This window comes from Dyella japonica, assembly GCF_040545895.1.
GTDB lineage: Bacteria > Pseudomonadota > Gammaproteobacteria > Xanthomonadales > Rhodanobacteraceae > Dyella > Dyella japonica_D.
In genome coordinates this window covers 219658-447784 of record NZ_JBEPMU010000006.1, presented here as the reverse complement: position 1 = coordinate 447784, position 228127 = coordinate 219658, and the positions used below count along the sequence as shown (strand labels likewise).

Here is a 228127-nt window from a genome sequence, read left to right as displayed (position 1 = left end):
GCAACTGCCCGCCACCTACCCTGCCAACGGACAGGATGCCAACCAGCAGCAGGCCGACAAGAACGCCTGCATGTCGTGGGCGCAGACGAATGCACCCACCCAGGCAGTGCCGCCACCGCAAACAGGCCCTGCGGTCGGCGGCGGCCAGCGCGTGGCCGGCGCGGCACGCGGCGCGGCTGCCGGCGCCGTCATCGGCGGTGTGGCCAATGACGATGCGGGGCATGGTGCGGGCGTGGGCGCCGCTGCAGGCGTGGTGGCCGGCGGCATGCGGGCGCGCGAACAACGCCGTCAACAGAATGCCGCGTCGGCCGCGACGCAGAATCAGAACGCCGCCAACCTCGGCCAGGCGTACAGCGCCTGCATGAAGGGCAAGGGCTACACCGTCGGTTGAACATCGTGGCGCGATGGGCAACGCTGCACGCCGCGCGCTTTCGCGGCGCTCATCGCCACGCGCTGCCGACCTGGATGTAGTACGCGTGGTCGCCTTCGCTCCATGCCCAGTCGAGGCCGGCATAGAGACCCAGCGTGCGCGACATCAGATAGCGAAAGCCCACGCCTTCGGCCGTGTGCGTACTCGCGTCGCCGAAATCCAGGCGTCGCCCCCATGCCCTGCCCGCGCCGCCAAAACCCAGCAGCGCCCAGCGCGGGAGGAAATTCCAGCGCAACTCCGCTTCCAGCATGCCCACGTTCTGGTCCTGGTATCGACCGTACGCGATGCCGCGCAAGTCGATGGACGGCTGCTGATAAAACGGCACGTCCCCGCGCACGGCGCGGTAGTCCACGCGCGTGCCCAGCACCCAATCGCGGCCGAACGGAAAATAGCCGAACGCGTGCGCCCGATAACTCTGGAACGTGTTGTCGCTGCCAAAGGCCGGCGCGTACTGGGTGGCTTCCAACTGCCACAACCATCCCTTCGATGGCGTAAGCGTGTTGTCACGCGAGTCGTAGCCCAATCCAAGTCCCACACCGGAAGCGCGCTGCGCGAATTCCCTGGGCTGGAAATATTGCTCGTCGCTGGCCACGTTGAGCCGGCTGTCGAAATCCATGTAGATCCACCGCGCCGAGACGAAGAGATCGGTTTGCCCCAGCCGGCGCGCCACCTGTTGATACGAAAAGATGCCATTGATGTTGTAGCCGATCTTCTTCGGCGCGAGCAGCAAGCCTTGCGTGTAGTAATCGAGATTGACGTAGATCTTTCCCATTGCACCTTCGTAACGCCAGGTGTCGTCCTTGAAGTGGAACGAACCGCCCAGGCCGGTACCCCACGTGCCGTTCTCCGTCTTGAAGGCGGCGACGCCATAGATGTCGGGTGGAATGCGCAGCCCGCTTTCCTTGGATGCTTCCGATTGCTTGGGCGCATGAAAGAACACCGCCGCCAACCCGCCGCCGTTGCCCACGGCAGGCTCGGTGATGATGATGGGAACGAACAACGCGCCCTTGTGCTGGAGCAGCCAGCGCGACATATCCAGGCTGCCATCCTTGGGATCGCGGAACTTGCTCAGCCATGAGGTCTTCTTTTCATCCCGCGATGCCGGCGAAGGCCCGTCTGGCGATAACGACGCATCAGGCGCGTTCTGGTCTGGCGCCGATGTCTGCGCGTGCAGTTCGGCTCCGCCGAGCCACAGTCCCGCGACCATGAGCCAGCATGCCATCGTGAGGCACGACCTCATCACGTCTCCATCGCCCAGGCATCGTGGCGAAGCATCGATGACGCGACCTTGCCGAATCATCGTCGCGGCGCACAGCACAGACACTCCGCGATGCGCCAGGTAAAAGCACGTGGCGAAGCGACTCCCGGACCGGCGCGAACATCGAGGCCATGAAGCATGGCGGCGTCGATCAGTTGGCGGGAGGAACGTCCACTTCCTTCCAGCTGCTGTCCGGATCGAACGCCTTCATCGACTGCGCCACGGTCGCGCCATTCTTGCCGAGGTCTTTTTCGAAAACCTGGCCATCGTGGCTGACCATGAAGCTCATCACGCCCGTTTCGCCATACTGTGCAGGCCATGCAATCAGCGCGAAACCGTTGGTCATGCGCTTGCCGACGAGGTAGTTGTAGGCGCCTCCCGGAGCGGAGGGGCCTTGCGCCGTGAGTATCCGGTAGTGATACCCGTAGTACCCCTGTCCCGGCACCACGTTGGCGAATTTCGGCCCCAGCGGACTGGGCGCTTCATCGCCCGTCACCGGCCAGTACAGGCCGTCGTGTTTGCCGGGCGAACTGAGCAGGCGCTGCGCGTACTGCAGCACCTTGTCGCCATCGCGATCCTGCGATGCGTAGTCGCGCTGCGCATCGTAGTAGGCAAGCAATGCCTGTTCCACGGCCAGCTCGTTCTGGCCGATCTGGCGCGTGCGTATCTCCTGTTGCGCGCCCGTCATGTCGAAATGCCAGCCGCCTTTTCCCTGCACCATCGGCAGCGGCAACACCCAGTTCTCCTTGCCCACATCCAGGTGCGCCTTGCCGTCGGCCGTATCGATGCGATGGCTTTCGTCGTAGCGTTTCAGGAACAGGTCCACGTCGTCCTGATCGATGCCTTCGGTGGGAACGTAGTTTTTCCAATCGTTGCCAAGCACCTTGGCCAGGGCCGGCTGGTCATGGTTGCGGATGGCCTGCACCAGCGCGTTGGCCGCCTCGTCCGCCGACGGATAGGTCGCCTGCTGCGCCAACACGATGCCGGAGAAGACACAGCTCACGCACAGCATCGTGCTCAACACCACGCGACGGATCTTGGGAGTGCGATTCATGATCAGGCTCCTCAACGACGATGGAATCCGCCACCTGCCCGGCTGGGCGCAGGTCGGGACATCTGACGGCCGGCGCCGGCGCCGGCGCCACGGGATTGGGACATCGAGCGTTGGCTGGCTTGTCCACGATCCATCTGCGTGCGCGCCGAGCCCGGCGATTGCCCGCCACTGAACGCATTGTTGCGCTGTCCACCGGAACCACGATTTTCGAATGAGGGATTCGCGCGTGTCTCGCCGCCCAGGTTGCCGTGCGTCTGGCCGCCGAGATTGCCGCGTTCCACACCGCCGCCTTGCCCGCCCGGCCGGTTGCCACCAGCGGGACGATTCAATGCGGCTCCCGATTCGCCCGCCGAACGTCGCGCCGCCATCGATGAACCGTTGCCAGTGGAACGATCGAAGCTTTGCAGCGCGCGCTCACGGTTGGCATCGTTGCCGCGGAACGCCTGTCGCTCGTTGGCGCCGCCCACGCCTTGTCCATAGCGTTGCCGGCTGCCCTGGTCACGATACGGCGTGCCGCGCCGATTGCTTGGATTGTGGTTCCACGCCACATTGCCGTTGCCGCTGATGCGGTTGTTGACGTTGATGTTGTTGTAGCGGTTGACGTTGATGTTGACGTCGTTGTGCCCCCAATCGAAACCACCCCACAGCGAATTGGCAATCGCGATGCCGGTGCCAAACGCGAGGCCTGCGGCCAGGCCGCTGGCGATGGGATACGCATATCCCGGCGGCGGCGGCCAATAGGGCGGCGGATAACTGGGATACGCCCACGTGCCGTACACCACGGTGGGGTTGTACGTGGGCACATACACCACTTCCGGATTGGCCGGTTCGATCTGGATGACTGTCGTGCTGGGCGCGCTCGCTCCCGCGGGCGCCGGCTCCACCACTACCTTCTGCTGCTCGGTGGACTTGAGGTTGCCGGCTTTCTGCGCCTGCGCACGAAGACGTTGCACCGACGCCATCACGTCGTCCGGCTGGGCAAGAAACGCATCGCCCACGTTCTGCACCCATTCGGGCTGCTGCTTCATCTGCGCAAGCACCTGGGGAAACGCCACCAGTGATTGCACGCTGGGATCCCAGCTTTGGCTGGACACCTGCTTCACCGCATCGTCGCCCTGCGACTTCGGGTGCGACGCAGACCACGCCGCAGCTTCGGCCACGCTGCTGGGATAGGTGCAGGCCATGAGCACCTGCGACAGCAAGGCATCGGGATACAACGCCACAGGCGCGAGCATCTGATCGAGCTGCTGGTTGTTGTAGATCTTCTGCCCGCTGCCCTGCGCAGCCGGTGCACTCTGTGCGCCTTGCGCGCTTTGCGCAGCCACAGGGCCGGCGATCAGCAAGGGCAGGCACAAGAGGCACCGCAGGCAGAACCTTGGAAATCCGTCGAGCCTTGTCGTCTTCATCGTGCCGCTCCCATGCAGCTCCCGCGCTCGCACCAGCTTGATACTTCGCGTGACGGCTTGGACACTGCATTTATTCGGAAGCGCACTCAGTAAAACTACCTAGCGGGACAGCCATGCGACAGCGTAGCGCTCGCATTCCGTAGATTTACCACCGAGACCTTAGGTAGTAGTTCGCTGTGCCCCAAGCCCGCGGCGCACGACCATATGTCCTATTGCCCACTCCCAAGGACAGCCGCCATGCGCCGCACCACGTTCCCGGGCTTTCTCTTGTCTCGTACCGTTGCTGCCATCGCATGTCTGGCAGCGCTGGCTGCGCCCATGGCAAAGGCCGATACACCGGATTATTGGGACGGCGACTGGCACGGAAGCATCCAGCCGTATGGATGGCTACCTGGCATCAGCGCGGAAACACGCTTTGAACTGCCTAACAACGGCGGCACCGTCGTGCAGAAGTCGGACAACAACATCTTCGACTACCTGAGCGGCGCGCTCATGGTCGACGGCACGATACGCAAGGGCAACTGGGGCTTTTACGGCGACTTCGACTGGGTGAAGTTCACCAATGAAGAAGGCCGCTTCACCAACGTCGGTGGCGACCGCATCAATGCCAATGCCAACCTCGACACACGCTGGGGCATCAAGGGCGGCATGGTGAATTTCGCCGGCCTCTACACCATGGCGCACGGGCAACAGGGTTACATCGACCTGGTGTTCGGCATTCGCTATCTCTGGATCAAGGGCAATCTCGACTGGAACTTCAACCTGGCGGGCACCGGCGGCCGCGTCAACATCAGCGACAGCGGCCATCTGAACAACCAGACGCACGTCACCGACGGCATCATCGGCATCCGTGGCCGCTGGTCGCCGTTTGCGGACAGCAACTGGTTCTTTCCCTATTACGTCGACGTCGGCGCCGGCAGTTCGGACAGCACCTATCAGTTGATGGTCGGCGTGGCCTACGGCTTTCACTGGGGCGACGTCGCGCTCAACTATCGCGATGTGGAATACGAGCAGAACAGCAGCGACAAGTTCCTCAAGCGCATGCAGTTGAGCGGACCGGCGATCAGCTTCACCTGGCACTTCTGAGTCCCGGCTCGCGCGATGACGGAACCGGCCACCAGCATCTTCGAGGAACCCAAGCACGTCGCCGTGCTGCGACGGTTACGCCTGATCAAGCCCGAACACCGCACCCAGGCGTTTCGACGCGTACTCATTTCGGTGGCCTTTGCCTGGGTTCCGCTCGCCGCACTCTGCGCATTGCAAGCGCTCCTTTCAGGCCACGGCGAATTGCTGCATGCGTTCTTCACCGATGTGGCCGTGCACGCGCGCTTCCTGCTGGCCGTACCCATCCTGATCCTTTCCGAATACATCATCCTCCCGCGCCTGGACCTGACCGCGCGGCACTTCGTCACCTCCAACATCATCGACGAAGCCGACCGGGAGCGCTTCGACGAAGCCATCGCCTCCACGCGTCGTCTTAGCCTGGGCGTGTGGCCATCGGCCGCCATGACGATCATCGTGTATGCGTTCGTCATCACCATCGCGCTCACCGTTTCACAGAGTTCGCTGCCGATCTGGCACTACGCACCGGAGTCGTCCCGCCGCTCGCTCGCCGCCTGGTGGCACATGCTGATAAGCCTGCCGCTGCTGCTTGGTCTTCTGCTCAGCTGGGTGTGGCGCGTCGGCGTGTGGACGCGTTTTCTCCACCAGGTATCGCACATGGGGCTGCATCTGGTTTCGTCCCACCCCGACAGAGCGGGCGGATTGCTGTTCGTGGCGTTTTCGCCACGCATGTTCACGCCACTCGCGTTGGCCATCGGCATCATCATTGCGGGAACGTTCGGCAATGAAGTGCTCCACATGGGCTTGAACCCCATCGACCATCCCGCCACGCCCATCGCCACGGCGATCATCGTGATGGTCCTGTTTCTCATCCCGCCGATGGTTTTCGGTCGCATGTTGTTGATGGCATGGCGACGCGGGATATTCGAGTACGGCGCACTGGCCAGCCGTCTCGGCACGCAGTTCGAAAACAAATGGATCGGCCCCGGCAGCGTCGTCGACAAGGAGTCATTGGAGAAGCCGGACTTCTCCGCCACCACCGACCTGTACAGCGTGACGGCCAACGTCTACTCCATGCGGCCCGTCCTGTTCGATCCGCGGGCCGCGCTGTCACTGGCCGTGGCGGCGTTGCTGCCGTTCGCGCCGATCTGGCTGAGCGTGATTCCGGCCAAGGTGATCCTGACGCAGCTGTTGAAACTGGTCGTCTGATCACTCTGTTTTGCTCATTGCGTCGAAACCCATCGTGCGTTTCGACAAGGAACGTGCCGCCAGGAAAACCTGCCTGCACGCGCTCCGCGAACATTCTGGCCAACGGTCACCGGCGCCTCGCCGCGTGACGTGAATGTTCGGGAGATGCCGTCCATGAGTCGCATATACGTCGACGATGTGCTGTGCACCCGCTGCGGGCGGGTTTATGAAGCCACCCGGGGTTGCCCTGCATCGGGCATTCCCGCCGGAACCGCCTGGGCGCTTGTGCCGATGGATTGGCGCTGCCCGGATTGCGGCGCACCCAAGTCATCGTTCGAATCCGTGGATGTGATCTATCAGCGGGCCTATTGCGTGATCACGGGATTCTGAGCCGCACCCTCGCGCGGCTACGCAAGACACTCGCGCTGAATCACAATGACGCTCGGCGGAAGAGCGGAGCGATGCCTCCATGAAGGCAATCTCGGTGCGCGAGCACCTGCGTGGCGTCGTCGGAGGCATGCTGGACGAGCTTCGGCTCGTTCGCCTTCACGGCGACCGCGCTGCGCTGTGCCTGCAGACGGTGCTGTCCGTCGTGCTGGCCGTGGGCGTGGCCGATCTGCTCGACCTGAGGGATCGCTGGTGGGTGGCACTGAGCGCCTATGTGGTGTTCCGCGCGGACCTGCCGGTGATGTTGCGCCGCTGCCTGGAGCGCATGGTCGGCACGCTGGCCGGTGCCGCCGCCGCTGTTGCGCTGGCCGTGTTCCTGTTGCCACATGCGGGCCTGATCGTGCCCACACTGGCGGTGATCGCAGGCATCGGCATCTACAACATGATCGGATCGCCCCGCGCATACAGTTGGGTGCTCGGTACGGTAACGGCGTTGATGGTGCTTGGCGAAGCGGCGCACGCGCCTTCCCTGCCAGCGCTGGCGCTCGATCGCATCATCGACGTGGCCACGGGCGTGGGCTCCACGCTGGCAGTCGCCACCATCTATCAGGGTCTTGCACGGCTGCGGCGACGCACGCTGGAAAAACCAGGGCAGCCTGCGCACGCAGGAGCACCGACGCTTGCGCCCGCAAGCGGCCTGCGTCGACTGAAAGCCTGGCAGGCATTGGATGGCGCGGCAGCGGTAGCGCTACTCGCCGGCATCGACCGGCTTCATACGTTGCCGAGCCTGTCGCAAGCCATGGTTTCCATCGTCGCCGTGCTGTTGGTGCCGCTGCCGGCACTGTCGCAGGGCACCGCCACGATGGAAGTACAGCAGCGCATGCTCAATCGCGTGCTGGGTTGCTTTTGCGCCGCGCTCATTGCCGCACCGCTGCTTCCCGTCATCGGTCATGTGCCCGCGCTGTGCATGCTGGTGCTGGCGGCCGGGGTGTGGCTTGCAGCGCATATCCAATCGGGTTCAGCGCGTGTCAGCTACATCGGCACGCAGTTCGGCGTGGGGTTCATCATGGTCTTCGTGCAGGACCACGGCTGGTCGCCCGATGCGTCCGCCGCGCTGCGCCGACTGCTGGGCATCGTGCTGGCCCTGGTCGGCCTTTCCGCGGTGATCGCCGTAACGTCCTGGTTGAAGGGCCAACGGCAGATTGGCCACGCGCCGAATGGATAGTTGCCGCGAACGGCGTTTCGAACAGACGCCAGGCGGCACGCTGCAGCCATGCCGCCTGCTTCCGCTCACTGCGCAGGCGCCCATCCATCCTGCAGGTCGTAGGCCTTGATGGACGTGGCGGCCTGACTCGTTGCCGCGCCAAGATCCTTTTCGTACAGCACGCCGTCGCGGTCGATCAGGAAACTCATGATGCCGGTATCGCCATATGTCACCGGCGTGGCCAGCACGGCGAAGCCACCGGTCATCTTTCCGTCGACGACATAGCTCCTGCTGCTCTTGCCGCTCTGCCGCGCATCGAGAATGCGGAACACATAGCCATCGAAGATCTGGCTGCCGTCCGCGCACGATGCGCAGGCCGGCATATCGCGCAGATTGCCGAGCGGGCTTTCGGGTTCGTCCTTTGCCGCTGACCAGTACAGGCCGTCGTGCGTACCGGGCTTGCTGATGATGCGCGAGGTGTACTGATGCTCGCGCTCCTTGTAGCCCTCTTCCGCCAACGCCATGGCATTGGCGGCGTCCATGGCGAGCAGCTCGTGACTGCCGATGCGGCGCGCCTGGATCTCGTCCGTGCCTGCCAGCCCGTCGAAACGCCAACCGCTGGCGCCGTCCTTCTTCAATGGAAACGGATAGGCGTAGTTGTCGGCGCCGACGTAGAGAATGTCACTGCCATCGGCGAGCGTCGCCCAGCGATGCATTACGTCGTATTTGCGCACGAAGGCCTTCTGCGCATCGGCATCCTCGGTCGTGTCGCCGCTGGACAGCGCCGAGGCGCCGTCCGAACCAAGGATGGATGCCAGCGCCGGATCGTCGCCTGCGCGCACAGCGTCAACCAGGGCTTGTCCGGCTTGTTCCGGCGTGGCGAAGTATTGCGGCATGGACTGCGCCAGCGCAGTACCCGACTGCATCAGGCCAAGCGCAGCGGCGGTGGCCATGGCGAGGCCGCAGAGCATGCGCGAGCCCAGCGTGCCCGTGCGTGACAGGGAAAGTACGGTGATCATGGTTTACCTGCGAATGAAAGAGTGGAGGTGATGCGATGGCTGCGCCTCAACGGCGGCGGCCGCCACCCCCGTGGAAGGACGGCATGCGCGCATGCGCCATGCTGGCGTGACCGCGGAAGCTCTCCGCGCGACTGGACGCGCCGTTGCCGCTCCAGCCCGAATGCGCGCGATTGCCGGCGAAGGAATTGAAACGTCCGTCGTCGCCACGATCGAAGTCGCGCGGTGCGGCTTCTGCGTCATGGCGATAGCCGTCGCCGTTGGGGCCGAAACCCTCGCGCGCAGCGCCCATCGGTCCGTAGCCGCCACGCCTCCAGGTGTCGCCGCCGTCCGCGGGATAGCGGTTGGCCATCTCGTTGTCGTAATGACGCATGGCCGGGCTGCCGGGCGCCCACGGACCGGAGCCGCGCGGGCCGTAACCATCGTTGCGCCAGGTGTCGCCGCCATCGGCGGTGTAGCGATGCGCCAGATAGTTGTCGTAGTGCTGCATGCGGGCGCTGCCCGGTGCCGGTGGGCCATACGGGTGCGGGCCATAGGGCCAGGGGCCATGCGGGCCCGGGCCCCACGGACGGTAGCCGTTATACGTGTAGTGGTTGCCGTGCCAGATGTTGTTGTTGATGTAGGTGGTGTGGTTGTAGATCACCGTGCCGCCGCCACCGCCGCCCCAGTTGACGTTCCATGCATTGAAGCCCCAGTGGAAACCGCCACCGCCGCCCACGATGCCGACCCCGGCGCTGAAACCCGCACCGATGAAGACACCGCCGCCGAACGTGATCACCGGTGACGGGGCCACGAATACGGGCCGGTAGTACGGCACCACATAAGGCACGCCATACACCACGGCCGGGTTGTATTGCGGCACGTACACCACCTGCGGATTGGCCGGCTGGATCACGATGGTCTGCGGCGACTGCTGCACCACATTGATCTGCGGCGTCGACTTGAGCGTGCCGGCCGCCTGCGCCTTGGCGCGCATCGCCTGCACGGCCACCATCACGTCCGTGGGCTGGTTGTGATACGCCTCACCCAGGCTCGACGTCCACGAGAGGTTCTGCGCCAGGTTCGACAGCACGCTGGGAAACTGCGTGAGCGCCTTGACGCTGGGGTCCCACGGTTGCGCATTCACGGCCGACGACAACGCCGTGCCGGTGAGATTGCCGTGCCCGCTCAACCAATCCTGCGCGATGGACACCTGATCGGGAAACGTCGCCGCGTTGAGGCACTGCGCTACGAGCGCATCGGGATACAACGCGATGGGCGCGACCAGCGAATCAAGCTGACTGGACGTCATGGGCGCCGTGACCGGCACACTCGGAGGCGGCGCCGGTGTTGCAGAAGCGGCGTCGTCGGCTGTCGCATGCAGCGAGGTTACGGCGAGCGCGACCGCGCACGCCATCGCGGTCAGCGCATGGGTTGTGCTCTTGTTGATCATGTCGAAGTCCAGAGGAAGTGAGCGATTCCGCAGGCTCTGGCCGTCGATGCGACAACAAGCGGCGACGGCGCCAGTGCGGATGGCGTGCAGTCTTCCATCGGCAAGGGTCACGGGTTTTCCGGAACGCACCCGCTTTTTTGGCTACGCAGGATTCCTTTCGAAATCGAACGGTCGCGTGGCCGTTTGTGGCTCGGCCGGGGCGGCCTGAGCCAGCCAGCCGCTCGTTTCGGCGAGGGGGCATCGCCCCTTTGAGAGCGAAGGCGCCCGGCCGCATGCATACAATTTTCAAGGCTTTGCCCGCACATACTCACGGGTATGCAACGCTGAAACGGTCGGGTTTTCCGGCTATTTCAAAGCCAAAACAGACGTTTGAACGGCACCGGCATAGGCCAAATTTCGAGTTGACTTCCCAAAATTGTATGCATACGATCCGCAACTTCTCGCAACATTGATCCAGTCAATGACGCGGGACAGGCAGGGGTTCCGATGGCTTGTCCACCTTGGGAGGAAGGACAGATGCATCAGCTCTACGCAGGAAGGGCGCCGCTCAGCTCGGGCAGGCACCGACACTCACGCCATGCGGCGACATCCGCGAGCCGTCACGCCCTGGCCGTTCATGGCGAACGGGCCTGGCGCCAGCCGGATCTCGATCTCGAACAGGCCGGCCGGCCCGTGGTTGCATCGCATTGGTCCGATCACCGCGCCACGCCGCGCGAACATACCGCGCAGAGTCCGCGCGGCTACTACGTGGCGAGCATCTTCATGCGTTCCACGCAGCTGGCGCTCACGGCCGATGCGCACGATGTGCATTGCGGCGAATGGCGTGCGGGCAGTTTCCACCTGAGCGCACCGGGCCAGCAGTTGCGCGCGCGTTTCGAGTCGCCTTGCGACATCCTGCATCTGCATCTGTCCGAAGCCTTCGTGCGTCGCATGGCCGTTGCCGCGGATTCGTTGCACCTGATGACGGCGCCCTCGCCTGCTCACGTGGCGCAGGACACCGTGATCGAGCAACTGGCGCGCGCACTGCTCGCAGCCGACGACAAGATGTGCGGTTGGCAGTACGCCGAGCGCGTAGCCGCGCCCATCGTCACCCGTTATTTCCACCTGCTGGCGCAGGCGCATTTGAACAGCGATCAGCCGCGGCGCATTGCCTTGCCGCGCTGGCGACTGCAGCGCGTGCACGACTACGTGAACGCGAACCTGGGCGGCGCGGTTACGCTCTCGGACATGGCCTCGGCCGCAGGTTTGTCACCGATGCATTTCGCTGCGCAGTTCCGCGTGGCCACGGGCCAGCGTCCGCACGACTATCTGCTCCAGTGCCGCATCGACCGCGCGAAAACGTTGCTGGCCACCAGCAGCCACACACTGATCGATGTGACGCTCGAAGTGGGCTTCTGCACGCAGGCGCACTTCACCACGGTGTTCAAGCGCTTTACCGGCACCACGCCGAACCTGTGGCGTCGTCACAACTTTCATCCGCTCGACGCGGAAGAAGGCGACGCCGAGACGCTGCGCACCCGCGCCACCGTCCACAGCTTGCACGCGTCGTCGTTCTAAGGATTCGCGTCGACGGTCATACGACGGTCGACGACATCATCGGCAGCTGCGTCAGCAGATCGGCCGCCATGCCCAGCCCGTTGCGCAATTGATCGCGCGTGGCCGACGCACCCAGGGCGATGCGCACCGCCTCGGGCGAGCTGCCCACGCTGAAGGCCTCGCGACCCACGATGCCCATGCCGGCATGGCGCAAGCCACCCACGAATTCGCCGCTGGTCCACGGCTCGGGCAAACGCAGCCATACGTGAAAACCTTCGGTGGGCATCACCAGCTGCGAGCTCGGCAACATGCGCGCGGCAATCGCCAGGCGCTCCTTCGCTTCGGCGCGGATGGCCTGCACCACGCGCTCGGCCGTACCGTCCTCGATCCAGCGTGAGGTGACCGCTGCGCTCAACGACGACACCGTGCCCGAAGTGGCGCGCATCACCGAGGTGAGCCGCGCCGCCGACCATGCATCTGGCGCCAGCACATAGGCCACCACCAGCGACGGCGACAGGCACTTCGAAAGGCCGGCGATGTGGTACGTGAGATTGGGTGCCAGCGCGGCCAAGGGCGTGGGCACCAGAGTCGGCAGCGAGCCGTAATCGTCGTCTTCGATGATGGGCAGGTTGTGGCGTTGCATCACCGCCACCACGGCCTCGCGCCGCGCCAACGGCATGGTGGTGGTGGTCGGGTTGTGCAGCGTGGGCATGCAGTAGAAGGCCTTCGGACCTTCGGACTGGCAGACTGCATCGAGGGCGTCCGGATCCACGCCGTGTTCATCCATCGGCACCGGCACCAGACGAATGCGCAGAAGTGCAGCGAGCGCGCGCACGCCGGGATACGTCAACGCTTCCACCGCCAGCGTGTCGCCCGGCGAAAGCAACATGCTCAACACCGAATGCAGGCCACCTTGCAGACCGGCGCACACCAGCACGCGATCAGCGGTGACATTCGCCATGCGCGAGGACAGCCAGCGCGCGCCCATCTCGCGATCGATTGATGTGCCGCCCGGTGGCTGGTAGCGCATCAGCAGATCCTGGCCGCGCTCTTCCACGCTACGCAAACCCCGCCACATGCAAGCCAGCAAGGCCGGATCGTTGAACTCCGGCGGATGATTCATGCTCATCTCGACCGCGCCCACCGTGACGGTGCGCGGCGGTGGCAGCGGGCGTTTGCGCACGAAGGTGCCGCGTCCCACTTCCGCATCCACCAGTTCGCGCCGGGCCGCTTCGGCATAGGCGCGCGTGACCGTGGTGAAGTCGATGCCCAGCCATTCCGCCAGCGCACGCATGGGCGGCAGGCGGTCGCCCGGCGCCAGCGTGCCCGCCTCGATGTCCTCGCCAATCGCATCGGCGATGGCCAGGTACATGGGACCGCGATTGGCCGGCAATCGGGGCTTCCAGCTCAGTTGGCGAGGCTTGGCCATCGACCGTTTCCAATGTATGGATTCATTGTTGCATTGTATGCATGCCCGGAATCAAGTCCACTCCCGGCAAAAAGCCGGCGCCCGCCGTTCGATTTGGAAAGGACCGCTGCAAACCGGAAACGCCCCTGCCCGCTCCGTCGCCACAATGCGCCGCCATTACCGCTTGCGGCCACGCCCATGAACACGTTCCGACGCACGCTCCCTTCCGCAGTGGCTGCTTGCGAGCAGCGCAGCGCGCGCCGTCGTGCGCTCGACGACGACATCTGCGTGCACATTTTCACGTCCTCGTCCGTCATGGTCGGCGTGTGCCTGACGGTGGTCGGCATACTTCGCGTCGTAGTGACGCTGCGCAGCGAAGACGTGCTGGGCGATGATCTGCTCACCATCAACACGATGGTCTACCTGATCTCTGCGTTCCTTTCCTATTGGGCGCTTCGCACGCGCAGCATCAAGCGCAATCACCGATTGGAATACGCGGCCGATGGGTTCTTCCTGCTCGGCATGGTGTTCACCGTGATCAACACGGCGTTCATCACCTGGGCGATGACGGTTGGATGAGCAGCATGTCGAACCGTCGAGGAAAAATCGCCACGGCCGTCGCGCTAGTCGTGCTTGGCGTAGCCGGCATGTCCATGTGGAGCGGCGTCGGCATGCGGGATGCGCGAGCGGATGCCGCGTTCTACAGCATCGACGAGGCGCAGGCGATGGGCGCGCCCGGCTCCATCATCCGTCTCGAACCCATGAACGGCGCGCCGCTGGGTGCCAGCGCATATCGCGTGCTCTATGGTTCCGTGGGCGTGCATGGCGAGCCCATCGCCGTATCGGGCGTGATCGTCATTCCGCCGGGAACTGCCCCCGCGGGCGGTCGCCCCGTGGTGGCCTGGGCGCACCCCACCACCGGCGTCGTACCGCGTTGCGCACCTTCCGAAGCGCGCTTCGTATTCCAGAGCATGATGGGTCTGCGCGACATGGTGCGCCACGGTTACATCGTGGCGGCGACGGATTATCCGGGACTGGGAACCGCGGGCCCACATCCTTACCTGGTCGGCGCCAGCGAAGCGCACGCAGTCATCGACATCGTGCGCGCTGCGCACCAGTTGCCAGGCGCCGACGCAAGCGCAAGCTACGCCGTCTGGGGTCATTCGCAAGGTGGCCAGGCGGCATTGTTCACCGGCATGCTGAGCAAGAGCTATGCGCCGGAACTGAACCTGGTCGGCGTCGCCGCCGCCGCGCCCGCTTCGGACCTGCAAACGCTGCTCCGCGATGATGCCGACACCGATGGTGGCCGCAATGTCACCGCGATGACCTTGTGGTCGTGGCAACGCGTATTTAGCGCTCCCATCGACCAGGTCGTCGCACCTACCGCCATGCCCGCGGTGGACGCGCTTTCCAACGAGTGCATCGAGTCGCCGCTGGACATGGTGGAACGACACTACTCACAGCGTCCGCTCGAAGAGCAATTCCTTTCCGTGAAAGACATCACCGATGTCGAACCATGGAAGTCGCTGCTCGCGCAGAACGAGGCGGGCACCCTGCCGCCCGACCTTCCCGTCTTCATTGCCCAGGGCGCCGCAGACCGCCTGGTGCTACCCACGGTCACGCAAGCCTACGTGCAGCGACTGTGCGATGCCGGCAGCCGCGTCGAATACGTGGAGCTGCCCGGCGTACACCACGGCTTCATCGGCAGCGACAGCGCACTGCGGGCCGTCGGATGGATGCGCGATCGCTTCGAGGGCAGGCCCGCGCCAAGCAGTTGCGTGGCGACACCCCGTTGAGTGAGCTACAACAGCAAGCCGATGTCCGCATGGATAGTCCGAGCAACGGAATCGTGCGCTCCGCCAGCGCCATAGCCATCTTCAGAGACAACGCGTGATCGAAAGAACTGAGAAGTGCACTGCGTGAGACTCACGTTGGAGCAGATCTGCCAGTAGCCGTGTACGCTACTGTCATATTAATGTCTCACTCTACCCACTGTAGTTTTTTGGCAATGTCAGTCATGAACAAGCTTTCCGACCCCGCCGATTCCGAACACGGCGCGGCCATCTATAGCGATCGCGTATTGAAGATCTACGACCGTTGGGTGCTCGGCTTTTCCAACGACTACGCGTGGAAGTGTCCGACGAACGCCGTGCTGCTGCCTTTTTTCCGGCAGCATTTGAGCGCCAACCATCTGGATGTTGGCGTGGGATCGGGCTACTACCTTGCGCATAGCTCGGACAAGCCCGGGCAGAAAGTCACCCTGCTGGACCTCAATGACAACAGCCTGAGGGCCGCCGGTTCGCGCATTGCACATCTGCAGCCCACGCTGGTCCGCGACGACGTGCTGCAACCCAGCGGCGCACTCGGCGACAAGAGGTTCGATTCCATTTCCCTGTTCTATCTCCTGCATTGCCTGCCGGGAAACATGGCCGAAAAGGCACGCACAGTATTTTCCACGCTTGGTCCTCACCTGGTTCCAGGCGGCGTGCTCTATGGCGCGACGATCCTCGGCGACGAGGCCAGGCACAACTGGATCGGTCGTCGCCTCATGAAGCTTTACAACCGCAAGGGCATTTTTGGAAACCGTCACGACACGCAGGCAAGCCTGCAGTCGGCTCTTGCCGAGCACTTTGCCAAGGTTGCCGTGTGGCGCGTCGGAAAGGTTGCGTTGTTCAGGGCCGAGATGCCCTAGTGCAGTCCGGTTAGCGCGCAGCAGACAAGCACCGAACGCGCGGACCATCGGCTCGGCAACGCAAATAACCGGCCATCGTCCGATGGGCCTGCACGCTAGTCTCCGTCGTCAGCAAGTGCTCTGACGAGATAAAAGGTGTCCGACATGAGACGGGCGCCACAAAAACACGTTTTGCCTTCTTTACGGCTATCGCAAGAAAGTGCGCGCATGCCTCAAGATGCCCTGGGCTCCCTCCCCCACCCCAGCCCATCACCGCATCAGTAGAGCGACTCACCGGATGACATCACCGGAGGGCTTCTATTCCCCTGAATATTTGCAATGCCGGCATGAGGTCATCCTTGAAGACCTGTTCCCACCGAAAGCAGGATACCGATGCCACGGACAGGCGCCTTCTCGAACGCATCGCCCATGGCGACCGTGCCGCGCTGGCGACGCTCTATCACAGCTATCACGAGAGGCTTTGCGTGTTCCTGTATCGCGTGACTCGGCACAGAGAGATCATCGATGAGGTCATCAACGAATCTTTCTGGGTCATCTGGCAAAAGGCAGCCGACGTTCGACAGGCACCACGGGTGTCCATCTGGATCATGGGCATTGCCTATCGCGCTGCAATGAAGGCGCTGCGACGGCGTGGGGCCGAAGCTTTCGATGAAGACAACCTCACTCTATATCGAACATCTTCGACCAACGGCGAGGAAGTTCCCGAGTTGCGGGATCGGATCACCCATGGCCTGTCCCGCCTCACCTGCGACCAGCGCCTCGTGTTCGAGCTGGTTTACGGCATCGGCCATAGCCTGGACGACGTGGCTACGATCACTGGCATACCTTTGTGCACGGTGAAAGCATGCTTGTTACAAGCCAAAGCCAAATTGCGCAATGTGCTGCCCTTCCTTGCCGTTGAGGCACCGAAGACCGGGGCGCCGTAATCGCGGTAATGGAAGGCTGGATACCAGGACACATCCGCAGGCAGCGCCTGAAACGCGCTGACACAACCAAGCCGAGCCACTGCTGAAGCTCGGGGCCACCGATCTTGCCCCGGGCTCCTCGTGCAACTGTCGCTTAGTGGATGGCGGTATAGCTGGCCGGAATCCAGGTATAGCCGTTGTTGCCCGCAGCGCGGATGTGGCCCACGCCGGGGAACGACAAGTGCGCGCCGGCGATCCAATACCCTTGCTTCGCAGCATCGGCAAGCAGCTTCAGACGGGCTGCCTCGGCGGACTTGCTGTCGGCATCGAAATGGATGGTGACCGTGGGCTGGGCAAACTGCACGGCGCCCACGTGAATCACGTCACCCCAGGCCAGCAGCTTCTGGCCTTCACTCTCGATCATGTAACCCGCGTGACCGGGCGTGTGGCCGGGCAGAAGCACGGGCTTGATGCCGGGCAACAACTCCGCCGTGCCATCGAACGGCTTGTACTTGCCGGAATCCACATAGGGCTTGAGCGCAGCCTGCGCACCCTGGAAGAAACCCTTGTCGTCCTTGCCAGCCTTGTCCAGGTTGGCCTGGCTCAACCAGAAATCGCCCTCGCGCTTGTCGGCGCGCACGATCGCGTTGGGGAACACGGCCTTGCCGTTCGCCACCAAGCCGCCAATGTGATCGGGATGCATGTGGGTGATGTAGATCTCGTCCACCTGCTCAGGGGTATAGCCGGAAGCCTTCAGCGCATCGACCATCTTGCCCAGGTTGGCCCCGAACATGGCACCTGCGCCCGTATCGATCAGCACGAGCTTGTCGCCGGTATTGATCAGGAATGCATTGAAGTTCATCTCGTAAGGCATGCTGATGTAGTTCGCCGCCAGCGCCTTCTTCACCTGCTCGGGCGTGGTCTGCGTCAGCAACTGGTCGACCGGCAGCGGCGTGGTGCCATCGGAGAGCGCGGTGATTTCGAACTTGCCCAGCATGAAACGGTAGTACGCACTACCGGACTTCTTGATCTGCGCTGCCGCCGCCTGGGCCTGCTGCACCGGTGCTGCTACCGCACCCAAGCCAAGGATCACGGCCATTGCAAGGCCGGCACGCATCAACATACCCGAAGATTTCATTCTCGTGACCTTATTTTCTAAAGGAAGACAACGTGAGTGCCTCGCGGCATTGCACCGGCGAGGCGGGGAACGAAGCGGGATTTCACATTCTGGACTGAATGGTCCACAATATTTCCGCACGCTGTCAAGGTGAGGACGTCATGTCAAAAATCGTGTCCCGCGCCGGTCGGCCTCGATCGTTCGATCAACAGGTGGCTCTGGGCGACGCCCTGGATGTGTTCTGGCGCAAAGGCTACGAAGCCACGTCACTGGACGACCTCACCGAGGCGACCCAGCTCAGTCGATCAAGTTTCTACGCGGCGTTTGGCTCAAAGCGTGAGCTTCTTCTGCACGCCTATCGGCGCTATGCCGATGCGTTCTATGCCGATATGAAGGCACTGGCGGATGAACATGAGGATACGGATGTCGCCCTGCGCGCCGTGGTAAGAGCCCTGGTGGACACCCGCCCCGATGACCGCGGCTGCTTTTGCGTGAATGCCATCGTGGAGCTGGCCCCCAGCGAGCCGGAGCTGGCTGAACTTGGGCGTGCGCACATCCAGCGCATGTGTGCGCTGCTCGAAGAACTCATCACGCAGCGCGGCACCCGGCGGCCGGTGGCGCGCGCCCAGGCTGCCACGCTGATGACATTGACCATGGGCAGCGCGGTGTTTCGCAAAGCCAGCGTGGACGAAGACACGCTCAAATTTGTGCAGAAACAGGCGCTGGGTCTGCTCGACCTTGCTTAGGCCGCGCATGTTCGTTCCATCACGCGCGCCATAGGCCAGGAGCAGACGCTCCCGCCTGCCTCGGTCGCCGAGCATCTTCGCCGGAAGCCACTTTGGCAGCGTGCGCGTCACCCCGCTTCTAGCGCGATAACTCACAGATCCAATTGACCTCCCAGTGCTTGCCGCCATCGGGAGAGAACGATTGCTCCATGCGTGCGGATTTGGGCGAGATGTTCAACCACATCCAGCGCACCAGAACGACGCGCCCTTTCCACGTCTGGTGGTTGTAGAACTCGCCGGTATTGCCATGGAATTCGCCCACCACGGGCGCGTCGAGTTCACCCTTGTCCAGGTCAAGGCCGTAGATGCTCCATTGATGCGTTTCCGGGTTGTACATGCGCAGGGTCTGCGCCTTGATGTGCAATTTCCTGTCCGGACTGGTGACGTCGAACTGCTCGAAATTGGCATTCGTATCGAGCAACTTGTGGTGATTGGAAATGCCGTCGTATACGTCCCAGGCCTTGGAGTTGTTCAGGCGATCGGGCAAGCGGCGAACATGGGCCTTCCAGTCGCCGATGAGGAAGTCGAAATCGTGGGATCCATCGCGCGGCGAGGTGGCGAACACCGCCGTCGGATTTGCCGGAGCCTGCGTCACAGCGTCGGACGCCGTCGAGCCGGTTGAGAATGCCATGCCGACAAGCAGCGGGATGGCCAATCCAAGTGCAATCCGTTTCATGCGAGACACGCTGACCTCCAGTTGAGTTCATGCAGTGACGCGGTGAAGTTATCGAACGTCTTTGACCTTGCTGAGGATCACAATCGCCCTATCGGGCACGAGTGACCTCGGGATGATACGCGACCGCCATGCAGCAGACCTTTCTTGACCAGACCGATCACCACCAGCCCTGGGCATGACGACCAGACTTGTGAATGGACTCGGTATAAATACGCATTTTGAAATTCCTTGTATCAGTCATGAAACGTCTCAACAGTGATCCCATTGGAGCCCTGCGAAAGGCGGCGTATAAGAACCGATGGGGTTCACGATGTTTCTCCTCAAGCCGCCTCGCCCACGGAGGCGATACGACCCTGCGCAACGCAACCAGGTCACGCGCTGTTCGACGCAGAAACGAAACCGTCCTAAATCACTGTCATTAAGGGAGTGCTGATATGGCAACGCGCCTTAATTCCGTGGAAAAGGCCGCACCCGGCTTGCTAGGTTTCGATGCATCCGTTCCCGTGAGCGCCAAGGCGGCCAAGGAATTCAGCCGAAGCGGCTATCGATACTGCATTCGATATCTGTCCCGCTCCACGCCGCAACCAAGCGATGACCTCACGGCCGGCGAGCTCAAGGGACTGTTGGCTGGTGGACTGGCGGTGATGGCCGTGCAGCATGTGATGCGCGAGGGCTGGATTCCTTCGGGCGACCGAGGGACGCAGTACGGAGAGGCCGCGGTTGCCAACGCAAAAGAAGTGGGACTGCCCAAGGGCGTTACCGTGTGGCTCGACCTGGAAGGCGCGCATCACGGCGTGAATCGCACCGATGTCATCGCCTATTGCAACCACTGGTTCGATGTCGTCGCCGGCGCCGGCTATGAATCGGGCGTCTACGTAGGTGCCAGTTGCGGCCTGGACGGTGGCGATCTTTATTGGCAGCTCAAGACGCGCCACTACTGGCGCTCTGGCAGCAAGGTGCCTGATCTTCCGCATCGGGGCTACCAACTGGTGCAGCGAATCACCAGCGAACCGGACATCGTTAGCGGCATCGAGATCGACCGGGACGTGACCTACGTCGATGAATTCGGAGACGCCGTCACCTGGCTCGCCCCGTGAGCCTGTTCCAAGCCTTGACCTCATCACCGCCTGAGAACGGAGACCACCATGGGAATCGGCAAGAACAACTTCGACCAGCTCAGCCAGTACCAGAAGGCCGTCGACGACAATCCCGATGTGCCACGCGCCCTGTGCTTCGGCGATTCCTGGTTCCAGTACGTTCCGCATCCGACCGATCTGAACAAGCAGCTCGCGCGCATCTTCAAGAACACCTTGTTCCTCAACGAAGGCGTGGCCGGCCGGGATAGTGCGATGTGGAAGATCGGGCTGCCGCGCATCAAGCGCGAGATCGCGAGTTATTCGTTCAAGGCGATCCTGCTGTCGAACGGCGGCAATGACATCGTGGGCAACGAGATGCGGGAGTTCGTCAAGGAGGCGGATCGACCGCAGTCGCCCGGCTCGTTCGACTGGGGCGTTATTCCACCGCAGGTAATGGATCACATTCGCCTGTCCACCTTCCAGTGCGCCATCCAGTACGCCATCGAGGATCTGGCCGAAGTGGTGCAACTGCGCGACCTCTACTCTCGCGATTCCATCATCTTCGTGCACACGTATGCGTACATCTGGCCCAGCGGCGACGCCTTCAAGCTTGGCCCCTTCAAGCTCGGGCCATGGGTGAAACCCTATCTCGATGCCGTGGGCGTCACCGACATCAAGGATCAGCGCGTCATCACCTGCTGGCTGATCGATCAGTTCTATCGCCGATTGCAGATCCTGGCGTCGCAGCATCCCAACGTCCGCGTGATCGATTCCCGCGACGCGCTGCCCGACCGGCGTCAGTGGGAGAACGAGATCCACCCCACGAACACCGGATTCCAGCGTATCGCCAAGGATTACTGGGTGCCTCAACTGACGGGCATTCTGAAGTAGCTCAGGCGGGCCGTCGGTGGCGACGCCCCGGCGTTGACGGAAAATCATGCAGGGAGACGGGCCGCCCTTGCCCGCTGCTTTGTGTCATGATTTTCCCAGGCGGCATGCGGGGAGCTTCTCCATGAGGCCAGCCGCGTGCCAACCGTCGTGAATACCGTCGAGGCCGGTTTCGGGGGATCCGTGCTCCAAAGGGGCCGAGCGTGCTGCTGCGGATCAACCTGATACTGCTAATCGCATTCGCGCTCGGCATGATCGCGATCTCCCTGGTCGTCACATCGACCCTGCAGGAAAACGCAACGCGCGAAGTACTCGCCCAGGCGGGCTTGATGCTCGACAGCGCGGCCGCGATCCGCTCCTACACCGATACCGAAATCGTGCCGTTGCTCGACGACAAGATGGCCAGCGCGTTCCGTCCGCAGAGCGTGCCGTTCTATGCGGCCACGCAGAACTTCCTCACGCTGCACAAAGAGCATCCCGACTACGCCTATAAGGAAGCCACGCTCAACCCCACCAATCCACGCGACCGCGCAACGGACTGGGAGGCCGACATCGTGCAACGCTTCCGCAACGACAGCACCGCCCGCGAAGTGAGCGGAACGCGCGACACACCGATGGGAAGAACCCTCTACCTGGCCCGCCCGATCCGCGTCGATGCCGGCTGCCTGGGTTGTCACAGCCTGCCTTCGGCGGCGCCCGCGACGATGCTGGCACGTTATGGAAGCGACAACGGATTTGGCTGGCAGCCCAACGAGGTGGTCGGCGCGCAAATCGTTTCGGTGCCGTTCGCCAGTGCCGAATCCAGCGCCACGCGCGTGCGGCGCGACGTGCTCGGCGCCATCGCCGCGATGCTTGTGTGCGTGCTGCTGATCGTGAATGTCTCGCTCTATGTGCTGGTGATTCGTCCCGTGCGCCGCATTGCGCGCATCGCCGACCAAGTGAGCCTTGGCGACCATTCGGCACCGGAATTTCCCAGTGGTGGCGGATCGGAAGTGGCCGCCTTGTCGGCGGCCTTCAACCGCATGCGCAAGAGCCTGGACAAGGCGCTGCGATTGCTGGGCGGCTAGGCCATGGCACACGACCTGTTCGTCAGCTACTCGCAACCGGACCGGGACACCGCCTTCGCTCTGGTGCAACGCCTGGAAGCCCGCGGCATCCGCGTGTGGATTGCGCCGCGCGACGTATCCCCGGCTGCCGACTGGGCCGCCGAAATCATCGATGCGATTTCCAGCGCACGGCTGATGCTTCTGGTCTTCTCGGGGAGCAGCAACGAATCGAACCAGGTGCGACGCGAGGTGGAGCGCGCCGTGCACAAGCAGCTCTCGATTCTTCCGTTTCGTATCGAGAATGTGCTGCCTTCCAAGAGCCTCGAATACTTCCTCAGCACGCAGCACTGGATGGATGCGTTTCCGCCACCGCTGGAACCGCACATCGACCGCCTATGCGATTACCTCGACACCTCGCTGGGCAGATTAGCCATCCACGATCTTGTCGACGAACACCGCCCATCGCGTGATCGCCCAACCACCGACGCCACCCGTCCAACCACCCACGTCGATGCTGCACATTTGCGACTGCTGGAGATGGAACTGGCCAAGCGCATCGGTCCCGTGGCTGCACATCTTGTACGTCGCGCCACCCTGGCGGGCGGCGACCTGGATGTTCTTGCCCGGCGCCTCGCCACGGAAATCGAAGGTGAGCGGGAGCGGCGGATTTTTCTCGAGGCCTGCTGGCGGATCGGCAAGAACACGTAGCGAGCCTGAAGGTGCGGCGAGCAGCGCTGGGCATCAGACGAATGGGAGGCCACGCTTATCGCCGAGGCACTATTTCCTGTCACCAATTGCCGCTAGTGTGATGGCCGCATACCGCAAGCCGTTGCATGGGCTCCAGGCAGGCTTGAGGCGTACCCGTTCGCACCGGCCCACCCTCTTCATGCGAGAGCCCATGACGCAAATGACGACCGCTTCTGGATTGCTGGGCGACACGCCGTCGCGCGACTACACCGGCAAGCTCAGGCTGTTCAACGCGTTTGCGGAACCGGAGATTCGCCAGGCTATTGCGAGCCTCGCCTTGCAGCCCGGCATGCGCGTGCTCGACGCCGGTTGTGGCACGGGCGAGGCCTTGCGTTGGCTGGTGGAAGAAGTGGGACCGAGCGGCGAAGTCATCGGCATGGACCTGGCAATGCCACATATCCGGGCGGCGCATACCATCGGCGATCGCTCGCTGCTGATTCAAGGCAACATCGTCGATCCGCCGATCGCTCCGGCAAGCGTCGACCTGGTCTGGTCGGTGAATGTGATCAACCATCTCCGTTCGCCCATCGCGGGTCTCCAGTCCCTGATGAGGCTGATTCGACCGGGCGGTCGTGTTGCGCTCGGCCAGAGCTCGCTGTTGCCGGATATGTATTTCGCCTGGGATTCGCGGCTGGAACGCCTGGTCAATGAGGCCGTGCGCCAGTACTACCGCGATCGCTACCAGCTCGACGAACGCGAGCTGACGTCCATCCGCGCCATCGCCGGCCTGCTGCGCGAGGCCGGGCTGCGGCACGTGCGCGTGCGCACCTTCATGATCGAACGCCTCGCGCCGCTGCGCGGCGAGGACGCGAACTATCTGCTGGAAGCGATCTTTCGCGGCACCTGGGGACCTCGCCTGCAGCCGTATCTAGCGAGCAGCGATCACGAGGAAGTGATGCGCCTGTGCGATCCGGACCATCGCGACTTTGCGTTGCGTCGTCCCGATTTCCACTTCCTGCAGAGCTTCACGCTGGCGGTGGGCGATATCTGAGCTGGACGCGAACGTGCGCTTGGCGACGCACTACTGCGGAGCGACGTTGGCGGCGGCGACACCGGGCAAGTTCAACGACGCATCCGCGTCCATGCGCGTGCGTTCTTCACCCATTTCGCGCGCCATCGCGGCGAAGCGTTCCTGCATGGCGGTGGGACGCCAGTCGCTGCGGCGGACCATGGCCATACGCCGCCGCAACACGCCGCCTTCGATGGGTATTTCTGCCAGTGCGCCGGCCTGGCGTTCGAACAGGAACTGGTCCAGCGACATCAGCGTCAGCCAGTCGCCCTTGAGCATGAGTCCGCGCGTCACCAGCACCGAACCGCATTCGATGCGCGGCGTCGGCGGCTCGACGCCGTGCGTGCGAAACAGGGTTTCCCAATTGCGCCGCATCGGTACGCCCAGCGCCGGCACGGCCCAGGGATAGGCGAGCAGATCATCGATGGTGACGCGATTCCTGTGGCGCAGCGGATGCTCGCTGTTGCCGACGATGAAGAGTTCGTCGTTGAACAGGCCTTCCTGGTCCACGTCATTGGCAGGCGCCGGGTAGCGCATCGCGCCGCCGATCACCAGGTCGATATCGCCATGACGCAACGCCATCAGCAACTCGCCATAGGGTGCCTCGCGCACCTCCATCGATGCGCCGGGATGTTCCTGCGCAAATCGAGCCAGCAGGTCGGGAAGAAATACCGCACGCGCCATCGGCAGCGTACCGATGCTGATGCGGCCGCCGCCGTGCTTGCCGGCGGCGATTTCGTCCAGCCCGGTGCGCAACTCGGCGAGCATCAAGCGCACGAAGCGCACGAAACGGCTGGCCAGATCCGTAGGCCGCACCGCGCGGCCGGCGCGCACGAGCAGTTCGGCGCCCAGCGCGTCCTGCAGTTCGCGCACGGCGCGGTGGACGGCCGGTTGCGATAGCCCGATCTGCTCGGCGGCCGCGGCATAACTGCTGCAGTTCTCCACCGCCACCAGCGCGCGCAGTTGAACCATGCTCACGCGCCGCTCGATGTGGTCCAGCGGCGCGAGTCGCGCCGAGCGACGTACCAGGCGAACACCGTGGATGAGATAGCGCAGCGCGTGTTCCACACGAACGATCCACGCGAGCCCCGTCTCGGTGGGACGCATGCCCATGGCCTGGCGCTCGAACAGGCGCGTGTCGAGATGGCGTTCCAGCTTGCCGACGGCTTGGGCCAAGGCCGGCTGGGAGAGACTTACCTGCTCTGCAGCGGCACTCATGCTGCCGGCGCGCGAAATCACGCTGAGCGCTTCCAGGTGCCGGAGATTGAGGGCGTAAATTTTATCCATGGACAATCAATAGCATTTACTTATGGGCGGATAGTAAAACGAATTTGGCAACACCAGCGTTTTAGCGCAACTTCCGTTCCCGACACGCGAAGGGGCGAAACGCCCTGTGACAGTCGATATCAAAGTCGAAAGTCCTAAGGTAACTTTTCTTTGCGCAACGCAGCATAAAAAGTCATCCATTTGGCACCCACCTCGATTTATCGATTGCTGCGACGCAAGAAAGACGCGCTGGCGCCTGATACCGCAAACCCTTGGATCCGCTCGACTCATGCACATTATCGACTCCCACCTGCACGCCATCGCTCCCGACGCGGTCACCTACCCGAAGAACCCCATCGGTGGTCATCAATCCGAATGGTCGCAAGAGCGTCCGGTGGATGTGCAAGGCGTCATCAAGGCGCTGGATGATGCCGGCGTAGCCAAGGCGGTGGTGGTGCAGGCGTCCACCGTGTACGGACACGACAACCGTTATGTGGTCGACGCGGTGCGTGCCTATCCGGATCGCCTGGTGGGTGTGTACTCGATCGATGCGCTGGCGCCCGATGCGGTAGAGCGGATCGATCATTGGGAAGCGCAGGGCTTGCACGGCTTTCGCTTGTTCACCACCGGCACCACCATGCCCGGGCAGTCGGATTGGCTGGGTCACAAGGATTCGTATCCGGCTTGGGCGCATGCGGAAAAGAAAGGCATTCCCGTGTGCCTGCAAATGACCATGCAAGGTCTGCCGACGCTTCGTACGTTGATGGAACGCTTTCCGAAATCGCGCGTGCTGCTCGATCACTGCGCCCGCCCGAACCTGGACGATGGCGCGCCGTACCAAGCTGCGCAGGCGCTGTTCGAGATGGCGCAGTACGAAGGCGTGCATCTCAAACTGACCAACCGCACGCTCGCTTCCGCCGCGCAAGGACATTCCACGCCGGCCGCGTTCCTTGAAAAACTGGTGCACACCTTCGGCGCGCAACGCATTGCCTGGGGCTCCAATTTCCCGGCCACCGAAGGGTCGCTTCGTCAGTTGCTGACATCCGCACGCGAGGCACTCTCCAGCCTTCCCGAGCAGCAGCAGGCGATGATTCTCGGCGGCACCGTGGCACGCATTTATCCGGCGCTGGCGGGAGTGGCAGCATGAACCAGCCCGTGCATCTCCATGCGGTGTTGAAGACCACGCCGCTTGCTACGCCGCTCAAGGATGGCTCGCTCAAGAGCGACGACGTGGTACTCGACTTCACCGAGATCAACCCGATCCACCAGGCCTTTGCGCCGATGGTGCGTGAGGCAGCGTTCGACATCTCGGAGCTGGCCATCGTCACGGCGTTGCAGGCCGTTGCGTACAAGCGCCCCGTGGTGCTGTTGCCGGTGGTGGTGGCATCGCGCTTCCAGCGCGGCTGCCTGATTTCGTACCGCCCGCGCGGTGACGTGAAACCCGAGCAGCTGCGCGGCAAGCGCGTGGGCGTGCGTTCGTACACGCAGACAACGGGCATGTGGGTGCGTGCGCACCTGGTCGAAGACTACGGACTGGCCACGCCCGACATCCGCTGGGTCACGCATGACCCTGCGCACGTCGAGCAATACCAGGATCCGTCGTTCGTCGAGCATCCCGCGCACGGCAAAGGTCTCATCGAGATGCTGCACGACGGCGACATCGATGCAGCGATCTTCGGCAATGACCTGCCCGAGGGCGATGACTACGTTCCCGTGATCGCCGAAGCGAAGGCCAGGGATCTGGCCTGGGCGCAGCAGCACGGTTTCGTGCCGATCAACCATGTGGTCGCTGCCAGCGCCGACATCTGCAAGCGCCAACCCGCCGCCGTACGCGCCGCCTACGCATTGTTGGTGCAGGCCGAACGCCAACAGGCTGCGCCCGAAACCGGGCCTCGCAAGACCTTGTCGGGCTTCGATGCCTTGCGCGCACCGCTGGCCTGGATCATCGACGCCTGCGTGGAACAGGCGCTGCTGCCGCGAAAACTCAGCCTCGACGAGGTGCTGGGTCCAGCCCATGCCTTGCTGACGGGCGAAACGGCCTGACATCACCAACGGCCAAGTACACCAAGCGCTGACGCAGCCTCTGCCGAGAGTTTAAGTTCCGTCATGACCCGACCGGTTAATCTCCAAGCCCACATGATTTCGCAACGGCGACCGCTCTATCGAGACCTGACCTTCCAGGTGGTGGCCGGCATCGTGCTGGGCGTGCTGGTCGGCGTGCTGTGGCCGGATGTGGGCGCGACGCTCAAGCCGCTGGGCGACATCTTCATCCGCCTGATCCAGATGGTGGTGGGGTTGATCATCTTCTGCACGGTCACCCACGGCATCGCCAGCGTGCGCGACCTGGGCAAGGTCGGCCGCATCGCGCTCAAGGCCATGGTGTATTTCGAAGTGGTCACCAGCGTGGCGCTGGTGATCGGGCTGGTCGCCATCAACCTGCTCAAGCCCGGTGTGGGCATGCATGTGGACGTGGCTACGCTCAAGCACGGTCTGGATTCGATGGATCACGGTACTGCCGCACCGCATGGCTTTGGCGAGTTCCTCACCAACCTGGTGCCCACCTCGGCCGTCGGTGCGTTCAGTCAGGGCGACATCCTGCAGATCCTGCTGTTCTCGGTGCTGTTTGCCTGCGGACTGGCCAGCCTCGGCGAGAAAGCGCAGCCGGTGCTGCACGTGGTCGACGTGGTACGCGACACCCTGTTCTGGATCATCCGTGTGGTCATGAAGCTGGCGCCCATCGCCGCCTTTGGTGCGATTGCCTTCACCACGGCCAAATTCGGCGTCGGCAGTCTGGTGCCACTGGGCAAGCTGGTCGCCGAATTCGTGCTGACTTGCGTGGTGTTTCTGCTGCTCGTGCTTGCGCCGATTTCGTACGCATGCGGTTTCAGCCTGTTCCGCCTGATGCGTTACTTCCGCGAGGAGCTGGTGCTGGTACTGGGCACCAGTTCATCGGAAAGCGTGTTCCCGCAGCTCACCGAAAAACTCGGCCGGCTCGGCGTGGACGAATCGGTGGTCGGCATGGTGCTGCCCACCGCTTACAGCTTCAATCACGATGGCACCTGCCTGTATTTCGCCGCGGTAACGGTATTCCTGGCGCAGGCCACCGATACGGCGCTGGGCTGGCAGGCGCAGTTGGGCCTGCTGCTTATTCTCTTGCTGACTTCCAAGGGTGGTGCCGGCGTCTCCGGCTCGGCCATTGCGGTACTCACCCTCACGTTGGCGGCAACCAAGACCATTCCTGTGAGCAGCATCGCCTTGATTCTCGGCGTGCATCGCATCCTGTCGGCGGCATTCGTGTTCGTGAACATCGTCGGCAATTGCGTGGCCACCGTGGTGGTGGGCCATTGGGAGAAAGCGGTCGACCGCGACAAGCTTCAACGAGAACTACGAGCGGGCTGACGAGACGTTCGATCACGCCCTCAAAAAACCACGTTTGCCCGCGGAGCCCATCGGCACCGCGTTGGGGAGGTTTGTGTCAATGAAAAGGCTGTTCGCTCGACAAAAAACGCTGTATCTGGGTCTCCTCGCCGCACTGATGGTGACCTCCTTGCACGCGCAAACCACGCAGGACGCACCGGACAGTGGCCCGAGTGCGAACTGGGCTGATACGTACACGACCTCGCAGCAGGACAACAGCGCCGCGGACGCGTCGGGCGCTTCGACGACGCCCAGAGCAACGTACAAGGAACCGGCGCTCCCCCGCCCTGACTGGGCGCAGAGCCTGATCGACGATGGCATCAACATTCGCGCCAGCCTGGTCGATCAGTACGCCAAGAACACCACGGGCGGCGTCGCACAGGGCAGCCACAACGTGGGCCAGTTCTACGTCGGCGCGGATCTCGATCTGGCCAAGATGCTGGGATGGACGGGATCGACCTTCCATTTCACCGTGTATCGCGATTACGGGCTGAGCCTCAATGCGCTCGTCACCGGCACGTATACCAAGCAGCAATACATCTACAAGAACCCGTATACGCGCTGGCACTTGGGCTTGTTCTCGTACGAGTACAAAGGCCTCGATGATCGCCTGGATATCCAGGTCGGCCGCCTGGGCAGCACCACTTACTTCGGCCACCTGGTGGTGAACTGCCAGTTCACGTCCGCCAACAGCTGCGGCGAGCCGCGCATGCTGGTTTCCGAAACCGGCCTCAGCCTGCTGCCTTCGGCCACCTGGGGCGGCAACGTGAAATACAAGACGACCGAGAACACCTATGTCGACGTGGGCGCGTTCGAGGTCAATCCCACCGTGCAACCGAGCAATGGCCTGAACTGGGGCATTGAACATGCCACCGGCTATACCGTGCCCGTGGAATTCGGTTGGGTGAAGAGCGACCCGCGAGTCGAGCAGTTTCCGTTCGAGCTGAAGGGCGGCGCGTATGTGAGTACCGCACCCTTGACCGACATCAACCTCAACACGCGCGGCCAGCCGCTGGGCATCAATGGCGGCACCGCTGCCACCGATCATCACGTGCGCGACGGCATCTACCTGATGGGCGACAAGGTCATTTGGCGCCCCGATCCGAATTCGCCGCGCAGCTTCAACGTGTTTGGCGGTTGGGTGCAGCAGCTGGAGCAGCAGGAAATCATGCGCCAGCAGATCTATGCCGGCTTCGTCATGACCGGTCCGTTCGCGTCGCGTCCGTACGACACGCTGGGCCTCAATGTTTCCGAGTTCGAGTTGACCACGGCCGAACGCGCGTTTCTTGCCGAAGAGCGCGCCAAGCTGGGCGGCAGTGGCTGGAATGCGCGCCATCAGACGGCGGCCGATCTCACCTACAGCCTGCATCTGGTCAAGGGATTCGAGCTGATGCCGAGCCTGCAGTACATCGTGCATCCGGACAACTCGGCCATTCCCAAAACGTCGGTGCTGCCGAAGAACCTGCTCGTGTACGCCATTGGCCTGCGTGTGGACATCGGTGTGCTGATGGGCTTCAAGCCGGCCGCGGCCAACGATTGATGATGTGAAGAGGATTGACTATGTCCGTCGTGGTAACCCGTATCGAACGCGCTGACGCCAGCGTCATTGATGGCCTGGCCCACGCCGGCGTGGCCACCGTGCATGAAGCGCAGGGCCGCAGCGGCCTCATGCATTCCAGCCTGCGACCGATCTATAGCGGCGCGCGCATCGCGGGCTCGGCGGTCACCGTGCTCATGCCGCCGGGCGACAACTGGATGCTGCACGTGGCGATCGAGCAGTTGCGCGAAGGCGACCTGCTCATCTCGGCCACTACCAGCCCGTGCGAAGACGGCTACTTCGGTGACCTGCTGGCCACCTCAGCCAAGGCACGCGGCTGTCGCGGACTGGTCATCGATGCGGGCGTGCGCGACGTGCGCGATCTCACCACCATGGGCTTTCCCGTGTGGAGCCGCGCAATCCATGCGCAGGGCACGGTGAAGGAGACGCTGGGCTCGGTCAACGTGCCGGTGGTGTGCGGCGGCGCGCTGGTCAATCCGGGCGACGTGGTGATTGCCGATGACGATGGCATCTGCGTGGTGCCGCGCGCTACGGCGGCACTCACGCTCGGAAAGGCGAAGGAGCGCGAAGCGAAGGAAGAAGAAAAACGCCTGCGCCTCGCCGCCGGCGAACTGGGTCTGGACATCTACGACATGCGCGAGCGCCTGGCGTCGAAAGGGCTCACCTATGTCTGAGCGGGCCCCGTTGATCATCGATTGCCATGGTCACTACACGACCGCGCCGAAAAGCCACGATGACTTCCGCGCGGCGCAGCTGAAGCACTACGACGATCCGTCGCAACCGCTGCCGCTGTATCCCGACATCTCCGACGACGAGATCCGCGAGAGCGTCGAAGCCAACCAGCTGCGCCTGTTGCGCGAACGCGGCGCGGACATGACGATCTTCTCGCCGCGCGCCAGCACCATGGCGCATCATCTGGGTGACGAATCCGTCAGCCAGGTATGGACGCGCCATTGCAACGACCTGATTGCCCGCGTGGTCGCGCTGTATCCGGAAACCTTCATCGGCGTGTGCCAACTGCCACAGTCGCCCGGTATCACCTTCACGCATTCCATCGCCGAACTGGAGCGCTGCGTCAACGAACTTGGCTTCGTGGGCTGCAACCTCAATCCCGATCCATCGGGCGGTCAGTGGAACGGCCCGCCGCTGACCGATCGCGCCTGGTATCCGTTCTTCGAAAAGATGGTGGAACTGGACGTGCCGGCGATGATCCACGTCTCCGGCAGTTGCAACGCGAATTTCCACGCCACCGGCGCGCACTACATCAATGCCGATACCACGGCCTTCATGCAGTTCCTGGAAGGCGACCTGTTCAAGGATTTTCCCGACCTGCGTTTCATCATCCCGCACGGCGGCGGCGCAGTACCGTATCACTGGGGACGTTACCGCGGCCTGGCCGACATGCTGAAGAAGCCGCCCCTGGGCGAGCACGTGATGAAGAACGTCTACTTCGATACCTGCGTGTATCACCAACCGGGCATCGATCTGCTGTTCCGCGTGATCGACATCGACAACATCCTGTTCGGCTCGGAAATGGTCGGCGCGGTGCGCGGCATCGACCCCACCACCGGCCACTACTTTGACGACACGCGCCGCTACATCGACGCCTTGCCCCTTGCCGCCGAAGACCGGCACAAGGTCTATGAAGGCAATGTTCGCCGCGTCTATCCCCGCCTGGATGCGCAGCTAAAAGCGCGCGGCAGGTAAGTCATACGTGCTGAAATTCGGCGTTCCCGATGGCTGTCTCGGTGGGCGCGCGGCATTGCGCGCGCCATCGAAGCGTTCTACGTGATCAGTGCCTGGCAAGCGTCCGGCGACAGAAAGGCCTCGATGTGGCCCACGAACTCATCGGGGGATTCGATATTCATGAGATGTCCCCCTGTGACGATCCTGAGTAGCGATCCCTCGATTCCTTCGGCCAGTTCCTTTGCGCCGGCAAGCGGCGCTAGACAGTCCTCGTCGCCGCAGATGATCAACGTGGGCGCGTCTATTCCGGAGAGGCGCTCGCGCCCGTCAAATGCAAGAAGCGCGTCAAGCAGACGAAGCCAGTCTTCGCGGGACTGCTCTCCTTCCTGGTCTTCCGGATAAGCCACGTAGGGCAAGGAACGCGGATCGGACAGGAAGGTCATGGAGAACAACCACGGCAACACGAGGCCATAAAGTTGTTTCGCGGACGCACCGTCCCGATAGACCCATCCGATCGCCTCGAGGAAGAGACGCGCCTGGGGATTGGTCGCTGCAAACGTGGCAGCCAGGACAAGACGCTCGACGCGGTCCGGCGCGGCGAGTGCCAGCGCCTGGGCCACGACGCCTCCCATGGAGAATCCGACCACATGCGCCGACGCTACGTTGGCATCGTCGAGTACCGAGATGATGTCATCCGCGAGATCTTCGATGGAGAACGCAGCCGACGCACCGGGAGACCGTCCGGAACCTCGAAGGTCGACCGCCAGGACCCTGAAACTCGCGGCTAGAGCCTTCTGCTCCACCGCCCAGAACTGCGCCTCGCCACCGAGGCCATGGATAAGCACGACGACAGGTGCGCCGACGGCGGGACCCTCTTCGATCCAGTGAATGCCTTTTCGAGAAGTGAATGAACGGGGCACGTCATGTCCTGAGTGAAATCGTTGAACCAACCGTGTCGCCGCGAGCCGCGAACATGACACGGGAAAACGTGATCGCCGCCAGCAGCAGCGGGCGCGTGAGACCACGCTTGCGGTACCTCGCCGAGGTAGTCATCGGGCGGCTATCTCGGTGGTGGCTGGAACCGGCTGGCCCGGCCGCGCCACGGCGTACATCTCCCAAGCCATCTGCTTCAGCAGCGCGTTCGGGTCATTGCCCTGTGCGTACAGGTCCATGTGCGCCTTGTTGGGAAGAAAGCGGATATCGGCGTGTGCATGCAGGCTGTCTAGCACGAGCTTGAACTTGTGCACGGCGCCATCCAGATACCAGGTGTCGTCCGTGCCCACCGCAATGTGGATCTTGCCGTCGAGATTGGCCTTGAGCGCTGGCCAGTTGGCTTGCACGTAATGCGCCATATCGTAGTGCGCCACCCAGTAGTCGCGCACCTGAGGATCGACCTCGCCCGTATCCCGATCGAACAACTTCATGGGCGTGCCATCGACATTGCGCGGCGAGAACACCCATTCGTAGGACGACAGTTGCCCGCCATACGGACCAAGCACCTGCTCCAGCCGCGCGGCATCCGCGAAGGAGCCTTCCGCATGGAAGTGGACACGATCGATGGGCCATGGCGTGCCATCGGGCCGATGATTGAGGTTCACCTTCGGCGCGTAGAGGTTGACGCCGGAAAAGTCATGGAAGTCCACCGGATCGGGCGACGTGGACCAGGTGCCGCCGAATACCGTCGGGTAATGCGTCTGCAACCACAGCGTGGCCCATCCGCCCGACGAGTGACCGGTGAGAAAGCGGCCCTGCACCCGACCGTCCATGCGATAGCTCGCTTCGAGATAGGGAATGAGTTCATCGACGAGTGCGTGGCTCCAGGGCCCGTTGTTCACCGAGTCGGCAAACTCATGCGTACCCGTGGGACTGGATTGGTCCAGGAATACCCAGATCATCGGCGGCATGCTGCCCTGCTTCATCGCAAGGTGCACGTTGACCACGTCGTCGACCAACGTGTTTTCGTCGCCGCCGTAACCGTGCGTGACATACACCGTGGGATAGCGACGTGCGGGCGATGCGTCGTAACCCGGCGGAAGCAGCACCCATCCGCGCATGGTGATGTCGCGACCCCAGAATGCCGACAGCAGCGCACTCGTGCGCTCCAGTTTCACCGTGTGCCTTCGTGCGTCGGCCGCATCGGCGCGCACGGCCGGGCTCTCCCATGGCAGGGACCAGGGCTCGTCGCGCGCATGCACGGCCACCAGCTTCAGCACGGCCGGCGTGATGGCGGGAAGCGTCACGCTCACCACGGCGCTGATGAGATCGCCCGTATCGCGCCCGCTGTAGTTGTAGTTGTGATCCTGATCGAGCACCGCCTGCAACAGGTATTCGCCCGGCGGCAGATGCGAAAAGCCGGTGGGAAAAGCGAGGGCGTCGGTATCGATTTCAACTGTTTGCCCGGGCGCCAGCCGCGCGATTTCGCGAGCCGCCACGGCGGCCTTCGTCGGATGCCAGGCATCCGCATCGACCGACGTCACCACGCCGCCGGGCGCCGCTGCTCGCGCCGCCTGCGCAGGCGTGGCGAACAGCAGCAAGCGACCCGATACCGGCTGGGTGGCGGCGCCATCCAGCTTCACCAGGAAGATGGGCGGCTCGCTGCGGGCCTGCCATTCCAGTGCCTCACGCACTGACACCATGGCCACCACGATGAGTGCGATCAGGCTGGCCGCCAGGATTCTCCAGCGCTCTCGCCACCATGCCAGTGCGCCGCTTTGCTGTGCAGGGATGCTCATGGTCAGGACATCAGCGAGGCGACGCCATGCAGGGAGTCGAGCAGGCCCGACACACCACTCCAGAAGATCTGCACGCCGATGCAAAAGATGACGAAGGCGAACAGCCTCATCACGACCTGGGTGCCCACGTCGCCAAGAAAGCGTTGCAGTCGACAGGCGTAACGCACACAGAAGTAGATGCAAAGACTCAGCAGGATCAGCGCCACGCCTACGCCTGCCACGTGTACGGGCAACGGCCCTTCCTTGGGTGAGCCGGTGCCCAGCGCAATGGCCACGGCGATGGCTCCCGGCCCCACGGTGAGCGGCAAGGTCAGCGGGTAGAAGGCCTGCATCCGCAAGGTCATGCTCCCGCCTTCCATGCCCTCGCGGTCACGCGCGTCGTCATTGCGCGACTGCAACAGCTTCCAGCCGGCTACGGCAACGATGATGCCACCCGCCACGCGCAGCACCGGAATCGAAATGCCGAAGAATGCCAGCACGTAGGCACCCAACAGCAGCGAGAGGGTGAGGAGAATCACGCTGTTGAGCGTGATGTTGCGCGCCAGTTCTGCACGCTCCATCTCGGTGGCATGCGGCGCCATGCTGAGCACGATGAAACCCACCACCGGCGGATTGATGATCGGCAGCAGGCTGGCAAGGATGAACAAGGTGGTCTTGACGAATTCCTGCAACATGGCAGCGGCAACGGTAAGGATGTGTCGCCATACATGCTGAGGTGTCCGGCCCGCGCGGGCTTTCCGGTTGCCACGCGGCCTTTCGAAAACGAACGGTGGGTGCGCTCGCGTCGTGTGTCGAACGCATCAAGGGCGGGCTTCTCGTGCGAATTGGAAAAGCTGCGTGCAGACAGGAAAGGAGGCGAGAAGCGCGATGTCTAACCTGTGCTCGCAGGCCATCGATACGCAGGCGGCAGCCTCCATGCGCGGCCGCGCGAACATCCCAGGCGACAAGGCGAATCGTTCGCCGACATTCCTCCGTTCAGCCATCCACACGAGTTCATCATCATGAAGAAAGCACTGTTCATCGGCATCATCCTGGGTGCCGCCTCCACCTTCGGCTGCGCCACCATGGCCCAGCAAGGCGCTCCTTATGTCGACATCGGTTACCGCCACGGCAACCTGCGCAATGCGCAGGAGCACATCGTGCAGGCGTGGCAACTGGTCAGCGATGCGCAGGTCGACAACGACTCCCGCCTGGGCGGCCACGCCGCACGTGCCAAGGAACTGCTGAGCGACGCGAACGAAGAGCTTCGCCTGGCCGCGGACGTCGCCAACGAGCACGGTCGCTAAGGCAAAGGCATCCACGCGAACGCCCGGCACATGTCGCCATGTGCCGGGCGTTCGCGTGTGTGGGCTCTGTCGATGCAACAAAAACGCCGCGCCGGCCGGGGCGGACGTGGCTTTGCTTCGTATCAGGCGGCAGCGTTCAACAGGTCGTCGAGCACGATGCCGTTCTTCGCACGCGTGAGCTGGTCGTCGGGCACATGCCCACGCCGTTCCAGATCCACCAGCGCCAGGTTGATGTCCACGAAAGGCCGCATGCGCTGCTCGTACGCAGCGAAAGCCCGGGCGACATCATCCGGCGTCCGACCCAGCTCACCCGCCAGCACCAGCGCACCGACCAGCGCGAGACTGGTGCCCTGCCCCGAGAATGGCGATGCACAATGCGCAGCATCACCCGCCAGCACGACGCGGCCCTGCGACCACGACGGCATGTGTATCTGCGCCAGCTCGCCGTAGTAGAACTGCGAGGTGTCACGCATGGCGTCGATCAGCGGCAGAAAGATGCCGCCAAGATGTGCCGACTTGGCCGCGACCACGGCTTTCTGCCCAGCCACGTCGTCTCGCCCTACCTGCACGCCCTCGCTGCCGAAGCCCACGCTCACACGCAACTGCTGGTGATCGAAGCTGGGATAGATCACGCAGCCCAGGCTCTCTTCGCGATGGATGAGCTGCCAATGGTCGAGGCTGATGAGGTTGGGCGTGGTGAACAAGGCGAGCACCACGCCCAGTGGCTTCACGCATGCATCCTCATGACGAAAGGCGAGCCTGCGTACGTTGGAGTACACGCCATCGGCACCGATCACCAGATCGAAGCGACACTCGGCTGCGTGCTGGAACGACACGGTAACGCCATCGGCATCCTGCGTCAGCGCGCGAACGCTGTCGCCCCATATGTATTCGACGCGGCTGCCGGCCTTGTCCATCAGCAGCTGGCACAGGTCGTCGCGAAAGATCTCGATGTCGGCGCTGTCCAGCCGCCCGGCGCTGAAAGTGCGCTCCTCGGTGCGTTCGATCTCGTTGCCCTGGCTGTCGACGGTCGACATGCCACGCAAGCGCGTGCGTCGGTCGGCAATGGCATCGCGCAGGCCCATGGCCTTAACGACGTCCAGCGCCACGCCACGAATGTCGACCGCCTGGCCACCCGCCCGCCATTCGGGCGACCGCTCCACCACGGTGACGCGAAAGCCCGCGTTGGTCAGCCAATACGCCAGCGCCAGACCGGACACGCCGCCACCTGAAATAAGTGCATGCTTGTTCATGGTTCACTTGCCTCGCATCGAAGGGAAGTTCTTTTGCGGGAATCGATCAGCCGGGATATTCTAGGCGCCTGCGGCGCCATTGCATCGGCGTCACCTGCTCCCAATGCTTGAACACCGTGGTGAAGTGCGCCTGCGTGCGGAAGCCGGCACTGAGGGCCACATCGATGAGCGTGCGTGACGCGTCCATCAGCAAGGTCTTCGCATGCTGGATACGACACTGCAGCAGGTAGTGATGCGGACGCAGGCCGGTGGCGGCGCGAAACTGCGCGGCAAAATGCATCGGCGACATACCGGCCGCCGACGCCATGTCGGCCAGGCTGATGGCATCGGACACGTGCTCCCGCACATAGGCGATCACACGGTGCAGGCGCCAGCGCGGCAAGGTGTTGCGTGCGCTGGCCAAGGGCGTGTCGCGCGAACGCAGCACGCCGATGCGCGCCTCGATCACGTCTACCATGTGACGAAAGAAAGCGGTGTCCGACTCGCCTTGCGCGGAATTGAGCAGCATCTTGGTCAATTGAAGCAAGGTTGTGTCCACCGACGCATCGAGCAGCGGCATCGCCGTGGGCGATGTTTGTTCGCTCGTACGATGACGCCACCGCGATGCCGGAATGCATAGCACCAATCCTTCGTGCGCAACATGCCATTCCGTGCGCACGATCTGCTGCGCATGGCTCACATGCATGCCGCCCTCGACCATGTCGCCCAGGCTCACCCATTGCGTGCCCAACAGCACGGACAGCGAACAAGGCGCCAGGAAGATGCGCACCATCACGGTGTGCGCCGGTGTCTGTTCGACCTGCGCGTTCGGCGTGTCCATGCCCTGGCGAAGCACGAGCACAGTGACTTCGTCCGCGTTTCGCGGCGCGACGACATCAATCTCGGGCGAGTCCACTGCCGGGCCCGACCATGTTGAACGGGTCGGCGTAGCGGGTAGCTTGGTTATAGCGGGCGATTTCAGCGCGGTGTGCATGTCGGTCTCCCCACCGGCGGAAGGGCCGGTGACGCTTTCTCGGGTCGGATCGTCCCTTGGCGAGGGATGGTGGAAGCGGTGGTGCGACCTGCTCGGCGGTCGCCAATCTTTACGTTGTCTAGATAGGCTAGAAGCGCCGGAAGCCCTTGTCAAGAAAAATCTTTACAGTGGTAAGATGCGCCTCATGAAAGCGACCCCGTACCACCATGGCGCCCTTCGTGACGCCCTTCTCACCGCGGCCGAGACCATTCTTCGGCGCGACGGCCTGCTCGCCCTCACCTTGCGTGCCGCCGCGCGCGAGGCAGGCGTGTCGCACGCGGCCCCGGGCTACCACTTCGGCGACCTGCCCGGCCTGCTCACCGAACTGGCGGCCATGGGTCTGCGGCGCCTCTCCGCGCAACTGAGGGACATCAAGAGTTCGCCTGAGCGTCGGGTATGGGATGCCGCCCGCGCCTATCTTGCGTTTGCGCGCGCCAACCCCGCCCTGTTCCAGTTGATGTTCCAGTCCGACCGGCTGCAAATGGAGAGCCCGTCGCTCCTCGAAGCGCGCACCGAAGCGATGCAGCAACTTGCCCTCACGCGCGGCATCGAGGACGCCAGCCCGACGCTGGCGCAACTGGGTTACGTCACCGGCGGTTGGGCCATCGTGCATGGCTTCGCCATGCTGTTGCTCGACGGACGCCTTACGCCGTTGCTCGCCGGCATGCCGCCCGGCAGCACGCCGGAAGACCTGTTCGAAGCCATGCTCGCTTCCGCGGAAAAAGGCCTGATTGGCTACAGCTGATCATGCGCTGCATGCACCGAATGTCGCCATTCGATGCATGCGTGCACAAAGGAAGCACGCCACCCGCATTCCTGCGTCGCGTTCCGACGGTCAGGGGAGAAATCCGCGGTGGTGCGAACGTGCGCGTGGCGCGTTGCACGATGGTGCGGATGCATGCAGTAGCGATCCTTCGAGCGACCGGGATCGGGGTGAAATCCCATGGGGGCAGATCGTCTCGAGAAATCGCGCGGGCCAGCCAATCCGTGTGCCAGGCCCCTGCATGCACGTTCGCGCAGGAATGCGGTGGGTGCATGCATAGCGTGACGAAATGATCATCTGCTGGATTTTCGAATCGCACGACCCGCTTTCAAAATGAACGATCACGCGATCCTTTGATCAGGTCGAACGCGACGCATGCTCTACGCCCAGGCCATGGCGCTCCAGAATGGCGTACAGGTGCTGCCACCAACAGCGACGGTCGGCGGCACTATCCAACGGCGACGGCACCAGCGGCAGACATTCGAACGCCCGCCACACGTCGTCCGGCGTTGTGCCGTGCAATTCCAGCAGGCTGAGGCGATTGTCCAGCTCGCTGAAGGGCGAAAGCTGGCACGGCGATGTCTTCTTCATGCGACCCATGGCACGGCTCCCTATCGAAAGATGGGGCCACGTTAAGGCGCGCGCCGCGTGCCTTCTTTTCAACGCCCGCACCGTTTTGTCGATTGGCACGATCGCGTGCTGACTACGTCATGCACCACAGGCGTGGCATTCGAGAAATCGCGTTGCGAACGTGGAAAATTTCTCCAGCGCATCGCGCGACCATCGCATCGACGCACGACAACCACCGTGCGCGAGGATCACGTATGTCCTGGTATAGGGTGTTCAGTGGCGACCTGCTGATCGGCTGGTCGATGCTCGAAGCCGGTGATCGCCTGAGAGCCACGGCGTTCGGCAACTTCGTGGCCTCCCAGCACTACAACCGCCTGCAGCCGGATTTCATCGCCTGCCGTGAAGACGATCAGGTGCTGATGGGGCTTCACGTCGTCGGCAATGATGGCAAGTTGCAGGCCGTCTCCGTGCACATCGCCGACTACAGCGACTACGGCGAAGGCATCTCCATTGCGGTGTACGGCATCTCGGAGCCGCCCTTCGATCAGCTCTTCCCCTGCAGCTGATTCGGCCGTCCGAACGTCCGCTGTTTCGTAAAGGCACGATGGCGTACTGCCCAACGGTGGCGCCTGCCCGTGACAGCCCCGATAATTCCTGCATTCGCACAGGGCGCCTGCTGAGGTGCTTGGCCATCGACAGGAGCGCCATCGTGCAATTCCGGCATTTGCGCTATTTCGCCAGGATCGTGGAAGCGGGAAGTTTTTCCCGCGCGGCAGCGCTCATCCATATTGCCCAGCCCGCGCTCAGCAAACAGATTGCCGAACTGGAAGACGAATTCGGCGTCACCCTGCTCCACCGCAGCGCTCGTGGCGTCACGCCCACCGCGGCCGGCGAGGTGCTTTACCAGGAAGCGATCAAGCTGATCCGGCAGGTGGATGATCTTCCCGCCGTGGTGCGTTCGGCGCAGGGCGATATCCAGGGCGTGGTGTGCTTCGGCATGGCCTCCACCATGGCGCCGGCGCTCACCGGCAAGATGATGGAGATCTGCCGCGCGACCTTGCCCAAGGTGACGCTGCGCTTCATCACCGGCGACAGCGAGACACTGCGCGACAAAGTGGCTTCCAACGCCATCGACCTGGCCATCGTGTTCGAGAACGCGCCGGAAGCCGGCTTCACGCGCGACGTGCTGTTTCGCCAGCGCCTCTATCTGGCCAGCCGCAAACAGGGCAAGGCGGAGAAATCCACGTCGCTCGCCAGGATCACCCAACTGCCGCTGATGCTTCCCACGCCCACCAATGTGTTGCGCAAGGCGCTTGATCGCGAACTGGCTGCGGCAGGCCTGCACGTCGAGCCCGTAGCCGAATCGGATCTGTTCGACGTGGTGCTCTCGGCCGTCGAAACCGGGCTAGGCCACGCCATTCTTCCCAAGGGCGACTTCACCGACATGCCGGGGCATGCGGACATCGCCACCACGCCGATCGAGCCGCCGATCTATCTCACCGCATGCCTGATCACTTCGCGCGACAAACCGCTGACGCGTGCGGCCGCCGCCATCGAGGCCCAACTGCTGGGCTTTCTCCGCAGCCAGGCGGGCCAGTCCGCGTTCAAGGGCGCCGAATGGGTGGACGCCGAGCCATAACCGCCGGATATGCCCGCATAGCGAAACAGTATTTTCTTTCGACGCGGCACAAGCACACACTCTGCTGCAACGCACAAGCAAGGCCCTAGCCGCACCGCTTCCGCTCGTCCTCTCTCCTCCGGAATCCGCCTGCCAGGCGCTTCCCGACCCTTCGATTCCTCTCATTCGAACCAGCCCTTCCTCGGCTGGAACGGAGAAGTCATGTCTACCGTTGCCCCCACCCGCAGCTTGAACAAGGCGCTCGCCGCCAAGGCCCACTCCGCCACTCGCGCCCTGTTGGACCGCTGCGCCAGCAACGCCAGCTGGAAGCAGACGAGCCTGCTGGCCGATCCCTCGACGATGCAGGCCAGGGCGTCCGTCTCGACGCACGAGGAACCCACGCCGATCACGTGGGAAGCCACCACGCCGCAGAACTCTTATGCGGTGTTGCTGTTGCTCGACGACGCACGCCTTTCGCTGCGCAGCGATGCCCACGCCTTGCAGGAACGCGCCTGCGATGCCGGCTCCTACTACGTCAGCCGTCCCGGCGAATCAGTAAGCGTGCATTGCCCGGGTACGTGCCGTGCGCTGTACGTGGCTGTGCCGGTGCAGTTGTTCTGGTCGGCCGACGAAGCGAGCCGCGCGTGCTTCTCCATCGGTCCCGCCTGCGATGTCCTGCTGTTGCAGCTTGCCCGCACGCTGCTGGAGATGCATGGCGAAAGCCGCGAACAGGCATCGGCTGCGCAAGTGATGGAACTGTTCGTGGATCGCCTCCGTCACCTGCGCGCGGCAGCCGCACCGCTGGCCTGCGCCGTCAAGAAGACCGTGCTCCCGCATTGGAGACTGCAGCGCGTCGACGCCTACGTGAAGGCGCATCTGTCCGAACACATCACCTTGAACGACATGGCCGCCGCCGCGGGTTTGTCGCCGATGCACTTTGCCGCGCAGTTCCGTGCCGCCACTGGCTTTCGTCCGCATCACTACCTGCTGCTGTGCCGCATGGAACACGCCAAGCAACTGATGGCAGACATGCCACGCTCCATGCTGGATGTCGCTCTCGAAGTGGGTTTCCACACGCAGGCGCACTTCACTACGGTATTCAAGCGTCTCACCGGCAAGACACCCAGCCAGTGGCGCTGCGATGCTCTGCGGTCGCAACACGTTTAGACGTCCACGCGACACCGCCGTCGTGCGAATCGGAAAAAACCACGGTGCAACGGAAAAGGTCGCCCGAATCGCACGCCTAACATGCATGCATCGGCCGTCCCCACGGCGGCTCCCCAACCCCAAGGCATGTCGCCATGAACACGTCACTCGCGCCGCGTCGCAAGCCGCTCATCCGGCGCGTCACGCGTCCGGCACGCAACACGCTGAAGCGCATTCGCGAACGTATCCTGGACAAGGTCTGGCGCCGAAGCATGACGCGGCGCGGACATGCCTGGCTCGGCGATGCGCTAGCCGCCGCGGCACCGTTGTGTCCGCACGCATCGGTGCCGTACCGCTCAACCACCGCGGCGATGGGCAGCGACGATCCCGAAGGCGCCATGCTTATGGGCACCGGCAGCAACCTGGCGGCCCAGCTCGACGCCATCGACAGTCACTTCGTGAAGGACATTCTGGTGCGGCGCGCCGCCTGCGCCATGGCATCGCTCCATCATGACGGCGGCTATCTCGGTTATGCGCGGGCCGAACACATGGAAGTGATGGGCAACGAGGTGGGCTTCGCGGAACTGGACTGCGATGCCTGCGATGCGCTGGACATCGCCACCGCGCAAACGCGCGACTGGTGGCTGTTCACCGCCAGCGTGGCACCGCACTACGAAGAGCGCGCCAACGACCTGGCGGCCATTCTCTTCCGCGCCATGCGCGCGTTGCCGGAAGCGTCCACCGAAGCACTCCGCCAAACCGCAGACAGCCTGGTCGCACTCGAACATCCGTGGTGCAGGTACCTGGGGCGAAACGTCAGGGCCATGCATACCGCCGTACTCGCCATCCGCGTTCGCCATGCGTGGAAGGTTGCACCGCCCTCGTCCGTGCATGCGCTGTCGGCGCGTCCCAATCACGCCTTGCTGCGTTACCTGGACCTGCGCTGAGGAACGCGCCGCCGCGCCCTGCACTTCACCAACAAGTCGTGCAAACTTTCAAACCGGCTCGATGTAGCGCAGCAGCAAGCGAGCGCTCTCCCTGCCCTGCCAGTCGTTGATGACCAGTTCGTATGCGGCACGCAGCACGGCAGGCGGCGGCGTGCCTTCGTAGGCGTTGAACATCACGGCGTCGTGCACGGAACCATCGCGCGGATCGCGCAGGCTCAAGCGCAGGTGGCGTTCGCCCATCACGCGCCAGGTCGCGCATTCGAATACGTTGTCGAACACGGGCTCGGGAAACGCCTGCCCCCAGGGGCCGGCCGCACGCAGCTGACGCGCCAGTTCCAGCGTTGCCGCACCGGGCGGCAGTTCGCCGTCGGTATGCTGCACGGCCTGCAGGTGGTCGTCGTCCAACCATTCGCGTGCGATGGCGTCGAAGGCTTCGGCAAAGCGCGGATAGTCCTCCGTACGCATGCTCAAGCCTGCCGCCATCGCGTGACCACCGAAGCGTGCGATCAGGCCGGGATGACGCGCGTCGATCATCGCCAGCGCATCGCGGATATGAAAACCGGCAATGGAACGTGCGGAACCGCGCAGTTCGTCCGGCATGTCTTCACTGGCCGGCGCAAATGCGATCACCGGGCGGTGCAGTCGCTCCTTGAGCTTGGAGGCCACCAACCCAACCACGCCGGCGTGCCAGCTCGGTTCGAACAGGGCCACGCCCACGGCATCGATGTCCGCCGTGCGCGACACCATCACTTCCGCCTCGGCCACCATGGCGGCCTGCAGTTCGCGGCGTTCCTGGTTGATGGAGCTGAGCAGGTCGGCGTAACGACGGGCTTGCACCGCGTCGTCGGTCAGCAGGCATTCCACGCCGATGCGCATGTCTTCGAGTCGACCGGCCGCGTTGAGGCGCGGACCAATCGCATAGCCAAGATCACTCGCGCACAGTGCCGACACGCTGCGTTGGCTGGCTTCCACCAGGGCGACCACGCCGGCGTGTCCACGCCCGCTGCGCACGCGACGCAGACCTGCCTCCACCAGCACGCGGTTGTTGAAATCCAGCGGCACCAGATCGGCCACCGTGCCCACCGCCACCAGGTCGAGCAGCACGGAAAGATCGGGCTCGCTACCAGCGGTAAATACGCCCTGCTCCCGCAGCGACGCGCGCAACGCGAGCAGCAGGTAGAACATCACGCCCACGCCCGCCAGCGCCTTGCTGGGGAACGTGTCGCCGCCAAGATTGGGATTGACCATGGCATCAGCGGTGGGCAACTGTTCGCCTGGCAGATGATGGTCGGTGACGATCACGCGGATGCCGCGCGCCTGCGCAGCCGCCACGCCAGCGATGCTCGCCACGCCGTTGTCCACGGTAACGATGAGTTGCGGCGTGGGCTGCAGCGATTCGACCAGCGCCGGACTCAAGCCATAGCCATGCACGAAACGATTGGGCACGGCGTAGTCGACGCGGCGAGCACCCAGCATGCGCAATCCGCGCACGGCCACGGCGGTGCCGGTGGCGCCGTCGCAATCGTAGTCGCCGGCGACCAGGATGGACCAATCGTCGCGAATCGCTTCCGACAACAAGGCGACGGCCTGCTCGATGCCGCCCAGTTGCTGTGGCGCGAGCAGGCGCGCCAGTCGATACTCCGCACCCAGCGGCGACAACACGCCACGCGCCGCGAACACTTGCTGTAGCACCGGATGGACGTCCATTCCCCAACCATCGGGAACGCCCTGCGGCACGCGTCGACGCAGGTTCACGCGCTTCATGCGCCGCTCCCACGCCAGAAGCGCAGACGGTGCCATGGGCGATGCAGCCAGCGCTCGCCACTGGCGAAGCCGAGTTCGAGCGCGTGCTGTTTTGCCAGCGCGAGCAGGCTGGGCATCCAGCGCTGTGCGATATCGTCCACCGGAAGATCCTGCAGATCGATCAGCATGCCCGGCACGGCGGAGGATACGGACGATGCCGTGCGCTCGACCGCAGGAATGCCCGCGCGCTTAGCCAATGCCGTCAGCAAAAGATCGTCGCCGATGACGCCCATGAGCGACGTGTGCACCGAGGCCGGCAGCACGCCACCGCCCCACAGCCACAGGTGATTGACCGGCGGCAAGCCGCGCTGGCGTCGCTCGGCATTGAGTGGATGCTGGTGCAGGATCACCTGCACGTCGTTGAGCAGGATGCGCCACCGCCGCCCTTCCGCGCCTTGCGGCAGGTGGTAGTACAAGTCTTCGCCCAGCGCCTGCTCAGGCGCAGCGAATTCAGGCACAGGAACATCAGCCGGCAAACGCACATGCCAATGGTCAGGTGAGGACACCATCAGCGCCATGCCGGCTTCGTCGAACAAAGACATCAGGGGTTCGGCCAGTGCCCGGGCCTCTTCCATCGACAACTGCATCTGGCCGCAGGCGAGCAGGCGCGCACCGTTGAGGTCGGGCTGCACCCAGGCAGGATCGGCGCACAACCACGGATCGCTGCCGGCATCGCCCGCGATCAGTTCGCGCGTGAGGGCGCCGGCAGGCAGCGCGTGGCGAAGATCAAAACGTTCACCAAGGCCCGCCATGTAGCCGCGCGCGCCGTCGGCCAGGCGATCGGCCTTGCGCAGCAAACCGTGCAATGGATGATCGGGCGCGAATCGGGCGAGGTTCGGCAGCCAGACATCGATGGCGTGATGAGCCGGACCGTTCATCGCTGCGCTCATGCCTCAAGCTGTTCGTAGAGTTGCAGCCACTCGACTTCGAGCGTTTCCTTCTCGCCGCGAAGTTCGGCCTGGCGCTGACCCAGTCGCATCATCTCCGCCGTGGGGCCGTTGTAGGTGGCCGGATCGGCGAGCTTGGTTTCTAGCGTAGCCAGTTCGCCTTCCAGCGTGGCAATGCGCGTCTCGATCTTTTTCACGCGCTGACGGGTGGCCTTGTCGTTGTCACGCTCGGCAGCTACGCGGCGGCGGCGCTCATCGGGCGTTTCCACGCGCTCGACGGGCTTGGCTTCCTTCTCCTTGTTGCGAGCCTTCTTCGCTTCCGAGCCGCGGCTGCGCAGCCAGCGCGCGTAGTCGTCGAGGTCGCCATCGAAGGCCTCCACACTGCCGTCGGCCACGCGCCAGAAACTGTCGCTGACCATGCCGAGCAGATGGCGGTCATGCGACACCAGCACCAGCGCGCCGTCGAACTCGGCCAATGCATAGGCGAGCGCTTCGCGCATGTCGAGATCAAGATGGTTGGTCGGCTCGTCGAGCAGCAGGAGATTGGGCTTGTCCCAGGCGATCAGCGCCAACGCGAGTCGTGCGCGCTCGCCGCCGGAGAACCCGTCGACCGATTCGAACGCGCGGTCGCCGGCGAAATTCCACGAGCCCAGGAAGTCGCGCAGCGACTGCGCAGCGACGCCGGGCGCCTTGTCTTGCAGATGATCGAATGGCGAAGCGCCTTCGCGCAGGCTCTCCACCGTGTGCTGCGCGAAGTAGCCGATCTTCAGGTCCTTGTGCGACTTGCGCTCGCCCGCCAGCGGCTGCAATTCGCCCACCAGCGTTTTCACCAGCGTGGATTTGCCGGCGCCGTTGGGGCCGAGCAGGCCGATGCGCTCGCCCGCTTCCAGGCGGAAACGCACGTTGCGCAGGATGGTGGTCGGCGCGGCGCCGTTCTCGCCCGGATAGCCGGCGTCGACGTCTTCGATCTGCACCATCGAATCGGGCAGGCGATCGGGTACGGCAAATTGAAAACGGAACGGACGCTCGGCACGCACTGCTTCGGTGCCGGCAAGTTTCTCCAGTCGCTTCACGCGCGACTGCGCCTGCTTGGCCTTGCTGGCCTTCGCCTTGAAGCGATCAACGAACGATTGCAGATGCGCACGCTCGGCCTGTTCGCGCTCATGCGCAATCTGCTGCTGGCGCAACTGCTCGGCGCGCAGGCGCTCGAACGCGCTGTAGTTACCGGTGTAGAGCTTGGCGCCGCCATCGTTGAGATGCAGCGTGTGGGTGATCACGCCATCGAGGAATTCGCGGTCATGCGAAATCACCAGCAAGGTGCCCTGGTAGCGGCGCAGCCATTCTTCCAGCCACAGCACCGCGTCGAGATCGAGATGGTTGGTGGGCTCGTCGAGCAACAACAGCTCCGAGGGCGCCATCAGCGCGCGGGCCAGGTTCAGGCGCACGCGCCAGCCGCCTGAGAATTCCTTCACCGGCGTCTCGTGCGTCTCGGCCGCAAAGCCCAGGCCGTGCAGCAGACGGCCGGCGCGGGCTCGCGCGTCGTAGCCGTGCAGTTCTTCAATGCGATGGTGCGCGCGCGCCATGGCTTCGGTGTCGCCGCGTGCCTGCGCATCGAGTTCGTCGCGCAATGCCTTGGCCAGTTCCTCGTCGCCGCCCATCACATATTCGATGGCCGGGTCCGGCAGCGACGGGGTTTCCTGGGCCACCGAGGCCATGCGCAGCTTGGCCGGCAGGTCCAGGTCGCCGGCGTCGGCTTCCACCTGGCCCTGCAGGGCGGCGAACAGGCTGGACTTGCCGCAGCCATTGCGCCCGACCACGCCCAGCCGCCACCCGGTCTGGATGACCAGGTCGATGTCGGAAAGCAGCAGTCGGCTGCCACGGCGGAGAGCGAAGCGACGAAACGAAATCATGGAGGGAGCCTAAAGCCTGTTCAGTGCCGTTATACGGCCTGCGCGGGGCAGGCTCGTGGGACCGGGCATCATGCCCGCAGCCGCCCATGATAGCGGCCCGCGCGTTCTAATCCTCACGACGAATGCCCACGCCGTCGCAATCGCCGCAGATTCGCATGGATAAGGCCATGCAGTTCTGCTACAACGACGCGGCAACGCCTTGTGCGGAGAGGGGAACCGTGAACAAGTACGGAATCAGCAAGTTCAGCATCAGCCTGTCCATCGCCCTGCTGGCCGCCAGCTTTGGCGCACCGGTGGTCGCCCATGCGGACAGCCTGCTCGTCAACCGCGTGCAGCAGGAAAAGGATATGGACCTGCCCGGCCGCGGCATGAGCATGGCCGAGGTGGAGAAGAAGTACGGTGCTCCGCAGCGCAAGCTCTCGCCCCGTGGCGGCGACAGCGACAAGCATCCGGTGATCAACCGCTGGGATTACGCGAATTTCATCGTGTATTTCGAGAAGAGCCATGTGATCCACGCCGTGCTCAACACGCCGGCAGGCAACAACACCAATCCCGCTTCGGTCAACTGACCGGCGCGAAGGTTTTACCGGCGCGGCTCGTGGAAACACGGGCCGCGTTCTCTTTTCCGCCCTGTCACGTCGCATCGTTTACACTCTGCGCCCTTCATCGCCTGCCCCTGCGGCCTGGCGACTGTCCCCGCTGCTAGAGAACCGCCTACGATGATCGACCACAGCCTTCGCCTTCCGGCGGAATGGGAGCCGCAATCGGCCGTTCTGATCGCCTGGCCGCACGCCGGCACCGATTGGGCCGACCGCCTGGCCGACGTGGAAACCACCTATGTGGCGTTGGCGGCCGCCGTGACGCGCTTCCAGCCGCTGATCATCGTGGTGGCGGGCAACGAATTGCGACTGCGCGTGCAGGCGTTGCTCAACGGCGAAGGCGTGGATCTTTCCAAGATCCGCTTCGTCGAGCTGCCGTACGACGACACGTGGCTGCGCGACTCCGGCCCGATCACGCTACGTGGCGACGGCGGCCAGTACCAGCTCACCGATTTCCGCTTCACCGGCTGGGGCGGCAAGTTCGGCGCCGAGCAGGATGACGCGCTGATCGCCGGCCTCGTGCAGGAAGGCGTGTTCGGCAAGGCCAAGCACAAGCGCATCGACTGGGCACTGGAAGGCGGCGGCATCGAGAGCGATGGCGTGGGCACCGTACTCACCACCTGGCGCTGCCTGACCCAGCGCCACCCGGAACAGTCGCGCGAGCAGATGACTGAAATCCTGAGCGACAGCCTGCATGCGCAGCGCGTGCTGTGGCTCGACTACGGTTACCTCGAAGGCGACGACACCGATGCGCACATCGACACGCTGGCGCGCTTCGCGCCCGGCGAGCGCATCGTCTACCAGGCGTGCGACGACAGCAGCGATCCGCACTACGACGAGCTCAAGCGCATGGGCGAGGAACTCGCCGCGCTGCGCACGCCCGAGGGCAAGCCGTACACGCTCTATCCCCTGCCCTGGGCCAAGCCCATCGTCGACGAAGGCCGCCGCCTGGCCGCCTCCTATGCGAACTACCTGATCGTCAACGATGCCGTGCTGGTGCCTGCCTATGGCGACATCGCCGACAACGAGGCGGCGCGCATCATCGGCGAAGCCCACCCGGGCCGCGAGGTGGTGCAGGTGCCCTGCCGCCCACTGATCTGGCAGAACGGCAGCCTGCACTGCATCACCATGCAGTTGCCGGCCGGCATCGTCTGAACGCCGGGCTGGTGGAAACTGGCCCGAGGCACACCATATAGGTGAATCGTCGCCCGCCCCGGAAACCGGGTCGGTCGGCCGTATCCGTTAGACTCTGCGATCTGCTCCCCGGCAGCCTTTTTCCGAGACCCCACGATGACCCGCAAGACCCTCAAAGTCGCCCTGCTGCAGGAAACCGACCGCGGCAGCCGCGATGCCAATCTCGACGCCATTGAGGCAGGGCTGCGCGACGCCGCGGCCCAGGGCGTGGAACTGGTGCTGCTGCAGGAACTGCACAACGGACCGTACTTCTGCCAGCGCGAGTCGGTGGACGAGTTCGACCTGGCCGAGACGATTCCGGGCCACAGCACGGCGCGCATCGGCAAGCTGGCCGAGGAGCTGAAGCTGGTGGTGGTCGCCTCGCTGTTCGAAAAGCGCGCCACCGGCCTGTATCACAACACGGCCGTGGTGTTCGACCGGTCGGCCGCCATCGCGGGCAAGTACCGCAAGATGCACATCCCCGACGATCCGGCGTTCTATGAGAAGTTCTACTTCACGCCGGGCGACATCGGCTTCGAGCCCATCGACACGTCCGTGGGCCGCTTGGGCGTGCTGGTGTGCTGGGACCAATGGTATCCGGAAGCCGCGCGCCTGATGGCGCTGGCCGGCGCCGACCTGCTGCTCTATCCCACCGCCATCGGCTGGGATCCGCAGGACGACCAGGCCGAGAAGGATCGCCAGCGCGAAGCCTGGGTTACCGTGCAGCGCGGCCACGCCGTCGCCAACGGCTTGCCGCTGCTGTCGTGCAACCGCACCGGCTTCGAGGCGGACAAGGCCGGCGTGACCAACGGCATCCAGTTCTGGGGCACCAGCTTCGTCGCTGGTCCGCAGGGCGAATTCCTGGCGCAAGCCGGCGTCGATGGCCGCGAGTTGCTGATCACCGAGGTGGACATGGCTCGCAGCGAACACGTTCGCCGCATCTGGCCGTTCCTGCGCGATCGCCGCATCGACGCGTACAGCGATCTGCTCAAGCGCTTCCGCGACTGAAACCCACAACGGCGCGACGCCGTCGCGCCCATGCCTCTCCATGCAGTCTTTGCCTGCGCGACACCGACACCACGCATGAGCCAGACCGATATCGCCGACTCCCTGCCCGCCGTACTGCACGACCAGCCGATCGAGCGCGTGACGCGCGACGGCGTGGAATACGTGGTGCTTGGCACGGCGCACGTATCACGCACCAGCGTGGAAGCGGTGGAAGCGCTGCTGGCGCATGAAACCTTCGATGCGGTTGCCGTGGAGTTGTGCGACAGCCGCGCGCAGGGCATGCGCGATCCGGATGCGTTCAAGCAGATGGACCTGTTCCAGGTGATACGCCAGGGCAAGGCCGGCATGGTGGCGGCCAGCCTGGTGCTGTCGTCGTTCCAGAAACGCCTTGCCGAGCAGTACGGCATTCAACCTGGCGCGGAAATGAAGGCAGGCATGGATGGCGCCGATCAACGCGGCGTTCCCGTGTGGCTGGTGGATCGCGAAGTGGGCACGACGTTGCGCCGCGCCTGGCACAGCGTGGGTTTCTGGCAACGCTTCGGCCTGATGGGCGGCCTGATCGCCAGCGTGTTCGAACGCGAGAACATCCAGGAAGCCGAGATCGAAAAACTCAAGCAAGGCGACATGCTGGAAAGCGCCTTCAGCGAGTTCGCCACCAATTCCGCGCCGCTCTATCGCGCACTGATTGCCGAACGCGACGCATACATGGCAGCGCGTCTGCGCGAACAGGCCACGCAGGCCAGTTTCGGCGAAGGCCGCCGCGTGCTGGTGGTGATTGGCGCGGGCCACCTCAAGGGTTTGTGCGAACAATTGCGCACCCAGCAAGGCGATCCTGCAGCGGAAGCGGCAACGCTCTCCGCCGCACCGCCGAAAGCGGCATGGCCGAAGTGGCTTGCGATCGGCCTGGTGCTGGCCGTGTTCGTCGCCATCGGCTTCGCCTTCCATCGCAGCCCGTCGTTGGGCACGGCCGCGTTGCGTGACTGGGTGCTCTACACCGGCGGTTTCTCCGCCATAGGCGCCATCATCGCGGGCGCGCATCCGCTGAGCGTGCTCGCCGCATTCATTGCAGCCCCCATCAAGCCGTTCCGCCCGGGCATTCCGTCAGGCGGCATCAGCGCGATGGTGGAAGCCTGGGTGCGACGCCCACGCGTAGCCGATTTCGAAACACTGCGCGACGACATCGGCCACTGGCGCGGCTGGTGGCGCAACCGCGTCGCCCGCACCCTGCTCAACTTCTTCCTGGTGAGCTTCGGCACGATCATCGGCGAGTACACCGCCGGGATTCATATCGTGAAGAGCTTGCTTTAAGCGCTAACTGAGCGTTCCCGCGAGCACCCGCCCTCTCCCACAAGGGGAGAGGGAGAGGTGATGCGCACCGCGAACAGCGGCTTTAAGTCCTCAGCGATTCGGGCGCGTTGCGCAATGTCACTACGCGCCCCTGGGGTACCCTCCGATGGAGATCCCACGCGACGTTCCTCTACCGTTCGTGCTCGTATTCAACACGATGCTGCCAGCTCTTGGGGCCATTCTCTTTGGGTTACTTTTCTCTTGGGCCAGCAAGAGAAAAGTGACTCGGGCGGCGGCAGCCGTCCGAAGCGCCCGCCGCGTAGGCGGCATGCTGGCAGCAGCGCTGCAAAAATAGCGACCAGCGCACCGCGACAATCAAATGCAAAGTCACTGGATTCCTGCTCTCGCCCCCTTTGGGGGTTCGCAGGAATGACGAGCAAGTGATGGCACTGAGGTGGTGAGCGAAAGTCAGTGCTTGCCCAGCGCCTCATCAAGCACCCCCAGCAACTCCTCATTCCGATCCAAACTCTGCTCCCAATACATGACCCCACCCAACCCCTTAGCCTTCACGAAGGCAGCCTTCGCGCGCAGCGATTCCGGGTCCTCGTAAGTCACGAACGTGCGCGTCTTCGCATTCCACAGATACGGCGCCTGCGCCTTCGCATCCCAGTGCCGCACATAGCCGTTCTTGTCGATATAGCTGGCCACCAGCTCCTGCCACGACGGACTGCCCACGTACTTGGCGTACTTCTGCTGCAAGCCGTCGTGCGCGGGATCGACGCCGGCAAATGCACGCCCGTAGAACGCCGCTCCGAGATTGAGCTTCTTCGCCGGCACGCCGGCCGCAAGGAACTGCGCCACCGCCTTGTCGCCCGCACGATCATCCGACGGAGCGATGTCCGGCAGATGCAAACCCGCATGATGGCCGGTGGTCGGCGTCAGGCTGTTGTGGAAGTCGTAGGTCATCAGGTTGATCCAGTCGAGCGAGCGCGACACGCGTTCTAGCTCGATGCCCGACACGAATTCGCCGTCGGCGGCAGCGATGGTCAGCAGATAGTGGCGGCCCTGGTGCGCGGCGCCCAGCTTGTCGAGGCGAGCGCGCAGCGTTTCCAGCAAGAGGCTGAAATTGCGCTTGTCCTCGGGACGGTGGCTGATGCCGGGGCCAGGCAGCGTGGGATATTCCCAGTCCAGGTCCGCGCCGTCCACGTCATATTTCTCGATGAAGGCAGCCACGCTATCGGCCATGTGCTCGCGCGTAGCAGCCGTAAGCGCCACATCGGAAAAATAGTCCGCGCCCCAGCCACCGATGGAAACGATGATCTTGAGGTTGGGGTTGATCTTGCGCAGCCCAGTGAAGGTGGCGAGCGTCTGGTCGGCGGTGGGGCTCGAGAACGACACGTCGCCCTTGGCATCGACCCGCGCAAAGGCATAGTTGATGACGTCGAGCTTCTGCGCGCTCACATGAGGCAGCGGCTTGGCGTCGCCCACGTATCCGACGATGCGGTAATCTGCCGCAGGGGGTGCGGTCTGCGCCCCGGCGATGTTCCATGCCGCGCCAAACGTCATCGCGACGGCCAAGGCGATCTTCCATCCACGGCGATTTCCCGCTTTGCCAAGCCTTTCTTTCATGGTTTGCCCTTTGCGTGTGTCGTTGCGCATCGCCGGTCCGCACATGCGCCTGCCCCACCACTTTGAGGCCTTGCACTGATGGGAATCAGTGGCTTGCGACATGTTGTCCGTTCGTGAACGCTACGACTATACTTCTTCGGACTTTCACCATGTACCAGCCGGAATCGTGGGGACGATGCTGATGACTCGACTGCAACTGCTTGGCCTGACCGTGGCCGCAGCTCTTTTCGCCACTGCCAGCGTGCATGCCGAGGGTGATAAAGCTGCCGGACGCAAGTTGATCTATACGTGCAATGGTTGCCATGGTGTACCCGGCTACGCCAACGCGTATCCGAACTATCCGGTGCCGCGCATCGCCGGCCAGAACCAGCAATACATCATCAGTGCACTGCACGAATACAAGGCCGGCGAGCGCAAGCATCCGACCATGATGGCCCAGGCGCAGAGTCTGTCCGACCAGGACATCCAGGACATCGCCGCCTACCTGTCCAGCCTCGCCAAGTAAGCCAAGGACCCGAACGCATGCATCGTGCACTCACCCTGCTTTCCTTCGGCGCCGTCTTGGCGTTCGCTTCCACCCAGTTGCTGGCCGCGGGCAACATCGAGAACGGCAAGCAGAAGGCTGCCGCATGCTTTGCATGCCACGGCACCGACGGCAACTCGATCGATCCGCAGTACCCGCGCTTGGCCGGCCAGTACAACCTGTACCTCCAGCAGGCCCTGAACGAGTACAAGACGGGCCAGCGCGACAACGCCATCATGAAGGGCTTCGTGGCGCAGCTGTCGGACCAGGACATCCAGGATGTCGCCGCCTACTTCTCCAGCCTGCCGACCAAGCTCGATACGCTGCAAGGTCATATCCAGGGCGACAAGTAAGCGCCACCGCCGCAAACAGAAAAGGCCCGCATCATGCGGGCCTTTTCGTTTGGACGTCCAGACGGCTGTCGATCAACCCAGCGCGGACTGGCCTTCCTTCTTGCTGTAGTACGGGTTGCTGCCGCCGCTGTGGTCGGTGGCGTCGCGCACCTCGGTGATTTCCGGCACGCGTTCGCGCAGCGTTTTCTCTATGCCGTGCTTGAGCGTCACATCGACCATGCCGCAGCCATGGCAACCGCCGCCGAACTGCAGGATCACCACGCCGTTGGCATTCACTTCCAGCAGGCTCACGCGACCGCCGTGCGAGGCGATCATCGGATTCACTTCGGCTTCGAGCACATAGCGAACACGTTCGATCAGGCCAGCTTCCTCGCCGGGGATCTCGCCCTTGATACGCGGCGCGCGGATGTTGAGCTGGCCGCCCGTGGCGTTCGGCTCAAAATCGATGCTGGCGCCTTCCAGCCAGGGCGCGCTGTCACCTTCCACGTTGAAATCGAAACCATCGCACACGATGGTCCATTCCTGCCCGGTCAATTCATCGGGCTCGGCAAACTCCAGCTCGCAGTTGGCCGCCGGCGTACCCGGCGACGTCACGCGCAGGCGAATGCTCAAGCCTTCGATGCCCTGCTGGGAAAGCAGGCGCAGGAAGTGCCGCTGCGCGCGTTCTGAAATATCGATCATGTCTACTCCAGCTGAAACTCCGGCCTGGCCGGCAATACAGCACCATTTTAGTCCTAATTTGACTCGTCTGCCCGGCTTTGACTTTTCCGGGCGTAGCTTCGACGCTTCGCACCTTTCTCTCGCCACGGACGTTTCGCCATGAACCTCAGCCAACTCGCCAGCCAGCACTGCACGCCGCGCAAGGGCAAGGAACACGCGCTGGACGCCGCCCAGCTCAAGGAACTGCTCGCTGCACTGCCCGGCTGGAAAGTCACCGACGATGGCAAGGCCATCGTCAAGGATTTCAAGTTCCCTGACTTTCACCACACGCTCGGCTTCATCAATGCGGTTGGCTTCATGGCCAATCAAGAGGACCACCACCCCGATCTGGAAGCGGGTTACGGCCATTGCCAGGTGCTGTGGTCCACGCACGACGTGGGCGGACTGTCGATGAACGACATCATCTGCGCGGCGCGCGTCGACGTTTTGCTCGAACGTTGAGCGTGCCACGCGCCACGTTGCGCCTGCTTCCCGTTGCGGGTTTCCTCGCAGCGGTGGCGGTGTTGATGTGGTGCATGGGGGCGCTGTCGGGCTGGATCACGCGCGGCCAGCTGATTCATCAAGCCAGTCATGATGTATCGACCCTGCGCGGCGGCAGGTCGCCATGGCAGTGGCAGCTGCGGCGCCCGTCCGATCTGGTCGCCAGCCGCGTGTTCGGCGCGGCCGATCTGACGGCCACGCCCGCTGGTCTGGTCATCACCAGCCGCGACGGCACAGCGTTTGAAGTCGGCTTGCCGCTGGCAGCACCCGTCGACCTTGCGCACTGGCCGTTGCTTCGCATCGATATGCAAGGCAATCGCGACGGCGTGCTTGGGTTGATCTATCAGCCGATCGAATCGGGAGCGGCCTGTTCGGCCGATCGCGCCGCCAACGTTTCGCGCAACACGGCATCGCTATCCATCGATCTGGCCAACCTGTCGTGGCGGACCGTCGATGGCGCACCCTGCCGCGCCCCGGACGTCGTGGTCTATATGTTGCGCCTGCGGGTAACGATACCGGCCGGCTCCACGCTGGCCCTGCGCTCGGTCACGCTCTTGTCGCTTGAACGCACCTCGCTGCCACCGGCCATCGACCGGCAGATGGCCGACATCCGATTGCTCGGCGCCGAATCATCGGTCTCGTGGACACCCGACTCCCGGGAGCTTGCCCGCTATCGGGCGCCGATGGTCCGACTGCCGGAGGGTGCCTCCTCGGAAGCCATGCTCCTGTGGCGCGATCGGGTACATCAATACTGGCCCGCCGCCATCGTTCTTCCCTTCGGGCAAGCGCTACCCACCGACACGGCCAGCCACATGCCCACCTGGCTCGATGCCGGCGTGTGCGGGCTCTATCTGGCGTGGCTGGTCTGGCTGGCCGTCCGGCAACGCCCTGGCGTGGTGCGGCCATGGACCGAAGTCGCCGCCATTGCCTTTGGACCGCTTTGGCTCATCGCCGGGCTGCGCTGGGGACCTGATCCCTCCGTTGCGGGCATCACCGCCTTTCTGGCCGCGCTCATCTATGGTGGCCAAAGCGAATGGCGACGCCGGCCGGTGGAATGGAGCTGGTGGGGGCGAACCTGGCTGGACTGGGTTTACCCGCTGGTTCCCCTGCCCGTCGCCGCTGCGCTGACCTTGGCCGACGGGCACCACCTCCTTCATCTGGATGTCCGTCACATCCTCATGTACGTCGGCTGGGCCCTGCTGCAGCAGTGGGCCATGCTCGCGCTGGTGATGGGCCGCCTGGAACGCACCGGCCTGCCCCGCGCGGCCATCATCCTGGTCACGGCTGGCTTGTTCGGCCTGCTCCACACCCCTAACGGCGCGCTGATGCAGCTGTGCCTGGCGGCCGAATTGTGGTGGGCGTGGAGTTTCATGCGCGCGCCGCGACTGGTACCCATCGCCATCGCACACGCGGCCTGCGCACTGCTGGTGGAAAGCGGCCTTACCGGCCACCTGCTGCGATCACTCGAGGTGAGCGCGCGCTTTTTCCAGTAGACGACGGATCCTGTTGCCCTTTACGGCCAGAACGTCGAGGAAATCCTTCAGATCGTCCGGCATCGGCGCCGAAAAGCTGTACGAACGCCCATCGAGCTCAAAGCTCATGTGCGAGGCATGCAGGAACAGGCGATTGAGGCCCAGATCCTTCATGGCCTTGTTGATTTCCTTGTCGCCGTACTTCGGGTCGCCCGCGAGCGGGTGGCCGATATGAGCGGCATGGACGCGAATCTGGTGCGTGCGACCGGTTCCCAGCGTCGCCTGCATCAGGCGGCCGCCCGGGTACTGCTCCATTTCCTGGAAAAACGTGAGCGATGGCTTGCCGTTATCGGACACTCTTACCATCCGCTCTCCACCCTGCAGCACGGATTTGAGCAACGGCGCGTTCACGCTGAACTTGGCTTTGTTCGGGTGGCCCACCATCAGGCAGAGGTACTGCTTGACCACGGAGCCGTCGCGGATGGCCGCCTGCAGCCCGGTCAGGCCGGCACGGGTCTTGGCGAACACCAAAACGCCACTGGTGTCGCGATCGAGTCGATGGACCAGCTCGATATGCTCGTTCGGCCGTGCCGCACGCAACAACTCGATGGCGCCATGACTCACGCCGCTGCCGCCGTGACTGGCGATGCCGGTGGCCTTGTCGATGGCCAGGAAGTGCTTGTCTTCGAAAATGATCGAATCAGTGATGGCTGAGACCATCCCCGCCGACGGCCCCTTCGTCTCGGCCTTTTCGGCCACGCGAACAGGTGGAATGCGCAGCATATCGCCGGCCGCGAGACGCGTATCGGGCTTGGCGCGCTTGCCGTTCACGCGCACCTGTCCCGTACGAAGAATCCGATAGATCATGCTCTTCGGAACCCCCTTGAGCAGCGTCATGAGCGCATTGTCGATGCGCTGACCGTCCCGCTCGGGTCCGATCTCGACTTGACGCACACCTTGAGGTGCGTCGGGGGAAGTTACCGTCTGCATTGAAAAAAACCTGGCGAAATAGGATACTCGGCCGGCGTTTGGTCTTGCCCCTGCCGAAGTTCGGATGGGTCGGGACGCCCACCCCGTGACGTCGGCGAGGATAGCGCCGGTCGCCTCTTTGGCAGCCGGTTGCTGCTCCCTTACATCGTAACGGTTCGGGTTGCTGTTTGTCCGGTTTCCAAGGGAACCCGGGGCGGCGGGCGCAGCCTAAGAATCATCCCGGCACCGAGAACGATGCCGTCATTTGCCGCTTAACCGCAGCGGCGCGATCCCCGGCAGGCCGCCGAAGTGACTGGCGCCACCGAGGCACGCGACGCGCGGCAAGCCGAGGAAAAATTACAATGAAACGTATGTTGATCAACGCAACTCAGCGTGAAGAGTTGCGTGTGGCCATCGTCGATGGCCAAACCCTTTACGATCTCGACATCGAAATCCCTTCCCGCGAACAGAAAAAGGCCAATATCTACAAGGGCCGCATCACCCGCGTGGAACCGTCCCTTGAAGCCTGTTTCGTCGACTACGGCGCGGAACGTCATGGCTTCCTGCCGCTCAAGGAAGTGGCCCGGGAGTATTTCACTCCTGGCCTGGACCCCAACAAGGCCAACATTCGCGACCTCATCAAGGAAGGTCACGAAGTGGTCGTGCAAGTAGAGAAGGAAGAGCGAGGCAACAAGGGTGCCGCGCTGACCACCTTCATCAGTCTCGCCGGCCGTTACATGGTGCTGATGCCGAACAACCCGAAAGCGGGTGGCGTCTCGCGTCGCATCGAGGGCGAAGACCGCCAGGCGCTGAAGGAAGCGCTGGAGCATCTCAACGTTCCTGACGACGTGGGCCTGATCGTGCGCACCGCCGGCCTCGGCCGCGACGCCGAAGAACTGCAGTGGGATCTCGATTACCTGCTCCAGCTGTGGAAGGCCATCTCCGGCGCCGCCCAGGCACAGAAGGCCCCGTTCCTGATCTACCAGGAATCCAAGCTGTTCATCCGCGCCTTGCGCGACTACCTGCGCAGTGACATCGGCGAGATCCTCATCGACGAGGAGTCGCTGTACAACGACGCGCGCGAGTTCATGCAGCAGGTGATGCCCAACGCCCTGCGCAAACTCAAGATGTACCGCGACGACACCCCGCTGTTCTCGCGCTACCAGATCGAAACCCAGATCGAGAGCGTGTTCGACCGCCAGGTGCGCCTGCCCTCGGGCGGCTCGATCGTGGTCGACCAGACCGAAGCCCTCACCGCCATCGACATCAACTCGTCGAAGGCCACCAAGGGCAGCGACATCGAAGAAACCGCGTTCAACACCAACCTGGAAGCGGCGGTGGAAATCGCCCGCCAGCTGCGCATCCGCGATGCCGGCGGCCTGATCGTGATCGACTTCATCGACATGGACAGCCCCAAGCACCAGCGCGAAGTGGAAGAGCGGCTCAAAGACGCGCTGAAGCTGGACCGCGCCCGCGTGCAGATCGGCCGCATCTCGCGCTTCGGCCTGCTGGAGATGTCCCGCCAGCGCCTGCGCCCGAGTCTCGGCGAAGCCACCCAGATCGTGTGCCCGCGCTGCGAGGGCCATGGCCATATCCGCGGCGTCGAGTCGCTCGCCCTGTCCACGCTGCGTCTCATCGAAGAGCACGCGATGAAGGACAACACCGGCCAGGTGCTGGTGCAGGCGCCGCCGACCGTGGCCAACTTCATGCTCAACGAGAAGCGCGCCAGCGTGGTCGAAATCGAGCTGCGCAACAAGGTGCACGTGGTCATCGTGGCGGACGACAAGCTCGAGACGCCACACATCGAGATCCAGCGCATCCGCGAAGCCGACATGGGCGAGCACAGCAAGCCCAGCTATGAGCGCCTGACCGCCGTCGAAGCCTCCGCCGTGCCGAAGATGGGCCAAGCCTTGGGCAGCAGCGAGCAGCCTGCCGTCAGCGGCATCGTGCCGTCCACGCCCGCGCCGGTTCGCGAGGAAACCGCTGCCGCCCCGGCACCGCAGGCACCGGCCGCTCGCCAGCCTGCCGCCTCGCCGGCTCCGGCAGGTGGCGTCATTTCGCGCCTGCTTGGCTGGTTCCGCAGCAGCGCCGCGCCGACCGCGCCCGCTCAGGCGCCCAAGTCCGAGCCGGCCTCGTCGGGCCGCAACAACAATCGCCGCGATGAGCGTGGGCGCTCCGCTCAGCGTGACCAGCAGCAGGGCAACCGCCAGCAGCAGCGTCGTGACCAGCCGCAGCAGGGCCAGAAGGGCCAGCAACCGGCCAAGGGCAATCGCCAGCAGCCGCAGCAGCAGGGTCAGAAGGGTCAGCAGCAGGCTTCCAAGCAGGAGCGCCAGCCGCAGCCGCCGAAGGAAGCGCAGCAGGCCCAGGGCGAACGCAAGCAGCAGCCACCGCGCCAGGAACAGCAGCAACGTCCGCCCCGCCAGCAGCCGCCGCAGAACCAGCAGGCACAGCCCGCTGCAACTGCCGCCGCCGCAGCGCCCGCAGCCGCTCAGCCGCAAGCCGAACGCCCCGCTACGGCACCTGATGCGGAGCTGATCAAGAACATCGTGGCCTCGGTCGAGACCACCGGCGAAGTCATCACCGCCGATACGGCTCCGGCCGTCGCGGGCGCAGCAGAAGCCGAAGGCGGACAGTCGCGTCGTCGCCGCGGTCGTCGTGGCGGCCGTCGTCGTCGTCGCCACGAGGACGGCACGCAGACCGGCGCACAGAGCTCTGAATCGGCCGACGACCAGCATCTCGATGATCTCGACGATGAAGATCGGACGGAGGCGGCCAAGCCCGCCGCACCGATGACCTCGGCCGCACCGATCGCCACCGCTATCGCTGCCACGGCAGCGGTCACGGCCGGCGCACATGCGGCTCGCGAAGAACAGCCCTCGTCGCCAGCCGATGTCGCGGCGACCAAGGCGGAAGATGTCGCTCCCGCAGCGCCGCCGTCGGCGCCGATCCAGGCTCCCGAGCACGTGCTGAGCGCCGTAGCGCCGACCTCGTTCAACCTTCCGACGCTGCCGCCCATTCCGGAGACGGACGTCGGGGCGGAAAACGTGGTCGAGCACGTGCAGGTTGAAACGTCAGCCGTGGTTGAAACGTTCACCGCGACGGTGTCGCACGAAGAACGTGTGGCCGTCATGGCTCCCACGGCCACCGACGCCGTGGCAGTGACGCCCACTACCGACGTTTCCGCCAGCACGACGCATGCTCCGGAAGCGACCCCTGTCGTGTCCGAGCCCGCTCATCACGAAGGCAGCACGACCATTGATTTCCGCGCGCATCTGGACGTGTCGCCGAAGGTCGAGCCAGTCACCGATGAGTTCGCACCCGCGACCGCCGCGGAGCCTGCCGCATCGGCCGTTGCCGAGAATGACGTGGCGGTGAAGGCGGAACATCCGGCTGAGCAGGAAGCAACCCCGGTGGCATCGCCCACGCAGGGCGATCTGCTGGCCCATGCCGGGCTGTCGCAGGCGCAGGCGGTCCAGCCGACGACGCCACAGGCGGTCGACGAAGAAAATGCCGACGACGTGAAGAAGGACGCTTCCTCGCACGGTTGAGGACGCGTCGCTGTCGCACAAAAAAAGCCGGACGCATGTCCGGCTTTTTTTGTGGTCCACGATAGGGAACGTCAAACGCTGAGTTGATTGTTCCCCACCTGGTTGTTGTGCGTATCCAGCAGCCCGTGGATGGTCATCAAATGCGCGAGGCTGATCACGTGATCGACCTGCAACTTCTCCATCAGGCGCTGCTTGTACGTCGAGACGGTCTTGGGGCTCAGATTGAGCTGCTCGCCGATCATGGTGAGCGCCTTGCCGCGCACCAGCATCATGGCCACCTCAAGCTCCCGACTGGACAGAGCATCGAACGGTGAGCCTTCGCCATCCAACGTGGCCAGCGCGAGCTGCTGCGCCACCGCCGGGGCCAGATAACGTCGGCCCGAGGCAACCTGGCGCACGGCATCAAGCAATTCGTCTGACGTGCAACCCTTGGTGAGATAGCCCAACGCGCCCGCATCGAGCAGGCGCTTGGGAAAGCGTGCGTCATCGACCACGGTGACGATGATGATGTGCGTGGGAAGCTTGGACCGCGACACGCGCTCAGTAAGCTCGATGCCGCTCATGCCGGGCATATGGACATCCACTAGGGCAATGTCCGGCGCCTTAGCGCGGATCAAGCGCAGCCCCTCTTCGGCGGTTCCTGCCTCGCCGCAGATCTGAATATCCGGCTGCTGCTGCAGGATCATCCTGAACCCTGTACGCACCAGCTCGTGATCGTCAATCAGTACAACCTTGATCACCAGTCGCCCTCCTTGGGTGTGTCAAACGAACATAGGCCGCCCCATGGCCTAATGCAAGTACCTGATGAAAATTAAGAATATTCCCACAAATACCCCCTACGAGAGCTGGTGGAATTACCTTACGCAGCTCATCACGGGAGTGCTAACGAAGCTACTCGATGCCGGTTGACCAATTCCTCAGGCCCACGGCGTCGAGATCGAAATCCTCGACCATCACCGTCATCACATGTCCCGCATCATCGGACCACTGCTGCTCACCGATGCGCCGAAAAACACCGTGGATGAGCGCGCCCGGCTCGATTCCTCCATCGCCCTTGCAACTGCCCACGACGAAGCCTTCGGGCAGCTCTGCCGCGACGCGATTGTCGTAGGGTCCGAGAAATCTGATGCCACTCATGACATCCCTCGAAGCGGGGAAACATCGTACGTTGGTGCCCGGAGACGGAATCGAACCGTCATACCCTTGCGGGTGAGGGATTTTAAGTCCCTTGCGTCTACCAGTTTCGCCATCCGGGCCGAATACGGAAGGATGCGCATCCTAGCATGCGTGCGCTGCGCTCCCGCAGTGGCGCAGGCAAGAAAAAGCCCGCCTTGAGGCGGGCTTGGTCGGTTCGCAATGGAGGCCTGGGTCGGAATCGAACCGGCGTACACGGCTTTGCAGGCCGCTGCATGACCACTCTGCCACCAGGCCATTGCGCACGGATCGTAACCTGAAAGGGTCACCATCCGCTTGAAAAAACAAAACCCCGGAATGCCGAGGTTTTGCTGAAAACTGGAGCGGGAAACGAGACTCGAACTCGCGACCCCGACCTTGGCAAGGTCGTGCTCTACCAACTGAGCTATTCCCGCATCGGAGTCAGAAATAATAGCAGAAAGAGGCCATTTGTGAAGAGTCTGGGAGGACTTTTTTCACGGTGCCGCGTACAGGTCTGGCGACACCCGAGGAACCCTGCGCGGGGACATCATCGCGCGCGGCCCACGCGACGTCGGGCAACCTCGACAACCGATACGTGTATTTCAGGCAACAGTCCGTTCGGTTTGCAATGACTGGTAACTACGCCGCTGCGACTTATCTTGTCGCAAGGCGCTTGCAGAGCGCTACCCACATTCAGGAGTGCAGCATGATCGACCGTCGACCTTTCCAGAGCCTGGGCGGAGCCAACCACGGCTGGCTCGACGCCAAGCATCACTTCTCCTTCGCCAACTACCACGATCCATCGCGCATGGGCTGGGGCGCGTTGCGCGTGTGGAACGACGACACCATCGCGCCGCAGACGGGTTTTCCGCCGCATCCGCATGCGGATATGGAAATCATCACCTATGTTCGCGAAGGCGCCATCACGCATCAGGACAACCTTGGCAACAAAGGCCGCACTGTGGCGGGCGACGTGCAGGTGATGAGCGCGGGTTCGGGTATCACGCATGCGGAATACAACCTGGAAGCGGGGACCACGCAGATCTTCCAGATCTGGATCATCCCGGACCAGCACGGCAAGGCGCCATCGTGGGGCACCAAGCCGTTCCCGATGGGTGACCGCTCCGGCCGTTTCGTGACGCTCGCCAGCGGCTTCAAGGAAGACACCGATGCCCTACCCTTACGCACCGATGCGCGCGTACTGGGCGCCACATTGAAGGCCGGCGAAACCGCCGTGTATGAACTCGATGCGAGCCGCTTCGCGTATCTCGTGCCTGCGAAGGGCCAGATCGAGGTCAATGGCGTGCAGCTCGATGCGCGCGATGGTGCAGCGATCCGCAACGAAACGAAACTCACCGTCAAAGCGCTGGACGACGCCGAGCTGGTGCTGGTCGATTCGGCGGCGTAATGGCGCCGCCCGACCAAGGTGGGGAGTGAACCCTCACGGCGGCCTTGCTAACCTCGCCTGATTCCACAGCGCGAGGTTGGCGATGAATCACGGCATCCATACGATCGATACGGGCTTCGTTCGCCCGCGCTTCGACGCGGCGTACTTGCTGGTGGAGAACGGTCGCGCGGCATATATCGACTGCGGCACGAACCACGCTGTGCCGCGCATGCTCGATGCACTGAAGGATGCCGGTCTTGCACCCACTGATGTCGATTGGCTGATCCTCACGCACGTTCATCTCGATCACGCCGGTGGTGCCGGCGAACTCATGGCGCAATTGCCGAACGCGCGTCTCGTGGTGCATCCACGCGGCGCGCGTCACATGATCGATCCCAGTCAATTGTGGGCTGGCGCCTCGGCCGTGTATGGCGAAGAGGTGATGGAAGCGACGTATGGTCGCCTGCGTCCCATTGCCGTCGAGCGCGTCGTCGAAGCGCCCGATGGTCACGTCGTCATGCTCTCGGGCCGGCCGTTGCTTTGCCTGGACACGCCGGGTCACGCGCGCCATCACCTGAGCGTCTACGACGAACGCGCGAACGTGTGCTTCACCGGCGATACGTTCGGGCTGTCCTATCGCGAGTTCGATACGGCAAACGGTGCTTTCATCCTGCCGACAACATCGCCCGTGCAGTTCGATCCCGATGCATTGCATGCATCGATCCGGCGGCTGGTCGAACTGAAGCCCGCGGCGATGTATCTCACGCACTACGGCCGTGTCGAGGACGTCGAGAGGCTCGCGAATGATCTGCACGCGCAGATCGATGCCATGGTGTTCATCGCCCAGTCGGCGCAGTCCACCTCATCGCTTGCCCAAGAACGCCATGACGCGATGAAAGCCGCGCTGACGAATCTCTACCTGTCACGGGCGCACGCCCACGGCTGGCACGGCGACCATGCTCAGTTGCTGGAGATTCTCGGCATGGACGTGGAACTCAACGCGCAAGGCCTTGGCATCTGGCTGGACAACCAGCATCGCCGCACTGGCTGACGCTTACGAGAGGGACGCGTCGATCAACTGATTGGCGATGTTGACCAGCGATTCTGCCGGGCCGTGCGATCCGAACATCTGGCCCGAGGCATAGGTGCCCTCCAGCAACAGCAGCAGGCCGTCGGCGAGAAGCGCCGGATTCTTCGCACCCATCGCGGTGGACAGCTCAACCAGGCGCGTGCGCAACTTGCGCTTGTGCTCCTCGGCAACCTTGCGCGCCGGGTGATCGTCACCGGGATATTCCACGACCGCGTTGGTCAATCCGCAGCCGCGATAACCCGCTTGCGAGGCACGCTGCGACAGGCCTTCGAAGTACGCCATCAACTGCGCGCGTGCGTCGGAGGGATGGGTTTCGGCACCCGCCTCGAACACCTTCCAGAACGCGACTTCGTAGTCACGCAGGTATTCAGCGGCGAGCTCGTCCTTCGACGCGTAGCTGCGATAGAGGCTCGGCTTGGTGACACCGGCGCGTGTGACGATTTCCTCCACGCCGATGGCTCGGATGCCTTCACGATAGAACAACTCGCGCGCCGTGCGGCGAATGCGTTCGGCGGCCTTGGGCTTTTCTTCGGCGGCCGGCTCGGCGGGATGGGATGGCGGGCGTTTGGCGGGCATGGCAAGTCACGGGTTGACAATGTTACCGATCGGTACGTACGATTCGCGAACCCAACGTACCGGTCGGTAACATGACTATACCGCGCACCCGTCCCTTCGGCCAGAAGTACGCCTTTGTCGTTGCCGGCGTGATCTTTCTCGCCCTGCTGGCCGCCGCCGGCGTACGCGCCGCGCCCGGCGTGTTGATCCTTCCGCTGGGCAAGGCCTTCGGCTGGAGCCGGGACACCATTTCGCTCTCGGCCGCCCTGGGCATCTTCCTTTACGGCATGGTCGGCCCCTTCGCCGCGGCGCTCATGCAGGCCGTGGGTGTACGCCGCACCCTGGTGGGTGCGCTGGTCTTGATGACCGTGTCGATCTCCGCCAGCGCGTGGATGACGCAGCCCTGGCACCTGATGGTGACGTGGGGACTGTTCTCCGGCATCGGCTCGGGCTGCGTGGCCATCGTGCTGGGCGCCACGGTGGTGAACCGGTGGTTCGTCACCCATCGCGGCCTGATGATGGGTTTGCTGACGGCCAGCACCGCCACCGGCACGCTGGCCTTCCTGCCGGCGCTGGCAGCCATCGCCGAACATGGCGGCTGGCGCCCGGTGGTGTGGACGGTCGCCACCGGCTGCGCCCTATTGATTCCGCTCGCCTGGTGGTTGCTGCCGGAGCGGCCCGCCGATATCGGCCTGCGCCCCTATGGCGCGACCGAAGATGAGGTGGACAGCGCACCGCGTCGCAACTTGCTCGCCATCGCACTGGGTACCTTGGCCACCGCCACCAAGCAGCGCACGTTTTGGTTCCTGTTCGCCACGTTCTTCATTTGCGGCTTCACCACCAACGGCCTGATCGGCACGCACTTCATCGCGATGTGCGGCGATCACGGCATTCCCGAAGTGCGCGCGGCGGGCCTGCTGGCCATGATGGGTGCGTTCGACCTGATCGGCACCACGCTCTCGGGTTGGCTGACCGATCGCTACGATCCACGCAAGCTTCTATTCGTTTACTACGGCCTGCGCGGACTCTCGCTGATCTGGCTGCCCTATTCCGATTTTTCGTTTGCCAGCCTGTCGTTGTTCGGCATGTTCTACGGCCTCGACTGGATTGCCACGGTGCCGCCCACGCTGCGCCTTGCCACCGAAGCGTTCGGCGATCGCGATGCACCGGTGGTATTTGGCTGGGTGGCTGCGGGGCATCAGATCGGCGCGGCCAGCGCAGCCTTCTTCGCCGGCGCCTTGCGCACGCAGAGTGGTGATTACCTGCAGCCGTTCGTGGTGGCGGGCGTGACCGGCCTGATCGCGGCGGGACTGGCGCTGATGATCGGTCGCCGCCCGCAACTTCAACCGGCGTTGCAGGCCGGTTGATCAGGCCAGGCGCGTGCCATTGGGCACGGGGCGCTCGATGGCGGTGAGCACCACGCCTTGGTCGGTGTGGAAACCGGTAAGCAGGAATTGCGAGCGATACGGCCCGATCTGCTTCTCCGGAAAGTTGATGACGCCGACGATCTGCCGGCCGAGCAGATCCTCAGCGCGATAGAGATTCACGATCTGCGCGCTGGTTTTCTTTTCGCCATACGTGCCGAAATCCACCCACACTTTCCACGCCGGCTTGCGCGCTTCGGGAAACGGCTCGACGCGCGTGACGGTGCCGGCAACGATCAGCACCTTTTCGAAATCGGCCCAGCTGATTTCGTTGACTGCGTTTGTCTCTTTGCCGCTCATCCTTCCACCCTCGTCTTGAACCAGTCCTTGCTCTGCTCCCACCAGTAACTTGCTTGCGCGCCCAGATACCCAAACGGCCGATAAGTGCGTTCCAGGCCGTACGGTGCAAATTGTTTCCAGCGGTCATCGCCTTCCGCCAGTGCGGAGGCGAGCAGATCGCCCGCTGCGCACGTCGGCGCCAGACCGTGACCGCCAAACGCCTGCGCCCACCACAAACCATCGCCGCTGGTGCCGATCTGCGGCATCTGGTGACGTGCGTAACTCATCAGGCCCGACCACGCGTAGTCCACGCGCACATCTTTCAGCTGGGGGAATACGCGCAGCAAATCGCGCAGCAGCAGGCGTTGAACCGCACGTGGCGAGCGGTCACGCACCGAGATGCGTCCGCCCCACAGCAGACGGCTATCAGGCAAGGGGCGGTAGTAGTCGAAGGCGAAGCGCGAGTCGTAGACGGCCGAGCGCGTTTCCAGGCAATCGTGCAGGCGATCGCCCAACGGCTCGGTGACCATCACGTAGGTGGCGATGGGCAGGATCGCGCGGTCCACCTGGCGGCGCAGTCCGGCGAGATAACCGCCGCAGGCCAACACGACCTGATCGGCGTGCACCGAACCCTGTGCCGTTTCGATACGCCAACGCGTGCCCTCACGACGCAACTGCCACACGTCGGTGTCTTCATGCACGCGCACGCCCTGCGCGGCTGCGGTACCGGCAAGGCCAATGGCGAAGTTCAATGGATGCAGGTGCAGCGCATCGCGTTCGTACAAGCCGTCGTAGTAGCGCGTGGTGTGCACGCGGGCGCGCAGCTCGTGTTGCGGCAACCACTCCCATGACACGCCGTAGTGGCGCGCCAGCAATTCCTGTCGCTGGCGCAGTACGGCGGGATCGCGGAACCAGTTGGCCCAGATGACGCCTTCGTCCACCACGTCGCACGGAATGTCGTAATGCGAGACGCGTTGGCGAATGCGCGCGACAGCTTCCGTGGTGAGGCGAAACAAGGCGACGGCGGCATCCTGCCCTCGCTGGTCGAGCAGTGCTTGCTCGCCCAGCGAATAACCACCGAACACGAAACCGCCGTTGCGGCCCGAGGCACCAAAGCCAACTTTCTCCCGCTCCAGCAACACCACGTCGCGCACGCCGCGCTCCGCCAGGCCGAGCGCCGTGTGCAGGCCGGCAAAGCCGCCACCGATGATGGCGACGCGCGTATCCGTCTGTCCCTGCAAGGGAGCGAACGGCGCATACGAGGTGGCCGTGGCGAGGTAATAGGAAGCAGCCGGTGACGACGTCATGCGGTGGGCGTGTGCTTGTCGCGGATCAGGCCAGCAAGCATAGCGCAGCCCCGGCGCGCCATTCGGCCATGACGCTTGGCAGGGTCGATCAGTCGACCACGTTCACGCCCAGCGGCCTGATGTCGCTGCGCCCGCGGTCGTCGACCACGCGCACCTCGTAGTTGCCTGCACTGGCAGGTAACCAGAACATCGACTCGCCAGGTGCGCTGCGTCCCACATAGGCGTCGTTGACGAACCAGTACATCTCGCGCACCGATGCATCGGCGTTGGCGCTGAAGGCGATGCGGTCCTGACCGGTCGACTTCAGGCGCATGGCATAAATGCTGCCGCGCAATGGCGAGGTGATCGAAGGCGGCTCGCCGTCCACGCCGGTGAGCACGCAGGTGTCATTGCGCGGTGGCGTGCGACGCGGGATGCCTGCCTGCACGAACACACGCTGCAGTTCCGACGGCCAGAATTCGTAGACCTCCACGTGCGTACGCTTGCCGGCATACGGCGGACAGGCTGGTTTGCCGGTGTCGTCATCCATGACCACCGGACGATGCACCTGGCTCACGCGGATCGGCGACTTGCCGGGAATGAACCACGTCATCCCGCGCTGCGGGCACCATTGGTTCGGAAGGTCGCCGCTGGCGAGACAGATTTCCACACGACGCAGGTGCGCGGGCATGTGCCGCACGGGTTCGGTCATCTGCGGCTGGGCGGCGCGCAAGGCGTCCACCATCTGGAAGAACAACGGCGCCGCCGCATCCACGCCCACGAAGGCGGGATTGCTGCTGCCGTCGAAGTTGCCCACCCAGACAACGAGCACATAGGGCCCGAAGCTGCCCGCCGTCCACGCATCGCGAAAGCCCCACGAGGTGCCGGTTTTCCAATACACGGGCAAACGTTCGGGTTGTGCGCCCGTGGTTTCATCAGGCCGCGGGTTCTGGCGCAGCATATCCATCACCATGAAGGTGGCTTCCTCGCTCAGCAGGCGCGTGCCATTGCCATGCGTATCGCCGGCGAGCAAACGTAGCGGGCGCAATTCACCGCGATTGGCGAGCATGGCGTACAGGCCCGCCAGCTCTTGCATGGTCACTTCACCGCCGCCGAGTACCAGCGCGAGCCCATAATGCTTCTCGCTCGCCAGCCGACTGATGCCCGCATCGCGCAGGAACTGGTAGAACGATGGCTGCTGGAGCTGCGACGCCACCCACACCGCGGGAATATTGCGGCTGCGCACCAGCGCTTCGGTGGCCGTGACGGGCCCGAGGAAATGGCCGTCGAAATTCTCCGGCGCATAAGGGCCGAACGCTGTCGGCACGTCTCTCAATACCGTCTGTGGATGAAGCACGCCCTGGTCGAAACCCAGCGCGTAGATGAAGGGCTTTAGCGTGGAACCCGGCGAGCGCTTGGCAAGCGTGCCATTCACCTGCCCCTGGATATCCGCATTGGCGTAATCGGCGGAGCCAACCAGCGCCTTCACACCCATGTCGCGCGTGTCCACGAGCAGCGCAGCCACATTGCGGATGCCGCGCCCGCTGTTGCGTTCCACATAGCGATCCACCTGCCGCTCCAGCGCGTGTTGCAGGTCAAGGTCGAGCGTGGTCGTGACTCGGCTGTCGGTGTCGGCCGAAAGAACCTTGCGCTGCGCCAACACCTGATCCACCGCATGCGGCGCCTCGAATGGCAGCTTGGACAACGGCCTCAGACGCAACGGCAGCGCGAACAAAGGTTGCAGACCGGCGTCGGCCGTGTGCAACGTTTTCCATTTGGCGTAGAGGCGGTTGCGAGACGTGCTGAGCTGGCGACTGATGACATCCGGTGCATCGGCGCCCGCCTGCAGGCGACGGCTTGGATCCTGTGGAATCACCGCCAGCGTCAACGCTTCGGGCAGGCTCAGCGCGTCGGCGGGCTTGTCGAAATAGGCGAGGCTTGCTGCGCCCACGCCCTCGACGTTGCGGCCATAGGGTGCGAAGTTGAGATAGGCCTCGAGGATCTGATCCTTCGAATAGAACAGTTCCAACTGCACGGCGCGCGCGATCTGCTGCAACTTGCCCATGGGCGTGCGCGTATTGAGCCGCCACAACAACCGCGCGAGCTGCATGGTGACGGTGGAACCACCCTGGCGGTTGCCGTGACTCACGTAGGTCACCCAGGCGCCGCGCATCAAGCCGTAGGGATTGAAGCCGGGATGCCAGCGATACCAGCGGTCCTCGTGCAGCAGTACGCCATCGACCAGCGACGGCGACACATCCTTGAGCGGCACCCAGAGGCGATAACGTTGGTCGCTGGCCAGCGTGAGGCGCAGCAGTCGGCCACGCACGTCGTAGACCGCCGTCGATGACGGCAGCCAACTGCCGAGCGGTCGATGGGGCCACACACGCAGGCCCACCAGCACCACGCCCATCAATGCCGCACCGACCAGCCAATTCTGCCAACGCACGATCCAGCGTGCGAAAGCGCGGCTACAACGGATGATCAGTGCGGGCAGTTTCATGCGAAGGGTCGAAAGGCACGCCCGAGCCGCGGGCGCGCCTTTTCGTTCAAGGCTGACGGACGACGTCCAAGGTCACACCACCGGCCGTGCGTGCCTGCACACGACGGTCGTACAGCGATTCACCATAGGCCGGCGGCACGATGAACTTGCCGGCGTTGGTAGCCTTGATGCGATACACGAACTCGCCCACGTTCGATGTGGCCGCCCCGTAGAGCACCACCCGGTCCTCGCGGATGTCGGCGTAGTCGAGTTGCCAGGTCGACTTGCCCACACCAATCGGTGAACGCCAGGCGCTGGCTTTGACCTCGCTGTCGCCACCGGCATCGTTCTGCGCACTGCCGTCTTCTTGCTGATCCGTCACGGCCGGCGGCGGTTGGATGACCGGCTCGAAGCCACCGGGCAGCAGGTCGACGACGGCGATATCGTCGTAATCGCTGCCATCGGTGCTGCGGATCTTCACGTGCACGTCGATCTCCTGCCCCACCGTCACCTTGTCGATGGCCTTGCCGTTGGTGTCGGTGTAGTCGCGGGTGATTTCCAGTTTCTCCTTGATCGCCTTGGTCGGCTGGTCACGGTCATAACCACCCTGGCTGACGACTCGCCATGCAGCCAACGCACTGTCGTTGGTGAAGCGCAGGCGCTTGGCGTCGCTTCCCCAGGTGCCCGCGACCAGCAGATTGCCTTGAGGCGCGGAGATGGCCTTGACCGAGCCGTCCGCATGCACTTCGTCGACGCGCAGCTTGTCCAGGTCCAGGTTGTTCTGCGTGGCATACGCATCGAGTGCCAGCAAGGTCATGGACGAGGACAACGTGTTGTACCAGCCCTGCTCCATCGGCCAGGTGATGTTCTCCATCACACGCGGCGACAGTGACTTGGCACGGTCCGGGAAGTGCTTGCTCAACAGGTAGAGCGTGGTCGCGTCGCGCGTCAACGCGTCGTAGTAATAGCCATAGGTATAGTCGTTGTCCTTACCCGAACGCTCGAGCAACTTCTGCGGGCCGGCGATCAACTGCGCGGCCGGCTTGTCCTGCTTGAGCAACTGGTAGGAAGCCGCCAGCCAAGCGGCTGCCAGGTCGTTCTTCCACTCCTTCGGCGCGGTTTCTTCCAGGCGCTTCTGCACGGCCGCCAGATCATTGGTGGTCACATTGCCCTGGCGAGTCAGCAGATACACGGCGTAAGCGCGCTGGCGCAGCATGTCGATGCCATCGAGGCTGTCGTCGCTGGCCAAGGTGTGCAGGTACTTGTTGCCCGCGTCGAACATGTCGCGGGGAACGTCCATGTTGCGGTCACGCGCCTCGATCATGAAGTGCATGGCGTAAGTCGATACGAACGGATTGGCATCCGGCGTAGCCGTCCACAAGCCAATGCCGCCCTCGCCGTTCTGGCGCGAGTGCAGGATATCGAGCATCTGCGACAACGCCTGCTCGTTGGTGAGCTTCTTGTCGCCCAGCGCCGGCTGCAATGCGTCGGCAAACACCTTCACCTGCGGCCACTTGGACAGCACCAGTCGCGGCATCGCCGAGCTGAGGATCTGCTCGCTGCACATGTGCTCGAAATTCACCAGGTACGACGCCAGCCCGCTGCTCAACACCACGGGGATGTTGGAGAACGCCGTGGTGCGCGACGCGTATTCGGTGTACAGGCGGCGCAGTTCCGGCTGATCGGCCTTGCTGCCTGCATCCACGCGGCCCACGTCGACCTGGGTGCGATAGGCGGACGCCGGGCGCACGGAGACGTCCACGCTTTGATGCGCGGATTTGTCGCCATAGGCTGCGGTGAAGCTGAAATTGCCCGAGCCGAGCTTGTCGGTGGCCTTGACGCGGAAGGTGACGACGCCTTCGCGCATCTCGCCCAGGTTGAGGCTCTGGTTCGGCGCACCCATTACTTGCAGCTGCGGCCCGGTCTTCAATGTCACCGCTACCGGCACCTGCTTGCCGCCAAGACCGGTGAGGTTGTTGGCAACGCCAACGCTCACTTCGACCTCGTCACCGGGCGCCAGCGTCGTGGGGACGTTGGGCGAGAGCACAAAATCGCCGCGCACGGTGGTGGCGCCTTCGAACGTGCCCACACGATCGGCCGATACCGCCACCGCCATCACGCGAAGCTTGCCGTTGAAGTAATCCGGCACCTTATAGGTGACTTCCTTTTCGCCGTTCACGTCCACGATGCCGGACCAGAACGCCACCGGCTTGTCGCGCTTGCGCTTGAACGGGTTCAACTGGCGACCGATGGCACCATCGGCGTCGCCACCGGGCGCGGCCATCGCCATCAGCTTTTCGAAGTCGGGCAGGATCAGGTCGAGAATCTGCGACGTGCCCACTTCCAGCATGCGCTTGCGGAAGAAGAACTTCAGCGGATCGCCCAGCTTGTAGCGCGCCACTTGCAGGATGCCCTCGTCCACCGCGAATACCACGGCGCGCGTGGGCTGCGGTGCGCTCAGCTTGAACGTCACGGTGTCACCGGGTTTCACCAGCGCAGGCGAATCCACCTTGATGGCATTACGACGCGCATCCAGGTTCACCGAGAACGGCACCACGCCATAGCTGAGTGGGCTCATGAAGATTTCATCCGACGATGGATCGCGGATGTACTGCACGTTGATATAGCCGTTGCCTTCGAAATCCGCCGGCACGGTAATGTGCTGCACGGAGCTGCTGGTATCGGCGTGGAACCACGCGTGCGCATAGACCTTGTCACGCTCGATGGTGATCAGGCCGCTGCCCGCGTAAGGCGCGCGGATGGCGATATCCACCGACTCACCGGGCGCGTAGTCCTGCTTGCTCAGGTTGAGCTGCAACTCGGCGTTGCGATCCAGCGAGCGCGACACATTCGCTGCGCCAGCCACGGAGTACTCCACGCGATTCACTTCCACGCCGTCGCTGCTGCGCACGATCACCAGCGCATAGTTGCCGGGCTTGTCGGTCGGCAAGGCGTAGTCCATGCCGTTCGCCGGTATCGACAGCGGCTGCTCGTTGAGCGGCACTTCCTTGAGCTTGGACTGGTACTTGTAGACGCCCGAATCCTGCTTGGTCAGCACCGAGATGTAGCGACGCTCGATCAGGCGCGCCTTGAGATCCTTCAGCGCCATCGACTTGGCGGTGTGATCGATGGCCACCAGATGTACGCTGCGCGGTGCATCACGGTTGATGTAATCGAGATTGTCGACCGACTTGTAACCCACCAGCCAATCGTTGCTCGACACCAGCGTTTGCGCCGCCGCAGCCACGCTGCGACCGCCTTCGGGTTCATAGGCCTTGGCCAGGAAGTACAGCTGGTAGGTGGCGTCCGCGTATTTCTTCAGGTCGAGATCGAATTCGGCATGGCCTTTGTCGTCGGTCTTGCCATCCTGGAGCTTGTCTTCGTAGCCCTCCTTGGCGCGACGCACATCGTAGAAGTGATAGTCGGGCCAGCTGCGGAAGGCCGGCCATGCCGGACGCAAGGTGAGCGACGCTTCCACGCGGCGATCGGCCGCCGGCGTGCCGAACAGGTTCATCACGTCCACGATGCCCTTGATCTGGTCGGGCTTGACCCAGCCTTCGGGCACCTGCCCTGCGAGCTTCGCTTCGACCTTCATGCGATCGGGCAGGAACTCCTTCACCTGCACGGTGGCGCTGCCAATCTGCGCACCGGCCTTGCCGTCCTTGACGATGTAGAGGTTCACCGTCCACGTGCCGGTGGGCGCCGTTTCCGCCGGCGCGTATTCGAGCTCGCCGAAACCGGAGGCATCCATCGACATCGGCAATTGCTTCACCGTCATGCCACGCGGATCGACGATTTCCGCCTGCAGCGGCACGCCCACCACGCTGCGCGTCCAACTGGCCGCGCGCACGATGAGCCCCACGTGGAAGGTGTCGTCGGGGCGATAGATGCCGCGATCGGAGAAGAGGTAGGCCGACAGCTGCCCCTCGTTCGTCGCATTGCGTTCGCCGCCCACGTCGAATCTGGAGAAGTCGAGCTTGCGGTCGTAGCTGCTGTAGCCACCGATGGGCAGGAACGAGAGGTCGTCGCCCTTTTTCACCACATACAGCGTCGGCTGCTTTTCGCGCTCCAGGCCCTTGAACGTCGGGAAATGCACCACGCCATCGGCCGACGTCGTTTCGTTGAACAGCGTCTGCCCGTTCACCGCCAGCACGGACACTGAAGCACCGCCGACCGGCGCTCCCGAGTGAATCGACTGCACGAACACATCCTGGCTGCCATCGAGCGAACGCTTCACCAGCATGCCAAGGTCAGTGACCACGATCATGCGCGTATCGGACGGCGGCGGTGCGCTGCCGTCGTCACTGCTATCGGACATCTCGCCCTGCTCGCCTTCGCCCTCGTCCGATTCGCCATCCGACGCATCGTTGGTCGGCGCGGCTTGCGGTTCGTTCTCCGCCGCCTTGCGCGCTTCCTCGCGCTTCTTTTCCGCAGCAGCGTCGTAGCTGGACAAGTGCAGCAGGAACACGCCGCGCTTGCCTTCCTTCAGGTATTGGCCAAGATCGAGGCCTTCGTAATGGGCCTTGGCCGGATCGTCCTTCGGGAAGCTGCGCTTCTGTTCGAAGCGCTCGACGATGTGATCCTCGCTGAAGGCGTAGCTCAGCTCCGGGCGCGCGTACGAGCCCTGGTTGAGGCTGACGAGATGCTGGAGCTGGTCCGGCAGTACGCGGCCAATTTCCACGCGCATGCCGGGCAGATTGCGCGACACCACCGAGATGCGCTTGCTGCCCGACATCGAGAGCAGCGAGCCATCCGCCATGAAGCGCAGCAGCTTGGGATAGTTGGGTACGGTGACGACGGTGGTGTACGGCTTGCCGAGGATGTAGCCGCCGAACGTCTTCAGGCCCTTGTCCACGCGAACGTAGACGCGCTGGCCCGGCGATGCGTGGAACTTGAAGCTCTGCACGGCTTCGTAATCGTTCTCGGTCGACACCAAGTCCAGCTTCAACGGCTGGCTCTGGCGCAGTTCCGCTTCGCCGACTTGATCGGCGCTCCAGTCATATGGCGGCGCATCTTCCGCCTGGTCTTCGCCTGCTTTGCGCGCAGGCAACACCCACGCCTTGATCAGGCCGGCCAGTTCCGTGTCGCGCACGGTGCCACCGACGTTGACCAGCAAGACCTGTTCGGGTTCGTACTTTTCGTTGTCGACCAGCGTCGGCTCGATGCTGTCGATGGTGAGGCTGTAGAGACCCGGCACGCGCACCTGCGTCTTGAGCTCGGCAGGGGTACCGTCGCCACCGCGTGTGCTGCGAACGCCTTTGGCGATGGTGTAGGCCACGGCGCTTTGATCGCGCGGCAGGGAAAGCGGCTGCGAGTGGATCCAGGCGTGCAACTTGTATTGGTCGTAGGTGACCGTGTACTTCAACGGCACATCACGCCCGGCACGCTGCGCCAGGCCCACCTCGATGCGCTTCTCGAAATCAGCGGTATCGACCGGATAGTTGAAGGTAACCGGCAGGATGGTTTTCTTCGCGGTGGCGTCCTGCGGGTCCTGGTAGAACTCGCCGTTTTCAGCCTTCGCTTCGAAGGCGGGCGTGTCGAACTCGAAGTAGTCATCGGCCATCAACACTTGCTGCGCGAATGCCTTGGCGACGTCGAAGCGCACCTCGTAGTGCTTGCCTACCGGCCAGTCTTCGGCGGGAACGAAGCGCAGCGTACGGTCGTCGACCCAGCTCCACTGCCCTTTCACCGCGGGCTGCATGGCGATGCCAGCCGTCACCGGCTTGCCGACCTGTTCGATCGGCGCGGCGGAACCTGAAAAGCTCACCATCAACGGACTGATGACGATGGGCTGCTTTGTGTAGTCGGTGATGGCAGGCGCCGAGGCGGTCAGCGTGATGCGCGAAGGTTCCACCGGCTTGGGCCGGTTCTTGTACCACTGCCAACCGAACCAGCCAGCGCCGGCCAGCACGAGCGCGGCGACCAGGACGCCAGCGGCATGCATGGGACGTCGCCGAATCCAGCCGCCCGTGGTGGGCAGCCACGTGGGCGCCGACCAACTCATCTCTCCAACGAGCGGACGCAGTATCAGGCCCAGGCCCGCCAGAATCCCGCGCACCAAGCGCAGGGGCAGCAGCAGTAGAAATCGCAGCAGATCCATGGTGCCTTCCCGATGTTCATCCGATGAATACAACGACGGCCAAGCCGATCCTGGGAGCCGGGTGCGCCAGAAGGCCCGCCTCTTGCGAAGCGGACTCAAGCTAACAACGGCTTACCCCACGCACAGCTTGCTCGCCAAAGATGGCAAAGCGCGGCAAGGATTCTGGCATGGTTGCGTCAGCGACGCATGGGCATCCGTTGCCCTCGGGAATGTCCCTACAGCACGCTTCTGAAACCGCTCGAGGCACCCGCAGGAGCCGGTGCCTCGACAAGGGTCACAGCGTGGCGATGATCTCGCGCACGACCGGCGCAAGCTTGGGATCCTGCAGGGCCATGTGCATGGTGGCGCGCACCAGGCCGGCCTTGTTGCCGCAATCGAAACGCGTGCCTTCGAAACGGTAGGCCAACACGTTGCCCTGCTCCTTGAGCAGTGCATCGATGGCGTCGGTCAGCTGGATTTCGCCGCCCGCGCCGGGCGTGGTCTGCTCAAGCAACTGGAAGATGCGGCCCGGCAACACGTAGCGACCGACCACGGCCAGATTCGACGGCGCATCTGCCGGCTTGGGCTTTTCCACCATGTGGCGGATCTTGGCGCTGCGCTCGTCCACGCGCGTGGCGTCGACGATGCCGTACTTGTCGGTGTCGCTGTGCGGCACTTCTTCCACCGCGATGACGCCGGCATTGGCTGACTCAGCGAGTTCGGCCATCTGGCGCAGCGCGCCCTTGCCCTTGTTCCAGATCAAGTCGTCAGGAAGCACCACACCGAACGGCTCATCGCCCACCACCGGCTTGGCGCAGAGCACCGCATGGCCCAGTCCCAGCGCTTCGGGCTGCGTCACGAAGATGGCGCGCACATGCTTGGGCAAGGTGCCCTGCACCAGCGCAAGCAATTCGTCCTTGCCCTTTTCCTGGAGCTTCGCTTCCAGTTCGTAGGCCTTGTCGAAGTAGTCGGCGATGGCGTGCTTATAGCGGTTGGTGACGAAAATCAGCGTGTCTGCGCCAGCATCCACCGCTTCATCGACGGCGTACTGGATCAAGGGACGATCCAGCACCGGCAGCATTTCCTTGGCCACCACCTTGGTTGCCGGAAGAAAACGCGTGCCGAGACCGGCCACAGGAAACACGACCTTGCGCAACGGCTTACTCACTCACTTCTCTCCTGATTCATTGCGGCGCAGCGCCACCACGTTGTCCGTCTGCACCGTTTCGCTCCAGCGGAACGATGGCAGCAGGTTCGAAACGCACTGACGCAACATGTCCTCGTCGTAGGCCACCACAGCATCCGCTGCCTTGGCCATCTGCGTGTTGAGCAAATCCCATTTCACCGGACGGTATTGCGCAAGGAAAATCTTCGCGTGCGTCGTCTCGATGTAGTTCTCCAGCGGGTGGAACAATTCCTCGAACAGCTTCTCGCCCGAGCGAAGACCGGTATAGACGATGGGAATCTCCGTGCCCGGCTTGCGGCCGGCCAAGCGGATCATCTGCTCGGCCAGGTCGCGAATCTTGATCGGCTCGCCCATGTCCAGCGCGAAGATCTCACCGCCCTTGCCGATGCTGGCCGCCTGCAGGATGAGCTGGCAGGCCTCGGGAATGGTCATGAAGTAACGCGAGATTTCCGGGTGCGTGATGGTGAGCGGACCGCCGTTGCGGATCTGCTCGCGGAACAACGGCACCACGGAGCCGGCCGAATCGAGCACGTTGCCGAAACGCACGGTGATGAAATGCGTATTGGAATGCTCGTTGAGGTTCTGGCACCAGATTTCCGCCAGACGCTTGCAGGCACCCATCACGCTGGTCGGGTTGACAGCCTTGTCGGTGGAAATGAGCACGAAGGCTTCCACCTGATGGCGGTCCGCCAGATCAGCCACGTTGCGCGTGGCCAGCACATTGTTGCGGAACGCGGCGCGCAGCTGGCCCTGCAGCATCGGCACGTGCTTGTAGGCCGCGGCGTGGAACACCACCTGCGGCTTGTACTCGCTGAACAGCTTGCGCATCGCGGCGGCATCGCCGCAATCGGCCAACACGCCGTCGAAGATCAGCTCCGGGTACTCGGCGCGCAGTTCCTGCGAGATCCGGTAGAGATTGAATTCGCAGTTGTCGACCACGCACAGCGCCTGCGCACCGAGGCGCGCCACCTGGCGACAAAGCTCCGAACCGATGGAACCGCCGCCGCCCGTCACCAGCACGCGGCGACCGGTGAGCGTCACGCGAATGGCCGTCCAATCGAGTTCGACGGCGTCGCGGCCGAGCAGGTCCTCGATGGCGACTTCCTTGATTTCGTTGAAGTGCGCGCGGCCGGAAACGACGTCTTCCAGCTTGGGGACCGTGCGATACGGCAGGCCGCTCAGGTCGCACAGCTCCACCACCCGACGCATTTCCTGGGTGGAAGCGCCGGGCATGGCGATGAGCAGCATCTGCGCCGCCACTTCGCGCGCCAGTTCGGGAAGCTGGTCGATGCGACCGAGCACCGGACGACCGTTGATGCTGGCGCCGCGCAGGCTTTCCTTGTCGTCAACGAAGCCGACCACGGTGAAGCCGTTGTCGCGGTGCAGGTCGCGCGACAGCGCTTCGCCTGCGCGATCCGCACCGACGATGAGCACGCGCTGCGAGGGCTTGGCCTGGAACAGGTCGACCCGGCTGTCCTTCCAGAACCGGTACGCCAGGCGCGGCGTACCCAGCAGCACCGAGAGCACCACCGGATACAGCAGCAGCACCGAACGCGGCACGTCAGCCAGGCGGTTGTAGAGGATGAGCACGGCCGCGATGGCCAGCGCGCCGATGATCGCCGCGCGCAGAATGTTCCAGAGATCCGGCAGGCTGGCGAAGCGCCACACGCCCTTGTACAGGCCGGTCCAGCTCAGCACGGCGCCCTGCACCAGCAGGACGAGCGGGAATTCGAGTGCGTGGAAGCCGATCGCCGCGTTGTCGATCATCGCGTAGCGAAGGGCCTTGGCCACCCACCACGCCAGCGCAGCCATCAGCAGGTCGTGGAGCACCACGGCCGTTCGCGGATGAATGACACCGACCCATTTACGTAGCGACATGACGACCCTTGTCCCAAACGCGCCGCAAACATCGACGCTTCATGAAGATCCAAACGGCGGTCGCTATCAGGTAGGTGCCGATGAAAACCGGTACCGACCATCCTGGCCTGGCCCATGCGAGGAGCGCGAGCGGCGCTGCCACCAACATGTTCCACGCCAGATAGCACGCCCCTCCCGTGGCATGCGTGAACCCACTGCGCACCATCCACTGGTACAGGTGTTCACGATGTGCAGTGTACCAACGACGGCCACTCACCATACGTCCCAACAGGGTAAGGGTAGCGTCCGCTACAAAAGATGAACTGAGGATCAAAGCAGGCCACAGTAAGTGCCCATCCACCTGCCAGATCGTTGCAGTCAGGGCAAAAATCAGCAGACCCATGGTGCCGCTGCCCACATCTCCCATGAAAATGCGGGCCCGGGGCCGGTTGAAGTACCAGAAACCCAGGGCCGCGGCGGCCAGGCAGGTACAGGCCGTGGCCAGCGCCGGCTGAGCCGCGGCATGCGCAAGCAGGGCCAGCCCCAGCACCACGAAGATCACCTGCTGCGCCAGCAGGCCATCGATGCCGTCCATGAAGTTGTGCAGGTTGATGCTCCAGCCCCCGGCAAGCACCAGCACGGGGACCCACCACCACGACATGCCCGTCATCGCCAGCGCTGCGGCAAGCAATCCGGCGGACAGCAACTGGATGCCGAAGCGCGGCAGGATGGGCAACGAGCTGTGGTCGTCCCACCAGCCCACGGCGGCGACGAGTACCGAACTCGTTGCAAGCGCGGCCACGACGATGAGAGGCAAGGCACCAGGAAGAACGGCCAGCGCGACCGGCATGGTCAGCAGCGAGGCCACGACGATGCCGATGCCGCCGCCGCGAGGCGTGGGGATGCTGTGAGAGCGACGTTGCCCCGGCATGTCCATCATGCCGCGGCGATGCGCATAGGCGATGGCGCTCCGCACCACCACCATCGCTATCACCAACGCGGCCAGCACCATCCCTATGGCCAGCGTAGTGGGATTCATCCGCGCCTCATTCGTTGGCCACGCCATGAATGGGACGTATCGTGCTCCAGTTCTTGCAACTCGGGCATTGCCAGTGATGCGCCTTGGCTCCGAAGCCGCACCGGCTGCAGCGATACATGGCCTGCCCTTCCAGGAGCTTCTTAGTGAGATCGCGCAGGATCAGGAAATTCTCGCGCGCCTCGCCTTCCATCTTGTCCATGGTGGCGTCGATCAACGCCATCAGTCCGCGCACCGAAGGGCGCTGGCGAAGCTGGGAGGTAAGGAAATCGATGGCCGCGCGTTCGCCATCGCGCTGTTGATACAGGCGCGTCAGGGCGAGCACAGGCGAGATGCCGTGATAACGCTCGAGAATGTCGCGCAGGAAATGCTCGGCATGCTCCATCTGCTGGGAGCGCGCATAGCTGTTGAGCAACGGCGGCAGGATTTCAGGCACGAACGCGATGTCCGCTTCCACGGCATGCTCATACGCCTTGGCCGCTTCGGCGTGCTGGCCCTCTTCCGCGTATAGACGTCCAGTCAACATGAAGGCGCGGACGCAATCGGCCTGGCAGGCGAAGGCCTGGCGCAGGTACTCGCGCGCTTCCTGTCGTGCGCCATGCTGCCGCGACTGCTCGGCCAGCTCGCAATAGAACTGCGCGATCATGCCGGCTTCGTCTTCGCCGGTCATGGCTTCCAGGCGGCGCGCATGCTCGATGGCCTTGTGCCAGTCGCGCTCGTGCTGGTAGATCGCAATGAGATGACGCAATGCCGACGGCGCATGCGCGTCCATCGCCACCAGGTCGGAAAAAAGGGTTTCCGCGCGATCGAGCAGGCCGGCGCGCATGTAGTCTTCGCCAAGCTCGAGCAAGGCGACGGTCTTCATGGCATCGGACAGGCCGGGCCGCGAGACCAGATGCTGGTGCAGGCGGATCGCGCGATCCACCTCGCCGCGGCGACGAAACAGGTTGCCGAGCGCGAGGTGCGTTTCAACCGTATCGCGGTTGTATTCGGCCAGCTTGAGGAACACCTCGATGGCCTTGTCCTGCTCTTCGTTGAGCAGGTAGTTCAGGCCGCGGAAGTAATCCGAGGAAAGCTCGCTCACCTGTGCGCCGGAACGCCGCACGCCGGCCCGGCGGGCGGTCCACCAGCCACTGGCGAATGCTGCGGGTACCAGCAGGATGAGTACGTAGAGAAGCGCGCTCATGCACCAGCCGGAGAGGTCTTGGCCTTGCCGGCCTGGCCTGCCGCCTTGCGACGCAGGCGGCTCTGCCGGGCGCTGACGCCCAGCCACGCAGTGAGGCCACCGAGCAGCCAGCCGATCACCAGCGCCAGCAACAACGCCGCTCCCTTGGGCACGGAAAGACGCACGAAGCCCAGGTCGTAAGCGACCAGGTCGGCGTTGAGTGCGCCGAGCACGATGCCGGCCGCGATGAAGAGCAGGAGAATCAGCGTAACGATCAGTCGCATAGCGCGACTTTACCCGATTGCCGGGGGCCATCACAGGCGGCCATTCGGCCGTTCTTCATAAACTGGAAGACAGATCCCTTTCTTGCGCTTGCGCCACCCGGTCGCAAAAACCATGACGCAAAAAGAAGGCAGGATCGGCTTGCGCCGCCTGCCTTCCAAAACACTCCAAAGCGATGCCCGTGGCCGGGATCACTCCAGGTTCAAGTTGACGCGCTCGCGCAATTCCTTGCCCGGCTTGAAATGCGGGACATGCTTGCCCGGCAGGGCCACTGCGTCGCCGGTCTTGGGATTGCGTCCCATGCGCGGCGGACGATAGTGCAGCGCAAAGCTGCCGAAGCCTCGCACCTCGATGCGCTCACCATTGGACAAGGCATGGCTCATCTGTTCGATCACGCTCTTGACCGCCAACTCCACGTCGGCGAACGCGAGATGGGTCTGACGCCGTGCCAGCGCCTCAATCAATTCGGATTTGGTCATGGGTCCCCAATGTCCGTGACGTGTAACCGCGGGGCGGCTGTCGCCGCCCCGCATTCCTGCTTTGCTTGGTGCTTAGTCGGCCTTGTTGAGCTGCTCTTTGAGCAGCGCGCCAAGCTTGGTCGTGCCGCCGGAAGCGGACGAGTACTCAGCCATGGCATCGCTCAGCTCTTCTTCGTCCTTGGCGCGGATCGACAGCTGCAGCTGGCGGCCCTTACGGTCCATGCCGGTGAACTTGGCTTCGACCTTGTCGCCCACCTTCAGGTGCTGCGTGGCATCGTCGATGCGCTCCTTGGCGATGTCGTTGGCGCGGAGGTAACCCTCGACGCCTTCGCCCAGGTCGATCACGGCGCCCTTAGCGTCCACTTCCTTCACGGTACCGTTGACGATGGTGCCGCGCGGATTGGTGGCCATGAACTGACCGAACGGATCCTGCTCCATCTGCTTGATGCCGAGGGAGATGCGCTCGCGCTCCGGATCAACGGCCAGCACCACGGCTTCGATCTCGTCGCCCTTCTTGAAGTTGCGAACGAGGTCTTCGCCGGAAGCCTGCCAGGAGATGTCGGACAGGTGAACCAGACCGTCGATGCCGCCGTCCAGGCCGATGAAGATGCCGAAGTCGGTGATCGACTTGATCTGACCGGACACCTTGTCGCCCTTCTTGTGCATCGCTGCGAAGGCTTCCCACGGGTTCGAGCGGGTCTGCTTGATACCCAGCGAGATGCGGCGACGCTCTTCATCCACGTCCAGCACCATCACTTCGGTCTCGTCACCGACCTGCACCACCTTGGCCGGGTTGACGTTCTTGTTGGTCCAGTCCATTTCGGACACGTGGACCAGGCCTTCCACGCCCGGCTCGATCTCGACGAAGCAGCCGTAATCGGTGACGTTGGAGACCTTGCCGAACAGGCGGCTGCCGACCGGGTAGCGGCGAGCGATGGCGACCCACGGGTCGTCGCCCAGCTGCTTGAGGCCCAGCGACACGCGGTTACGCTCGCGGTCGTACTTCAGCACGCGGACGTCCAGCTCGTCGCCGACATTGACGACTTCGGACGGATGACGCACGCGCTTCCACGCCATGTCGGTGATGTGCAGCAGGCCGTCGATACCGCCCAGGTCCACGAACGCGCCGTAATCGGTGAGGTTCTTGACCGTGCCCTTGACCACTGCACCCTCGGTGAGGCGCTCAAGCAGCTTCTCGCGCTCTTCGGAGAACTCGGTCTCGACGACGGCGCGGCGGCTGACCACAACGTTGTTGCGCTTGCGGTCGAGCTTGATGATCTTGAACTCGAGGTCCTTGCCTTCCAGGTAGACCGGATCGCGGACCGGACGCACATCGACCAGCGAGCCCGGCAGGAATGCGCGGACGTCCTTGATGTCGACGGTGAAACCACCCTTGACCTTGCCGGAGATCTTGCCGGTGATGGTCTCTTCCTTGTCGAAGGCCTGCTCGAGATCGTCCCAAACCATGGAACGCTTGGCCTTCTCACGGGAGAGCTTGGTCTCGCCGAAACCGTCTTCCAGGGCGTCGAGGGCAACCTTCACCTCGTCGCCGACCTGCACTTCCAGCTCTCCGCTCTCGTCCTTGAACTGCTCGATCGGGACGATGCCTTCGCTCTTGAGGCCAGCGTTGATCACGACGACGTCGTTGCGGATTTCCACAACGATGCCCGTGACGATCGCGCCCGGCTTCAGCTTGGAGATAGCCTGTTGGCTCTGTTCAAACAGTTCGGCAAAACTTTCAGTCATGTTGATTCCAGAAATGAGAAAAGGCCTTGAGTCCTTACGCGCCGTCGGATGAAAAGCGCACGGACTATCGGCCCACCGGCTATGGGTGTCTTCGGGAAAAAGCTCCCTGGGCACCGTTGACCAAAACCCCTACCGCGGCAGAGGCACCAACGGCTATCTGCAGCCCATCAGGGCCGCACGACAGCCAATACTTTCGCGACGACAACGTCGATGCCCATGCCGGTGGTGTCGATAAAAACCGCATCTGCGGCCGGCTTGAGCGGCGCGACGGTTCGTGAGGCATCACGTTCGTCGCGCGCTTCGATCTCGCGCTGAAGAGTAGCAAGTGTAACGCTCAGCCCCTTTTCCTTCAACTGCTTATAGCGCCTTTTCGCCCGTTCGGCGGCGCTGGCGGTGAGGAACACCTTGAAGGGGGCCTCGGGGAAGATCACGGTGCCCATGTCGCGCCCGTCGGCCACCAGACCCGGGGCCTTGCGGAAAGCCAGCTGCATGTCCACAAGTGCCTGACGCACCGAAGGAATCGAGGCAATGGCCGAGGCCGCGCCGCCGGCCGTTTCGGTGCGCAGTTCGTCGGTGGCGTCGTGCCCGTTCACCATCACCCGGGTGTCGCTGCCGTCGGTGGCGGCCACGAAGCGGATCTTGGTGGTCTGGGCGCAGCGCGTGACCGCCTCGGCATCGGAGAGATCCAGCCCCTCCATGCCCGCCGCGTAACCCACGGCACGGTACAGCGCGCCGGAGTCCAGCAGGCGCCAACCGAGTTTCTCAGCGACCATGCGACTGATGGTGCCCTTGCCTGACCCCGAGGGTCCGTCGATGGTGAGAACGGGGACGGACGAGGACGAGGTCATGGGCGCTCCTGACGGCGACGGAAGAAAACGCATATGCTATCGCGTTGGTCCTCGCACGGAACGCGGGATATCCACTCGCCTTCCTTCAGTCCGTCAGACCATGCAACTTCACACCATGACCGATCTGCGTCGCGAATTCGATCAAGCCGCCGAAGATATCCAGCGGCTTGGCCAGCGACCGGATAACGACACGCTGCTCAAGCTCTACGCCCTCTACAAGCAAGGCTCCGAGGGCGACGTGCGCGGCGACCAGCCGGGCTTCTTCGACTTCGTCGGCACCGCGAAGTACGAGGCCTGGGCCAAGCTGCGCGGCGTTTCCGAAGACGAAGCGATGCAGCGCTATATCGAGCTCGTGCAGGAATTGCTGAGCTGAGATTCGCCCCGCTTTCGGGGCTGATGCCAATCCACGACGCCGTCCACGCAGCTCTCGGCAAAAGTAGAGGGCTGGCCTCTTCCTGCGCGTTCGATGGTCCCGCTGGGCCACCGACGTTGGCCGTTGCCCGCAGGACGAACTGAGCCCGGTGACAAGGATGCCGTTGCACCGACCCTTGCTTTCAAACGCATCAAGCAGGCACATTCATACGATCGTTTGAACCTCGTCGACGGTCCGCATGAACTTCCCTCGCCTGTTCTCCCCGCTCGACCTTGGGCATACCACCCTGCCCAATCGCATCCTGATGGGCTCGATGCACACCGGGCTGGAGGACAAGTCCAGCGACTACGACAAGCTCGCCGCTTATTTCGCCGAGCGTGCGCGCGGCGGTGTCGGCCTGATGGTCACCGGCGGCATCGCGCCCAGCATCCAGGGATGGTTGAAGCCGTTCGGCGGCCGGCTGACGATGCCCTGGCACGTGACGCGACATCGCAAACTCACGCACGCGGTGCATGCCGAGGGCGGCAAGCTCTGCATGCAGATCCTGCACGCCGGCCGCTACGGTTATCACCCGCTGTCGGTGGCACCGTCCAAGATCAAGTCGCCCATCACGCCGTTCACTCCGCGCGCGCTTTCTACGCGCGGTGTCGAGCGCACCATCGGCGACTTCGTGCGCTGCGCCAAGCTCGCCCAGGACGCCGGCTACGACGGCATCGAGGTGATGGGTTCGGAAGGCTATTTGATTAACCAGTTTCTCACCGCGCGAACCAACCAACGCAGCGATGAGTGGGGCGGCGATGCCACGAAACGCATGCGTTTTCCCGTAGAAATCGTGCGTCGCACACGCGAAGCCGTGGGCCGCGATTTCATCATCATCTATCGCCTGTCCATGCTCGATCTGGTGGAAAACGGGCAGGACTGGAACGAGATCGTCACGCTCGCCAAGGCCATCGAAGCGGCTGGCGCCAGCATCATCAATACCGGCATCGGCTGGCATGAAGCTCGCGTTCCCACCATCGTCACCAGCGTGCCGCGCGCGGGCTTTGCGTGGGTCACGAAGAAGCTCAAGGGCGAAGTGTCGATTCCCTTGATCACCACCAACCGCATCAACATGCCGGAAGTGGCCGAGCAGGTTCTCGCCGCCGGTGAAGCGGACATGGTGTCGATGGCGCGCCCCCTGCTGGCCGATCCCGATTGGGCGGTGAAGGCGAAGGCGGGACGCAGCGAACGCATCAATACCTGCATCGCCTGCAACCAGGCCTGCCTCGATCACGTGTTCAAGAACCAGCGCGCGAGTTGCCTGCTCAATCCACGCGCGTGCCACGAGACCGAGTTGCGCATCGAACCTGCCACGGCGCGTAAGAAGATTGCCGTGGTTGGCGCCGGGCCAGCCGGCCTCGCCTGCGCCAGCACGCTGGCCGAGCGCGGCCATGCGGTGACCTTGATCGATCAGTCGAGCGAGATCGGTGGCCAGTTCAACTACGCCAAGCGGATTCCGGGCAAGGAAGAATTCCACGAGACGCTGCGCTATTTCCGCCATCGCCTCGACGACACCGGCGTCGCCGTGAAACTGGGCCAGGCCGCCAGCGCATCGACGCTGGCCGCCGACGGGCACGACGAAGTCGTGGTCGCCACCGGCATCGTGCCGCGACGCGTGCACTTTCCCGGCAGCGACGATCCGCGGGTGCTGAGCTACCTGGACGTGCTCGCCCACAACAAGCCGGTGGGACAGCGCGTGGCCATCATCGGCGCCGGCGGCATCGGCTTCGACGTGGCGGAGTTTCTGGTCGAACATGCGCCATCGGCCACGCTCGACGTGGCTCGCTGGACACGCGAATGGGGCGTGGACATGCAATTGGATACGCGCGGCGGCCTCGCACCTGCCAAGCCGGAAGCGCCCGCTCGCCAGGTATGGCTGCTGCAGCGTTCGGAGGGGCGCCCCGGCGCACGCCTAAACAAGACCACCGGCTGGGTACATCGCGCCACGCTGAAGGCCAAGCGCGTCAGCATGCTCGGCGGCGTGAGCTACGAACGCCTCGACGATGAAGGACTGCACATCACCGTCGATGGACAGCCGCAGGTGCTACCGGTGGACAACGTGATCATCTGCGCCGGGCAGGAGCCGAATCGCGCCCTGGCCGACGCCCTGACCGCGGCCGGCATCAAGGCCCATGTCATCGGCGGCGCCGACGTAGCCGCCGAACTGGATGCCAAGCGCGCTATCGACCAGGGCACGCGCCTGGCCGCTACGCTCTGACCCCGCCCTTCCCTCCAAGGCCTTGATCACAAACGACAACGCCCGGCTTTAGGCCGGGCGTTGTGCTGAAAAGAAAGCGCCCCGCTAGGCGACGCGTCGATATGGGTCAGGGGGGAGGAGACCAGATATCGCGGGGATAGCGTCGTAGCGGGGCGAGGGTCGCCGCCACCTGGGGGGAGGGGACGGTGGCGGGACGGAAGGAATAATATGATCGACGGGTTATAGAAACAAATATATATTTAGGCGCTGACTTAGTCGCAAATCGTCTTAAAGCCCTCCCCATGTTTGACTTCCGTCAGCTTCGTTACTTTGTAACGGTCGCAGAGGAGCTGAGCTTTACACGCGCAGCCCAGCGGCTTTATATCTCCCAGCCCCCGCTTTCTCAGCAGATACAATCGCTTGAGAATGATCTAGGTGTGCGCCTCCTGGAGCGGAACAAGCGCAATGTGTCGCTGACCGAACCGGGCAAGCTGTTCCTGGAGCAGGCTCGCCAGATCCTGGACAAGGCCGAAGAGGCCCGCGCACAGATGGCCGATGCCGCCACCGGGTTCAGCGGCAAACTGCGCCTCGCCTACACGGTGTCGGTGACCTTCCATCCCGCCCTGCCCCAGACCCTGCTGCGCTACCGCAGCTTTGCGCCGCAGGTGCGGCTGATCCTCAGCGAGATGTACACCGAGCAACAGTACGCCGCGCTGCTGGCGGGCGAGGTAGACGTCGGCTTCGTGCGCGATGAACCTGAACACCCCGGCATGGCCCGCCTGCTGCGCCTGGACGTGATCGACCGCGAGCCCCTACTGCTCGCCCTGCCCGCCAACCACCCCCTGGCCGACCGCGAAAGCATCTGGCTGCGCGAGGTGGCTATGGAGGCCTTCGTGGTCCAACCACGCGAACTGGCCGCTACCCTCTACGACCGCCTGGCCCAGATCGCCGCCAAGGCCAACTTCCATCCGTTGATTCGCCAGCATGCGCAGCAGATCAATGGCCTGCTGGTACTAGTGGCCGCCGGCATGGGGCTCGCCCTGGTGCCTGCATCCATGCGCTCGGTCAGCCTGCCCGGCGTGAAGTACCTGCGCCTGGAGGACCCGGACGCCTATATGCTTCTGGCCCTCGCCAGCCGACTCGACGAACCCTCGCCGGTCGTGAGGCGCTTCCTCAGCGCGATGACCGAAACCGATTGAACCTTTGGTCGCACGGCAAGGTGGTGAACGGCCAATTGGCAGGCGATCCAAGGACTTGTGCGACGTCAAGAAACTGTTTATGATTGCCGTCTTGTATTTTTTCTTTCGATAGTTTCAGGAGCTGGCCGTGAAGGTGCTTTCCTCTTTGAAGTCCGCCAAGGCGCGGCACCGTGACTGCAAGGTTGTGCGTCGTCGCGGCAAGGTGTTCGTGATCTGCAAGAGCAACCCGCGTTTCAAGGCTCGTCAGCGCTAATTCCTAGCTGCGACGTGTCGTGAAAAAGGGCCGCGAAAGCGGCCCTTTTTTATTGCCCCGTGAAACATCGGGAGGGCTTCGCTCTCGGCGGGCATATCCGTCGCCATGGAACGACGAAGCGCCAAGGTCAAGGTGAGCTCCTACACAGGAGTTCGCTTCTGCAAGCCAAAAAAAGGGCCGCTCGTGCGGCCCTTTTTTTGCCGGAGAACAGAGACTGCGCTCCAGCATGTTTCATCAGGTCAGGCGTAACGCACGCCCACAATCGCATAGCTCTTCACACCATTGGGCGCGGTGAACTCGAAGCTGTCGCCTTCGCTCTTGCCGATTAGGGCGCGGGCAATCGGCGAGGACACGGCGATCAGACGCTGCTTGATGTCCGCTTCCAGATCACCAACGATCTGGTACGTCACGGCTTCGCCGCTTTCTTCGTCTTCCAGATCCACCGTTGCGCCGAACACCACGCGCGAACCCGCCGCCAGGCGACTGACGTCGATCACTTCCGCCGTGGACAGCAAGGCTTCCAGCGCGGCGATACGCCCTTCGATGAAGCTCTGCTGCTCGCGTGCAGCGTGGTACTCCGCGTTCTCTTTCAGGTCGCCATGCGCACGTGCTTCGGCGATGGCCGCGATGATCTGCGGCCGATCAGTGCCTTTCAGCTTTTCCAGCTCGTTGCGAAGACGCTCCGAGCCTGCCTTGGTAATGGGCGCACGACTCATGCTTTCAGTTCCTTGTGCAGTTCCTGCAGGCTGTGCACCGAGCCGTCGCCGTGATAATCCAGCGAATGCACCAATGCGCGGGCACCTGCCACCGTGGTCGAGTACGTGACGCGCTGCTGCAGGGCCTCGCGTCGGATCGAGAACGAGTCGGCGATGGCCGCCTTGCCCTCGGTCGTGTTGACGATATAGACGATCTCGCCGTTCTTGATCAGGTCGACGATGTGCGGACGGCCTTCGATCACCTTGTTGATGCGCTCGCAGGCCACGCCGTGCTCGGCCAGATACTTGGCCGTGCCTTCGGTGGCCACCAGGCTGAAGCCGCGCTCCAGCACTTCGCGGGCAACCGGCAGCAGGCGATCCTTGTCGGCATCGCGCACCGACACGAACACCTTGCCCTTCGGCGGCGTCTTGATGCCGGCTGCATCGTGACCGCGTGCGAAGGCGGCGCCGAAGCTGCGGCCCACGCCCATCACTTCGCCGGTGGAGCGCATTTCGGGGCCGAGGATCGGGTCCACGTTCTGGAACTTCAGGAACGGGAAGATCGCTTCCTTCACCGAGTAGTAGCTCGGAATGACTTCGCGCGTGGTGCCCTGCTCGATCAACGACCGGCCAGCCATCGCACGCGCGGCGATCTTGGCGAGCGGCACACCCGTGGCCTTGGACACGAACGGCACCGTGCGCGAAGCGCGCGGGTTCACTTCGAGGATGAACACCGTATCGCCCTGGATGGCGAACTGCGTGTTCATCAGGCCGATGACCTTCAGTTCCTTCGCCATCGCCGTCACCTGGCGACGCATTTCGTCCTGCACTTCCGGCGTCAACGAGTACGGCGGCAGCGAGCAGGACGAGTCGCCCGAGTGCACGCCCGCTTCCTCGATATGCTCCATGATGCCGCCGACGAGCACATTGCCTTCGGCGTCCGCGATGATGTCCACGTCCACTTCAACGGCGTGATCGAGGAAGCGATCCAGCAACACCGGCGAATCGTTGGAGACCTGCACCGCATCGCGGATGTAGCGCGAGAGATCCGCATCGCTATAGACGATTTCCATCGCGCGGCCGCCCAGCACGTAGCTCGGGCGGACCACCAGCGGGTAGCCGATCTCGCGAGCCGACGCCAAAGCTTCTTCCGGCGTGCGCGCGGTGCGGTTCGGCGGCTGCTTCAGGCCGATCTTCTCGATCATCTGCTGGAAGCGCTCGCGGTCTTCCGCCAGGTCGATGCTGTCCGGCGAGGTGCCGATCACCGGTGCGCCCGCCGCTTCGAGTGCGCGCGCGAGCTTGAGCGGCGTCTGGCCGCCGTACTGCACGATCACGCCCTTGGGCTTTTCCAGGTCCACGATTTCCAGCACGTCTTCAAGCGTGAGCGGCTCGAAGTACAGGCGGTCGGAGGTGTCGTAGTCGGTGGAAACGGTTTCGGGGTTGCAGTTGACCATGATGGTCTCGAAACCATCCTCGCGCAGTGCGAGTGCCGCGTGCACGCAGCAGTAGTCGAACTCGATGCCCTGGCCGATGCGGTTCGGACCGCCGCCCAGCACGATGATCTTGTCGCGGTTGGTCGGGTTGGCTTCGCACTCTTCCTCGTAGGTCGAGTACATGTAGGCCGTGGTGGTGGCGAACTCGGCGGCGCAGGAGTCCACGCGCTTGTACACCGGGCGCACGCCCAGCGTGCGGCGCAGGTGACGCATGGCCGCTTCGTTGGTGTCGAGCAGTTCGGCCAGGCGCGCATCGGAGAAGCCCATGCGCTTGAGTTCACGCATGCGCGCGGCGTCGAGCGCGGTGACGCCCTGCGCCTGCACGTCCTTCTCGGTGAGCACGATGTCTTCAAACGCGGCGAGGAACCAGGGATCGACGCGGCTGAGGCCATACACGTCTTCCAGCGACAGGCCTGCGCGGAATGCATCGGCGAGATGGAACACGCGATCCGGACGCGGCTCACGCAGCTCGCGCTTGAGCGCGTTGATGCCTTCCTCGGAAGTGAGATCCAGACCGGTCGGGTTGAGACCGTTCTTGCCGATTTCCAGGCCACGCAGCGCCTTTTGCAGCGATTCGTGGAAGGTGCGGCCCATCGCCATCACTTCGCCGACGGACTTCATCTGCGTGGTGAGGCGTGCATCGGCCGACGGGAACTTCTCGAAGGCGAAGCGCGGAATCTTGGTGACGACGTAGTCGATGGTCGGCTCGAACGACGCTGGCGTGAGGCCGCCGGTGATGTCGTTCTTCAGTTCGTCCAGCGTGTAGCCGACGGCCAGCTTCGCCGCGATCTTGGCGATCGGGAAACCGGTGGCCTTGGATGCCAGCGCCGAGGAACGCGACACGCGCGGATTCATCTCGATGACCACCACGCGGCCGTTCTCGGCATTGATGCCGAACTGCACGTTGGAGCCGCCGGTATCCACGCCGATCTTGCGCAGCACCGCGATGGAAGCATCGCGCAGGCGCTGGTATTCCTTGTCGGTGAGCGTCTGCGCCGGCGCGACGGTGATCGAGTCGCCGGTGTGCACGCCCATCGGATCGAGGTTTTCGATCGAGCACACGATGATGCAGTTGTCCGCCTTGTCGCGGACCACTTCCATCTCGAATTCCTTCCAGCCGAGCACGGATTCCTCGACCAGCACTTCGCCCACCGGCGACAGGTCGAGACCACGCTTGACGATTTCCTCGAACTCTTCGCGGTTGTACGCGATGCCGCCGCCGGAACCGCCCAGCGTGAAGCTGGGGCGGATGATGGTGGGGAAACCCACCTTCGCCTGCGTCACCAGCGCCTGCTCGAAGGTGCGAACCACTTCGGCCTTCGGGCATTCCAGGCCGATCTCGGCCATGGCGACGCGGAACAGCTCGCGGTCTTCGGCCATGCGGATGGCTTCGCGCGACGCGCCGATCAGTTCGACGTTGTACTTCTCGAGCACGCCGTTGTCGGCAAGGTCGAGGGCGCAGTTGAGGCCGGTCTGGCCGCCCATCGTCGGCAGCACCGCGTCGGGGCGCTCCTTGGCGATGATGCGCTCCACCGTCTGCCAGTTGATCGGCTCGATGTAGACGGCGTCGGCCGTCTCCGGGTCGGTCATGATCGTGGCGGGGTTGGAGTTCACCAGGATGACGCGGTAACCCTCTTCCTTCAGGGCCTTGCAGGCCTGCGCGCCGGAGTAGTCGAACTCGCAAGCCTGACCGATGACGATCGGGCCGGCGCCGATGATGAGGATGCTCTTGATATCGGTGCGCTTAGCCATGCGTGCGGGCCTCCTTCATCAGGGCGGCAAAACGATCAAACAGGTAGCTCATCTCGTGCGGACCGGGACTCGCTTCCGGGTGACCCTGGAAGCAGAACGCCGGGCGATCGGTGAGCGCGAAGCCCTGCAGCGAACCATCGAACAGCGAGGTGTGCGTGACGCGCACGTTCGCCGGCAGCGTGGCCGGGTCGACCGCGAAGCCGTGGTTCTGCGAGGTGATCAGCACGCGGCCGTCGTCCAGATCCTTCACTGGATGGTTCGCGCCGTGGTGGCCGAACTTCATCTTCAGCGTCTTGGCGCCCAGCGCCAGACCCATGATCTGGTGGCCCAGGCAGATGCCGAACAGCGGGATCTTCGCGTCGAGGAACTGCTTGGTCGCTTCCACCGCGTAGTCGCAGGCCGCCGGATCACCAGGGCCGTTGGAGAGGAACACGCCGTCGGGCTTCATGGCGAGCACGTCGGCAGCCGGCGTCTGCGCGGGAACGACCGTGATGTCGCAACCCTGCTCGGCCAGCAGGCGCAGGATGTTGTACTTCACGCCGTAGTCGTAGGCCACGACCTTGAAGCGTCGGGCCGGCTGGTTGAACGCGGTGCGGTCGAGGTCGTAGACGCCCTCGTTCCACGTGTACGACTCGCCGACGCTTACTTCCTTGGCCAGGTCCATGCCGTTGAGGCCCGGGAAGGCGCGCGCCTTCGCCAGTGCCGCTTCGACGTCGATCTGTTCGCCGGCAACGATGCAGCCGTTCAATGCGCCCTTGTCGCGCAGGATGCGCGTCAGGCGACGCGTATCGATGCCGGCCAGGGCCACGATGCCGTGACGCTTGAGGTAATCGGGAAGGCTCTCGGTGCTGCGCCAGTTGCTGGCTCGACGCGGCACATCACGCACGATCAGGCCCGCGGCGTGCACCGACGCGGACTCTTCGTCCTCGACGTTGACGCCGGTATTACCTATGTGGGGATACGTAAGGGTGACGATCTGTTTGGCGTACGAGGGATCGGTGAGGATCTCCTGGTAGCCGGTCATGGCGGTGTTGAAAACCACCTCGCCGACGGTTTCGCCAGTCGCGCCAACGGCGTAGCCGTGGAACACGCTGCCGTCTTCGAGGGCAAGCAGAGCAGGAATAGGCATGGGAGGACCGCCTTTTAGGTGCAGCAAGGTCCGCAAGCCGCACCAAAGCAGGCTTGAGGACCTTAGTCGAGGAATGTTGCAGGGCGGGTCGCAATGATAGGTGCAAGCCCCTTTGGTGTCCACCCAAAAGAGCTGAACGCAGCCCCGGGAAAGACCCTTTGCCGCCCTGCCCGAGCGTTACACTAGCGCGGTCTCATCCATGCTCGGACGTCCATGAACTCAGCCGCGTTGCTCGACCCCGCCCGTCTCGACCGACCGGACACCGACATCAGGGCGGAACCGTTTCCGTTCCTGATCGCGCACGGTCAGCTGCCAGACGAGGCACGAGGCGAGCTGGAGCGCGATTTTCCGCGCTACGCGAGTGCCGGGTTCTTCCCTTATGACGCCAGTGACTGCGGCCCGTCGATCAACGCCCTGGTCTCGCGCCTGAGTTCGGCCGAGTTCGCCCGCGCCATCGGCGAGCGCCTGGGCATCGACAACCTGGGCCAGTACCCCACCCTCATCACGCTGTGCCGGTCGCTCAACAAGCGCCACGGCACCATCCACACCGACAGCAAGTCCAAGGTGGCCACGGCCCTGCTCTACCTCAACAACCTGTGGCCGGACACCAGCGACGGCTGCCTGCGCTTCCTGGGCAGCGTGGACAACATCGACGACATCGTCGCGCCCGAACTCAAGCCGCTGTACGGCGAATTCGCCGTGTTCAAGCGCTGCGAAAACTCGTTCCACGGCCACCTTCCCTTCGAAGGCGAGCGCCGCGTGATCCAGGTCGCCTGGCTCACCAGCGAGGAAGAAAAGCTGCGCAAGACCAAGCGCGGCAAGTTCGCCCGGGTGTTCAAGAAGATTTTCGGCTCGCTGGATCGCAAGCTGGGCGCCGACCGCGACCGCAACGCTTCGCATCCCGACTGAGTCGGCGCCGCCAGGCCAGGCGGCAACCCCATCGCACGTCAACATCACGGAGGAGTGACATGCCGTTCGTTTTTTTGCTGTCCATCGCGTTGCAGGTCGGTTGCGCCGTACACGTCGTGCGCAGAGGCCGCCCGCTCTACTGGATCTGGCTGCTGCTGATCGGCTCCTACCTGGCCGTGGCCGTGTACGTGCTGGTCGCCGTGATTCCCGACATGCGCCACGATCCGCGCGGTCGGCAGGTAGCGCGCAAAGCCATGCAGACCATCGATCCGCAGCGTCGACGCCGCGAATTGCAGCGCAAACTGGAACTGGCCGACACGGTGCAGAACCGCAGCCACCTCGCCGCCGAATGCCTCGCCATGGGCGACTACGAGAATGCGCGTGAGCTCTACCAAGGCTTGCTGACCGGCCTATACAGCACGGAGCCGGATTTCATGCTCGGCCTGGCGCGCGCACAGGCGGGCAGCGAGGACTACGCCGCGGCGCGAGTAACGCTCGATGCCTTGATCAAGGCCAACCCCAACTACCGTTCCAGCGACGGGCACCTGCTATACGCGCGCTGCCTGGAGGAGCTCGGCGAATACGATGCCGCGCTCGACGAATACCGCGTGCTCGCCGACAGCTATCCCGGCGAAGAGGGCCGCTACCGCTACGCGGCGCTGCTGCGAAAACAGCAGAAGCATGCGGAAGCACGCGGTGTACTGGAGTCATTGCTCAGCCGGGCCAAACTGATGCCCGGCTATTACCGCCGCAAGGAACAGGCCTGGCTCAAGGCAGCCCGCTCTGAGCTGGCGAAGCTGGGCGAATCCTGAGAAACGCCACGCTTTCGTGTGCTGTCAGCTTGTCGCTATCTTTCCGCCATGCCCTCAACGTGTCCGGCGCATAGAGTGACTCATCGCTGATCTCACCGATGTGCCATGCCGTTCACCGTAAGCCACATAGCGGCCGTGCTGCCATTGCGACGCCATTGCAGCATGGACGTCTTCGTCGCCCTGGCCATAGGCAGCATGATGCCGGACATGCATTACTTCCTGCCGGTGCTGCGCGAGCACTGGCCGCTACCCAGCCACCACCTCATCAGCCTGCCGTTGTTTTGCTTGCCGGCAGGCTGGTTGCTTTGGCGATTGTGGCGGCCCTTGTGGGTGCCTGTTTCCATGGTCGACGGCCACGAACCGCCCGTGCCGGCGCCATGGCGCGTGATGCTTGCGCTGATCGTCGGTGCGCTCACCCACTTGGCGTGGGATGCGTGCACTCATGCCAACTACGGCCTTGGGCTCTACCTGCCCGCGCTGGGGCAACCTTTGTTCCGGGTTGACCACGCCGCGATTTCCGCCGCCAATCTCCTGCAATACGGAAGCAGCGTTGCGGGGTTGCTGGTGTTGGTCATGGCGGCATGGCCTGCACGACAGCGGTTCGTGCACGGCATGCGCGAGGGCGTGGCGGTGAGCTGGTTGGTGGCTGCTTTGTTTGTCGTCGCCATCCTGACTGCATTGCTGACGTTTGCCCTCACCTGGAACATGGGCGAAAACGTCAACCAACTGCGCCATACGCTTCGACTCACGGCGTGGAATGGCCTTTCCATGCCGCTGCTCATCGTCATGCTTTATCCGTTGATCTGGCGCCTTCGCCAACGCAAAGCCATCCACACCAGCGATCAGCTGCCGTAGAAGTGCCACGCCACGTAGGCAGCAAACACACTGTACAGCGCACCCACCGGCACCAGCCAGCGTGCGTCCACGCGCCCACGGCGAAACATCCACCACAGATAGATCACCGCGATACCCGTGAGCACGCCCGCCACCATCAGCGGCGCGTCGAACAGCCAGGGCGTGGCGAATAGCGCGAGTGAGCTGGGAATGGTCGCCTGGATCATCATCGCGCCCGAGATGTTGGCCAGCGCGAGGCGCTCCTTGCCCTGGCGCACCCAGATCAGCGCGTTCATCGTCTCCGGCAACTCCGTGGCGACCGGGCTGAGCACCAGGGCCACCAGATGCGGCGAGAGGTTCAACGCGATGCCGATGGCCTCGATCTGCTTGACGAAGGTGTGCGAGGCAAACGCAATCACGACCAGTGCCAGCGTGGTCTGCGCGACCACCCACCATACCGACGGATCGGCCGCCTTCGGTTGGAACTTCAGCGGCTCGATTTCCTCTTCCTCGGGCGCGGTGTCGGACGACTTCAACTCGCGCCATACATACAAGCCGTAGGCGGCGAGGAAGAGCACGCCCAGCCATGGCTTGAACGCGAACGCGATCAGGCCCAGCCCGCACTTCACCACGAAGATCGCCAGGAACCACGACTGGTCGCGCGCCAATCGCCTGTGTTCCACGCGCACCATGGCGTCCGCACGTTGCAGGCGTCGACGATTCATCCACAAGGCCACGCCCACGACCGCATACGCAATCGTTGCCAGCACGAGCGGACCTCCGAGAGCCGCGCCCACGCCGATGTCTTTTTGCTCCGGTGTCTTGCCGAGGATCACGGCGACGAACGTCACGGCGCTCTCCGGCAATGCCGTGCCGAACGCCGCCAGAATGGTGCCTGTGGCGGTGGCGCCCAGGTTGAGCTTCTGGCCGAACCACTCCACGCCGTTGACGAAATATTCGCAGGCGAGATAGATCGCACCAGCCGAGAGCAGGAACAACAGTGCAGTGAGCATGCTTTTTCCAAGGCCGGGCGAGCAGAAAACCATTGGCTCAGCGACGCAAGCTCGCCCGGCCGGGTAAGCGCGTCGTGGCCAAAGGTCTCGCCGGGCTGTCGATACCGATGGTATCGATGAACCATCCACGCCATGAAGCCGAGGCTTCAAGTCTGTTGACGCGGATTCCTCTGGAATCGCAACCGATGACCGGCTGCAAGGGGGTGAGGATGGCTACTCCCCAATGACAATCGCAATAAGTTTAGAGGCCCGAGGGGCCTCGGGCAAGCGAACGGGCCTGAATTACGGCGCGCGCTACACCATAACGGTTCAACGCGACGAACGATCCGCCAGCATCGCGTCGAGATCGTAGTCGCCGGCATCGCGGCCGCTGAGCCAGTGTGCGGCTTCGAGTGCACCGCGGGCGAAGATCGAGCGATCCGTCGCGCGATGCACGAGTTCCAGGCGCTCGCCCTGCCCCATCAGCAGCACTTCGTGCTCGCCCACGATATCGCCGCCGCGCACCACGGCGAAACCAATGGTGCCTTGCGCGCGAGGTCCAACGCGTCCTTCCCGGGCGTACACGGCGCTCTCGCGCAGCGAGGTGCCGCGTGCCGAAGCGGCCGCTTCGCCCAGCGCCAGCGCGGTCCCGGACGGCGCATCTTCCTTGCGGTTGTGGTGCGCCTCGACGATGTCCATGTCCCAATCCGGCAAGGCCGCGGCAGCCTGGCGAAGCAAACGCGTCAGCACCGCCACGCCAAGGCTGAAATTGGCCGCCCGCAACAGCGCTATGCGGGCCGCCGACGCGCTGAGGCGCTGCGCGAAGGTGGCATCGAGCCCGGTGGTGCCCGTGACCAAGGCCACGCCGTTGGACTCACAGTACGTAAGCGCTTCGGCGAGACCGGCCGGACCGCTGAAATCCACTACGACATCCAACGCATCGGCCGCCGGCCATTCGTGCGTGAAACTCAGCGAGCCCTCGCAGGCGCCGACGGCCTGACCCAGCTTCGAGGAACCGGGCGACGCAATAGCCGCCACCAGCATGAAACGCGCATCGTCTTTCACCAGTGCGAGCAGGGCCTGCCCCATGCGACCGGTGGCGCCGTTGATGGCAAGGCGGACGGGCTGGGTCATCGGTGGATTCCTTCCTGGGGCGGGGCTGGCACGGGAGAGGCGATGCTACCGCCTGCGGGCGTCGTCGTGCACAACCCGCGTGAATCGCGCAAAAAACAAAGCCCCGGCTTTGAGCCGGGGCTTTGCAGCGACACGTGTCGTGTGAACTTACGAGGTGACGCGCGACCAGAATTGCTTGACGCCATCGACCCAGGTCTTGGCGCGCGGCGTGTGCTTCTCTGCCTCGCCATCGTCGAAGGTGGCCTCGAGTTGCTCCAGCAGATCGCGCTGCTGCTTGGTGAGGCGCACCGGCGTTTCCACCACCACGCGACAGATGAGATCGCCCGTGCGGCTGCTGCGCACCGATTTCACGCCGCGGCCGCGCAGGCGGAATATCTGCCCGGTCTGCGTTTCCGGCGGAATATTGATCGGCACTTCGCCTTCCAGCGTGGGCACCTGCAATTCCGCACCCAGCGCTGCCTGCGCGAAACGAATCGGCAATTCGCAATGCAGGTCGTTGCCGTCGCGCTGGAAAATGCCGTGCTCGCGCACGCGCACTTCCACGTAGAGATCGCCCGCTTCGCCGCCGGCCGGGCCGGCTTCGCCCTGTCCCGTGAGGCGGATGCGATCGCCGTTGTCGACGCCCGCGGGAATGTTCACCGACAGCGCGCGCGTTTCCTCCAGACGGCCTTCGCCATCGCACTGCTTGCACGGCTTCTCGATCGCATGGCCGCTGCCGCCGCAATGCGGGCACGCCTGCTGGATGGAGAAGATGCCGTTCTGCATGCGCACGCGGCCATGGCCCGCGCAGGTCTTGCAGGTCACCGTCTTGCCGTCGGCCGAACCGCTGCCGTTGCAGTGATGGCAATTGACCTGGGTGGGGATCTCGATCTTCTTCTCGGTGCCGAACACGGCTTCCTCAAGATCGAGCTCCATGATGTAGCGCAGGTCGGAGCCGCGACGCGAACGAGCGCGCCCGCCACCACCGCCCATGCCGAAGATGTCGCCGAAAATATCGCCGAAGATGTCGCCCATGTCGCCAAAGCCACCGGCGCCACCGCGACCGCCCATGCCGTGCTCGAAGGCGGCATGGCCGTGCTGGTCGTACATCGCGCGCTTCTGCGCGTCCGACAGCACTTCGTAGGCCTCCTTGGCCTCCTTGAATTTCTCCTGCGCATGCGGATCGTCCGGACAGCGATCCGGGTGGTACTTCATCGCGAGTCGACGGAACGACTTCTTCAGTTCGACCTCGGTGACGGTGCGCTCCACCCCGAGGATTTCGTAGTAATCACGCTTGCTCATCGTTGCATCCGGCATGGACCGCTCTCTTGCGACACGGATCAGGCGACCCGTGTCCTATCAGCAAAACAGCCCGCGCCTAGGTGTCGAGTCCCGGGCGCGGGCTGCATCAGATCGGCAGCGCCGACCGGCCCATATTACTTCTTGTCGTCCTTGACTTCAGTGAACTCGGCATCGACCACGTCGTCCTGACCGGCCGAGGAGCCGCCCTGCGCACCGGCGTGGGCACCGGCGTCAGCCTGCGGGCCAGCACCGCCCTGGGCCGCTGCGTACAGCGCCTGCGCGACCTGCTCGAGCTTTTCGATCTTCGATTCGATGGCGCCCTTGTCGTCGCCGTCCTTGACCTTCTCCAGGTCGGACAGTGCGCCCTCGATCGTGCTCAGCTGATCGGCCGGCACCTTGCCGCCGTGATCCTTGAGCGCGCTACGGGTGGCGTGCACCAACTGGTCGGCCTTGTTGCGCGTGCCGACGAGTTCGTGGAATTTCTTGTCCTCTTCCTTGTTGGCCTCGGCGTCGGCCACCATGCGGTTGATCTCTTCCTCGGACAGGCCCGAGCCGGCCTTGATTTCGATCTTCTGTTCCTTGCCGCTCTTCTTGTCCTTGGCCGACACGTGCAGGATGCCGTTGGCGTCGATGTCGAAGGTCACTTCGATCTGCGGCATGCCGCGCGGCGCCGGGTCGATGCCCTGCAGGTCGAACTTGCCCAGCGACTTGTTGGCGCTGGCACGCTCACGCTCGCCCTGCAGCACATGCACGGTCACCGCGCTCTGGTTGTCGTCGGCAGTGGAGAACACCTGCGAGGCCTTGGTCGGCACGGTGGTGTTCTTCTCGATCAGCTTGGTCATCACGCCGCCCATCGTCTCGATGCCGAGCGACAGCGGGGTGACGTCGAGCAGCAGCACGTCCTTCACGGTACCGCCCAGCACGCCGCCCTGGATCGCGGCGCCCACGGCGACGGCTTCATCCGGGTTGACGTCCTTGCGCGGCTCCTTGCCGAAGAAGTCCTTCACCGACTCCTGCACCTTGGGCATGCGGGTCTGGCCGCCGACGAGGATGACCTCGCTGACGTCGGACACGCGCAGGCCGGCGTCGTTCAACGCGGTGCGGCACGGCTCGATGGTGCGCTTGATCAGGTCTTCCACCAGCGCTTCGAGCTTGGCGCGGGTGAGCTTGATGTTGAGGTGCTTGGGACCGGACGCATCGGCCGTGATGTACGGCAGGTTCACTTCGGTCTGGTGGCTGGACGACAGCTCGATCTTCGCGCGCTCGGCGGCGTCCTTCAGGCGCTGCAGTGCGAGCGGATCCTTGCGCAGGTCCATGCCCTGGTCTTTCTTGAATTCCTCGACGAGGTAGTCGATGACGCGCATGTCGAAGTCTTCGCCACCCAGGAAGGTGTCGCCGTTGGTGGCCAGCACTTCGAACTGCTTCTCGCCGTCCACTTCGGCGATCTCGATGATGGACACGTCGAACGTGCCGCCGCCGAGGTCATACACCGCCACCTTGCGATCGGCGCCCTTCTTGTCCAGGCCATAGGCCAGCGCGGCCGCGGTCGGCTCGTTGATGATGCGCTTGACGTCCAGGCCCGCGATGCGGCCGGCGTCCTTGGTGGCCTGGCGCTGGCTGTCGTTGAAGTACGCCGGCACCGTGATCACAGCTTCGGTGACGGGCTCGCCGAGATAGTCCTCAGCGGTCTTCTTCATCTTCATGAGGACCTTGGCCGAGATCTCCTGCGGCGCCATCTTGCGGCCGTCGGAGGTCTGCACCCAGGCGTCGCCGTTGTCGTGCGCGATGATGCCGTAGGGCACGATGTGCAGGTCTTTCTGCACTTCCGCGTCGGTGAACTTGCGGCCGATAAGGCGCTTCACCGCGTAGAAGGTGTTCTTGGGATTGGTCACGCTCTGGCGCTTGGCCGGCGCGCCCACCAGGACTTCGTTGTCCTTGGTGAAGGCCACGATGGACGGCGTGGTGCGATCGCCTTCCGAGTTCTCGATGACCTTGGCGGTGGTGCCGTCCATGACGGCGACGCACGAGTTGGTCGTGCCCAGGTCGATACCGATGATTTTACCCATGTTGTCTACTCCCGAATTCTTTAAGCGACCCCTCGGCCGCGACTGGTTTTCAGATGGGGTTTCGCGCCCGGCATCTCAATGCCGACAAGACCCCCCAATGCCTTGCACCGTTGCCGGAAGGGGACGCCATTCAGGCGTCCTCGACCACCGGCGCAGGTGTCATTCCTTGGCGACCGCCACCAATGCGGGGCGCAGAAGCCGATCGTTTAGCACGTAGCCCTTCTGGAGCACGTTGACGACCGTGTTGGGGGCCGCGCCCGGGGCCTCCACCATGCTCACGGCGTGATGCCGATCCGGATCCAGCGGCTGGCCCACCGGATCGATCTGCACCAGGCCATTGTTCTCGGCGATCTTCAGCAGCGACTTGAGCGTGAGTGCGATGCCCTCGCGCACGCTGGCCACGTCGCCGCTTTCCACCTGCAGGCCGCGCTCCAGGCCGTCGTAGACCGGCAGCAGCTCGTTCAACAGCTTCTCGTTGGCGAAGCGGCGAGCCTGCTCCACGTCGCGATGCAGGCGACGACGCTGGTTCTCGATTTCCGCCTTCTCGCGCAGCACCGTATCGCGCAGCTCCACGTTGGCAGCTTCCAGTTCGGCGATGCGGCCCTTCAGTGCTTCCAGTTCGGCGTTGGGCACGGTGCCCTCCACATGGCCCTGCGCCTCGTGGGGCGCCGTGGGATCGTTGCTTTGCATAAATAACTCCAAGCCTTATCCATGGCCGGTGCGTTACGCACCAACCGTCAAACACTTGCGGGTAAATCCCGCCTCCCGAGCGCGTTATAAGGTCGTAGCGGCGCGATTCAAGGCGTCGCTGAGCAAACCGGCCGTTGCCTGCACCACGGGAATCACCCGCTCGTAGGCCATGCGGGTGGGTCCGATGACCCCTACCGCGCCTAGCACGCGGCCCTGTGCACCATAGCTGGCTGTGACCACACTGCAACCATCCAGTGCCGCAAACCCCGATTCTTCCCCGATGAAGAGCCTTACGCCAGGGGCCTTGGCGCACACTTCCATCAGCTGCAATAGCTCGTTCTTCTGCTGGAAGGCCTCGAACAGCTCGCGCAGGCGCTCAAGGTTCGCTAGTTCCGAATAACCCATCAGGTTGGTCTGGCCGCTCACCAGCACGTCGTCGCTTTCGCTCTGCGGGGCGAACGAGGCCGCTGCAAGTTCTACTGCGCTGGACATCAGCCGGTTGAGTTCGCCGCTAGCCTCGCGGAGTTCGCGCAACAGATGGGCGCGGATGTCGTCCAGGCGCAGGCCGGCAAAATGGCCATTGAGGTAATTGGCAGCCTGCTCCAGCTCGCCGCCTTCCAGCGGCTTGGCCAGCTGCACGATGCGGTTCTGCACCTGGTTGTCCGAGAACACCAGGATCACCAGCACGCGTGCGTCGGGCAGCGCCACGAAGTCGATGTGGCGCAGTGGAAAGTCCGCCTGGCGCGGCACCGTGACCACGCCGGCGAAGCGCGTCATGGCCGAAAGCAGCGTGGAGACGTTGCCGAGCAGGTCGCGCGTGGTGGTGGGGCCCGGCGGCAATTCGCGACGCAGGCGGGCCATCTCGTCCTGCGGCAGCGGCTGCAACTCGATCAGGCTGTCCACGAACAGGCGCAGGCCACGCGGCGTGGGCACGCGGCCCGCCGAGGTGTGCGGCGAGGCGACCAAGCCCGCTTCTTCCAGGTCCGCCATGATGTTGCGGATGGTGGCCGGGCTCACGTCCAGGCCGGACGAACGCGACAGCGTGCGCGACCCCACAGGCTCGCCATCGGCGAGGTACTGGGCGATCAATGTGCGCAAGAGGCGTCGTGCGCGGGCATCGAGATGGGCGGCTGGCATGCTGTAGCAATCCGTGAGACACGAAAGAAATAAGGTCTGGCGGGAAAGTTTGCAAGAAATGGGGATGCGGGGCTGGTGGCGGGGGCGCCAAAAACGGGTGGTCGGTCATGCACCGGATGCCAGAGCGTGAGCCTCCACTATCCGTTTCCCATGCCCCGCCCCTTACAATCCCCCGACTCCAACACGCCCTCGCCCATGCTCACCTCGCTCTACGTTCGTCATTTCGCCGTCGTCGAAGAAGCCGAGATCGCCTTCGGCCCGGGTCTTACCGTGGTCAGCGGCGAGACGGGTGCGGGCAAGTCCCTGCTCGTGGATGCCCTGATGCTGCTGGCCGGCGCCCGTGCCGACAGCGGCATGGTCCGCGCCGGCAGCGACCGTGCCGAGCTCACCGCCGAGTTCGACCTGACCCACCTGCCTGAAGCCCGCGAATGGCTGCGCCGCGAGGAGCTGGACGAAGAGGACAGCTGCCAGCTGCGCCGCGTCATCCGCGCCGAAGGCAGCTCACGCGCCTGGATCAACGGACGCCCGGCCAACGCCAGCCAGCTCGGCGAACTGGCCACGCTGCTGGTGGAAATCCACGGCCAGCACGAACACCAGGCGCTGCTCTCCCGTGCACACCAGATGGAACTGCTCGATGCCTACGCCGGCAACGAAGCCCTGGTGGCACAGGTTCGCGAACTGGCCCAGCAATGGCGCGAGCTGGGCAACCGCATCCGCAAGCTGAGCGGCGGCGACGATCGCGAACAGCGCATCGAACTGCTGAGTCATGAACTGGGCGAGCTTGAAAAGTGGGCACTGCCCGCCAGCGAACTCACCGAACTGGAAGCCAACCACAAGCGCCTGGCCAATGCCGGCCGTCTCGCCGAAGGCGCGGGCGGCGTGGTGGAACTGCTCGATGGCGAAAGCGAATTCGCGTTGCGACGCGCGTTAGGCCGCGCACAGCTGGAAATGAGCAAGCTCGCCGCGCTGGACGATCGCCTCGCGCCGTTGCTGGAACTGCTGGACAACGCCTCGATCCAGCTCAGTGAAGCTGCCGATGGACTCGGTCGCTATGCGCTCGACGTCGATCTCGATCCCGATCGCTATGCCGAAGTGGATACGCACCTCACGCGCTTGCACGAACTCTCGCGTCGCCATCGCCTGCCGGTGGCCGAACTGCACGACAAGGCTGCCACGCTGCGCATCGAACTCAGCGAACTGGAAGGTGCCGGCGACGCGCTGGAAAAACTGGCCAGCCAGCGCGCGCGCCTGCAACAGCAGTACGACGAACATGCCGCCAAGCTCAGCCACGCTCGCCAGCAGGCCGCCGAACGCCTGGGTGGCGAAGTGAGCGTGCTGATGGGCGAACTGGGCATGAGCGGCGGTCGCCTCGTCATCGAACTGGAATCGACTAGCGAAAGCGATCCCGACGCACAAGGCCGCGAGCGCTGCGAACTGCTGGTGAGCGCCAATCCCGGCCAACCGCCGCGCGCACTGCGCAAGGTGGCATCGGGCGGCGAACTGGCACGCATCAGCCTCGCCATCGAAGTGGCCACGCTGGGCAAGGACACCATCGGCACCATGGTGTTCGACGAAGTGGATACCGGCATCGGCGGCGCGGTAGCCGAAGTGGTCGGCCAAAAGCTGCGCGCACTCGGCGGACTCCGTCAGGTGCTCTGCGTCACGCATCTGCCGCAGGTGGCCGCGCAGGGCCACGCGCATCTTCGCGTGAGCAAGGAAAGCGATGGCGAATCCACCCGCACGCGCATCGAGAAACTTGATGCCAACGGCCGCCGCGATGAACTCGCGCGCATGCTGGGCGGTGTGGAGATCACGCGCGAAACGCGGGCGCATGCCAAGCAGATGCTGGAGCGGGCGCAGGTTTAAGGATCTGCTTCGCTCACTACGTTGTCCGTGACGTCAGCTCACCGCCACCTCACCTACGTCATTCCGGCGCAAGCCGGAATCCAGTGGTGTGGTGCGAGGTCGTCGCGACTCCCGTAAAGGCCATCGCGAAAAACGGAAGCTCTCTCTACTGGATTCCGGCCTGCGCCGGAATGACGAACGGGAACGCAAGGCGTGACGCGTCCCGCAGGAACCTGTCAATTCTTCCGTGGCAACAACCCGCGCTCGGTGGCCATGCGGTAGAGATCGAGTTCCGACCCCGCACCCAACTTGCCCATCAAGCTCGCGCGATGGATGTAGACCGTCTTCTGGCCAATCCCAAGCTCGCCCGCCACCTGCTTGGGCGCGCGACCCGCCGCCAGCAAGAGGAACACTTCGCGCTCGCGCGCCGTGAGCCGATGGATGGGATCGCGCGATTCGCTCGGACGTTCAGCGCGGCGCTTGCGCAAATCCGAACTGAGAAAACATTCACCCTGCATCACCGCGCGCAAGCCGGCGACGAGTTCCTCCGGCGCCACGCCCTTGGTGACGTAGCCGCTCGCACCGCGACGCAAGGCTTCCGATACGTAGGGCTCGCCGTCGTGCATGCTCAGCACCACGATGCGCGTATCCGAGGCGACGCTGCGCAAATGCTCGATCAACGGCAGCCCGCTGCCATCGGGCAGCGAGAGATCGAGTGCCACGAGATCGGGACGACACGAGCCAACCGCTTCGACCGCATCGTCGGCGCTGCGGCATTCCGCAACGACCTCCAGATCCGGTTCCAATTCGATCAGCCGCTTGAACCCCTCTCGGACAATGGCATGGTCATCGACCAGGACAATGCTGTACATGCCGCATGTATAGCAGTCCCGGAGGCCGTTGACGATCTCTGCGCGCATGTGGCCGAAAGAGCGCGCACGGGCGATGGCGTCAAAGTGCCCGGACGGCCGTCTGGACCGCTGCCCGACGCCATGTAACATCGGCCGCATGCGACTCAAATCTTCCGCGCTCCCCGGTTCCAGCCTGCTTCTGGGTATTGGCTATTTGCTGCTCTGGCTGCTGCTCTGGCCCACCGAACAACCCTATTGGATGCTTCCCTACGGCCTGCGTTTTGGCGCTTTGCTGCTTGCGCCCACGCGCATGTGGCCCTGGCTGCTCGGCGCCGAATTCGCAGCGACCGGGCTGATCGCGTCCGTCCATCCGCTGCCGATGGGCTGGTGGGGCTTCCTTATGGGAGAACTGCCCGAGCCCCTGGTGGTTGCCGTCTGCCTCTGGCTGATGCGTCGCGCCAACCTGCACGCCAGCCTGCGCGACCCCGAAGATGTGGCTCGCCTGCTCCTGTCGGCCGCCTTTACGGTGGCGGCCACCACGGCGACGGATGCGGTGCTGCTCGCGCTGGTCCACGCCAGCCCCACCACCGAGCTGATGATGCAGGCCCTGGGCCAGGATCTGCTCGGCAACTACGTGGGCGTGCTGCTGGTGGTGCCGCTGCTGGTGATGATGCTGCGCGCACGGCTGGACAAGCGGGCGCTCGGACGCCTGTTGATGGATGGCATGCTGGTGCTGCTGCCGTCACTGGCGATCCTGCTGGTGCTTTCGTCGCACGCGGCGCCGCAGCCGCAGTTCGCTCGCGTGTTGTCGCTGGCGCCCGTGCTGTTCTTCGCATTTCGGCATGGCTGGCGCGGCGCCAGTCTCGCCATGCTGATTTCCAGCCTGGGCATGACGCTGGTCGATCATCTCTCAGGGCACGGCATTCCCAGTGCAGCCGGCGAACTGTTCCTGGCCGTGGCGGGCACCGGCGCGCTGATGCTTGGCTCAGCCACCGATGCGCTTCGCCGCAGCAGCGAGCGCGTGGCAGAACAGAACGTCTATCTCGCCGCGGTGAATCGCCGCCTCGATCATCTCGCCCGTCAGTTGCGAGACGCCGCACGCGGCAACCTGCGCACCGAGGAAAACCAGCGCCGCCACATGGCTGCGGAACTGCACGACGAACTGGGACAGAACCTCACTGCCATCCAGACGCATCTGAAGCTTGCGCAATCGCGCCTGACGCAGGCCGGCATGGACGATATCGGCGTCTCCATCAACGCCATCCTGGGCCACATGCGCCGCGCCCTGCATCGCCTGCTGGACGATCTTCGCCCCGCCGTGCTTGATGAATTCGGCCTGCTGCGCGCGCTGGACGAGGGCCCGATCCGCGACCTGCTCAACGCGGCGGGCGTGGCCTACCGCACCGAACTGCACGGCGACCCGCGCCTGCTCGACGACGACACCCGCACCGTGGTCTATCGCTTGGTGCAGGAAAGCGCCACCAACGCCGTGAAGCACGCCCACGCCGACACCTTCCAGCTGCGTCTGCGCATCGGCGAGCGCCAGGGCGTGGCATTGGCCCTGCTGGACATCCGGGACAACGGCATCGGCCTGCCGGCCCGCATGCCTCGCGGCGGCCGCGGCATGCAAGGCATGCGCGACCGGGTGACGTCACTGGGCGGCCTGTTCAGGGTCCGGCCCGAGGCCCAGGGCGTTCATCTTCGAATATTGTTGCGCAGCAACACACAAACTGGTGACGTAGCTCGCACTTAGGATCGTTACATAGGAAATTTTCCGATACCCGAGGTGTGAAGGGTTCGTTACGCTGGATTCATCGATGTGGGGGAGCCACCATCGCAAGATGGTGAGCCATGCCAACCGTGGGGACGGTGGGCATGAAGAACGGCAGGATGCCGTTCCGCCGGAATCGGTGGCCATACCGGGACGCGCGAGCAACTCGCCCTCCTAGGAGCCATCCGGTAACGGATCAAGCCGCAGGGCGGACAGGAGTCCTCCCGCGGCTTTTTTTATGGGCGAAGGTTTTGCATGCCGCCCTTCCGGCCACGAAAAAGGCCGGCAACGTTTCCGTCACCGGCCCGAGGATTTCGCGAGGATTTCGCTTACTTGCCGCCTTTCTTGGGGCGCACGTACAGCACCAGGCTGTGGTCTTCGATGACGTAGCCGTGGCGGGCGGCGATCTCGGCCTGGAGCCGCTCGATCTCCTCGCTCACGAACTCGATGACCTTTCCGCTGTCCACATCGATCATGTGGTCATGATGCTTGCCGCGGTCCAGTTCGTAGACGGCCTGGCCGCCCTCGAAGTTGTGCTTGACGACGATGCCCGCCGCCTCGAACTGGGTCAGCACCCGGTAGACGGTGGCCAGTCCGATGTCTTCCTGGTGGGCGAGCAGGCGTTTGTAGATGTCTTCGGCGGTGAGATGGTGGGCCTCCTCATCTTCGAAGATCTGGAGAATACGCATGCGGGGGTGGGTGACCTTGAGCCCGGCTTTGCGCAGTTCTTTCGTTTCCTGTTCCATAGCAAACTCCACGCACACGGCGCCACGAGGCCGTTAGTGTATCATCCGACACCTTTACGATCCGGACGCAACACGCATGCATAAGCTGATTCGCACGCTGGGTTTTGCCATGCTGGCACTGTCGCTGGCCAGCTGCCGTCTCATTTATACCCCCGACGTGCAACAGGGCAACCTGCTCGACAAGAAGACCGTGGATCAGCTGCAGCCCGGCATGACCAAGCGTCAGGTATTGGTGCTGATGGGTTCGCCGTCGGTGAATTCGCCCTTCAGCCAGAACGAGTGGGCTTACGTTTCCACCCAGCAGCACCGCGGTGGCGACATCAAGGTCCACACGCTCAAGCTCACCTTCAACAACGATGTGCTGGTTCGCACCGAAGGCGACTTCTTCGCCGAAGACGCGCAGAAGCTCATCAACGACACCAAGAAGTACCACGCCAGCTATCCGGTCGACGAAACCAAGGGTGACAAGAACACCGGCGGTGGCGGCGACAAGGGTGGTGACAACGGCGGCGGTGGTGGCGGCGGCAACGACGGTCACTAAGCCCGTGCGGCCGGCGTCAACCCTCGTGGGCGCGGCGCCGGCGTGCTTCTTTTGGATCGAGCGTGAGCGGCCGGTAGATTTCCACCCGGTCGCCCTCGCCCACCACGTGATCCGGCGTCACCTTGCGGGAGAAGATTCCCAGTCGCGCCGGATCCACGACGAGTCCTGAAATCTCCCGCGCGATGCCTGAAGCTTCGATGGCCTGCGCCACGGTACTTCCCGCAGGCAGCGTGACTTTTCGCAGCCAGCGTCGCGAGGGTTCGGCAAAGACCACCTCGACGGTGACCTGCTCAGCCATAGGTGCGCTCCGCCTCGCGGCAGAAATCGTCGACCATGCGGCTCGCCAGCCCCTGGAAACCCAGCTTGATGGCCGCGCCACCCAGCTTGCCCGCATAGTCGAAATCCAGCGCGAAGGATACCTTGCAGCCGGCGTCGCCCAGCGCGATGAATTCCCACAGCCCGTCCAGGCTGCGGAACGGACCATCGACCAGGCTCATGTGCAAACGGCTGGGACGCACGGTGCTATTGCGCGTGGTAAAGCTCTGGCGAAACCCCATGTACTTGAGATCCAGCCGCGCCACCAGCACATCCTCGCCACGCTCCAGCACCTGAGCGTCGACACACCAGGGGAAGCGCTTTGGGTATGCTTCAACGTCATTGACCAGATCGAACATCTGGGCCGGCGAATATCGCACCAGGGCGCTGCGGCGGATCTCGATCACTTCAGCCTCTTCTTGAGCATCATCTTCAGTCCCTCCACGGACGGGACCATCACCAGGGCAATGAGCCCGAAGTTTAACGGACATGGCCAAGCCTAAGGACAAAGACAAAAACGCGGGCGGCACCATTGCGCTGAACAAACGCGCGCGCCACGAGTACCACATCGACCAACGCTTCGAGGCAGGACTCGAGCTGCAAGGCTGGGAAGTGAAGTCGCTGCGTGCCGGCCGCATCAATTTCGGCGACAGCTACGCCGTCGTGCTGAGGAGCGAGATCTTCCTCGTCGGCACTTCCATTCCGCCGCTGATCAGCGCCTCCACGCACGTGGTGGCCAACGATCGCCGCACGCGCAAGCTGTTGCTTCATCGAGAAGAGATCGACACCCTCATCGGCGCCGTCGAGCGCAAGGGCTACACCCTCATTCCCATGGCCCTCTACTGGAAGGGCAACAAGGTGAAGGTGGAAATCGGACTGGCCAAGGGCAAGCAGGCGCACGACAAGCGCGATGCGGAAAAGGAACGCGACTGGCAGCGCGAAAAGCAGCGCACCATGCGTTCGCACAACAAGCTAGCCTGACATTCTCCGCCACGAGCCTGGCTCGCCTTCGGAAAGCCCCACCGCATCCTCGCGCAGCGACATGTTCATGGCATCCACCGAGGTGCCGAAACCGAACCGCTCATAGATGCAATGCGCGGCGCCGGTGGAGTGCAGGTTGAGCGAATCAACGTCCTGCGCCCTCGCCGCCGCCCCCAACGCCGCGAGCAAGGCAGAAGCCAGGCCCTGGCGCCGATGCGTGCGCTTCACGAACATGTTCAGCACATACCAGCCCACGCCGCGACGGAAATAAGCCGAAGGCAAGTGCGTATACGGATGCACCATCACGCAACCGGCCGCGCGCCCTTCCACCTCGGCCAGCCAGGCCAGCAAGCGGCCTTCGGGCATGGCTTCCTCGATCCAGCCGCGCAACTGGTCGGCAAAGCCGTCCGGCAATTGCTGCTTGAGCTCTTCTTCCAGAAACGCACAACGCAATTCCGTCAACACACCTGCATCGTGCAACACCGCCTGACGTATCCGGACCATGGCCGTTCCTTTCGGTGGTGATGGGGTAAACCATAGCGGCGTCATGCAGCTTGTAGAAATGCCTTCCGGCTACATATACTGACTGACCAGCTACTGTTTCAGTTTCCCCGGGGGTGTCATGGCTTCGACGGGGGTAGTGAGATAGCTTGGTGCATGCCGAGGGGGCAGCTTTCCTCGTTAATCCAGCCGCAAACTTATAGTTGCCAACGACGACAACTACGCTCTGGCCGCTTAAGGCCTAGCCCCGAACCCACTTGTGCTCGTGCTCGTGGATGTAGGGTCATTATCACGAGATCGCCCGAAGCTGCCGCCTGTCGGTAAGGGCTAAATCAAGCAGGCTGGTCCTTCGATGCGCTTCGCACGCTGTGCTGTCGCGGGATGAGATCTAACGGCGAGCTAAGCATGTAGTACCGGGCGTCAAACGCCTTCGGACGCGGGTTCGACTCCCGCCACCTCCACCAACTCAACGTCCACGGACGTTCCAAGAAGGCCGGAATCCCAAGCAACAGCAAGGGTTCCGGCCTTTTTCTTTGTCCACTGACGTCTAGAGAGATTCCTTGAAATCCGGGGGCAACTGGGGGCAAGATCGGGGGCAACACGGATGTCACTATTCAAAGTTGCCCCCACATGCCACTCACCAACGTCGCGATCAACAAAGCCAAGCCGATGGGAAAGACCTACCGCTTGTGGGATAGCGGGGGCATGTACCTCGAAGTCTCGCCTTCTGGAGGAAAGTGGTGGCGATGGAAGTACCGTCACTCTGGTAAAGAGAAGCGACTGTCCCTTGGCACCTTCCCCGATACCAGCCTCGCAGAAGCTCGCGATAAGCGCGATGCAGCACGCAAGTTACTAGCGTCCAGCATCGATCCGAGTGAGCAACGGAAGGCTACTAAAGCAGCTGGCGAAGAGCGCTCGGCCAATAGCTTTGAAGTTGTGGCCCGAGAATGGCACGCGAAACAGTCCTCGACTTGGGTGGAGCTCCACGCAAGCCGCATCATGCTGCGATTGGAGAATGACATCTTTCCTTGGCTGGGCAGCCGGCCGATCGCGGACATCACCGCCAAGGAGTTTCTGATACCCTTTGCCTGCGGCTAGCGGTGAGTGGGCAATGCCTTGGTATCCCACCAAGACGGCCGCAAAGCACACGGCCACAATTACGATTGTTCTGGTCGAAGGGAAGGACTTCTTCTCCGCTTGCCGCGGAAGACGTGGCGGAAGATTCGGAGGTAGATCAGGGGGAAGATCTGGTGGTAGATCCATCAGGGAATCCTTGAAGTCCGACAATCGGGAAGGGCGACGAGTCAGCCGTAGATCGTGATTTGCGAGGAGTGCCCGCATCGTTCGCAGCGGTACATTCCGTGATGGACCTGACTGCCGGGGCTAGGGCTGCTAGACACATGGACGGTGCTGTTGACGTTTCCACATGCCTCGCATTTGTCCCTCCATTTCAAGCTCTTGCCATCGTCAAAGACGATCACTGCACCAGTCGCGCCGGCCATAAACACCTCGTAAAGCCCATTATAGACTACCCTATTTTGGACTATTCCAAAACCGTGTTTAGCGTGTCAAGTCGGTCAACGACAGAGCACGCACCATGGCCTCGACACACCACGTGGACTACAGGCTATTGATCGAGATGCTGCGCGAGACCCGCGAAGGGGAGGATGTTGCCCAAACCGAACTAGCCCAAACTCTTGGAACCACACAGACCTTCGTTTCGAAGGTCGAGCGGGGTGAAAGGCGGCTGGATCCAGTTGAGCTAACGGAATTCCTCGAAGCACTAGGGGTGCAACCAGAGGCATGGCTCAAGAAATATCTGGCCAGCCGAAGAGAGCTCCATAGGAAGCAAGAGGTAAGGCGAAAGGTCTCCGCTCTCTAGAAGTCGACCTTCAGACGGAACCGCCGTCATGAAAACTGATTGTCAAAGAACCGCCCCATTAAATAGGCAGGGAGAGTACCTGCGTGCTATTTTTAAGGTGTAATAATTAATCGATTGAAGAGAGCCGGCACTCCCCACCCTGTCGCATTTACGGCGCTTGCATTTACAGTGTACGTAAATCAAATTGTTGGCATATTCCACCATCGCTTCAGTGGTACAGCGCCGGGCACAAGATCGAACTCTCCCTCTTGAGAGCGATGAATAAAGAAGAGTCGCTCCTCGCTCCACCAGCTCAAATATCTCGATTCCTTGCTAACATAATTGATTGCACCTTTGTCCGGAGCCAGCGAAACATACACTCCGTTCTTGCTGACTAGCTTCTCCGTTTCGCTGTAATTCAAACTCGTCCCGGCCTTGCGGGCTGCTTGCTGGAATCGTCTAAGGGCTTTCACTGGCCTCCGCTCTAACGCGGGGTGATCACGAAGAAGAAAGTGAAAGTGGCAATTTCCTCGATCACGGACCCAAAGAATCTTACCGACGTCCACAGGTGCTAGGAGCTCTACGCCAGTTTGTAGCCCGGGGTAGCGCCTCTTTTTTTTGATATCCTCCCGCTCCAGTAGCACCACTCCCGTCAGCGGCCTAACCGAACGCCATCCGTAGCGACCAAACAATTGTTTGTGAAGTCTGCCGACGAATACTTCGCCGTGCCTCAGTGCGGAAGCATCGTCGACCGGACGCTGGAAGGTCAGCGTTACAAAGAAACGGTAAGGACCATACTGCTTAATTACATCAGCAACTTGGTTGTGCTTAATATCTAAAAATTCTTCTGTTTCAAAATCTCGTATCATAAATTAGTTTCCTAAGGGTATAACTTTTCTCATCTGCAGCCGGTCTGGCCGAGAAGTGCTTGTGAAAATTGAATTTCGATGAAGTCGCGTCGTTTTGTATGATCAGAAAGTTCGCGACGATATTTACTATGTATCAGTTAGCGTAGGCCGTTGGGAAAAGGTGCCGGCGCTGATCCATCCAATGAAGGACTTCAAATTCGTGCCAAGCAACGGAGCGTTCCGACAGACGTACCGAGCGAGGAAAAGAACCTTCGCTCTGCATTTTATAAATCTGTGAACGTGACAGACCGATGAGATGAATTACTTCGGGAAGACGGATAAAGCGATTTGGTTGAGCATGTTTTGTTGTCATCAGAGCCTCATATTTGCGGCATTGGTGCCGCGGAAATATGGTGCCCCGGACCTGATAATTAATCTATGCTCAACCCAGTCTGAAACGGACTATTTTGCTATTGACATGGATAAGGGAACATCCGTTCTCGCACATCGATATCTTGTACGATCATCCCTTGGTAGCCAACACAAAGTGGGGGCAACTATGGGGGCAACTATGTCAAGGCTTTCCCGCATAGTGGCTTCACACCTTGGATGACATGGCGTATTTGATAGACGCCACCTCCACCAATGACGAAAAAGCCCGGCGATCACTCGCCGGGCTTTTTTTGTCCGCAAGAAATGACTGCGTCCAAGTGAATCTGCTTTTCTCCCTCCCCTTCTGACTGACCTGGAATCGAGGGAACCCTGATTGAAAAAACCTGTCTAAACAGGCTTGTCGCAACACGCGCCGACGGCACGCGCATGTTTCGTGTCAGTCATTGGCGTGATTTAGGGGTGTGATGAAGCGTTCCGGACAGGTCCGACATCGACAGCAGGGGGACAGTGCGCGCGGTTTGGCATGGCTCGACAGCGAAACGCGCGAGACCTTGGGGCGCAGACGTTGGCGACAACCGCCGCTGACGCGCCCAACGCTGGTGCTTACGCTGATGTTGGTAAGCGCGCTGCACGTGCTGTTCGCACTGGCACTGTGGTTCGAGATGCAGCCCTCGTCGAAGCACCCGGCGGTCGTGAATACCGATAGAGGTCAAGCGCTGATCGTGCGTCTGATCGATCATCCCAGCGTGGCGCGCGCCGCGCAGCCATCCGCACCAGTTTCTCCGACCGAAAAGGCGGTGCCGCCGCAACCATCGTTGCCTACCCGCAGCACCCCAATCGCGCACGAAAAGCCGCGTCGTGATGCCATGGTCGTGCAGGATCATGAAGCGACGCCTGCGCCGGCGACCTCCATAGCCGCACCGTCCGCCACAAGTCTGTTTGCGAAAGACGGTTCGGTGCGACTGCCGTCCACGACGGATGCCACCTCCGCAACAGCAAACGCCAAGGCCGAACCGCCAAAACCTGCGGACGATCGTCAGATCATGCAGCACGACAGCAACCGGATGCAGTACAAGGCCACCCGTTTCGAAAAATATTTCCCGCCACCGAACGAGACCGCCGGTGGCGCAGTTGGGCGCCACATAGGCGATGCCATCAAGGAAGTCGTCAAAAGCGTCTGCGATCCCAGCAAGAGCGGTACAGCTTCCAACCTGCTTTGCGGCTCACCGCCGCCGCCCGCCTCATCCATGGATCGCGACGAACGCCTCAACCTGCCGCCAGCATCCCTGGCCGACAATCCCAATCCGACCAAGGCGCCGGCGCTATCGAGTTGTATTGACGAGTACAAGGCGGGCAATCCGCTGTCGTCCGGCTGCCCGGTGAACACGCCTGATCTGGCCTTCAAGGCCGAGATGCGTGAATGCATTGATCTGTTCCGCGCGGGCAAGCGGCTCAAGACATGGTGTCCGCTCGATACTCCCCAGCGCGCGGCGGCGGAATCGTCGGCGCCAGCGAATGCGGGGAGCCCCGGTGAAAGTACTCCTGTCACCGGCGGGCACTAGGCGCAGCAACGCTCGGCCTTGGTCCTGTCGAGGCCACTTTGTATCTGCGATGCCGTTTGGGCACGAGGCAGGCGAAGCATCAAAGACTTCTGCGAAGATGGCTCACCGCTTGCTTGGCCATGCTTCACCTAGCCGTGAGCTGCGCTGAAGCATGTTGCCATCCATAGCAACGAGGGGAGTGCGCGGCATGAGCTTTGTGATCGATCATCCGTTGGTGTTGTTTGTCGTATCCCTGGTTTCGCTGTGGCTCGCCGGCCGCATCGGGGTGGGCCTGTCGCGATGGCACCGCCCTGCCGAATCCGATGTGCGCGAAGCCTTCAACGTGGTGCAAGGCGCCACGCTGACCTTGCTGGCGCTGATCATCGGCTTCAGCTTCTCCATGGCCATCAACCGCTATGACCAGCGGAAGAATTACGAAGAGGCCGAGGCAAACGCCATTGGGACGGAATACGTGCGTCTCGACCTGCTGCCGCCGGCGGATGCAGCGAAAGTGCGACCTCTGCTTCTGAACTATCTCCAGCTCCGCATCCGGTTTTACGAGACCACCGACCGCAGCCAGCTTCCCCAGATCACGGCGCGCAAGAACGAACTGCAGTCGAGTCTATGGAGCGCATTGAAGGCGCCGGCCGATCAGAAACCCAGTCCGATCACCGCCCTGGCAGTGGCCGGCATGAACGATGTGCTCAATTCGGAAGGCTATACGCAGGCAGCGTGGTGGAATCGCATACCCACCGCCGCCTGGATGCTGATGGGGATCATCGCGCTGGGCTGCAACCTGCTCGTGGGTTTCGGGGCGCGCAAGCTGACATCCGAACCGGTGCTGATGCTGGTGCTCCCGTTGGTCGTCGCGGTGTCCTTCATGTTGATCGCAGACATCGACAGCCCTCGCGGCGGACTCATCCGCGTCGTTCCGCAAAACCTGAAGTCGCTGATGGCGTCCCTGCCCGCTTCTTGAAGCTACTGCGGCCCCTCGACCGCCAGCACCATCGCGGAAGAATCCACCTCGCAGTGATAGAGCGCGGCGTTCGCGTTGTAGTTGGCGGCGAACGTGAACTGCTTTCCGTGGGTGCTGGGCTGCTCGCCGATGAGGCGCCATCCATCGATCTCGCCCTGAAGTCTGGGGCGAAGTTCCGCCTCGCAAGAGGCGATCTGCCGGTCGTGGCGCGCCGCTGCCGCGACTGCCGTCTCATCCACAGGCCGCTTCCAACGATGCCAGCAAGCGGCGGCAACCAATAGGCCGACGGCCGTCGCCGTGAGCAGTGTCCGAAGGATGCGTCGCTTGTTTCGCCGCTTCATACGCCCTGTCCGTTACGCATCGACCAGCACCGCGGATGATCAAGACTCGTCGTTGGCGCTGATGCCCATGTTCCGCTTATAGCCGTTGGCACGCGTGAGTATGGCCATCGCCTCGCGGAAGATCATCGGCACCGGGGCCGGCAAATCGCCTTGGGCACGGGAGGCTTCGAAGTCGCCTTCGGCACCGGCGAGCAGTTCGTCGATGAGGCCGGGCTCCTTCATGTCCATGCGTTGAAGCAGGCTGAGCAGGATGTAGGAGCACGCATGGGCCTTGGCTTCCGCCCGCGTAAATTCGTGAGCCATGATCTGCACCTTCGAGCACATGGAGGGGTGGCTTCGAATGTACCGCCGAAACGCAACATGTGCGATGACACAAACGCCACATCGTTGCGGCGCCATGCGATGCACCGTGCCTCGATCCAGGCGGAGACGCCGCCCCGCCCACAAGACCGTCACGAGCGGACGCTGAAACTGTGCGCATCGAACGGGGAAACGCGGGTGCCACCGTTCCGCCGCCGCGAGACGGACGGACTGGCGCCACGGCGCCTTCCCCACAGGCACAAACTTCTGGGGCAGCACGCATCCATGCCATTGGCGGCACCCACCGGCGATTCCCTCAACCGGCGCTTCCGGTACATCGTCACCGCGCTGTACGTGGTGGTGGTGGGGATGTTTCTGTGGCAGGTATCCCAACAGTGGCGTGGCTACCGGGACGCCACGGAGGCGCAGAAGGATTTTAGCGTCGTCAGGGCGGCGCTGCGGGCCATGGCGAACGTGTCGAGCGAGCGTCGCCCCACGGTGGCGGTTCTCATGCTGCGCGATCCCGATACTCAGCGGTGGCTCGACGTGTTGCACTCCGCACGGCAGGAAACCGACAGGCGCATGGACGAATTGGGCGCTGCCTTGCGCGATCCTGATTGCGACGAGTGTGGGACACTCGTTTCCTCGTGGGAGCGCGCGCGAACCCAGCTCATCGAGGCCCGGCAACACCTCGATGCCATGCAAGGTCCAACCCATACCGACGAAGACATCATCGACGGCTTCAACCAGATCGTCGGCGTGATTCCCCGCCTGTCGTCGATCGCGCAAACCAGTGCCACCGGCGTCATCCGTGAAAATGCAGACGTGCAGAGCTATCTGCTCGTCGCGCGCCTTTCCGGCGTGCTGAGGGAACAGGCCGGCCTGATTGCGCAGCAGTTCGCGCCCGCGCTCGTAAGGCGCCGGGCATTGACCGAGCAGGAAGCGCTCGACATCGCCGGGACCATCGGCAAGATCGAACAGCTAAGGCAATTGTTGTTGCCGAGCGTGCGCGTGCTTCCGCCGGACCTTCTCCAGGATTACACCGAAGTCGAGCAGCGCTACTACGGCGAAGGCCTGGATCTTCTCAACGACCTCCGCCACCAAGCCGCCCGGCCTATCGGCAGCGACGTCACCCTGATGCAGCTATCGGACCGCTACGGTCCACTGGTTCGCCCGATCGACCGGCTTCGTGACGACGCGCTGGCGCTGGCCGGGGAAACGATCGACAAGAGTCTGCGCAGGCACCTGGTCGCCCTGCTCGTCAGCGCTGTCATCGCAGTGGCGCTGACAGCATTATTGCTGGTCATGGTGTGGCGCTTCCGGGAAAAAGTGATACGCCCGTTCTACGATGCGCAGCGATTCATCCTGGCCGTGGCGTCGGGTGACAGCACCGCAAAACTCCCCGGTGGGCGCTATGGCAAGGAAGTGCTGGATCTCTTCGCCGCGCTGAACGTACTGAAGGAGAACGATCTCAAGCGCCATCAATTGGAGCTTGAGCGCAATCGCCTGATCGGTGAACTCCAGACTATCGCTGAAACCGATCCGCTCACCGGCCTGCTCAATCGTCGCGCCTTCGAGAGCCGCGCACATGTCCTTCTGTCGGACAAACGCAGCGCCGATCCAGTTGTTGCGCTGATGATGATCGACATCGATTTCTTCAAGCGCGTGAACGATACCTATGGCCACGAAACCGGCGACACCGCATTGGTGACACTCGCCACCTTGTGTCGAGAAACCGTGCGTTCGGAGGATATCGTGGCGCGTTTCGGTGGCGAGGAATTCGTCATCCTCCTGCGCGTGCAGGTGGGTGCACAGGCGCTGGAGCTGGCCGAGACATTGTGCCAGCGGCTGCGCGGAACGAAGGTCACGGCCACCGACGGACAGGTGTTCGGCTTCACCGTCAGTGTGGGCATTGCCTTCGGCGATCGCGCCAGCGCAAGCACGCTTCATGTTGACGAACTCTTGCGCGACGCGGACACCCTGCTCTATCGCGCCAAGGCGAACGGGCGCGACCGCATCGAGGTCGAGCCGAGCGGCTGAGCCGTCAGCGATCCTCGGCCGGAACCGTGTCGGGATAAAGCACGCCGGCAAGCAGTGGCCAGCGCTTCATCGCGGCCAACCACACCTCCCTGGCCTGGCTGTCGTAATAGCGCGCAGGGTCGATGCCCTGCACGTAGTTTGCATAGGTCTCGATATCGCTGGGCGACATGCGGACGCGCGGATCCTGCGGCGCAGCCATCACTTGCCCTCCATCCACACGCCATCGGGTGTGTGGGTCACGTAACCGTTGGCGACACCCATGGTGACGGTGTTTTCGTTCTCGCCCACCATGCGCGTCTGCGGCAGGTCGCGCGCATATTGGTCGAGCGCCGGCGCGTCGGACTTGAACGGGCTATTGGCCACCAGATTGGACATGAGTTGCGCGAGTGCGAGATAGCTCGTCGGCGTGTCGATGGACAGCGCGTGGCCCGGGAGTTCCTTCCCTGCCGGCAGTCCAACCAGTTTCACCCCAACGGGAACTTCGATGATCCGCGGCGTGGGGATTTCACGCAGGCCCGAAATCTGTCCCGCATCGCCTCGCAAGGCGGCACCGTGCTCAGGCACGAAGATCACCACGGCCTTGCGTCCGGAGTGCGCAATGACATCGACGAAACGATCGATATCGCCCAGCAGGCGCGTCAGGCGAATGGGATAGGACTGCAAGCTGGTGAGGTTGCTGTTGGGCAAGCGGTTGCCGTCGTGCAAGCTCACCGAGTTGTAGTACAGCGCGATGGGGCCGCCGCCCATCGCGGTGCGGTCCTGGTACCACTTGGCCAACGCATCGTAGTCGTCGACCAGTGACGAACCATCGAATTCGCGCATGAACGGCGGCAGGCCTTCGATCGATTGCGGCTGGATGCCCGGTCGGCCGATCTCGCGTTCCACGATGCCGCGGAAATCGTCGAAGCGCCCATTGTGGTTCATCAGGAACTGCACGTCGTAGCCGGCTGCAGCCAGGTCGGCAAACACATGGCATTCCTGCGGCGCTGAGCTGTAGAGCTCCTGGTGGGCATCCTGCCCGCACGATGCACGCAGCAGGCGAATGGCCGCCGGTCCGCTGTAACTGGCCGCGCTGCTGAAATGCTTGAAGACGTAGTCGAATTTGCCGAACAGTGGGTTATCCCGCATGTTGGCGACCTCAAGGTCATCCCACGATAGCGAGCAGATGTGGATGACGATGATGTCGAACTGCGCGGCAGCGTCCGTGCTCATGGGGAAGAACGCCACGCGCCGGCTCTTTTCCGTGTGATGGAAGGCAGCCAGTTGTTCGTCGTAACTGCCGGTCGAGCTATCCGCACCCGCATTCGCGGTAGCGGCGGCGGCCCTCGGGTTCACCGCGTACGTCGCAGCGGAATTGGACTTGGCAATCAACGTTCCCATGCCCTGCCACAGCGGGAAGATGATGAGCGCCAGCAGCACGAAGGTGGTCACGCGCACCCAGCGATTGACGATGGCGTAGATCGCCACGATCAGCAGCGGGATATAGACCATCGCCGGTTTGAACACGCGGCGGGCCAATTCCATCATGTACGTCGGCGAGAACGAGGCGAGCGCGGGAATCTGCTTGAGCACGTAACCGAACGGCGGCAGCTTCGATTCGTGATAAAGCAGTGCGGCGCCCACCAGCACCGCCAGCACTTGCCGCGTCACGCGCTGCCAGCGCCGTTGCAGCGGCACCAACAGCGCCAATGCGAACAGCAGATTGAGCCACCATGCCGGCTGGATGCTGCCCACCGAAGCGAGGTAGAGCTTCGCGATGAAATAGAGGTTCCACAGTCCCATGCGTTACTCCATCAACCCGACCGGCGCGGTCGGCGCATCACGGTAGCCTCGACGGCATCCAGGCCGGCGTCGAACAACCGCAGCACGCCCTGGTAGCCCATCTCGATCACTTCCACAAAGCTGTGCAGCGGCGCATCGGGCACCAGCTCCTCTTCCCAGCGCACCCAGGCGTCGGCGCGCCCGAACGTGCACTGGATCAGCTGCGTCTCCTTCTCGTGCGACCACTCCTCGAACTTCAGGCCAAGGTGCACGCCGCTGTTGCGCGCCACCACGGCGGGAAAGTAGTAATCGATATCGCCGCGCGACAAAGCCACGCCCAAGGCGCTGCCGCGTTCCATCGCCAGCGCCTCGGGCAGCACCACGCCCAGGCCGCCAGTGGAATAGTTTTCCGTATGGCAGGCCAGCGTCTTGCCGTCGGGCAGCACCAGCGTAGCCGGCACGCACAGAGGCACGTGATGCGACACGCGCACTTGCCGCGCCTCCTTCGCCACGCCCACGGCCGCACCGAGCATCGCCACATTGAACAAGGCCCACACCATGTTCATCAGCACGGTGGCCGGCTCGTCGCGCTGCGTGGTGAACATGCGAACGATGCCGGCCACCAGCGCTGCGATATTCACCGCCAGCAACCACACGTACGGCTTGGAGGTGGACCAGTCCAGATACTCCTGTTCGATCAGGCCGCCCTTCGCGGTGACGTTGAACTTGCCCTTCTTGGGGTTGATGAAGGCAATCGTGGTGGGCAGCACGGTGTACCAGGCCAGCACCGACTCGTAGACCTCGGCCCAGAACGAGTGCCGGTATTGCCCCTGGATGCGCGAGTTCGCCAGCCCCGACACGAACAGATAAGGCAACACATACGCCATCACCGAGATCGCATCCGCGCCGAACACGTGCAGGCCGAAGAACAGGTACGCGCACGGCATGAACAGGAAGATCAGGCGCGGTATGCCATAGAAGAAATGCAGCATCGCGTTGCTGTAGCAGATGCGCTGGAAGAACGTGAGCCCCTTGCGCAGCCATGGATTGTCGATGCGGAAGATCTGCGCCATGCCGCGCGCCCAGCGGATGCGCTGGCCGATGTGTCCCGACAGGCTTTCCGTGGCCAGGCCCGCAGCCTGCACGATGCGCAGGTAGGCCGTGCGATAGCCGCGTCGATGCATCTTGAGCGACGTGTGCGCGTCTTCCGTGACGGTTTCGATGGCGATGCCGCCCACTTCCATCAGCGGCGCGCGACGAATCACGGCGCAGGACCCGCAGAAGAACGTGGCATTCCAGAAATCGTTGCCATCCTGGATCAGGCCGTAGAACAGGCTGCCTTCGTTGGGAATGCGCAGGAAGGTGTCGTAGTTGCGCTCGAATGGGTCGGGCGAGAAGAAATGATGCGGCGTCTGCACCATCGCGCACTTGGGGTCCGCGATGAACTCACCCATGGTGGTCTGCAGGAAGGAGCGCGTGGGAATGTGGTCGCAATCGAAGATGGCGATGAACTCGCCACTCGTCAGCGCCAGGGCATGGTTGATGTTGCCGGCCTTCGCGTAACGGTGTTCCTCGCGCGTGAGATAACCCACGCCCACCTCGTTGGCGAAGCGATGGAATTCCTCGCGACTGCCATCGTCCAGCAGGTAGACGCGCAGCTTGTCGCGCGGCCAGTCCATGCTCTTGGCAGCCAGTACCGCGGGGCTCACGACCGTGAGCGGCTCGTTGTAGGTCGGAATATAGACATCCACCGTGGGCCAGCTGTCCGTGTCTTCTGGCAACGGCTTGGGCTGACGGTTCAACGGCCACGCTGTCTGGATATAGCCGAAGAACAGCACGATCCACGTATAGATCTCGGCCGCGAACAGCAGGTAGCCGAAGATCGCCTCGATGGGCGTGGCGAAGTTCAACGTCTGCGTCATGCGCCACCACATGTAGCGCCCGGTCATCAGGATCGACAACGACACCATCAACATCGTCGGCCAGCGGCCAGGAATGCGCCGCGCGATGATCATCACCACGCAAACCGCCAAGAACAGACGGAACTGGTCGGCAATGGGCAGCGGGGTGGTCCAGAACGCCACGGCCACCAGGAAAGCCAGCAGCAGGACGACGGGCTTCAGGTGCGGCACGCGATCCAGGCCGGACGACCAGACATTCACGCGTTCGCCCACGCGCGCCCACGGCACCGTGGGTATGCGAGACGATACCGCGTGCCCTGCCCGGCCGACCACGCCGTAAGCCGGTGCCAGCCAGTGACCGATACGGCCCAGCAGCATCGAACGGCGACGCGCGCCACGATGATGCCTCGCGCTGCGCAGATTCGTCGCCAGCCGCACGCGCCGACGCGGCGGCCGGAAGAACAATCGCTTGAACCAGGTAGCGACGCTGTCGCCTTCTGCCACGGCCAGCTCGAAACGCAGGTAGTGACCCAGGCGCTCCGTCCACCAAGCAGGCCAATCTCGTTGCCCTGGTCGCGGCGCGCGGAAGACCAGTCGCAGCAACCAGTCGCCGCGACCGGCGGCGGCGTCCACTCCCAGCCGTTGCGCCAGCGAACGCTTGATGCCCAACCACCTCGGCATGAACGCGACCGGCTTCATGCGGAATGTCCTGCCGCCGGCGCGGTGCGCTGGTAGGCGTGACGAATCCAGTGGGAAAGCCACGAGGCCAATCCATGCATGTCATGCGCTGCCTGCGAATGCGGCGCGACGTGCACGAAGTTCTCGTCGCGCGCCAGCGCTTCGGGAATGCCCGAGTCCGCATGCACGCGATAGGCAGACAACGCGGTGCCGAGCGTATCGCGCAACAACGCCAGGATGTCGGTGTGCAACTGCGACGCCGGCGACACAGCGTTGGCCACGTACAACGCCTCCTTGCCGAGCGCCTTCAGTTCGCCATGCAGGCGCGGCAGCGTGGCACATGCCAACGGTGCGGGCGGAAGAACCACCAACACCAGATCGGCGGCAGTCACCGCCTGCGCCGCATGTACCGATGGCCAGGTTGGCGTGTCGACCAGGGCCACGCTGTGTCCGGGCAGATCAATGCGTGCCAGCAGATCCCGCAACCACGTGTGCTTGTCGTGCAACGCCACCGCGACGGCAGCTTCGGCATCGGGTTCGCGACCTTCTTTCCGGACCCCGCCCCATGGCAGCCAGAGCACGCCATCATCGGTTTGCAGCGCAGCCTCGCTCCAGTCGTCCGTGGATGAGAGCACGTGCGACACCAGGCCTTGCCGTGCCGGCGTGCGCAGGCGGCAGTAGAAGGTGAGCACGTTGCGTGGGTCACATTCCACGGCCAACGCTGCGTGCCGACGCTCGCTCAGTAGGCCTGCAAGCGTGGCGGTGAGCATCGTGCGCCCAGCGCCGCCCACCGGGGAAATGATGGCAATCGTCTTCATGCCTTTCTCCCGCGGCCTCCCTGACGTTTGCCAAGAATCACCAGCCCTTCCAGCTGCGGCGGCAACTGCACGGAGCGGCGGCGCAGCAGCGACCACACACGCAATAGCAGCGAGCCCAGGCGGAATCGCCACCACAACCACCACAGCGGCGCCGCCAGAATCAGGCCCCAGATGAAGTAGCCGAAGAAGGTGTTCATCGCCTCACCCCTGTGCTTTCAGCGGCAGCGATGCCGGGCGCGCGGGACGTCGCGTGGTGGCTGGCGCTATGTCAGTCGTGTCGGATGCGGCAAGCATCGGCAGACTGCCCGGTGTTGCGTCGCCAGTGACGTCACTTTCCGCCCCCGGTTCGGCGACCGCCGCGGGCATCAGAGGCGCAACGGGTTCGGCCGGCGCAACCAGACCGGTGTAATCGGGCGGCGGCAGTTCGGCGATTTCCTCCGCCAGGCCGTCGAGCGTGGAATAGATGGTTTCGCGATCGCCGCAACGCAGCTCGCCGCGAAACAGTTCGGACAACGGCCGCTCGAACACCTTTTCCATGGCCTCGCCCGCGTTGTCCACATGGCAGGCAAAGAAGAACACGTACAGGCTGTCGCCACTGGCCGTGCAGATATCGCCAGTGCGCCGGATGCGACACGCCTGCAGTGCATCGATGCCGGCCACGTCGCGTTCGAGCGGCAATCGCAGCAGCACGTTGGGCAGGCGAATCGGCCGGCTGCGCTCCACCGCTTCGCGCACCAATTGGATGAAGCGATGCGCGGGCACGTAGCCGGTGGTGGAATCGCGCATCGCGGCCGACAGCGCGCTGTGGTAGTCGTCAGGCACCGGGCGCGAGAACAGCTGCCCCTGCACGCTATCCACCGCTATCTCCACCTGCGCCATGGGCATGCTGCGCGCGATGATGCCGTTTGCACCCAGTGTGAGCATGAGCAATTCGTAGCGGATGCTGACGTTGTCTTCGCGGATGAGGATCTTCAGCGCCTTGCCGCATTGGCGGCGCAGGAAGTTCACCTGCTTGGCCAGCGTCGCCAGGCTTTCGTTGATGCCGTAATGCAGGATCACCGTAGCAGCCACCGCGCGGCTGGCCGTGGACACCAGCGCGTCGTTGTCGGGCAGCACCTGCCAACCCTTGGGCACCACGCGTTCGCGGGCCACTGCGTCTTGGGACACCATCACCACCGACTCGTCGGGCGCGAGCATGCCAATGCTTTCGCTGCCTTCCTGGTCGGCATCGAGCACGGCCACCAGCCGGTGGTCGTGACCGGAGAATCGAAGCGGAATGGACTCGTTCGCCGAAAGCGCGCCGCGGTTGTCACGCCAGAACGCCACTTCCCAGCGGAACTCGCCCTGCTCGTGCACCAATTGCGCCGCGCCGGCAAACTGTATCTGGAAATCGGCGAGCGGGCGGAAATCACCGCTGTGCTCCACCAGCGGCGGCAGCATCACCAGCAGCACCGTGTGCCGCGTCTGCGCGCACCAGCCGGCCAGCGCCGCGCCCTGTCGAATCAGCGCGGCGCGATCCTGCCAGGCGAAGCACGCCGCCACGCCTTCCACCAGGAACTGGCTGGCCGGTGTGGTGCATTGCGCGGAGAGCGCCTGCAGCGATTCCATCAGCGCGTCGCAGCCATCCCGATCGGGCGAAAGATGCAATGCGCATACATTGGATCGGGGATGCACCGCGCCGGCGTGATCGATGTCCATGCCGTGCTGGCGCAAGGCCTGCGTCACGTCTTCGGCCGAACGCGTGGAAATCACCGTCACCGGCGTCAGCAGCGCGTTCGCCGCCGTCTTCCAGAACAACGCATCGCGTGCCGGCGAGCGACTGGCGTACACCGCATACACCTGCCCCGTGGCCAGCGCCGACAAGGAGGAAGGCAGGCCTTCGATGGCGAGCGACTGGTTGAGGCGCAGACGTGCGCGCGGTATCGCACGGTCGGTGGATTCGGAAGAGGAAGGAGGAAGATTCGTCACAACGTGCGTCCCTGGGTTTCGGATCACCGGTTCAGTACGAGGAGTACGGTCTGACCGGGTCGGGCGGGTACGGCACCGGCAGCCGCTGCCGATCGAAGAAGTAACGCAGGTAGATCGTGCCAAGGTTGGGTGCGTAATCGCGTGAACGATCGAGCTTGAAGCGCGTGCCGATCACCCAGTGCGGCGTGAGCCGGTATTCCAGCGCCGCCGCCACCGTGTAGCTGAAACCACCGCCCGAGCCGGTGCCGAAATACGGCGTGCCCAGATCCGCCGCGGCCATGCGTGCGACGGCCTGCTGTTGCAGGTCGGGGCGCGTGGGGAAGTACGGCGCATCGTCTTCATTCGTGGAGGAGTGGCCGAGCGATGCTTCCACTTCCCACGCCCAGCGCTCGTGGCGCCCGCTCCAGTCCAGTGGAATGGATGCAGAGAAGTAACGCCCGGGGCTGTAGTAGCCGCCGTTGCCGAACGTGTAGAAGTGCTGGTTGTTCGCGTAATGCCAGTAGTTGATTACCAGGCCGCTGGAGAAGCGCTGGTCGATGCCGACATACACCGGCCAGTCGATGCCGGTGCGCACCTTGAACTCATGGTTGGTCTCGGTGTTGTCGCCGGTGAGCACGCCAAAGCCCACCGATGCGAACAAGGTGGTGCGGCCCACGTCCTGCGCACCACGCACCGTGACACCACTGCGCACCACACCGCCCCAGACTTCACCGGTCACTGGATCGCGCGCACCGGCATACGACACCAGGCTGCTGGTGATCGGACGGCGCGACACATCCACCGTCACCGACGAACTGTAGAAATCGTGCCGGTAGAGAAAGCCGCCGAGAATGTTGTTGACGGTGAAGCCCAGTGGCGAGCTGCCGATGTCGGCGCGCCAGCTGTTGTCCGCGCCGTTGAAGTCGTAGCCTGCGGCCAGCGCCACGCCCTTGTCCGTCTGGTCCAACGGAGGCAGGCCTGCGTTGCCGAGTGCCGCGATCTTGCCGAACCTGTACGCCGGATCGAACTGATCCGCCGGCAAGGTGCCGGCGTTGAGCAGCACGGTGTCGGCGTGGAAGAAATAGTGATCGGTATAGCCATCCGGTATGCGCAGATAAACCGGTATCTCGGTGGCATGCAGCCGGGACATGCCGCTGCTGCCCGATTCGTTGGACTGAATGGCGCCGATGGCGACCTGCCCTTGCCGGCGATCGTCCAGCCCTTGCAAAGCACGTTGCGCGGAGGTGAGCCCATCGACCGGACTCGGCGTTTCTCCTTCGCCCTGTTCCTGCGTCAATGCGGTGCGATAGAACTGCGCAGCATCGTTGTACTCACCCTGCGCTTGCGCGACGCGGCCCGATTGCATAGTCACGTCGGAACGGTCGGGATATTGCTGCCGCAGCGGATCGACCACGGCGCGCGCCTGTTCGTTGCGCCCAATCGCGGTATAACGGCGCGCGATGGCCAGCCGCGTATCGATATCGTCCGGCGGCGTATCGGCCAGCACCTGATCCACGATGTCTTGCGCCGTCTGGCGATGCCCCATGCGTTCTTCCATCCGCGCGATGGTGAGGCGCGCGTCGGCATCGCCGGGATGATCCTCCAGCACCTTGCGCGCCAAGCCTTCGCCGCCGCGGTAGTCGCGATGCGCCTCGCGCAGGTCCGCCTGCGCGAGCAGCCAGCGCTTCTCCTGCTTACTGGCCGGTGGCACGTCGTCCAGTGTGCGGTCTGCGCCGGCGAGATCGCCTGCATCGATCTGTCGCGCCGCCTTGCGCATCGACAGGCGCAGCAACTGATCATCGAACTGCGCCTGCTGTTCGGCGGTGACGCCTGGGCGCGCACGCGCATCGGCAATCCACGCGCGCCACGCGTCGTCGCGGTTCGCCGCGCCCAGCAATTCGCCGTAGCGCAGGCGCACGCCGATGGCCGGATCGTCCGGATGCGCGTCCAGCCAGTCGCGCACCAACTTCAATCCCTTGTCGGGATCGCCCAGCGCGATCCATTCGCGTCCTACGCTGGCAAGCATCTGTGGATCGTCGTGCACGTCGATGGCAATGCGATCGAGCAGCGCACCGGCCTCCTGCCGTCGACCCTGCGCCTCCAACTGGCGCACCTCGCGCAGGTCACGCTGCGCCTTGAGATTGATGGCGAGTTCGCGCATGCCCTGCGAGCGCTCGCTGGCCGGTATCTGTGCAAGCACATCACTGGCCGCGTCGATGTCGTCCAGCGAGTTGAGATAGAGCGCGGTGGCGTAGCGCATGTCCGGCGTGGCCGCGTTGCGCAGTCCGTCTTCCATCACCGAGCGGCCTAACGCCGGCAGGCCGAGGTCGCGGTACTGACGCGCCAGCGTATAGCGCAGCCAGGCGTCCTTCGGCACAAGGCGCACGGCCTCTTCCAGTTTCAACACGGCGGCACCGCCCTTGCCCTCGGCGATCAACTGGTCTGCTTCGATGGAAAGCAGCTGCGCGCGCAGCGACACCATCGCAGCGCTGGAACCCTTGGTGCGTGGCTCCACCTGCGTGATCAGCGGCGTGATTTCTTCCGTGCGATGCGTTTCGATCAGCAGCTTGGCCAGCAGTTCCAGCGCATCGATGTCCGGGTTCGCGGCTTCCACCATTGGGCGCAACAAGGCTTCCGCTTCGGGCCATTTCTTTTGCGCGATCAGCGAGGTGGCAAGCACCTTCCTGGCGTCGCTTTGGTTCGGTTGTTGACGCAACGCATCGCGGGCCAGCACCTCGCCTTGCTGCGGCTGTCCCTGTTCGTTGGCGGCGCGGGCCTTGGATAAGGTGACCCAGAAATGAGCGGTGGCCATCAGGCTGCGCCACTTGCCGGCGTTGTCGGGATCCAGCTTGAGCGCGCGGGCAAACAAGGCGCGCGCTTCGTCGTGCTTGCCTTCGCGCAGCTTGATGAGGCCCTGTTCGCCCATTGCTTCGCCTTGGCGCGAGGTGGCTGACTGGGCCGACGATGCGGTTGAACTCTCAACCGGTGGCGTCGTGCCCTTGGGTGGTGGCACATAGGTGGCGCCGCCCTTCTTCGCCAGCGTGGCGAGTGCCTGCTTGGCGTTGTCGTCATCGGGCACTTCCTTGAGATAACGCTGGTACCAGACGTAATACGCGGGGTCGTCGCTGCCCGCGCTGTTGAGCGCGCGTCGCCACAGTTCCAGCGCCTGCGGACGATTGGCGTCCTGTCGCTGATACACGCGATAGATGATGTCCAGCCCTTCCAGGCGCGTGGACGCGCGATCCGTGAGCATGTCCGCCAGCGTCAATGCCAGGCCGAGATCATCCGGGTTCTGCCGCACGCGCTCGCGCAATTCGTTCAACGCCCTGTCGCGTTGCCCTGCCGCGGACATCGCACGGTAGTAGTCGCTGGCAAACACGCCGCTCGGGGCGCCGCGTGGAAACAACGCCTGCATCTTCTGCCACGCTTCGGCGGACTGACCTGCGCGCATGGCCAGGCGCGCCTGCGCCAGCGTGGTCTTGTCGGTGGTGGCAAGGCGGTAGGCGTCGGCCAGTTCCAGCGTGGCTGGATGCGTGGGATAGAGCTTCTGCAACTGCTGCAACAACTTCGCCGCTTCAACGGGACGGTTGGAGCTGAGCTCGACCTGCCCCATCAAGGCCAATGCCTCAGGCTGCACGGGATCGATCAGCAAGGCTTTTTCCACGATGCCGCGCGCCATGTCCGGCCGATTCTTGGCTTGCCACACGCGCGCCGAGTCGAGCAGTTGTTTCATCGGCGGACTCAAGGCGTGCGCGTTCGCCTGCGCCAACACCATGCCTGGCATCGCGCCGCCGGCTACCAGCAGCACGATGGCGGGTGCAAACACGTCGCTCAGCGCACCGCGGGGCATGTCGACGTCCATGCAGGAACCAGCGCGCCGTTCGCATCGAAGCGATACAGGCCGTCGAGAAAGCCAAAACCGAACAACGCCAGCACTTGGCTGTAGTAACCCAGCGCGGACTGCGCCGCGAGCGTACGGGTGCGCTGCGCCTGCGCTTGGGCCAGATCGTTGCGCCCCAGTGCAGCGAGATAAGGCGCCACGGCGGCGGAAAAACCGGCATTGCCTTCGTTGCTGCCGGCCGTGCCGGTTTGAGTGTCTACGCGCTCGGGTGGAAAGCCATGCGCAGCGACGAAATCGGCCAAGGGAACGAATGTGTTCAACACGGAGGAGCGTGCCGGCGCATCCGTCGCAAGCATGCCCGCCCACAGGTACACGCGAATCGCGTTGTACGCGCTTTCGGCCTTGGTCTGTTCGTCAGGGCCAAAGCCCTTGTCGCGTCGATAGATCACCCAGTCCGGCGAGAAGCCATGCGGTGCGGTATCGGTCACCAGCCTGGTCGAACTGTCGAGCAGGGCCTTCCATTCCGTTTGTTGCGGCAGCGCGTTGGCCAGATGACGCATCACCTGCAGCGGTACGTAGCTGGGATTGAGCCGCCACATATCGTCCTGCGGATGAAAGCCCATGGCACCGGGCAGAACGGTGCGACCCAAGCCCGGCAGCACGGCCGTCTCCTGCGCCACGATGGCGCGCGCGAGCACCGTGCCCAGCGCGGTATAGCTGCGTTCGTGCCACAGGCGACCGGCTTCAAGCAGTGTGTACGCGATCCAGAGGTCGGCATCGGAAGCCGGGTTGCTGTCCAGCACGCCCCACGCAGGCGACGCGTCTTTGTCGTCTCCCTTCGCTTCGTGGCGCCCCCACTGCCATGCGGGCAAATGCCTGGTGAGATCGCCTTGCGCGAGATTGTTCTGCGTCCAGTTGAGCACGCGGTCAAAGGTGGGCCGGTCATTCGCGACGAGGGCAAAGAACAGTGCATACGCCTGCCCTTCGGAGACAGTGATCTGCTGCGGCATGCTCCTATCGATGACGCGGCCATCGGCGCTCAGCGTGGTCTGCTTGAAATGTTCCCAGTCGGGCCAGGCACATGACGAAGCCATGGCGCTGCCGGATGCGAACATCACGGCAGCGACCAGCAGCACGCGCAACAGAGGGATCGATGCTCGACGCATGCATCACCGCTCAAGACGATGCGCGGCGAGCCGACCCAGCGCCCAGAACACCGTCAATGCCACGAACAGCCCCGCAAGAATCCCCGCGATCGCCATCAGCGCGGGATACCTGGAAATATGTACCCACAGCCACGCGTACCACGGCAGGTGACCCACGTAGTAGGTGTCGCCCACGGCGAGTCCCACCACCACTTTCTGCCTTACCACGGTGAGGTCGCCGCGCACTTCGCTCACCTTGGCATCATCGGCCAGCACATCGAGCAGATCGCCCAGCCGATCGGATGCATTGGCCGCCAGCGCCACCACGCTCCTGCCCTTGGTGTACGGCGACTGGAAGCTGACAAAGGCCGTGGTGGGACCATTGACGCTCATCGCCGCGCGGGCCACCGGCCCCTGGTCCTTGGGACGATCCGTCGGCTCACGCACCGACAGATCGTTCTCGCTGCGTTCGATCAGCATGGGCAAGCCCTTGCCCCACTTCGCCATCAACTCGCTGGCGCTGCCGGTGCCGATCACCAGCAAGTCGCGATCGCGCACCGATTCCACCGCGCTGGCTGGTACCAGCGACACGCGCAAGGCAGGTAAGCCGCTCCAGCGTCCCATCTGTCCCAGCATGGTGAGCAGCGCCTCCTCGTCGTGCGCGTCCGGCGCGTCCGGCATCACCACCGCGGTGTCGGCAAGATCAGCCATGCGGGTGAACGGGAATCCGCTGGTGGCGAAGAAGGCGAGGTTCGGCATCACCGTGTAGTGCACGAACTGGCTGAAGTCGATGGTGGAATCGGGATCGACCGCCGCGCGTGCGCTATCGGTGGCGGCCGATACGCACAGCCCCGTCTTCTGCGAATCCATGTGGAACTGGAACTGGAACTGGTTGGTGCTGCCGATGCGCAGCGCCGGCACGCGGATCTCTTCCGCACCGCGTGCTTCCGAGCCCGACAACAGCGGCACATTGAACTGCCGCTCCACGCCGGACGGATCGGCCGGGCGCAATCGCACCGAGCGCAGCAGTTGATCGTTCACGCCGATGTTGAGAACAGAATCGTTGTAGTTGGACGGCGCCGTGTATCGGTAATGCACGTTCAACGGCACGCTGTGACGCGCCCACGCAAACAGGTCCGGCGGCAGCCGCATGTCGACGCGAATCGGCGGCGGATTGAAACCCGCCGCCTCGAGCTGCGACGGATCGGTGACCAGCTCCTTGAAGCTCACCGGGCGGTTCACCGGCGCCCAGTTCGGCGCATCGTAAGGACGACGTTCGGGGCCAAGGTCCACCGATTTCACGATGGCTTCGTCACCGGACATGCCAACCTGGCCAAGCACCAGTGCGTTCGCCGCTTCCTGCAATTCCTTCGTGTCGCGCCCCGCCAGCACCAGCAATTTGCGACCCGATTCCGGCGGGCTTGCCGGGTTGGCCATCACGATCACCGTGGGGCCCTTGATCTCGTCCAGCTTCACGCCTTCAGGCATGGCGTTGGGCAGCGCGAAGGCGATGGCATGCGCATCGGCCGGCGGCATCTGCGCCACCGGGAAACGTGCACCACGCCAGCCCGCCAACGCGCCGAACCACGAGGACACCACGCCTGCCGCGCGCAGTGTCGCCGCATCGGCATGCGCCGGCAGAACGAACGGCAGAGTGAGTTGCCGATTGTCGCGGCGGTCAAAGAACGGCGCAGGCAACAGCGCGAGACTGTTGGGCAACGCGATGCTCGAGGTAGTCAACGTCAGCACGGTATCGGGGCTGATGTCGGTCCACAGCGCGGTGTGATACGGGTCTTCGCAATGATCCAGCGTGTAGTGCGCGATCATCTGCACACCGATGCGGTTGAAATCGGTGAACAGGCGCGGATCGAGCACCACCTCTTTGGAGACCATCTGCCCCGCCTGCTCCTTGTCCATCGGCAACGTGGCGACCACCTCGCCGTTGAGGAACACCTTGAGGTGCGAGAGCGCGTAGATGAGCGATGGCGAGTAGGTGTAGACGAGCCGGAGCCTGGCGCCCGTCACCACCTCGTCGTTGCGCACGGCCACGTTCAAGGTGCCGTTGGGGTCTTGTCCACGCAACTTGATGGGACCGTACACGCCCATTTGCTTCAGCGTGAGATCGCGGGCAATGCCGGCGGGTGCGCCGGTCGATATCGTAGCGTCCGTGCTCTGCGCTGGCGCCGACGAACTCGACGCCGCGGGTTGGGCAGCAGGTGATTGAGTTCCGCGAGCTGGCTCCTCGGCGGGCAACGCGTTGACACTCTGCGCCACCCAGCCGCCCAGCAGAAGTAAGCCCCAACAGACGTGACGAAGTAACCGCATGCAAAGTTGCCTTGGGTCAATGACGGAACGTCGGGAACGAGCCGGCCGGTAACGCAAGCCTCGTTCCCCGCGGTCCAGCCTCTACCAATGAACCCGCACGATCCGCGGAAACCCCATTCGCAACGTCCATGCACCCCGCACGCTGCACGTCTCCACGCCCATGCCCCTGCCGACAATGGCTCTGTCCCCGCTGATTGCACCCCAACCGCGCACCGACAAGCATTCCGTGGCCCAGGTGGGCAACGCATGAAGTCATGGCGATCCACCGGCTTCATGCCTTGCACAGCAAGACATCGTCATACGGCCGTGACGATTAAAGAAACCGGCATAAAAGAAACGTGAATAGTGATGGCATGCACATTTTCGGCAAACACGCCGACACAAGCGTCATGCAGGGAATCGAGGTGCTGGTGCCGCGCATGAACGTGCGAGCGACGGAGATGGGAGCGTCATTCGCAATCAGATACGTCCGAAAGACCGTAGTGCCGGCGACATTGGCAAGAGTCAGAGCCGAGCTGCGTCACGTCCAAACGAGGCATGAAACGCATCACCTTCAAAAACGGTATGGACGTCTTTACGTCTTCATCTCCGCGATGCCGAAACTTCCCCTATTGCGGCAAAGCCATCAAGGCACACCGGTCTTGCCACCATCCATGGGAATCACCGCACCCGTGACATAGCTGGCAAGCGGCGAAGCAAGGAATACCGCGACATTGGCGATCTCCCGCGGCTCGGCCATCCGCCCCATGGGGATTTCCTCCAACTGGTCGGCGAGCACCTCATCGACGGAACGGCCACTGGCGCGCGCCATCGCTTCCAGGCCTTCCTGCAAACGACCCGTGCGCGTGGGGCCAGGATTGATCACATTCACGCGCACACCCTTGGACGCATACGCATTGGCATAACCCACGGAAGCGAGCATGAGCGCTGCATTCGCCGCTCCGCCGCCGATATGCACCGTGCTGACCTGTCTGCCGCCCTGCCCGACCACGTTGACGATGCTGCCCTTGCCGCGCGCAGCCATGCGGCGGATCACCGGATCGATCACGTGCATATAGGTGAAGTATTTCGCCTGCATCGCCGCGTGCAAGGCATCGGCATGGAGATCGGAAACAGGCGTGCGGCGCGCGGCGCCGGCACAGTTGACTAGCACGTCGATGGGACCGAATTCGTTCTCGATGTAATCGATCACCATCTGCGCGGCAACGATCTCGCGCAGATCGGCCGCGGCAACATCCATATGCAGGCCTTCGCGTTGCAGGTCGTGTTGCGCGGCATGCAGGTGCGCGAGATCGCGCGAGATGCCGACCACCTTTGCGCCCTCGCGAGCGAACGCCATCGCGCAGGCCAGGCCGATGCCTTTGCTTGCTCCCGTGATCACCACTACCTGCCCAACCAGACCTGCATCCATGAACGCGCTTCCTTCTGCGCAGCGGTAGGCCATTGAAGCACGGTGCCCGCGGCGCGGGCGTGCAGGTGATGCCTGTCACCTGCGATGGCTGATGAGCGGCCCTGCCCGCCGGTGGTCGCTGCGCAGACCATAAGGGCCAGCTTCCGGGCCCCGGCCTGCCCCGGACCTCGTTCAGGCTTATAGGCCATCAGTCATGTTGCGAATTTCAGCGCCGCCTATTGACGGCTTCGAATATGGTGTTATAGTTCACTACAACACCGGTCCACGAGAGCACTAAAGGAGAACGCCATGAAAGCGAATAACCTGCTAGCACTGACCGCCGCCGCCCTGTTCACTACGGCTGGCCTGGCCGCCATCAACTCCAATGTTAAGAGTCTCCCCGTGAGTGAGATCAACGGCGTCAAGGTCATCGACCTGGCTCCGGTCACGGTCCGCCCCACCGCCGAAGACATGCGCGCCGCCGCCATGCTGGCCGACGCCAACGTCGCCACCTCGAGCGCCGCCCCGCTGCTGTCGGCTGAGGCCACCTCCAACGTGGTGCTCGGGAGTCAGCTGGCCATGCCCTACTATTCATTCGGTAGCACGAAGTTCGGCCGCATCAGCAAGGAATAACCGTATGACCATTACCTGGAACGACAGCGTCCCGATCTACCGCCAGCTCCGCGAACGCGTGGTGGCGATGATTCTGGACGGCGCCTTGAACGAGGGCGACCCGCTGCCGTCAGTACGCCAGGTTGCCGCGGATTTCCAAATCAATCCGCTGACCGTCTCGAAGGCGTACCAGGAACTGGTCGACGATCAACTGGTGGAAAAAAGGAGGGGATTGGGCATGTTCGTCATTGATGGAGCCAGGGAAGCGCTGCTCAGGTCCGAACGAGAGCGCTTCCTGCGGGAGGAATGGCCCGCGCTCTACGCCCGCCTGCAACGCCTGGGGCTGGATCTGAAGACACTGCTGCGCGAGGCACCTGAAAGCGCCACGGGCAACGAAGGGAGCCAGCCATGAACGCGGTCGTGACGGCCACCGGTCTGAACAAGACCTACAAGAATGCGCACGCGCTGAACGACGTGAGCTTCCGCATCGAGTCCGGCCGCATCGTGGGACTGATTGGTCCCAATGGCGCGGGCAAGACCACCGCATTGAAGGCCATTCTCGGCCTCACCGATTTCAAGGGACAGCTGAATGTGCTGGGCTTCGACCCGCGCACGCAGCGTGACCAGCTGATGGAACAGGTGTGCTTCATTGCCGACGTGGCGGTGCTGCCGCGCTGGATCCGGGTCAGCGAGGCCATCGATTTCGTGGCCAACGTGCACCCGCGCTTCAACCGGGCCAAGTGCGAGGCCTTCCTGGCGCGCACCAAGCTCACGCCCAACCAGCGTGTGAAGCAGATGTCCAAGGGCATGATCGTGCAGCTGCACCTGGCGCTGGTGATGGCGATCGACGCCCGCCTGCTGGTGCTGGACGAACCCACGCTCGGCCTGGACATCCTCTACCGCAAGCAGTTCTACCAGAGCCTGCTGGAAGATTATTTCGACGAGAACAAGACGATCATCGTCACCACGCACCAGGTGGAGGAGATCGAAAACATCCTCACCGACCTGATGTTCATCCGCGATGGTCGCATCGTGCTGGACACCGACATGGACACCGTGGGCGAACGATTCGCCGAAGTGATGGTGAGCTCGGACAAGGCTGCCGCCGCCCGCAACATGAAGCCGCTCGATGAGCGACAGGTGTTCGGCAAGAGCATCTTCCTGTTCGACGGCGCCGATCGCGCCACGCTGGAAAGCATGGGCGAAGTCCGCCGGCCCACCGTCAGTGACCTCTTCGTCGCCACCATGAAGGGAACCTACGCATGAAAACCTTCTACTGGTTGCTGAAACGCGAATTCTGGGAGCACCGCGGTGGCTTCCTGTGGGCCCCGATAGTCACGGGCGGCATCTTCCTGGTGCTCAACGTGATGGCCATCATCACGGCCGAGGTGCTGAGCGCACGTCACGGCGTGCACTTCGGCGGCGGTGCCGACATCCAGTCGATGATGCGCCATGCCGATGCGGGCGATCTGGCCCAAGTGGGCGCCGCCGCGGATGTGGCGATGATCTCCTCGATGGGCATGATCGGCATCGTGATGGGCATCGTGGTGCTGTTCTACTGCCTTGGTTCGCTCTATGACGACCGCCGCGACCGCAGCGTGCTGTTCTGGAAGTCGCTGCCGATCTCCAACACCAACACGGTGTTGTCCAAGGTTGCCAGCGCCGCCATCGTCGCGCCGGTCATCGCGGTGGTGGTCAGCATCATCTGCGGCCTGCTGCAGCTGCTCATGTTCGCCATCGTGCTCTCCTTCCACGGCATCAACGTGTGGCAGTTGCTGACGCTGAGCCATCCGCTGCGCGCCGTCGGTTCGCTGCTGAGCAATGTGCCGCTGTACGCCCTGTGGGCCTTGCCCGCCATCGGCTGGCTGATGCTCTGCTCGTCCGGTGCACGCAGCAAGCCGTTCCTGTGGGCGGTGGCGGTGCCGGTGGTGCTGGGTCTGCTGGTCAGCTGGTTCGGCATCATGGGCCTGTTCAACCTGCCCACGGCGTGGTTCTGGGGCAACGTGGTGCAGCGTGTACTGCTGAGCGTGTTCCCGGGTTCCAACCTGGTGTTCGACAAGCACAGCGCGCTGAACATGGGTGACATGAGCGACAACGATCCGCTGGCCGTGCTCTCCCCTGCCCACACCTATGGCCTGCTCGCCTCGCCCAACCTGTGGATCGGCGTGATCGCCGGCCTGGCCCTGATCGCTGGCGCCATCTGGTTCCGCCGGGTTCGCGACGACAGCTGACGGTCTTGCCCCGTCTGCGCCTTCCGCAAGGATGTGGGGTGCAGGCGGGACAAACTTTTTTCGCCGCCGATGTAGAGGCACACTTCAACTTTCCCGTCCTGGAGTGCCGACATGTACTTTCGCTACCTGCCTTGCATTCTCGCCCTCGCCGCGCTGACGTCCGCATGCAGCGGCTCGGGTGGCGACATCCAGATCTTCGGCGGCGATACCGACGTGGTGAACGGACAGATCACACTGCACGACGGCAGCGTGGTCATCAAGGCGCCCGGTGTGTCCGATGCCACGGTCGATCAGAACGGACAGTTGGCCATCGATGGCCACGACGTCACGGTGACCGACGCGCAGCGTGCCCTGTTGCAGCGCTACAACGCCGCCGCCAGGCAGATGCGGGAAGACGCCATCGCCACGGGCAAGGCCGGCATCGCCACGGCCACCAAGGAAATCGGCGCTGTCACCGGAAAGATGACCGGTGCCGACTCCGCGCAGGAAACCAGCCAGAAAGTGGAAGAAGCGGCCGCCAACGTCAAGCAGGCCGCCGCCAAGATCTGCGAGGACCTGGCCGAGATGAAGTCCGCGCAGGACACGCTGGCCACCCAGCTCGATGCATTCAAGCCTTATGGCCAGGCATTGACCGACAGCAACGTCGAGAAGTGCCGCAGGGGCACCAAGCACTGAAGGTCATACCGAATGGGAGTGTCTTCTGCACTCCCATTCGATCACCCTGAGCGAGCGGATCAACCGCCTCCGCCACCGCCGCCGTGAATGCCGCCGCGCGTGAGCGTCATCGGATCGAGCAGCTTCTGCAGCTCACTCTTGGAAAGCCCGGTGGTCTCCAGCGCCACGTCCAGGATTGGACGCTTTTCCTTGTACGCCTGCTTGGCCGTGGCCGCGCCCTTTTCGTAGCCAATCACCGGATTGAGCGCGGTGACGAGGATGGGATTCTTGTCCAGCGCTTCCTTCACCCGCGCCGTATTCACCTTGAAACCTGCGATGGCCTTGTCCGCCAGCAGCACGCTCACGTTGGAGAGAATCTCGATCGACTGCAGCAGGTTGTGCGCCACCAGCGGCAACATCACGTTGAGCTGGAAATTGCCGGACTGGCCGGCGATGGTGATGGCCGCGTCGTTGCCAATCACTTGTGCAGCCACCATCGCCGTGGCCTCCGGGATCACCGGATTCACCTTGCCCGGCATGATCGACGAACCCGGTTGCAGCGCCGGCAACTCGATCTCGCCCAGGCCGGCGAGCGGACCGGAATTCATCCAGCGCAGGTCGTTGGCGATCTTCATCAATGCCACCGCGAGCGCTTTCAACTGACCCGACAATTCCACCGCCGCATCCTGCGCGGCCATGCCTTCGAAAAAGTTTTCCGCCGAATCGAAACGCACGCCGCTGAGTTTCTTCAGCTCGCGCGCCACGGCCGCGCCAAACTTCGGATCGGCATTGATGCCCGTGCCCACGGCCGTACCGCCGAGCGGCAGGCGACGCATGCGCTTGAGGCTGTCCTCGATGCGCTCGATGGCGCTGCCGATCTGCGCGGCCCAACCGGAAAGCTCCTGGCCGAAGGTCACCGGCATGGCATCCATCAAATGCGTGCGGCCCGTCTTGGGCACGTTGCGCAGTTCGCGCGCGCGGCGATCGATGGTGCGCTTGAGGTGCTTGAGCGCCGGCAGCAACTGTTCGCTGGTGGTGAGCGTCGCGCTCACATGGATGGCAGTCGGGATGACGTCGTTGGAACTCTGCCCGTAGTTCACGTGGTCATTCGGGTGAATCCTGCCACCCGCCTTGCTGGCGAGATGCGCAATCACCTCGTTGGCATTCATGTTGGTGCTGGTGCCGGAGCCGGTCTGGAACACGTCGATGGGAAACTGGTCGTCGTACTCGCCCTGCGCCACCGCCAGCGCTGCCTTGCGAATGGCGTGCGCCTGATTCTTCTTCAGATGGCCCAGCAGGAAATTGGCATCGGCCGCGGCCGCCTTGACCAGGCCCAGCGAGCGAATGAAGGAGCGCGGCAGGCGCATGCCGGAAATCGGGAAGTTGTCGACGGCGCGTTGCGTCTGGGCACCGTAGAGCGCCTTGGCGGGCACCTTCAGCTCGCCCATGCTGTCGTGTTCGATGCGGAACTGGCTCATGTCCTTGCGATTCCTCGGGGGGATTTGGGGAATATAGGTCGGGGGGCGTTAGGGTGCCGCCAAGGGGCGCTGTGTTTGTTTATTTTGCTCTTCCTTTGTGGGACACACAGGGAGGAACGAGACCTGGAGGCGTTTTGCAGCGCGGAGTTGATCGTCCGGTTTTTGGTTTTTGGGTCGCTCGGTTGTTGCGATATGGCCTGCGTGCCGCCTACGCGGCGGGCGTTTCGATCGGCTGCCGCCGCTCGAGTCACTTTTCTTTTGCTGGCCCAAAAGAAAAGTAACCCAAAGAAAATGGCCTTCAGACCAAAGGCTCATAGCGTTCTGTTGGATACGAGCCTTGAAGGTTTGGGAGCCCGGATCGGCACGATCTCGCTAATCAACGGTGCGGCTACACCGCAACGCGCCGACGCGGAGAGGACTTAAAGCGAAGCCTCGCTTCGCTTTGGCTTTGGCTTTGGCTTTGGCTTTGGCTTTGCTCTTGGCTCTGTGGGGTCCCCGTATGACAGCGGCGGGCGGGTGGAGGAGAAGCCCGCAGGGTGGCCCGCATGGATGCGGGCCAGTTTTTCGCCAGGGCAGGAAGCCCTGTCGAAAAACCCCGGAGCCCGACCGCAAACCTGGAGGGCTGAAAGCCCGGAAGGCGCGTCATCCGGGGTGCCTTTTCTTTTGGCATTGCCACCATCTCGGTGGTTACTTTTCTTTGGGCAAGCAAAGAAAAGTGACCCGGCCTCCGGCAGGAGGACGGAAGCCCGCCGCAGGCGAGCCAGGTCGCCATAACGTGACAACCAAGCCACGCAAGAACCAACACCAAACCTCTCCCATCATGCGAGAGCAACCAAAACCACCCACCCAAACCCGCCCCTCCCCGCCCCTGTTGTAAAATTCCCTCTTTCCCGTCTCCGGAACACCCCCGATGTCCTCCCATGCCCTGACCGCCCTGTCGCCGCTGGACGGCCGCTACGCCAGCAAGGTTGAAACGTTGCGCCCGATCTTCAGCGAATTCGGCCTCATGCACCGCCGCGTGCACGTGGAAATCGAGTGGCTGCTGGCGCTGGCCGCGGATCCTGGCATCGAGGAACTGCCGCCGTTCACCGCCGACCAGGTCGCCAGGCTCAAGGGCATCTCCGCCGACTTCAGCGTGGACGACGGCGCGCGCATCAAGACCATCGAAGCCACCACCAACCACGACGTGAAAGCGGTGGAGTACTTCATCAAGGAACGCATCGGTAACGACGCTTCGCTCGCCCAGGCCAAGGAATTCGTGCACTTCGCCTGCACCAGTGAAGACATCAACAACCTCTCCTACGCGCTGATGCTGCGCGATGCGCGCGACCAGGTGCTGCTGCCCGCGTTCGACGGCATCATCGCCAGGTTGCGCGAACTGGCCCATGCCAACGCCGGTCTGCCGATGCTCTCGCGCACGCACGGCCAGACCGCCTCGCCGAGCACGCTGGGCAAGGAGCTGGCCAACGTCGTCGCGCGCCTGGAGCGCCAGCGCAAGCAGCTCGCCGCGGTGGAGATCCCCGGCAAGATCAACGGCGCCGTGGGCAACTACAACGCGCACGCCATCACCTATCCGGCACTGGATTGGCGCGGCTTCTCGCAGCGCTTCGTGGAAAGCCTGGGCCTGGACTACAACGCATACACCACGCAGATCGAGCCGCATGACGGCGTGGCCGAATACTGCGACGTCGTGCGTCGCGCCAACATCATCCTGATCGACCTGGCTCGCGACATCTGGGGCTACATCTCGCTGGGTTACTTCAAGCAGGCGCTGAAGGCCGGTGAAGTGGGCTCCTCGACCATGCCGCACAAGGTCAACCCGATCGACTTCGAAAACGCCGAAGGCAACTTCGGCCTCGCCAACGCCCTGCTCGGCCACTTCGCCGAGAAGCTGCCGATCAGCCGCTGGCAGCGCGACCTCACCGACTCCACCGTGCTGCGCGCGCTCGGCACCGCGTTCGGCCACACCATGGTGGCGCTGGAGTCGCTGAAGAAGGGCCTGGGCAAGCTCACCGTGAACGCGGACCGCCTCGCCGCCGACCTCGACGCGAGCTGGGAAGTGCTGGCCGAAGCCGTGCAGACAGTGATGCGTCGTTACGGCCTGCCGGAGCCGTACGAACAGCTCAAGGCGCTGACGCGCGGCCAGGGCATCACCAAGGATTCCATGCGCACCTTCATCACCGGTCTTGATCTACCCGCCGATGCGAAGCAGCGCCTGCTCGACCTCACGCCGGGCGGTTACATCGGCCTGGCCGAGCCGTTGGCCAAGGACATCTGACACATGTGAGCCGGCCCGCCGGGCCGGCATGATCCGGTGCATTCAGAGGAAGGAGCCTCTCCATGCATTTCGGACCGCAACGGATGGCCGGCGAACCCGTGAGCGCCTTTCGTTATCGACAGGCGCGCTATTGCTGGCCCTGGGCATGGGCCACCGCACCGGTACTGATGGTGTCGATCTACGCCCTGAAAACGGGGCTTGATGGCCCGCTCTGGGCAAGCATGGTGTTCGTGATGCTGCTGGCCGGCACCACCTTGGGCATGGCCGCGGTCGGTGGCCTGGGCCTCTCGCTGGGTGCGGGTTGGGCGCGCCTGTGCGAATCCTCGGCAAGCGTTGCGCTGGGCTGGGAGCGAACCCGCTATCTGCTTTCCAGCATCATTCTGGTCGCGCTGTGGCTCTGGGCGTTTTACTGGACGTTTGTTGCGATTACCCAGCAGCACATCGTCGCGGGAAAACCGGCAACCATCGTCCGGCTTGTCGACAACCCCGCGCGATTTTTCCTCTCGCTGACCGTACACGCCTCCCTGCTCGTCAGTATTCCCACGTACCTGATGAGCGAGGCGGGCAAGACCTTTGCGCGCCGCAGGCGAAGCATCGCCACCCGGCCCCGCGCGGATGCGATTGGCTTCGAACCGGAGCGGCGATCACTCCCCGAACCTGAGCCTCGCCGCATGTCCCACCAGCGCGATATCGAACCGTGATGCGGAACGCGCGCTCGCTGGTTGGCCGGGCGCGCGTTTCCCAAACATCAAGCCGCTTTGAGCAGCCCTTCCGCCCGCAACGCCGACTGCACGTTGGGTCGCGACGACACGCGCTGCTGGAACGCGCCGATCGCCGGGAAATCCGACAGATCCAGGCCCACGTGCTGCGCCCAGTTCGTCACGGTGAAGAGATACGCATCGGCGGCGGTGAACTGGTCGCCAATCAGCCAGTCATGCTTGGCCAGATGCTGTTCCAGCAAGGCATAGCGCTTGCGCAGATAGTCCTTGCGCTCGTCGCGCACGGCGTCCGGCATGTCGGGCTTGAACAGCGGCGTGTACGTCTTGTGCAGCTCCGAGTTGATGTAGCCCAGCGTTTCCTGCAGGCGGTAACGCGCGGTGGAACCGTTGGCAGGGGCAAGCCCGCTCTCGGGGTTGAGATCGGCCAGGTACTGCACGATGGCCGTGCCTTCCGTCAGCAGTTCGCCATTGTCGAGTTGCAGTGCCGGCACGTAACCCTTCGGGTTGATCTGCCAGAAATCCTCGCCGTTGGCCGTGCGCTTGGCCTTGGTGTCTACCTTGACCAGCTCCACGGGAATGCCCGCTTCCAAAGCAACGATGTGCGGCGAGAGCGAACAGGCGCCGGCGGCGTAATAGAGCTTCATAGTGTTTCTCCATTGGGGAACAGGATCGACGCGATCCGGGCTCGCGAAGGCCACCGATCCTAGCCACCATGGTTACTGTTGGATACCACCTAACCGCCCGTAACCTCTAAAATCCGGTAACCGCCGAGTTACCGGACTTCTCCCAGGAACACGCTGATGGGCCTGCCCGTACGCAAGAGCAAAGTCTGCCCGCCACCCACCTGCCCGCTCAGCGAAGTGCTGGGATTGCTGCGTGGTGCCTGGGCGCCCAATGTGATCTGGCAGCTCAGCGGCGAGCCCCGCCGCTTCGGCGAACTGCGCCACGACATGCCAAAGATTTCCGCGCGCGTGCTGAGTGCGCGGTTGCGCGAGCTGGAAACGCGGGGACTGGTGACGCGCCGCGTGCTCGATACGTCGCCGCCCTCGGCGGAGTACTCGCTCACCTCGCTGGGACGCGAGTTGCTGCCGGCGATCGATGCGCTGGCGGACGTGGGAAGGAAGTTGATTGAGGAGTGGGAGATGCACCAGCGCAAGGTGGCGTCGCGCTGACCGGTTGAAACGGCGCTCAAGGCAGGCCGCCATCGGTTGCCGGACACGGCATACCGCGATATGACGAGGCATCCCCGAACATATAGTTGACTAGGAAACCATATCGATATAGTTTACTAGTCAACTTCATTTGGTGCTTGCCCATGCCCCGGGTTTCCCAGCTCACGACGCACACTGGTTATTGGCTCCGAATGGTCTCCAATGCGGTATCGCAGGAGTTCGCTCGAAAAGTGGCTGACCAGGGAGTCACCGTGGCGGAGTGGGCATGCATGCGCGCAATGTATGACGAGGAGGCGGTTGCGCCTTCCGCACTCGCCGAAAAGATGGGAATGACCAAGGGCGCCATCAGCAAACTGGCTGACCGGTTGGTCGAAAAGGGCCTGGTCGAGCGTTCAAGCAATCCCGAAGACAGGCGCGGACTTTCCCTCTGCCTCACCCCGGAGGGGCATCGGAAGATTCCCCGGCTGGCCAAACTCGCCGACCAGAACGACGCCGAGAACTTCGCCGTGTTGACCACGGATGAGCGCGAGTCGCTCGACCGCATCTTGAAGGCCTTTGCCCAAAGGCGCGGCTTGAAGACGACGCCCGTGGATTGACGTCCCGGGAACACCAATCACATCGATGGTAAGGAGTCTGCCCATGCATGCAGATCAGGTTCTTGTTGCCAAAAAATGCCTGGATGGCGCGCACGACGGCACCATCAGCTTCCCCGAAATCCTCGGCCAGTTGCACGGCGCGGGCTTCGAAGGCTATATGGTCGATTATCGACGAAACCTCCAGACGTATTATTTGCCTGACGGCGACAGCGTGACACTGGACATGCCGGGCAAGCCCGGCGCTGTCGCCGCGACGTTCGAGCCATTGCAGATCGAAGCACTGGTGCGTTGGGCGCAGAGGAATGAACCGGACTATAGCTACCAAGGCTTCTGCGAAAGGGTGCGGGCGGCAGGATGCGCCGGGTATCTGGTATCGATACTAGGCCGTCGCGTGGTGTATTTCGGGCGCACCGCTGAAACGCATGTCGAGTTGTTCCCACAGTGACGCGTCCTCTGCCACTGTAGTTTTCCCGCCGGGAACGCGTATCGCCTGTATCGTTGCATTGGGCGTGCGCGGAGGCCCGGCGAATCGAAGTAATTGAGCATTCGCGATATTGGAAAGACAGAGCAACCTGCTATCTGGAGTAGAGATATGGGTATCCTGCTTGCGTTCGCGCCATTCATCGTCTTCGCCGTTCTTGATCGCTTCGTCGGCCCGGTGTGGAGTCTTGCGGCCGGCACGGCCGTTTCCGCCGCACTGCTGTTGCGCGACCTTCTCAGTCCCGTACGACAGCCGAAGCTCCTAGAGATAGGCACCTTCATTCTCTTCGGCGGTTTAACCGTCTATATGCTACTCAGAGGTTCCAGCCTGTCCGTCATCGGCGTCAGGGTGTGCGTGGACGGTGGACTGCTGCTGATTGTCCTGATGTCCATGGTGATTCGCCGCCCCTTCACCCTTCAATACGCAAAAGAACAAGTTTCCGCGGCGCACTGGAACACGCCGGAGTTCTTGCGCACCAACTATGTGATCAGTGGCGCATGGGCCATCGCATTCGCCCTGATGGTGCTGGCGGAGCTTGCGTTGCTCTACGCACCGCAAATCCCTCACCGGGCCGGCGTGATCGTCATCGTGGCGGCCCTCGTGGGGGCGGTGAAGTTCACGAGCTGGTATCCCACGAGGAACGACATGCGCTGATTCGTCATGGATACGCAAACGCAGCGCGAGGACGGATCAAGTCCTCAGTGATGATCCACCGTGGAAAGATCGCCGACGGTCACGTGGCCGGTCCAGCCATCGAACACGTTTGCGGCCGCCTTGTCGATCGCCATGGCCATCTTCTCCGAAGCCATGCAGTGGGCGTTGTCGTTGGGATCGGCACCCAGGTTCTGCTCACCTGCCATGCAGGAAATGCCGTCGCCACGGGCCGCCGCCTTGTTGAAGCGCGCCATGCCATCGGCATAGCGACGTTCGGCGCGTGTGGCTGCGACGGCGTCGCCGTAGGTGGAGCGCATGGTCTTGAGCAAGTGTTGCGCGTGCTCGCGTTCGTCTGGCGTGGCTGCTTGGAAGGCCGCCTCATAGGCCTGCCGGAAGCTGGAGTTGGGACGCTCGGACGCCAGCGCCAACCAGGCGATGCCCAGTGATCGATCGACCGGCTGGTGGTCGCCGTTGAGCGCCATTACACCCAGTACGTATTGGGCCGGCTTGCTCGCCCAACTGGCCGCTTCCTTGAAGAAGCGTTGCGATTCGGCAACGTCACCGTGACCGTAGGAGCGCTCGGCGATGCAGTAGAAGAAGTCGCCGGGCAGGATGCGTTCCTCGCTGGGAACACATACGGTCCTGGCCAGGTCGGCATCGGAAGGCGCCGCTGCGACCGACGCTGCCTGTGCCGGCATATCGCCCGCCATCGCGGGTGCAGCGAATACCAAGCACGTGATCAACCACCAACCCCTGCGACGAATTCCGTGATTTCCTTGCATATCCCTGCCTCCATGGAACGGTTCCGATCGGCGCGATCGTAATCTTCCTATCGCTGGTTGGCGGCAAATGGGGTCATGAAGATTTCTTCATCCATGGCGCAAAACAAAAGCCGCCCCGATGGGAGCGGCTTTGCGAGGTTGGCCTCTGGTGGCAATGCCACCGTGAAGGTGACAATGCCACCGTGAAGGTGGCAATGCCACAACCCTCTCCCCGTTGGAGAGAAGACCTCATTCCACCTCGTCAGAACCTTCGTTGACGCCCTCGAACAGGAACGTCGACAGATATCGCTCGCCTGTATCCGGCAACATCGCCAGCAGCACCGCGCCCTCCGGCGCATCCTTGGCCACCTGCAGCGCGGCCGCCAACGTCGCGCCCGCGGAGATGCCGACGAAGATGCCTTCCTTCTGCGCCAGAGCACGCGAGGTATCGCGCGCCACCACATCGTCGATCGGCAGGATCTGGTGCGCCACCTCGCGGTTCAGCACGGCAGGCACGAAATCCGGCGTCCAACCCTGGATCTTGTGCGGCTGCCATTCCTTGCCCGAGAGCAAGGCCGCGCCAGCGGGTTCGCTGGCGATGATCTTCACTTCCGGACGTGCCACCTTCAGCACCTCGCCCACGCCCGTGAGCGTGCCGCCGGTGCCCCAGCCGGTGACGAAGTAATCCAGTCGCTTGCCGGCGAAATCGCGCAGGATTTCCGGTGCCGTGGTGTTCCGGTGATAGGCGGGGTTGGCCGGGTTTTCGAATTGGCTGGCCAGGAACCAGCCATGCTTGTCGGCCAGCTCCTTGGCCCTGCGCACCATGCCGCTGCCGCGTTCCGCTGCCGGCGTCAGCACCACCTTGGCGCCGTAGGCGCGCATCAACTTGCGGCGCTCGATGGAGAAGGTTTCCGTCATCACCGCCACAAAGGGATAGCCGCGCGCCGCGCACACCGCGGCCAAGGCCACGCCCGTATTGCCCGAGGTAGCTTCCACCACCGTCTGGCCGGGCTTGAGCACGCCGCGCTGTTCGGAGTCGATGATGATGGCGTAGGCCAGGCGGTCCTTCACCGAACCCGCCGGGTTGAACGCCTCGACCTTGGCATACAGCGTCACATGCTTCGGCGCCAGGCGATGGATGCGCACGATGGGCGTGTTGCCAATGGTGTCGAGGATGCTGTCGTAGATCATGGAATGGCTCCGGGGCTCGGCAGGGATGAAAGGCACAGGGCGCGATGGTGCACCCGCAAGGGAAAAGGTTGTGTCAAGCCGCCGCGCTCGCCAAGGCCGGGCCTGTCGAGGCGATGATGCCCAACGGGGGGCTACCGAACCACGACAAGGTCGTGGCGAGGCTGGCCACCTCGCCGATGATGAGCAACGCCGGCGACCGCACGCCATGCCGCTCCGCCTGCTCCACCAGGTTGGCCAGCGTGCCGACCACCACCCGCTGTTCCGGCCGTGAACCGTTTTCCACCAGCGCGAACGGCGTGCTGGCCGCGCGCCCGTGATCGATCAGCTTCTGACGGATCAGCGGCAGCTCGCTCGTGCCCATATACACCGCCAGCGTCTGGCGTTCCTGCGCCAAGGCCGGCCAGTCGAGCGTATCGACGGAGTTCTGGCAATGCGCCGTGACCAGTCGCACCGACTGCGCATGGTCGCGATGCGTGAGCGGCACGCCGGCATACGCGGCGCACGCCAGGGCCGCCGTGATGCCGGGCACCACTTCATAGGGAATGCCATGGCTGCGCAGGAATTCGAGTTCCTCGCCACCGCGTCCGAACACGAACGGATCGCCACCCTTCAGGCGCACCACGCGACGTCCCGCTGCCGCATGCTCCCGCATCAAGTCGTGGATCTGCGCCTGCGTGGTGTGATGGTTGCCCGCCTGCTTGGCCACTTCGATGCGTTCGGCATCGCGCCGCGCCAACGCAAGCACTTCCACGCTCACCAGGCGGTCGTGAAGAATCACATCCGCTTCGTTGAGGGCACGCAAGCCGCGCAGCGTGAGCAGGCCCGGATCGCCCGGCCCCGCGCCCAGCAGCACGACGGAGCCGGTCGGCGCGGCTTCGGTAGCGTCGAGCAGGCGTTCGGTGGACGCTTCGGCCAGCGCCCATTGCCCACGGCGCAACAGGCTCTGCACGGGGCCGTGCAACACGCGCTCGTAAAAGCGACGCCGCAACGACACATCGGGCAGGCGAGCACGAATGCGTTGACGCATCTGCGCAAGCAGCGTCGCCACGGAACCGATGACCGGATCGATCGCTACTTCCAGCCGTTCACGCAACAGCCGCGCCAGCATCGGCGCGTGGCCGCCGCTGGAAATGGCGATGGTGACGGGCGAGCGATCGATCACCGCGGGCACGTGGAAACTCGATTGCTCCGCGTCGTCGACGACGTTCACGAAAACACGCCGCGCCTCGGCGAGTACGGCGATATGGCGATGCAGCTCGCTGTTCGACGTGGCCGCAATCACCAGCCACACATCATCGAGCCACGCATCCTCGAAGCTGCCGCGCAGCCACTGCACGCGGCCGGCGTCCACCCAGCCATGCAATGCAGGCGTGATATCGAGGGCGCCCACCGTCACCCGCGCGCCTGCTTCCAGCAACGCGGCGGCCTTGCGCTCACCCACCACGCCACCGCCCACCACCAGCACCGGGCGGCCGGACAGATCGGCGAACAAGGGGTAGAGCTTCATCGAACCTCAGGCTCCGTGAGATGCAGTGTTGACCTCCCACGCTAGGCACGCCGCCCGGGCCGCACAAATGATTTCTACGGCAACAGACATGCTCCGCCGTTATAAGGCGATTCGAGCTACCGGCACGACGAAGTATTGACGCAACGCAGCAACCGCTGTATAGACGTCTAATTGTGATCTCTCCGTTACGGTAATTCATGGACCATCATCGCCATCGGCTGGAAACCGCCCCGACCGCCTGCAAACGCAGCGCATCGGCGGAAAAGCATGCGCGATGTATCCGCAGCGCGACACCGAGTCCCTCTTCTCTCGATTGCCTGTGGAACCCAAGCCATGACGCTGACCCAACTTCGCTACCTCGTCGCCATCGCTGATGCCGGCCTGAACATCACCCTCGCGGCTGAACGCGTGCACGCCACGCAGCCCGGCCTGAGCAAGCTCTTGCGACAGCTCGAAGATGAGCTCGGCTTCCAGCTGTTCCATCGCAAGGGACGCAGCCTGCACGCCATCACGCATGCCGGCACGCACGTGCTCGAACGCGCACGCACCATTCTTGCGGAGGCGGCCAACATCCGCTCCATCGCGGCCAACCTGCGCAATGAATCGCGCGGCACGCTGCGCATCGCCACCACGCACACGCAGGCGCGCTTCGCGCTGCCTTCGGCGGTGGCGGTGTTGAGCCGCAGCTATCCGCAGGTGAGCGTGCATCTTCAGCCGGTCAGCGACTCGGATGTGATTTCACTGCTCGACGGCGGCCAGGTCGACCTGGCCATCGTCAGCACCGCCGCCGGCGCCCCGCCGCCGAACGGCATCGCCCTGCCCGCTTACCGCTGGAACCGCAGCATCGTGGTGCCCAAGAACCATCCGCTGGCGCGACAGAAACAGGCGCCCACGCTGGAGCAACTCGCCGCGCATCCGCTGATCAGCTACGACTCGTCGCTGAAGCCTGAGTCATCGTTGATCCGCGCCTTCCAAAGCGCGGGGCTCGATCCGCAGATCGTGATGACGGCAAGCGATGCCGATTTGATCAAGACTTACGTACGCGAAGGCCTTGGCATCGGCGTGCTGGCCGAGATGGCCTATCAGCCGGATCACGACACCGATCTGCGCGAACTGGGCGCGGACAATCTGTTTGCTTCCTGCACCACGTGGATCGTGTTGCGCCGCGAGAGCGTGTTGCGCGAATACGCGCTGGATTTCATTGGTGTGTTTGCGCCGCATCTGGAGCGTCGCGCGGTGAGTCGGGCGTTGGCTTCCGGGGGCACGGGTACTTCACAGTGGCCGGGTGTGCCGCATTGGCGGGAGCGGCGGGTGCCGGTGAAGTTGGTGGAGCCGATGGTGGAGGCGCAGTGAGGTTTTTGGTTTCGCTGGACGTGGTGGTTCCGACTCCGGCCTGTTGGTTGTCGCGCAGGTAGAACGTTCGGATACCCTTTTTGATTTTTAGCTCGTCATCCCGACGCACCCCCAAAGGGGGCGAGGGCCGGAGGCGCTTTCAACAGCCGAAGGTTGGTCATCCAGTGACTTTGCACTTGGTTATCGCGAATCCTTTGCTCGCTCTTATGCGGCGCTTCCGCGATCAGGCCGCTTACGCAGCGGGCGTTTCGATCGGCTGCCGCCGCTCGAGTCACTTTTCTCTTGCTGGCCCAAGAGAAAAGTAACCCAAAGAGAATGGCCTTCAGAGCAAGGGCTCGCAGCATTGTGCTGGGATAAGCCCGAACGCTTGAGGATGGTTGTGGCGGGACACCCATGGGAGGCCAGATAGCGCGTACTCCGAAGCGCTACGCAACGCGCCCGAATCGTAGAGGACTTAAAGCGGAGCCTCGCTTCGCATCGGTCTTGGTTGTCGTCGCAGTCCATGGTTGCCGCTACATCACACTTCTCCCTCTCCCCTTGCGGGAGAGGGCCGGGGAGAGGGGGCGGGTGCTCGCGAAAGCATCGCAACTTAGCGCTTTGACTCTTCGCTCTACGGGTTCCCCGTATGACAGCGGCGGGCGGCGGGCGGAAAGCCCGTAGGGTGGCCGCAGGGATGCGGCCAGTTTTTCGACAGGACATGGATGTCCTGTCGAAACCCCGTAACCCGCCCGCGTACCTTCCGTCCTACGGACGGAAGGCGCGTCATCCGGGGTGCCTTTTCTTTTGGCATTGCCACCATCTCGGTGGTTACTTTCTCTTGGGCAAGCAAGAGAAAGTAACCCGGACCGCGGCAGCGGTTCGGAAGCCCGCCGCAGGCGAGCCAGGTCATCGAATCGCGACAACCGAGCGCGAAGTCACTGGATGACCAACCTTCGGCTGTTGAAAAGCGCCTCCGACCTTCGCCGGGATGACGACCAAACACTCAACCGCGCAACAAGCCCCTCTGCTCCAGCAGAGACACAATATGCCCCGCCAACACCAACGGATCCCCGGCATTCCCGTCAATCCGCAACTCCGGCTGCAGCGGCTCCTCATACGGATCGCTGATTCCCGTGAAATGCGTAATCGCCCCCGCGCGCGCCTGCGCATACAACCCCTTGCGATCACGCGCTTCGCAAACATCCAGCGCCGTCGCCACATGGATCTCGATGAAATCGCCGTGCGCCTCCACCAGTGAACGCGCCTCGGCGCGTGCGTCCGCATAAGGTGCAATCGGAGCGCACACCGCCACGCCGCCGTGGCGCACGATCTCACTGGCCACGTAGCCAATGCGCGTCACGTTGGCATTGCGATCTTCGCGCGAGAAACCAAGGCCTCGTGAGAGATGCTTGCGCACTTCGTCGCCGTCCAGCACGGTCACCGCGCGACTGGTGCGCTCCAGCAACTGCGCCACGACCGCTTGCGCGATCGTCGACTTGCCCGCACCGGAAAGCCCGGTGAAGAACAGGGCGAAACCACGCGAGGCCTGCACCGGATGCCGCTCACGCAGGATTTTCACCACCTCGGGAAACGAGAACCACGCAGGAATATCGCTGCCTTCCTGCAGGTGGCGGCGCAGCTGTGTTCCCGAGATGTCGCGCACCTCGTCGTCGGGTTGCACTTCGTTCGATGGCAGGTAGGCGTCGCGGTTGGCCACGTACACCATGGCCGGGAACGGCACGATGCGGATGCCCAGTTCGTCCTGATGACGCTCCAGCAGATGCTGCGCATCGAACGGACCATAGAACGGCTTGCCGTTGGCGTCATTGCCGGGGCCGGCGTGATCGCGGCCCACGATGAAATGGCTCGCCCCATAGTTCTTGCGGATGATGGCGTGCCACAGGGCCTCGCGCGGACCACCCATGCGCATCGCCAATGGCAGCAGCGACAGACGCGCGCTATTCGCCGGGTACTGCGGCAGCAGTGCCTGATAGCAGCGCACGCGCGTGTAGTGGTCGACGTCGCCCGGCTTGGTGCGTCCCACCGACGGCTGCACCAGCAGCTTGGCGCCCACTTGCTGCGCGGCGCGCAGTGTCAATTCGCGATGCGCACGATGCATGGGGTTGCGCGTCTGGAACGCGACGATGCGATACCAACCCTGCGACGTGAACCAGTCGCGCAGGCCGCGCGGCGTGTCCCGCAGCGTGCTGAAGTCGTAGTGCGACGGCGCCTGGATGCCGCGCACGCGGCCGCCAAGGTTCACCGGACGATAGCGATCCAGCAACTCGGCCACGCCGGGGTGCGTGCGGTCCGTGGTGCCGAACACTTGTTGCGCCTCGTGTACGCGGTCGGGTCGATAAATGTCCTCCACTTCCAGCACCGCGATCGGTACGCCCTGCACGTCGCGCAGCGCGACTTCGCTGCCTGGCACCAGGCGTTCTGCGGATGCTTCGCTGACGTCCAGCGTGATCGGGATGGGCCACAGCGTGCCATCCGCCAGGCGAGATTCAGTCACCACGCGATCGTAATCGCGTTGGGTGAGAAACCCTTCCAGGGGCGAGAACGCGCCGTTGAGCAGCAGCTCCAGATCGCACAGCTGGCGCGTATCCAGGTCGATGCCCGGCAAGCCCGCGCTGCGTTGCTTGAGCACGGCGGCTTGGTCCGCCGGCAGATACAACTCCTTCAGCACGCCGCCGTGCGGTGCAATCAGCGAGGGAGCTTCATCATCGGGAAGCGCAGCAGCGTTCTGCGCGAGGGCACTGTGGCTCATGGTGTGGTTCTTCTTGTCGGGGCGGTGGCCGGCGTCGTGCGCCGGATTGGTTCTTGTGGTGTTCGGTCAAGCCAGACCGTGAAGCCCGCATTCGCGCTTCAGGCCAAAGAAACGGGTCGCGTCGATATCGGTGCCGGGTTCCCAGCGATGCGTGGTGTGCACATCGCCGATGGAGATGTATCCCTGCTCCCACAGCGGGTGGTAAGGCAGGCCGTGCTTGTGCAGGTACAAGCCGACGTCGCGGTCGGTCCAGTCGGCGATGGGATGGAATTTCCAGCGGCCATCGCGACGTTCAGCGAACGGAATGTCGGCGCGCGTGCGTGCCTGGCTGCGGCGCAACCCGGCGAACCAGGAGCCCGCGCGAAGCTCATTCAGCGCGCGCTGCATGGGTTCCACCTTGCGCAGTTGGTTGTAGCGGTCGATGCCTGCCACGCCCTGCTCCCACAAGCGCCCTTCCCTTGCTTCCAGCCACGCGGGACTTTCCAGCGCGCTGTACACGCGGACATTCAAGGCAAGGCGATCGCGCAATTCCTCGATGAAGCGATAGGTTTCAGGAAAGAGATAACCGGTGTCGACCAGCACTACCGGAAGATCGGGCCGTTGCCGCGTCAGCAGATGCAACGATACCGCCGCCTGCGCACCAAAGCTCGACGACAACACGTGCGTGCCCGGCGCATAGGCAAGCGCCCAGACCACGCGCTGCTCGGCCTCCAGATGGCCAAGCCAGGTATTGAGTTCCTTCAGCGCCCGGGCATCGTGTTGCGCATCCTCGAGCAGCGTTTGCTTCATGCCACGACCTCCGCGGGAATCCGGCGGGTGTTGGCGCTGATCACACCAGTGCGCACCAGGAAATCACCGAAGCCTTCGTCGGTCGCGCGTTCCGACGCGTACCGCGCGAACAGCGGCGACAGAGCCTCGAGAATGGCCGGCTCGTCCACGTTTTCACGATGAATCTGGTTGAGCCGCTGACCGCGAAAATCCGCGCCCAGCCGCAAGTCGTAGCGACCGGGCCCGCGACCGACCAGCGCAATCTCGCCCAGGTACGGGCGCGAGCAACCGTTGGGGCAACCGGAAAGTCGCAGCAGGATGGGCGCGTCGCGCAGGCCATGCGATGCCAGCAGCGTTTCGAGTCTTGGCAGCAATTCCGGCAGATAGCGTTCGCTTTCCGCCATGGCCAGGCCGCAAGTGGGCAACGCCACGCAGGCCACGGCGTGACGCCGGATGCCGCTGTCGGTGCGATAGCCGTCGAGCCCATGCGCCGCCACGATGGCGTCGATGCGCGCGCGATGTTCTGCCGCCACGTTGGCGACGATCACGTTCTGGTTGCAGGTGAGGCGGAAATCGCCCTCGTGGATGCTGGCCAGCTCGCGCAAACCGGTGAGCCAGCGACGCTCGCCCACGTCGGCAAGGCGGCCCGATTCGATCTGCAATGTGAGATGCCAGCGTCCATCGTCGCCTTCGATCCAGCCGTAGCGATCGCCGTTGTGGTCGAAGTGGTAATCGCGTTCCGGTTCCAGCGCAAAACCCAGGCGCCGTTCCAGTTCGGACTTGAAGGTGTCCAGGCCGCGATGGTCGATGGTGTATTTCAGGCGCGCGTGCTTGCGCTCGCTGCGATTGCCCCAGTCGCGCTGCACGGCCACGATGGTTTCGGCCGTGGACAGCAGGCGCTCCGGCGGTACAAAGCCGATGACGCTGGCCAACCGTGGATAGGTGCTCGCATCACCATGCGTGGCGCCCATGCCGCCGCCGATGGCGACGTTGAAGCCCTTCAGCTCGCCCTGTTCGATGATGGCGATGAGCCCGAGATCCTGCGCGAACACGTCCACGTCATTGAGCGGCGGAATGGCCAGGCCGATCTTGAACTTGCGCGGCAGATAGGTGCGACCGTAGAGCGGTTCCTCGTCCTTGGGTTCGTCCACCAGCGGTTCGCCGTCGAGCCAGATCTCGTGATAGGCGCGCGTGCGCGGCGACAGTTCTTCCGACAGCCTCGTGGCCCATGCATAGGCGAGCGCATGCGCGCTGGATTCCACCGGATTGGGTGTGCTCACCACGTTGCGCACCACATCGCCACAAGAGGCAATCGTGGTCGCCAGCGCGTCATGGATGGCGGCAATGGTGGGCTTGAGTTTCCGCTTGATGATGCCGTGCCACTGGAACGTCTGGCGCGTGGTGATGCGCAGCGTGCCGTTGGCGTAGTCGCGTGCGAGGCGATCGAATACCAGCCACTGCGTGGGCGTCACCACACCGGAAGGCAGACGCGCGCGCAACATGAAGGAGAAGGCGGGCTCCAGCTTCTGTTTGCGACGTTCCTCGCGCAGGTCGCGATCGTCCTGCTGGTAGCTGCCGTGGAATTTCAGCAGCTTGTTGTCGTCGTCGCTTATCGCGTTGGTGACGGGATCGCTCAAGCCTTCGACAATGGTGCCGCGAAGTTGCCGGCTGGCCGCCTTGATGCGTTCGAAATCGGAGAGAGGTGTGCTCATGTCAGTACACGTCGCGGGCGTAGCGGCCCTGCTGGAGAAGATCGGACAGCCATTCCTTTGCTTGCTCTTGCGACTGGCCGCCGTGCGCCACGGCCACGTCGATCAGCGCGGCATGCACATCCTTCGCCATGTGGTTGGCGTCGCCGCACACGTAAAGGTGCGCGCCTTCCTGCAGCCATGTGTAGAGATCGCGCCCCTGTTCGCGGATGCGTTGCTGCACGTAGACCTTGGCGTCGCCGTCGCGCGAGAACGCCAGGTCGAGCCGATCCAGCGAGCCATCGCGCAACGCTGCCTGCCATTCGATCTGATAGAGGAATTCGCTGCTGAAATAGCGGTTGCCAAAGAACAACCAGTGGCGTCCACGCGCCGCGGTTTCGCGGCGCTCCTGCACGAAGGCACGGAACGGCGCCACGCCTGTGCCTGGGCCGATCATGATCACGTCGCGACTGTCGTCCCTGGGTAGGCGAAAGCGTTCGTTCTCTTCGATGAAAACCGGCACGCCACGCTCGTCCGAAGATGCGCCAAGGAACGAAGAGGCCGCGCCCCAATGGGGTTCGCCATGCGCCTGGTAATCGATCACGGCCACGGTCAGGTGCACTTCGTCGCCCACCGCTTTCTGGCTGGACGCGATGGAATACAGGCGCGGCGTTTGCGGGCGCAGCGCGGCGACCAGTTCGTCCGCCGACCATGCGGTGGGATGACGGCGCCACAGGTCGATGGGTTGCAGATCGGCGAACAGCGCAGCGAGGCGCGACGATTGATCGGGACGAAGCAGGCTTGCCAACTCCTGGTCGCCGCTCACGTCGGCCACCGCGGCAATCAGCGGCCGGCTCAGTCGCGTGAGTTCGCGCTCGTGCGTCAGCCAGCGACGCAACGGCAGTTCCCTGCCCTCGTGATGCACGGCGTGTTCGCCATCGAGCTTGAGCAGGCTCAGCCATTGATCGACCAGCGCGGGCGGATTCTCGGGCCACACGCCCACGGCATCGCCGGGTTCGTAACGCAGGCCCGAGCCTTCCAGCGAAAGCTCGATGTGACGAATATCGCGGCCGGCATCGCGCGCCACGATGGTCTGGTTGTCGAGCACCGGCGCGGCGAACGGGCGTTCCCGATGATGCGTGGCGCGCGACGGCACCGGTTGCAGCGTGGCCACGCGTGCTGCCGGCTGCGTGGCGCCAAGGGCTTGCCTCGCCTGCTCCAACGCACGTTCCGTCCATGGCGTGGCCACCGCGTCGATATCCACGTCCGCTTCGCCCAGGGGCGCAAGGCGTGTGCCGCCGAGTTCGGCGAAGCGATCATCGAGCTGGCGACCGATCGCACAGAATTGCGGATAGCTCGAATCGCCCAGTCCCAACACGGCATAACGCAGGCCGGGCAACTTGGGCGCGCGCTTGCCGAGGATGAATTCCACCAGGCCGCGCGCATCGTCCGGCGGTTCGGCGTCGCCCTGGGTGCTGATCACCACGACCAGATGCGTTTCCTTCGCAAGATCGCGCTGGGCATAGCCGTCGGCGCGCATCAGGCGAACGGCCAGCCCGGCGGCTTCGGCGCGCGCGCTCAGTTGCGTGGCGATGCGCTTGGCCTGCCCGGTCTGGCTGCCGTAGAGAATGGTGAGCCGCTCGCCGACGGCCTTGACAGGCTGCGCGGGAAGAATGCCCCGCTGCAGCTGGTCGGCGCGTGCGGCGCTCCAGGCGGCGATCCAGTAGAGCTCGGCGGGGCCGAGTCCGTCAGCGAGTCGCTCCAGCGAGGACAGCTTGTCGCCGTCAAGGGAAGCCAGACCGGTTTGCGTTGCGACGACCGCGTTCACTGTCCACCTTTGGACGTCCATACATCTGGACAGCCAAAGTAGTCATCGCTTTATGTCATGTGAAAGGACGTGTTGGCATAACCATATGTCCGCAGGCTTATTTCCCTTGGCAGGGACCCACCCCGTAGACTGGCCGCGTTTCCACTGCGTTTTGGTTCATGCCCACGGATTTCCTCACTTCAGCCGTCATCGGCGTGCTGGCACAGCTGGTCGATGGCGCCCTGGGCATGGCTTATGGCGTGACGTCGGCTGCGATGCTGCTGGCCCTGGGCGTCCCGCCCGCCATGGCGAGCGCCAGCGTCCACTATGCGGAAACGCTGACCTGCGGCGCGTCCGGGGCCAGCCACCTGATGGCCGGCAACGTGATCAAGCGGCTGTTCTGGGCACTGGTGATCCCCGGCGCCATAGGCGCCACGGTGGGCGCCTATGTGGTCAGCCACGTCCCGGCCGCCTGGATGAAGCTGGCCCTGACGCCTTATCTGATCGGCATGGGCCTGTTCCTGCTGTTTCGCCCCTTGCGCCGCCAGCGCCTGCATGAGGAAACACCCGCCATCAGCCGTCCACTGGGGCTGGCGGCCGGTTTTGCCGATGCGGTGGCCGGCGGCGGCTGGAGCGCGCTTACCGTGACCACGCTGGTGGCGCGCGGGGTGCGGCCGCGCATGGTCATCGGCACGGTGCACCTGGCCAAGTGCGTGGTGAGCGCGGTGGCCAGCATCAGTTTCTTTGTCCATGTGGGCTTTCCGCATGGGGCGTCGGTGGCAGGCCTGATCGTGGGCGGCGTGGTGGCCGCGCCGCTCAGCGCCCTGCTCGCCCGCCGCATGCCGCCCCGCGTCGCCACCGTGCTGGCGGCACTGGCCGTGCTGGGCATCGGCATCAACAACATCGCGCACACGCTGCTGCACTGACGGCGATCAACGGTGCCGTCATCGCGTTCGCTTAGAATGGCGGGATGACCAAGTCCCCTGTCCTCCCCATCGAAGTCCGCGGCAGCGCCAAGCAGCCGCTGGGCATGAGTCCCGCGCAGTTCCTGCGCGACTACTGGCAGAAGCGCCCGCTGCTGATTCGCCAGGCGTTTCCCGATTTCGTCTCGCCGATCGAACCGAACGACCTCGCCGGCCTGGCGATGGAAGACACCGCGCTCTCGCGCCTGATCATCCACGACGAAACCCGCGACCGCTGGAAGGTGAAGACCGGCCCGCTGACCGAGAAGGATTTCGCCAGCACGCCCAACAAGAACTGGACCCTGCTGGTGCAGGACGTGGACAAGTGGGACGCGGACGTGGCCGCCCTGCTGGAAGACTTCAACTTCCTGCCCAGCTGGCGCCTGGACGACATCATGATTTCGTACGCCGAGCCCGGCGGCGGCGTGGGTCCACACGTGGACCAGTACGACGTGTTCCTGCTGCAGGGCCTGGGCCAGCGCCATTGGGCGATCGACACCAACCCCGATGCCCCCACCGGTTTCCGCCCCGACGTGGAACTCAAGCAGCTGCAGGTGTTCGAGCCCGACCACGAATGGATGCTCGAACCCGGCGACATGCTTTACCTGCCGCCCGGCGTGCCGCACGACGGCATCGCCTTTGCCGGCCCGTGCCTCACCATCTCGGTGGGCATGCGCGCGCCATCGCAGGCCGAGCTGACTGGCGACCTTGCCGACTATCTGGCCGAACGCCTGCCCGATGAACTGCGCTACGCCGATCCCGATCTCACCCCGGCCAAGTCCGCCGGCGAAATCGACCGCGCGGCGCTCGCCCGCCTCAAGCAGGCGTTGCCGTTTGCGGCGGCACTGGACGAAGCCACGCTGACTGATTGGTTCGGCCGCTTTATCACCCGCTACCGCAGCGCCCAGATGCCGGTGCCCCCGGAAAAGGAACTGTCCGAGGCCGCCCTGCGCAAGCCGCTCGACGCCGGCGCCGCTCTGCTGCGCCATCCGTGGGCGCGCATGGCCTGGGCGCGTGCCAAGCGTGGCGCCACCCTGTTCGTGAACGGTCATGCCTATCCGACGTCGGTGGATCTGGCCGAACGTCTCTGCGCGGCGCGCGAACTCGTTCCGGGCAAGTCGTTGCCCGACGCCGAACTCGCCTTGCTGCTGGCTCTGGTCAACGACGGTCACCTGATCGTCCACAAGCCGCGCCGCCGATGAGCGACCGCGACGTCCACCCGGATGCACCCAACGCTGGCGAGAATCCGGCCTTGCCGGCCGGCGATCGCACCGAAGTGGCCGCCGCCCGCCTCCGGCTGCTGAGCGAAGCACGACGGCGCATCGCCATCTATCAGCCTGCGCTTTCCGATGAGGTCTACGGCAGCACACTGGAACTGGCCGAGCTTCGACGCCTCGCCACGTCCGGGCGCGGTGCCGAGATCCGGCTGATCGTGCACACACCCGAAGATGCGCTGCGCGACAACCATCGGCTGGTCGCCCTCGCCCAGCGCTTGTCCAGCGTGGTGCTGGTGCGCACACCGCTCGAAGAAGTGGACCTGGCCTACGCCTCGTCCTACCTGCTCACCGACCAGGGCGGCTACCTGTTCCAGCCCGACGCTCGCCGCGCCGACGGCCGCGCTTCGCTGGCCGACCGCGCCGGGCAGGCGCCGCTGATGCAGCACTTCAACGAGGTGTGGGAGCGTTCGGCCCGCGCCAGCGTCTGGTTGCCGCTCGATCTCTAGCCGCCGGCTGAACGGCGGGCATCTCGGCGCAGGCCTTGCCCGCATCGGCGCAAACGCGTCGTTCGCCGGGCAAATCCGCGCTCTACGACGATGGTCGGTACCCGGAAACTCGAAATATCGTCGATCGACCCCATCTAAGGTCGGAGTTTTGGGTTGCCGCGTCGCAGCACCCCAAGGCTATAATTAACGGGATTTTTCCCAGCCATCCGGCCAACCCCGGCCGGAGCAGCTGCATGCCTCCTTTCCTCACCGGTGGTGACGTGAGCACAAATCTGATCCGCGAGTTTTTCGACTCCTCCCAACTCGCCGGCGGTAACGCCGATTACGTTGAACAGCTCTATGAATCGTGGTTGGCGGACCCTTCGTCGGTCGAGGCTACCTGGAGCAAGTATTTCGAGACTTTCAAAGGCCGCGAGTCGGGGGACGTGCCCCACTCTGCGGCCATTGCGCGTATAGAGGCCGCACAAAAGCAGCGTCGCAACGGTGTCGCCGTGGCCGCTGGCCCGGTCGACGACGCCCACGCCCGCAAGCAAGCCGGCGTGCTGCGCATCCTCACCGCCTACCGTTCGCGCGGCCACCTGGCCTCGAACCTCGACCCGCTCGGCCTGGCCGAGAAGCTGCCGGCGCCGGATCTGGAACCCTCGTTCCACGGTCTGTCCGATGCCGACCTGGATACCGAGTTCGACTGCGGCAACTTTGCCGGCGGCGGCCAGCGCATGAAGCTGCGCGACCTGATTGCCCGACTGAAGAAGGTGTACACCAACACCCTCGGCGTCGAGTTCATGCACATCAGCAACCATGAACAGCGCAACTGGATCTACACCCGCCTGGAGCAGGCCAACGGCACCGCCGGCCTCGACGCCGCGGGCAAGAAGCGCGTGCTCGCCGAGCTCACCGCGGCCGAAGGCCTGGAGCGCTACCTGCACACCAAGTACGTCGGCCAGAAGCGTTTCTCGCTGGAAGGCGGCGACAGCCTGATCCCGATGGTGGACGACGTGGTCCGCGCCGCGGGCGACAACGGCGTCAAGGAAGTGGTGATCGGCATGGCCCATCGCGGCCGCCTCAACATGCTGGTCAACATCCTGGGCAAGCCGCCGCGCACGCTGTTCAACGAATTCGAGGGCAAGTGGGACCATCCGGATGATCCGGCCCACTCGGGCGACGTGAAGTACCACATGGGCTTCTCCGCCGACGTCAAGACGCCCAACGGCGGTACGCACGTGGCGCTGGCGTTCAACCCGTCGCACCTTGAGATCGTCAACCCGGTGGTGGCCGGCTCGGTGCATTCGCGCCAGGTCCGTCGCCGCGACACCGAGCGCAAGCAGTCGCTCGCCGTGCTGGTGCACGGCGACGCGGCGCTGGCCGGCCAGGGCGTGAACATGGAATTGTTCAACATGTCCCAGGCGCGCGGTTTCAAGATCGGCGGCAGCCTGCACATCGTGGTGAACAACCAGGTGGGCTTCACCACCTCCAACCCGCAGGACGCCCGCTCCACGCTGTACTGCACCGACCTGGCCAAGATGGTCAACGCGCCGGTGTTCCACGTGAACGGCGACGACCCGGAAGCCGTCATCCAGGCCACTCGCCTGGCGTACGACTTCCGCAAGCAGTTCCGCAAGGACGTGGTGATCGACCTGGTGTGCTACCGCCGCCACGGCCACAACGAAGCGGACGAGCCGGCCGCCACGCAGCCGGTGATGTACCAGATCATCCGCAAGCGCCCGACCACGCGTGATCTCTACGCGCAGGAGCTTGTGAAGCAAGGCGTGATCGCCGACGGCGACGCCCAGAAGATGTTCGACGACTACCGCGCCCGCCTCGAAGCCGGTGCGCCGATGACCGAGCTGACCACCTCGCTGGTCAAGGACATCGAAGTCGACTGGGAGAAGTTCATCGGCGGCAAGCTCTCCACCGAGACGAGCACCGCGTATCCGAAGCAGCGCCTGGTGGAACTGGCCAACCAGATCCTCAAGTTGCCCAAGGACCTTACGCTGCAGTCGCGCGTGGCCAAGATCTACGAAGACCGCGCCAAGATGGCCGCCGGCGAACAGCTGGGCGACTGGGGCTTTGCGGAAAACCTCGCGTACGCCACGCTCATCGACGAGAACTACAACCTGCGCCTGGTCGGCCAGGACGTGGGTCGCGGCACGTTCTTCCATCGCCATGCCGTGCTGCATGACCAGCAGACCGGCTACACCTACATGCCGCTGGCCGACGTGCGTTCGGGCGCCGACGTGGAAGTCATCGACTCGCTGCTCAGCGAAGAAGCGGTCATGGCGTTCGAGTACGGCAGCGCCACCACCGACCCGTACACCTTGCACATCTGGGAAGGCCAGTTCGGCGACTTCGCCAACGGCGCGCAGGTGGTGATCGACCAGTTCATCAGCTCGGGCGAAGCGAAGTGGAACCGCCTGTGCGGCCTGGCGCTGTTCCTGCCCCATGGCTATGAAGGCCAGGGTCCGGAGCATTCCTCGGCCCGCCTGGAGCGCTTCCTGCAGCTGTGCGCGCTGGACAACATGCAGGTGTGCGTGCCCACCACGCCGGCCCAGGCGTTCCACATGATTCGCCGCCAGATGGTGCGCCCCACGCGCAAGCCGCTGATCGTGATGACGCCCAAGTCGCTGCTGCGCCACAAGCTGGCCGTGTCCTCGCTGGACGAACTGGCCACGGGCAGCTTCCAGCTGGTGATTCCGGAACATCGCGAACTGGCCGCCAAGAAGGTCAAGCGCGTGGTGCTGTGCTCGGGCAAGGTCTATTACGACCTGCTGGAAGACGCCGAGAAGCGCGGCCTCACCGACGTCGCCATCGTGCGCGTGGAGCAGCTGTATCCGTTCCCGCGTCCGCAGGTCACGGCCGAACTGGAAAAGTATGCTTCCGCCAAGGAAGTGATCTGGTGCCAGGAAGAGCCGATGAACCAGGGCGCGTGGTTCCAGATTCGCCACCACCTGCAGGCTTGCGTCAACAGCAAGCAGAGCCTGTCGTACGCCGGCCGCGCTCGTTCGCCGGCACCGGCGGCGGGTCACCTCAATACGCACGTCGCCGAGCAGGCGGCACTCGTGGAGCAGGCACTGGTGGCGCCGATCGGCACCGACCACGCGGCGGAATAGTTTTCTCATTGAAGAGTGCGGCCATGGATGGCCGCTTTTTGATCTTCGCGGTCATGGATGACCGCAAAAAATATAGGTCGGCCATGGATGGCCGCTTTTTGACTTTGGCGTTCACGGATGGACGCACTAAAATTTGAGAAGTGCGGCCAGGGATAGCCGCTTTTTGACCTTCGCGTTCAGGGATGAACGCACTAATCAAAGGATATTTATGTCTATCGAAGTCAAGGTTCCCGTCCTGCCCGAGTCCGTCTCCGACGCCACCATCGCTACCTGGCACAAGAAGGCCGGCGAAGCGGTGAAGCGCGACGAAAACCTGGTCGACCTCGAAACCGACAAGGTAGTGCTCGAAGTGCCGTCGCCGGTCGACGGCGTGCTGAAGGAAATCAAGTTCCAGTCCGGCGACACCGTGACCAGCCAGCAGGTCATCGCGGTGATCGAGGAAGGCGCTGCTGCCGCTGCACCGGCTCCGGCCGCTGCTGCTCCGGCCCCCGCCGCCGCGCCGGCTGCTGCCGCTCCGGCCAAGGCTGCCGCCGGCAATGCTGATCTCTCGCCGGCCGGCCTGCGCGTGGCCACCGAACAGAACATCGATGCCTCGAAGGTCGCCGGCACCGGCCGCGACGGTCGCGTGACCAAGGAAGACCTGCTCAACGTCGGCAAGGGTGGCGCCGCTCCGGCCGCTGCTGCGCCGGCCGCCAAGCCGACCCCGGGTTCGCGTCCGGAAGAGCGCGTACCGATGACCCGCATGCGCGCCCGCATCGCCGAACGCCTGATGCAGTCGAAGAACTCCATCGCCATGCTCACCTCGTTCAACGAAGTGAACCTGGCCGAGGTGGTGAAGATGCGCAAGGCGCTGGGCGAGTCGTTCGAAAAGGCCAATGGCGTGAAGCTCGGCTTCATGAGCTTCTTCGTGAAGGCGGCTGCCGAAGCGCTGAAGCGTCATCCGCTGGTCAACGCCTCGGTCGACGGCAACGACATCGTCTATCACGGCTACCAGGACATCTCCATCGCCGTGTCCACCGACAAGGGCCTGGTGACGCCGGTGCTGCGCGACGTGCAGGACATGAGCTTCGCCGACGTCGAGCGCGGCATCGTCGACTACGCCAAGAAGGCGCGTGACGGCAAGCTGGGTCTGGACGACCTGCAGGGCGGCACCTTCACCATCACCAACGGCGGCACCTTCGGTTCGCTGCTGTCCACGCCGATCGTGAACCCGCCGCAGAGCGCCATCCTGGGCATGCATGCCATCAAGGAGCGCGCCATCGTCGAGAACGGCCAGGTGATCGCCGCCCCGATGATGTACCTGGCGCTGTCCTACGACCATCGCATCATCGACGGCAAGGACGCGGTGCTGTTCCTGGTGGATATCAAGAACCAGCTTGAGAATCCGCAGCGGATGCTTCTTGGTCTCTGACCAAGAAGCCAGTCAGGCACGGAGCTCTGGCGGCGAGCGTTGACGTTGAATCCACGCTCGCCGCACACATATCCCGCTTCATAAGTGACGTGCTTCCCCAGCGCGCACACCGTAAGGAAAAACCATGAGCGAAAAATTCGACGTCATCGTCATCGGCGCCGGCCCGGCCGGCTATGTGGCCGCGATCCGCGCCGCGCAGCTGGGCCTGAAGACCGCCTGCGTGGACGCGTTTGTCGGCAAGGACGGCAAGCAGGCGCTCGGCGGCACCTGCCTCAACGTGGGCTGCATTCCGTCCAAGGCACTGCTGGATTCGTCCAAGCAGTTCTATAACATCGCGCACAACCTGCCGGTGCACGGCATCACCGTGGAAGGCGCCAAGGTCGACCTGGGCACCTTCATTGGGCGCAAGGACAAGATCGTCAAGCAGTTCACCGGCGGCATCGGCCAGCTGTTCAAGGCCAACAAGGTCACGCCGTTCTTCGGCAAGGGCAAGCTGCTCAAGGGCAACGACGTCGAGATCACCGGCAACGACGGTTCCAAGCAGACCATCAGCGCCACCAACGTGATCCTCGCTTCCGGTTCGGTGCCGATCGAGCTGCCGTTCGCCAAGTTCGACAACAAGTTCATTGTCGACAACGCCGGCGCGCTCGACTTCACCGAAGTGCCGAAGCGTCTTGGCGTGATCGGCGCCGGCGTGATCGGCCTGGAGCTGGGCAGCGTGTGGAAGCGCCTGGGTTCGGACGTGACCGTGCTCGAAGCGCTGCCGGACTTCCTCAGCGTGGCCGACGCGGACATCGCCAAGATCGCCTTCAAGGAATTTGGCAAGCTGGGCCTGAACATCAAGCTCGGCGCCAAGCTCACCAAGGCCGAGATCAAGGGCAACGAAGTGGCCCTGACTTATGAAGACAAGGACGGCGCGCACGAGCTCACCGTCGACAAGCTGCTGGTGGCCGTGGGCCGCCGCGCCTACACCGACGGCCTGCTGGCCGCCGATACCGGCGTGAAGCTGGACGAGCGCGGCCGCATCGTGGTCGACGAGCACAACCACACCGGCGTGAACGGCGTGTGGGCCATCGGCGACGCCGTGCGCGGCCCGATGCTGGCCCACAAGGGTTCCGAGGAAGGCGTGGCCGTGGCCGAGTGGATCGCCGGCAAGGCGGGCCACATCAACCTCGACACCGTGCCGTGGGTGATCTACACCGAGCCGGAAATCGCCTGGGCGGGCAAGACCGAGAAGCAGCTGAAGGACGAAGGCATCCCGTACAAGGTGGGCACCTTCCCGTTCGCCGCCATCGGCCGCGCCGTGGCCATGAACGAAGCCATCGGCCAGGTGAAGATGCTGGCTCATGCCGAAACCGACCGCATCCTGGGCGTGCACATGGTGGGCCCGGGCGTGTCCGAGCTGATCGCCGAGTGCGTGGTCGCGATGGAGTTCAAGGGCTCCTCCGAAGACCTGGCCCGCATCGTCCACGCGCACCCGACGCTGTCGGAAGCCGTGCACGAAGCCGCCCTGTCGGTCGACAAGCGCGCCATCCACAAGGGCAACTAAGAGCGGGAGTGAGTGGAGAGGAGTGAGAAGTGAGAGAGGGCCGTATGGCATTCTCGCTTTGACACGCTTCTCTACCGCCCGCCGGCTCTAAATGGGCCCGCTCATGGCAACATGGGCGGGCTTTTTGTTGTAGAAACGGTTAACGGTTATCCGAAAACATCGGCCAAACCGCTCTACTCTCACTTCTCACTTCTCACTTCTCACTTCTCACTTCTCCCCCTACTTTCCAGCTCTATGCCTACCGCCCTTTGCGTCTATTGCGGCTCCAGCAGCGGCAATCATCCCGAATACATCGAACAAGCCCGTGCCTTCGGCACGGAAATGGCCCGTCGCGGCATCGCGCTGGTCTATGGCGGCGGCAAGGTCGGCCTGATGGGCACCGTGGCCGATGCGGTGCTCGCCGCGGGCGGCAAGGTGATCGGCGTCATTCCGCGCCAACTGGTGGACCTGGAAGTGGCGCATGCCGGCCTCACCGAGCTGGTGGTGGTGGACACCATGCACCAGCGCAAGACGCGCATGTTCGAGCTCTCCGACGCTTTCGTCGCCCTGCCGGGCGGCTACGGCACCATGGACGAGATGTTCGAAATGCTCACCTGGGCCCAGCTCGGCCTGCACCGCTATCCCTGCGCTTTTCTGGACGTACGCGGTTACTACACACAGCTGCGCGCCATGATGGACCACATGGTGGCCGAACGTTTCGTGCGCCCCGAGCAGCGCGAGAGTGTATGGTTCGGACAGGACATGACGCAGCTGTTCGACTGGATGGACAGCTACCAGGGTGTGCACACGCCCAAGTGGATCGACCGCAGCAGCGTCAAGGCCTGACCCCGGCGCGACGCGTAGAGTTAAGGATTGGCCATGAGTACACCCGGCGCCTTTCGCGCTTTCCGCATCCACAACGACGCCACCGGCTATCGCGGTGGTGTCGAGACCCTCGCCGCCGATGCGCTGAGCCCTGGCGAGGTGCTGGTGCAGGTGGCCTATTCGTCGATCAACTTCAAGGACGCGCTGGCGGGCACGGGCAAGGGCAAGATCCTTCGCCAATACCCGCTCAATGGCGGCATCGACGTGTCGGGCACGGTGGTCGCCTCCACCGACCCCGCCTTCAAGGAAGGCGATGCGGTGCTGTGCACCGGCAGCGGCCTGTCGGAAACGCGTGATGGCGGTTACGGCGAATACGTCCGCCTGCCCTCGGCGTGGACCATTCGCCTGCCCAAGGGCCTGAGCCTGCGCGACAGCATGATCATCGGTACGGCCGGCTTTACGGCTGCACTCGCCCTGCTGCGGATGGAAGACAATCGCCAGACACCGTCGCTCGGCCCGCTCGCCGTCACCGGCGCCACCGGCGGCGTGGGCATGCTGGCCATCGATATCTTCTCGCGCGCCGGTTACGCGGTGCATGCGATCAGCGGCAAGGCCGCGCATTTCGATTTCCTGCGCGACCTGGGCGCCGCCGAGTGCATCGATCGCCACCAGCTTGTCTTCAGCGGCAAGCCGATGGATTCGGCCCGTTTCGGTGGTGCGCTGGACAACGTCGGCGGCACCATGCTGGCCGGCCTGCTGCCGTTGATTGCGCCTTACGGCAACGTCGCCATCTGCGGCAATGCCGGCGGCATCGGTTTCGAAAGCACCGTGATGCCCTTCATCATTCGTGGCGCCAGCCTGCTCGGCATTGCCTCGGCCGGCACGGCGCGCGACATCCGCGACCGCGTATGGGAACGACTCTCCAGCGACTGGAAGCCGCAGCACCTTGAGCGCATCGCCACGCGCGAAGTCACCTTGGAGCAGATGCCCGACGTGTTCGCCCGCATGCTGGCGGGAGATTCGTTTGGCCGTACCGTAGTACGCGTGGGTAGCGCAAGCTGAGCTTACGCTCAGCTTGGAAGCGTTGCGTCAGCGTCATAGAATCCAACGAAACAACAAGGGGAACTCCACCTTATGGCACGCATCCTGATCGTCGACGATTCGCCGTCGCAGCTGTTGGGCATCAAGCGCATCGTCGAAAAGCTCGGGCATGAAGCGCTGACTGCCGAGGATGGCGCTGCTGGTGTCGAGGCTGCCCGACGCGAACGCCCCGACCTGATCCTGATGGACGTGGTGATGCCGAACCTCAACGGCTTCCAGGCCACGCGCACCATCAGCAAGGATCCGGATACCCAGCACATTCCCGTGGTACTGGTGACCACGAAGGACCAGGAAACCGACAAGGTGTGGGGCCTGCGCCAGGGCGCGAAGGCCTACGTCACCAAGCCGATCAAGGAAGAAGAACTGGTGATCACGCTGAAGGAACTGCTGCCGGCGTAAGCGCCGAAGCAGGCTTCACGAGAAAACGGCGCCCGCAGGCGCCGTTTTTCGTTGGATTGCAGGCTCAGCGACGAGGATCGTAGTCGCCAAACTCCTCGCGCAAGGCTTCGTACGCTTTCTTCTGCGCATCGGTGTCGGCCAATGGTGCGCGAATCGACAGCTCCACCAGTTGATCACCCGGATGCGCACCCGGCAGCCCACGCCCTTTCAGGCGCAGCTTGCGACCCGATTGCGAGCCTGCGGGAATGCGCAGATCCACCGTGCCAGCCAGCGTCGGCACCGGCACCGTGGCGCCAAGCGCCGCTTCCCACGGCGCAATGGGCAAGGTGTGCAGCACGTTTCGGCCGTCCAGACGGAAACGCGCATCGTCACGAATCCCCACTTCCAGCAGCAGGTCACCGTTGGAAGCGCCGCCCGAACCACTGTGACCCTGCCCGGCCAGGCGGATCACCTGCCCCGGCTGGATGCCGGCCGGTATCTTCACTTCCAGCACGCGCTCGCCGCCGCTGCCATCCTGCAACGCCAGGCGCGTGCGGCCGCCGTCGAAGGCGGTCTGCAGGTCGATCTGCACGTGCGCATGCACATCACCGCCGCGACGTGCGCGCGGCGCACCGCGCGGGCCGGCGCCGGCCCCACCGCGTCCGCCGAACAGGCTTTCGAAAAAGTCGCTGAAATCACCGCCGCCATCGCCACCGAAATCGAAACCGTGGCTCTGGTTCCAACCCGGCGGCGGTCGGAACTGCTCGCCGCCGCGGTAGCCGCCGGCGCGCAGCTCGTCGTAGGCACGACGTTTTTCCGCGTCACGAAGCACTTCGTTGGCTTCGTTGATCGACTTGAATTTCTCTTCCGCTCCCGCGTCTTTGTTCTTGTCGGGGTGATATTTCCTGGCCAGCTTGCGGTAGGCGGCCTTGATGTCCGCCTCGCTGGCATCCGGCTTCACGCCCAAGATGTCGTAATAGTCTTTGAATTCCACTGCCACTCCCCGGCAATCCATCCGCCCGGACCGACGGAGCGGAAATCATGGTTTCCGCCCATCGGCCGGCAAGGTTCGCCCGACTCGTATGGGTGATGCATGGCGATGCTCGCCACCCTCTCTATGGTCGACCACATGGGTGCGAAAATGGCGTGATTCAAGGCGACAAGCGGCCGTCGTAGCGCTAGCATCGCCTCCTCCCCATACCTCAGGCACCCTCCCATGAGCATCCAGGTCGGCGACACCTTGCCCGACGTCGAGATCCGCGTCGTCAGCAACGGCATCGAAGAAGGCCGCACCGGCCCCCTGTTCGCCGGCCGCAAAGTCGTGCTGTTCGCCGTGCCGGGTGCATTCACGCCCACCTGCTCCAATCGCCACCTGCCGGGCTACGTGCAGCACCTCGCACAGTTCCAGGCGCGCGGCGTGGAAGTGATGTGCCTGGCCGTGAACGACGCCTATGTGATGCAAGCCTGGGCGGCCTCGCAAAACGTGCCGCCGGAGCTGCTGATGCTTGCCGATGGCAATGGCAACTTCACCAAGGCCATGGGCCTGGAGCTGGATGGCAACGCCTACGGCATGGGCCTGCGTGCTCGCCGCTTTGCGCTGTATGCCGAGAACGGCGTGGTGAAAGCGCTGCAGGTGGAAGCACCTGGCGAATTTCGCGTGTCCACCGCCGAGGCGATACTCGAAGCGCTCGCCTGATGGCGGCGACGCCGACCCGGCACCGCCATGCGTTGAACGCCAGCGTTTTCGTGGTCGTGCGTCGCGGCGACCACGTGCTGCTCCTGCGGCGAGCGAACACCGGCTGGAAGGACGGTCAATGGAGCCTTCCTGCCGGCAGCCACGATGGCGGCGAGACGCTGGAGCAATCCGCCGCACGCGAACTTCGCGAGGAAACCGGGCTCGATGCGCAGCCGCATGACATGCGCCTGATCCATCTGCTGCATGCCCGTGCTGGCGACAACGGCGGCGAATGGCTGGGCGCGTTCTTCCTCGCCACGCATTGGCAAGGCGATGCGGTCATCGGCGAGCCGGCCAAGCACGATGGCCTCGACTGGTTTCCGCTCCATGCGCTGCCCGAGGAACTCATTGCCTATACCCGGCAAGGGCTTGAGCTGGGTCTGCACGGTACGACGTACTCCTCGTTCGGCTGGTAAGCCACGCCGCAACATCGGCTGCACTCTTTCTTTTCACGAGGGCGAGTAGCGTGGTGCTCCCACTTCCCATGAAAGCGGAGCCATGCCATGTCCAGCCAAGCCCAGCGCATCCCCGGTCCCGATCATCCGATCGACGTGACGCCCAGCAAGGATCACGTGGTGGTGCGCGTCGCGGGCCGCGTGGTAGCCGATACCCGACGTTCGCTGAGCCTGCAGGAGGCGAACTATCCCGTCGTGCATTACATCCCGCGCGAAGACGTGGACATGTCCCTGCTGGAACGCACGAATCATCAAACCCGCTGCCCCTACAAGGGCGATGCGTCGTACTACAGCATTCCTTCGGCCGGCGAGCGCGGCACCAACGCCGTATGGACGTATGAACATCCATACGATGCCGTGGCCTCGATCAAGGATTACCTGGCGTTCTACGGCACGCGCGTGGATGCCGTCGAGGTGACACCGGGCTGACGGCAGGCAAAAAGAAACCCGGCCGAAGCCGGGTTTCTCTTGACCATCGAGCGAGGATCACTCGCCGTCGGCGGGTGCCTCCGGAGCGGCATCGACAGGGCCTTCTTCACCCTCGCCTTCGCCGTTCTCCGCTTCCGCATCGAGACGCACCACGCTCACCAGCTTCTCGTCGGAAGGCAGGCGAATGAGCGTAACGCCCTGGGTGTTGCGACCGAGCTGCGACACTTCCGCCACGCGCGTGCGCACCAGCGTGCCCTGATCGGAGATCAGCATCAGCTCGTGCGCTTCGGTGGCCTGGATGGCCGCGACCAGTGCGCCGTTGCGCTCGGAACACTGGATGCCGATGACGCCCTGCGTGCCGCGGCCCTTCTTCGGGAACTCGTCGAGCATGGTGCGCTTGCCGTAGCCGCGTTCGGTGGCGGTGAGGATGTCACCCTCGGCGGCCACGATCAGCGACACCACCTCGGCGCCATCGCCCAGCTTCATGCCGCGCACACCCGTGGCGGTACGGCCCATCGAACGCACTTCGGATTCATCGAAGCGCACCGTCTTGCCGTTCGACGCAAACAGCAGCACATCACTGTTGCCTCCGGTGAGCGCGACGTTGACCAGCGCATCGCCCTCGTCGAGGTTGATGGCGATCTTGCCCTTCTGCAGCTGGAACGCGAACTCGGTGAGCGGCGTCTTCTTCACCGTGCCCTGGCGGGTGGCGAAGAACACGAACTGGTCTTCGGTGTATTCGCGCACCGGCAGCACCGCCTGCACCTTCTCGCCTTCGCCCAGCGGCAACAGGTTCACCATCGGCTTGCCGCGCGAGTTCGGGCCCGATTCCGGCATCTGGTACACGTTGAGCCAGTACACGCGACCGGTGCTGGTGAAGGTGAGCAGCGTGTCGTGCGTGTTCACCACCCACAACTGCTCGACGAAATCCTCGTCCTTCAACGCGGAAGCCGAGCGGCCCTTGCCGCCACGACGCTGCGCGCGATACGTGCTGGCCGGCTGGCGCTTCACGTAACCGGTGTGCGACAGCGTGACCACCACGTCTTCCGGCGCGATCAGGTCGAGTACGTTGAGATCTTCCTGCGAATGCTGGATCTCGGTGCGACGTGCGTCGCCGAACTCTTCCTTCACCGCTTCCAGTTCGTCGCGGATCACGGAAAGCAGGCGGGCGGGATCTTCCAGGATTTCGATGAGACCACGAATGGTCTCGAGCACCAGGCGATATTCTTCGGAAAGCTTTTCCTGCTCCAGGCCGGTGAGGCGGTGCAGGCGCATGGCGAGGATTTCCTGCGCCTGCACTTCAGACAGTTGGTAGCCATCGGGCTTGAAGCCGTCGCGCGGGTCCATGTCTTCCGGACGCGACGATTCCGCGCCGGCTGCTTCAAGCAAGGTGGCGACCATGCCTGGCTGCCACTTGCGCGCCAGCATGCGCTCGCGCGCTTCGGCCGGCGACGCAGAGGTGCGGATCAGCTCGATCATCTCGTCGATGTTGGCCAGCGCAACCGTCAAACCTTCGAGAATATGCGCGCGGGCACGTGCCTTGCGCAGGTCGAAGATGGTACGGCGCGTCACCACTTCACGACGGTGACGGATGAAGGCCTCGAGGATGTCCTTGAGGTTCAGCAGGCGCGGCTGGCCGTCCAAAAGCGCGACCATGTTGATGCCGAACGTGACCTGCAGCTGCGTCTGCTGGAACAGGTTGTTGAGCACCACGTCGGCCATCGAGTCGCGACGGATCTCGATGACCATGCGCATGCCGTCCTTGTCGGACTCGTCGCGCAGCTCGCTGATGCCTTCGAGCTTCTTTTCCTTCACCAGCTCGGCGATCTTCTCGATCAGGCGAGCCTTGTTCACTTGGTACGGCAGCTCGTGGACAAGAATCGTCTCGCGGCCGTTCGGCTCGGTTTCGATCTCGGTGCGCGCACGCACCAGGATGCGGCCACGACCGGTGCGGTACGCCTCGATGATGCCCGACGAACCGTTGATGATGCCCGCGGTCGGGAAGTCCGGGCCGGGGATGTAGTGCATCAGGTCGTCGATCGACAGCGACGGATCGTCGATAAGAGCGATCGTGGCCGACACGACTTCCGTGAGGTTGTGCGGCGGCACATTGGTAGCCATGCCCACGGCAATACCGGCCGAACCATTGATCAGCAGGTTCGGCACGCGGGTGGGCAGCACCAGCGGTTCGTGCTCGCTTTCGTCGTAGTTGGGGCCGAAGTCGACGGTGTCCTTGTCGATGTCGGCAAGCAGTTCCTGCGTGAGGCGCGACATGCGCACCTCGGTGTATCGCATGGCTGCCGCGTTGTCGCCATCGACCGAACCGAAGTTACCCTGGCCATCGACCAGCATGTAGCGCAGCGAAAACGGCTGCGCCATGCGAACGATGGCGTCGTACACCGACGAATCGCCGTGCGGATGGTATTTACCGATGACGTCACCGACCACGCGGGCCGATTTCTTATAGGGCTTGTTCCATGCATTGCCCAGTTCGTTCATGGCGAACAGAACGCGACGATGTACCGGCTTCAAGCCATCGCGCACATCCGGAAGGGCGCGTCCCACGATCACGCTCATGGCGTAATCGAGGTAGCTCTGACGCATTTCGTCTTCGATGTTGACGCGAATGACTTCTTTGGCGAGTTCTGCCATCAATCGGCTTCCATGATGAGATAGAGGGCCCTGCGCGCTCCCCCAGGAACGTAAGCGCGGGCAACCTTGAGATAACCCGTGAAGTGTACCACGTTTACCGTGGGATTCACAGTATTTTCACTATATGAATCAATAACTTACACAGACGTTTTGGCGCCCTTGAAAAGCATCAGGCGTGCCGTCGAGAAATTGAACACGGCGGCGACGAAGGAGCCGCCGGCCGTGGCGATGGCGGGCCAGCGATGCAGCATCGGAAAGGCCATCAAAAGCGCGGCGTAGGTGCCGTAATTGACCAGGGCGCCCACACCCATCAGCGCCATCCAGTGCAGCCATTCGGAGAACAGGCCACGCCCGCTTTCGTGGTGCTTGAAGGTGTGCCGGCGATTCCACAGCCAAGTTGCGGTGGCCGCCACGGGAATGGAAAGCAGGCGCGCGTAGTACGCATTCCAACCACACCAGCTCACCAATGCCTGGGCGAGGCCGGCGTCAATGACAAAGCCGATGACGCCGCCAATGGTGAAAAGAAGGAATTGCCGCGAAAGCTTCATCGGCCAAACAGGGCCTGCATGGCCTTGGTGGTTGGGCGTTCGATCACGCCGCGCTCGGTGACGATGGCATCGATGAGGTCGGCAGGCGTGACGTCGAACACGGGATTCCACGCATCCGCGCCTTCCACCACGGTGCGCCGACCGGCCACGGCAAGCAGCTCGGCCGAATCACGCAGCTCGATCTCGATGTCTTCGCCCGACGCCGTGGCCATGTCGACAGTGGACGACGGCGCCACCACCATGAACTTCACGCCGTGGTGGCGTGCAGCAATGGCGAGCTGATAGGTGCCGATCTTGTTGGCCGTATCGCCATTGGCGGCGATGCGATCCGCACCCACGATCACCCACTGCACGGCGCCCGAACGCATCAGATGCGAGGCGGCGGAGTCGGCAATGAGCTTGGCGGGAATGCCATCGCGCACCAGCTCCCACATCGTGAGGCGTGCGCCCTGCTGCCACGGACGCGTTTCGCCGGCAAACACCTGCTCGATGCGGCCACCGGCCACGCCCGCGCGGATGACACCCAGCGCCGTACCAAAGCCGGAAGTGGCCAGCGAACCCGTATTGCAATGCGTGAGCACGCCCGAGTGAGGTGCGATCAAGGCCGCACCCAGTTCGCCCATGTGACGGTTGGCGGCAAGATCTTCGTCCTGGATCGCCTGCGCCTCGCGTGCGAGCGCCACGGCATCGGCGCCAGCGGCAATGCGTGCCTTCATGCGATCCAGCGCCCACATCAGGTTGACGGCGGTGGGGCGCGCGGCGCGAAGCATGGCCAGCGCCGGTTCCAGTGGCTCGCCCTGCCTGGCGGCCAATACCACGCCCCACGCGGCAGCAATACCAATGGCCGGTGCGCCGCGGACCGCGAGATCCTTGATGGCTTGCGTCACATCGGCAGCATTGGCGCAGTCGATCCAGCGTTCTTCCTGCGGCAGCAGGCGCTGATCGAGCAGACGGAGATGATCACCCTGCCACTGTACGGCACGGATGCGGTCGTAACGGTCGTAGTCCATAGAACACAATGCCAAGCGATGAAAACGAGATCGGCAGCGCGAAACGCGCCTGCCGCTGATATCAGGGGCCGTCGGGCATGACGAGCCAAAGGATGAGGTAAGCCACCACGCCCGAACCGCCCAGGAAAGTGAGGACGATCCAGAGCACGCGCACCAGCGTCGGATCCCAGCCGAGGTACTCGGCGATGCCGCCGCAGACGCCGGCGATTTTCCGGTCCGTCAGTGATCGATGCAGACGCTTTTCCATGGCCATGCCCTGTTTGAGTGCCTGGTGGATAGGCTCAGTTTCGCGTACTGAGCCATTGATGGATAGCCGGCGGCACTTCGCGCTGTGCGCGCCCGGACACGTAGATGCCGATGTGGCCGCCCTTGAAGGCAATCTGCGTGTAGTCGGTGCTGCCCACATGGCGCTCAAGCGCACGCGATGCATCCGGCGGAACGAGATGATCCTGCTCGGCGAAAATGTTCAGCATGGGATGCGTGATCATCCCTAAGTCCACCGGCTTGCCGCCGATGATCAGGTCGCCCTTGATCAGCTTGTTCTGCTGATAGAACTCCTTGATGAATTCGCGGAAGGCTTCGCCTGCCTGGTCGGGCGAGTCGAAGATCCAACGTTCCATGCGCAGGAAATTCTGCAGCTCTTTGGGATTGTCGAGGATGTCGATCAGGCCCACGTATTTCTGCTGGGTCAGGCGCACCGGCTTCAGCGTGAGATAAACCCAGTTGAGCAGCTCGGCGGGAATATTGCCCATGGTGTCGACGAACAAATCGACGTCCATATGCTGCGACCAGCTCGAGAGCATGTTGTCGGGCGTCTGGAAATCGACCGGCGTCACCATGGTGATGATGTTCTTTACCTTCTCGCCATGCGTCGCGGTGTAGCAGAGCGAGAAGGTGCCGCCCTGGCAGATGCCGAGCAGGTTGATGGCATCCACGCCCGCGTGCTTGCGCACGGCATCCACGCAGCGATCGAGATAACCGTTGATGTAGTCGTCGAGCCCCAGCCAGCGATCGGCCGCATCGGGATAACCCCAGTCGAGCAGGTAGATGTCTTCGCCCTGCTCGAGCAGGTTGCGCACCATCGAGCGGTCTTCCTGCAGATCGGTCATCCACACGGTGTTGACCAATGCATAGACGATCAGCGTGGGCGTTTTCGCGGTGGGCTTGCCCTGCCCCTTCATGCGCCACACCGAGAGCTTGTCCTCGCGGTACACCAGCTCGCGCGGCGTGTTGGCGTATTCGGGTTCCAGCTGGTGCTTGAGGTTGTCCATGCCCGCCGCCAGCTTGCGCTGGAAGGCAGTGATTTCGCCCATCAGGGCGGCTGGATCAAGGCGAAGCGGGGGATGCATGTGTACTCCTTACTTGCGTGTGCGCTTGACGTTGCGCGCGACGGCCTTGCGTGCAGCCACGGCAGCCGTTTTCTTCGAACCGCCCACGTCGATGCTTTCCGCAGCGCGCTTGGTGCCGCGCGACGCCGGCTTCTTCTCCACCGGCTTGACCGTCTCGGGCTTGCCCGCCAACTGGCGCTTGAGCGCCGTCACTTCGGCGCGCAAGGCCGCCACTTCATCGTTGCCCTGTGGCGCATGATTTTCACGCACTTCGCGACGCAGCTCGTGCATGCGCTTGCCGAGCGCGTTCACTTCGCTGCGCGTGGGCAGGCCCATGTCGCGGCAAAGCGCATCCAGCTGCTGTTGCTGCAACTGGCGCACGCGGCCCTGCGCATTCACCATCTCGCCATAGGCGTGGCGGAATTCTTCCGACAGGGCGATCTGCGCGTAGGCCTCTTCCGCCGCATCCACCCACAGGTCGTAGAGCGCCTTGAGCGACTCGATCTGCTTGGATGAATCGGTGAAGTCGACCAGCTTGGCCTGCAGGCGCTCGAAGCCTTCGGTATTGGCTCGCTGGATCAGCGACTGGTACTTGCCCGCCCACTCGACGTAATCCTGCATCGCGGTTGCCAGGGCCTGCTGTAGACGTTGGCGTTCGCGCGTGTAGCCAAAGGCGGCCATGTGTTCGACGTCGAATTTCGCGCCGCCGAAGCTCGGCGGATTGGACTGCATCCAGCCCTGCCACAGCTGGGCGAAGCTCTTGGCCGCTTCGCTGTCGATGCTGGCGAAGGCATGCGCGAACGGCTGGCCGCCCAGGGTTGAAAAAAGTTGCTGCAGCGATTGCTGCCAATCGGCCGGCCCCTGCCCGAGGCCGCTGCTGACGGCGCCCTGTAGCCAGTCGCCATAGCCCTTGAGGGCGGCCATGCTGCGCGCCATGAAGTCGTCGCCGGTGCCGGTCGAGCCAAAGGTCGAAGCGCTCGCTCCGAAGGGCGTCGAGGAGGCCGTTTGCTGCTGCAGGTAACGGGTCCAGGCATCCCAGGATTGCTGCGCCATCGCCTGGTAATCCTTCAGAAAGTCACTTGCCTGGTCGGCCATGCCCACGTCCTCTTCATGCTCAAGCCATCGTAGCAAAAGCATGTTGCGACAGACGCAAAAAGCGCATTAGTCCGTCACGAATACAGGCAAAATCGCAGCGCAGCATCAGCCGGCAGTCATGCAGCGCCCCAAAAACAAAAGCCCGGCTTTCGCCGGGCTTTTGCTTGTTCGTCGGATCGACGACTTAGACGCTGGCGCCTTCGTCCTCGGTCACGGCCTTCATGGACAGGCGGATACGGCCCTGCTTGTCCACTTCGAGCACCTTGACCTTGACGATGTCACCTTCCTTCAGCTTGTCGGAGACCTTTTCCACGCGCTCGCTGGAGATCTGCGAGACGTGCACCAGGCCGTCCTTGCCCGGCATGATGGTCACGAACGCGCCGAAGTCCATCAGCTTGGCAACCTTGCCTTCGTAGATGCGGCCCGGCTCGACGTCGGAGACGATCTGCTCAATGCGCGCCTTGGCGGCGTTGGCAGCCTCGCGGTTCACCGAGGCGATCACCACCGTGCCGTCATCGGTGATATCGATGGTGGTGCCGGTTTCTTCGGTGATCGAGCGGATGGTGGCGCCGCCCTTGCCGATCACTTCGCGGATCTTGTCCGGATGGATCTTGATGGTGAGCAGGCGCGGAGCAAACTCGCTCATCTCGGTACGGGCGGTGCTGATCACCTTGGCCATTTCGCCGAGGATGTGCAGACGACCACGCTTGGCCTGTTCCAGCGCCACCTTCATGATCTCTTCGGTGATGCCGTCGATCTTGATGTCCATCTGCAGCGCGGAGATGCCATCGGCGCTACCGGCCACCTTGAAGTCCATGTCGCCGAGGTGATCTTCGTCACCCAGGATGTCCGACAGCACGACGAAGTCGTTGCCTTCCTTCACCAAGCCCATGGCGATACCAGCCACCGGAGCCTTCAGCGGCACGCCCGCGTCCATCATGGCCAGCGACGAACCGCACACCGAAGCCATCGACGAGGAACCGTTGGATTCGGTGATTTCCGAAACCACGCGCACCACGTACGGGAACTCTTCGATGCTCGGCTTGACGGCCTGCACGCCGCGCTTGGCGAGACGGCCGTGGCCGATTTCGCGACGCTTCGGCGCACCGAAGCGACCGGCTTCACCGACCGAGAACGGCGGGAAGTTGTAGTGGAACAGGAACGGATCCTTCGACTCGCCTTCCGGCGCATCGATGATCTGCGCATCGCGGGTGGTGCCCAGCGTGGTCACGACCAGCGCCTGCGTTTCGCCGCGGGTGAACAGCGCCGAGCCATGGGTGCGCGGCAGGACGCCGACGCGGATGGTGATCGGGCGAACGTCGTCCAGGTTGCGACCGTCGATGCGGATCTTCGTCTTGAGGACGCCGTCGCGCATGGTGCGGTATTCGAGCTCGGCGAATTCCTTCGACAGCTCGGCCTTGTCCCAACCCTTGGCTTCGACGTCGGCGGCCAGCGAGGCGAGCACGTCGCTCTTGATGGCGGCGATGGCGTCGCGGCGCTGCAGCTTGTCGCGCACCTGGAAGGCAGCTTCGAGCTGGTTGCCCACGGCACCCGTGAGGGCGGCGACGAGCGATTCGTTGCGGGCCGGAGCCGACCATGCCATGGACGGGCGAGCCGCCTCGGTGGCCAGTTCGGCGATGGCGCGGACGGCGACCTGCAGCTGCTGGTGACCGAACACCACGGCGCCGAGCATCACTTCCTCGGACAGCAGCTTGGCTTCCGATTCCACCATCAGCACGGCGTTGGCCGTACCGGCGACGACCAGGTCGAGCTCGGAGGTCTTCAGCTCGGTGGCGGTCGGGTTGAGCAGGTACTTGCCGTTGGTGTAACCGACGCGGGCGGCGCCGATCGGACCCTTGAACGGGATGCCGGCGAGGCTCAGAGCGGCCGAGGCACCCAGCATGGCCGGGATGTCACCGTCGATTTCCGGGTTCAGCGACACGACCTGTGCGATGACCTGCACTTCGTTCTTGAACTCTTCCGGGAAGAGCGGACGCACCGGACGGTCGATAAGACGCGAGGTGAGCGTCTCCTTCTCAGTCGGGCGGCCTTCGCGCTTGAAGAAGCCACCGGGGATGCGACCGGCCGAGTAGAACTTCTCGACGTAGTCGACCGTGAGCGGGAAGAAGTCTTGACCTTCCTTCGCCTTGGCGTTGGCCACCACGGTGACCAGCACCACCGTGCCGCCCATGCTGACCATGACGGCACCGGAAGCCTGGCGGGCGATTTCGCCCGTCTCCAGTGTGACTTCGTGATTACCGAACTGGAATGACTTGGTTACTTTCGCCACTGTCTTTTCCTGAATTGGGAAGTGCGGCCCGCGAAGGCCGCTTTTTGATTTTCGCGTTCACCAACGAACGCGAACATCAACACTTAGCGACGGAGGCCGAGGCGCTCGATGAGGCCCTGGTAGCGAGCCAGGTCACGATCCTTCAGGTAGGCAAGCAGACGCTTGCGCTGGTTGACCAGCTTCAGCAGGCCGCGGCGGGAATGGTGATCCTGCTTGTGGGCCTTGAAATGGTCGGTGAGGTGGTCGATGCGGGCCGACAGCAGGGCGACCTGCACTTCCGGCGAACCCGTGTCGTTCGGCACGCGGCCAAAGTCAGCGATGATCTTGCCGGTCTGTTCTGCGGTAAGGGACATGTTAGATCTTCCTAAAAAAACGGGTGCGAAGCTTGCGCAACGTCACGCCATGACGTTGCGCAAGCTTCGCCTAGATGAATGAAAACTCTGGAACAAGCTCCGTATTGTAACGACCGGAGCCCTGTGACAACAAGACCGTCATAGTTGCCGTTTATCCCGGGCATCCGCCGACAGGTTAAAACCGCGCACGATGCACAGCTTTCCGTCCACCGCCTCGCCCAGGATGAGCAGGCGGCCGTCGTCGGCGAACACGGCATGCCGGCCGCCCAGGGCCGGGTCCACCGGAATCTGCTGCCCCTGTGAGACGGCCAGGCTCTGTGCGGCGTCCAGGTGCATGGCGGGCAGATCGGCCAGGGCCGCGGAAACCGGCAGCAACATTGGCAGAAGCGCGTCGTCGCCCAGCTCCAGCGCTGACTGCAGCTGCTCCACCGTCACCATGGCCGGCTCGCGGAATGGCTCGACCCAAAGCCGGCGCAGCGCCGTCAGATGGGCGCCACAACCAAGGTCTTCGCCGAGATCAACGGCAAGGCTGCGCACATAGGTGCCCGAGCCGCATTCGATGTAAAGCGTGAGGCTGTTTTCGGTGCGCGACACCACGTCCAGCCGGTAGACCTCGACCTCACGTGAAGGCACATCCACCGCCTCGCCGCGCCGGGCTTTCACATACAGCGGCTCGCCATCGATCTTGATGGCTGAATACACGGGCGGTACCTGGGTGATGCGTCCGCGCAACTTGGCCAGCGAGGCTTCGATGTCGGCGTCGGAGAGAGACGGCACTGGCCGCTCCAGCACGATCTCCCCTTCGAGATCCGCGGTGGTGGTGGTGGCGCCCAGGCGGCATTCCGCCAGGTAGGCCTTGCGCGAACCAAGCAACATGCCGGCCAGCTTGGTGGCTTCACCGAAGCACAACGGCAGCAGGCCCGTGGCCAGCGGGTCCAGAGCGCCGGTATGGCCGCCCTTCTCCGCCCGGAAAATACCTTTGCGTACGACCTGCAAAGCCGCGTTGGAGCTCAGGCCCAGGGGTTTGTCCAGCAGGACGATGCCGTGCAGGTCGCGGAAACGGATCTTGCGCTTCATGGGATTGGTGTGTTTGGAGCCTTTTAGGGAAGTCCCGACAAGGCCTGATTTTCCCTCACTGTCATTCCGGCGAAAGCCGGAATCCAGTGCCTTTTATGTGCCACCCAAGAGCCAAAGGCGCTGGATTCCGGCTTTCGCCGGAATGACGGTGAGGGGTGATGGACGTCGAGGCTAGGATCGAACTGATGCTCAGCCCTTCTCGCCTTCGTCGTCGCCTTCACCATCCTCATCAGCAGCCGGCATACGCGCAGCTTCCTGCCGCAGCAGGGTCTCGATACGCTCGCCCTTGTCGACCGAGTCGTCGTACTTGAAGCGCAGCTCCGGCACGCGGCGCAGGCGCATGGAACGGGACAGCTCGCGGCGAAATTCCACCGCCAACTCTTTCAGCGCTTTCATCGCCTCGGCGGAACGCTCCGGCTGCAAGGCCGTGATCCACACCGTGGCCCAGTCGAGATCGCGGGTGACTTCCACGTCCGACACGCTCATCAACGGCAGGCCGTGGTCGCGCACGGCGGCATGGACCAGCAGGCCCAGTTCGCGGCGCAGCTCGGCGCCGACGCGGTCGGTGCGCTTGAAATCGCGTGAAGGCATGACGCTCTCCTCTTTTTTTGCGCTCATCCGTGAACGCGAAGGTCAAAACGCAGCCATCCAGGGCCGCACTTTTCAATATGTACCCACTGCCATCGCGGGTCCCGAAAAACAAAGCGAGCGATGTGGGTATCCACACCGCCCGCCGATAAAACCACCACTGAGGTGACGGCCCGATTCACGGACCGGCCACCGTTACAGCGTGCGGGCAACCTCGATACGCTCGAAGCACTCGATCTGGTCGCCGACCTTGACGTCGTTGTACTGCTTCACGGCGATACCGCACTCCATGCCGTTGCGCACTTCGTCGACGAGGTCCTTGAAGCGACGCAGCGATTCCAGTTCGCCCTGGAAGACCACGGTGTTGTCGCGGAGCACGCGGATCGGCTTGCTGCGCTTGACCGTGCCTTCGATGACCATGCAACCGGCCACCGCGCCGAACTTGGAGCTGCGGAACACCTCGCGGACCTGCGCCACGCCGATGATCTCTTCGCGCACTTCCTTGCCCAGAAGGCCGGAAGCGGCCTGCTTCACCTGGTCGATCACGTCGTAGATGATCGAGAAGTAACGGACGTCCAGACCCGACGTATCAATGACCTTGCGTGCCGAGGCATCCGCACGGACGTTGAAGCCGATCACCAGCGCCTTGGAAGCGGCGGCGAGCGTGGCGTCGGATTCGGTGATGCCGCCGACGCCGGCCGCGATCACGTTGACCTTCACGTTCTCGTTGCCGATCGCGCTCAGCGACTCGCGCAGTGCCTGCACCGAACCCTGCACGTCGGCCTTGACCAGGATGTTGAGCGTCTGCTGCTCGGCACCCTGCGCCATCTGCGCCATGATGTCTTCAAGGCGGTTGGCCTTGCTGACCATGCGCGTTTCGCGACGCTTGAGCTGGCGCTCGGCGGCCACTTCACGGGCGAGGCGTTCGTCAGCCACCACCACGAAGTCGTCGCCGGCTTCCGGCACGCCGGACAAGCCCAGCACCTGCACGGGAATGGACGGGCCGGCTTCCTGCACGGTCTTGCCGTTCTCGTCGATCAGCGCACGCATGCGGCCGTACTCGATGCCGCAGACGACGAAGTCGCCGCGCTTGAGCGTGCCCTGCTGCACCAGCACCGTCGCCACCGGACCGCGACCGCGGTCGAGGCTCGATTCGATCACCACGCCCGAGGCGGGGCCGTCTTCCACGGCGGTCAGTTCCATCACTTCGGCCTGCACCGAAATGGCGTCGAGCAAATCGTCGATGCCCATGCCGGTCTTGGCCGAGATCGGCACGAACGGCGTGTCGCCACCCCACTCTTCCGGAATCACTTCCAGGTTGCCGAGACCCTGCTTGACGTGGTCCGGATTGGCGTCCGCCTTGTCCATCTTGTTGAGGGCGACAATGAGCGGCACGTTGGCGGCACGCGCATGCTTCACGGCTTCGGCCGTCTGCGGCATGACGCCGTCGTCGGCCGCGACCACCAGCACCACGATATCGGTGGACTGGGCGCCGCGGGCACGCATCGAGGTGAACGCCGCGTGGCCTGGGGTATCCAGGAACGTGATGACGCCCTTGGGCGTTTCCACGTGGTACGCACCGATGTGCTGGGTAATGCCACCGGCTTCGCCCGAGGCGACCTTGGTGCGGCGGATATAGTCGAGCGTCGAGGTCTTGCCGTGATCGACGTGGCCCATGATGGTGACCACCGGCGGACGCGGCTTCTTCTCGCCCTCGAGTTCGGCGTTCTGCGTGTGCGCAGCCAGCGCGGCTTCGGCGTTGTTGTCGCTTGCCGCCACCGGCGTGTGGCCGAGTTCTTCCACCACCAGCACCGCGGTGTCGTGGTCGATGGTCTGGTTGATGGTGGCCATCACGCCCATCTTGAAGAGGGCCTTGACCACTTCCGAACCCTTGACCGCCATCTTGTTGGCCAGATCGGCCACCACGTTGGCATCACCGATCACGACCTCACGCACCACCGCAGCGGTGGGACGGGTGAAGCCGTGTGGACCGCTGGACGCGGGCGAGCTCGAACGCGAGACGTCACGGCTCGGACCACGGCCTGGCTTGCCGCGCTTATTGTTGGAGCGGCGCGCGCGATCGGCGTCGCTCAAATGCAGCTCGCCAGCCACGAAACGCTTGCCGCCGGGGCCTTCCTCGCGCTCGCGGGCATAACGGGTCTTGTTGTTGCTGCCGGCCGGCGCAGCGGCACCCGCAGCACCCGGGGCGGCGCCTGCGGCACCGGCGGGGCGAGCCGCACCGGGAGCGGGACGAGCCGCACCCGCGGCAGGAGCCGCCGGAGCCGGCGCCGGGGCCGGAGCGGCCACGACCACCACTTTCTTCTCGCGGCGACGCGGTTCATGGATGGTCGGCACGATCATGCCCAGCGAGCTGTGATCGATGCGCTGCACCGGCTGTTCCACCGGCGCCTGCTTTTCGGCAGGAGCGGCGCTGACCGGCTCGGCGGACTCGACTTCGGCAGGCGCCGGAGCTTCGGCCGTGGCCTGGCTTTCCTGCTGCTCCTGCGCGCGCGCGGCGGCCTCAGCCTCGGCTTGCTGGCGACGCTGTTCTTCTTCGGCTTCGCGCTGGCGCTGGGCTTCTTCGGCGCGCTGCTGAGCTTCTTCCTGGCGGCGGCGATCCGCTTCCAGGCGCTCGGTTTCCTCGTGATCGCGCTGCGTCTGCGATTCCTGCAGCTTGCGCACGGCGTCTTCGCGCTCGACGTCATTGCCCGCTTCTTCGGCGATGACGCTGCGCTTGACGTAGGTGCGCTTGGCGCGCACTTCGACGTTGACCGTCTTGGCGCTGGCCGCGGCACCGCGGCCGCCCGGGGTGGCGACTTTCAGTTCGCTGACCTTGCGACGCTTGAGGGTGATCTGGCGCGGCGAGCTGTCGTCCGCTTCCGCGGGACTGATCTCGGTTTTGCCGTGGGTACGGCGCAGAAAGCCCAGCAGCTTCACCTTCTCGGTGCTGCTGATGATCTGCTCCGGATCGGAGAATTTCATGCCGGCCTCGGCCAGCTGCCCAAGCAGCCTGTCCACCGGCATGCCAAGTACCTTGGCAAGTTGTTTGATCGTTACGTCCGACATCGTGTTCTTTCTCCGCCGTTCCCGCGCTTAACGTCCGTGCGGCTTCGCCTGCACAGCCAACCCATCCCTGGTGGAAGGCATCTCAGCCTTCCTCGGCGCGCTCATCCCGAGCGCTGCCGCCCGCGGTTAGCCACCTTTCTCCAGACGAGCGATCATCGGCGCGCGTGCTGCCATGATCAGCGCCGCAGCGCGTTCCTCGTCCATGCCATCGATGTCGATCAGGTCATCAACCGCGAGGTCGGCCAGATCGTCCACCGAGACAATTTCACGCGAAGCCAGCGCAAATGCGGTGGCCTCGTCCATGCCCGGCAAGTGCAGGAGTTCATCGGACGGCTGGTGCTCGTCGATGCCCTCTTCCACGGCCAGCGCTTCAGTGAGCAGCGCGTCGCGGGCGCGGGCGCGGAGCTCTTCAACAATGTCTTCGTCGAAGCCTTCCACGGCCAGCAGCTCGGCGCTCGGCACATAGGCGATTTCTTCGACGCTGGAGAAGCCTTCCTGCACGAGGATGTTGGCGATCTCCTGATCCACTTCCAGCTTTTCCATGAACAGCTGGCGTGCGGTTTCCTGTTCGGCCTCGCTCTTGGCGGCGACCTGGTCCTGCGTCATCACGTTGAGCTGCCAGCCGGTGAGCTTGCTGGCGAGGCGCACGTTCTGGCCACCGCGACCGATGGCCTGGGACAGCTTGTCCTCGGCCACGGCGATGTCCATGGAGTGCTTCTCTTCGTCCATGATGATGGACTGCACTTCGGCCGGCGCCATCGCATTGATGACGTACTGCGCCTGGTTCTCGTGCCACAGGATGATGTCCACGCGCTCGCCATTGAGCTCGTTGGACACGGCCTGCACACGCGAACCGCGCATGCCGATGCAGGCGCCGATGGGATCGGTGCGCGAATCGTGCGCCACCACGGCGATCTTGGCGCGGTCGCCCGGATCGCGGGCGCAGCCCTTGATCTCGACCAGGCCCTGGCCCACTTCCGGCACTTCGAGCTTGAACAGCTCGATCATGAATTCCGGCGCGGCGCGCGACACGAACAGCTGCGGGCCGCGGGCTTCCGAACGCACTTCGTAGAGGTAGCCGCGGACGCGGTCGCCGACGCGGGCCGATTCGCGCGGAATGGTCTTGTCGCGCGGGATGAAGGCTTCGGCGTTGCTGCCCAGGTCGAGATACACGTTGCCGCGCTCGACGCGCTTGACGATGCCGGTGACCAGCTCGCCCACGCGCTCGCGGAAGGCGTCGACCACCTGCATGCGCTCGGCTTCGCGCACGCGCTGCACGATCACCTGCTTGGCGGCCTGTGCGGCGATGCGGCCGAATTCGGCGTTCTCGATCTGCGTCTCGATGTACTCGCCGACTTCGGCGCCTTCGCGCTCGTCGACGGCGTCCATCAGGCGCACCTGGTGGTACGGCGATTCCATCTCACCGTCGTCCGCGATGATTTCCCAGCGACGGAAGGTTTCGTAGTCGCCGGTGTGACGATCGATGACCACGCGGATGTCCGGATCTTCATCCGGATAGCGCTTCTTGGCGGCGGACGCGAGTGCGGCTTCCATCGCCTGGAAAATCACTTCACGCGGCACGCCTTTTTCATTGGCAACCGCGTCAACCACCAGCAAAAGTTCTTTGCTCATTGCAGCAACTCCGTAGACGCCGCCGGCGCCCCATCGGTTTCGATTGATTTACTTCGTGGCCTTCTTGCCCGGCTTCTTTCCCGGCTTGGGCTGCGGCACATAACCGAGCGCCACCCAGTCGGGCACCACGCGCGCGCTTTCCACGGCGTCATGGTCGAACTCAAAGGCCTTGCCTTCGGCTTCCAGCGAGATCCGCTCGCCTTCGACCGACATCACTTTGCCGCGCAAGCGGCGACGTCCTTCCAGGGGCGCCTTGAGCAAAATCTTCACTTCCGTGCCTGCCACCTTGGCGAACTGCGCCGCGGTGAACAGCGGGCGATCGATGCCCGGCGAGGAAACTTCCAACACGTAATGCCCCGGAATCGGATCTTCCACGTCGAGCATCGCCGAGATTTCACGGCTGGCCGCTTCGCAGTCTTCGACGTTGACTTCGCGGCCCTCGACGTCGAGGAAGACACGCAGGGTACTCTGCCCCTGCGACGGGGTGAACTCCACGCCGATGCATTCCAGGCCGAGATCGGCCAGAACTTCCGTAAAGCGTTGAGCCAGTGCCTGCGTATCCATGATTTTTTACCGTTACCAATCGCCAGAAACAAAAAATGGGCTCAAGCGGCCCATTCCATGCTCTCCAAAAAGAGCGTCTCGCCGATGTCCCGACCCATCCAGACTCTTTCGGGGCACCTTGGGCGCAGCCAGCATCTAAGCGGCTTGTGACGCACGTGCGACGCTTCCTTGCGCCCAACAAAAAAGCCTCACGAGGAGGCTTTCTTGTTCTAAGAAAGATCTGGTAGCGGGGGTAGGATTCGAACCTACGACCTTCGGGTTATGAGCCCGACGAGCTGCCAGACTGCTCCACCCCGCATCAGAGTCCGCAAAGATTAGCGAGATGGCCGAATTCTTGCAAGCCTTTTCGCTAATTAATTTCACATCACTGACAAGAAAGCGTGACGTAAATGCGGCCGTCACGCCCGAAAATCAACCGGCTATCAGCCGACGAAAACGCTCTGGCACCAACCGAACAGTGGGCCCCAGACGATGCCCAGCACCAGCAGCGCCAGCACGTTCAACGACAGTACCAGGCGCACCGAGACGTCCTTCTGCAGGCTCACCTCGGTGCCCTCCACCGGCTTGTCGAAGTACATCACCTTCACGACGCGCAGGTAGTAGTAGAGACCGATGATGGCGAACACGGCGCCCACGATGGCCAGCCACAGGAAGCCTGCGTGGATGGCGGCCTGGAACACCAGCAGCTTGCCGAAGAAGCCGAATAGCGGCGGCACGCCAGCCAGCGAGAACATCACCAGCATCATCAGGAACGCGGCCCACGGCGAACGCTGGTTGAGGCCCTTGAGATCGTCGATCTCCTCGCACTCGAAGCCGGCGCGCGCCAGCGCCAGGATCACGCCGAACGCCGCGGCGCTGGTGATCGCGTAGCTGATCGCATAGAACAGCGACGAGGCATAGCCTTCCGGACCGGCGTTGACCAGGCCGACCAGCAGATAGCCCATGTGCGAAATGGTCGAGTACGCGAGCAGACGCTTCAGGTTGCTCTGCACGATGGCCACGATGTTGCCGATCGCCAGCGACAGCACCGCAAGGCAGGCCAGCATGAGCTGCCAATGGTGGGACAGGTCGCCCAGGCCCGACGCCAGCAGGCGATACGCCATGCCGAACGCCGCCAGCTTCGGTGCGGAACCGATGAAGATGGTCACCGCCGTGGGCGAGCCCTGGTACACATCGGGGATCCACATGTGGAACGGCGCCGCGCCCAGCTTGAAGCCGATGCCCACGATCATGAAGATCAGGCCGAACACCAGCAGGTGCGGCATGGCCGTCTGCGTGGCGGCCATGTGCAGGTGCGCCAGGTCCAGCGTGCCGGTGGCGCCGTAGACCATCGACATGCCGTACAGCAGCATGCCCGAGGCCAGCGCGCCCAGCACGAAGTACTTGATGGCGGCTTCGGACGACAGGCGCGAATCACGGTTGAGCGCGACCAGCGCATACGACGACAGCGTCAGCAGCTCCAGGCCCAGGTACACCATGATCAGGTTGCCGGCCGACACCAGCAGCATGATGCCGATCACCGCGAAGATGGTCAGCGTGTAGAACTCGCCCACGAACAGCTTGCGGTCCTGCAGGTAGGGCTTGGCGTAGACGAACACCAGGATCGTGCTCAGCAACGCGAAGACCTTGAGGATCTCCGAAACGCCGTCGCGAATGAACATGCCATTGAAGGCAGTAACCGCCTGGCTCGGCTGGCCGGCCACGACCAGGTAGACGCCCACCAGCAGCACGAGGATCGACAGCCAGTGCAGCATCGGTCGCTGCTCGGGCTTCATGAAGGCATCCAGCAACAGCAGCAAGCACGCCGCCGCCACCAGATAGAACTCCGGCAACAGGATCAGAATGTCATTGAAATTCGGCATGATCGGTCCTGCTTAGATCTTGTGGTTGGCAAGCTGGGTCACCAGCTGCGTCACCGACGAATCCATCAAATGGATCAGCGGTTGCGGCCAGATGCCCAACACCAGCGTGGCGGCGGCGAACGCGGTCAGCACGAACCACTCGCGGCCGTTGATGTCCTTCATCTCGGCCACATGCGGATTGGTGATGTCGCCCCACATCACGCGCTTGACCATGTACAGCGTGTAGGCCGCGCTGATGATCAGGGTGAAGGCGGCGAACAGCGCGATCCACGGGCTGGCCTGGAAGGCAGCCAGAATCACCTGGAACTCGCCCACGAAACCGCTGGTGCCCGGCATGCCCGTGTTGGCCATGGCGAACAGCACGTAGAAGAAGCCGAACCACGGCATCACGTTGATGACGCCGCCGTAGTCCTTGATCTGGCGCGTATGCAGGCGGTCATACAGCACGCCAATGCACGAGAACATCGCGCCCGAAATGAAGCCGTGCGAAATCATCTGCACCATCGCGCCCTGCATGCCCAGCTTGGCGGCATCCAGGTTGTTGGAACCGCGCACCAGCATGAAGGCGATGAAGATGCCCAGGGTGACGAAGCCCATGTGCGCCACGGACGAATACGCCACCAGCTTCTTCATGTCCTCCTGCACCAGGGCCACGTAGCCGATGTACACCACGGCAATCAGGCTCAGGGTGATCACCAGCCAGGCGTACGCATCGGCGGCGTCCGGCGTGATCGGCAGCGAGAAGCGCAGGAAACCGTAGCCACCGATCTTCAGCATCACCGCGGCCAGCACCACCGAACCGCCGGTGGGAGCTTCCACGTGGGCGTCCGGCAACCATGTATGCACCGGCACCATCGGCACCTTCACCGCAAAGGCGATGAGGAAAGCGAAGAACAGCCAGGTCTGCTCCTTCATGCTGAGCGGCAGCGCGGCCAGCGTGGCCAGGTCGAACGAGCCCGCCTTCAGGTACAGGTAGATCAGGCCCACCAGCATGAAGATGGAGCCGAAGAACGTGTAGATGAAGAACTTCAGCGTCGCGTACACACGACGCGGACCGCCCCAGACACCGATGAGGATGAACATCGGGATCAGCATGGCTTCGAAGAACACGTAGAACAGCAACGCGTCGGTGGCGCAGAACACGCCGATCATCAGGCCTTCGAGCACCAGCATGGCAGCCATGTACTGGTGCGGGTTGGTCTGGATGACCTCCCATGCGCCCACGATCACCAGGATGCCGACGAACGAGGTCAGCAGGATCAGGGCCACGGAAATACCGTCGACGGCCAGGTTGTAGTGGACGCCCAGCGAGGCGATCCACACATGGCTTTCGGCGAGCTGCTTGGTGGTGTCCGCCGCGTTGTACATCGGCAGCATGTAAAGGCTGAGCACGAAGGTGATGACGGCCACCGCCAGCGCGATCCAGCGCGCGGCGTTGGGACGTCCGGACCCGGCGAGCAGCACGGGGATGGCGCCCACCACGGGGAGCCAGATCAGCAGGCTGAGCAAATGATTGAACATGGAGCAGGTTCCCTTATTGCCCGACCAGCCAATACCCGCCGAGCAGCAGGATTAGGCCAAGGATCATCGCGAAGGCGTAGTGATAGAGATAACCGGACTGCAGGCGACGCACGCCACCGGCGATGCGATCGACCAGACCCGCCGAACCATTGACCATCACACCGTCGATGAGCGCGGCATCGCCGCCCTTCCACAGGGCGCGGCCCAGGGCCATGCCGCCGCGTGCGAAGACGATGAAATACACCGCGTCGAACCAGTACTTGTGGTTCAACAGGTTGTAGATCGGCTTGAGCGCATTCTTGATGCGTTCGGCGAGGGCCGGATTGAACAGGTAGATGTAGGTCTGGATCGCAAACGCGGTCAGCACCAGCAGGAACGGCAGCTGGAAGAAGCCATGCAGCGCCATCGGCAGCGCGCCGTGGAACTCCTTGCCGACTTCGCCCAGCACGTTGTTCGCCTCATTCACATGGATGGCCGAACCGAACCATTCGCCGAACAGCGCCGGCCCCACCGTGAAGAAACCGATCAGCAGCGACGGGATGGCCAGCAGGATCAGCGGCAGCGTCACCACCCACGGCGACTCCTTCGGCGTCTCGTGCATGATGCCCGGCTCGTGATGGCCATGGTCATCCTTGTGCGAGACGTGATGGTGCTCGTCGTGTTCCGCGTGGGCATGATCGTCGTGGCCGTGCGCATGACCGTGGCCATGATCGTGCACCACCACGAAGCGCTCCTTGCCGTGGAACGTCAGGTACATCTGGCGGAAGGTGTACAGCGCGGTGACGAAGGCACCGGCCATCACGCAGAAGTAGGCGTAGGTGGCACCGGCGCGATGGGACTCGCCCACCGCCTCGATGATCGCGTCCTTCGAATAGAAGCCCGCGAAGAACGGCACGCCGCACAGCGCCAGCGAACCGATCCACATGGTGATCCAGGTGATCGGCATGTACTTGCGCAGGCCGCCCATGTAGCGCATGTCCTGCTCATGGTGCATGGCGATGATCACCGAGCCCGCACCCAGGAACAGCAGCGCCTTGAAGAACGCATGCGTCATCAGGTGGAACACGGCGCCGGCATAGGCCGACACGCCCAGCGCCACCGTCATGTAGCCCAGCTGCGACAGCGTGGAGTACGCGACCACGCGCTTGATGTCGTTCTGCACGATGCCGATCAGACCCGTGAACAGCGCACCGGTGGCACCGATGATCATCACGAAGCTGAGCGCGGTTTCCGACAGCTCGAAGATGGGCGACATGCGCGCCACCATGAAGATGCCGGCGGTCACCATGGTCGCGGCGTGGATCAGTGCCGAGATCGGGGTGGGGCCTTCCATCGAATCGGGCAGCCACACGTGCAGCGGCACCTGGGCGGACTTGCCCATGGCACCGATGAACAGGCAGATGCAGATGACGGTGGCGGCATCCCAGTGCGTGTTCTGGGTGATCTGCAAGGTCAGGCCCGCCAGCTTCGGTGCGGCGGCAAACGCGGTGGCGTAATCGAGCGTGCCCAGGAAATACAGCACGCCGGCAATGCCCAGCAGGAAGCCGAAGTCACCCACGCGGTTGACCAGGAACGCCTTGAGGTTGGCGAAGATCGCCGTCGGGCGCTTGTACCAGAAGCCGATCAGCAGGTACGACACCAGGCCCACCGCTTCCCAGCCGAAGAACAGCTGCATGAAGTTGTTGCTCATCACGAGCATCAACATCGAGAAGGTGAACAGCGAGATGTAGCTGAAGAAGCGCTGGTAGCCCGGATCGTCGGCCATGTAGCCGATGGTGTACACGTGCACCAGCAGCGACACGAAGGTCACCACCACCATCATCATGCCGGTGAGGCGATCGATCATGAAGCCGACGTGGGCGCTGTAGTTGCCGATGTCGAACCAGGTGTAGATGTTCTGGTTGTAGACCGGTGCACCGCCCGCGGTGAGCTGGTACAGCACGTAGAACGAGAGGCCGCAGGCGATCGCCACACCGAGGATGGTGACGGTGTGCGAACCCGCGCGACCAAGGAAGCGACCAAGGAAGCCCGCCAGCAGGCAACCGACGAGCGGTGCCAGGGCGATGGTCAGCAGAATGGAGGTAGACAATTCCATCGGGTCAGCCCTTCATGCTGTCGATTTCGGCGACGTTGATGGTGCTGCGGTTGCGGAACAGCAGGACCAGGATCGCCAGGCCGATGGCGGTTTCCGCCGCAGCCACGGTGAGGATGAAGAACACGAACACCTGCCCCGCCACGTCGCCCAGGAAACGGGAGAACGCGACGAAGTTGATGTTCACCGCCAGGAGCATCAGCTCGATCGACATCAGCAGAACGATCACGTTCTTGCGGTTGATGAAGAGACTGGCCAGCGCGATGCAGAACAGCACGGCGCCGAGCACGATGAAGTGCGAAAGCGTGATCATGGGGTGGTCTCCTTGCCCGGTGCCGGCTGGGTCGGTGCGGCCACTTCCGCCGCCATCTTCACCACGCGCACGCGGTCACGTGCATTGACGCGAACCTGTTGCGATGCCTGCTGGTGACGCACGCCGGTGCGTTGACGCAGGGTCAGCACCACGGCCGCCACCACGCCCACCGTCAGGATCAACGCAGCGATTTCGAACGGCAGCAGGAACTGCGTATAGAGCGCGTTGCCCAGCCATGCGGTGTTGGACATGCCGGCAGCAGCGGCCGGATCGGCGCCCATCACCGCCTGGTGCATCGCGCGCACGCCGATCAGCCCGAGCATTTCGCCCAGCATGACCAGGGCCACGATGATGCCCACCGGCAGGTACTTGATGAAGCCTTCCCTCACCTGCTCCTGCTTGATGTCCAGCATCATCACCACGAACAGGAACAGCACCATCACCGCGCCCACGTAGACCACGATGAGGGCGATGGCGAGGAATTCGGCTTCAGCCAGCAGCCAGATGCAGGCGGTGCTGAAGAAGGTGAGCACCAGCGACAGCACGGCGTGCACCGAGTTGCGCAGCGTGATCACGCCGAGCGCAGCCACCACGGTGACCGCCGCGAAGGCGTAGAAGCACACGAGTTGGAACATGTTCGAATCAATCATGATGTCCCGTCCTCAGCGATACGCGGCGTCTTGAGCGCGGGCGGCCGCGATGTCCTGCTCGAAGCGGTCGCCGATGGCGAGCAGCTGCGGCTTGGTCACCACGTTCTCGCCACGCTGCTCGAAGTGGTACTCGTGGATATGCGTTTCGACGATGGAGTCGACCGGGCAGCTCTCTTCGCAGAAACCACAGAAGATGCACTTGAACAGGTCGATGTCGTAACGCGTGGTGCGGCGCTGGCCGTCGCTCTCGCGCGGGGCGGAGTCGATGGTGATGGCGAGCGCCGGGCACACTGCCTCGCACAGCTTGCACGCGATGCAACGCTCTTCGCCGTTGGCGTAGCGACGCAGCGCATGCAGGCCACGGAAACGGTTGGACTTGGGGATGTGCTCCATCGGGTAGCGCATCGTGTACTTCGGGCTGAACATGTAACGCATGGTCAGGCCCAAGCCCTTGAACAGCTCGATGAGCAGCAGGCTCTTGAAATAGTGAGTTACGCGGGACATGTTTTCCTTAGCCTCCCGTGCCGACAGTGACCCAGCCGAAGTACTTCATGCAGCCGGCGACGAGAACCCATGCGATGGCGATGGGGATGAAGACCTTCCAGCCCAGACGCATGATCTGGTCGTAGCGGTAGCGCGGGAAGCTGGCGCGGAACCACAGGAAGAGGAACGCGAAGACGAACACCTTGACGAACAGCCACAGGATGCTCGGCTGTCCGATGAGGCCCCAGGAAGCCGGGAAAATCGACAACCAGCCGCCGCAGAACAGGATCGAGGCCAGGAAGCTGACTAGGATCATGTTGGCGTACTCGGCCAGGAAGAACAGCGCGAACGCCGAGCCCGAATACTCCACGTGGAAACCCGCGACGATTTCCGACTCGCCTTCCGCCACGTCGAACGGTGCGCGGTTGGTTTCGGCCACGCCCGAGATGAAGTAGACGACGAACACCGGCAGCAACGGCCACATGAACCAGTCGAAGATGCCCTTGCTGCCGGCCTGCGCATGCACGATGTCGGTGAGATTCAGCGAACCGGCCAGCACCAGCACGCAGACCAGGCACAGGCCCATGGCCAGTTCGTACGAGATCACCTGCGCAGCCGAACGCATCGCACCCAGCAGCGCGTAGCGCGAATTGGACGCCCAACCGGCGAGGATGATGCCGTACACGCCCAGCGAGGTCATCGCCAGCAGGTACAGCAGGCCCGCGTTGACGTTGGCCAGCACCAGCTTGTCGTTGAACGGAATCACCGCCCAGGCCGCAAGCGCCGGCACCAATGCGATCAACGGCGCCAGGTAGTACAGCGTCCTGTTCGCGCTGGTCGGAAGAATCACTTCCTTGATGAGCAGCTTGGTGACGTCCGCGAAGGCCTGCAGCAGGCCGAAGGGACCGACCTTGTTGGGTCCCATGCGCACGTGCATCCAGCCGAGCACCTTGCGCTCCCACCACACGTACAGCGCCACCGTGATCACCAACGGCAGAACGATGCACAGGATGTAGATGACCGGCATCACCACCTGGTTGAAAATCTGTTCGCCCATGTGCTTACGCCTTGCTCAGGGTGAGGGCTGCGCCGTAAGGCGGCAGCGAGACGGTGTCTTCGTGTGCGGCTTCGATCCAAGCCGCACCATCAGGCACGGTCACATCGATCACCAGCGGCAGCATGGCGTCGGCAACGCGCACCGCACTGCCCTGCTCCAGACCCAGGCGCTTGGCTTCATCCGCATTGACGCGGACAGCCGGCGCGCGGTTGAGCGGATGCTTGCTGAGCGCGGTGGCGCGGCGAAGCACGGCATCGGTGCGGTAGATCGGCCAGGTCGCCAGGCGGGTGACGCCACCGGCGGCAGGACGCGAGGCCAGTTCGGCGCGCGGCTGATGCGCACGCTCGTTGATGCCTTCGCGCAGACCGGCGAGGTCGTCGAACTCGAAGCCCGCGATGTTCATCACGCCACCGAGCGCACGCAGCACCTTCCAGCCCGGACGTGCATCGCCCGGCGCCTTGGCACCGGCCGCCACGCTCTGCGAGAGGCCATCGACGTTCACCAGCGTGCCGTCGTTTTCCGGCAGCAAGGCGATCGGCAGGATCACATCGGCCACGTCGCGCAGCGCTGCGTTGGCATAGGCAGTGAACGCGACCACCTTCTGTGCGCCCTTGAGCGCCTTCAGGAACGCTGCGCCATCGGCCACGTCCTGCGGCTCGACGCCGTACAGCACATAGGCCTTGCGCGACTGCGAGAGCATCGCCTGCGCATCGAGGCCGCCATTGCCCGGCAGCACGCCGACGCGGCCCAGGCCCACGGCGTTCGCACCCACCGGCAGTTCGTTGTAACCCGCGCCCGTCGCCTCGGCGATGAACTTCGCCACGGCGCGCAGCCATGAGGCCTGCGGATGCGTGACGGCGGCTTCGCCGAGGATGACTACCGCGTTGCCGCTCTTCAGATCGGCAATCGCGTCCTTGTCGCCCTCATCGCACGACGCGCCATGGATGGCATCGGCCAGTGCGGCGGGTGCGGTGGCGCCGGCTTCGACCACGCCCTTGGCCAGCGACAGCAGCGCATCGACCAGCGCTTGCGGCGCCACGATGGCTTCGCCTGCCAGACGATAGTTGAAGTTGAAGCTGGCCGGATTGACGGCGTAGACCTTGGCGCCCTTCTTCACCGCCTGGTGGATGCGGTGATTGAGCAGCGGCATTTCGTGGCGCAGGTCCGAGCCGACCAGCAGCGCGGCCTTCACCTTGTCCAGCTCGGCCACCGGCTTGGCGAACGGCGTCGCAATCGCGTTGTCGGCGAAGTCGAGCTGACGCACGCGGTGATCGATGTGCGCACTGCCCAGGCCACGCGCCAGGCGCACCAGCAGGTCGCCTTCTTCGTTGGTGGTGGCCGGATGCACCAGCACGCCCAGGTCGCTGCCCGGTACCGTCTTCAGTGCTTCGGCGGCGGCACCGAGGGCGTCGTCCCACGTAGTGGTGACCCACTGGCCGTTGCGCTTGACCTGCGGTGCGCCCACGCGATCGGCGGCGTACAGGCCCTGATGGCTGTAGCGGTCGCGGTCGGAGAGCCAGCACTCGTTGATCGATTCGTTGTCGCGCGGCACCGTGCGCAGCACCTCACCGCGGCGCGTGTGCAGCCACAGGTTGGAACCGAGCGCATCGTGATAGGCCACGGACGGCTTGGCGATCAGCTCCCAGGCGCGCGCCTGGAACTGGAACGGCTTGTTGGTGAGCGCGCCCACCGGGCAGACGTCGATGATGTTGCCCGATAGTTCCGTCTCGATGGTCTTGCCGATATACGTGCCGATCTGCAGGTTGTCGCCGCGGCTCATGCCGCCGAGTTCGTACGTGCCGGCGATTTCGCTGGTGAAGCGCACGCAGCGCGTGCACTGGATGCAGCGCGTCATCTCGGTGGCGACCAGCGGGCCGAGGTTTTCGTCGGCGATGGTGCGCTTGCGTTCGGTGTAGCGCGACACGCTGCGGCCGTAGCCCAGCGCAACGTCCTGCAGTTCGCACTCGCCGCCCTGATCGCAGATCGGGCAATCCAGCGGGTGGTTGATCAGCAGGAACTCCATCACGTCCTTCTGGAACTTCAGGGCGGAGTCGGAGCGCGTGGTGACCTTCATGCCTTCGGCCACCGGCGTGGCGCAGGCCGGCTGCGGCTTGGGCATGGGCTTGCCGCCCATTTCCACTTCCACCAGACACATGCGGCAGTTGGCGGCGATGGGAAGCTTGCGGTGGTAGCAGAAGCGCGGAATGTTGATGCCGATGGCATCCGCCGCTTCGATGATCATGGCGCCCTTGCGGATCTGCGTGGGCTTGCCATCGACCTCGATGTTCACGAGGTCAAGGTTGGGTGCTGCGGGCTGCGCACTCATGCGGCGGCTCCAAGCTTGTCGTCGACGATGGAGCGACCGTTGACGATGTAGTACTCGAATTCATCCCAGAACTGGCGCAGGAAGCCCTGCACCGGCCACGCGGCGGCTTCGCCGAACGCGCAGATGGTGTGGCCTTCGATCTGGCCGGCAATGGCCTTGAGGCGATGCAGGTCGTCCATCGTGCCCTGACCTTCCACGATGCGGTCCAGCACGCGGTGCATCCAGCCTGTGCCTTCACGGCACGGCGTGCACTGGCCGCAGCTTTCCTTGTGGAAGAACTGCGAGATGCGGCGGGTGAAGCGCACCGTGCAGACGGTATCGTCGAGCACCACGATGGCGCCCGAGCCGAGGCCCGTCTTGAGGTCACGCAAGGTGTCGTAGTCGAACGGCAGGCCCTTCAGCTGTTCGGCGCGCAGTACCGGCATCGACACGCCGCCGGGAATCGCACCCTTCAGCGTACGGCCCGGACGCAGGCCACCGGCCATTTCCAGCAGCTCGTCGAAGGTGGTGCCCAGCGGCACCTCGAAGTTGCCGCCCTTCTGCACGCAACCGGAGACCGAGAAGATCTTCGGGCCGCCGTTCTTGGTCTTGCTCTGCGCCAGGAACCAGTCCGCACCCTTGCGCAGGATGGCCGGCACCGAGGCATAGGTTTCGGTGTTGTTGATCGTGCTGGGCTTGCCGTACAGGCCGAAGTTGGCCGGGAACGGCGGCTTGAAGCGCGGCTGGCCCTTCTTGCCTTCCAGCGATTCCATCAGCGCGGTTTCTTCGCCGCAGATGTACGCGCCGGCGCCGAGCGCGCCATAGATGTCCACGTCGAGGCCGGTGCCCTGGATGTTCTTGCCCAGCAGGCCGGCAGCATACGCTTCCTTCAGTGCCTCTTCGAAATGCTCGAACGGCTCGTGATGGAATTCGCCACGCAGGTAGTTGTAGGCCACCGTGGAACCGGTGCAATAGCACGCGATCGCCATGCCTTCGATCACCGCATGCGGGTTGAAGCGCAGGATGTCGCGGTCCTTGCAGGTGCCCGGCTCCGATTCGTCGGAGTTGCAGAGGATGTACTTCTGCATGGTGCCCTTGGGCATGAAGGACCACTTCAGGCCGGTCGGGAAGCCTGCGCCGCCGCGGCCGCGCAGGTTGCTCTTCTTGATCTCGTCGATCAGCGTGGTCGGGTCGGGCTTCTCGGCGAGGATTTTCTTCCACGCTTCATAACCGCCGACCTGGGTGTAGCTGTCCATCGCCCACGGCTTGTCGAAATGCAGCGTGGTGTAGACGACCTGATGTTCTTGGGGTGCGGGTCCGTAAGCCATTGCGCCCTGCCCTTACTTGAGACCGTCGAGAATCTCGTCGATCTTCTGGATCGAGAGACGCTCGTGGTAGTGACCATTGACGGTCATCGCCGGCGCGCTGGCGCAGGCGGCGATGCATTCTTCTTCGCGCTTCAGATACACGCGGCCATCAGCCGTGCTTTCGCCCAGCTTGATGCCGAGCTTCTGCTCGCAGTGCTTCACCAGGTCGTCGGCGCCGTTGAGCCAGCACGAGACGTTGGTGCAGATGGCGACGTTGTTGCGGCCCACCGGCTTCGTCTCGAGCATCGAGTAGAAGCTGGCCACCTCGTACGCCCACACGGCGGGCAAGTCGAGGTACTTGGCAACGGCGGTGATCAACTCATCGGTGAGGAAGCCGTGGTTCTGCTCCTGCGCGGCAAACAGCGCCTGGATCAGCGCCGAACGCTTGCGGTCCGGCGGAAAACGGGCAACCCACTCCTCGATGTGATGACGAGTGTGTTCGTTGAGTACGACGAGCGGGTCGACGTTCTTGACCTGCTCGTAATTTCCGGTGGCTTTCATGTGTTGGCTCCCGTGGGCTCAGCGATCGACTTCGCCGAACACGAGGTCATAAGTACCGATCATCGCCACCACGTCAGCCAGCATGTGGCCGCGCACGATGGCATCCATCGAGGAAAGGTGGGCAAAGCCTGGCGCGCGCAGGTGCACGCGGAACGGCTTGTTCGCGCCGTCGGACACGAGGTAGCAGCCGAACTCGCCCTTCGGCGCTTCCACCGCTGCGTACGTCTCGCCTGCCGGCACGCCGTAGCCTTCGGTGAAGAGCTTGAAGTGGTGGATCAGCGCTTCCATGTCCTCCTTCATGTTTTCACGATGAGGCGGAGCGACCTTGTAGTTCTGCACGATGACCGGGCCGGGGTTGGCCTTCAGCCACTTCACGCACTGCTGGATGATGCGGTTGGACTGGCGCATTTCTTCGACGCGCACCAGGTAACGGTCGTAGCAGTCGCCGCCCACGCCCACCGGGATGTCGAAATCCACCTCGGCGTACTTGGCGTACGGCTGCTTCTTGCGCAGGTCCCATTCGATGCCCGAGCCGCGCAGCATCACGCCCGTCATGCCCCAAGCCTGGGCCTTTTCCGGCGGAATCACGCCGATGCCGACGGTGCGCTGCTTCCAGATGCGGTTGTTGGTGAGCAGTTCCTCGTACTCGTCGACCTTGGTCGGGAAGTCGCTGGTGAACGCTTCCAGGTAGTCGAGCATGGAACCTTCGCGCCAGCTGTTGAGGCGCTTGAGGTCGTTGCCCTTGTGCCAGGGCGACTCGCGGTACTGCGACATGTGGTTCGGCAGGTCGCGGTAGACGCCGCCCGGGCGGTAGTACGTGGCGTGCATGCGCGCGCCCGATACGGCCTCATAGACGTCCATCAGCTCTTCGCGTTCGCGGAACGCGTAGAGGAATACCGCCATCGCGCCCAGGTCGAGCGCGTTGGAGCCGATCCACATCAAGTGGTTCAGGATGCGGGTGATCTCGTCGAACATGGTGCGGATGTACTGCGCACGCTCCGGCACCTCGATACCCAGCAGGGTTTCGATGGCGCGCACGTAGGCGTGCTCGTTGCACATCATCGACACGTAGTCGAGTCGATCCATGTAACCGATCGACTGGTTGAACGGCTTGGACTCGGCCAGCTTTTCCGTGCCGCGGTGGAGCAGGCCCACGTGCGGATCGGCGCGGACGATGGTTTCGCCGTCCATCTCCAGCACCAGGCGCAGCACGCCGTGCGCAGCGGGATGCTGCGGGCCGAAGTTCATCGTGTAGTTGCGGATCTCTTGCATGATCAGTTGTTCCGCCAGTTATCGGCCGCTTCGGCCTTGGCCTGCAGCAGGTCGGCGTCGTCACGGATGACGCGCGGCACCAGCACGCGCGGTTCGATCGACACGGGTTCGTACACCACGCGCTTCTGCTCGGGGTCGTAGCGCACTTCGACGTTGCCGATCAGCGGGAAGTCCTTGCGGAACGGATGACCCACGAAGCCGTAGTCGGTAAGGATGCGGCGCAGGTCCGGGTGGCCGTCGTAGATGATGCCGTACAGGTCGAACGACTCGCGCTCGAACCAGTTCACGCCCGGCCAGATGCCGGTGAGCGAAGGCACGATCGGCAGCGAATCGTCGTCGCAGAACACGCGCAGGCGCAGGCGCTGGTTGTTCTCCAGCGACAGGATGTGCACGATCGAGGCGAAGCGGCGCGGCGACGATTCGGCATGCGGACGGTCGGCCCACTTGAAGCGACCCATCGCCTCGCCTTCCACGCCACGCGAGAAGCCGGTGCCGGACACGGTTTCGGTGTCCCACTCGGTCTGGCCGTAGCCGAGGTAGTCGATGCCGCAGACGTCGATCGGCACGCCGAAGCGGAACGGTGCCTCGTCACGCAACGCGGTGGCCACCGCGAGCAGGTCGGTGGCGGCCACTTCGGCGGTGACTTCATTGCGGACCACGCTGATCGTCAGCATGTCGCCGAATCGCGCGGCAAGGCGCTCGGCCAGCGAGTTGAAAGAGGTATCAGTCATGCTCAACTGCGCCTTTGTCAGGAACGCGCGATGGTGTTGGTACGGCGGATCTTCTTCTGCAACTGCAGGATGCCGTGGATCAACGCTTCGGCCGTCGGCGGGCAGCCCGGCACGTAGATGTCCACCGGCACGATGCGGTCGCAGCCACGCACCACGGAATACGAGTAGTGGTAGTAACCGCCGCCGTTGGCGCAGCTACCCATGGAAATGACCCACTTGGGGTCGGGCATCTGGTCGTAGACCTTGCGCAGCGCCGGCGCCATCTTGTTGACCAGCGTGCCGGCCACGATCATCACGTCGGACTGGCGCGGGCTGGGACGGAAGACGACGCCGTAGCGGTCAAGGTCCAGACGCGCAGCGCCCGCGTGCATCATTTCCACGGCGCAGCAGGCGAGACCAAACGTCATCGGCCACATCGAGCCGGTGCGCGCCCAGTTCATCAGATCATCGATGCGGGCGGTGGCGAAGCCGCGCTGCATGACCGGATTGTCTTCGGCCGGGCGCAAAAGATCGTCCACCAGGTTCAGCGGCTGCGGGTTGTGCATCACCCGGCTAATGGAATCGCTCATTCCCATTCGAGTGCACCCTTCTTCCACACGTAAGCAAAACCGATGACCAGCAGCAGCAGGAACAGCGCCATCTCGATCAGGGCGACAAGGCCGATCTTCTGAAACACCACGGCCCACGGAAACAGGAAGGCGATTTCCAGATCGAAGATGATGAAGAGGATCGCCAGCAGGTAATAGCGCACGTCGAAACGCATGCGCGCGTCTTCGAAGGCTTCGAAGCCGCACTCGTACGGCGAGAGCTTCTCCGACTCGGGTCGACGCGGGCCGGCCAGGAGGCCAATGACCAGCAGGACCACGCCTAGGCCGGCGGCAACGCCGATGAAGAGCAGAATGGGCCAGTATTCGGCAAGCACGGTGACACGTACCTCCGCGCCGTCATTGGCGCATCAGTGACCGTCGGGGAAACGGTCCGCGGAACTTGGGTTCGGCATGGCCCGCAAAGGCCAAGGGCTAGGCGCCACGATCACGTGCATTGGGGGCAGCGAGCGTCCGACTTCCCTCGATCTGAATCGAGGGATCGCGACATTGTATCAGTGCGCTTAACAACAACAAGCCTTGACGGCTATTTGCCGGCCGATTTGCAGGGCTTTGGTGAAGCCGCTCGGCATGGCCTCGCAAGCCATTGCGACCAAGGTCTTACATGGTGTGCGTGGGACGCTCGGAACCGGTCAGGCCAGCGAGGATGTTCTCGATGCGTGTGCGCGCCACTTCGCCGTCGGTCGATTCGTTGAACTGAACACCGATGCCAGCCGTGCGATTGCCCTGCGCGCCAATGGGCGTGACCCAGACCACCTTGCCGGCCACGGAGAGGCGCTCGCCCTCATCGGTGAGGTTGATCAGCAGCACCACCTCGTCGCCCAGCGAGTATTTCTGGGCCGTGGGGGCGAACAGGCCACCGTTCTTCAGATAAGGCATATAGGCGTTGTAGAGCGACGCCGTGTCCTTGATCTTCAACGAAATGATGCCCTGGCGGGCGGCAATGGCCGGATTCATGACTGCTCCTGTACGCCGCTGATGCAGCGCCCCTCGGTCGCATCGTAGCGACCGGCCGGCCCCGGCCACAAGCGAGATGTCGACGGAATGTGACGGAGCAACGAACTCAGAGCTCGCACCAGCCCCATCGATCGAAGATCCAGGGCGACGGCAGGTTCATGTGCAGCTTCAGGAAACGTGGACCGGTGGCAGCAGGGTCGAGCCCATGCAGGACGTGACGCCCCTGCCCGTCCATCGCCAGTGGCGCCTGGCGCCATGGCCACTGGCGCACGCCCCGCTCATCGACCAGGGTCAGGTGCAGCCAGCGCTGGAGCAGCGGTGCCGGCTGCCAGGGCAGCACGGCCGATTCCGCCGATTCATGCGCTCGCCGAACCCATCGATACCGCTCGGCCCGGTCGGCCAGGCGACGCATGCGCTTGCCGCTGAGGGCCATCTGGCTCTGGTGACAGGCCAGCGCAGCCATCTTGTTGGCGTGCAGGCCCACGGAAGAATCGAGTTTCACGCGGCCATTGGCCACCGGCTCGTGGCCATGGACCAGATACGAAAGCATTCGCGGGGCGCCTTCGTTCCAGCGGGCCACGCCCAGCCGGGTCAGCACGTGCGCGGCACTGTGGTCAGGGTGGTGATCGCCGAGCGAAGGCAAGGCCACCAGGGTGGGACGAAACGTCACGATGCGGTCGGTGATGACGGCCACGCTGGCATCCAGCGCATCGCGCAACCGGCCAGTGATGCCCATGTCGGGCCAGCCCTGCGGCTGCAGCGCCTGCGCATCCACCCCGAGCTGGGCCAGGGCACGCGTCACCTCGACGCGGCGACGCTCGCCCCAGCGACGGCGCTCATCTGCGCCGATCCGCAACCGCCGCTCCACCCAGCGCTGCGGCCAGGGATTGTTGTCGCCGTTGGTGAGCAGCAGGATCTGCACCTCACCGCCCGCCTGACGCACCTGCTGGATCAGCTCGCCGGTGGCAATCGATTCGTCATCGGGGTGCGGCGACACCACCAGCAGGCGCGTGCCGGCATTCAAACTCAATGCCATATCAGCCACCTGTGACAGGCGGCGCGGGACGCCAACCGCGATCGAAGGCCTGCGACCACACGAAAGCCACCGGCGTGCCACCGCTCACCACCAGATGGTGAGTTCCGCGGCCGAGGAACCAATGGTCCGCCGCCGGGGCGCCATCGAGGCTGCCACTGAGGCGACGGCTTCCATCGGTCACAACATAGTCTCCGGGCACGTTCACATCGATGGTCTGGCTGGGCTGGTGATCGGGAAGCATACGTCCCGCGATCCAGATGTCTCCGCCGGCCTGCACATAATTGAGCATCACGAAACGCGCGCTCGATGGCGGCAGGCGGCGCAACACCACCAGCATGGTCCGATGATTGATCAGGTCGTCGACGATGGTGTCGGCCATCTGCCCGCGACGCAGGCGCCGCATGGCCAGGCTTTCCAGCACCGGGTAATAGGGACGGTTGCGGAAAATCGCGTCGCCCTTGGGGTCCATCACCGTATCGCTTTCATTCGTATAGCGCAGCACGGTCGACAGTTCATTGCGCTGGGCGGCGAGATCGTCCTGCCACGGCGGCGCCTCGGCGAACACGGCGGCCAGCTCCGCCATCAGCAGCACCATCAACAGCGCACCGCGCAGTCGCGGGCGCGAGCCCAGCCATCGCCAGGTGGCCGCCCAACCGGCGCCGGCGATGACGAGCGTCGGCACCACGGGCAGGAAATCCTGCTTGGTGATCAGCGGCCAGATGAACCAGATCAGCAGCAGGTACAGGCCGCCCTGCAAGGCGAAGAACACGGTCCAGTCGAAACCACCTTCGGAACGCTGGCGCGCCTCGCGTATGCACATGACGACCAGCGCGGCCGCAAGCAGCAGGAACCACAAACCTTGCTGCGCCGCGTGGCGCTTGTTGGCACCACCCACGTTGTATTGGGCCAGCCCGTACCACGCGTCATCCAGCAGGCCATGCGTCGCCAACCAGAGGGTGAAGATGGCTGGCACCACCAGCACGCCCAGCAGCGCAGCCATCCAGCAGCGCACGCCAGCGCGAGGTGCGTTCGAGGGACGCAGCAGGCGAACCACGCCGGCAGCGACCACGGTCGTCACGAGCAACACCAGCGTCTTCTGCGATACCGCCAGGGCACAGCCCATGGCCAGGCCGGCCACGAAATAGCGCCACAGGCGTGGCGGCGCTCCCGCCACGAACGCCAGGCCCAGCAGCCACATCGCCATCCACATGTCGTCCGTGCGGAACTGGCCGCTAACGACGAAGAAACGCGGAAACAGGCCGGCCACCAGCACCACCACCGCGGCCACGCGCCATCCGTAGAGGCGCTGCGCCATCCAGCCCGCCGAACCGAGCGCGATCACGTACCAGAACTGCATGGCCAGGCGCAGCCAGGTCAGCACATCGGAACGGTTGTCCAGCCACTTCAGCAGGGGCGAATGCAGCCAGCCGAACAGCGGACCATGGTTGTCGAACACATCGCGGTAAGGCAGCAGTCCCTGCGTCCATGCCCAGGCCACATGCGCATGCTGCGCCTCGTCCGAATTGAGCGTGTACGCATTGAGCCATGCCAGTCGGAGGACCAGCAGGAACAGGAGGGAAATCCACGGCCAAATGGGGAGATGGCGTTGGGAAGCAAACTTCATCGTCAAAGCGTAGGCAGGCGGCCTGTCAGCCGGCTTTCCCACCTAGGAAACGCCAGGACGGCCGCCCGGTTGCCATGGCCGGCTCAATGCCAGCGCGCGAGCAATTCCAGCAGGAGCAGGTCGCCGCGCAAGGGACCACGCAAGGATTCGCGCGTGCGGTTCGCCGCCATGTACCACTGGTCGAGACCCTCCGCGTCGAGCTGGCTCGACAGCGGGCCCTGCGCCGCCGTGGCACGCGCCTTCATTTCTTCGGCCGCCGCCTGCGCAGCGAACCACAGGCGTTGTTCCGGTTCGTTGTCGAGCCAGCGGCGCGCCACCTCCATGGCTTCGCCACGGCCAGCGGCCAGCGCGCCGAGATCCTTGCGAACCTCCTGCCTGCGCGCTAGCGCGCCCTCTTCCGCCCACGCTCGCGCCAGGCCGGGATTGCCGCCTGCCGCGTCGAGCGCCACTGCGGCGTCCTTCACACCCTGCTGCTGGAGCCAGGCCAGCGCTTCCTCGCGCGGAGGCAGATGGAATTCGATGCGCTGGCAGCGACTGCGGATGGTCTGCGGCAACCGCCAAGGCGCATCGGCCACCAACAGCAGCAAGGTCTGCGGCGACGGTTCTTCCAGCGTCTTGAGCAGCGCATTGGCTGCTGCCGCATTCATGGCGTCGGCCGGATCGATGCACACGATCTGCCATCCGCCGAACTGGCTCGACATGGACAGGCGCGCGGACAGGTCGCGGATTTGATCGACCACGATCTCGCTGCGCTGCACGCCGTCCTTTCGCAGGCCGAAACTCAGCGTGGCGAAATCCGGATGCGTGCCTGCCGCAAACAGCAGGCAGCTACGGCATTGCCCGCAGGGTTCGCCGTCGCTGGGATGCTGGCATAGCAGGCCTTCGGCAAAGCGGCGCATGAAATCGCGCTTGCCCAGACCTTCCGGACCACACAGCAACAGCGCATGCGGCATGGCATCGCGCGCGCGGCGGGCCTGCAAGCGCGCCCAATGCTCGGCATGCCACGGCATGACATTCATGCCCGGGCTCCAAACAAATGATGCGTAGCATCGACGGCGGCGGCCAGCACGTCGGCTGGCGTCAGCGTGGCGTCGATGATGCGGAACCGGTTCGGCTCGCCCGCAGCGCGCGCACGATAGGCAGCACGCACGCGCTCGAAGAAGCTGTCGCCTTCCACTTCGATGCGATCGGCTTCGCCGCGTCCGGCGGCGCGAGCGCGCCCGGTGGCCACGGGAAGATCGAGCAACAAGGTGAGATCAGGCGTCAAGCCTCCGGTGGCCCATTGCTCCAGCGTGGCAATGCGTTCGTTCGGCACACCGCGGCCACCGCCCTGATACGCATAGCTCGCATCGGTGAAGCGATCACACAGCACCCACTGCCCGGCCGCGAGCGCAGGCTCGATGCATTCGCGCACCAGCTGCGCGCGCGAGGCGAACATCAGCAGCAATTCTGTTTCCGCGGCCATGTCGCGATGTTTCGGATCGAGCACGATGGCGCGCACCGCCTCGCCCAGTGGCGTACCGCCAGGTTCGCGCGTCTGCACCAGATCGACGCCGTGCGCCAGCAGGTGCTGCTGCAAACCTGCCAGCAAGGTGCTCTTGCCGGCGCCTTCGCCGCCTTCGAGCGTGATGAGTTTTCCGCGCGTCATTGGCATCGCTTCAGTTGGAAACAGGCCACGTTGCGATTGTGTTCGTCCAGCGTACTGGAGAACACATGCGTGCCGTCGCCACGTGCCACGAAGTACAACTCCGTACCCGACGCCGGGTGCAGCGCCGCCTCAATGGCGGGCTTGCCCGGCATGGCGATGGGCGTGGGCGGCAAGCCGGCACGCGTATAGGTGTTGTACGGCGTGTCCGTGGTGAGATCGGACTTGTGGATGTTGCCCGTGTACGCATCGCCCATGCCGTAGATCACGGAGGGATCGGTTTGCAGCAGCATGTGGCTCTGCAGGCGACGGATGAACACGCCGGCAATGCGCGGCCGCTCGTCGGCGCGGCCAGTTTCCTTCTCCACGATCGACGCAAGGATCAGCGCATCGTACGGCGTGGCCAGCGGCACATCCTTGTCGCGCTGCGACCACTGCGCATCGAGCATCTTGGTCATCGCGGCATGCGCGCGGCGCAGGATGTCCAGATCGCTGTCGCCTTTGACATAAGCGTAGGTCTCCGGAAGAAAGCGCCCCTCGGGCATCTCGCCAGGCACGCCGATCTTTGCCATCACGGCCGCGTCGTCGAGGCTCGCGCCTTCCTGTTTCAACTTGTCAGCCTTGGCCAAGGCCTGGCGCAGCTCGCGGAAATTCCAGCCATCCACGATGGTGAAGTTCCGTTGCAGCACCCTGCCCGCTGCCATGTTCAGCAGCAGGTCGCGCGGCGTCATGCCAGCCGTCAGCGCGTATTCGCCCGCATGCAGGCGGCCGGCGACGCGCAGCTGCTCGGCCAGCACGCGCCAATAGAGTGGGCGGCTGTTCGTCGCGTGCTGCTGGCGCAACTGATCGACCACGTCGCGCAGGCTGCTGCCCTTCGCTACATCGACACTCGGCGCCTCAGTCGACGCCGCCAGCGGCGTGCCGACGAAGCGCTGGTAGTCCATCCAGCCGTAGACGAGGCCGCCGGCGATCGCCAGCAGCACCAGCACGACCAGGCCGCGCCAGAACACCCGTCCCTGCATCTTGTGTCGACTCATGCCTGCTCCATAGGAAAACCCAGGCCGCGCCAATGCTGCTGCAAAGCGCGGGTGACCGGCCCGGGAACATACACCGTATCGCCCACGGCCTGAACAGGCAAAATGCCTCGAACGCTCGAACTGAGGAAGACCTCGCTGGCGCGAGCCAGATCGGTCGGCGATAGCCCGCACACGCGTGCTTCCGGCCTGCTGGCGAGAATTTCCGCACGCGCCACGCCCGCCACGCCGCAGCGATCCAGCGCCGGCGTCACGAGCACGCCATCGAGCACGGCAAACAGATTGGTCATGGTGCCGGAGATCACATGTCCATCCGCATCGCAGACCAGCCCTTCGCCGATCGAGGGATCGGACCACTCGGCGCGCGCCAACACCTGCTCCAACCGGTTGAGGTGTTTCATGCCTGCCAGCAGCGGTTGCGCAGCCAATGGCGTGTCGCACCAGCGCACGCGGAGGCCCGCTGCATAGGCATCACCCGCCATGGCAGGCGCGTCGAAGCCCGCCACGATGCGTGTCGGCGCCGGCGTTTGCGGCAACGCGTAGCCGCGCTCTCCCACGCCGCGCGTCAGCGTGATGCGGACGACGGCATGTTCCATCCCGTCGATCACCACAGTCGCTTCATGCCGCAAGGTTTCCGCATCAGGCAGTGGCAATCGCAAACGGACGCAACTCTCGCGCAGCCGATCCATATGTTGCGACCAGAGCGGCGCCGCGCCACGCACGAAACGAATCGTTTCAAACAGTCCGTCACCGTAGGACAAGCCGCGATCGAAGGCCGACACAGTGGTCGACGGCGAACCGTTGACCAGCACGCGGCCGGACATCAGCCCTGCACTCCCAAGGCACGCAACAGGCCGCGTGCCTTGGCGCGTGTCTCGTCCAATTCCTTCTCCGCCACCGAATCGGCCACGATGCCCGCGCCGGCACGGAAGGTGACGTCGCGGCCAACGAGCGTGAACGTACGAATGAGGATATTGAGATCCAGATCGCCATTGCGATCCAGATAACCCAGCGCGCCGGTATAGGCGCCGCGTGGCGCATCTTCCAATGCGGCAATGATTTCCATGCAGCGTACCTTGGGACAACCGGTAATGGTGCCGCCAGGGAACGTGGCGGCGATGACGTCGCCCGGCGTCACCTCATTGCGCAAGCGGCCACGCACGTTCGACACGATGTGGTGCACGTGCGCATAGCTTTCCACCACCATCAACTCGTCGACCTCGACCGTGCCCGGCACGCATACGCGACCCAGGTCGTTGCGTTCCAGATCGATCAGCATCACGTGCTCGGCGCGCTCCTTGGGATGCGTGCTGAGTTCGCGGATGCGCGCAACGTCGTCGTCACCCGGGGTGCGTGGACGCGTGCCCGCGATCGGCCGCGTCTGCGCCAGGCCGTCACGCACTTCCACCAGGCGCTCTGGCGACGAACTCACCACCGCCCAATCCGGTTGCTGGAACAAGCCGGCGAATGGCGCGGGATTGGCCTTACGCAAGGACTGATACAGCTGCGGCGGCGCGGGCGGCGTCGCGTAATGCGCGTGCCATGCCCGCGAGAGATTCACCTGGAAGATATCGCCCGCATGCAAGTGCTCGTGGATGCGCGCCACGCCGTCGAGAAACAGCGACGGTTCGTCTTCACCACAGGTCGCAGGCGCGGGAAGCGCAGCAACCTCGATGCCTGCCTGAAGATCGGCCTCCATCGCGTCGAGCAGCGTCTGATGCCCCTCCTCCGCCACCAGCACCGTGCAGCCGCGCACGTGATCGACGATGACCGCGGCGGGACAACGCAAGGCCATCGCTGTCGGCAAGGCTTCCGACGGTCGCAGGCGCAGGCGTGCCTCGATCTCGCCGACCAGTTCGTAACTCAACAGCAGCAGCCAGCCGCCATGGAACGGCAGCTCGCTGGACGCATCGCGCGAGGTGTGCGCGTCGCGCCATGCATCATCGAGCGCATCGAGAAAGCGGCCTTCGCGCACGTGCCCTTTGCCATCGACGAGGCGGCCATCGGCCAGCAGCGACAGCGAATCCTGCGGAAACGCGAAAAGAATGTCGTAGCGAGCCTGCGGCGTGCCATGCGTCACGCTCTGCAACAGGCCCGGATAGCGTTCCGGAAATGCAGCGGCCGGCGCGAGGAGATCGCGCCGGCCGTGCAGGGTCTTGCGATGGAACGTGGTCACGCCGCTCAAACGCGACGGAATGCCAGCGTGCCGTTGGTGCCGCCAAAACCGAACGAGTTGGAGATGGCCACGTCGAACTTGGCTTCGCGCGCGGTGTGCGGCACGAAGTCGAGATCGCAGCCTTCGCCCGGCTCGTCCAGGTTGATGGTCGGCGGCATCACCTGGTCGCGCAGCGCGAGGATGGTGAAGATCGCTTCCACGCCGCCAGCCGCGCCGAGCAGGTGACCGGTGGCCGACTTGGTCGAGCTCATCGCCAGCTTATAGGCGTGGTCGCCGAACACGCGCTTGGCGGCCAGCACTTCACCCAGGTCGCCCAGCGGCGTGGAGGTGCCGTGCGCGTTGACGTACTGCACGTCGGTTGGGTTGAGGTGACCATCCTTCAGCGCCGTTTCCATGCTGCGCGCCGCACCTTCACCGCCTTCGCTGGGCGCCGTGATGTGGAAGGCGTCGCCGCTCATGCCGAAGCCCACGAGCTCGGCGTAGATCTTCGCGCCGCGCGCCTTGGCATGTTCGTATTCTTCCAGCACCAGCACGCCGGCGCCGTCGGACAGCACGAAGCCGTCGCGATCCTTGTCCCACGGACGGCTGGCCTTGGTCGGCTCGTCGTTGCGCGTGGACATGGCCTTGGCCGAGCAGAAGCCCGCCATCGCCGTGCCGGTGGTGGCGAATTCGGCACCGCCGGCGATCATCACGTCGGCATCGCCGTACTGGATCATGCGCGCGGCCAGGCCGATGTTGTGCGTGCCCGTGGTGCAGGCCGTGACGCAGGCGATGTTCGGGCCCTTCAGGCCGTACATGATCGACAGGTGACCGGACACCATGTTGATGATCGAGCTGGGCACGAAGAACGGCGACACGCGACGCGGTCCCTTGTCGTGCAGTTCGATCGACGTATGTTCGATGGTGTGCAGGCCGCCGATGCCGGCTGCCACGGCCACGCCGATGCGCGGTGCGTTTTCATCCGTCACTTCCAGGCCGGAATCGCGCAGGGCTTGCGTGCCCGCGGCGATACCGTAGTGGATGAACGGATCCATCTTCTTGATCTCTTTCGGGGCGATCCAATCCGCCGGATCGAAACCCCGTACCTGACCGGCGATGCGCGTGGCATAGGCGGTGGCGTCGAAATGGGTAACCTCACCGATGCCGCTGACGCCCTTGAGAATGTTGTCCCAGGCGGTAGCGATATCGTTGCCGACCGGCGAGATGATGCCGAGTCCGGTTACAACCACACGTCGTTTGCTCATGCTGATCTTCCCTCGTGTTTCCGTGGTCTATCGATGGCGGCAGGCGATCTGCGTCATTCGTGGCCACGTCGTCCGGGCCGTGCAGCGCGCTGGGCGCACCATACGGGATCGGACGTTGCAAAATGCAGAAACGAAAACTGCGCCAATGTGGCGCAGCTTCCGGTATCGCTAGTGGACAGACGCATGATTCGAATGCGTCGTCGCAGCGGAGCGATCACTCCTTGGTGTGGGCCTTGATGTAATCAACAGCCTGCTGCACCGTGGTGATCTTCTCGGCTTCTTCGTCCGGAATCTCGGTCTCGAACTCTTCCTCGAGAGCCATCACCAGTTCAACGGTGTCCAGCGAATCAGCGCCCAGATCGTCCACGAACGAAGCGTTCGCCGTGACTTCCTCTTCCTTCACGCCCAGCTGCTCGATGACGATTTTCTTGACGCGCTCTTCGATGGTGCTCATGTTGCCAATACCTCCCAAGGAGTAGTTACCTGTCAACGCCGGCCTGTGGCCGACATATGGCCGGCGGATTGTAGTGGGTAAGCCGCGAGGCCGCCATGATCCGCCAGCAATGCCGATACGCAGGCCACGGGACCGGCGCGAAAGAAGCAATTGTCGCCTAAAACGATGTAGCTTGCGACAACTCCTTGTTAAGCCGGCCCGTGCCGGCGCACCAAACCGCCTGCCAGCAGGGCTGACAGGCCGTCCGGTCGTTTCAAACAATGAAGGACGCGAGAAGGGCTTGCGGCCCTTTCTTCACGACTTACGGCATGTACATGCCGCCATTCACGTGCAGCGTCTCGCCCGTGATGTAGGCCGCTGCCGGCGATGCCAGGAAGCCCACGGCCTTCGCGATATCGGTGGCCTGGCCCAGGTGACCGAGCGCAATCTGGCCCAGCAGCGCCTGGCGGGCGTCTTCGGGCAGCGCACGCGTCATGTCGGTGTCGATGAAGCCCGGCGCCACCACGTTCACGGTGATGCCGCGCGAACCGATCTCGCGCGCCAGCGACTTGGAGAACGCAATGATGCCGGCTTTGGCCGCCGCGTAATTGGCCTGGCCGGGATTGCCGGTGACGCCGACCACGGAGGCGATGGAAATGATGCGGCCCTTGCGTGCCTTCATCATGCCGCGCATCACGGCCTTGGAGGCGCGGTACACGGAGGTGAGATTGGTATCGAGAATGGCCTGCCAATCCTCGTCGCGCATGCGCATCAGCAGCTGGTCGCGCGTGATGCCGGCGTTGTTCACCAGGATCGACACCGGGCCGAATTCCTTGGCGATGCCGTCGATCAGCGCGTCGATGGAAGCGCCGTCGGTCACGTTGAGCATGCGGCCATGGCCGCCGTGCGCAGCGAGCCGCTCGCCGATCGCCGCCGCGCCGCTGTCGCTGGTTGCGGTGCCGATGACGGTGGCGCCCTGCGCCGCCAGTTCGTCGGCAATGGCGGCACCGATGCCGCGGCTGGCGCCCGTGACGAGGGCGATCTCACCTTGCAGTGTCTTGCTCATCTGTCATTTTCCTTTGGATGGCTAAACGTCGATCCGTCCAGCCGCATGATTCGGGGGACGAGCGGGATTCAGGCCCACTCGGTGCGAGCGGATTCCAGCTCCGTCGGCGTACCGATGGCGCGAGCCTCGACGCTCTTGTCGATGCGCTTGATGAGGCCGGCGAGCACCTTGCCCGGGCCAGCTTCGGCGATGCGGGTCGCACCGCCTGCGACCAGCGCCTGCACGCATTCGGTCCAGCGCACCGGTAGATACAGCTGGCGTTGCAGCGCGCCGCGAATATCCTCCAACGTGCCGTAGCTGCGCGCCTCGGCGTTCTGCACCACCGGCACCGAGGGCAGCATCCATTGAATCGACGCCATGCGCTCGCCCAGGCGATCGGCGGCATCACGCATCAGCGCGCAATGCGAAGGCACCGACACGGCCAGCTTGATGGCCTTCTTCACGCCCTGCTCCGCCAGCTTGGCCAGCGCGCGATCCACGGCCTCGGCATTGCCCGCGATCACGAGCTGGCCGGGCGAATTGAAGTTGGCCGGCGATACCACCTGGCCTTGCGCGACTTCCTCGCACACCGCGGCAATCTGCGCGTCATCACCACCGAGGATGGCAGCCATCGCACCCACGCCCGGCGGCACGGCGGCCTGCATCAGGCGACCGCGCTCGGCGACCAGCGACGCGGCGTCATGCAGCGACAGCGCGCCAGCGCACACCAGCGCGCTGTATTCGCCCAGGCTGTGACCGGACATCTGCGCTGGCGTGACGCCACCAAGCTTCTGCCACACGCGCCACACCGCCACGCTGGCGGCGAGCAATGCCGGCTGCGTGTTCTCGGTGCGATTGAGGTCTTCTTCCGGCCCCTGCTGGCTGAGTGCCCACAGGTCGATGCCCGCGCCTTGCGATGCCTCGTCGAACGTAGCCTTCACTTCCGGATGCGCAGCGGCCAGCTCGGCCAGCATGCCAACGGATTGCGAACCCTGGCCCGGGAAAACGAAAGCGAGCGTAGCGGCGGTATGGGTCATGGATGAGGGTTTTCCGAAATCGAAAAAAGGAATGGTGCCAGCAATCAGCGCCATACGCAGCTGTTTGGGCTTTTTTACCTGTCATTCCTGCCCGCGCCGGAACGACGAGCAAAAAAAAGCCGCCCGGAGGCGGCTTTTTTTCTGTCTTGGCGCAATCAGTAACGCAGCAGCGCCGAGGCCCAGGTGAAGCCGCCGCCAAACGCTTCCAGCAGCAGGTTCTGGCCGCGCTGCACCTTGCCCGAACGCACGGCATAGTCCAGTGCCAGCGGCACCGAACCCGACGACGTATTGGCGTGCTCCTGCACAGTGACCACCACCTGCTCCATCGGCATGTTCAGGCGCTTGGCCGTCGCTTCGATGATGCGCAGGTTGGCCTGATGAGGAATCAGCCAGTCGATCTGCGAAGCTTCCATGCCGGCGGCCTGCAGCGTTTCATCGACCAGGGAGTCGAGCGTCTTCACCGCAACCTTGAACACTTCGCGGCCGGACATGTTGATGCGAACGCCGTGATTCGGCTCGTCCTTGAAGCCGGCCGAGACGCCCACCGGGTTGTACAGCAGATGCTTGAAGCCGCCATCGGCGTGCAGCAGCGTGGCGTAGATGCCCGGCTCTTCCGAAGCCTCAAGCACCACGGCGCCGGCACCATCGCCGAACAGCACGCAGGTTTCGCGTTCGTTCCAGTCGATCATGCGGGTCAGCGTTTCCGCGCCGATCACCAGCACTTTCTTGGACTGGCCGCTGCGGATGAACTTGTCGGCAATGCCTAGCGCGTAGACGAAGCCGGAACACGCGGCATTGACGTCGAACGCGGCACAGCCATTGGCGCCCAGGCGGTGCTGAACGAGGCAGGCGGTGGACGGGAAAATGATGTCCGGCGTGGTCGTGCCGAGCACGATCAGGTCGATTTCCGACGCCTTGACGCCAGCGGCCTCAAGGGCACGCTCGGCCGCCTCGGTGGCGAGGTCACCGGTGGTCTGGCCCTCGGCGGCGATATGGCGGCGCTGAATGCCGGTGCGGCTGACAATCCATTCGTCACTGGTTTCGACGATCTTCTCGAGATCGGCGTTGGTCACCACTCGCTCGGGCAGTGCGCTGCCGGTGCCGGTGATGCGGGCGTAGATCTGGGCCATTAACTTTCCATGCGACGGGTTGGGACGAAGCGGCTGCAAACGCTCAAGCCAGCTTCCAAACCGCCAACGTTACGTGGGTGATCGCATAAACGCAAAGCGGCGCGAAATCGCGCCGCCATGCGGAACCGTATCCCTTGCGGGAACGATTAATCCTCTTCGACCACCGAAGCGTTGGTGGCGATGACCTTCTTGCCACGGTAGTAGCCATCCTTGGTGACGTGATGGCGCAGGTGCACCTCGCCACTGGTCGGATCGGTGGCCAGCTGCACGGTCTTGAGCGCATCGTGCGAACGACGCATGCCGCGGGTGGACGGGGTCTTGCGGCTCTTGGCAACGGCCATGGCGAATCTCCAGCTAAATCAGGTTTTCTTGAGTTCGCGCAAAACCGCGAACGGGTTATCGGAACGCCTTTCGCTGGAGATTTCCTCCGGCGAAGGGCCAACTACTTCTTCAGGCAGCGTGCTGTCCGGGTTGACCGGGACCAGCGGCAGTGCCAACAACAATTCGTCTTCGATGACGTCGACCAAGCTCAGCTTGCCGTCGTCGGCGATCAGCAGCGGCTCGACCTGCGGCGGCAAGGCCGCCTCGTCACGCTCGGAGCGGATCAACCCGAGCCGGCTATCAACCGCCACGGGCAAAACAAACGGCTCCAAGGAGCGCTGACAGGTCAGCGTGAGCGGGGCCTGGACGCGGACATCGAGGTACGCCGTACCAAACTCGTCCCGACCAAAATCCAGCTCGTATCGCGCCGTTCCTTCCGTGCCGGCCAGGGCACCGCCCAGTCGCTTCATGGCGACCACGGGCAATTCCCCTTCAAACGAACGCCGCGCCGAGACCATGCGCCAAGCGTCCACGGACTCTGGCAGTGTCACGGACATAGACCCGAAATCTTAGAATTACAACACGTTGAAGTCAACACGCTGGCCGCTTTGAGACTGGAGCCAACGTCGGTTTTGCCTGAACGGCCCTGGTACGGCAGACTTTGGACCACACTTCCTGCGAACCGGCCGCCCCGTGAATCCTTACCTGATCCTCGGCCTTGCCGCCTTGATCATTATCGCCGCGGCCCTGGTCGGCCTGACCCTGGCGTATCGGCGCCGGGCCGATCGCCGGGCCCTGGCCCTGCATCAGCTGCTTGAACTGGCCGACCGGGTGGAAGGCGATCTCAAGACCTGCCGAGCCGGCCTGCAGCAGGCCCATGCGGTGATGTCGCTGAATCCGGATCTTCCCGCCAGCAGCGAACAGGAAGCGCGCCATGCCATCGACGCCGGCCTGCGCTCGCTCCTTCAGCAACGCATCTGGATCCGCGATGCCGCCCCTGCCGCCTCGCAGGAGGAGCTGGATAAGGCCGTCGCGTCCATGAATGATACCCGTGATCGCCTTCGCCCGCTGCTGGCCGCGCTGGATCGTGCCCAGCACGACCTGGACAGCGCGATGCGCGAGCACCTGCGCCGGGAGCACGACGCGTGAGCCTGCCCACGCTCGTGCTGGGCTCGACCTCTCGCTACCGCGCTGAGCTTCTCCGCCGCATCGTCGCGGATTTCGAACAACGCGCGCCAGGCACGGACGAAGCGCCGCTTCCCGACGAAACCCCGCGCGATCGCGCGCTCCGCCTCGCCATCGCCAAGGCCCGCGCAGCGGCGGACGGTTTGTACGACGCCCTGGTCATCGGATCGGACCAGGTGGCTGAACTGGGCGGCACGGTGCTCGACAAGCCCGGCACACCGGAGCGCGCACGCGCGCAGCTGGCCGCGAGCTCGGGGCGCGAGGTCCATTTCCACACCGCGTTATGCCTGCACGACACCCGCTCGGGCGAAGACCGCGTGCATGTCGATCACACCGTGGTGATGTTCCGCAGCCTGAGCATGGACGAGATCGATCGCTACATCGAACGCGAGCAGCCGCTGGATTGCGCGGGCAGCTTCAAGTGCGAAGGGCTCGGCATCAGCCTGTTCGAACGCATCGACAACGAAGATCCCTCGGCGCTCATCGGCCTGCCGCTGATTGCGCTGAGCCGACTGTTGCGCGAAGCAGGCATCGCCCTGCCCTGATCGAGCTCATCGCGGCTGCTCTGCCTCAACGGCGCGGCGCCATATCGGGCAAGCCTCGCTGGTCGTTGCCGCTACAGGCAGCGACGACGGCACCGCTCCCGCATAGAAGGCGATACGCCGGCGCCCATCGAACAGATCGAGTCGGGACAAAGGCGCTGGCTGCACGATGCGTCCACACAGCGTCTGCAACCAGCCCTCGCGTTCGTGCACACGCAAGGCCTTTTCATCGACCACCAGCAACATTGACTCGCCGCCATGCAGTCGTCGCAGCGCCGCTTCATCGCGCTGCCAGATCGCCAGCTGGGGGGCGCGCCCGTGCTTCACGTTGAGCGGATTGTCGAGCGCGTAGACCGGCACGCTGCCGCCGAGCTGGAAATCGATTTCCGCGGCAAGCATGAAGTTGTCCGCCACCAACACGCCCGGATGCGACACCAGCAGTTCGCGCGCCACGTCGCCGCTTTCGCGCCAGCCGACGAAACGCGCCGGAAACGCCTTGAGACCGGCCAGCAAGCGCGCACCGTTGTCGCTTGCCGCAAGGCCCAGATAGGCAAGGCCGCCCAGTTGTCCTGCGGCTGCCAACGCAAACGTCGCCACCAACCAGCCGCGCCGCCACGGCAAGCGCTCGCGCAACAGCACCGGCAATGCGGCCAGCAACGGCAGGTATCCAGGCAAGGGCCAGTGCGCGCGAAAGCGTACGTCGTCCGCAAACAGGCCGAGCACGAAGTAGACCGCGATGAAACTGCAGGACGTAATGGCGATGAGATCCCATGGCCGCCCTTCGCCGCGACGACGCCAACTCACCCACGCCGCCCATAGCAGCAGCGCATACAGCAACGGCGTGCATGCCAGCCCCTGCTCCAGCGGTTGCACCAGCGCGTCGGCGTGGAATTGCCAGGGATTGCGCTCCATCACCTGAAAGGCCACGCCGGCGCCATGTTGCTGCCAGTTGGAAACCAGCAACGGGATCAGTCCGCACGCCGCGACCAACAGGGCCAGCCATAGCCCAGGTCGACGCCACAGGGGGCGGCCGCGGCGCGTGAGCAGGCAGAACAACAGGCCGGCGAGCATCGGCATGGCGGCACGGTAATGCGTCAGCCAGCACACACCCAGCGACACACCGAGCAGCAGCCAGTCGTGCAGTCGATCTCGATCCACCGCCCGCGCCAGCGTCACCAGCGCGCACATGATCGCCACCGTCAACGGCACGTCCGGCAGCGCCAGCACGCCCAGGCTGCCGCCCAACGGCAACGCCAGGCAAAGCAGCGCCGCCTGCCAGCCGGCCCGCTCATCGAAGGCGTCACGGGCAAACACGCGCACCAGCCATGGCAGGGCACCGCCGATGACGAGGAAGGGCCAGCGCATGCCCAACGTGCCGTGGCCGGCGATGCTCTCGCCCAGGCGGATCAGCAGGGCCGTGAGCGGCGGCAGGTCGCTGTAGCCCCAGGCGAGGTGCCGACTTTCCTGCCAGTAGAACGCCTCGTCACCAAACGGCGACAGCGTCGCGGCAAGCATGAGCTTGAGGATGCACAACAGCGCGAAGGCGATCACGAACGTGGCTCGCCAGCGCGCAAGACCCGCAGCTACACTGCGGGCGTCACGCATGAGCTCTGCCCCGCATCGCCCTTCCCCGCTGCCAGAAACCCATGTCCGTCATTACTCCGCTTCACGATGAATCGCTACGCACGCGCCTGGAAGCCAGCATGGCCCAGGTCAACCGCGTGCTGCTGGGCAAGCCGCGCCAGGTCAAGCTGGCCTTCACCTGCCTGCTCGCCGGGGGCCATCTTCTACTGGAAGACGTACCGGGCGTGGGCAAGACCACATTGGCCCACGCACTGGCCGCGAGCTTTGCGCTCGATTTCCAGCGCGTGCAGTTCACCAGTGACCTGCTGCCGTCGGACATTATCGGCGTGAGCGTTTACGAGCGCGAGACGGGGCAGTTCCGCTTCCATCCCGGCCCCATCTTCACCGGCCTGCTGCTGGCCGATGAAATCAACCGCGCCACGCCCAAGACGCAAAGCGCGTTGCTCGAGGCCATGGCCGAAGGCCAGGTTACGGTGGATGGCCAGACGCACATCCTTCCGCAGCCATTCTTTGTGGTCGCCACGCAAAATCCGCTCGATCTTGCGGGCACCTTCCCGTTGCCGGATTCGCAGCTGGATCGCTTCATGCTGCGCGTGTCGCTGGACTACCCGGACGCTGCCGCCGAGCGCGCGCTGCTGACAGGCAGCGATCGCCGCGACCTGCTTGCCCAACTCACGCCGCAACTGGATGTGGCCGGCCTCTCGACCTTGGCTCGGCAAGCGCAAACGGTAACGGCAAGCTCCGCCCTGCTTGACTACCTGCAGGCCTTGCTCGCCGCCAGCCGACGCCATGCCGATGTACGCGTTGGCCTGTCGCCTCGCGCGGGCCTGGCGTTGCTGAGCGCGGCGCGTGCATGGGCGATGCTGAGCGGCCGTCAGCACGTGTTGCCGGAAGACATCCAGGCGCTGTTCGTGCCTTTGGCGGCGCATCGCCTGGTCACTACGCGCGGCGCAAGCGGCGACAGCCTCGCGCGCAGCCTGCTCGCCGACGTCGCGGTGGACTAATGCTTCCCGCGATTCGTCGCGTGCAGACCTGGGCGGAGCAGCGCCTACCCGCACTGACGCGACACAAGCGCCCGGAAAGCCTGCCCATCGTCCTGCACCGCCGGCGCGTCTACATCGTGCCCACGGCGTTCGGCGCGGCGTTCACCGTGCTCCTGCTGATCATGCTGCTGGGCGCGTTGAACTACACGAACAACGCCGCGCTGATGCTTACCTGCCTGCTCGGTTCGGCGACGTCCGCGAGCATGCTGATCGCGTTTCGCAGCCTCAACGGCCTGAAGCTCACCAGCATCCGGCAAGGCCAGGCCATCGCCGGCGAGCCCATGGCGGTGTACCTGGTGTTCGCCGGCAGCGAGCATGCACATGCCTCCGTGCATGCGGACATGAACGAGCAGGCCGAAGCCTTTTCCATCGCCGCCCATGGCGAAACCGTCGTATGCCTGCACCTGGATACGCATCGTCGCGGATGGCGGCCCATGCCGCGCATCAAACTCTGGAGCAACTGGCCGCTGGGCCTGTTCCACGCCTGGAGCTGGCTTCATCCGGACCAGTCGGTGCTGGTGTGGCCCCACCCTGAAACGGGTGGCCCACCGCCCGTATTTCCTGGTGAGGCAGGCCGCCAGCAACGCCTGCACCAGGGCGAAGACATTGCCGCGTTGCGCGCCTATCGCGCCGGCGATCCCCAGCGGCATATCGCGTGGAAGCACAGCGCGCGCCATGAAAACCTGCTGGTGAAGGATTTCGAGCAGCCCGAGGCGCAGGAGGAATGGCACCTGGACTGGCGCCAGCTCGCCCAGCTCACGCCCGAGGCTCGCATCTCCCGCCTGGCCCGCTGGCTGGGTGAAGCCGAAACGGTGGGACGCCCCACCAGCCTGTGGTTGCCCACGGAGGAGATCGGCCTGGGCCATGGCCGCAGTCACTACGCGCATTGCATGAATGCGCTGGCACGCCTGCCGTGATCGGCCTGCGTCTGTTCCGCCACAAGAACCAGGTGCCGCTCGAGCGGCGACCTTTCGACCTGCTTTGCATCACCGTGGCCGTGGTGCTCGGTGTGCATGCGCCGCACCTGCCTGTCTGGCTGAGCCTGGCGTTGGCCGTCATGCTCGGACTGCGCTGGTGGCAACGCCGGCATCGCAACGGCCGCGCGCCTGCGTACCTGAAATTGTCGCTGCTGGCCCTGCTGACCGCCGCCGTGGTGTTCCACTACGACACACTGTTCGGTCGAGAACCGGGCGCCGCGCTCGTGGTGGGACTGCTGGTACTGAAGCTGTTCGAAACGGAAACGCCGCGGGATGCGCGCGTTGGCGCGGCATTCTCGTGCTTTGCCCTGATGACGGCGCTGCTGTTCGACCAGGGCATGGTGGCAACCATCCTGGTCGGGCTTGGCCTGCCTCCTGCGTTGGCTACGCTGCGCGCGCTGCAACCGGCGCGACCGGAAACCTCGCTTCCTCGTGAACTGTTGCCGGCGCTCGGCCTGCTTGGCGCATCGCTGCCGCTGGCCTTGCTGGCCTTTGTATTCGTGCCGCGCCTCAGCTCGCCGCTGTGGGGGGCGCCCAATAGCTCGCAAAGTCGTAGTGGCTTGAGCGAGGACATGTCGCCGGGTGACTTCTCCGAAGTCCTGTTGGACGACCGACCCGCCATGCGCGTGAGCTTTGTCGGTGCGCCGCCAGCGAACGCACAGCGCTATTTTCGCGCCTACGTGCTGTGGAATTACGACGGGCGCACATGGAATCGCCGGGAGTTGGATGGCGCGCCGGCTGCCGTCGAGCATGGTCCCACCGTTCAATACACCGTCACCCTGGAGGCCACCGGCCAGCGCGTACTGCCCGTGCTCGATGTGCCGCTGAGCGCACCCGATTCGGCGCACATGGGGCCGGATCGCGAGGTGCGCGCCGATCGCCCGGTCAACGACCCGCTGGTGTATTCGCTGCAATCGGCGCCCACCTATCGCCTGCAGGGACAGTTGAGCGAACGCGAGCGGCGACGCGCCCTGCAGTTGCCACCCGGTTTCGATCCACAGGCGCGTGCGCTAGGTCAGCGGTGGCGCGCCCAATACGGTGACGACGACGCAGCCATCGTGCAGGCCGCCATGTCGCTGTTCCATGACGGCGGCTTCGCTTACACGCTGGCTCCGGCGCCGCTGGGCCGCAACGTCATCGACGATTTCCTGTTCGGCACGCACGAAGGATTCTGCGAGCACTACGCCTCTTCCTTCACGGTGCTCATGCGCGCCGCCGGCATTCCTGCACGCGTCGTCACCGGCTATCAGGGCGGCTACTGGAACCGCATCGGCAACTACTTGCTGGTGCGTCAGGCGGACGCCCACGCGTGGAGCGAAATATGGCTGCCGAAACGTGGCTGGGTGCGCATGGATCCCACGGCCGCCGTGCGACCTGAACGCGTCAGCCAAGGATCCGCGGCAGCCAATGCCACGGCATCCGCCTGGGCACCCAACCAATGGTGGCTGTCATGGCGCAACCGCTGGGACATCGTCAACCAGTGGTGGAACCAAGGCGTTATCGGCTTTGACACGCTTCGTCAGCACGGATTGCTGACGCCGTTTGGCGTGCACGACACCAGCGTGGGCATGCTGGCGTTGCTGCTCGCCATCGGTGGCTCGCTGTTTGCCGTAGGCGGTTTGCTTTGGGCCATATGGAAACGCCCGGAGGCAGATCGGGCACTCACGGTCATGAAGCAACTGGAGAAACGATTGGCTTCGGCGGGTGTTGCCCGTCGACACAGCGAAGGACCGCAGCACTACTTCAGCCGCGCCGCGCGGGCCCTCCCCAGCCAGCGTGTCCAGCTGGAACACCTGATGAGGACCTATCTGGAACTGCGTTACGCGCACGAAGAACCGCCAGCTGACTTGCTGAGAAACTTTCGACAGGCGGCGCGGGACTTTCGGCCGCGTCGCGTGGTCAAATGATATTGAACCGTGGATGCACCGCATCCACCACACGATGGAGAGAAGCGTCATGTCCATGTACAAGCCGTTGATTCTCGCGACCGCAGTGGCCACGCTCGCGGCCTGCGCAACGGTGCCGCAACCGCTGCAGGGCACGTACACCCAGGTCAATTCCGTTGCCGCCCAACAGGAAGCCAACGGAGCCGCCGGTGCCCAGGTTCGCTGGGGCGGCCAGATCATCGAAACGAAACCCGGTCCGCAGGAAACCTGCTTCTACGTGCTGCAGCGTCCGCTGGATGACCAGGCGCGTCCGGAGTCGTCGAGCTCAGACGGCGAAACGCAGGGCCGCTTCGTGGCCTGCCGCGCCGGCTTCTACGATCCGGAAGTGTTCACCACCGGCCGCGACATCACGGTTACCGGCGTCATCCAGGGCACGATGTCGGAGAAGGTCGGCGAGTACAACTACGCCTACCCGCGCATCGAAGCCAACGTGGTGTACCTGTGGCCCAAGCGTGTGGTCGTGAACTACGGCCCGGGCTACTACGACCCATTCTGGGGTCCCTACTGGGGTCCGGGTTGGGGGCCGTGGGGCTGGGGTGGCTGGGGCGGTTATTACGGTGGCTACGGTGGTTACTACCGTACGCGAGTGATCGTGCGTCCTCCGCCGGCCCCGCATCACTGACCACTCTGAAAAAAACGCCGGCTTCTGCCGGCGTTTTTTGTGGGCACGTGTGAGGTCAGTTCAGCCCGGCGGCCAATGCATCTGACGCCCGCCCAACAGGTGCACGTGCAGATGGAACACCGTCTGGCCACCGTGCTCGTTGCAATTGATCACCGTGCGATAGCCCTCGTCGGCCAGACCCTCGCGACGCGCATACGCGGCGGCGGCGAGCAACAGCTTGCCCAGCAACTCGGCATCGGCCACCGTGGCGCCATCGAGCGTGGCGATGGGTTTCTTGGGCACGAACAGCACGTGCACCGGCGCCTGCGGATTGAGGTCGCGGAAGGCCAGCACGTCATCGTCCTCATAGACGATATCGGCCGGAATTTCGCGGCGGATGATCTTGCCGAAGATGGTGTCGCCCATGTCTGATTCCTTTGCTCTTATGACAACCGCAACAGCATACCCTGCGCGCCCGGCGCCACCAGCTTGAAGCCGAACTTTGCGTAGAGCTCGTGCGCCGTGCCATCCGCAATCAGCGCGACCATGGTGCGCGCCGGAGCGCGTGCGTGCACTTCGTCCATCAGCGCCTGCATGATGCGTCGCCCGAGGCCCTGACCCTGCCAGACTGGCGCCACTGCGATATCGACCACAAACAGGAACAGGCCACCATCGCCCACGATGCGTCCCATGCCGATCAGTTCGTCTTGATGGCGCACGCACACCGAGCACCAGCTCGCGGGCAAGCCGATGGCGGCGCCCTCTTCCGTCATGACGCTCAGGCCGGCCGCACTGCGCAGTGCGCGATATTCCTCGTTGCCGGGAATGGCCAGCGTGAGCGTTGGCGTCACGGCCTTCAGTCCAGCGACTGACGGCTGCCGAAGGCATGCGCCAGCGTGCCGCGATCGACGTATTCCAGCTCGCCACCCAGCGGCACGCCGTGGGCAAGGCGGGTGGGCCGCACGTTCGCTGCGCGCGCCAGCTGCGCCAGGTAGTGCGCCGTGGCTTCGCCTTCCACCGTGGGATTGGTGGCGATGATCATTTCCTCGATCTCGCCTTCGCCCAAGCGTTCCGCCAGACGATCGAGGCCGAGTTCTTCAGGGCCCAATCCGTCGAGCGGCGACAGGCGACCCAGCAGCACGAAATACTGCCCGCGATAACCCGTGGCCTGCTCGATGGCTGCCAACTCGGTGGGCGACTCCACTACGCACAGCACCTGGCGATCCCGGCTGCTGCTGGAGCAGAGGTTGCACACCGGGGTTTCGCTGAAGTTGCGGCAGCGCGAGCAGTTGCCGATCTCGCGCATGGCTTGTTCCAGCACCTGCGCCAGGCGCTGGCCGCGCTCACGATCGCGCTCCAGCAGATGAAAGGCCATGCGCTGCGCACTCTTGCCGCCCACGCCGGGCAGGCAACGGAGCGCTTCGATGAGATCGGTGAGGAGCTTGCTCATGAATCCAGGATCACTGTAGGAGCGCACCCGGTGCGCGACCGCGAATACGTAGGCTGTCGCGCACCGGGTGCGCTCCTACAGGAAAGCGTCAGAACGGCATCTTGAAACCGGGCGGCAGGTTCATGCCCGAGGTCACGCCGCCGAGCTTGTTCTTGCTCACGTCCGCCACCTTGTTCACCGCATCGTTGATCGCGGCGGCCACCAGGTCTTCGGCCATTTCCGGATCGTCGGCAAACAGCTTGCGGTCGATCTGCACACGGCGCACTTCGTGCACGCCCGTCATCAACACGGTGACCAGGCCGCCGCCGGCGCTGCCGGTGACTTCGAGCTTGGCGATCTCTTCCTGCGCACGCTTCATTTCTTCCTGCATGCGCTGGGCCTGCTGCATCAGCTGACCGATCTGTCCTCTCATGGCGTAACTCCGCTATCTCTTTCAGTGTTCAAACGGCTTGATCGACTGCGGCACCACTCGCGCGCCGAATTCGCGCTTGAGCGATTGCACCAGGGGATCTTCCTCGATGGCCTGCTCGGCCGCCGACTGTGCGGCCACGCGGGCGTTGGCGGCGCGTGCCGCAAGGGTTTCACCGGCCGCACCGTGCTCTTCGACGAAGCGCAGCTTCACGCGTTCGCCCAGCGCCTGGCTGACTCGCTCTTCCATCTGGCCAACCATGGGCTCCACGGCCAGATGCATGTGCATGGGTTGCAGCGCCAGCACCAGCGTGTGGCCTTCGCGATCGCGCAACACGGCGTTTTGCGCCAGCTGTCCCAGCGGACCGCGGAAATTGGCCTGCTCGATCAGGCTGTCCCAATGCGGCAGGCCGCGCGCATCCACCGCCACCGGCGCACGCGGCGCAGGCGCCGCCGGTGCGGCCGCAGGCTCTGCGGCG

The 228127-nt window shown here is 63.9% G+C and carries 208 protein-coding genes, 4 tRNA genes, 1 other RNA gene and 1 riboswitch (2 of these 214 running past the window's edge); of the genes, 87 read left to right on the top strand and 126 right to left on the bottom strand.

Annotated elements, in window-relative coordinates:
• Nucleotides 1-391, top strand: the 3' portion of a protein-coding gene (locus ABIC75_RS20395) for a glycine zipper domain-containing protein (protein WP_354015725.1). 68 nt of this gene lie to the left of the window's left edge; the window shows 391 of its 459 coding nt (coding positions 69-459); its start codon lies off the left edge, out of view; its stop codon occupies nt 389-391.
• A gap of 49 nt (nt 392-440) precedes the next feature.
• On the opposite strand, the gene ABIC75_RS20390 is transcribed toward ABIC75_RS20395, so the two are convergent.
• From ABIC75_RS20390 to ABIC75_RS20380, 3 genes are all read right to left on the bottom strand, one after another.
• Complete coding sequence (locus tag ABIC75_RS20390) at nt 441-1637, bottom strand: BamA/TamA family outer membrane protein (protein ID WP_354015724.1); 1197 nt, start codon at nt 1635-1637, stop codon at nt 441-443.
• 202 nt (nt 1638-1839) lie between these two features.
• Complete coding sequence (locus tag ABIC75_RS20385; protein WP_354015723.1) at nt 1840-2742, bottom strand: DUF2950 domain-containing protein; 903 nt, start codon at nt 2740-2742, stop codon at nt 1840-1842.
• Between the two features lie 11 nt (nt 2743-2753).
• Nucleotides 2754-4148, bottom strand: a complete 1395-nt coding sequence (locus tag ABIC75_RS20380) for a DUF3300 domain-containing protein (protein WP_354015722.1) — start codon at nt 4146-4148, stop codon at nt 2754-2756.
• A 237-nt stretch (nt 4149-4385) separates the two neighbouring features.
• On the opposite strand from ABIC75_RS20380, the gene ABIC75_RS20375 reads away from it, so the two are divergent.
• The 4 genes from ABIC75_RS20375 (at nt 4386) to ABIC75_RS20360 (ending at nt 8010) form a co-directional block, all read left to right on the top strand.
• Complete coding sequence (locus ABIC75_RS20375; RefSeq protein ID WP_354015721.1) at nt 4386-5234, top strand: hypothetical protein; 849 nt, start codon at nt 4386-4388, stop codon at nt 5232-5234.
• A 15-nt stretch (nt 5235-5249) separates the two neighbouring features.
• Entirely contained in the window at nt 5250-6419 is a 1170-nt protein-coding gene (locus ABIC75_RS20370; RefSeq protein WP_354015720.1) for a hypothetical protein, read from the top strand.
• A 153-nt stretch (nt 6420-6572) separates the two neighbouring features.
• Nucleotides 6573-6788: a rubredoxin gene (locus ABIC75_RS20365; RefSeq protein WP_354015719.1), complete on the top strand. Its 216-nt coding sequence runs from the start codon at nt 6573-6575 to the stop codon at nt 6786-6788.
• Between the two features lie 79 nt (nt 6789-6867).
• The gene (locus ABIC75_RS20360) at nt 6868-8010 is read left to right on the top strand and encodes an FUSC family protein (protein WP_354015718.1); all 1143 of its coding nucleotides are present in this window, start codon (nt 6868-6870) and stop codon (nt 8008-8010) included.
• A gap of 65 nt (nt 8011-8075) precedes the next feature.
• On the opposite strand, the gene ABIC75_RS20355 is transcribed toward ABIC75_RS20360, so the two are convergent.
• Both ABIC75_RS20355 and ABIC75_RS20350 read right to left on the bottom strand, forming a co-directional pair.
• Nucleotides 8076-9008 (bottom strand): DUF2950 family protein, encoded by a 933-nt coding sequence (locus ABIC75_RS20355; RefSeq protein WP_354015717.1) that lies wholly within the window; start codon nt 9006-9008, stop codon nt 8076-8078.
• Between the two features lie 46 nt (nt 9009-9054).
• Nucleotides 9055-10437: a DUF3300 domain-containing protein gene (locus ABIC75_RS20350; protein WP_354015716.1), complete on the bottom strand. Its 1383-nt coding sequence runs from the start codon at nt 10435-10437 to the stop codon at nt 9055-9057.
• A gap of 516 nt (nt 10438-10953) precedes the next feature.
• Between ABIC75_RS20350 and ABIC75_RS20345 the strand changes: the two genes are divergently transcribed.
• Complete coding sequence (locus ABIC75_RS20345; protein WP_354015715.1) at nt 10954-11994, top strand: AraC family transcriptional regulator; 1041 nt, start codon at nt 10954-10956, stop codon at nt 11992-11994.
• Between the two features lie 16 nt (nt 11995-12010).
• On the opposite strand, the gene ABIC75_RS20340 is transcribed toward ABIC75_RS20345, so the two are convergent.
• On the bottom strand, nt 12011-13402 hold the full coding sequence (locus ABIC75_RS20340; RefSeq protein WP_354015714.1) for a PLP-dependent aminotransferase family protein: 1392 nt from the start codon (nt 13400-13402) through the stop codon (nt 12011-12013).
• 177 nt (nt 13403-13579) lie between these two features.
• On the opposite strand from ABIC75_RS20340, the gene ABIC75_RS20335 reads away from it, so the two are divergent.
• From ABIC75_RS20335 to ABIC75_RS20320, 4 genes are all read left to right on the top strand, one after another.
• Nucleotides 13580-13960, top strand: coding sequence for a hypothetical protein (locus ABIC75_RS20335; protein ID WP_354015713.1), 381 nt, complete (start codon nt 13580-13582; stop codon nt 13958-13960).
• 5 nt (nt 13961-13965) lie between these two features.
• Nucleotides 13966-15177: a lipase family protein gene (locus tag ABIC75_RS20330; RefSeq protein WP_354015712.1), complete on the top strand. Its 1212-nt coding sequence runs from the start codon at nt 13966-13968 to the stop codon at nt 15175-15177.
• Between the two features lie 221 nt (nt 15178-15398).
• A complete protein-coding gene (locus ABIC75_RS20325) occupies nt 15399-16073 on the top strand; it encodes a class I SAM-dependent methyltransferase (protein ID WP_354015711.1) in 675 nt (224 codons plus the stop codon).
• A 338-nt stretch (nt 16074-16411) separates the two neighbouring features.
• Nucleotides 16412-16999: an RNA polymerase sigma factor gene (locus ABIC75_RS20320; protein WP_354015710.1), complete on the top strand. Its 588-nt coding sequence runs from the start codon at nt 16412-16414 to the stop codon at nt 16997-16999.
• 133 nt (nt 17000-17132) lie between these two features.
• Here ABIC75_RS20320 and ABIC75_RS20315 read toward each other — a convergent pair whose 3' ends face one another.
• Complete coding sequence (locus ABIC75_RS20315) at nt 17133-18116, bottom strand: MBL fold metallo-hydrolase (RefSeq protein ID WP_354015709.1); 984 nt, start codon at nt 18114-18116, stop codon at nt 17133-17135.
• Between the two features lie 140 nt (nt 18117-18256).
• Here ABIC75_RS20315 and ABIC75_RS20310 point away from each other — a divergent pair, with 140 nt between their 5' ends.
• Entirely contained in the window at nt 18257-18841 is a 585-nt protein-coding gene (locus tag ABIC75_RS20310) for a TetR/AcrR family transcriptional regulator (RefSeq protein ID WP_354015708.1), read from the top strand.
• A gap of 118 nt (nt 18842-18959) precedes the next feature.
• Here the strand turns inward: ABIC75_RS20310 and ABIC75_RS20305 are convergent, their stop codons facing one another.
• Nucleotides 18960-19556 carry a hypothetical protein gene (locus ABIC75_RS20305; protein WP_354015707.1) on the bottom strand — a complete coding sequence of 199 codons (597 nt, stop codon included), beginning with the start codon at nt 19554-19556 and terminating at the stop codon, nt 18960-18962.
• A gap of 434 nt (nt 19557-19990) precedes the next feature.
• On the opposite strand from ABIC75_RS20305, the gene ABIC75_RS20300 reads away from it, so the two are divergent.
• The 5 genes from ABIC75_RS20300 (at nt 19991) to ABIC75_RS20280 (ending at nt 24304) form a co-directional block, all read left to right on the top strand.
• On the top strand, nt 19991-20653 hold the full coding sequence (locus ABIC75_RS20300; RefSeq protein ID WP_354015706.1) for a DUF1906 domain-containing protein: 663 nt from the start codon (nt 19991-19993) through the stop codon (nt 20651-20653).
• Between the two features lie 48 nt (nt 20654-20701).
• A complete protein-coding gene (locus ABIC75_RS20295) occupies nt 20702-21523 on the top strand; it encodes a hypothetical protein (RefSeq protein WP_354015705.1) in 822 nt (273 codons plus the stop codon).
• A 200-nt stretch (nt 21524-21723) separates the two neighbouring features.
• The gene (locus tag ABIC75_RS20290; RefSeq protein ID WP_354015704.1) at nt 21724-22587 is read left to right on the top strand and encodes a Tll0287-like domain-containing protein; all 864 of its coding nucleotides are present in this window, start codon (nt 21724-21726) and stop codon (nt 22585-22587) included.
• 3 nt (nt 22588-22590) lie between these two features.
• Complete coding sequence (locus ABIC75_RS20285; protein ID WP_354015703.1) at nt 22591-23274, top strand: toll/interleukin-1 receptor domain-containing protein; 684 nt, start codon at nt 22591-22593, stop codon at nt 23272-23274.
• A gap of 190 nt (nt 23275-23464) precedes the next feature.
• On the top strand, nt 23465-24304 hold the full coding sequence (locus ABIC75_RS20280) for a class I SAM-dependent methyltransferase (protein WP_354015702.1): 840 nt from the start codon (nt 23465-23467) through the stop codon (nt 24302-24304).
• Between the two features lie 30 nt (nt 24305-24334).
• Here ABIC75_RS20280 and ABIC75_RS20275 read toward each other — a convergent pair whose 3' ends face one another.
• Nucleotides 24335-25609, bottom strand: a complete 1275-nt coding sequence (locus ABIC75_RS20275) for a LysR family transcriptional regulator (protein WP_354015701.1) — start codon at nt 25607-25609, stop codon at nt 24335-24337.
• A 268-nt stretch (nt 25610-25877) separates the two neighbouring features.
• Between ABIC75_RS20275 and ABIC75_RS20270 the strand changes: the two genes are divergently transcribed.
• From ABIC75_RS20270 to ABIC75_RS20245, 6 genes are all read left to right on the top strand, one after another.
• Nucleotides 25878-26735, top strand: coding sequence for an amidohydrolase family protein (locus ABIC75_RS20270; protein ID WP_354015700.1), 858 nt, complete (start codon nt 25878-25880; stop codon nt 26733-26735).
• Nucleotides 26732-27631: a hypothetical protein gene (locus ABIC75_RS20265; RefSeq protein ID WP_354015699.1), complete on the top strand. Its 900-nt coding sequence runs from the start codon at nt 26732-26734 to the stop codon at nt 27629-27631. The genes ABIC75_RS20270 and ABIC75_RS20265 overlap by 4 nt, the downstream gene beginning before the upstream one ends.
• 93 nt (nt 27632-27724) lie before the next feature.
• Entirely contained in the window at nt 27725-28987 is a 1263-nt protein-coding gene (gene dctA / locus ABIC75_RS20260; RefSeq protein WP_354015698.1) for a C4-dicarboxylate transporter DctA, read from the top strand.
• Nucleotides 28988-29066: 79 nt separating this feature from the next.
• Entirely contained in the window at nt 29067-30545 is a 1479-nt protein-coding gene (locus tag ABIC75_RS20255; protein ID WP_354015697.1) for a carbohydrate porin, read from the top strand.
• Nucleotides 30546-30565: 20 nt separating this feature from the next.
• A complete protein-coding gene (locus ABIC75_RS20250) occupies nt 30566-31237 on the top strand; it encodes a 4-carboxy-4-hydroxy-2-oxoadipate aldolase/oxaloacetate decarboxylase (RefSeq protein WP_354015696.1) in 672 nt (223 codons plus the stop codon).
• A gap of 10 nt (nt 31238-31247) precedes the next feature.
• Entirely contained in the window at nt 31248-32270 is a 1023-nt protein-coding gene (locus ABIC75_RS20245) for an amidohydrolase family protein (protein WP_354015784.1), read from the top strand.
• A gap of 77 nt (nt 32271-32347) precedes the next feature.
• On the opposite strand, the gene ABIC75_RS20240 is transcribed toward ABIC75_RS20245, so the two are convergent.
• The 3 genes from ABIC75_RS20240 to ABIC75_RS20230 all read right to left on the bottom strand — a co-directional run bounded on the left by ABIC75_RS20240 (nt 32348) and on the right by ABIC75_RS20230 (nt 35655).
• Nucleotides 32348-33169, bottom strand: a complete 822-nt coding sequence (locus ABIC75_RS20240) for an alpha/beta fold hydrolase (protein WP_354015695.1) — start codon at nt 33167-33169, stop codon at nt 32348-32350.
• Nucleotides 33170-33298: 129 nt separating this feature from the next.
• The gene (locus tag ABIC75_RS20235; RefSeq protein WP_354015783.1) at nt 33299-34885 is read right to left on the bottom strand and encodes an alpha/beta hydrolase; all 1587 of its coding nucleotides are present in this window, start codon (nt 34883-34885) and stop codon (nt 33299-33301) included.
• Between the two features lie 98 nt (nt 34886-34983).
• Nucleotides 34984-35655: a MarC family protein gene (locus ABIC75_RS20230; RefSeq protein WP_354015694.1), complete on the bottom strand. Its 672-nt coding sequence runs from the start codon at nt 35653-35655 to the stop codon at nt 34984-34986.
• 327 nt (nt 35656-35982) lie between these two features.
• Between ABIC75_RS20230 and ABIC75_RS20225 the strand changes: the two genes are divergently transcribed.
• Nucleotides 35983-36267, top strand: coding sequence for a hypothetical protein (locus ABIC75_RS20225; protein ID WP_354015693.1), 285 nt, complete (start codon nt 35983-35985; stop codon nt 36265-36267).
• Between the two features lie 122 nt (nt 36268-36389).
• Here the strand turns inward: ABIC75_RS20225 and ABIC75_RS20220 are convergent, their stop codons facing one another.
• Together ABIC75_RS20220 and ABIC75_RS20215 are read right to left on the bottom strand one after the other, a co-directional pair.
• Entirely contained in the window at nt 36390-37520 is a 1131-nt protein-coding gene (locus tag ABIC75_RS20220) for an FAD-dependent monooxygenase (protein ID WP_354015692.1), read from the bottom strand.
• 46 nt (nt 37521-37566) lie between these two features.
• The gene (locus ABIC75_RS20215; protein WP_354015691.1) at nt 37567-38493 is read right to left on the bottom strand and encodes a helix-turn-helix transcriptional regulator; all 927 of its coding nucleotides are present in this window, start codon (nt 38491-38493) and stop codon (nt 37567-37569) included.
• Between the two features lie 184 nt (nt 38494-38677).
• Between ABIC75_RS20215 and ABIC75_RS20210 the strand changes: the two genes are divergently transcribed.
• Complete coding sequence (locus ABIC75_RS20210) at nt 38678-39277, top strand: TetR/AcrR family transcriptional regulator (RefSeq protein WP_354015690.1); 600 nt, start codon at nt 38678-38680, stop codon at nt 39275-39277.
• 375 nt (nt 39278-39652) lie between these two features.
• On the opposite strand, the gene ABIC75_RS20205 is transcribed toward ABIC75_RS20210, so the two are convergent.
• Nucleotides 39653-39895, bottom strand: coding sequence for a hypothetical protein (locus ABIC75_RS20205; protein WP_354015689.1), 243 nt, complete (start codon nt 39893-39895; stop codon nt 39653-39655).
• 224 nt (nt 39896-40119) lie between these two features.
• On the opposite strand from ABIC75_RS20205, the gene ABIC75_RS20200 reads away from it, so the two are divergent.
• The 4 genes from ABIC75_RS20200 to ABIC75_RS20185 all read left to right on the top strand — a co-directional run bounded on the left by ABIC75_RS20200 (nt 40120) and on the right by ABIC75_RS20185 (nt 43576).
• Nucleotides 40120-40431, top strand: coding sequence for a hypothetical protein (locus tag ABIC75_RS20200; protein ID WP_354015688.1), 312 nt, complete (start codon nt 40120-40122; stop codon nt 40429-40431).
• A gap of 143 nt (nt 40432-40574) precedes the next feature.
• On the top strand, nt 40575-41504 hold the full coding sequence (locus ABIC75_RS20195; RefSeq protein WP_354015687.1) for a LysR family transcriptional regulator: 930 nt from the start codon (nt 40575-40577) through the stop codon (nt 41502-41504).
• Nucleotides 41505-41705: 201 nt separating this feature from the next.
• The gene (locus ABIC75_RS20190; RefSeq protein ID WP_354015686.1) at nt 41706-42650 is read left to right on the top strand and encodes a helix-turn-helix transcriptional regulator; all 945 of its coding nucleotides are present in this window, start codon (nt 41706-41708) and stop codon (nt 42648-42650) included.
• Between the two features lie 134 nt (nt 42651-42784).
• Nucleotides 42785-43576, top strand: coding sequence for a hypothetical protein (locus ABIC75_RS20185; protein ID WP_354015685.1), 792 nt, complete (start codon nt 42785-42787; stop codon nt 43574-43576).
• 48 nt (nt 43577-43624) lie between these two features.
• Here ABIC75_RS20185 and recJ read toward each other — a convergent pair whose 3' ends face one another.
• From recJ to ABIC75_RS20170, 3 genes are read right to left on the bottom strand one after another with little or no spacing between them, the layout of a single operon-like run.
• Nucleotides 43625-45340, bottom strand: coding sequence for a single-stranded-DNA-specific exonuclease RecJ (gene recJ, locus ABIC75_RS20180; RefSeq protein WP_354015684.1), 1716 nt, complete (start codon nt 45338-45340; stop codon nt 43625-43627).
• Nucleotides 45337-46269, bottom strand: a complete 933-nt coding sequence (locus tag ABIC75_RS20175) for a phosphoglycerate mutase (protein WP_354015683.1) — start codon at nt 46267-46269, stop codon at nt 45337-45339. Before ABIC75_RS20175 ends, recJ begins: the two co-directional genes overlap by 4 nt.
• Nucleotides 46266-48176, bottom strand: a complete 1911-nt coding sequence (locus tag ABIC75_RS20170) for an ABC-F family ATP-binding cassette domain-containing protein (RefSeq protein ID WP_354015682.1) — start codon at nt 48174-48176, stop codon at nt 46266-46268. The genes ABIC75_RS20175 and ABIC75_RS20170 overlap by 4 nt, the downstream gene beginning before the upstream one ends.
• Nucleotides 48177-48409: 233 nt before the next feature.
• On the opposite strand from ABIC75_RS20170, the gene ABIC75_RS20165 reads away from it, so the two are divergent.
• The 4 genes from ABIC75_RS20165 to ABIC75_RS20150 all read left to right on the top strand — a co-directional run bounded on the left by ABIC75_RS20165 (nt 48410) and on the right by ABIC75_RS20150 (nt 52264).
• Nucleotides 48410-48745 carry a hypothetical protein gene (locus ABIC75_RS20165; RefSeq protein WP_354015782.1) on the top strand — a complete coding sequence of 112 codons (336 nt, stop codon included), beginning with the start codon at nt 48410-48412 and terminating at the stop codon, nt 48743-48745.
• Between the two features lie 150 nt (nt 48746-48895).
• A complete protein-coding gene (locus ABIC75_RS20160; RefSeq protein ID WP_354015681.1) occupies nt 48896-49930 on the top strand; it encodes an agmatine deiminase family protein in 1035 nt (344 codons plus the stop codon).
• 135 nt (nt 49931-50065) lie between these two features.
• A complete protein-coding gene (locus ABIC75_RS20155; protein WP_354015680.1) occupies nt 50066-50956 on the top strand; it encodes a carbon-nitrogen hydrolase in 891 nt (296 codons plus the stop codon).
• 75 nt (nt 50957-51031) lie between these two features.
• Nucleotides 51032-52264, top strand: coding sequence for a TraB/GumN family protein (locus ABIC75_RS20150; RefSeq protein WP_354015679.1), 1233 nt, complete (start codon nt 51032-51034; stop codon nt 52262-52264).
• Nucleotides 52265-52711: 447 nt separating this feature from the next.
• Here ABIC75_RS20150 and ABIC75_RS20145 read toward each other — a convergent pair whose 3' ends face one another.
• Complete coding sequence (locus ABIC75_RS20145; protein WP_354015678.1) at nt 52712-53872, bottom strand: glycoside hydrolase family 18 protein; 1161 nt, start codon at nt 53870-53872, stop codon at nt 52712-52714.
• 181 nt (nt 53873-54053) lie between these two features.
• On the opposite strand from ABIC75_RS20145, the gene ABIC75_RS20140 reads away from it, so the two are divergent.
• Nucleotides 54054-54377: a c-type cytochrome gene (locus tag ABIC75_RS20140; RefSeq protein WP_046971176.1), complete on the top strand. Its 324-nt coding sequence runs from the start codon at nt 54054-54056 to the stop codon at nt 54375-54377.
• Nucleotides 54378-54394: 17 nt separating this feature from the next.
• A complete protein-coding gene (locus tag ABIC75_RS20135) occupies nt 54395-54748 on the top strand; it encodes a c-type cytochrome (RefSeq protein WP_354015677.1) in 354 nt (117 codons plus the stop codon).
• 72 nt (nt 54749-54820) lie between these two features.
• Here the strand turns inward: ABIC75_RS20135 and ABIC75_RS20130 are convergent, their stop codons facing one another.
• A complete protein-coding gene (locus ABIC75_RS20130; protein WP_354015676.1) occupies nt 54821-55429 on the bottom strand; it encodes an NfuA family Fe-S biogenesis protein in 609 nt (202 codons plus the stop codon).
• Between the two features lie 138 nt (nt 55430-55567).
• On the opposite strand from ABIC75_RS20130, the gene ABIC75_RS20125 reads away from it, so the two are divergent.
• Complete coding sequence (locus ABIC75_RS20125) at nt 55568-55909, top strand: 4a-hydroxytetrahydrobiopterin dehydratase (RefSeq protein ID WP_354015675.1); 342 nt, start codon at nt 55568-55570, stop codon at nt 55907-55909.
• Nucleotides 55910-55911: 2 nt separating this feature from the next.
• Nucleotides 55912-57441 carry a CPBP family glutamic-type intramembrane protease gene (locus ABIC75_RS20120; RefSeq protein ID WP_354015674.1) on the top strand — a complete coding sequence of 510 codons (1530 nt, stop codon included), beginning with the start codon at nt 55912-55914 and terminating at the stop codon, nt 57439-57441.
• Here the strand turns inward: ABIC75_RS20120 and ABIC75_RS20115 are convergent.
• Complete coding sequence (locus ABIC75_RS20115; RefSeq protein ID WP_354015673.1) at nt 57409-58410, bottom strand: RluA family pseudouridine synthase; 1002 nt, start codon at nt 58408-58410, stop codon at nt 57409-57411. The genes ABIC75_RS20120 and ABIC75_RS20115 overlap by 33 nt on opposite strands.
• Nucleotides 58411-58751: 341 nt before the next feature.
• Here ABIC75_RS20115 and ABIC75_RS20110 point away from each other — a divergent pair, with 341 nt between their 5' ends.
• Nucleotides 58752-61937, top strand: a complete 3186-nt coding sequence (locus tag ABIC75_RS20110; protein WP_354015672.1) for an Rne/Rng family ribonuclease — start codon at nt 58752-58754, stop codon at nt 61935-61937.
• Between the two features lie 71 nt (nt 61938-62008).
• Here the strand turns inward: ABIC75_RS20110 and ABIC75_RS20105 are convergent, their stop codons facing one another.
• The 5 genes from ABIC75_RS20105 to ABIC75_RS20085 all read right to left on the bottom strand — a co-directional run bounded on the left by ABIC75_RS20105 (nt 62009) and on the right by ABIC75_RS20085 (nt 63526).
• Complete coding sequence (locus ABIC75_RS20105; protein ID WP_354015671.1) at nt 62009-62677, bottom strand: response regulator; 669 nt, start codon at nt 62675-62677, stop codon at nt 62009-62011.
• Between the two features lie 151 nt (nt 62678-62828).
• Nucleotides 62829-63074 carry a hypothetical protein gene (locus ABIC75_RS20100; RefSeq protein ID WP_354015670.1) on the bottom strand — a complete coding sequence of 82 codons (246 nt, stop codon included), beginning with the start codon at nt 63072-63074 and terminating at the stop codon, nt 62829-62831.
• Between the two features lie 32 nt (nt 63075-63106).
• Nucleotides 63107-63193: transfer RNA gene (locus tag ABIC75_RS20095), tRNA-Leu, on the bottom strand.
• Between the two features lie 101 nt (nt 63194-63294).
• Nucleotides 63295-63368: transfer RNA gene (locus ABIC75_RS20090), tRNA-Cys, on the bottom strand.
• A gap of 82 nt (nt 63369-63450) precedes the next feature.
• Nucleotides 63451-63526 (bottom strand) — tRNA-Gly (locus tag ABIC75_RS20085).
• A 272-nt stretch (nt 63527-63798) separates the two neighbouring features.
• Here ABIC75_RS20085 and ABIC75_RS20080 point away from each other — a divergent pair.
• Together ABIC75_RS20080 and ABIC75_RS20075 are read left to right on the top strand one after the other, a co-directional pair.
• On the top strand, nt 63799-64500 hold the full coding sequence (locus tag ABIC75_RS20080; protein ID WP_354015669.1) for a pirin family protein: 702 nt from the start codon (nt 63799-63801) through the stop codon (nt 64498-64500).
• 82 nt (nt 64501-64582) lie between these two features.
• Nucleotides 64583-65530, top strand: a complete 948-nt coding sequence (locus tag ABIC75_RS20075) for an MBL fold metallo-hydrolase (RefSeq protein WP_354015668.1) — start codon at nt 64583-64585, stop codon at nt 65528-65530.
• Nucleotides 65531-65533: 3 nt separating this feature from the next.
• On the opposite strand, the gene ABIC75_RS20070 is transcribed toward ABIC75_RS20075, so the two are convergent.
• The gene (locus ABIC75_RS20070) at nt 65534-66145 is read right to left on the bottom strand and encodes a TetR/AcrR family transcriptional regulator (RefSeq protein ID WP_354015667.1); all 612 of its coding nucleotides are present in this window, start codon (nt 66143-66145) and stop codon (nt 65534-65536) included.
• 71 nt (nt 66146-66216) lie between these two features.
• Here ABIC75_RS20070 and ABIC75_RS20065 point away from each other — a divergent pair, with 71 nt between their 5' ends.
• The gene (locus tag ABIC75_RS20065) at nt 66217-67491 is read left to right on the top strand and encodes an MFS transporter (protein WP_354015666.1); all 1275 of its coding nucleotides are present in this window, start codon (nt 66217-66219) and stop codon (nt 67489-67491) included.
• On the opposite strand, the gene ABIC75_RS20060 is transcribed toward ABIC75_RS20065, so the two are convergent.
• The 12 genes from ABIC75_RS20060 to cmk form a co-directional block, all read right to left on the bottom strand.
• Nucleotides 67492-67848, bottom strand: a complete 357-nt coding sequence (locus ABIC75_RS20060) for a tRNA-binding protein (protein ID WP_354015665.1) — start codon at nt 67846-67848, stop codon at nt 67492-67494.
• Nucleotides 67845-69134 carry an NAD(P)/FAD-dependent oxidoreductase gene (locus tag ABIC75_RS20055; protein ID WP_354015664.1) on the bottom strand — a complete coding sequence of 430 codons (1290 nt, stop codon included), beginning with the start codon at nt 69132-69134 and terminating at the stop codon, nt 67845-67847. The genes ABIC75_RS20060 and ABIC75_RS20055 overlap by 4 nt, the downstream gene beginning before the upstream one ends.
• 88 nt (nt 69135-69222) lie before the next feature.
• Nucleotides 69223-71616, bottom strand: a complete 2394-nt coding sequence (pbpC, locus tag ABIC75_RS20050) for a penicillin-binding protein 1C (RefSeq protein ID WP_354015663.1) — start codon at nt 71614-71616, stop codon at nt 69223-69225.
• A gap of 46 nt (nt 71617-71662) precedes the next feature.
• Nucleotides 71663-77695, bottom strand: a complete 6033-nt coding sequence (locus ABIC75_RS20045; protein WP_354015662.1) for an alpha-2-macroglobulin — start codon at nt 77693-77695, stop codon at nt 71663-71665.
• Nucleotides 77696-77969: 274 nt separating this feature from the next.
• Complete coding sequence (galU, locus tag ABIC75_RS20040; protein ID WP_354015661.1) at nt 77970-78842, bottom strand: UTP--glucose-1-phosphate uridylyltransferase GalU; 873 nt, start codon at nt 78840-78842, stop codon at nt 77970-77972.
• Nucleotides 78843-80738: a polysaccharide biosynthesis protein gene (locus ABIC75_RS20035; RefSeq protein ID WP_354015660.1), complete on the bottom strand. Its 1896-nt coding sequence runs from the start codon at nt 80736-80738 to the stop codon at nt 78843-78845.
• Nucleotides 80725-81756, bottom strand: coding sequence for an MraY family glycosyltransferase (locus tag ABIC75_RS20030; protein WP_354015659.1), 1032 nt, complete (start codon nt 81754-81756; stop codon nt 80725-80727). Before ABIC75_RS20030 ends, ABIC75_RS20035 begins: the two co-directional genes overlap by 14 nt.
• Before the next feature lie 7 nt (nt 81757-81763).
• Complete coding sequence (gene lapB / locus ABIC75_RS20025; RefSeq protein ID WP_354015658.1) at nt 81764-82939, bottom strand: lipopolysaccharide assembly protein LapB; 1176 nt, start codon at nt 82937-82939, stop codon at nt 81764-81766.
• On the bottom strand, nt 82936-83202 hold the full coding sequence (locus ABIC75_RS20020) for a DUF1049 domain-containing protein (protein ID WP_354015657.1): 267 nt from the start codon (nt 83200-83202) through the stop codon (nt 82936-82938). The genes lapB and ABIC75_RS20020 overlap by 4 nt, the downstream gene beginning before the upstream one ends.
• A gap of 189 nt (nt 83203-83391) precedes the next feature.
• Nucleotides 83392-83733: an integration host factor subunit beta gene (locus ABIC75_RS20015; RefSeq protein WP_354015656.1), complete on the bottom strand. Its 342-nt coding sequence runs from the start codon at nt 83731-83733 to the stop codon at nt 83392-83394.
• Nucleotides 83734-83751: 18 nt separating this feature from the next.
• Complete coding sequence (gene rpsA, locus ABIC75_RS20010; RefSeq protein ID WP_354015655.1) at nt 83752-85425, bottom strand: 30S ribosomal protein S1; 1674 nt, start codon at nt 85423-85425, stop codon at nt 83752-83754.
• Nucleotides 85426-85592: 167 nt separating this feature from the next.
• Nucleotides 85593-86273 carry a (d)CMP kinase gene (gene cmk, locus ABIC75_RS20005; protein WP_204636273.1) on the bottom strand — a complete coding sequence of 227 codons (681 nt, stop codon included), beginning with the start codon at nt 86271-86273 and terminating at the stop codon, nt 85593-85595.
• Between the two features lie 115 nt (nt 86274-86388).
• Here cmk and ABIC75_RS20000 point away from each other — a divergent pair, with 115 nt between their 5' ends.
• The 4 genes from ABIC75_RS20000 (at nt 86389) to ykgO (ending at nt 90334) form a co-directional block, all read left to right on the top strand.
• Nucleotides 86389-86646: an acyl-CoA-binding protein gene (locus ABIC75_RS20000; protein WP_354015654.1), complete on the top strand. Its 258-nt coding sequence runs from the start codon at nt 86389-86391 to the stop codon at nt 86644-86646.
• Nucleotides 86647-86884: 238 nt separating this feature from the next.
• Nucleotides 86885-88903, top strand: coding sequence for an NADPH-dependent 2,4-dienoyl-CoA reductase (locus ABIC75_RS19995; protein ID WP_354015653.1), 2019 nt, complete (start codon nt 86885-86887; stop codon nt 88901-88903).
• 281 nt (nt 88904-89184) lie between these two features.
• The gene (locus tag ABIC75_RS19990) at nt 89185-90081 is read left to right on the top strand and encodes a LysR substrate-binding domain-containing protein (protein WP_354015652.1); all 897 of its coding nucleotides are present in this window, start codon (nt 89185-89187) and stop codon (nt 90079-90081) included.
• Between the two features lie 127 nt (nt 90082-90208).
• Complete coding sequence (gene ykgO, locus ABIC75_RS19985) at nt 90209-90334, top strand: type B 50S ribosomal protein L36 (RefSeq protein WP_010342887.1); 126 nt, start codon at nt 90209-90211, stop codon at nt 90332-90334.
• A gap of 239 nt (nt 90335-90573) precedes the next feature.
• Here ykgO and greA read toward each other — a convergent pair whose 3' ends face one another.
• Genes greA through carA form a run of 3 tightly spaced genes read right to left on the bottom strand, consistent with a single transcriptional unit; the run spans nt 90574 to nt 95403 of the window.
• The gene (gene greA / locus ABIC75_RS19980) at nt 90574-91050 is read right to left on the bottom strand and encodes a transcription elongation factor GreA (RefSeq protein ID WP_354015651.1); all 477 of its coding nucleotides are present in this window, start codon (nt 91048-91050) and stop codon (nt 90574-90576) included.
• Complete coding sequence (carB, locus tag ABIC75_RS19975; RefSeq protein ID WP_354015650.1) at nt 91047-94274, bottom strand: carbamoyl-phosphate synthase large subunit; 3228 nt, start codon at nt 94272-94274, stop codon at nt 91047-91049. Before carB ends, greA begins: the two co-directional genes overlap by 4 nt.
• On the bottom strand, nt 94267-95403 hold the full coding sequence (gene carA / locus ABIC75_RS19970) for a glutamine-hydrolyzing carbamoyl-phosphate synthase small subunit (RefSeq protein ID WP_354015649.1): 1137 nt from the start codon (nt 95401-95403) through the stop codon (nt 94267-94269). Before carA ends, carB begins: the two co-directional genes overlap by 8 nt.
• Before the next feature lie 213 nt (nt 95404-95616).
• On the opposite strand from carA, the gene ABIC75_RS19965 reads away from it, so the two are divergent.
• The 3 genes from ABIC75_RS19965 to ABIC75_RS19955 all read left to right on the top strand — a co-directional run bounded on the left by ABIC75_RS19965 (nt 95617) and on the right by ABIC75_RS19955 (nt 97979).
• Nucleotides 95617-96312, top strand: coding sequence for a 2OG-Fe(II) oxygenase (locus ABIC75_RS19965; protein WP_354015648.1), 696 nt, complete (start codon nt 95617-95619; stop codon nt 96310-96312).
• A 59-nt stretch (nt 96313-96371) separates the two neighbouring features.
• A complete protein-coding gene (locus tag ABIC75_RS19960; RefSeq protein ID WP_354015647.1) occupies nt 96372-97124 on the top strand; it encodes a tetratricopeptide repeat protein in 753 nt (250 codons plus the stop codon).
• A 105-nt stretch (nt 97125-97229) separates the two neighbouring features.
• Nucleotides 97230-97979 (top strand): DUF4184 family protein, encoded by a 750-nt coding sequence (locus ABIC75_RS19955; protein WP_354015646.1) that lies wholly within the window; start codon nt 97230-97232, stop codon nt 97977-97979.
• Here ABIC75_RS19955 and ABIC75_RS19950 read toward each other — a convergent pair.
• The 6 genes from ABIC75_RS19950 to hrcA form a co-directional block, all read right to left on the bottom strand.
• On the bottom strand, nt 97967-98971 hold the full coding sequence (locus ABIC75_RS19950; RefSeq protein WP_354015645.1) for a sodium:calcium antiporter: 1005 nt from the start codon (nt 98969-98971) through the stop codon (nt 97967-97969). The genes ABIC75_RS19955 and ABIC75_RS19950 overlap by 13 nt on opposite strands.
• An 81-nt stretch (nt 98972-99052) precedes the next feature.
• Nucleotides 99053-99205, bottom strand: a riboswitch (yybP-ykoY riboswitch).
• A gap of 75 nt (nt 99206-99280) precedes the next feature.
• Nucleotides 99281-100084 (bottom strand): 4-hydroxy-tetrahydrodipicolinate reductase, encoded by an 804-nt coding sequence (gene dapB / locus ABIC75_RS19945; protein ID WP_354015644.1) that lies wholly within the window; start codon nt 100082-100084, stop codon nt 99281-99283.
• 147 nt (nt 100085-100231) lie between these two features.
• Complete coding sequence (gene dnaJ, locus ABIC75_RS19940; protein WP_354015643.1) at nt 100232-101365, bottom strand: molecular chaperone DnaJ; 1134 nt, start codon at nt 101363-101365, stop codon at nt 100232-100234.
• A gap of 134 nt (nt 101366-101499) precedes the next feature.
• Complete coding sequence (gene dnaK, locus ABIC75_RS19935) at nt 101500-103431, bottom strand: molecular chaperone DnaK (protein ID WP_354015642.1); 1932 nt, start codon at nt 103429-103431, stop codon at nt 101500-101502.
• Between the two features lie 159 nt (nt 103432-103590).
• Nucleotides 103591-104121 carry a nucleotide exchange factor GrpE gene (grpE, locus tag ABIC75_RS19930; protein WP_354015641.1) on the bottom strand — a complete coding sequence of 177 codons (531 nt, stop codon included), beginning with the start codon at nt 104119-104121 and terminating at the stop codon, nt 103591-103593.
• Nucleotides 104122-104205: 84 nt separating this feature from the next.
• A complete protein-coding gene (hrcA, locus tag ABIC75_RS19925; RefSeq protein ID WP_354015640.1) occupies nt 104206-105258 on the bottom strand; it encodes a heat-inducible transcriptional repressor HrcA in 1053 nt (350 codons plus the stop codon).
• A gap of 195 nt (nt 105259-105453) precedes the next feature.
• On the opposite strand from hrcA, the gene recN reads away from it, so the two are divergent.
• On the top strand, nt 105454-107124 hold the full coding sequence (recN, locus tag ABIC75_RS19920) for a DNA repair protein RecN (protein ID WP_354015781.1): 1671 nt from the start codon (nt 105454-105456) through the stop codon (nt 107122-107124).
• Between the two features lie 215 nt (nt 107125-107339).
• On the opposite strand, the gene ABIC75_RS19915 is transcribed toward recN, so the two are convergent.
• Nucleotides 107340-107975 carry a response regulator transcription factor gene (locus ABIC75_RS19915; protein WP_354015639.1) on the bottom strand — a complete coding sequence of 212 codons (636 nt, stop codon included), beginning with the start codon at nt 107973-107975 and terminating at the stop codon, nt 107340-107342.
• Nucleotides 107976-108111: 136 nt separating this feature from the next.
• On the opposite strand from ABIC75_RS19915, the gene ABIC75_RS19910 reads away from it, so the two are divergent.
• Entirely contained in the window at nt 108112-109707 is a 1596-nt protein-coding gene (locus ABIC75_RS19910) for an MASE1 domain-containing sensor histidine kinase (RefSeq protein ID WP_354015638.1), read from the top strand.
• 347 nt (nt 109708-110054) lie between these two features.
• Here the strand turns inward: ABIC75_RS19910 and fur are convergent, their stop codons facing one another.
• Nucleotides 110055-110471: a ferric iron uptake transcriptional regulator gene (fur, locus tag ABIC75_RS19905; RefSeq protein ID WP_354015637.1), complete on the bottom strand. Its 417-nt coding sequence runs from the start codon at nt 110469-110471 to the stop codon at nt 110055-110057.
• Between the two features lie 76 nt (nt 110472-110547).
• Here fur and ABIC75_RS19900 point away from each other — a divergent pair, with 76 nt between their 5' ends.
• A complete protein-coding gene (locus tag ABIC75_RS19900; RefSeq protein ID WP_354015636.1) occupies nt 110548-111012 on the top strand; it encodes an outer membrane protein assembly factor BamE in 465 nt (154 codons plus the stop codon).
• 16 nt (nt 111013-111028) lie between these two features.
• Here ABIC75_RS19900 and ABIC75_RS19895 read toward each other — a convergent pair whose 3' ends face one another.
• Both ABIC75_RS19895 and ABIC75_RS19890 read right to left on the bottom strand, forming a co-directional pair.
• The gene (locus tag ABIC75_RS19895; RefSeq protein ID WP_354015635.1) at nt 111029-111310 is read right to left on the bottom strand and encodes an RnfH family protein; all 282 of its coding nucleotides are present in this window, start codon (nt 111308-111310) and stop codon (nt 111029-111031) included.
• Nucleotides 111303-111734: a type II toxin-antitoxin system RatA family toxin gene (locus ABIC75_RS19890; protein WP_354015634.1), complete on the bottom strand. Its 432-nt coding sequence runs from the start codon at nt 111732-111734 to the stop codon at nt 111303-111305. The genes ABIC75_RS19895 and ABIC75_RS19890 overlap by 8 nt, the downstream gene beginning before the upstream one ends.
• A gap of 82 nt (nt 111735-111816) precedes the next feature.
• Here ABIC75_RS19890 and smpB point away from each other — a divergent pair, with 82 nt between their 5' ends.
• A complete protein-coding gene (gene smpB / locus ABIC75_RS19885) occupies nt 111817-112308 on the top strand; it encodes an SsrA-binding protein SmpB (RefSeq protein ID WP_354015633.1) in 492 nt (163 codons plus the stop codon).
• Here the strand turns inward: smpB and ABIC75_RS19880 are convergent.
• Nucleotides 112300-112812: a GNAT family N-acetyltransferase gene (locus tag ABIC75_RS19880; protein WP_354015632.1), complete on the bottom strand. Its 513-nt coding sequence runs from the start codon at nt 112810-112812 to the stop codon at nt 112300-112302. The genes smpB and ABIC75_RS19880 overlap by 9 nt on opposite strands.
• Before the next feature lie 109 nt (nt 112813-112921).
• On the opposite strand from ABIC75_RS19880, the gene ssrA reads away from it, so the two are divergent.
• From ssrA to ABIC75_RS19865, 3 genes are all read left to right on the top strand, one after another.
• Nucleotides 112922-113273, top strand: a transfer-messenger RNA (tmRNA) gene (gene ssrA, locus ABIC75_RS19875).
• Between the two features lie 166 nt (nt 113274-113439).
• Nucleotides 113440-113907 carry a tyrosine-type recombinase/integrase gene (locus ABIC75_RS19870; protein WP_354015631.1) on the top strand — a complete coding sequence of 156 codons (468 nt, stop codon included), beginning with the start codon at nt 113440-113442 and terminating at the stop codon, nt 113905-113907.
• Nucleotides 113908-114406: 499 nt separating this feature from the next.
• Nucleotides 114407-114691: a helix-turn-helix domain-containing protein gene (locus tag ABIC75_RS19865; RefSeq protein WP_354015630.1), complete on the top strand. Its 285-nt coding sequence runs from the start codon at nt 114407-114409 to the stop codon at nt 114689-114691.
• 179 nt (nt 114692-114870) lie between these two features.
• On the opposite strand, the gene ABIC75_RS19860 is transcribed toward ABIC75_RS19865, so the two are convergent.
• Both ABIC75_RS19860 and ABIC75_RS19855 read right to left on the bottom strand, forming a co-directional pair.
• Entirely contained in the window at nt 114871-115539 is a 669-nt protein-coding gene (locus ABIC75_RS19860) for a hypothetical protein (protein ID WP_354015629.1), read from the bottom strand.
• Nucleotides 115540-115672: 133 nt separating this feature from the next.
• The gene (locus ABIC75_RS19855) at nt 115673-115891 is read right to left on the bottom strand and encodes a helix-turn-helix transcriptional regulator (protein WP_354015628.1); all 219 of its coding nucleotides are present in this window, start codon (nt 115889-115891) and stop codon (nt 115673-115675) included.
• Nucleotides 115892-116375: 484 nt separating this feature from the next.
• On the opposite strand from ABIC75_RS19855, the gene ABIC75_RS19850 reads away from it, so the two are divergent.
• Together ABIC75_RS19850 and ABIC75_RS19845 are read left to right on the top strand one after the other, a co-directional pair.
• Nucleotides 116376-117473 (top strand): hypothetical protein, encoded by a 1098-nt coding sequence (locus ABIC75_RS19850; RefSeq protein WP_354015780.1) that lies wholly within the window; start codon nt 116376-116378, stop codon nt 117471-117473.
• Between the two features lie 187 nt (nt 117474-117660).
• The gene (locus ABIC75_RS19845) at nt 117661-118428 is read left to right on the top strand and encodes a hypothetical protein (RefSeq protein WP_354015627.1); all 768 of its coding nucleotides are present in this window, start codon (nt 117661-117663) and stop codon (nt 118426-118428) included.
• 2 nt (nt 118429-118430) lie between these two features.
• Here the strand turns inward: ABIC75_RS19845 and ABIC75_RS19840 are convergent, their stop codons facing one another.
• Both ABIC75_RS19840 and ABIC75_RS19835 read right to left on the bottom strand, forming a co-directional pair.
• Nucleotides 118431-118769, bottom strand: coding sequence for a hypothetical protein (locus tag ABIC75_RS19840; protein ID WP_354015626.1), 339 nt, complete (start codon nt 118767-118769; stop codon nt 118431-118433).
• A gap of 39 nt (nt 118770-118808) precedes the next feature.
• Nucleotides 118809-119072, bottom strand: coding sequence for a hypothetical protein (locus ABIC75_RS19835; RefSeq protein ID WP_354015625.1), 264 nt, complete (start codon nt 119070-119072; stop codon nt 118809-118811).
• Between the two features lie 99 nt (nt 119073-119171).
• Here ABIC75_RS19835 and ABIC75_RS19830 point away from each other — a divergent pair, with 99 nt between their 5' ends.
• Entirely contained in the window at nt 119172-121109 is a 1938-nt protein-coding gene (locus ABIC75_RS19830) for a GGDEF domain-containing protein (protein ID WP_354015624.1), read from the top strand.
• A gap of 4 nt (nt 121110-121113) precedes the next feature.
• Here ABIC75_RS19830 and ABIC75_RS19825 read toward each other — a convergent pair whose 3' ends face one another.
• The 10 genes from ABIC75_RS19825 to ABIC75_RS19780 all read right to left on the bottom strand — a co-directional run bounded on the left by ABIC75_RS19825 (nt 121114) and on the right by ABIC75_RS19780 (nt 136936).
• Complete coding sequence (locus ABIC75_RS19825; protein ID WP_354015623.1) at nt 121114-121308, bottom strand: hypothetical protein; 195 nt, start codon at nt 121306-121308, stop codon at nt 121114-121116.
• Nucleotides 121308-122891 (bottom strand): cellulose biosynthesis protein BcsG, encoded by a 1584-nt coding sequence (bcsG, locus tag ABIC75_RS19820; protein ID WP_354015622.1) that lies wholly within the window; start codon nt 122889-122891, stop codon nt 121308-121310. Before bcsG ends, ABIC75_RS19825 begins: the two co-directional genes overlap by 1 nt.
• A gap of 11 nt (nt 122892-122902) precedes the next feature.
• The gene (bcsA, locus tag ABIC75_RS19815) at nt 122903-125149 is read right to left on the bottom strand and encodes a UDP-forming cellulose synthase catalytic subunit (RefSeq protein ID WP_436407958.1); all 2247 of its coding nucleotides are present in this window, start codon (nt 125147-125149) and stop codon (nt 122903-122905) included.
• 317 nt (nt 125150-125466) lie between these two features.
• Nucleotides 125467-126267, bottom strand: coding sequence for a cellulose biosynthesis protein BcsQ (bcsQ, locus tag ABIC75_RS19810; RefSeq protein ID WP_354015620.1), 801 nt, complete (start codon nt 126265-126267; stop codon nt 125467-125469).
• Entirely contained in the window at nt 126264-126464 is a 201-nt protein-coding gene (locus tag ABIC75_RS19805) for a hypothetical protein (RefSeq protein ID WP_354015619.1), read from the bottom strand. Before ABIC75_RS19805 ends, bcsQ begins: the two co-directional genes overlap by 4 nt.
• A 4-nt stretch (nt 126465-126468) precedes the next feature.
• Nucleotides 126469-128235, bottom strand: coding sequence for a cellulose biosynthesis protein BcsE (gene bcsE / locus ABIC75_RS19800; protein WP_354015618.1), 1767 nt, complete (start codon nt 128233-128235; stop codon nt 126469-126471).
• Between the two features lie 31 nt (nt 128236-128266).
• A complete protein-coding gene (locus ABIC75_RS19795) occupies nt 128267-132064 on the bottom strand; it encodes a cellulose synthase subunit BcsC-related outer membrane protein (RefSeq protein ID WP_354015617.1) in 3798 nt (1265 codons plus the stop codon).
• Complete coding sequence (bcsZ, locus tag ABIC75_RS19790; RefSeq protein ID WP_354015616.1) at nt 132046-133221, bottom strand: cellulose synthase complex periplasmic endoglucanase BcsZ; 1176 nt, start codon at nt 133219-133221, stop codon at nt 132046-132048. The genes ABIC75_RS19795 and bcsZ overlap by 19 nt, the downstream gene beginning before the upstream one ends.
• A gap of 3 nt (nt 133222-133224) precedes the next feature.
• On the bottom strand, nt 133225-135525 hold the full coding sequence (gene bcsB, locus ABIC75_RS19785; protein ID WP_354015615.1) for a cellulose biosynthesis cyclic di-GMP-binding regulatory protein BcsB: 2301 nt from the start codon (nt 135523-135525) through the stop codon (nt 133225-133227).
• 625 nt (nt 135526-136150) lie between these two features.
• Nucleotides 136151-136936: an SDR family oxidoreductase gene (locus tag ABIC75_RS19780; protein WP_354015614.1), complete on the bottom strand. Its 786-nt coding sequence runs from the start codon at nt 136934-136936 to the stop codon at nt 136151-136153.
• A 288-nt stretch (nt 136937-137224) separates the two neighbouring features.
• On the opposite strand from ABIC75_RS19780, the gene ABIC75_RS19775 reads away from it, so the two are divergent.
• The 5 genes from ABIC75_RS19775 (at nt 137225) to ABIC75_RS19755 (ending at nt 140433) form a co-directional block, all read left to right on the top strand.
• Nucleotides 137225-137548, top strand: coding sequence for a hypothetical protein (locus tag ABIC75_RS19775; RefSeq protein ID WP_354015613.1), 324 nt, complete (start codon nt 137225-137227; stop codon nt 137546-137548).
• Nucleotides 137549-137552: 4 nt separating this feature from the next.
• On the top strand, nt 137553-137939 hold the full coding sequence (locus ABIC75_RS19770; protein ID WP_354015612.1) for a GntR family transcriptional regulator: 387 nt from the start codon (nt 137553-137555) through the stop codon (nt 137937-137939).
• Nucleotides 137936-138793 carry an ABC transporter ATP-binding protein gene (locus ABIC75_RS19765; RefSeq protein ID WP_354015611.1) on the top strand — a complete coding sequence of 286 codons (858 nt, stop codon included), beginning with the start codon at nt 137936-137938 and terminating at the stop codon, nt 138791-138793. Before ABIC75_RS19770 ends, ABIC75_RS19765 begins: the two co-directional genes overlap by 4 nt.
• Entirely contained in the window at nt 138790-139758 is a 969-nt protein-coding gene (locus ABIC75_RS19760) for an ABC-2 transporter permease (RefSeq protein ID WP_354015610.1), read from the top strand. The genes ABIC75_RS19765 and ABIC75_RS19760 overlap by 4 nt, the downstream gene beginning before the upstream one ends.
• 111 nt (nt 139759-139869) lie before the next feature.
• Nucleotides 139870-140433, top strand: a complete 564-nt coding sequence (locus ABIC75_RS19755; RefSeq protein WP_354015609.1) for a DUF2884 family protein — start codon at nt 139870-139872, stop codon at nt 140431-140433.
• 59 nt (nt 140434-140492) lie between these two features.
• Here ABIC75_RS19755 and ABIC75_RS19750 read toward each other — a convergent pair whose 3' ends face one another.
• Nucleotides 140493-141890 (bottom strand): class II fumarate hydratase, encoded by a 1398-nt coding sequence (locus tag ABIC75_RS19750; RefSeq protein WP_354015608.1) that lies wholly within the window; start codon nt 141888-141890, stop codon nt 140493-140495.
• A gap of 910 nt (nt 141891-142800) precedes the next feature.
• Here ABIC75_RS19750 and purB point away from each other — a divergent pair.
• Nucleotides 142801-144168, top strand: coding sequence for an adenylosuccinate lyase (purB, locus tag ABIC75_RS19745; RefSeq protein ID WP_354015607.1), 1368 nt, complete (start codon nt 142801-142803; stop codon nt 144166-144168).
• Between the two features lie 62 nt (nt 144169-144230).
• Nucleotides 144231-144869, top strand: coding sequence for a hypothetical protein (locus ABIC75_RS19740; RefSeq protein ID WP_354015606.1), 639 nt, complete (start codon nt 144231-144233; stop codon nt 144867-144869).
• A gap of 47 nt (nt 144870-144916) precedes the next feature.
• Here the strand turns inward: ABIC75_RS19740 and gstA are convergent, their stop codons facing one another.
• Nucleotides 144917-145531 (bottom strand): glutathione transferase GstA, encoded by a 615-nt coding sequence (gene gstA, locus ABIC75_RS19735; RefSeq protein WP_354015605.1) that lies wholly within the window; start codon nt 145529-145531, stop codon nt 144917-144919.
• Between the two features lie 156 nt (nt 145532-145687).
• On the opposite strand from gstA, the gene ABIC75_RS19730 reads away from it, so the two are divergent.
• The 4 genes from ABIC75_RS19730 (at nt 145688) to ABIC75_RS19715 (ending at nt 147790) form a co-directional block, all read left to right on the top strand.
• Nucleotides 145688-146059 (top strand): winged helix-turn-helix transcriptional regulator, encoded by a 372-nt coding sequence (locus ABIC75_RS19730; RefSeq protein WP_354015604.1) that lies wholly within the window; start codon nt 145688-145690, stop codon nt 146057-146059.
• A 143-nt stretch (nt 146060-146202) separates the two neighbouring features.
• Entirely contained in the window at nt 146203-146655 is a 453-nt protein-coding gene (locus tag ABIC75_RS19725; protein WP_354015603.1) for a MarR family winged helix-turn-helix transcriptional regulator, read from the top strand.
• 43 nt (nt 146656-146698) lie between these two features.
• Nucleotides 146699-147100: a DUF1398 domain-containing protein gene (locus ABIC75_RS19720; protein ID WP_354015602.1), complete on the top strand. Its 402-nt coding sequence runs from the start codon at nt 146699-146701 to the stop codon at nt 147098-147100.
• A gap of 147 nt (nt 147101-147247) precedes the next feature.
• Complete coding sequence (locus tag ABIC75_RS19715; RefSeq protein ID WP_354015601.1) at nt 147248-147790, top strand: hypothetical protein; 543 nt, start codon at nt 147248-147250, stop codon at nt 147788-147790.
• A 44-nt stretch (nt 147791-147834) separates the two neighbouring features.
• Here ABIC75_RS19715 and ABIC75_RS19710 read toward each other — a convergent pair whose 3' ends face one another.
• The 3 genes from ABIC75_RS19710 to cysG form a co-directional block, all read right to left on the bottom strand.
• Nucleotides 147835-148533 carry a hypothetical protein gene (locus ABIC75_RS19710; RefSeq protein ID WP_354015600.1) on the bottom strand — a complete coding sequence of 233 codons (699 nt, stop codon included), beginning with the start codon at nt 148531-148533 and terminating at the stop codon, nt 147835-147837.
• 267 nt (nt 148534-148800) lie between these two features.
• Nucleotides 148801-149742, bottom strand: a complete 942-nt coding sequence (gene cysK / locus ABIC75_RS19705; RefSeq protein WP_354015599.1) for a cysteine synthase A — start codon at nt 149740-149742, stop codon at nt 148801-148803.
• 73 nt (nt 149743-149815) lie between these two features.
• On the bottom strand, nt 149816-151249 hold the full coding sequence (gene cysG / locus ABIC75_RS19700; RefSeq protein ID WP_354015598.1) for a siroheme synthase CysG: 1434 nt from the start codon (nt 151247-151249) through the stop codon (nt 149816-149818).
• 333 nt (nt 151250-151582) lie between these two features.
• Between cysG and ABIC75_RS19695 the strand changes: the two genes are divergently transcribed.
• Complete coding sequence (locus ABIC75_RS19695) at nt 151583-152602, top strand: LysR substrate-binding domain-containing protein (RefSeq protein ID WP_354015597.1); 1020 nt, start codon at nt 151583-151585, stop codon at nt 152600-152602.
• A gap of 982 nt (nt 152603-153584) precedes the next feature.
• On the opposite strand, the gene ABIC75_RS19690 is transcribed toward ABIC75_RS19695, so the two are convergent.
• The 4 genes from ABIC75_RS19690 to ABIC75_RS19675 all read right to left on the bottom strand — a co-directional run bounded on the left by ABIC75_RS19690 (nt 153585) and on the right by ABIC75_RS19675 (nt 159656).
• Nucleotides 153585-155351 (bottom strand): bifunctional sulfate adenylyltransferase/adenylylsulfate kinase, encoded by a 1767-nt coding sequence (locus tag ABIC75_RS19690; RefSeq protein WP_354015596.1) that lies wholly within the window; start codon nt 155349-155351, stop codon nt 153585-153587.
• Nucleotides 155352-155417: 66 nt separating this feature from the next.
• On the bottom strand, nt 155418-156140 hold the full coding sequence (locus tag ABIC75_RS19685; RefSeq protein ID WP_354015595.1) for a phosphoadenylyl-sulfate reductase: 723 nt from the start codon (nt 156138-156140) through the stop codon (nt 155418-155420).
• Nucleotides 156137-157831 (bottom strand): assimilatory sulfite reductase (NADPH) hemoprotein subunit, encoded by a 1695-nt coding sequence (gene cysI / locus ABIC75_RS19680; RefSeq protein WP_354015594.1) that lies wholly within the window; start codon nt 157829-157831, stop codon nt 156137-156139. Before cysI ends, ABIC75_RS19685 begins: the two co-directional genes overlap by 4 nt.
• 1 nt (nt 157832) lies before the next feature.
• A complete protein-coding gene (locus tag ABIC75_RS19675; RefSeq protein ID WP_436407952.1) occupies nt 157833-159656 on the bottom strand; it encodes an assimilatory sulfite reductase (NADPH) flavoprotein subunit in 1824 nt (607 codons plus the stop codon).
• A gap of 137 nt (nt 159657-159793) precedes the next feature.
• On the opposite strand from ABIC75_RS19675, the gene ABIC75_RS19670 reads away from it, so the two are divergent.
• From ABIC75_RS19670 to pilH, 9 genes are all read left to right on the top strand, one after another.
• Nucleotides 159794-160540, top strand: a complete 747-nt coding sequence (locus ABIC75_RS19670) for a sulfite exporter TauE/SafE family protein (RefSeq protein WP_354015592.1) — start codon at nt 159794-159796, stop codon at nt 160538-160540.
• A gap of 44 nt (nt 160541-160584) precedes the next feature.
• A complete protein-coding gene (locus ABIC75_RS19665; RefSeq protein ID WP_354015591.1) occupies nt 160585-161778 on the top strand; it encodes a cupin domain-containing protein in 1194 nt (397 codons plus the stop codon).
• On the top strand, nt 161775-162299 hold the full coding sequence (locus ABIC75_RS19660; protein ID WP_354015590.1) for a hypothetical protein: 525 nt from the start codon (nt 161775-161777) through the stop codon (nt 162297-162299). The genes ABIC75_RS19665 and ABIC75_RS19660 overlap by 4 nt, the downstream gene beginning before the upstream one ends.
• Nucleotides 162300-162559: 260 nt before the next feature.
• A complete protein-coding gene (locus ABIC75_RS19655; protein WP_436407957.1) occupies nt 162560-165406 on the top strand; it encodes a 2-oxoglutarate dehydrogenase E1 component in 2847 nt (948 codons plus the stop codon).
• A 208-nt stretch (nt 165407-165614) separates the two neighbouring features.
• Nucleotides 165615-166817: a 2-oxoglutarate dehydrogenase complex dihydrolipoyllysine-residue succinyltransferase gene (odhB, locus tag ABIC75_RS19650; protein WP_354015588.1), complete on the top strand. Its 1203-nt coding sequence runs from the start codon at nt 165615-165617 to the stop codon at nt 166815-166817.
• 124 nt (nt 166818-166941) lie between these two features.
• Nucleotides 166942-168366, top strand: coding sequence for a dihydrolipoyl dehydrogenase (gene lpdA, locus ABIC75_RS19645; RefSeq protein WP_354015587.1), 1425 nt, complete (start codon nt 166942-166944; stop codon nt 168364-168366).
• 234 nt (nt 168367-168600) lie between these two features.
• On the top strand, nt 168601-169191 hold the full coding sequence (locus ABIC75_RS19640; protein ID WP_354015586.1) for a TIGR00730 family Rossman fold protein: 591 nt from the start codon (nt 168601-168603) through the stop codon (nt 169189-169191).
• A 33-nt stretch (nt 169192-169224) separates the two neighbouring features.
• Complete coding sequence (locus ABIC75_RS19635) at nt 169225-170232, top strand: oxidoreductase (RefSeq protein ID WP_354015585.1); 1008 nt, start codon at nt 169225-169227, stop codon at nt 170230-170232.
• A 72-nt stretch (nt 170233-170304) separates the two neighbouring features.
• Nucleotides 170305-170670, top strand: a complete 366-nt coding sequence (pilH, locus tag ABIC75_RS19630) for a twitching motility response regulator PilH (RefSeq protein ID WP_354015584.1) — start codon at nt 170305-170307, stop codon at nt 170668-170670.
• Between the two features lie 64 nt (nt 170671-170734).
• On the opposite strand, the gene ABIC75_RS19625 is transcribed toward pilH, so the two are convergent.
• Entirely contained in the window at nt 170735-171643 is a 909-nt protein-coding gene (locus ABIC75_RS19625; RefSeq protein WP_354015583.1) for a DnaJ C-terminal domain-containing protein, read from the bottom strand.
• Between the two features lie 222 nt (nt 171644-171865).
• On the opposite strand from ABIC75_RS19625, the gene ABIC75_RS19620 reads away from it, so the two are divergent.
• The 3 genes from ABIC75_RS19620 (at nt 171866) to ABIC75_RS19610 (ending at nt 173268) form a co-directional block, all read left to right on the top strand.
• On the top strand, nt 171866-172345 hold the full coding sequence (locus tag ABIC75_RS19620) for a peroxiredoxin (RefSeq protein ID WP_354015582.1): 480 nt from the start codon (nt 171866-171868) through the stop codon (nt 172343-172345).
• Nucleotides 172345-172800 carry an NUDIX hydrolase gene (locus tag ABIC75_RS19615; protein ID WP_354015581.1) on the top strand — a complete coding sequence of 152 codons (456 nt, stop codon included), beginning with the start codon at nt 172345-172347 and terminating at the stop codon, nt 172798-172800. The genes ABIC75_RS19620 and ABIC75_RS19615 overlap by 1 nt, the downstream gene beginning before the upstream one ends.
• Before the next feature lie 87 nt (nt 172801-172887).
• A complete protein-coding gene (locus ABIC75_RS19610) occupies nt 172888-173268 on the top strand; it encodes a DUF427 domain-containing protein (protein WP_354015580.1) in 381 nt (126 codons plus the stop codon).
• Nucleotides 173269-173325: 57 nt separating this feature from the next.
• Here ABIC75_RS19610 and gyrA read toward each other — a convergent pair whose 3' ends face one another.
• The 43 genes from gyrA to ABIC75_RS19395 all read right to left on the bottom strand — a co-directional run bounded on the left by gyrA (nt 173326) and on the right by ABIC75_RS19395 (nt 218469).
• Nucleotides 173326-175920, bottom strand: coding sequence for a DNA gyrase subunit A (gene gyrA, locus ABIC75_RS19605; RefSeq protein WP_354015579.1), 2595 nt, complete (start codon nt 175918-175920; stop codon nt 173326-173328).
• A 137-nt stretch (nt 175921-176057) separates the two neighbouring features.
• Nucleotides 176058-176468 (bottom strand): GtrA family protein, encoded by a 411-nt coding sequence (locus tag ABIC75_RS19600; protein WP_354015578.1) that lies wholly within the window; start codon nt 176466-176468, stop codon nt 176058-176060.
• Nucleotides 176465-177478, bottom strand: a complete 1014-nt coding sequence (gene mtnA / locus ABIC75_RS19595; RefSeq protein ID WP_354015577.1) for an S-methyl-5-thioribose-1-phosphate isomerase — start codon at nt 177476-177478, stop codon at nt 176465-176467. Before mtnA ends, ABIC75_RS19600 begins: the two co-directional genes overlap by 4 nt.
• Nucleotides 177479-177539: 61 nt before the next feature.
• Entirely contained in the window at nt 177540-177725 is a 186-nt protein-coding gene (locus tag ABIC75_RS19590; protein WP_354015576.1) for a PspC domain-containing protein, read from the bottom strand.
• A gap of 34 nt (nt 177726-177759) precedes the next feature.
• Nucleotides 177760-178827, bottom strand: coding sequence for a class III poly(R)-hydroxyalkanoic acid synthase subunit PhaC (phaC, locus tag ABIC75_RS19585; RefSeq protein ID WP_354015575.1), 1068 nt, complete (start codon nt 178825-178827; stop codon nt 177760-177762).
• 9 nt (nt 178828-178836) lie between these two features.
• Nucleotides 178837-179901 (bottom strand): poly(R)-hydroxyalkanoic acid synthase subunit PhaE, encoded by a 1065-nt coding sequence (locus ABIC75_RS19580; protein ID WP_354015574.1) that lies wholly within the window; start codon nt 179899-179901, stop codon nt 178837-178839.
• 184 nt (nt 179902-180085) lie between these two features.
• Complete coding sequence (pnp, locus tag ABIC75_RS19575; RefSeq protein WP_354015573.1) at nt 180086-182191, bottom strand: polyribonucleotide nucleotidyltransferase; 2106 nt, start codon at nt 182189-182191, stop codon at nt 180086-180088.
• 83 nt (nt 182192-182274) lie between these two features.
• A complete protein-coding gene (rpsO, locus tag ABIC75_RS19570) occupies nt 182275-182544 on the bottom strand; it encodes a 30S ribosomal protein S15 (RefSeq protein ID WP_019464706.1) in 270 nt (89 codons plus the stop codon).
• Between the two features lie 138 nt (nt 182545-182682).
• Nucleotides 182683-183621, bottom strand: a complete 939-nt coding sequence (gene truB / locus ABIC75_RS19565; RefSeq protein WP_354015572.1) for a tRNA pseudouridine(55) synthase TruB — start codon at nt 183619-183621, stop codon at nt 182683-182685.
• Nucleotides 183622-183810: 189 nt separating this feature from the next.
• Entirely contained in the window at nt 183811-184212 is a 402-nt protein-coding gene (rbfA, locus tag ABIC75_RS19560; protein ID WP_354015571.1) for a 30S ribosome-binding factor RbfA, read from the bottom strand.
• A 192-nt stretch (nt 184213-184404) separates the two neighbouring features.
• The gene (gene infB, locus ABIC75_RS19555; protein WP_354015570.1) at nt 184405-187275 is read right to left on the bottom strand and encodes a translation initiation factor IF-2; all 2871 of its coding nucleotides are present in this window, start codon (nt 187273-187275) and stop codon (nt 184405-184407) included.
• Between the two features lie 126 nt (nt 187276-187401).
• Nucleotides 187402-188907 (bottom strand): transcription termination factor NusA, encoded by a 1506-nt coding sequence (nusA, locus tag ABIC75_RS19550; protein ID WP_354015569.1) that lies wholly within the window; start codon nt 188905-188907, stop codon nt 187402-187404.
• Nucleotides 188908-188955: 48 nt separating this feature from the next.
• On the bottom strand, nt 188956-189471 hold the full coding sequence (rimP, locus tag ABIC75_RS19545; protein ID WP_354015568.1) for a ribosome maturation factor RimP: 516 nt from the start codon (nt 189469-189471) through the stop codon (nt 188956-188958).
• Between the two features lie 221 nt (nt 189472-189692).
• Nucleotides 189693-189769 (bottom strand) — tRNA-Met (locus ABIC75_RS19540).
• A gap of 124 nt (nt 189770-189893) precedes the next feature.
• Complete coding sequence (gene nuoN / locus ABIC75_RS19535) at nt 189894-191333, bottom strand: NADH-quinone oxidoreductase subunit NuoN (protein WP_354015567.1); 1440 nt, start codon at nt 191331-191333, stop codon at nt 189894-189896.
• Between the two features lie 12 nt (nt 191334-191345).
• Complete coding sequence (locus ABIC75_RS19530; protein WP_354015566.1) at nt 191346-192854, bottom strand: NADH-quinone oxidoreductase subunit M; 1509 nt, start codon at nt 192852-192854, stop codon at nt 191346-191348.
• Between the two features lie 13 nt (nt 192855-192867).
• Nucleotides 192868-194949 carry an NADH-quinone oxidoreductase subunit L gene (gene nuoL, locus ABIC75_RS19525; protein ID WP_354015565.1) on the bottom strand — a complete coding sequence of 694 codons (2082 nt, stop codon included), beginning with the start codon at nt 194947-194949 and terminating at the stop codon, nt 192868-192870.
• Nucleotides 194950-194953: 4 nt separating this feature from the next.
• A complete protein-coding gene (gene nuoK / locus ABIC75_RS19520) occupies nt 194954-195259 on the bottom strand; it encodes an NADH-quinone oxidoreductase subunit NuoK (RefSeq protein WP_046970165.1) in 306 nt (101 codons plus the stop codon).
• A complete protein-coding gene (locus ABIC75_RS19515) occupies nt 195256-195909 on the bottom strand; it encodes an NADH-quinone oxidoreductase subunit J (RefSeq protein ID WP_354015564.1) in 654 nt (217 codons plus the stop codon). The genes nuoK and ABIC75_RS19515 overlap by 4 nt, the downstream gene beginning before the upstream one ends.
• 12 nt (nt 195910-195921) lie before the next feature.
• Nucleotides 195922-196413, bottom strand: coding sequence for an NADH-quinone oxidoreductase subunit NuoI (gene nuoI, locus ABIC75_RS19510; protein WP_046970163.1), 492 nt, complete (start codon nt 196411-196413; stop codon nt 195922-195924).
• A gap of 7 nt (nt 196414-196420) precedes the next feature.
• Nucleotides 196421-197449 (bottom strand): NADH-quinone oxidoreductase subunit NuoH, encoded by a 1029-nt coding sequence (gene nuoH / locus ABIC75_RS19505; RefSeq protein ID WP_354015563.1) that lies wholly within the window; start codon nt 197447-197449, stop codon nt 196421-196423.
• 4 nt (nt 197450-197453) lie between these two features.
• On the bottom strand, nt 197454-199775 hold the full coding sequence (gene nuoG, locus ABIC75_RS19500; protein WP_354015562.1) for an NADH-quinone oxidoreductase subunit NuoG: 2322 nt from the start codon (nt 199773-199775) through the stop codon (nt 197454-197456).
• Entirely contained in the window at nt 199772-201082 is a 1311-nt protein-coding gene (gene nuoF / locus ABIC75_RS19495; protein ID WP_354015561.1) for an NADH-quinone oxidoreductase subunit NuoF, read from the bottom strand. The genes nuoG and nuoF overlap by 4 nt, the downstream gene beginning before the upstream one ends.
• Before the next feature lie 12 nt (nt 201083-201094).
• Nucleotides 201095-201622: an NADH-quinone oxidoreductase subunit NuoE gene (gene nuoE, locus ABIC75_RS19490; RefSeq protein ID WP_354015560.1), complete on the bottom strand. Its 528-nt coding sequence runs from the start codon at nt 201620-201622 to the stop codon at nt 201095-201097.
• A gap of 18 nt (nt 201623-201640) precedes the next feature.
• The gene (locus ABIC75_RS19485; RefSeq protein ID WP_354015559.1) at nt 201641-202894 is read right to left on the bottom strand and encodes an NADH-quinone oxidoreductase subunit D; all 1254 of its coding nucleotides are present in this window, start codon (nt 202892-202894) and stop codon (nt 201641-201643) included.
• Between the two features lie 2 nt (nt 202895-202896).
• Nucleotides 202897-203625 carry an NADH-quinone oxidoreductase subunit C gene (locus ABIC75_RS19480; protein WP_354015558.1) on the bottom strand — a complete coding sequence of 243 codons (729 nt, stop codon included), beginning with the start codon at nt 203623-203625 and terminating at the stop codon, nt 202897-202899.
• Nucleotides 203626-203642: 17 nt separating this feature from the next.
• A complete protein-coding gene (locus ABIC75_RS19475) occupies nt 203643-204200 on the bottom strand; it encodes a NuoB/complex I 20 kDa subunit family protein (RefSeq protein ID WP_436407951.1) in 558 nt (185 codons plus the stop codon).
• Nucleotides 204191-204547 carry an NADH-quinone oxidoreductase subunit A gene (locus ABIC75_RS19470; RefSeq protein WP_354015556.1) on the bottom strand — a complete coding sequence of 119 codons (357 nt, stop codon included), beginning with the start codon at nt 204545-204547 and terminating at the stop codon, nt 204191-204193. Before ABIC75_RS19470 ends, ABIC75_RS19475 begins: the two co-directional genes overlap by 10 nt.
• 283 nt (nt 204548-204830) lie before the next feature.
• Nucleotides 204831-205187: a PilZ domain-containing protein gene (locus ABIC75_RS19465; protein ID WP_354015555.1), complete on the bottom strand. Its 357-nt coding sequence runs from the start codon at nt 205185-205187 to the stop codon at nt 204831-204833.
• A 106-nt stretch (nt 205188-205293) separates the two neighbouring features.
• A complete protein-coding gene (locus ABIC75_RS19460) occupies nt 205294-206223 on the bottom strand; it encodes a PIG-L deacetylase family protein (RefSeq protein ID WP_354015554.1) in 930 nt (309 codons plus the stop codon).
• A gap of 1 nt (nt 206224) precedes the next feature.
• Nucleotides 206225-207847 carry a hypothetical protein gene (locus ABIC75_RS19455; RefSeq protein WP_354015553.1) on the bottom strand — a complete coding sequence of 541 codons (1623 nt, stop codon included), beginning with the start codon at nt 207845-207847 and terminating at the stop codon, nt 206225-206227.
• A gap of 83 nt (nt 207848-207930) precedes the next feature.
• Nucleotides 207931-208866: a DNA polymerase III subunit delta' gene (holB, locus tag ABIC75_RS19450; protein WP_354015552.1), complete on the bottom strand. Its 936-nt coding sequence runs from the start codon at nt 208864-208866 to the stop codon at nt 207931-207933.
• The gene (tmk, locus tag ABIC75_RS19445) at nt 208863-209501 is read right to left on the bottom strand and encodes a dTMP kinase (protein ID WP_354015551.1); all 639 of its coding nucleotides are present in this window, start codon (nt 209499-209501) and stop codon (nt 208863-208865) included. Before tmk ends, holB begins: the two co-directional genes overlap by 4 nt.
• Nucleotides 209492-210529, bottom strand: coding sequence for an endolytic transglycosylase MltG (mltG, locus tag ABIC75_RS19440; RefSeq protein WP_354015550.1), 1038 nt, complete (start codon nt 210527-210529; stop codon nt 209492-209494). Before mltG ends, tmk begins: the two co-directional genes overlap by 10 nt.
• Complete coding sequence (pabC, locus tag ABIC75_RS19435) at nt 210526-211350, bottom strand: aminodeoxychorismate lyase (RefSeq protein ID WP_354015549.1); 825 nt, start codon at nt 211348-211350, stop codon at nt 210526-210528. The genes mltG and pabC overlap by 4 nt, the downstream gene beginning before the upstream one ends.
• Entirely contained in the window at nt 211350-212702 is a 1353-nt protein-coding gene (locus ABIC75_RS19430) for an aminodeoxychorismate synthase component I (RefSeq protein ID WP_436407950.1), read from the bottom strand. Before ABIC75_RS19430 ends, pabC begins: the two co-directional genes overlap by 1 nt.
• Before the next feature lie 5 nt (nt 212703-212707).
• Nucleotides 212708-213946, bottom strand: a complete 1239-nt coding sequence (fabF, locus tag ABIC75_RS19425) for a beta-ketoacyl-ACP synthase II (RefSeq protein ID WP_354015548.1) — start codon at nt 213944-213946, stop codon at nt 212708-212710.
• Between the two features lie 214 nt (nt 213947-214160).
• Nucleotides 214161-214400, bottom strand: coding sequence for an acyl carrier protein (gene acpP / locus ABIC75_RS19420; RefSeq protein WP_019466215.1), 240 nt, complete (start codon nt 214398-214400; stop codon nt 214161-214163).
• A 301-nt stretch (nt 214401-214701) separates the two neighbouring features.
• Entirely contained in the window at nt 214702-215445 is a 744-nt protein-coding gene (gene fabG, locus ABIC75_RS19415) for a 3-oxoacyl-ACP reductase FabG (protein ID WP_354015547.1), read from the bottom strand.
• Nucleotides 215446-215513: 68 nt separating this feature from the next.
• On the bottom strand, nt 215514-216461 hold the full coding sequence (gene fabD / locus ABIC75_RS19410; protein ID WP_354015546.1) for an ACP S-malonyltransferase: 948 nt from the start codon (nt 216459-216461) through the stop codon (nt 215514-215516).
• A 155-nt stretch (nt 216462-216616) separates the two neighbouring features.
• Complete coding sequence (locus tag ABIC75_RS19405; RefSeq protein ID WP_354015545.1) at nt 216617-217591, bottom strand: beta-ketoacyl-ACP synthase III; 975 nt, start codon at nt 217589-217591, stop codon at nt 216617-216619.
• 146 nt (nt 217592-217737) lie between these two features.
• The gene (rpmF, locus tag ABIC75_RS19400) at nt 217738-217932 is read right to left on the bottom strand and encodes a 50S ribosomal protein L32 (RefSeq protein WP_354015544.1); all 195 of its coding nucleotides are present in this window, start codon (nt 217930-217932) and stop codon (nt 217738-217740) included.
• An 18-nt stretch (nt 217933-217950) separates the two neighbouring features.
• Nucleotides 217951-218469, bottom strand: coding sequence for a YceD family protein (locus ABIC75_RS19395; RefSeq protein ID WP_436407949.1), 519 nt, complete (start codon nt 218467-218469; stop codon nt 217951-217953).
• A 136-nt stretch (nt 218470-218605) separates the two neighbouring features.
• Here ABIC75_RS19395 and ABIC75_RS19390 point away from each other — a divergent pair, with 136 nt between their 5' ends.
• Entirely contained in the window at nt 218606-219061 is a 456-nt protein-coding gene (locus ABIC75_RS19390) for a hypothetical protein (RefSeq protein ID WP_354015543.1), read from the top strand.
• Nucleotides 219058-219642: a Maf family protein gene (locus ABIC75_RS19385; RefSeq protein ID WP_354015542.1), complete on the top strand. Its 585-nt coding sequence runs from the start codon at nt 219058-219060 to the stop codon at nt 219640-219642. The genes ABIC75_RS19390 and ABIC75_RS19385 overlap by 4 nt, the downstream gene beginning before the upstream one ends.
• A 6-nt stretch (nt 219643-219648) precedes the next feature.
• Here the strand turns inward: ABIC75_RS19385 and ABIC75_RS19380 are convergent, their stop codons facing one another.
• On the bottom strand, nt 219649-221244 hold the full coding sequence (locus ABIC75_RS19380) for an ArnT family glycosyltransferase (RefSeq protein WP_354015541.1): 1596 nt from the start codon (nt 221242-221244) through the stop codon (nt 219649-219651).
• Nucleotides 221245-221285: 41 nt separating this feature from the next.
• Between ABIC75_RS19380 and ABIC75_RS19375 the strand changes: the two genes are divergently transcribed.
• The 4 genes from ABIC75_RS19375 to ABIC75_RS19360 are packed head-to-tail and all read left to right on the top strand — an operon-like array spanning nt 221286 to nt 225811.
• A complete protein-coding gene (locus ABIC75_RS19375; RefSeq protein ID WP_354015540.1) occupies nt 221286-222227 on the top strand; it encodes an AAA family ATPase in 942 nt (313 codons plus the stop codon).
• A complete protein-coding gene (locus ABIC75_RS19370) occupies nt 222227-223183 on the top strand; it encodes a DUF58 domain-containing protein (RefSeq protein ID WP_354015539.1) in 957 nt (318 codons plus the stop codon). Before ABIC75_RS19375 ends, ABIC75_RS19370 begins: the two co-directional genes overlap by 1 nt.
• Nucleotides 223180-225150, top strand: a complete 1971-nt coding sequence (locus ABIC75_RS19365; RefSeq protein WP_354015538.1) for a transglutaminase TgpA family protein — start codon at nt 223180-223182, stop codon at nt 225148-225150. Before ABIC75_RS19370 ends, ABIC75_RS19365 begins: the two co-directional genes overlap by 4 nt.
• Before the next feature lie 49 nt (nt 225151-225199).
• On the top strand, nt 225200-225811 hold the full coding sequence (locus ABIC75_RS19360; RefSeq protein WP_354015537.1) for a Slp family lipoprotein: 612 nt from the start codon (nt 225200-225202) through the stop codon (nt 225809-225811).
• A 60-nt stretch (nt 225812-225871) separates the two neighbouring features.
• Here the strand turns inward: ABIC75_RS19360 and ABIC75_RS19355 are convergent, their stop codons facing one another.
• The 5 genes from ABIC75_RS19355 to dnaX form a co-directional block, all read right to left on the bottom strand.
• A complete protein-coding gene (locus ABIC75_RS19355) occupies nt 225872-226216 on the bottom strand; it encodes a histidine triad nucleotide-binding protein (RefSeq protein ID WP_354015536.1) in 345 nt (114 codons plus the stop codon).
• A gap of 17 nt (nt 226217-226233) precedes the next feature.
• Nucleotides 226234-226641, bottom strand: coding sequence for a GNAT family N-acetyltransferase (locus ABIC75_RS19350; protein ID WP_354015535.1), 408 nt, complete (start codon nt 226639-226641; stop codon nt 226234-226236).
• A gap of 5 nt (nt 226642-226646) precedes the next feature.
• Entirely contained in the window at nt 226647-227240 is a 594-nt protein-coding gene (gene recR, locus ABIC75_RS19345; RefSeq protein ID WP_354015534.1) for a recombination mediator RecR, read from the bottom strand.
• Between the two features lie 88 nt (nt 227241-227328).
• Entirely contained in the window at nt 227329-227652 is a 324-nt protein-coding gene (locus ABIC75_RS19340) for a YbaB/EbfC family nucleoid-associated protein (RefSeq protein ID WP_046970131.1), read from the bottom strand.
• A gap of 21 nt (nt 227653-227673) precedes the next feature.
• Nucleotides 227674-228127, bottom strand: partial view of a DNA polymerase III subunit gamma/tau gene (dnaX, locus tag ABIC75_RS19335; protein ID WP_354015533.1) — the final stretch only. Its footprint extends 1235 nt past the window's final position; the window shows 454 of its 1689 coding nt (coding positions 1236-1689); its start codon lies off the right edge, out of view — the gene reads right to left on this strand; its stop codon occupies nt 227674-227676.

Excerpts from the sequence above, each read along its gene's own strand:
- ABIC75_RS20390 (WP_354015724.1), bottom strand. The coding sequence starts at position 1,637 with ATGGTCGCGGGACTGTGGCTCGGCGGAGCCGAACTGCACGCGCAGACA.
- ABIC75_RS20385 (WP_354015723.1), bottom strand. The coding sequence starts at position 2,742 with ATGAATCGCACTCCCAAGATCCGTCGCGTGGTGTTGAGCACGATGCTG.
- ABIC75_RS20380 (WP_354015722.1), bottom strand. The coding sequence starts at position 4,148 with ATGAAGACGACAAGGCTCGACGGATTTCCAAGGTTCTGCCTGCGGTGC.
- ABIC75_RS20375 (WP_354015721.1), top strand. The coding sequence starts at position 4,386 with ATGCGCCGCACCACGTTCCCGGGCTTTCTCTTGTCTCGTACCGTTGCT.
- ABIC75_RS20370 (WP_354015720.1), top strand. The coding sequence starts at position 5,250 with ATGACGGAACCGGCCACCAGCATCTTCGAGGAACCCAAGCACGTCGCC.
- ABIC75_RS20365 (WP_354015719.1), top strand. The coding sequence starts at position 6,573 with ATGAGTCGCATATACGTCGACGATGTGCTGTGCACCCGCTGCGGGCGG.
- ABIC75_RS20360 (WP_354015718.1), top strand. The coding sequence starts at position 6,868 with ATGAAGGCAATCTCGGTGCGCGAGCACCTGCGTGGCGTCGTCGGAGGC.
- ABIC75_RS20355 (WP_354015717.1), bottom strand. The coding sequence starts at position 9,008 with ATGATCACCGTACTTTCCCTGTCACGCACGGGCACGCTGGGCTCGCGC.
- ABIC75_RS20350 (WP_354015716.1), bottom strand. The coding sequence starts at position 10,437 with ATGATCAACAAGAGCACAACCCATGCGCTGACCGCGATGGCGTGCGCG.
- ABIC75_RS20345 (WP_354015715.1), top strand. The coding sequence starts at position 10,954 with ATGCATCAGCTCTACGCAGGAAGGGCGCCGCTCAGCTCGGGCAGGCAC.
- ABIC75_RS20340 (WP_354015714.1), bottom strand. The coding sequence starts at position 13,402 with ATGGCCAAGCCTCGCCAACTGAGCTGGAAGCCCCGATTGCCGGCCAAT.
- ABIC75_RS20335 (WP_354015713.1), top strand. The coding sequence starts at position 13,580 with ATGAACACGTTCCGACGCACGCTCCCTTCCGCAGTGGCTGCTTGCGAG.
- ABIC75_RS20330 (WP_354015712.1), top strand. The coding sequence starts at position 13,966 with ATGTCGAACCGTCGAGGAAAAATCGCCACGGCCGTCGCGCTAGTCGTG.
- ABIC75_RS20325 (WP_354015711.1), top strand. The coding sequence starts at position 15,399 with ATGAACAAGCTTTCCGACCCCGCCGATTCCGAACACGGCGCGGCCATC.
- ABIC75_RS20315 (WP_354015709.1), bottom strand. The coding sequence starts at position 18,116 with ATGAAATCTTCGGGTATGTTGATGCGTGCCGGCCTTGCAATGGCCGTG.
- ABIC75_RS20310 (WP_354015708.1), top strand. The coding sequence starts at position 18,257 with ATGTCAAAAATCGTGTCCCGCGCCGGTCGGCCTCGATCGTTCGATCAA.
- ABIC75_RS20305 (WP_354015707.1), bottom strand. The coding sequence starts at position 19,556 with ATGAAACGGATTGCACTTGGATTGGCCATCCCGCTGCTTGTCGGCATG.
- ABIC75_RS20300 (WP_354015706.1), top strand. The coding sequence starts at position 19,991 with ATGGCAACGCGCCTTAATTCCGTGGAAAAGGCCGCACCCGGCTTGCTA.
- ABIC75_RS20295 (WP_354015705.1), top strand. The coding sequence starts at position 20,702 with ATGGGAATCGGCAAGAACAACTTCGACCAGCTCAGCCAGTACCAGAAG.
- ABIC75_RS20285 (WP_354015703.1), top strand. The coding sequence starts at position 22,591 with ATGGCACACGACCTGTTCGTCAGCTACTCGCAACCGGACCGGGACACC.
- ABIC75_RS20280 (WP_354015702.1), top strand. The coding sequence starts at position 23,465 with ATGACGCAAATGACGACCGCTTCTGGATTGCTGGGCGACACGCCGTCG.
- ABIC75_RS20275 (WP_354015701.1), bottom strand. The coding sequence starts at position 25,609 with ATGGATAAAATTTACGCCCTCAATCTCCGGCACCTGGAAGCGCTCAGC.
- ABIC75_RS20270 (WP_354015700.1), top strand. The coding sequence starts at position 25,878 with ATGCACATTATCGACTCCCACCTGCACGCCATCGCTCCCGACGCGGTC.
- ABIC75_RS20265 (WP_354015699.1), top strand. The coding sequence starts at position 26,732 with ATGAACCAGCCCGTGCATCTCCATGCGGTGTTGAAGACCACGCCGCTT.
- dctA (WP_354015698.1), top strand. The coding sequence starts at position 27,725 with ATGATTTCGCAACGGCGACCGCTCTATCGAGACCTGACCTTCCAGGTG.
- ABIC75_RS20255 (WP_354015697.1), top strand. The coding sequence starts at position 29,067 with ATGAAAAGGCTGTTCGCTCGACAAAAAACGCTGTATCTGGGTCTCCTC.
- ABIC75_RS20250 (WP_354015696.1), top strand. The coding sequence starts at position 30,566 with ATGTCCGTCGTGGTAACCCGTATCGAACGCGCTGACGCCAGCGTCATT.
- ABIC75_RS20235 (WP_354015783.1), bottom strand. The coding sequence starts at position 34,885 with ATGGTGTCAGTGCGTGAGGCACTGGAATGGCAGGCCCGCAGCGAGCCG.
- ABIC75_RS20230 (WP_354015694.1), bottom strand. The coding sequence starts at position 35,655 with ATGTTGCAGGAATTCGTCAAGACCACCTTGTTCATCCTTGCCAGCCTG.
- ABIC75_RS20225 (WP_354015693.1), top strand. The coding sequence starts at position 35,983 with ATGAAGAAAGCACTGTTCATCGGCATCATCCTGGGTGCCGCCTCCACC.
- ABIC75_RS20220 (WP_354015692.1), bottom strand. The coding sequence starts at position 37,520 with ATGAACAAGCATGCACTTATTTCAGGTGGCGGCGTGTCCGGTCTGGCG.
- ABIC75_RS20215 (WP_354015691.1), bottom strand. The coding sequence starts at position 38,493 with ATGCACACCGCGCTGAAATCGCCCGCTATAACCAAGCTACCCGCTACG.
- ABIC75_RS20210 (WP_354015690.1), top strand. The coding sequence starts at position 38,678 with ATGAAAGCGACCCCGTACCACCATGGCGCCCTTCGTGACGCCCTTCTC.
- ABIC75_RS20205 (WP_354015689.1), bottom strand. The coding sequence starts at position 39,895 with ATGGGTCGCATGAAGAAGACATCGCCGTGCCAGCTTTCGCCCTTCAGC.
- ABIC75_RS20200 (WP_354015688.1), top strand. The coding sequence starts at position 40,120 with ATGTCCTGGTATAGGGTGTTCAGTGGCGACCTGCTGATCGGCTGGTCG.
- ABIC75_RS20190 (WP_354015686.1), top strand. The coding sequence starts at position 41,706 with ATGTCTACCGTTGCCCCCACCCGCAGCTTGAACAAGGCGCTCGCCGCC.
- ABIC75_RS20185 (WP_354015685.1), top strand. The coding sequence starts at position 42,785 with ATGAACACGTCACTCGCGCCGCGTCGCAAGCCGCTCATCCGGCGCGTC.
- recJ (WP_354015684.1), bottom strand. The coding sequence starts at position 45,340 with ATGAAGCGCGTGAACCTGCGTCGACGCGTGCCGCAGGGCGTTCCCGAT.
- ABIC75_RS20175 (WP_354015683.1), bottom strand. The coding sequence starts at position 46,269 with ATGAGCGCAGCGATGAACGGTCCGGCTCATCACGCCATCGATGTCTGG.
- ABIC75_RS20170 (WP_354015682.1), bottom strand. The coding sequence starts at position 48,176 with ATGATTTCGTTTCGTCGCTTCGCTCTCCGCCGTGGCAGCCGACTGCTG.
- ABIC75_RS20160 (WP_354015681.1), top strand. The coding sequence starts at position 48,896 with ATGATCGACCACAGCCTTCGCCTTCCGGCGGAATGGGAGCCGCAATCG.
- ABIC75_RS20155 (WP_354015680.1), top strand. The coding sequence starts at position 50,066 with ATGACCCGCAAGACCCTCAAAGTCGCCCTGCTGCAGGAAACCGACCGC.
- ABIC75_RS20150 (WP_354015679.1), top strand. The coding sequence starts at position 51,032 with ATGAGCCAGACCGATATCGCCGACTCCCTGCCCGCCGTACTGCACGAC.
- ABIC75_RS20145 (WP_354015678.1), bottom strand. The coding sequence starts at position 53,872 with ATGAAAGAAAGGCTTGGCAAAGCGGGAAATCGCCGTGGATGGAAGATC.
- ABIC75_RS20140 (WP_046971176.1), top strand. The coding sequence starts at position 54,054 with ATGACTCGACTGCAACTGCTTGGCCTGACCGTGGCCGCAGCTCTTTTC.
- ABIC75_RS20135 (WP_354015677.1), top strand. The coding sequence starts at position 54,395 with ATGCATCGTGCACTCACCCTGCTTTCCTTCGGCGCCGTCTTGGCGTTC.
- ABIC75_RS20130 (WP_354015676.1), bottom strand. The coding sequence starts at position 55,429 with ATGATCGATATTTCAGAACGCGCGCAGCGGCACTTCCTGCGCCTGCTT.
- ABIC75_RS20125 (WP_354015675.1), top strand. The coding sequence starts at position 55,568 with ATGAACCTCAGCCAACTCGCCAGCCAGCACTGCACGCCGCGCAAGGGC.
- ABIC75_RS20115 (WP_354015673.1), bottom strand. The coding sequence starts at position 58,410 with ATGCAGACGGTAACTTCCCCCGACGCACCTCAAGGTGTGCGTCAAGTC.
- ABIC75_RS20110 (WP_354015672.1), top strand. The coding sequence starts at position 58,752 with ATGAAACGTATGTTGATCAACGCAACTCAGCGTGAAGAGTTGCGTGTG.
- ABIC75_RS20100 (WP_354015670.1), bottom strand. The coding sequence starts at position 63,074 with ATGAGTGGCATCAGATTTCTCGGACCCTACGACAATCGCGTCGCGGCA.
- ABIC75_RS20080 (WP_354015669.1), top strand. The coding sequence starts at position 63,799 with ATGATCGACCGTCGACCTTTCCAGAGCCTGGGCGGAGCCAACCACGGC.
- ABIC75_RS20075 (WP_354015668.1), top strand. The coding sequence starts at position 64,583 with ATGAATCACGGCATCCATACGATCGATACGGGCTTCGTTCGCCCGCGC.
- ABIC75_RS20070 (WP_354015667.1), bottom strand. The coding sequence starts at position 66,145 with ATGCCCGCCAAACGCCCGCCATCCCATCCCGCCGAGCCGGCCGCCGAA.
- ABIC75_RS20065 (WP_354015666.1), top strand. The coding sequence starts at position 66,217 with ATGACTATACCGCGCACCCGTCCCTTCGGCCAGAAGTACGCCTTTGTC.
- ABIC75_RS20060 (WP_354015665.1), bottom strand. The coding sequence starts at position 67,848 with ATGAGCGGCAAAGAGACAAACGCAGTCAACGAAATCAGCTGGGCCGAT.
- ABIC75_RS20055 (WP_354015664.1), bottom strand. The coding sequence starts at position 69,134 with ATGACGTCGTCACCGGCTGCTTCCTATTACCTCGCCACGGCCACCTCG.
- pbpC (WP_354015663.1), bottom strand. The coding sequence starts at position 71,616 with ATGAAACTGCCCGCACTGATCATCCGTTGTAGCCGCGCTTTCGCACGC.
- ABIC75_RS20045 (WP_354015662.1), bottom strand. The coding sequence starts at position 77,695 with ATGGATCTGCTGCGATTTCTACTGCTGCTGCCCCTGCGCTTGGTGCGC.
- ABIC75_RS20035 (WP_354015660.1), bottom strand. The coding sequence starts at position 80,738 with ATGTCGCTACGTAAATGGGTCGGTGTCATTCATCCGCGAACGGCCGTG.
- ABIC75_RS20030 (WP_354015659.1), bottom strand. The coding sequence starts at position 81,756 with ATGAATCCCACTACGCTGGCCATAGGGATGGTGCTGGCCGCGTTGGTG.
- lapB (WP_354015658.1), bottom strand. The coding sequence starts at position 82,939 with ATGAGCGCGCTTCTCTACGTACTCATCCTGCTGGTACCCGCAGCATTC.
- ABIC75_RS20020 (WP_354015657.1), bottom strand. The coding sequence starts at position 83,202 with ATGCGACTGATCGTTACGCTGATTCTCCTGCTCTTCATCGCGGCCGGC.
- ABIC75_RS20015 (WP_354015656.1), bottom strand. The coding sequence starts at position 83,733 with ATGCGGGGCGGCGACAGCCGCCCCGCGGTTACACGTCACGGACATTGG.
- rpsA (WP_354015655.1), bottom strand. The coding sequence starts at position 85,425 with ATGACTGAAAGTTTTGCCGAACTGTTTGAACAGAGCCAACAGGCTATC.
- cmk (WP_204636273.1), bottom strand. The coding sequence starts at position 86,273 with ATGACCTCGTCCTCGTCCGTCCCCGTTCTCACCATCGACGGACCCTCG.
- ABIC75_RS20000 (WP_354015654.1), top strand. The coding sequence starts at position 86,389 with ATGACCGATCTGCGTCGCGAATTCGATCAAGCCGCCGAAGATATCCAG.
- ABIC75_RS19995 (WP_354015653.1), top strand. The coding sequence starts at position 86,885 with ATGAACTTCCCTCGCCTGTTCTCCCCGCTCGACCTTGGGCATACCACC.
- ABIC75_RS19990 (WP_354015652.1), top strand. The coding sequence starts at position 89,185 with ATGTTTGACTTCCGTCAGCTTCGTTACTTTGTAACGGTCGCAGAGGAG.
- greA (WP_354015651.1), bottom strand. The coding sequence starts at position 91,050 with ATGAGTCGTGCGCCCATTACCAAGGCAGGCTCGGAGCGTCTTCGCAAC.
- carB (WP_354015650.1), bottom strand. The coding sequence starts at position 94,274 with ATGGCTAAGCGCACCGATATCAAGAGCATCCTCATCATCGGCGCCGGC.
- carA (WP_354015649.1), bottom strand. The coding sequence starts at position 95,403 with ATGCCTATTCCTGCTCTGCTTGCCCTCGAAGACGGCAGCGTGTTCCAC.
- ABIC75_RS19965 (WP_354015648.1), top strand. The coding sequence starts at position 95,617 with ATGAACTCAGCCGCGTTGCTCGACCCCGCCCGTCTCGACCGACCGGAC.
- ABIC75_RS19960 (WP_354015647.1), top strand. The coding sequence starts at position 96,372 with ATGCCGTTCGTTTTTTTGCTGTCCATCGCGTTGCAGGTCGGTTGCGCC.
- ABIC75_RS19955 (WP_354015646.1), top strand. The coding sequence starts at position 97,230 with ATGCCGTTCACCGTAAGCCACATAGCGGCCGTGCTGCCATTGCGACGC.
- ABIC75_RS19950 (WP_354015645.1), bottom strand. The coding sequence starts at position 98,971 with ATGCTCACTGCACTGTTGTTCCTGCTCTCGGCTGGTGCGATCTATCTC.
- dapB (WP_354015644.1), bottom strand. The coding sequence starts at position 100,084 with ATGACCCAGCCCGTCCGCCTTGCCATCAACGGCGCCACCGGTCGCATG.
- dnaJ (WP_354015643.1), bottom strand. The coding sequence starts at position 101,365 with ATGAGCAAGCGTGATTACTACGAAATCCTCGGGGTGGAGCGCACCGTC.
- dnaK (WP_354015642.1), bottom strand. The coding sequence starts at position 103,431 with ATGGGTAAAATCATCGGTATCGACCTGGGCACGACCAACTCGTGCGTC.
- grpE (WP_354015641.1), bottom strand. The coding sequence starts at position 104,121 with ATGCAAAGCAACGATCCCACGGCGCCCCACGAGGCGCAGGGCCATGTG.
- hrcA (WP_354015640.1), bottom strand. The coding sequence starts at position 105,258 with ATGCCAGCCGCCCATCTCGATGCCCGCGCACGACGCCTCTTGCGCACA.
- recN (WP_354015781.1), top strand. The coding sequence starts at position 105,454 with ATGCTCACCTCGCTCTACGTTCGTCATTTCGCCGTCGTCGAAGAAGCC.
- ABIC75_RS19915 (WP_354015639.1), bottom strand. The coding sequence starts at position 107,975 with ATGTACAGCATTGTCCTGGTCGATGACCATGCCATTGTCCGAGAGGGG.
- ABIC75_RS19910 (WP_354015638.1), top strand. The coding sequence starts at position 108,112 with ATGCGACTCAAATCTTCCGCGCTCCCCGGTTCCAGCCTGCTTCTGGGT.
- fur (WP_354015637.1), bottom strand. The coding sequence starts at position 110,471 with ATGGAACAGGAAACGAAAGAACTGCGCAAAGCCGGGCTCAAGGTCACC.
- ABIC75_RS19900 (WP_354015636.1), top strand. The coding sequence starts at position 110,548 with ATGCATAAGCTGATTCGCACGCTGGGTTTTGCCATGCTGGCACTGTCG.
- ABIC75_RS19895 (WP_354015635.1), bottom strand. The coding sequence starts at position 111,310 with ATGGCTGAGCAGGTCACCGTCGAGGTGGTCTTTGCCGAACCCTCGCGA.
- smpB (WP_354015633.1), top strand. The coding sequence starts at position 111,817 with ATGGCCAAGCCTAAGGACAAAGACAAAAACGCGGGCGGCACCATTGCG.
- ABIC75_RS19880 (WP_354015632.1), bottom strand. The coding sequence starts at position 112,812 with ATGGTCCGGATACGTCAGGCGGTGTTGCACGATGCAGGTGTGTTGACG.
- ABIC75_RS19870 (WP_354015631.1), top strand. The coding sequence starts at position 113,440 with ATGCCACTCACCAACGTCGCGATCAACAAAGCCAAGCCGATGGGAAAG.
- ABIC75_RS19865 (WP_354015630.1), top strand. The coding sequence starts at position 114,407 with ATGGCCTCGACACACCACGTGGACTACAGGCTATTGATCGAGATGCTG.
- ABIC75_RS19860 (WP_354015629.1), bottom strand. The coding sequence starts at position 115,539 with ATGATACGAGATTTTGAAACAGAAGAATTTTTAGATATTAAGCACAAC.
- ABIC75_RS19855 (WP_354015628.1), bottom strand. The coding sequence starts at position 115,891 with ATGACAACAAAACATGCTCAACCAAATCGCTTTATCCGTCTTCCCGAA.
- ABIC75_RS19850 (WP_354015780.1), top strand. The coding sequence starts at position 116,376 with ATGAAGCGTTCCGGACAGGTCCGACATCGACAGCAGGGGGACAGTGCG.
- ABIC75_RS19845 (WP_354015627.1), top strand. The coding sequence starts at position 117,661 with ATGAGCTTTGTGATCGATCATCCGTTGGTGTTGTTTGTCGTATCCCTG.
- ABIC75_RS19840 (WP_354015626.1), bottom strand. The coding sequence starts at position 118,769 with ATGAAGCGGCGAAACAAGCGACGCATCCTTCGGACACTGCTCACGGCG.
- ABIC75_RS19835 (WP_354015625.1), bottom strand. The coding sequence starts at position 119,072 with ATGGCTCACGAATTTACGCGGGCGGAAGCCAAGGCCCATGCGTGCTCC.
- ABIC75_RS19830 (WP_354015624.1), top strand. The coding sequence starts at position 119,172 with ATGCACCGTGCCTCGATCCAGGCGGAGACGCCGCCCCGCCCACAAGAC.
- ABIC75_RS19825 (WP_354015623.1), bottom strand. The coding sequence starts at position 121,308 with ATGGCTGCGCCGCAGGATCCGCGCGTCCGCATGTCGCCCAGCGATATC.
- bcsG (WP_354015622.1), bottom strand. The coding sequence starts at position 122,891 with ATGGGACTGTGGAACCTCTATTTCATCGCGAAGCTCTACCTCGCTTCG.
- bcsA (WP_436407958.1), bottom strand. The coding sequence starts at position 125,149 with ATGCTGCTGGGCCGTATCGGTCACTGGCTGGCACCGGCTTACGGCGTG.
- bcsQ (WP_354015620.1), bottom strand. The coding sequence starts at position 126,267 with ATGAAGACGATTGCCATCATTTCCCCGGTGGGCGGCGCTGGGCGCACG.
- ABIC75_RS19805 (WP_354015619.1), bottom strand. The coding sequence starts at position 126,464 with ATGAACACCTTCTTCGGCTACTTCATCTGGGGCCTGATTCTGGCGGCG.
- ABIC75_RS19795 (WP_354015617.1), bottom strand. The coding sequence starts at position 132,064 with ATGCCCCGCGGTGCGCTGAGCGACGTGTTTGCACCCGCCATCGTGCTG.
- bcsZ (WP_354015616.1), bottom strand. The coding sequence starts at position 133,221 with ATGCGTCGAGCATCGATCCCTCTGTTGCGCGTGCTGCTGGTCGCTGCC.
- bcsB (WP_354015615.1), bottom strand. The coding sequence starts at position 135,525 with ATGCGGTTACTTCGTCACGTCTGTTGGGGCTTACTTCTGCTGGGCGGC.
- ABIC75_RS19780 (WP_354015614.1), bottom strand. The coding sequence starts at position 136,936 with ATGGATGCAGGTCTGGTTGGGCAGGTAGTGGTGATCACGGGAGCAAGC.
- ABIC75_RS19775 (WP_354015613.1), top strand. The coding sequence starts at position 137,225 with ATGAAAGCGAATAACCTGCTAGCACTGACCGCCGCCGCCCTGTTCACT.
- ABIC75_RS19770 (WP_354015612.1), top strand. The coding sequence starts at position 137,553 with ATGACCATTACCTGGAACGACAGCGTCCCGATCTACCGCCAGCTCCGC.
- ABIC75_RS19765 (WP_354015611.1), top strand. The coding sequence starts at position 137,936 with ATGAACGCGGTCGTGACGGCCACCGGTCTGAACAAGACCTACAAGAAT.
- ABIC75_RS19760 (WP_354015610.1), top strand. The coding sequence starts at position 138,790 with ATGAAAACCTTCTACTGGTTGCTGAAACGCGAATTCTGGGAGCACCGC.
- ABIC75_RS19755 (WP_354015609.1), top strand. The coding sequence starts at position 139,870 with ATGTACTTTCGCTACCTGCCTTGCATTCTCGCCCTCGCCGCGCTGACG.
- ABIC75_RS19750 (WP_354015608.1), bottom strand. The coding sequence starts at position 141,890 with ATGAGCCAGTTCCGCATCGAACACGACAGCATGGGCGAGCTGAAGGTG.
- purB (WP_354015607.1), top strand. The coding sequence starts at position 142,801 with ATGTCCTCCCATGCCCTGACCGCCCTGTCGCCGCTGGACGGCCGCTAC.
- ABIC75_RS19740 (WP_354015606.1), top strand. The coding sequence starts at position 144,231 with ATGCATTTCGGACCGCAACGGATGGCCGGCGAACCCGTGAGCGCCTTT.
- gstA (WP_354015605.1), bottom strand. The coding sequence starts at position 145,531 with ATGAAGCTCTATTACGCCGCCGGCGCCTGTTCGCTCTCGCCGCACATC.
- ABIC75_RS19730 (WP_354015604.1), top strand. The coding sequence starts at position 145,688 with ATGGGCCTGCCCGTACGCAAGAGCAAAGTCTGCCCGCCACCCACCTGC.
- ABIC75_RS19725 (WP_354015603.1), top strand. The coding sequence starts at position 146,203 with ATGCCCCGGGTTTCCCAGCTCACGACGCACACTGGTTATTGGCTCCGA.
- ABIC75_RS19720 (WP_354015602.1), top strand. The coding sequence starts at position 146,699 with ATGCATGCAGATCAGGTTCTTGTTGCCAAAAAATGCCTGGATGGCGCG.
- ABIC75_RS19715 (WP_354015601.1), top strand. The coding sequence starts at position 147,248 with ATGGGTATCCTGCTTGCGTTCGCGCCATTCATCGTCTTCGCCGTTCTT.
- cysK (WP_354015599.1), bottom strand. The coding sequence starts at position 149,742 with ATGATCTACGACAGCATCCTCGACACCATTGGCAACACGCCCATCGTG.
- cysG (WP_354015598.1), bottom strand. The coding sequence starts at position 151,249 with ATGAAGCTCTACCCCTTGTTCGCCGATCTGTCCGGCCGCCCGGTGCTG.
- ABIC75_RS19695 (WP_354015597.1), top strand. The coding sequence starts at position 151,583 with ATGACGCTGACCCAACTTCGCTACCTCGTCGCCATCGCTGATGCCGGC.
- ABIC75_RS19690 (WP_354015596.1), bottom strand. The coding sequence starts at position 155,351 with ATGAGCCACAGTGCCCTCGCGCAGAACGCTGCTGCGCTTCCCGATGAT.
- ABIC75_RS19685 (WP_354015595.1), bottom strand. The coding sequence starts at position 156,140 with ATGAAGCAAACGCTGCTCGAGGATGCGCAACACGATGCCCGGGCGCTG.
- cysI (WP_354015594.1), bottom strand. The coding sequence starts at position 157,831 with ATGAGCACACCTCTCTCCGATTTCGAACGCATCAAGGCGGCCAGCCGG.
- ABIC75_RS19675 (WP_436407952.1), bottom strand. The coding sequence starts at position 159,656 with ATGGACGTCCAAAGGTGGACAGTGAACGCGGTCGTCGCAACGCAAACC.
- ABIC75_RS19670 (WP_354015592.1), top strand. The coding sequence starts at position 159,794 with ATGCCCACGGATTTCCTCACTTCAGCCGTCATCGGCGTGCTGGCACAG.
- ABIC75_RS19665 (WP_354015591.1), top strand. The coding sequence starts at position 160,585 with ATGACCAAGTCCCCTGTCCTCCCCATCGAAGTCCGCGGCAGCGCCAAG.
- ABIC75_RS19660 (WP_354015590.1), top strand. The coding sequence starts at position 161,775 with ATGAGCGACCGCGACGTCCACCCGGATGCACCCAACGCTGGCGAGAAT.
- odhB (WP_354015588.1), top strand. The coding sequence starts at position 165,615 with ATGTCTATCGAAGTCAAGGTTCCCGTCCTGCCCGAGTCCGTCTCCGAC.
- lpdA (WP_354015587.1), top strand. The coding sequence starts at position 166,942 with ATGAGCGAAAAATTCGACGTCATCGTCATCGGCGCCGGCCCGGCCGGC.
- ABIC75_RS19640 (WP_354015586.1), top strand. The coding sequence starts at position 168,601 with ATGCCTACCGCCCTTTGCGTCTATTGCGGCTCCAGCAGCGGCAATCAT.
- ABIC75_RS19635 (WP_354015585.1), top strand. The coding sequence starts at position 169,225 with ATGAGTACACCCGGCGCCTTTCGCGCTTTCCGCATCCACAACGACGCC.
- pilH (WP_354015584.1), top strand. The coding sequence starts at position 170,305 with ATGGCACGCATCCTGATCGTCGACGATTCGCCGTCGCAGCTGTTGGGC.
- ABIC75_RS19620 (WP_354015582.1), top strand. The coding sequence starts at position 171,866 with ATGAGCATCCAGGTCGGCGACACCTTGCCCGACGTCGAGATCCGCGTC.
- ABIC75_RS19615 (WP_354015581.1), top strand. The coding sequence starts at position 172,345 with ATGGCGGCGACGCCGACCCGGCACCGCCATGCGTTGAACGCCAGCGTT.
- ABIC75_RS19610 (WP_354015580.1), top strand. The coding sequence starts at position 172,888 with ATGTCCAGCCAAGCCCAGCGCATCCCCGGTCCCGATCATCCGATCGAC.
- gyrA (WP_354015579.1), bottom strand. The coding sequence starts at position 175,920 with ATGGCAGAACTCGCCAAAGAAGTCATTCGCGTCAACATCGAAGACGAA.
- ABIC75_RS19600 (WP_354015578.1), bottom strand. The coding sequence starts at position 176,468 with ATGAAGCTTTCGCGGCAATTCCTTCTTTTCACCATTGGCGGCGTCATC.
- mtnA (WP_354015577.1), bottom strand. The coding sequence starts at position 177,478 with ATGGACTACGACCGTTACGACCGCATCCGTGCCGTACAGTGGCAGGGT.
- ABIC75_RS19590 (WP_354015576.1), bottom strand. The coding sequence starts at position 177,725 with ATGGAAAAGCGTCTGCATCGATCACTGACGGACCGGAAAATCGCCGGC.
- phaC (WP_354015575.1), bottom strand. The coding sequence starts at position 178,827 with ATGCATCCCCCGCTTCGCCTTGATCCAGCCGCCCTGATGGGCGAAATC.
- ABIC75_RS19580 (WP_354015574.1), bottom strand. The coding sequence starts at position 179,901 with ATGGCCGACCAGGCAAGTGACTTTCTGAAGGATTACCAGGCGATGGCG.
- rpsO (WP_019464706.1), bottom strand. The coding sequence starts at position 182,544 with ATGTCCCTTACCGCAGAACAGACCGGCAAGATCATCGCTGACTTTGGC.
- truB (WP_354015572.1), bottom strand. The coding sequence starts at position 183,621 with ATGAAGCGCAAGATCCGTTTCCGCGACCTGCACGGCATCGTCCTGCTG.
- rbfA (WP_354015571.1), bottom strand. The coding sequence starts at position 184,212 with ATGCCTTCACGCGATTTCAAGCGCACCGACCGCGTCGGCGCCGAGCTG.
- infB (WP_354015570.1), bottom strand. The coding sequence starts at position 187,275 with ATGTCGGACGTAACGATCAAACAACTTGCCAAGGTACTTGGCATGCCG.
- nusA (WP_354015569.1), bottom strand. The coding sequence starts at position 188,907 with ATGAGCAAAGAACTTTTGCTGGTGGTTGACGCGGTTGCCAATGAAAAA.
- rimP (WP_354015568.1), bottom strand. The coding sequence starts at position 189,471 with ATGGATACGCAGGCACTGGCTCAACGCTTTACGGAAGTTCTGGCCGAT.
- nuoN (WP_354015567.1), bottom strand. The coding sequence starts at position 191,333 with ATGCCGAATTTCAATGACATTCTGATCCTGTTGCCGGAGTTCTATCTG.
- ABIC75_RS19530 (WP_354015566.1), bottom strand. The coding sequence starts at position 192,854 with ATGTTCAATCATTTGCTCAGCCTGCTGATCTGGCTCCCCGTGGTGGGC.
- nuoL (WP_354015565.1), bottom strand. The coding sequence starts at position 194,949 with ATGGAATTGTCTACCTCCATTCTGCTGACCATCGCCCTGGCACCGCTC.
- nuoK (WP_046970165.1), bottom strand. The coding sequence starts at position 195,259 with ATGATCACGCTTTCGCACTTCATCGTGCTCGGCGCCGTGCTGTTCTGC.
- ABIC75_RS19515 (WP_354015564.1), bottom strand. The coding sequence starts at position 195,909 with ATGATTGATTCGAACATGTTCCAACTCGTGTGCTTCTACGCCTTCGCG.
- nuoI (WP_046970163.1), bottom strand. The coding sequence starts at position 196,413 with ATGTCCCGCGTAACTCACTATTTCAAGAGCCTGCTGCTCATCGAGCTG.
- nuoH (WP_354015563.1), bottom strand. The coding sequence starts at position 197,449 with ATGGGCGAACAGATTTTCAACCAGGTGGTGATGCCGGTCATCTACATC.
- nuoG (WP_354015562.1), bottom strand. The coding sequence starts at position 199,775 with ATGAGTGCGCAGCCCGCAGCACCCAACCTTGACCTCGTGAACATCGAG.
- nuoF (WP_354015561.1), bottom strand. The coding sequence starts at position 201,082 with ATGGCTTACGGACCCGCACCCCAAGAACATCAGGTCGTCTACACCACG.
- nuoE (WP_354015560.1), bottom strand. The coding sequence starts at position 201,622 with ATGAAAGCCACCGGAAATTACGAGCAGGTCAAGAACGTCGACCCGCTC.
- ABIC75_RS19485 (WP_354015559.1), bottom strand. The coding sequence starts at position 202,894 with ATGCAAGAGATCCGCAACTACACGATGAACTTCGGCCCGCAGCATCCC.
- ABIC75_RS19480 (WP_354015558.1), bottom strand. The coding sequence starts at position 203,625 with ATGACTGATACCTCTTTCAACTCGCTGGCCGAGCGCCTTGCCGCGCGA.
- ABIC75_RS19475 (WP_436407951.1), bottom strand. The coding sequence starts at position 204,200 with ATGGGAATGAGCGATTCCATTAGCCGGGTGATGCACAACCCGCAGCCG.
- ABIC75_RS19465 (WP_354015555.1), bottom strand. The coding sequence starts at position 205,187 with ATGAATCCGGCCATTGCCGCCCGCCAGGGCATCATTTCGTTGAAGATC.
- ABIC75_RS19460 (WP_354015554.1), bottom strand. The coding sequence starts at position 206,223 with ATGGCATTGAGTTTGAATGCCGGCACGCGCCTGCTGGTGGTGTCGCCG.
- ABIC75_RS19455 (WP_354015553.1), bottom strand. The coding sequence starts at position 207,847 with ATGAAGTTTGCTTCCCAACGCCATCTCCCCATTTGGCCGTGGATTTCC.
- holB (WP_354015552.1), bottom strand. The coding sequence starts at position 208,866 with ATGAATGTCATGCCGTGGCATGCCGAGCATTGGGCGCGCTTGCAGGCC.
- tmk (WP_354015551.1), bottom strand. The coding sequence starts at position 209,501 with ATGCCAATGACGCGCGGAAAACTCATCACGCTCGAAGGCGGCGAAGGC.
- mltG (WP_354015550.1), bottom strand. The coding sequence starts at position 210,529 with ATGAGTCGACACAAGATGCAGGGACGGGTGTTCTGGCGCGGCCTGGTC.
- pabC (WP_354015549.1), bottom strand. The coding sequence starts at position 211,350 with ATGTCCGGCCGCGTGCTGGTCAACGGTTCGCCGTCGACCACTGTGTCG.
- fabF (WP_354015548.1), bottom strand. The coding sequence starts at position 213,946 with ATGAGCAAACGACGTGTGGTTGTAACCGGACTCGGCATCATCTCGCCG.
- acpP (WP_019466215.1), bottom strand. The coding sequence starts at position 214,400 with ATGAGCACCATCGAAGAGCGCGTCAAGAAAATCGTCATCGAGCAGCTG.
- fabG (WP_354015547.1), bottom strand. The coding sequence starts at position 215,445 with ATGAGCAAGACACTGCAAGGTGAGATCGCCCTCGTCACGGGCGCCAGC.
- fabD (WP_354015546.1), bottom strand. The coding sequence starts at position 216,461 with ATGACCCATACCGCCGCTACGCTCGCTTTCGTTTTCCCGGGCCAGGGT.
- ABIC75_RS19405 (WP_354015545.1), bottom strand. The coding sequence starts at position 217,591 with ATGGCCCAGATCTACGCCCGCATCACCGGCACCGGCAGCGCACTGCCC.
- rpmF (WP_354015544.1), bottom strand. The coding sequence starts at position 217,932 with ATGGCCGTTGCCAAGAGCCGCAAGACCCCGTCCACCCGCGGCATGCGT.
- ABIC75_RS19395 (WP_436407949.1), bottom strand. The coding sequence starts at position 218,469 with ATGTCCGTGACACTGCCAGAGTCCGTGGACGCTTGGCGCATGGTCTCG.
- ABIC75_RS19380 (WP_354015541.1), bottom strand. The coding sequence starts at position 221,244 with ATGCGTGACGCCCGCAGTGTAGCTGCGGGTCTTGCGCGCTGGCGAGCC.
- ABIC75_RS19375 (WP_354015540.1), top strand. The coding sequence starts at position 221,286 with ATGTCCGTCATTACTCCGCTTCACGATGAATCGCTACGCACGCGCCTG.
- ABIC75_RS19370 (WP_354015539.1), top strand. The coding sequence starts at position 222,227 with ATGCTTCCCGCGATTCGTCGCGTGCAGACCTGGGCGGAGCAGCGCCTA.
- ABIC75_RS19360 (WP_354015537.1), top strand. The coding sequence starts at position 225,200 with ATGTCCATGTACAAGCCGTTGATTCTCGCGACCGCAGTGGCCACGCTC.
- ABIC75_RS19355 (WP_354015536.1), bottom strand. The coding sequence starts at position 226,216 with ATGGGCGACACCATCTTCGGCAAGATCATCCGCCGCGAAATTCCGGCC.
- recR (WP_354015534.1), bottom strand. The coding sequence starts at position 227,240 with ATGAGCAAGCTCCTCACCGATCTCATCGAAGCGCTCCGTTGCCTGCCC.
- ABIC75_RS19340 (WP_046970131.1), bottom strand. The coding sequence starts at position 227,652 with ATGAGAGGACAGATCGGTCAGCTGATGCAGCAGGCCCAGCGCATGCAG.